Source organism: Streptomyces sp. cmx-4-9 (assembly GCF_046548835.1).
In the GTDB taxonomy this organism is placed as follows: domain Bacteria; phylum Actinomycetota; class Actinomycetes; order Streptomycetales; family Streptomycetaceae; genus Streptomyces.
The window spans coordinates 55,666-279,204 of the sequence record NZ_JAEBEE010000001.1; the positions used below are offsets into that span (position 1 = coordinate 55,666).

General features: G+C 71.5%; 223 protein-coding genes, 4 tRNA genes and 2 pseudogenes (2 of these 229 cut by a window edge). 76 read left to right on the forward strand and 153 right to left on the reverse strand.

Annotated features, from left to right (window positions below; genetic code table 11):
* The 3 genes from ACLJTM_RS00250 to guaA all read right to left on the reverse strand — a co-directional run.
* On the reverse strand, positions 1-1,213 hold the 5' portion of the coding sequence (locus ACLJTM_RS00250) for a hypothetical protein (protein ID WP_411102229.1). The gene continues 29 nt to the left of window position 1, outside the view; only the first 1,213 of its 1,242 coding nucleotides appear in the window; the start codon lies at positions 1,211-1,213; its stop codon lies off the left edge, out of view.
* Positions 1,214-1,330: 117 nt separating this feature from the next.
* Positions 1,331-2,116: a class II aldolase/adducin family protein gene (locus ACLJTM_RS00255; RefSeq protein ID WP_411101303.1), complete on the reverse strand. Its 786-nt coding sequence runs from the start codon at positions 2,114-2,116 to the stop codon at positions 1,331-1,333.
* A gap of 131 nt (positions 2,117-2,247) precedes the next feature.
* Positions 2,248-3,834, reverse strand: coding sequence for a glutamine-hydrolyzing GMP synthase (gene guaA, locus ACLJTM_RS00260; protein ID WP_411101304.1), 1,587 nt, complete (start codon positions 3,832-3,834; stop codon positions 2,248-2,250).
* A gap of 306 nt (positions 3,835-4,140) precedes the next feature.
* Here guaA and ACLJTM_RS00265 point away from each other — a divergent pair, with 306 nt between their 5' ends.
* On the forward strand, positions 4,141-4,413 hold the full coding sequence (locus tag ACLJTM_RS00265; protein ID WP_411101305.1) for a chorismate mutase: 273 nt from the start codon (positions 4,141-4,143) through the stop codon (positions 4,411-4,413).
* Positions 4,414-4,895: 482 nt separating this feature from the next.
* On the opposite strand, the gene ACLJTM_RS00270 is transcribed toward ACLJTM_RS00265, so the two are convergent.
* The 6 genes from ACLJTM_RS00270 to ACLJTM_RS00295 all read right to left on the reverse strand — a co-directional run bounded on the left by ACLJTM_RS00270 (position 4,896) and on the right by ACLJTM_RS00295 (position 17,670).
* Positions 4,896-6,650, reverse strand: a complete 1,755-nt coding sequence (locus ACLJTM_RS00270) for a GMC oxidoreductase (protein WP_411102230.1) — start codon at positions 6,648-6,650, stop codon at positions 4,896-4,898.
* A gap of 91 nt (positions 6,651-6,741) precedes the next feature.
* A complete protein-coding gene (locus ACLJTM_RS00275) occupies positions 6,742-8,373 on the reverse strand; it encodes a succinic semialdehyde dehydrogenase (RefSeq protein ID WP_411101306.1) in 1,632 nt (543 codons plus the stop codon).
* Positions 8,374-8,465: 92 nt separating this feature from the next.
* Positions 8,466-10,115, reverse strand: a complete 1,650-nt coding sequence (locus ACLJTM_RS00280; protein ID WP_411101307.1) for a serine/threonine-protein kinase — start codon at positions 10,113-10,115, stop codon at positions 8,466-8,468.
* A gap of 125 nt (positions 10,116-10,240) precedes the next feature.
* The gene (locus ACLJTM_RS00285) at positions 10,241-13,006 is read right to left on the reverse strand and encodes a serine/threonine protein kinase (protein WP_411101308.1); all 2,766 of its coding nucleotides are present in this window, start codon (positions 13,004-13,006) and stop codon (positions 10,241-10,243) included.
* A gap of 90 nt (positions 13,007-13,096) precedes the next feature.
* Entirely contained in the window at positions 13,097-15,778 is a 2,682-nt protein-coding gene (locus tag ACLJTM_RS00290; RefSeq protein WP_411101309.1) for a protein kinase domain-containing protein, read from the reverse strand.
* Between the two features lie 185 nt (positions 15,779-15,963).
* The gene (locus ACLJTM_RS00295; protein ID WP_411101310.1) at positions 15,964-17,670 is read right to left on the reverse strand and encodes a glycerol-3-phosphate dehydrogenase/oxidase; all 1,707 of its coding nucleotides are present in this window, start codon (positions 17,668-17,670) and stop codon (positions 15,964-15,966) included.
* A 257-nt stretch (positions 17,671-17,927) separates the two neighbouring features.
* On the opposite strand from ACLJTM_RS00295, the gene ACLJTM_RS00300 reads away from it, so the two are divergent.
* Both ACLJTM_RS00300 and ACLJTM_RS00305 read left to right on the forward strand, forming a co-directional pair.
* Positions 17,928-19,157 (forward strand): nucleotide sugar dehydrogenase, encoded by a 1,230-nt coding sequence (locus tag ACLJTM_RS00300; protein WP_411101311.1) that lies wholly within the window; start codon positions 17,928-17,930, stop codon positions 19,155-19,157.
* A gap of 115 nt (positions 19,158-19,272) precedes the next feature.
* Positions 19,273-19,746 (forward strand): hypothetical protein, encoded by a 474-nt coding sequence (locus ACLJTM_RS00305; RefSeq protein ID WP_411101312.1) that lies wholly within the window; start codon positions 19,273-19,275, stop codon positions 19,744-19,746.
* 77 nt (positions 19,747-19,823) lie between these two features.
* Here the strand turns inward: ACLJTM_RS00305 and ACLJTM_RS00310 are convergent, their stop codons facing one another.
* The 4 genes from ACLJTM_RS00310 to ACLJTM_RS00325 all read right to left on the reverse strand — a co-directional run bounded on the left by ACLJTM_RS00310 (position 19,824) and on the right by ACLJTM_RS00325 (position 24,450).
* Positions 19,824-20,948, reverse strand: a complete 1,125-nt coding sequence (locus tag ACLJTM_RS00310) for a GuaB3 family IMP dehydrogenase-related protein (protein ID WP_411101313.1) — start codon at positions 20,946-20,948, stop codon at positions 19,824-19,826.
* A gap of 141 nt (positions 20,949-21,089) precedes the next feature.
* On the reverse strand, positions 21,090-22,589 hold the full coding sequence (guaB, locus tag ACLJTM_RS00315) for an IMP dehydrogenase (protein WP_411101314.1): 1,500 nt from the start codon (positions 22,587-22,589) through the stop codon (positions 21,090-21,092).
* Between the two features lie 171 nt (positions 22,590-22,760).
* A complete protein-coding gene (locus ACLJTM_RS00320) occupies positions 22,761-23,390 on the reverse strand; it encodes a sigma-70 family RNA polymerase sigma factor (protein WP_411101315.1) in 630 nt (209 codons plus the stop codon).
* 448 nt (positions 23,391-23,838) lie between these two features.
* Positions 23,839-24,450, reverse strand: coding sequence for a response regulator transcription factor (locus ACLJTM_RS00325; RefSeq protein ID WP_003948568.1), 612 nt, complete (start codon positions 24,448-24,450; stop codon positions 23,839-23,841).
* 388 nt (positions 24,451-24,838) lie between these two features.
* On the opposite strand from ACLJTM_RS00325, the gene ACLJTM_RS00330 reads away from it, so the two are divergent.
* Positions 24,839-25,165, forward strand: coding sequence for a WhiB family transcriptional regulator (locus ACLJTM_RS00330; protein ID WP_411101316.1), 327 nt, complete (start codon positions 24,839-24,841; stop codon positions 25,163-25,165).
* Between the two features lie 175 nt (positions 25,166-25,340).
* Here ACLJTM_RS00330 and ACLJTM_RS00335 read toward each other — a convergent pair whose 3' ends face one another.
* Complete coding sequence (locus ACLJTM_RS00335; protein WP_411101317.1) at positions 25,341-26,240, reverse strand: LysR family transcriptional regulator; 900 nt, start codon at positions 26,238-26,240, stop codon at positions 25,341-25,343.
* Between the two features lie 94 nt (positions 26,241-26,334).
* Between ACLJTM_RS00335 and ACLJTM_RS00340 the strand changes: the two genes are divergently transcribed.
* From ACLJTM_RS00340 to ACLJTM_RS00350, 3 genes are all read left to right on the forward strand, one after another.
* Positions 26,335-27,021, forward strand: coding sequence for an MOSC domain-containing protein (locus tag ACLJTM_RS00340; RefSeq protein ID WP_411102231.1), 687 nt, complete (start codon positions 26,335-26,337; stop codon positions 27,019-27,021).
* A gap of 31 nt (positions 27,022-27,052) precedes the next feature.
* Entirely contained in the window at positions 27,053-27,826 is a 774-nt protein-coding gene (locus ACLJTM_RS00345) for an SDR family NAD(P)-dependent oxidoreductase (protein WP_411101318.1), read from the forward strand.
* Positions 27,827-27,899: 73 nt separating this feature from the next.
* Positions 27,900-28,607, forward strand: a complete 708-nt coding sequence (locus ACLJTM_RS00350; protein ID WP_411101319.1) for an ester cyclase — start codon at positions 27,900-27,902, stop codon at positions 28,605-28,607.
* 132 nt (positions 28,608-28,739) lie between these two features.
* On the opposite strand, the gene groL is transcribed toward ACLJTM_RS00350, so the two are convergent.
* Together groL and groES are read right to left on the reverse strand one after the other, a co-directional pair.
* Positions 28,740-30,368, reverse strand: a complete 1,629-nt coding sequence (gene groL, locus ACLJTM_RS00355) for a chaperonin GroEL (RefSeq protein WP_411101320.1) — start codon at positions 30,366-30,368, stop codon at positions 28,740-28,742.
* Between the two features lie 133 nt (positions 30,369-30,501).
* The gene (gene groES / locus ACLJTM_RS00360) at positions 30,502-30,810 is read right to left on the reverse strand and encodes a co-chaperone GroES (protein ID WP_030230757.1); all 309 of its coding nucleotides are present in this window, start codon (positions 30,808-30,810) and stop codon (positions 30,502-30,504) included.
* Between the two features lie 424 nt (positions 30,811-31,234).
* Here groES and ACLJTM_RS00365 point away from each other — a divergent pair, with 424 nt between their 5' ends.
* A complete protein-coding gene (locus tag ACLJTM_RS00365; RefSeq protein WP_411101321.1) occupies positions 31,235-32,650 on the forward strand; it encodes an FtsW/RodA/SpoVE family cell cycle protein in 1,416 nt (471 codons plus the stop codon).
* Here the strand turns inward: ACLJTM_RS00365 and ACLJTM_RS00370 are convergent.
* Entirely contained in the window at positions 32,647-33,531 is an 885-nt protein-coding gene (locus tag ACLJTM_RS00370; protein WP_411101322.1) for a polysaccharide deacetylase family protein, read from the reverse strand. The two genes, ACLJTM_RS00365 and ACLJTM_RS00370, sit on opposite strands and share 4 nt — an antisense overlap.
* Entirely contained in the window at positions 33,528-34,484 is a 957-nt protein-coding gene (locus ACLJTM_RS00375) for a polysaccharide deacetylase family protein (protein WP_411101323.1), read from the reverse strand. Before ACLJTM_RS00375 ends, ACLJTM_RS00370 begins: the two co-directional genes overlap by 4 nt.
* A gap of 121 nt (positions 34,485-34,605) precedes the next feature.
* Here ACLJTM_RS00375 and ACLJTM_RS00380 point away from each other — a divergent pair, with 121 nt between their 5' ends.
* On the forward strand, positions 34,606-35,787 hold the full coding sequence (locus ACLJTM_RS00380) for a THUMP-like domain-containing protein (RefSeq protein WP_411101324.1): 1,182 nt from the start codon (positions 34,606-34,608) through the stop codon (positions 35,785-35,787).
* A gap of 72 nt (positions 35,788-35,859) precedes the next feature.
* On the opposite strand, the gene ACLJTM_RS00385 is transcribed toward ACLJTM_RS00380, so the two are convergent.
* The 5 genes from ACLJTM_RS00385 to tsaB form a co-directional block, all read right to left on the reverse strand.
* A complete protein-coding gene (locus ACLJTM_RS00385) occupies positions 35,860-36,483 on the reverse strand; it encodes a hypothetical protein (RefSeq protein ID WP_411101325.1) in 624 nt (207 codons plus the stop codon).
* 64 nt (positions 36,484-36,547) lie between these two features.
* Positions 36,548-36,820: a hypothetical protein gene (locus ACLJTM_RS00390; protein ID WP_411101326.1), complete on the reverse strand. Its 273-nt coding sequence runs from the start codon at positions 36,818-36,820 to the stop codon at positions 36,548-36,550.
* Positions 36,817-37,998 (reverse strand): tRNA (adenosine(37)-N6)-threonylcarbamoyltransferase complex transferase subunit TsaD, encoded by a 1,182-nt coding sequence (gene tsaD / locus ACLJTM_RS00395; RefSeq protein ID WP_411101327.1) that lies wholly within the window; start codon positions 37,996-37,998, stop codon positions 36,817-36,819. Before tsaD ends, ACLJTM_RS00390 begins: the two co-directional genes overlap by 4 nt.
* Positions 37,991-38,470, reverse strand: a complete 480-nt coding sequence (gene rimI, locus ACLJTM_RS00400) for a ribosomal protein S18-alanine N-acetyltransferase (RefSeq protein WP_411102232.1) — start codon at positions 38,468-38,470, stop codon at positions 37,991-37,993. Before rimI ends, tsaD begins: the two co-directional genes overlap by 8 nt.
* A 26-nt stretch (positions 38,471-38,496) precedes the next feature.
* Positions 38,497-39,159 carry a tRNA (adenosine(37)-N6)-threonylcarbamoyltransferase complex dimerization subunit type 1 TsaB gene (tsaB, locus tag ACLJTM_RS00405; protein ID WP_411101328.1) on the reverse strand — a complete coding sequence of 221 codons (663 nt, stop codon included), beginning with the start codon at positions 39,157-39,159 and terminating at the stop codon, positions 38,497-38,499.
* Positions 39,160-39,294: 135 nt separating this feature from the next.
* Here tsaB and ACLJTM_RS00410 point away from each other — a divergent pair, with 135 nt between their 5' ends.
* On the forward strand, positions 39,295-39,849 hold the full coding sequence (locus tag ACLJTM_RS00410; RefSeq protein ID WP_411101329.1) for a hypothetical protein: 555 nt from the start codon (positions 39,295-39,297) through the stop codon (positions 39,847-39,849).
* A 90-nt stretch (positions 39,850-39,939) separates the two neighbouring features.
* Here ACLJTM_RS00410 and ACLJTM_RS00415 read toward each other — a convergent pair whose 3' ends face one another.
* The 8 genes from ACLJTM_RS00415 to ACLJTM_RS00450 all read right to left on the reverse strand — a co-directional run bounded on the left by ACLJTM_RS00415 (position 39,940) and on the right by ACLJTM_RS00450 (position 47,711).
* The gene (locus ACLJTM_RS00415) at positions 39,940-40,125 is read right to left on the reverse strand and encodes a hypothetical protein (RefSeq protein WP_411101330.1); all 186 of its coding nucleotides are present in this window, start codon (positions 40,123-40,125) and stop codon (positions 39,940-39,942) included.
* A 112-nt stretch (positions 40,126-40,237) separates the two neighbouring features.
* Positions 40,238-40,801, reverse strand: coding sequence for a tRNA (adenosine(37)-N6)-threonylcarbamoyltransferase complex ATPase subunit type 1 TsaE (tsaE, locus tag ACLJTM_RS00420; protein WP_411101331.1), 564 nt, complete (start codon positions 40,799-40,801; stop codon positions 40,238-40,240).
* The gene (locus ACLJTM_RS00425; RefSeq protein ID WP_411101332.1) at positions 40,752-41,933 is read right to left on the reverse strand and encodes an alpha/beta fold hydrolase; all 1,182 of its coding nucleotides are present in this window, start codon (positions 41,931-41,933) and stop codon (positions 40,752-40,754) included. The genes tsaE and ACLJTM_RS00425 overlap by 50 nt, the downstream gene beginning before the upstream one ends.
* Positions 41,934-41,950: 17 nt before the next feature.
* Positions 41,951-43,087 carry an alanine racemase gene (alr, locus tag ACLJTM_RS00430; protein ID WP_411101333.1) on the reverse strand — a complete coding sequence of 379 codons (1,137 nt, stop codon included), beginning with the start codon at positions 43,085-43,087 and terminating at the stop codon, positions 41,951-41,953.
* Positions 43,088-43,142: 55 nt separating this feature from the next.
* Entirely contained in the window at positions 43,143-44,561 is a 1,419-nt protein-coding gene (locus ACLJTM_RS00435; protein ID WP_411101334.1) for an NAD(P)H-hydrate dehydratase, read from the reverse strand.
* A 25-nt stretch (positions 44,562-44,586) separates the two neighbouring features.
* Positions 44,587-44,958, reverse strand: coding sequence for a holo-ACP synthase (locus ACLJTM_RS00440; protein ID WP_411101335.1), 372 nt, complete (start codon positions 44,956-44,958; stop codon positions 44,587-44,589).
* 14 nt (positions 44,959-44,972) lie between these two features.
* Positions 44,973-46,820 (reverse strand): glutamine--fructose-6-phosphate transaminase (isomerizing), encoded by a 1,848-nt coding sequence (gene glmS / locus ACLJTM_RS00445; protein WP_411101336.1) that lies wholly within the window; start codon positions 46,818-46,820, stop codon positions 44,973-44,975.
* Positions 46,821-46,937: 117 nt separating this feature from the next.
* Positions 46,938-47,711 (reverse strand): sensor domain-containing protein, encoded by a 774-nt coding sequence (locus tag ACLJTM_RS00450; RefSeq protein WP_411101337.1) that lies wholly within the window; start codon positions 47,709-47,711, stop codon positions 46,938-46,940.
* Between the two features lie 306 nt (positions 47,712-48,017).
* Between ACLJTM_RS00450 and coaA the strand changes: the two genes are divergently transcribed.
* Together coaA and ACLJTM_RS00460 are read left to right on the forward strand one after the other, a co-directional pair.
* A complete protein-coding gene (gene coaA / locus ACLJTM_RS00455) occupies positions 48,018-49,091 on the forward strand; it encodes a type I pantothenate kinase (protein ID WP_411101338.1) in 1,074 nt (357 codons plus the stop codon).
* A 25-nt stretch (positions 49,092-49,116) separates the two neighbouring features.
* Positions 49,117-50,079, forward strand: coding sequence for a DUF389 domain-containing protein (locus ACLJTM_RS00460; RefSeq protein ID WP_411101339.1), 963 nt, complete (start codon positions 49,117-49,119; stop codon positions 50,077-50,079).
* Between the two features lie 35 nt (positions 50,080-50,114).
* On the opposite strand, the gene glmM is transcribed toward ACLJTM_RS00460, so the two are convergent.
* From glmM to rpsL, 43 genes are all read right to left on the reverse strand, one after another.
* Positions 50,115-51,473 (reverse strand): phosphoglucosamine mutase, encoded by a 1,359-nt coding sequence (gene glmM / locus ACLJTM_RS00465; protein ID WP_411101340.1) that lies wholly within the window; start codon positions 51,471-51,473, stop codon positions 50,115-50,117.
* Positions 51,474-51,617: 144 nt separating this feature from the next.
* A complete protein-coding gene (rpsI, locus tag ACLJTM_RS00470) occupies positions 51,618-52,136 on the reverse strand; it encodes a 30S ribosomal protein S9 (protein ID WP_411101341.1) in 519 nt (172 codons plus the stop codon).
* A gap of 42 nt (positions 52,137-52,178) precedes the next feature.
* A complete protein-coding gene (gene rplM / locus ACLJTM_RS00475) occupies positions 52,179-52,622 on the reverse strand; it encodes a 50S ribosomal protein L13 (protein WP_266934864.1) in 444 nt (147 codons plus the stop codon).
* 237 nt (positions 52,623-52,859) lie between these two features.
* A complete protein-coding gene (locus ACLJTM_RS00480; RefSeq protein WP_411101342.1) occupies positions 52,860-54,149 on the reverse strand; it encodes a glycosyltransferase family 87 protein in 1,290 nt (429 codons plus the stop codon).
* 40 nt (positions 54,150-54,189) lie between these two features.
* Complete coding sequence (locus ACLJTM_RS00485) at positions 54,190-55,818, reverse strand: ABC-F family ATP-binding cassette domain-containing protein (RefSeq protein ID WP_411101343.1); 1,629 nt, start codon at positions 55,816-55,818, stop codon at positions 54,190-54,192.
* Positions 55,819-55,851: 33 nt separating this feature from the next.
* Positions 55,852-56,703, reverse strand: coding sequence for a tRNA pseudouridine(38-40) synthase TruA (truA, locus tag ACLJTM_RS00490; RefSeq protein ID WP_411101344.1), 852 nt, complete (start codon positions 56,701-56,703; stop codon positions 55,852-55,854).
* Positions 56,704-56,803: 100 nt separating this feature from the next.
* The gene (rplQ, locus tag ACLJTM_RS00495) at positions 56,804-57,277 is read right to left on the reverse strand and encodes a 50S ribosomal protein L17 (RefSeq protein ID WP_411101345.1); all 474 of its coding nucleotides are present in this window, start codon (positions 57,275-57,277) and stop codon (positions 56,804-56,806) included.
* Between the two features lie 98 nt (positions 57,278-57,375).
* Positions 57,376-58,398 carry a DNA-directed RNA polymerase subunit alpha gene (locus tag ACLJTM_RS00500; protein ID WP_007265920.1) on the reverse strand — a complete coding sequence of 341 codons (1,023 nt, stop codon included), beginning with the start codon at positions 58,396-58,398 and terminating at the stop codon, positions 57,376-57,378.
* Positions 58,399-58,540: 142 nt separating this feature from the next.
* Positions 58,541-58,945, reverse strand: a complete 405-nt coding sequence (gene rpsK, locus ACLJTM_RS00505; protein WP_003956432.1) for a 30S ribosomal protein S11 — start codon at positions 58,943-58,945, stop codon at positions 58,541-58,543.
* Between the two features lie 54 nt (positions 58,946-58,999).
* Complete coding sequence (rpsM, locus tag ACLJTM_RS00510; protein ID WP_150518306.1) at positions 59,000-59,380, reverse strand: 30S ribosomal protein S13; 381 nt, start codon at positions 59,378-59,380, stop codon at positions 59,000-59,002.
* A 200-nt stretch (positions 59,381-59,580) separates the two neighbouring features.
* Positions 59,581-59,694, reverse strand: coding sequence for a 50S ribosomal protein L36 (gene rpmJ, locus ACLJTM_RS00515; protein ID WP_003956441.1), 114 nt, complete (start codon positions 59,692-59,694; stop codon positions 59,581-59,583).
* Positions 59,695-59,768: 74 nt separating this feature from the next.
* The gene (gene infA, locus ACLJTM_RS00520) at positions 59,769-59,990 is read right to left on the reverse strand and encodes a translation initiation factor IF-1 (protein WP_003956442.1); all 222 of its coding nucleotides are present in this window, start codon (positions 59,988-59,990) and stop codon (positions 59,769-59,771) included.
* A 145-nt stretch (positions 59,991-60,135) separates the two neighbouring features.
* Positions 60,136-60,972 carry a type I methionyl aminopeptidase gene (gene map, locus ACLJTM_RS00525; protein ID WP_411102233.1) on the reverse strand — a complete coding sequence of 279 codons (837 nt, stop codon included), beginning with the start codon at positions 60,970-60,972 and terminating at the stop codon, positions 60,136-60,138.
* A 93-nt stretch (positions 60,973-61,065) separates the two neighbouring features.
* Positions 61,066-61,713, reverse strand: coding sequence for an adenylate kinase (locus ACLJTM_RS00530; protein ID WP_411101346.1), 648 nt, complete (start codon positions 61,711-61,713; stop codon positions 61,066-61,068).
* Positions 61,713-63,029: a preprotein translocase subunit SecY gene (gene secY / locus ACLJTM_RS00535; RefSeq protein ID WP_411101347.1), complete on the reverse strand. Its 1,317-nt coding sequence runs from the start codon at positions 63,027-63,029 to the stop codon at positions 61,713-61,715. Before secY ends, ACLJTM_RS00530 begins: the two co-directional genes overlap by 1 nt.
* A 188-nt stretch (positions 63,030-63,217) precedes the next feature.
* On the reverse strand, positions 63,218-63,673 hold the full coding sequence (gene rplO, locus ACLJTM_RS00540) for a 50S ribosomal protein L15 (protein WP_008739693.1): 456 nt from the start codon (positions 63,671-63,673) through the stop codon (positions 63,218-63,220).
* A gap of 1 nt (position 63,674) precedes the next feature.
* Positions 63,675-63,857: a 50S ribosomal protein L30 gene (gene rpmD / locus ACLJTM_RS00545; RefSeq protein WP_053682614.1), complete on the reverse strand. Its 183-nt coding sequence runs from the start codon at positions 63,855-63,857 to the stop codon at positions 63,675-63,677.
* Positions 63,857-64,462, reverse strand: a complete 606-nt coding sequence (gene rpsE, locus ACLJTM_RS00550; RefSeq protein ID WP_362055123.1) for a 30S ribosomal protein S5 — start codon at positions 64,460-64,462, stop codon at positions 63,857-63,859. Before rpsE ends, rpmD begins: the two co-directional genes overlap by 1 nt.
* 45 nt (positions 64,463-64,507) lie before the next feature.
* On the reverse strand, positions 64,508-64,891 hold the full coding sequence (rplR, locus tag ACLJTM_RS00555; RefSeq protein ID WP_008739696.1) for a 50S ribosomal protein L18: 384 nt from the start codon (positions 64,889-64,891) through the stop codon (positions 64,508-64,510).
* A gap of 2 nt (positions 64,892-64,893) precedes the next feature.
* Positions 64,894-65,433, reverse strand: a complete 540-nt coding sequence (rplF, locus tag ACLJTM_RS00560) for a 50S ribosomal protein L6 (RefSeq protein WP_362395173.1) — start codon at positions 65,431-65,433, stop codon at positions 64,894-64,896.
* A gap of 20 nt (positions 65,434-65,453) precedes the next feature.
* A complete protein-coding gene (rpsH, locus tag ACLJTM_RS00565; protein ID WP_007265911.1) occupies positions 65,454-65,852 on the reverse strand; it encodes a 30S ribosomal protein S8 in 399 nt (132 codons plus the stop codon).
* A gap of 223 nt (positions 65,853-66,075) precedes the next feature.
* Positions 66,076-66,261: a type Z 30S ribosomal protein S14 gene (locus ACLJTM_RS00570; protein WP_003956452.1), complete on the reverse strand. Its 186-nt coding sequence runs from the start codon at positions 66,259-66,261 to the stop codon at positions 66,076-66,078.
* A gap of 5 nt (positions 66,262-66,266) precedes the next feature.
* On the reverse strand, positions 66,267-66,818 hold the full coding sequence (gene rplE / locus ACLJTM_RS00575; RefSeq protein ID WP_030008469.1) for a 50S ribosomal protein L5: 552 nt from the start codon (positions 66,816-66,818) through the stop codon (positions 66,267-66,269).
* Positions 66,818-67,141 carry a 50S ribosomal protein L24 gene (gene rplX / locus ACLJTM_RS00580; RefSeq protein ID WP_031146581.1) on the reverse strand — a complete coding sequence of 108 codons (324 nt, stop codon included), beginning with the start codon at positions 67,139-67,141 and terminating at the stop codon, positions 66,818-66,820. Before rplX ends, rplE begins: the two co-directional genes overlap by 1 nt.
* Before the next feature lie 2 nt (positions 67,142-67,143).
* Positions 67,144-67,512, reverse strand: a complete 369-nt coding sequence (gene rplN / locus ACLJTM_RS00585; RefSeq protein WP_008739701.1) for a 50S ribosomal protein L14 — start codon at positions 67,510-67,512, stop codon at positions 67,144-67,146.
* 106 nt (positions 67,513-67,618) lie between these two features.
* A complete protein-coding gene (rpsQ, locus tag ACLJTM_RS00590) occupies positions 67,619-67,903 on the reverse strand; it encodes a 30S ribosomal protein S17 (RefSeq protein ID WP_030773830.1) in 285 nt (94 codons plus the stop codon).
* Entirely contained in the window at positions 67,903-68,127 is a 225-nt protein-coding gene (rpmC, locus tag ACLJTM_RS00595; protein WP_073912892.1) for a 50S ribosomal protein L29, read from the reverse strand. Before rpmC ends, rpsQ begins: the two co-directional genes overlap by 1 nt.
* Positions 68,127-68,546, reverse strand: coding sequence for a 50S ribosomal protein L16 (gene rplP, locus ACLJTM_RS00600; protein WP_112447745.1), 420 nt, complete (start codon positions 68,544-68,546; stop codon positions 68,127-68,129). Before rplP ends, rpmC begins: the two co-directional genes overlap by 1 nt.
* Positions 68,547-68,551: 5 nt before the next feature.
* On the reverse strand, positions 68,552-69,394 hold the full coding sequence (gene rpsC, locus ACLJTM_RS00605) for a 30S ribosomal protein S3 (protein ID WP_411101348.1): 843 nt from the start codon (positions 69,392-69,394) through the stop codon (positions 68,552-68,554).
* The gene (rplV, locus tag ACLJTM_RS00610) at positions 69,394-69,741 is read right to left on the reverse strand and encodes a 50S ribosomal protein L22 (protein WP_037792011.1); all 348 of its coding nucleotides are present in this window, start codon (positions 69,739-69,741) and stop codon (positions 69,394-69,396) included. Before rplV ends, rpsC begins: the two co-directional genes overlap by 1 nt.
* Before the next feature lie 43 nt (positions 69,742-69,784).
* Positions 69,785-70,066: a 30S ribosomal protein S19 gene (gene rpsS, locus ACLJTM_RS00615; protein ID WP_008739713.1), complete on the reverse strand. Its 282-nt coding sequence runs from the start codon at positions 70,064-70,066 to the stop codon at positions 69,785-69,787.
* Between the two features lie 12 nt (positions 70,067-70,078).
* A complete protein-coding gene (rplB, locus tag ACLJTM_RS00620; RefSeq protein WP_069921522.1) occupies positions 70,079-70,915 on the reverse strand; it encodes a 50S ribosomal protein L2 in 837 nt (278 codons plus the stop codon).
* 39 nt (positions 70,916-70,954) lie between these two features.
* Positions 70,955-71,278 (reverse strand): 50S ribosomal protein L23, encoded by a 324-nt coding sequence (gene rplW / locus ACLJTM_RS00625; protein WP_037792012.1) that lies wholly within the window; start codon positions 71,276-71,278, stop codon positions 70,955-70,957.
* A complete protein-coding gene (rplD, locus tag ACLJTM_RS00630) occupies positions 71,278-71,928 on the reverse strand; it encodes a 50S ribosomal protein L4 (RefSeq protein WP_327254486.1) in 651 nt (216 codons plus the stop codon). The genes rplW and rplD overlap by 1 nt, the downstream gene beginning before the upstream one ends.
* A 4-nt stretch (positions 71,929-71,932) precedes the next feature.
* Positions 71,933-72,577: a 50S ribosomal protein L3 gene (gene rplC / locus ACLJTM_RS00635; RefSeq protein WP_007265899.1), complete on the reverse strand. Its 645-nt coding sequence runs from the start codon at positions 72,575-72,577 to the stop codon at positions 71,933-71,935.
* Between the two features lie 14 nt (positions 72,578-72,591).
* Positions 72,592-72,900 (reverse strand): 30S ribosomal protein S10, encoded by a 309-nt coding sequence (gene rpsJ, locus ACLJTM_RS00640; protein WP_003948644.1) that lies wholly within the window; start codon positions 72,898-72,900, stop codon positions 72,592-72,594.
* Positions 72,901-73,389: 489 nt separating this feature from the next.
* Positions 73,390-75,195 (reverse strand): hypothetical protein, encoded by a 1,806-nt coding sequence (locus ACLJTM_RS00645; protein WP_411101349.1) that lies wholly within the window; start codon positions 75,193-75,195, stop codon positions 73,390-73,392.
* A 294-nt stretch (positions 75,196-75,489) separates the two neighbouring features.
* A complete protein-coding gene (locus ACLJTM_RS00650; protein ID WP_411101350.1) occupies positions 75,490-75,954 on the reverse strand; it encodes a DUF2304 domain-containing protein in 465 nt (154 codons plus the stop codon).
* The gene (locus ACLJTM_RS00655; RefSeq protein ID WP_411101351.1) at positions 75,951-76,640 is read right to left on the reverse strand and encodes a glycosyltransferase family 2 protein; all 690 of its coding nucleotides are present in this window, start codon (positions 76,638-76,640) and stop codon (positions 75,951-75,953) included. Before ACLJTM_RS00655 ends, ACLJTM_RS00650 begins: the two co-directional genes overlap by 4 nt.
* 292 nt (positions 76,641-76,932) lie before the next feature.
* Positions 76,933-78,126, reverse strand: a complete 1,194-nt coding sequence (tuf, locus tag ACLJTM_RS00660) for an elongation factor Tu (protein ID WP_136229671.1) — start codon at positions 78,124-78,126, stop codon at positions 76,933-76,935.
* A gap of 148 nt (positions 78,127-78,274) precedes the next feature.
* Positions 78,275-80,407: an elongation factor G gene (gene fusA, locus ACLJTM_RS00665; protein WP_411101352.1), complete on the reverse strand. Its 2,133-nt coding sequence runs from the start codon at positions 80,405-80,407 to the stop codon at positions 78,275-78,277.
* A gap of 39 nt (positions 80,408-80,446) precedes the next feature.
* The gene (gene rpsG / locus ACLJTM_RS00670; protein WP_007265894.1) at positions 80,447-80,917 is read right to left on the reverse strand and encodes a 30S ribosomal protein S7; all 471 of its coding nucleotides are present in this window, start codon (positions 80,915-80,917) and stop codon (positions 80,447-80,449) included.
* 2 nt (positions 80,918-80,919) lie between these two features.
* Positions 80,920-81,291: a 30S ribosomal protein S12 gene (gene rpsL, locus ACLJTM_RS00675; RefSeq protein WP_007265893.1), complete on the reverse strand. Its 372-nt coding sequence runs from the start codon at positions 81,289-81,291 to the stop codon at positions 80,920-80,922.
* Positions 81,292-81,771: 480 nt separating this feature from the next.
* On the opposite strand from rpsL, the gene ACLJTM_RS00680 reads away from it, so the two are divergent.
* On the forward strand, positions 81,772-84,258 hold the full coding sequence (locus ACLJTM_RS00680; RefSeq protein ID WP_411101353.1) for a YfhO family protein: 2,487 nt from the start codon (positions 81,772-81,774) through the stop codon (positions 84,256-84,258).
* Here the strand turns inward: ACLJTM_RS00680 and ACLJTM_RS00685 are convergent.
* The 3 genes from ACLJTM_RS00685 to ACLJTM_RS00695 all read right to left on the reverse strand — a co-directional run bounded on the left by ACLJTM_RS00685 (position 84,255) and on the right by ACLJTM_RS00695 (position 87,009).
* The gene (locus ACLJTM_RS00685; RefSeq protein WP_411101354.1) at positions 84,255-85,202 is read right to left on the reverse strand and encodes a tetratricopeptide repeat protein; all 948 of its coding nucleotides are present in this window, start codon (positions 85,200-85,202) and stop codon (positions 84,255-84,257) included. The genes ACLJTM_RS00680 and ACLJTM_RS00685 overlap by 4 nt on opposite strands.
* Positions 85,203-85,285: 83 nt before the next feature.
* The gene (locus ACLJTM_RS00690; protein ID WP_411101355.1) at positions 85,286-85,966 is read right to left on the reverse strand and encodes a hypothetical protein; all 681 of its coding nucleotides are present in this window, start codon (positions 85,964-85,966) and stop codon (positions 85,286-85,288) included.
* An 8-nt stretch (positions 85,967-85,974) separates the two neighbouring features.
* Positions 85,975-87,009, reverse strand: coding sequence for a peptidoglycan DD-metalloendopeptidase family protein (locus ACLJTM_RS00695; RefSeq protein ID WP_411101356.1), 1,035 nt, complete (start codon positions 87,007-87,009; stop codon positions 85,975-85,977).
* Positions 87,010-87,183: 174 nt separating this feature from the next.
* Here ACLJTM_RS00695 and ACLJTM_RS00700 point away from each other — a divergent pair, with 174 nt between their 5' ends.
* The 17 genes from ACLJTM_RS00700 to ACLJTM_RS00780 all read left to right on the forward strand — a co-directional run bounded on the left by ACLJTM_RS00700 (position 87,184) and on the right by ACLJTM_RS00780 (position 101,798).
* Positions 87,184-87,735 (forward strand): DUF6668 family protein, encoded by a 552-nt coding sequence (locus tag ACLJTM_RS00700; RefSeq protein WP_411101357.1) that lies wholly within the window; start codon positions 87,184-87,186, stop codon positions 87,733-87,735.
* A 23-nt stretch (positions 87,736-87,758) separates the two neighbouring features.
* Positions 87,759-88,001: a hypothetical protein gene (locus ACLJTM_RS00705; RefSeq protein WP_411101358.1), complete on the forward strand. Its 243-nt coding sequence runs from the start codon at positions 87,759-87,761 to the stop codon at positions 87,999-88,001.
* A gap of 169 nt (positions 88,002-88,170) precedes the next feature.
* The gene (locus tag ACLJTM_RS00710) at positions 88,171-88,458 is read left to right on the forward strand and encodes a hypothetical protein (protein ID WP_383922790.1); all 288 of its coding nucleotides are present in this window, start codon (positions 88,171-88,173) and stop codon (positions 88,456-88,458) included.
* 15 nt (positions 88,459-88,473) lie between these two features.
* Positions 88,474-89,280, forward strand: a complete 807-nt coding sequence (locus ACLJTM_RS00715; RefSeq protein WP_411101359.1) for a hypothetical protein — start codon at positions 88,474-88,476, stop codon at positions 89,278-89,280.
* A complete protein-coding gene (locus tag ACLJTM_RS00720; RefSeq protein WP_411101360.1) occupies positions 89,270-90,493 on the forward strand; it encodes a hypothetical protein in 1,224 nt (407 codons plus the stop codon). The genes ACLJTM_RS00715 and ACLJTM_RS00720 overlap by 11 nt, the downstream gene beginning before the upstream one ends.
* An 81-nt stretch (positions 90,494-90,574) precedes the next feature.
* Entirely contained in the window at positions 90,575-90,817 is a 243-nt protein-coding gene (locus ACLJTM_RS00725; protein ID WP_411101361.1) for a hypothetical protein, read from the forward strand.
* 200 nt (positions 90,818-91,017) lie between these two features.
* Complete coding sequence (locus ACLJTM_RS00730; RefSeq protein ID WP_411101362.1) at positions 91,018-91,263, forward strand: hypothetical protein; 246 nt, start codon at positions 91,018-91,020, stop codon at positions 91,261-91,263.
* Between the two features lie 203 nt (positions 91,264-91,466).
* The gene (locus ACLJTM_RS00735; protein WP_411101363.1) at positions 91,467-92,318 is read left to right on the forward strand and encodes a zeta toxin family protein; all 852 of its coding nucleotides are present in this window, start codon (positions 91,467-91,469) and stop codon (positions 92,316-92,318) included.
* 16 nt (positions 92,319-92,334) lie between these two features.
* A complete protein-coding gene (locus tag ACLJTM_RS00740) occupies positions 92,335-92,580 on the forward strand; it encodes a hypothetical protein (RefSeq protein ID WP_411101364.1) in 246 nt (81 codons plus the stop codon).
* Positions 92,577-93,635, forward strand: coding sequence for a zeta toxin family protein (locus tag ACLJTM_RS00745; protein WP_411101365.1), 1,059 nt, complete (start codon positions 92,577-92,579; stop codon positions 93,633-93,635). The genes ACLJTM_RS00740 and ACLJTM_RS00745 overlap by 4 nt, the downstream gene beginning before the upstream one ends.
* Positions 93,636-93,698: 63 nt before the next feature.
* Positions 93,699-95,192, forward strand: coding sequence for an SCO6880 family protein (locus tag ACLJTM_RS00750; protein ID WP_411101366.1), 1,494 nt, complete (start codon positions 93,699-93,701; stop codon positions 95,190-95,192).
* Between the two features lie 41 nt (positions 95,193-95,233).
* Positions 95,234-96,697 (forward strand): ATP/GTP-binding protein, encoded by a 1,464-nt coding sequence (locus ACLJTM_RS00755; protein ID WP_411101367.1) that lies wholly within the window; start codon positions 95,234-95,236, stop codon positions 96,695-96,697.
* Complete coding sequence (locus tag ACLJTM_RS00760; protein ID WP_411101368.1) at positions 96,694-98,460, forward strand: type IV secretory system conjugative DNA transfer family protein; 1,767 nt, start codon at positions 96,694-96,696, stop codon at positions 98,458-98,460. Before ACLJTM_RS00755 ends, ACLJTM_RS00760 begins: the two co-directional genes overlap by 4 nt.
* Positions 98,457-98,837 (forward strand): DUF4913 domain-containing protein, encoded by a 381-nt coding sequence (locus tag ACLJTM_RS00765; protein WP_411101369.1) that lies wholly within the window; start codon positions 98,457-98,459, stop codon positions 98,835-98,837. Before ACLJTM_RS00760 ends, ACLJTM_RS00765 begins: the two co-directional genes overlap by 4 nt.
* A 41-nt stretch (positions 98,838-98,878) precedes the next feature.
* Positions 98,879-100,240 carry a hypothetical protein gene (locus ACLJTM_RS00770; protein ID WP_411101370.1) on the forward strand — a complete coding sequence of 454 codons (1,362 nt, stop codon included), beginning with the start codon at positions 98,879-98,881 and terminating at the stop codon, positions 100,238-100,240.
* A 23-nt stretch (positions 100,241-100,263) separates the two neighbouring features.
* Complete coding sequence (locus ACLJTM_RS00775) at positions 100,264-100,707, forward strand: hypothetical protein (RefSeq protein WP_411101371.1); 444 nt, start codon at positions 100,264-100,266, stop codon at positions 100,705-100,707.
* Entirely contained in the window at positions 100,704-101,798 is a 1,095-nt protein-coding gene (locus ACLJTM_RS00780; protein ID WP_411101372.1) for a tetrahydrofolate dehydrogenase/cyclohydrolase catalytic domain-containing protein, read from the forward strand. The genes ACLJTM_RS00775 and ACLJTM_RS00780 overlap by 4 nt, the downstream gene beginning before the upstream one ends.
* 111 nt (positions 101,799-101,909) lie before the next feature.
* Here the strand turns inward: ACLJTM_RS00780 and ACLJTM_RS00785 are convergent, their stop codons facing one another.
* From ACLJTM_RS00785 to ACLJTM_RS00830, 10 genes are all read right to left on the reverse strand, one after another.
* Positions 101,910-105,824 carry a DNA-directed RNA polymerase subunit beta' gene (locus ACLJTM_RS00785; RefSeq protein ID WP_411101373.1) on the reverse strand — a complete coding sequence of 1,305 codons (3,915 nt, stop codon included), beginning with the start codon at positions 105,822-105,824 and terminating at the stop codon, positions 101,910-101,912.
* Between the two features lie 97 nt (positions 105,825-105,921).
* The gene (rpoB, locus tag ACLJTM_RS00790; protein ID WP_031147448.1) at positions 105,922-109,404 is read right to left on the reverse strand and encodes a DNA-directed RNA polymerase subunit beta; all 3,483 of its coding nucleotides are present in this window, start codon (positions 109,402-109,404) and stop codon (positions 105,922-105,924) included.
* A 566-nt stretch (positions 109,405-109,970) separates the two neighbouring features.
* Positions 109,971-110,354, reverse strand: a complete 384-nt coding sequence (rplL, locus tag ACLJTM_RS00795; RefSeq protein ID WP_327415794.1) for a 50S ribosomal protein L7/L12 — start codon at positions 110,352-110,354, stop codon at positions 109,971-109,973.
* A gap of 110 nt (positions 110,355-110,464) precedes the next feature.
* Entirely contained in the window at positions 110,465-110,995 is a 531-nt protein-coding gene (rplJ, locus tag ACLJTM_RS00800; protein ID WP_030710304.1) for a 50S ribosomal protein L10, read from the reverse strand.
* Between the two features lie 261 nt (positions 110,996-111,256).
* On the reverse strand, positions 111,257-112,120 hold the full coding sequence (locus ACLJTM_RS00805; RefSeq protein ID WP_411101374.1) for an LppX_LprAFG lipoprotein: 864 nt from the start codon (positions 112,118-112,120) through the stop codon (positions 111,257-111,259).
* A gap of 188 nt (positions 112,121-112,308) precedes the next feature.
* Positions 112,309-113,037 (reverse strand): 50S ribosomal protein L1, encoded by a 729-nt coding sequence (gene rplA / locus ACLJTM_RS00810; RefSeq protein ID WP_053682631.1) that lies wholly within the window; start codon positions 113,035-113,037, stop codon positions 112,309-112,311.
* Positions 113,038-113,126: 89 nt separating this feature from the next.
* Positions 113,127-113,561 (reverse strand): 50S ribosomal protein L11, encoded by a 435-nt coding sequence (gene rplK / locus ACLJTM_RS00815; RefSeq protein WP_031147457.1) that lies wholly within the window; start codon positions 113,559-113,561, stop codon positions 113,127-113,129.
* 192 nt (positions 113,562-113,753) lie between these two features.
* A complete protein-coding gene (gene nusG, locus ACLJTM_RS00820; protein ID WP_411101375.1) occupies positions 113,754-114,683 on the reverse strand; it encodes a transcription termination/antitermination protein NusG in 930 nt (309 codons plus the stop codon).
* 84 nt (positions 114,684-114,767) lie between these two features.
* Positions 114,768-115,049 (reverse strand): preprotein translocase subunit SecE, encoded by a 282-nt coding sequence (gene secE, locus ACLJTM_RS00825; protein WP_030298162.1) that lies wholly within the window; start codon positions 115,047-115,049, stop codon positions 114,768-114,770.
* Between the two features lie 106 nt (positions 115,050-115,155).
* Positions 115,156-115,228 (reverse strand) — tRNA-Trp (locus ACLJTM_RS00830).
* A 204-nt stretch (positions 115,229-115,432) separates the two neighbouring features.
* Here ACLJTM_RS00830 and ACLJTM_RS00835 point away from each other — a divergent pair.
* Both ACLJTM_RS00835 and ACLJTM_RS00840 read left to right on the forward strand, forming a co-directional pair.
* Complete coding sequence (locus tag ACLJTM_RS00835) at positions 115,433-116,659, forward strand: pyridoxal phosphate-dependent aminotransferase (protein ID WP_411101376.1); 1,227 nt, start codon at positions 115,433-115,435, stop codon at positions 116,657-116,659.
* Between the two features lie 134 nt (positions 116,660-116,793).
* A complete protein-coding gene (locus ACLJTM_RS00840; protein ID WP_411101377.1) occupies positions 116,794-117,813 on the forward strand; it encodes an adenosine deaminase in 1,020 nt (339 codons plus the stop codon).
* On the opposite strand, the gene ACLJTM_RS00845 is transcribed toward ACLJTM_RS00840, so the two are convergent.
* The 10 genes and pseudogenes from ACLJTM_RS00845 to ACLJTM_RS00890 all read right to left on the reverse strand — a co-directional run bounded on the left by ACLJTM_RS00845 (position 117,803) and on the right by ACLJTM_RS00890 (position 125,827).
* Positions 117,803-118,219 carry a hypothetical protein gene (locus tag ACLJTM_RS00845; protein ID WP_411101378.1) on the reverse strand — a complete coding sequence of 139 codons (417 nt, stop codon included), beginning with the start codon at positions 118,217-118,219 and terminating at the stop codon, positions 117,803-117,805. The genes ACLJTM_RS00840 and ACLJTM_RS00845 overlap by 11 nt on opposite strands.
* 16 nt (positions 118,220-118,235) lie before the next feature.
* Positions 118,236-119,291 carry a UDP-N-acetylmuramate dehydrogenase gene (locus ACLJTM_RS00850; RefSeq protein ID WP_411101379.1) on the reverse strand — a complete coding sequence of 352 codons (1,056 nt, stop codon included), beginning with the start codon at positions 119,289-119,291 and terminating at the stop codon, positions 118,236-118,238.
* 55 nt (positions 119,292-119,346) lie between these two features.
* Positions 119,347-119,745, reverse strand: coding sequence for a DUF3291 domain-containing protein (locus tag ACLJTM_RS00855; RefSeq protein WP_411101380.1), 399 nt, complete (start codon positions 119,743-119,745; stop codon positions 119,347-119,349).
* A 162-nt stretch (positions 119,746-119,907) separates the two neighbouring features.
* Positions 119,908-121,344 (reverse strand): DHA2 family efflux MFS transporter permease subunit, encoded by a 1,437-nt coding sequence (locus ACLJTM_RS00860; RefSeq protein WP_411101381.1) that lies wholly within the window; start codon positions 121,342-121,344, stop codon positions 119,908-119,910.
* Between the two features lie 343 nt (positions 121,345-121,687).
* A pseudogene (locus tag ACLJTM_RS00865) lies at positions 121,688-122,221 on the reverse strand (TetR/AcrR family transcriptional regulator); the annotation flags it as partial.
* A 2,028-nt stretch (positions 122,222-124,249) separates the two neighbouring features.
* Positions 124,250-124,678, reverse strand: a complete 429-nt coding sequence (locus ACLJTM_RS00870; protein WP_411101382.1) for a MaoC family dehydratase — start codon at positions 124,676-124,678, stop codon at positions 124,250-124,252.
* A 1-nt stretch (position 124,679) separates the two neighbouring features.
* The gene (locus ACLJTM_RS00875; RefSeq protein ID WP_411101383.1) at positions 124,680-125,132 is read right to left on the reverse strand and encodes a MaoC family dehydratase N-terminal domain-containing protein; all 453 of its coding nucleotides are present in this window, start codon (positions 125,130-125,132) and stop codon (positions 124,680-124,682) included.
* A gap of 248 nt (positions 125,133-125,380) precedes the next feature.
* Entirely contained in the window at positions 125,381-125,545 is a 165-nt protein-coding gene (rpmG, locus tag ACLJTM_RS00880) for a 50S ribosomal protein L33 (protein ID WP_006604855.1), read from the reverse strand.
* 88 nt (positions 125,546-125,633) lie between these two features.
* Positions 125,634-125,706 (reverse strand) — tRNA-Met (locus tag ACLJTM_RS00885).
* Between the two features lie 48 nt (positions 125,707-125,754).
* Positions 125,755-125,827, reverse strand: a tRNA-Thr gene (locus ACLJTM_RS00890).
* A gap of 401 nt (positions 125,828-126,228) precedes the next feature.
* Between ACLJTM_RS00890 and ACLJTM_RS00895 the strand changes: the two genes are divergently transcribed.
* Both ACLJTM_RS00895 and ACLJTM_RS00900 read left to right on the forward strand, forming a co-directional pair.
* Positions 126,229-127,509 (forward strand): amidohydrolase family protein, encoded by a 1,281-nt coding sequence (locus ACLJTM_RS00895; protein WP_411101384.1) that lies wholly within the window; start codon positions 126,229-126,231, stop codon positions 127,507-127,509.
* A gap of 53 nt (positions 127,510-127,562) precedes the next feature.
* Positions 127,563-128,219 carry an SDR family oxidoreductase gene (locus ACLJTM_RS00900; RefSeq protein WP_411101385.1) on the forward strand — a complete coding sequence of 219 codons (657 nt, stop codon included), beginning with the start codon at positions 127,563-127,565 and terminating at the stop codon, positions 128,217-128,219.
* Positions 128,220-128,328: 109 nt separating this feature from the next.
* On the opposite strand, the gene ACLJTM_RS00905 is transcribed toward ACLJTM_RS00900, so the two are convergent.
* A complete protein-coding gene (locus tag ACLJTM_RS00905) occupies positions 128,329-128,769 on the reverse strand; it encodes a DUF3574 domain-containing protein (RefSeq protein WP_411101386.1) in 441 nt (146 codons plus the stop codon).
* 212 nt (positions 128,770-128,981) lie between these two features.
* Positions 128,982-129,063: transfer RNA gene (locus ACLJTM_RS00910), tRNA-Tyr, on the reverse strand.
* 199 nt (positions 129,064-129,262) lie between these two features.
* Between ACLJTM_RS00910 and ACLJTM_RS00915 the strand changes: the two genes are divergently transcribed.
* From ACLJTM_RS00915 to ACLJTM_RS00930, 4 genes and pseudogenes are all read left to right on the forward strand, one after another.
* Entirely contained in the window at positions 129,263-129,751 is a 489-nt protein-coding gene (locus ACLJTM_RS00915; protein ID WP_031146023.1) for a YajQ family cyclic di-GMP-binding protein, read from the forward strand.
* 76 nt (positions 129,752-129,827) lie between these two features.
* Positions 129,828-129,962: a hypothetical protein gene (locus tag ACLJTM_RS00920; RefSeq protein ID WP_411101387.1), complete on the forward strand. Its 135-nt coding sequence runs from the start codon at positions 129,828-129,830 to the stop codon at positions 129,960-129,962.
* Positions 129,963-130,059: 97 nt separating this feature from the next.
* Positions 130,060-131,335, forward strand: a pseudogene (locus tag ACLJTM_RS00925) (APC family permease).
* Between the two features lie 246 nt (positions 131,336-131,581).
* Complete coding sequence (locus tag ACLJTM_RS00930; RefSeq protein ID WP_411101388.1) at positions 131,582-132,148, forward strand: hypothetical protein; 567 nt, start codon at positions 131,582-131,584, stop codon at positions 132,146-132,148.
* Positions 132,149-132,209: 61 nt separating this feature from the next.
* Here ACLJTM_RS00930 and ACLJTM_RS00935 read toward each other — a convergent pair whose 3' ends face one another.
* The 12 genes from ACLJTM_RS00935 to ACLJTM_RS00990 all read right to left on the reverse strand — a co-directional run bounded on the left by ACLJTM_RS00935 (position 132,210) and on the right by ACLJTM_RS00990 (position 143,419).
* The gene (locus ACLJTM_RS00935) at positions 132,210-132,602 is read right to left on the reverse strand and encodes a YccF domain-containing protein (protein WP_411101389.1); all 393 of its coding nucleotides are present in this window, start codon (positions 132,600-132,602) and stop codon (positions 132,210-132,212) included.
* Positions 132,599-133,462 carry a zinc metalloprotease HtpX gene (htpX, locus tag ACLJTM_RS00940; RefSeq protein WP_411101390.1) on the reverse strand — a complete coding sequence of 288 codons (864 nt, stop codon included), beginning with the start codon at positions 133,460-133,462 and terminating at the stop codon, positions 132,599-132,601. Before htpX ends, ACLJTM_RS00935 begins: the two co-directional genes overlap by 4 nt.
* Before the next feature lie 210 nt (positions 133,463-133,672).
* On the reverse strand, positions 133,673-135,208 hold the full coding sequence (locus ACLJTM_RS00945; protein WP_411101391.1) for an NADH-quinone oxidoreductase subunit N: 1,536 nt from the start codon (positions 135,206-135,208) through the stop codon (positions 133,673-133,675).
* On the reverse strand, positions 135,205-136,758 hold the full coding sequence (locus ACLJTM_RS00950) for a complex I subunit 4 family protein (RefSeq protein WP_411102234.1): 1,554 nt from the start codon (positions 136,756-136,758) through the stop codon (positions 135,205-135,207). Before ACLJTM_RS00950 ends, ACLJTM_RS00945 begins: the two co-directional genes overlap by 4 nt.
* A 38-nt stretch (positions 136,759-136,796) precedes the next feature.
* Positions 136,797-138,845 (reverse strand): NADH-quinone oxidoreductase subunit L, encoded by a 2,049-nt coding sequence (locus ACLJTM_RS00955; RefSeq protein ID WP_411101392.1) that lies wholly within the window; start codon positions 138,843-138,845, stop codon positions 136,797-136,799.
* A complete protein-coding gene (nuoK, locus tag ACLJTM_RS00960) occupies positions 138,842-139,207 on the reverse strand; it encodes an NADH-quinone oxidoreductase subunit NuoK (protein WP_411101393.1) in 366 nt (121 codons plus the stop codon). The genes ACLJTM_RS00955 and nuoK (ACLJTM_RS00960) overlap by 4 nt, the downstream gene beginning before the upstream one ends.
* Complete coding sequence (locus tag ACLJTM_RS00965; RefSeq protein WP_411101394.1) at positions 139,207-139,842, reverse strand: NADH-quinone oxidoreductase subunit J; 636 nt, start codon at positions 139,840-139,842, stop codon at positions 139,207-139,209. Before ACLJTM_RS00965 ends, nuoK (ACLJTM_RS00960) begins: the two co-directional genes overlap by 1 nt.
* Positions 139,839-140,468 (reverse strand): NuoI/complex I 23 kDa subunit family protein, encoded by a 630-nt coding sequence (locus ACLJTM_RS00970; protein WP_411102235.1) that lies wholly within the window; start codon positions 140,466-140,468, stop codon positions 139,839-139,841. The genes ACLJTM_RS00965 and ACLJTM_RS00970 overlap by 4 nt, the downstream gene beginning before the upstream one ends.
* Positions 140,465-141,433, reverse strand: coding sequence for a complex I subunit 1/NuoH family protein (locus tag ACLJTM_RS00975; protein ID WP_411101395.1), 969 nt, complete (start codon positions 141,431-141,433; stop codon positions 140,465-140,467). The genes ACLJTM_RS00970 and ACLJTM_RS00975 overlap by 4 nt, the downstream gene beginning before the upstream one ends.
* Positions 141,430-142,434, reverse strand: a complete 1,005-nt coding sequence (locus ACLJTM_RS00980) for an NADH-quinone oxidoreductase subunit C (protein WP_411101396.1) — start codon at positions 142,432-142,434, stop codon at positions 141,430-141,432. The genes ACLJTM_RS00975 and ACLJTM_RS00980 overlap by 4 nt, the downstream gene beginning before the upstream one ends.
* Positions 142,431-143,021, reverse strand: a complete 591-nt coding sequence (locus tag ACLJTM_RS00985) for an NADH-quinone oxidoreductase subunit B (protein WP_411101397.1) — start codon at positions 143,019-143,021, stop codon at positions 142,431-142,433. The genes ACLJTM_RS00980 and ACLJTM_RS00985 overlap by 4 nt, the downstream gene beginning before the upstream one ends.
* Positions 143,012-143,419: an NADH-quinone oxidoreductase subunit A gene (locus tag ACLJTM_RS00990; RefSeq protein WP_411101398.1), complete on the reverse strand. Its 408-nt coding sequence runs from the start codon at positions 143,417-143,419 to the stop codon at positions 143,012-143,014. Before ACLJTM_RS00990 ends, ACLJTM_RS00985 begins: the two co-directional genes overlap by 10 nt.
* 147 nt (positions 143,420-143,566) lie before the next feature.
* On the opposite strand from ACLJTM_RS00990, the gene ACLJTM_RS00995 reads away from it, so the two are divergent.
* The 7 genes from ACLJTM_RS00995 to ACLJTM_RS01025 all read left to right on the forward strand — a co-directional run bounded on the left by ACLJTM_RS00995 (position 143,567) and on the right by ACLJTM_RS01025 (position 153,135).
* Positions 143,567-144,757 carry a sensor histidine kinase gene (locus tag ACLJTM_RS00995; protein WP_411101399.1) on the forward strand — a complete coding sequence of 397 codons (1,191 nt, stop codon included), beginning with the start codon at positions 143,567-143,569 and terminating at the stop codon, positions 144,755-144,757.
* A 234-nt stretch (positions 144,758-144,991) separates the two neighbouring features.
* The gene (locus ACLJTM_RS01000) at positions 144,992-146,317 is read left to right on the forward strand and encodes a sensor histidine kinase (RefSeq protein WP_411101400.1); all 1,326 of its coding nucleotides are present in this window, start codon (positions 144,992-144,994) and stop codon (positions 146,315-146,317) included.
* 320 nt (positions 146,318-146,637) lie between these two features.
* On the forward strand, positions 146,638-147,309 hold the full coding sequence (locus tag ACLJTM_RS01005) for a response regulator transcription factor (protein WP_411101401.1): 672 nt from the start codon (positions 146,638-146,640) through the stop codon (positions 147,307-147,309).
* A gap of 156 nt (positions 147,310-147,465) precedes the next feature.
* Positions 147,466-149,409 carry a 2-oxoacid:acceptor oxidoreductase subunit alpha gene (locus ACLJTM_RS01010; protein ID WP_411101402.1) on the forward strand — a complete coding sequence of 648 codons (1,944 nt, stop codon included), beginning with the start codon at positions 147,466-147,468 and terminating at the stop codon, positions 149,407-149,409.
* On the forward strand, positions 149,402-150,469 hold the full coding sequence (locus ACLJTM_RS01015; RefSeq protein ID WP_411101403.1) for a 2-oxoacid:ferredoxin oxidoreductase subunit beta: 1,068 nt from the start codon (positions 149,402-149,404) through the stop codon (positions 150,467-150,469). The genes ACLJTM_RS01010 and ACLJTM_RS01015 overlap by 8 nt, the downstream gene beginning before the upstream one ends.
* 138 nt (positions 150,470-150,607) lie before the next feature.
* Positions 150,608-151,597 carry an EamA family transporter RarD gene (gene rarD / locus ACLJTM_RS01020; protein WP_411101404.1) on the forward strand — a complete coding sequence of 330 codons (990 nt, stop codon included), beginning with the start codon at positions 150,608-150,610 and terminating at the stop codon, positions 151,595-151,597.
* A 221-nt stretch (positions 151,598-151,818) separates the two neighbouring features.
* On the forward strand, positions 151,819-153,135 hold the full coding sequence (locus ACLJTM_RS01025) for a M28 family metallopeptidase (RefSeq protein ID WP_411101405.1): 1,317 nt from the start codon (positions 151,819-151,821) through the stop codon (positions 153,133-153,135).
* 25 nt (positions 153,136-153,160) lie between these two features.
* Here ACLJTM_RS01025 and ACLJTM_RS01030 read toward each other — a convergent pair whose 3' ends face one another.
* The 4 genes from ACLJTM_RS01030 to ACLJTM_RS01045 form a co-directional block, all read right to left on the reverse strand.
* Positions 153,161-153,577 (reverse strand): hypothetical protein, encoded by a 417-nt coding sequence (locus tag ACLJTM_RS01030; RefSeq protein ID WP_411101406.1) that lies wholly within the window; start codon positions 153,575-153,577, stop codon positions 153,161-153,163.
* The gene (locus ACLJTM_RS01035) at positions 153,574-153,777 is read right to left on the reverse strand and encodes a hypothetical protein (RefSeq protein WP_403219443.1); all 204 of its coding nucleotides are present in this window, start codon (positions 153,775-153,777) and stop codon (positions 153,574-153,576) included. Before ACLJTM_RS01035 ends, ACLJTM_RS01030 begins: the two co-directional genes overlap by 4 nt.
* A 103-nt stretch (positions 153,778-153,880) precedes the next feature.
* Entirely contained in the window at positions 153,881-155,080 is a 1,200-nt protein-coding gene (locus ACLJTM_RS01040) for a LolA family protein (RefSeq protein WP_411101407.1), read from the reverse strand.
* A gap of 233 nt (positions 155,081-155,313) precedes the next feature.
* Positions 155,314-156,324 carry a polyprenyl synthetase family protein gene (locus tag ACLJTM_RS01045; protein WP_411101408.1) on the reverse strand — a complete coding sequence of 337 codons (1,011 nt, stop codon included), beginning with the start codon at positions 156,322-156,324 and terminating at the stop codon, positions 155,314-155,316.
* Positions 156,325-156,514: 190 nt separating this feature from the next.
* Here ACLJTM_RS01045 and ACLJTM_RS01050 point away from each other — a divergent pair, with 190 nt between their 5' ends.
* Both ACLJTM_RS01050 and ACLJTM_RS01055 read left to right on the forward strand, forming a co-directional pair.
* Positions 156,515-158,032, forward strand: coding sequence for a peptide MFS transporter (locus tag ACLJTM_RS01050; protein WP_411101409.1), 1,518 nt, complete (start codon positions 156,515-156,517; stop codon positions 158,030-158,032).
* A 21-nt stretch (positions 158,033-158,053) separates the two neighbouring features.
* Positions 158,054-160,057 (forward strand): CocE/NonD family hydrolase, encoded by a 2,004-nt coding sequence (locus tag ACLJTM_RS01055; RefSeq protein ID WP_411101410.1) that lies wholly within the window; start codon positions 158,054-158,056, stop codon positions 160,055-160,057.
* A 51-nt stretch (positions 160,058-160,108) separates the two neighbouring features.
* Here the strand turns inward: ACLJTM_RS01055 and ACLJTM_RS01060 are convergent, their stop codons facing one another.
* Genes ACLJTM_RS01060 through ACLJTM_RS01070 form a run of 3 tightly spaced genes read right to left on the reverse strand, consistent with a single transcriptional unit; the run spans position 160,109 to position 161,344 of the window.
* Positions 160,109-160,300 (reverse strand): DUF397 domain-containing protein, encoded by a 192-nt coding sequence (locus ACLJTM_RS01060; RefSeq protein WP_411101411.1) that lies wholly within the window; start codon positions 160,298-160,300, stop codon positions 160,109-160,111.
* Between the two features lie 22 nt (positions 160,301-160,322).
* Entirely contained in the window at positions 160,323-160,517 is a 195-nt protein-coding gene (locus ACLJTM_RS01065; protein WP_411101412.1) for a DUF397 domain-containing protein, read from the reverse strand.
* A gap of 11 nt (positions 160,518-160,528) precedes the next feature.
* The gene (locus ACLJTM_RS01070; RefSeq protein WP_411101413.1) at positions 160,529-161,344 is read right to left on the reverse strand and encodes a helix-turn-helix domain-containing protein; all 816 of its coding nucleotides are present in this window, start codon (positions 161,342-161,344) and stop codon (positions 160,529-160,531) included.
* Between the two features lie 102 nt (positions 161,345-161,446).
* On the opposite strand from ACLJTM_RS01070, the gene ACLJTM_RS01075 reads away from it, so the two are divergent.
* The 3 genes from ACLJTM_RS01075 to ACLJTM_RS01085 are packed head-to-tail and all read left to right on the forward strand — an operon-like array spanning position 161,447 to position 162,350.
* A complete protein-coding gene (locus ACLJTM_RS01075) occupies positions 161,447-161,710 on the forward strand; it encodes a hypothetical protein (protein WP_411101414.1) in 264 nt (87 codons plus the stop codon).
* Complete coding sequence (locus tag ACLJTM_RS01080; RefSeq protein ID WP_411101415.1) at positions 161,707-161,994, forward strand: hypothetical protein; 288 nt, start codon at positions 161,707-161,709, stop codon at positions 161,992-161,994. The genes ACLJTM_RS01075 and ACLJTM_RS01080 overlap by 4 nt, the downstream gene beginning before the upstream one ends.
* Complete coding sequence (locus tag ACLJTM_RS01085; RefSeq protein WP_411101416.1) at positions 161,991-162,350, forward strand: hypothetical protein; 360 nt, start codon at positions 161,991-161,993, stop codon at positions 162,348-162,350. The genes ACLJTM_RS01080 and ACLJTM_RS01085 overlap by 4 nt, the downstream gene beginning before the upstream one ends.
* A gap of 6 nt (positions 162,351-162,356) precedes the next feature.
* Here the strand turns inward: ACLJTM_RS01085 and ACLJTM_RS01090 are convergent, their stop codons facing one another.
* On the reverse strand, positions 162,357-163,175 hold the full coding sequence (locus tag ACLJTM_RS01090; RefSeq protein ID WP_411101417.1) for an HAD family hydrolase: 819 nt from the start codon (positions 163,173-163,175) through the stop codon (positions 162,357-162,359).
* Between the two features lie 477 nt (positions 163,176-163,652).
* Between ACLJTM_RS01090 and fahA the strand changes: the two genes are divergently transcribed.
* The 9 genes from fahA (at position 163,653) to ACLJTM_RS01135 (ending at position 173,222) form a co-directional block, all read left to right on the forward strand.
* Entirely contained in the window at positions 163,653-164,879 is a 1,227-nt protein-coding gene (gene fahA, locus ACLJTM_RS01095) for a fumarylacetoacetase (RefSeq protein ID WP_411101418.1), read from the forward strand.
* A gap of 135 nt (positions 164,880-165,014) precedes the next feature.
* A complete protein-coding gene (locus tag ACLJTM_RS01100) occupies positions 165,015-165,785 on the forward strand; it encodes a GntR family transcriptional regulator (RefSeq protein WP_411101419.1) in 771 nt (256 codons plus the stop codon).
* Between the two features lie 40 nt (positions 165,786-165,825).
* Positions 165,826-166,053, forward strand: coding sequence for a ferredoxin family protein (locus ACLJTM_RS01105; RefSeq protein ID WP_266934936.1), 228 nt, complete (start codon positions 165,826-165,828; stop codon positions 166,051-166,053).
* A gap of 14 nt (positions 166,054-166,067) precedes the next feature.
* Positions 166,068-167,444: an ABC transporter substrate-binding protein gene (locus ACLJTM_RS01110; RefSeq protein ID WP_411101420.1), complete on the forward strand. Its 1,377-nt coding sequence runs from the start codon at positions 166,068-166,070 to the stop codon at positions 167,442-167,444.
* Positions 167,441-168,247 (forward strand): ABC transporter permease, encoded by an 807-nt coding sequence (locus ACLJTM_RS01115; RefSeq protein WP_411101421.1) that lies wholly within the window; start codon positions 167,441-167,443, stop codon positions 168,245-168,247. Before ACLJTM_RS01110 ends, ACLJTM_RS01115 begins: the two co-directional genes overlap by 4 nt.
* The gene (locus ACLJTM_RS01120; RefSeq protein ID WP_411101422.1) at positions 168,244-169,011 is read left to right on the forward strand and encodes an ABC transporter ATP-binding protein; all 768 of its coding nucleotides are present in this window, start codon (positions 168,244-168,246) and stop codon (positions 169,009-169,011) included. The genes ACLJTM_RS01115 and ACLJTM_RS01120 overlap by 4 nt, the downstream gene beginning before the upstream one ends.
* A gap of 11 nt (positions 169,012-169,022) precedes the next feature.
* A complete protein-coding gene (locus ACLJTM_RS01125; protein ID WP_411101423.1) occupies positions 169,023-171,779 on the forward strand; it encodes a fumarate reductase/succinate dehydrogenase flavoprotein subunit in 2,757 nt (918 codons plus the stop codon).
* A 127-nt stretch (positions 171,780-171,906) separates the two neighbouring features.
* The gene (locus ACLJTM_RS01130; RefSeq protein ID WP_411101424.1) at positions 171,907-172,515 is read left to right on the forward strand and encodes a hypothetical protein; all 609 of its coding nucleotides are present in this window, start codon (positions 171,907-171,909) and stop codon (positions 172,513-172,515) included.
* A 107-nt stretch (positions 172,516-172,622) separates the two neighbouring features.
* Positions 172,623-173,222, forward strand: a complete 600-nt coding sequence (locus ACLJTM_RS01135; RefSeq protein ID WP_411101425.1) for a Uma2 family endonuclease — start codon at positions 172,623-172,625, stop codon at positions 173,220-173,222.
* Between the two features lie 55 nt (positions 173,223-173,277).
* Here ACLJTM_RS01135 and nuoN read toward each other — a convergent pair whose 3' ends face one another.
* Genes nuoN through ACLJTM_RS01205 form a run of 14 tightly spaced genes read right to left on the reverse strand, consistent with a single transcriptional unit; the run spans position 173,278 to position 189,163 of the window.
* Positions 173,278-174,933, reverse strand: coding sequence for an NADH-quinone oxidoreductase subunit NuoN (gene nuoN, locus ACLJTM_RS01140; protein ID WP_411101426.1), 1,656 nt, complete (start codon positions 174,931-174,933; stop codon positions 173,278-173,280).
* Positions 174,930-176,516, reverse strand: coding sequence for an NADH-quinone oxidoreductase subunit M (locus tag ACLJTM_RS01145; protein WP_411101427.1), 1,587 nt, complete (start codon positions 176,514-176,516; stop codon positions 174,930-174,932). The genes nuoN and ACLJTM_RS01145 overlap by 4 nt, the downstream gene beginning before the upstream one ends.
* Position 176,517: 1 nt before the next feature.
* A complete protein-coding gene (gene nuoL, locus ACLJTM_RS01150) occupies positions 176,518-178,413 on the reverse strand; it encodes an NADH-quinone oxidoreductase subunit L (protein ID WP_411101428.1) in 1,896 nt (631 codons plus the stop codon).
* 12 nt (positions 178,414-178,425) lie between these two features.
* Positions 178,426-178,725: an NADH-quinone oxidoreductase subunit NuoK gene (gene nuoK, locus ACLJTM_RS01155; RefSeq protein WP_030864698.1), complete on the reverse strand. Its 300-nt coding sequence runs from the start codon at positions 178,723-178,725 to the stop codon at positions 178,426-178,428.
* Positions 178,722-179,531, reverse strand: coding sequence for an NADH-quinone oxidoreductase subunit J (locus tag ACLJTM_RS01160; protein ID WP_411101429.1), 810 nt, complete (start codon positions 179,529-179,531; stop codon positions 178,722-178,724). Before ACLJTM_RS01160 ends, nuoK (ACLJTM_RS01155) begins: the two co-directional genes overlap by 4 nt.
* Positions 179,528-180,130, reverse strand: coding sequence for an NADH-quinone oxidoreductase subunit NuoI (nuoI, locus tag ACLJTM_RS01165; RefSeq protein ID WP_411101430.1), 603 nt, complete (start codon positions 180,128-180,130; stop codon positions 179,528-179,530). Before nuoI ends, ACLJTM_RS01160 begins: the two co-directional genes overlap by 4 nt.
* A 3-nt stretch (positions 180,131-180,133) precedes the next feature.
* Positions 180,134-181,504 carry an NADH-quinone oxidoreductase subunit NuoH gene (gene nuoH / locus ACLJTM_RS01170; protein ID WP_411101431.1) on the reverse strand — a complete coding sequence of 457 codons (1,371 nt, stop codon included), beginning with the start codon at positions 181,502-181,504 and terminating at the stop codon, positions 180,134-180,136.
* Positions 181,501-184,032: an NADH-quinone oxidoreductase subunit G gene (locus tag ACLJTM_RS01175; RefSeq protein WP_411101432.1), complete on the reverse strand. Its 2,532-nt coding sequence runs from the start codon at positions 184,030-184,032 to the stop codon at positions 181,501-181,503. The genes nuoH and ACLJTM_RS01175 overlap by 4 nt, the downstream gene beginning before the upstream one ends.
* Complete coding sequence (gene nuoF, locus ACLJTM_RS01180) at positions 184,029-185,405, reverse strand: NADH-quinone oxidoreductase subunit NuoF (RefSeq protein WP_411101433.1); 1,377 nt, start codon at positions 185,403-185,405, stop codon at positions 184,029-184,031. Before nuoF ends, ACLJTM_RS01175 begins: the two co-directional genes overlap by 4 nt.
* Positions 185,405-186,142, reverse strand: a complete 738-nt coding sequence (gene nuoE / locus ACLJTM_RS01185; RefSeq protein WP_411101434.1) for an NADH-quinone oxidoreductase subunit NuoE — start codon at positions 186,140-186,142, stop codon at positions 185,405-185,407. Before nuoE ends, nuoF begins: the two co-directional genes overlap by 1 nt.
* Positions 186,139-187,479: an NADH-quinone oxidoreductase subunit D gene (locus ACLJTM_RS01190; protein ID WP_411101435.1), complete on the reverse strand. Its 1,341-nt coding sequence runs from the start codon at positions 187,477-187,479 to the stop codon at positions 186,139-186,141. The genes nuoE and ACLJTM_RS01190 overlap by 4 nt, the downstream gene beginning before the upstream one ends.
* The gene (locus ACLJTM_RS01195) at positions 187,479-188,237 is read right to left on the reverse strand and encodes an NADH-quinone oxidoreductase subunit C (RefSeq protein ID WP_411101436.1); all 759 of its coding nucleotides are present in this window, start codon (positions 188,235-188,237) and stop codon (positions 187,479-187,481) included. Before ACLJTM_RS01195 ends, ACLJTM_RS01190 begins: the two co-directional genes overlap by 1 nt.
* The gene (locus ACLJTM_RS01200) at positions 188,234-188,788 is read right to left on the reverse strand and encodes a NuoB/complex I 20 kDa subunit family protein (RefSeq protein ID WP_030162005.1); all 555 of its coding nucleotides are present in this window, start codon (positions 188,786-188,788) and stop codon (positions 188,234-188,236) included. Before ACLJTM_RS01200 ends, ACLJTM_RS01195 begins: the two co-directional genes overlap by 4 nt.
* 15 nt (positions 188,789-188,803) lie before the next feature.
* Positions 188,804-189,163 (reverse strand): NADH-quinone oxidoreductase subunit A, encoded by a 360-nt coding sequence (locus tag ACLJTM_RS01205; RefSeq protein ID WP_030010013.1) that lies wholly within the window; start codon positions 189,161-189,163, stop codon positions 188,804-188,806.
* Positions 189,164-189,960: 797 nt separating this feature from the next.
* Here ACLJTM_RS01205 and ACLJTM_RS01210 point away from each other — a divergent pair.
* The 4 genes from ACLJTM_RS01210 (at position 189,961) to ACLJTM_RS01225 (ending at position 192,071) form a co-directional block, all read left to right on the forward strand.
* The gene (locus ACLJTM_RS01210; protein ID WP_411101437.1) at positions 189,961-190,830 is read left to right on the forward strand and encodes a C40 family peptidase; all 870 of its coding nucleotides are present in this window, start codon (positions 189,961-189,963) and stop codon (positions 190,828-190,830) included.
* Between the two features lie 164 nt (positions 190,831-190,994).
* Positions 190,995-191,276 carry a hypothetical protein gene (locus ACLJTM_RS01215; protein ID WP_411101438.1) on the forward strand — a complete coding sequence of 94 codons (282 nt, stop codon included), beginning with the start codon at positions 190,995-190,997 and terminating at the stop codon, positions 191,274-191,276.
* 109 nt (positions 191,277-191,385) lie between these two features.
* A complete protein-coding gene (locus ACLJTM_RS01220; protein ID WP_147420012.1) occupies positions 191,386-191,628 on the forward strand; it encodes a hypothetical protein in 243 nt (80 codons plus the stop codon).
* Positions 191,622-192,071 (forward strand): DNA-binding protein, encoded by a 450-nt coding sequence (locus tag ACLJTM_RS01225; protein WP_411101439.1) that lies wholly within the window; start codon positions 191,622-191,624, stop codon positions 192,069-192,071. Before ACLJTM_RS01220 ends, ACLJTM_RS01225 begins: the two co-directional genes overlap by 7 nt.
* 58 nt (positions 192,072-192,129) lie before the next feature.
* On the opposite strand, the gene ACLJTM_RS01230 is transcribed toward ACLJTM_RS01225, so the two are convergent.
* Positions 192,130-193,413 carry a geranylgeranyl reductase family protein gene (locus ACLJTM_RS01230; protein WP_411101440.1) on the reverse strand — a complete coding sequence of 428 codons (1,284 nt, stop codon included), beginning with the start codon at positions 193,411-193,413 and terminating at the stop codon, positions 192,130-192,132.
* A 98-nt stretch (positions 193,414-193,511) separates the two neighbouring features.
* Between ACLJTM_RS01230 and ACLJTM_RS01235 the strand changes: the two genes are divergently transcribed.
* Positions 193,512-194,069, forward strand: coding sequence for a GNAT family N-acetyltransferase (locus tag ACLJTM_RS01235; RefSeq protein WP_411101441.1), 558 nt, complete (start codon positions 193,512-193,514; stop codon positions 194,067-194,069).
* Between the two features lie 46 nt (positions 194,070-194,115).
* Here ACLJTM_RS01235 and ACLJTM_RS01240 read toward each other — a convergent pair whose 3' ends face one another.
* Positions 194,116-195,039 (reverse strand): glutaminase, encoded by a 924-nt coding sequence (locus ACLJTM_RS01240; protein ID WP_411101442.1) that lies wholly within the window; start codon positions 195,037-195,039, stop codon positions 194,116-194,118.
* 5 nt (positions 195,040-195,044) lie between these two features.
* Complete coding sequence (locus tag ACLJTM_RS01245) at positions 195,045-195,737, reverse strand: demethylmenaquinone methyltransferase (RefSeq protein WP_411101443.1); 693 nt, start codon at positions 195,735-195,737, stop codon at positions 195,045-195,047.
* Between the two features lie 309 nt (positions 195,738-196,046).
* Between ACLJTM_RS01245 and ACLJTM_RS01250 the strand changes: the two genes are divergently transcribed.
* The gene (locus tag ACLJTM_RS01250; protein WP_411101444.1) at positions 196,047-196,985 is read left to right on the forward strand and encodes a DUF3152 domain-containing protein; all 939 of its coding nucleotides are present in this window, start codon (positions 196,047-196,049) and stop codon (positions 196,983-196,985) included.
* A 52-nt stretch (positions 196,986-197,037) separates the two neighbouring features.
* Complete coding sequence (locus ACLJTM_RS01255; RefSeq protein ID WP_411101445.1) at positions 197,038-197,367, forward strand: response regulator transcription factor; 330 nt, start codon at positions 197,038-197,040, stop codon at positions 197,365-197,367.
* Here the strand turns inward: ACLJTM_RS01255 and ACLJTM_RS01260 are convergent.
* The 4 genes from ACLJTM_RS01260 to ACLJTM_RS01275 form a co-directional block, all read right to left on the reverse strand.
* The gene (locus ACLJTM_RS01260; RefSeq protein WP_411101446.1) at positions 197,333-197,977 is read right to left on the reverse strand and encodes an imidazolonepropionase-like domain-containing protein; all 645 of its coding nucleotides are present in this window, start codon (positions 197,975-197,977) and stop codon (positions 197,333-197,335) included. The genes ACLJTM_RS01255 and ACLJTM_RS01260 overlap by 35 nt on opposite strands.
* Before the next feature lie 7 nt (positions 197,978-197,984).
* On the reverse strand, positions 197,985-199,184 hold the full coding sequence (gene mqnC / locus ACLJTM_RS01265; RefSeq protein ID WP_411101447.1) for a cyclic dehypoxanthinyl futalosine synthase: 1,200 nt from the start codon (positions 199,182-199,184) through the stop codon (positions 197,985-197,987).
* Positions 199,185-199,258: 74 nt separating this feature from the next.
* Complete coding sequence (locus ACLJTM_RS01270; RefSeq protein WP_411101448.1) at positions 199,259-200,983, reverse strand: serine/threonine-protein kinase; 1,725 nt, start codon at positions 200,981-200,983, stop codon at positions 199,259-199,261.
* 162 nt (positions 200,984-201,145) lie between these two features.
* Positions 201,146-202,009, reverse strand: coding sequence for a menaquinone biosynthetic enzyme MqnA/MqnD family protein (locus tag ACLJTM_RS01275; protein ID WP_411101449.1), 864 nt, complete (start codon positions 202,007-202,009; stop codon positions 201,146-201,148).
* 260 nt (positions 202,010-202,269) lie between these two features.
* On the opposite strand from ACLJTM_RS01275, the gene ACLJTM_RS01280 reads away from it, so the two are divergent.
* Positions 202,270-202,473, forward strand: coding sequence for a cold-shock protein (locus ACLJTM_RS01280; protein WP_030012116.1), 204 nt, complete (start codon positions 202,270-202,272; stop codon positions 202,471-202,473).
* A 175-nt stretch (positions 202,474-202,648) separates the two neighbouring features.
* On the opposite strand, the gene ACLJTM_RS01285 is transcribed toward ACLJTM_RS01280, so the two are convergent.
* On the reverse strand, positions 202,649-204,427 hold the full coding sequence (locus tag ACLJTM_RS01285; protein WP_411101450.1) for a lytic transglycosylase domain-containing protein: 1,779 nt from the start codon (positions 204,425-204,427) through the stop codon (positions 202,649-202,651).
* 235 nt (positions 204,428-204,662) lie between these two features.
* On the opposite strand from ACLJTM_RS01285, the gene ACLJTM_RS01290 reads away from it, so the two are divergent.
* Together ACLJTM_RS01290 and ACLJTM_RS01295 are read left to right on the forward strand one after the other, a co-directional pair.
* Entirely contained in the window at positions 204,663-205,469 is an 807-nt protein-coding gene (locus ACLJTM_RS01290) for a DsbA family protein (protein ID WP_411101451.1), read from the forward strand.
* Positions 205,470-205,545: 76 nt separating this feature from the next.
* A complete protein-coding gene (locus ACLJTM_RS01295; RefSeq protein WP_411101452.1) occupies positions 205,546-205,947 on the forward strand; it encodes a hypothetical protein in 402 nt (133 codons plus the stop codon).
* Between the two features lie 33 nt (positions 205,948-205,980).
* Here the strand turns inward: ACLJTM_RS01295 and ACLJTM_RS01300 are convergent, their stop codons facing one another.
* Complete coding sequence (locus tag ACLJTM_RS01300) at positions 205,981-207,726, reverse strand: AMP-dependent synthetase/ligase (RefSeq protein ID WP_411101453.1); 1,746 nt, start codon at positions 207,724-207,726, stop codon at positions 205,981-205,983.
* Between the two features lie 118 nt (positions 207,727-207,844).
* On the opposite strand from ACLJTM_RS01300, the gene ACLJTM_RS01305 reads away from it, so the two are divergent.
* Positions 207,845-208,855 (forward strand): AraC family transcriptional regulator, encoded by a 1,011-nt coding sequence (locus tag ACLJTM_RS01305; RefSeq protein WP_411101454.1) that lies wholly within the window; start codon positions 207,845-207,847, stop codon positions 208,853-208,855.
* A gap of 173 nt (positions 208,856-209,028) precedes the next feature.
* Positions 209,029-210,243: a lipase family protein gene (locus tag ACLJTM_RS01310; protein ID WP_411101455.1), complete on the forward strand. Its 1,215-nt coding sequence runs from the start codon at positions 209,029-209,031 to the stop codon at positions 210,241-210,243.
* A gap of 135 nt (positions 210,244-210,378) precedes the next feature.
* On the opposite strand, the gene ACLJTM_RS01315 is transcribed toward ACLJTM_RS01310, so the two are convergent.
* The 4 genes from ACLJTM_RS01315 to ACLJTM_RS01330 all read right to left on the reverse strand — a co-directional run bounded on the left by ACLJTM_RS01315 (position 210,379) and on the right by ACLJTM_RS01330 (position 216,099).
* Complete coding sequence (locus tag ACLJTM_RS01315; RefSeq protein ID WP_411101456.1) at positions 210,379-211,950, reverse strand: alpha/beta hydrolase; 1,572 nt, start codon at positions 211,948-211,950, stop codon at positions 210,379-210,381.
* Positions 211,951-212,222: 272 nt separating this feature from the next.
* A complete protein-coding gene (locus tag ACLJTM_RS01320; RefSeq protein ID WP_411102236.1) occupies positions 212,223-214,097 on the reverse strand; it encodes an AMP-dependent synthetase/ligase in 1,875 nt (624 codons plus the stop codon).
* Positions 214,098-214,361: 264 nt separating this feature from the next.
* A complete protein-coding gene (locus ACLJTM_RS01325) occupies positions 214,362-215,414 on the reverse strand; it encodes a helix-turn-helix domain-containing protein (RefSeq protein WP_411101457.1) in 1,053 nt (350 codons plus the stop codon).
* A gap of 262 nt (positions 215,415-215,676) precedes the next feature.
* Positions 215,677-216,099: an ATP-binding protein gene (locus ACLJTM_RS01330; RefSeq protein ID WP_411101458.1), complete on the reverse strand. Its 423-nt coding sequence runs from the start codon at positions 216,097-216,099 to the stop codon at positions 215,677-215,679.
* A 123-nt stretch (positions 216,100-216,222) separates the two neighbouring features.
* Here ACLJTM_RS01330 and ACLJTM_RS01335 point away from each other — a divergent pair, with 123 nt between their 5' ends.
* From ACLJTM_RS01335 to ACLJTM_RS01350, 4 genes are read left to right on the forward strand one after another with little or no spacing between them, the layout of a single operon-like run.
* The gene (locus tag ACLJTM_RS01335; protein WP_411101459.1) at positions 216,223-217,074 is read left to right on the forward strand and encodes a helix-turn-helix domain-containing protein; all 852 of its coding nucleotides are present in this window, start codon (positions 216,223-216,225) and stop codon (positions 217,072-217,074) included.
* Positions 217,074-217,256 (forward strand): DUF397 domain-containing protein, encoded by a 183-nt coding sequence (locus ACLJTM_RS01340; RefSeq protein ID WP_411102237.1) that lies wholly within the window; start codon positions 217,074-217,076, stop codon positions 217,254-217,256. Before ACLJTM_RS01335 ends, ACLJTM_RS01340 begins: the two co-directional genes overlap by 1 nt.
* Positions 217,253-217,438, forward strand: coding sequence for a DUF397 domain-containing protein (locus ACLJTM_RS01345; RefSeq protein ID WP_411101460.1), 186 nt, complete (start codon positions 217,253-217,255; stop codon positions 217,436-217,438). Before ACLJTM_RS01340 ends, ACLJTM_RS01345 begins: the two co-directional genes overlap by 4 nt.
* Positions 217,435-217,626, forward strand: coding sequence for a DUF397 domain-containing protein (locus ACLJTM_RS01350; protein ID WP_411101461.1), 192 nt, complete (start codon positions 217,435-217,437; stop codon positions 217,624-217,626). Before ACLJTM_RS01345 ends, ACLJTM_RS01350 begins: the two co-directional genes overlap by 4 nt.
* Positions 217,627-217,704: 78 nt before the next feature.
* On the opposite strand, the gene ACLJTM_RS01355 is transcribed toward ACLJTM_RS01350, so the two are convergent.
* From ACLJTM_RS01355 to ACLJTM_RS01375, 5 genes are all read right to left on the reverse strand, one after another.
* On the reverse strand, positions 217,705-219,051 hold the full coding sequence (locus ACLJTM_RS01355) for a dicarboxylate/amino acid:cation symporter (RefSeq protein ID WP_411101462.1): 1,347 nt from the start codon (positions 219,049-219,051) through the stop codon (positions 217,705-217,707).
* A 383-nt stretch (positions 219,052-219,434) separates the two neighbouring features.
* Positions 219,435-219,707 (reverse strand): DUF4229 domain-containing protein, encoded by a 273-nt coding sequence (locus ACLJTM_RS01360; protein WP_411102238.1) that lies wholly within the window; start codon positions 219,705-219,707, stop codon positions 219,435-219,437.
* Positions 219,708-219,849: 142 nt separating this feature from the next.
* Positions 219,850-220,374: a GNAT family N-acetyltransferase gene (locus ACLJTM_RS01365; protein WP_411101463.1), complete on the reverse strand. Its 525-nt coding sequence runs from the start codon at positions 220,372-220,374 to the stop codon at positions 219,850-219,852.
* Positions 220,375-220,508: 134 nt separating this feature from the next.
* Positions 220,509-221,672: an aminofutalosine synthase MqnE gene (gene mqnE / locus ACLJTM_RS01370; protein WP_411101464.1), complete on the reverse strand. Its 1,164-nt coding sequence runs from the start codon at positions 221,670-221,672 to the stop codon at positions 220,509-220,511.
* Between the two features lie 77 nt (positions 221,673-221,749).
* Positions 221,750-222,205 carry an Lrp/AsnC family transcriptional regulator gene (locus ACLJTM_RS01375; RefSeq protein ID WP_411101465.1) on the reverse strand — a complete coding sequence of 152 codons (456 nt, stop codon included), beginning with the start codon at positions 222,203-222,205 and terminating at the stop codon, positions 221,750-221,752.
* A gap of 122 nt (positions 222,206-222,327) precedes the next feature.
* Here ACLJTM_RS01375 and ACLJTM_RS01380 point away from each other — a divergent pair, with 122 nt between their 5' ends.
* Entirely contained in the window at positions 222,328-222,462 is a 135-nt protein-coding gene (locus ACLJTM_RS01380; protein WP_411101466.1) for a hypothetical protein, read from the forward strand.
* Here the strand turns inward: ACLJTM_RS01380 and ACLJTM_RS01385 are convergent.
* Together ACLJTM_RS01385 and mqnP are read right to left on the reverse strand one after the other, a co-directional pair.
* A complete protein-coding gene (locus ACLJTM_RS01385) occupies positions 222,459-223,127 on the reverse strand; it encodes a UbiX family flavin prenyltransferase (protein ID WP_411101467.1) in 669 nt (222 codons plus the stop codon). The two genes, ACLJTM_RS01380 and ACLJTM_RS01385, sit on opposite strands and share 4 nt — an antisense overlap.
* A gap of 56 nt (positions 223,128-223,183) precedes the next feature.
* Positions 223,184-223,539, reverse strand: partial view of a menaquinone biosynthesis prenyltransferase MqnP gene (gene mqnP, locus ACLJTM_RS01390; protein WP_411102239.1) — the end only. Its footprint extends 565 nt past the window's final position; 356 of the gene's 921 nt are visible here — the last part of the coding sequence; its start codon lies beyond the right edge, outside the window; its stop codon occupies positions 223,184-223,186.

The window sequence follows — 223,539 nt, forward strand, 5'->3', positions numbered from 1 at the left end:
TGGATTCCACTCCCGCGGCCGTCACCACCTGGATCTCGGTGAGGCCGGGTTCCACTTCCGCGGGCACCGGCACGGTCAGCACCGCGTCCGAGGGATTGGTGAACCCGCCGGGCACCGGGACGAGCGGTACGTGCACGTGTACCGCCCCGATCCGGACCACCAGGCGGGCCAGCATCTCCGGGGTCTGCGCCCCGGGCGGTACGAAGCCCACGCCCCGGATCTCGATGTCGTCCCCGGGGCGGACGGCCGCGTCCAGGTCCCCGGGCTCGCGTCTGCGCACCACGGAGAGCACCAGCGGCCGGCTGCCCTCCGCGTACTTGCCCGCCAGGTAGACCGCGGCCGACAGCACGACGAGCAGGGCCAGCGCCCACGGCAGCTGCGGCAGCCGGTCGGGGAACCGGGCCAGCGACACCGCCGCGTACACCAGCACCACCGCGGAGACCAGGACGTACTGGGCGTCGGGGAAGCTGCCCCGGCCCGCGTCGTCGGTCAGCAGGTCCGCGCCGCGCGGCCGGTCCGCGGGCAGCTTCTGCAACCGCTGCCCCATGATCCGTACGCAGACCACCCGGCGCACCAGCACGGCCACCGCCGAGGTCAGGCCGACCACGGTCAGCAGCGGCAGTGCGCGGTCCAGGGCCAGACCCGCGTACAGGGCCTCGCGTGCGGGTCCGGGTTCCGAGGCCGCCAGCCGCAGCGCGGGCAGCAGCGCGGCGAACGCCGTCAGCACCACCCAGGCGCTCGGCACCGCCTTGGAGGTGGAGAGCCGGTTGTCCTCGCCGACGAGCGGGGCCAGCAGTCCGCCGCGCACCGACTGGGCGCGGGCGGCGACCGTGAGCATCCCGGCCAGGACGAGGGCGGTGAGCAGCCCGGCGGTGCGTGCGGTGGACCAGCCGGTGCCGAGCGCGGAGGCGACCTGGACCAGCAGCAGGACCCCGGCGGCGATCCACACGGCGAGCACGGCCCGCCGGGAGAACAGGTACAGCCAGGAGTTCCCCGCTTCCCGGCCCCGGTCGGCGACGGTGCGGGCGGACAGGGTCAGCTCGTCGGAGACCCACTGCCGGGACGCGCCGAGGGAGTGGGCGACGGCGGCCGGCAGCCCCTGCCCGGCGGCGAACTCGTCGCGCTTCTCCAGGAACGCGGCCACCGCCCGGCGGTGCCCCTCCCGGGCGCAGTCGTCGCAGGCGCAGGCCGCGGTGTGGGTACCCCGGGACATCTCTTGGACAGCCACGGACGTGCCGCCTCTCTGAACTACGGTGCAATGCCAGCGAATTGTGCACCACTGCGCAAGTGCTCCGGATTGCGCACGATGTCAGAGCAGGTGATTAACCGTTCATGATGTTGACGCCACCGGCGTGTCACCACTGTCGGCCTGCTCCTGGAGCAGGGGCCGGCAGCTCGCCCAGGCGGCGAGGTCGGACCCGAACCGCTCCCGGGTGGCGACCGCGGCGGGGTGGTCGATGAGCACCGGCTTGCCGGCGGCCCGCGCCAGCAGCTGCACCTGCGCGGCCCGTTCCGCCGCGAGGGACCACCACAGGGCGGCCTCCACCGAGGTGCCGACCGTCAGGACGCCGCGGTTGCGCAGCACCAGCGCCTTGTAGGGGCCGAGCGCCCGCCCGATCCGGTCGGGGTCCTCGGTCGCGGCGTACTCGTCGAGCAGCGCGTGGTCCCCGTAGAAGGCGCAGGCCTCCGCGCTGACGGGGGCCAGCAGTGCGCCGAGGGCGGCCAGGGCCCGGCCGTGGGGGCCCTGCGCGCGGACCACGGCCACCACCTCGGGGCGCCTGCGGTGGATCGCGGCGTGCACGGCGAAGGCGAGCTCGTTCACGCGGCGCTCCCCGCGGACCACCCGGCCGTCCCCGTCGACCAGGATCAGGTCCGCGGCGGTGAGGGAGCCGAAGGCCCGTCCGAAGGGGTGCGTCCAGTAGCAGTCCTCGAACTCGGGGTCCCGGGCGGTGGCCTGCCCGGCCACCCCGTCCTCGTGCCCGAGCCGCGCCAGCAGCCGCAGCGCCCGGGCGAGCACGTCCTTGCGGTGGGCGCGGGCCTCCTCGGCGGTGCCGTGCACGGGTGGCAGGTCGAAGCGGAGGCGCTCCACGGGGACGGGCGCGGGCTGGTCCGGCATGCGGTCCTCCTTCGGGTCGCGGCGCAAGGTACCGGCGCGGCCCTCAACTGGCCAGACACACGGCGAAGCCGCCGCCGGGCGGGCCGGGCGGCGGCTTCACGGGGTGCGGGCGCGGGCCCGTCAGGCGGGGACTACTCCCACTCGATGGTGCCCGGGGGCTTGCTGGTGCAGTCCAGGACCACGCGGTTCACGTCCGCCACCTCGTTGGTGATGCGGGTGGAGATCCGCGCGAGGACCTCGTACGGCATGCGCGTCCAGTCCGCGGTCATCGCGTCCTCGGAGGAGACGGGGCGCAGCACGATCGGGTGGCCGTAGGTGCGGCCGTCGCCCTGGACGCCGACGCTGCGGACGTCCGCGAGCAGGACCACCGGGCACTGCCAGATCTCACGGTCCAGGCCGGCCGCGGTCAGCTCGTGGCGGGCGATGGCATCGGCTTCACGCAGCAGGTCCAGGCGCTCCTTGGTGACCTCGCCGACGATGCGGATGCCCAGGCCGGGGCCGGGGAAGGGCTGGCGCTGGACGATCTCGTCCGGCAGGCCGAGCTCCTGGCCGACCATCCGGACCTCGTCCTTGAACAGCTGGCGCAGCGGTTCGACGAGCTCGAACTCGATGTCGTCGGGGAGCCCGCCCACGTTGTGGTGGGACTTGATGTTCGCGGTGCCGGTGCCGCCGCCGGACTCGACGACGTCCGGGTACAGGGTGCCCTGGACCAGGAAGGCCACCGCGGGGCCGTCCTCCTGGAGGATTTCCAGCTGGGCCTGCTCGAAGACGCGGATGAACTCACGGCCGATGATCTTGCGCTTGGCCTCCGGGTCGGAGACGCCGGCCAGCGCGTCCAGGAAGCGCTCCTGGGCGTCGACGACCTTCAGCTGGACACCGGTGGCGGCGACGAAGTCCTTCTCGACCTGCTCGGTCTCGCCCTTGCGCATCAGTCCGTGGTCCACGTACACGCAGGTCAGCTGGGAGCCGATGGCCTTCTGCACGAGGGCTGCGGCGACCGCGGAGTCCACGCCGCCGGAGAGGCCGCAGATGGCGCGCTTGTCGCCGACCTGCTCACGGATGGCCGCGACCTGCTCCTCGACGATGTTGCCGGTGGTCCAGGTCGGGGCGAGGCCCGCGCCGCGGTAGAGGAAGTGCTCCAGGATCTGCTGGCCGTGCGTGGAGTGCATCACCTCGGGGTGGTACTGCACGCCGTAGAGCTTCTTCTCGTCGTTCTCGAAGGCGGCGACGGGGACGACGTCGGTGGACGCCGTCACGCTGAAGCCCTCGGGAGCCGCGGAGCAGGCGTCGCCGTGGGACATCCACACCGACTGGTTGACGGGCGTGCCCTCGAACAGGGTCGAGCCGGCCTTGGAGACGGCCAGCGGGGTGCGGCCGTACTCGCGGGCGCCGGTGTTGTCGACCTGGCCGCCGAGGGTGACCGCCATCAGCTGGAAGCCGTAGCACATGCCGAAGACGGGGACGCCGGCCTCGAACAGGGAGCCGTCGAGCTGCGGAGCACCCTCCTCGTACACGGAGGACGGGCCGCCGGAGAGGATGATCGCCTTCGGGTTCCTGGCCAGCATCTCGGCGACGGGCATCGAGCTCGGCACGATCTCGCTGTAGACCCGGGCCTCGCGGACGCGGCGGGCGATGAGCTGGGCGTACTGGGCGCCGAAGTCGACGACGAGAACCGTGTCCGGGGCGCTGTCGTGGGCGGCGGAGGGTGCTTCTGGCACGGGGCGGCCTTCCGGCGGAAGAGGTGGCTGTTTTGTCAATTCTAACGGGGGACCTGCGGGCCTCTTCGTCTCACCATACGAACCGGCTTGGCCGCGAGCGGGGTGGAGGGCAATAATCCGTTCCGTGCGCAAGCAGCTGAGCTTCCTCTTTACCTATGGCACCGGTCGGTCCGGTCGCCATGGGTCCTCGTGATGCTCGCCTGAGCCACTGACTTCCCGGAGCGCCCCGGTCCGACAGGACCGGGGCGCTCCTGCGTTCCCGCCCTCCTGTCGGCACGAACCGCACGACCCACAGGAGCACAAGACATGACCGCGACCACCACCACGACCGTCACCGCCGAGCAGCTGATCGCCGACTCCCGGGTGCGCATCGACGCCCTCGACGACCGGATCATCGGGCTGATCCAGGAGCGGATGGCCGTCTCCACGGTCATCCAGGACGCCCGGATCTCCTCCGGGGGCCGGCGGGTGCACCTGTCCCGCGAGATGGAGGTGCTCTCACACTGGAGCGACGCCCTCGGCAAGCCGGGGACCTCCCTCGCGATGACCCTGCTGGAGCTGTGCCGGGGCCGCGTCTGACCGGGCGGCGCCGGCCGGCCCGGCGGCTGCGGCCGCCCGTTCGTCACCCGATCGGAGCGTGACCGCCCCCACCGGTCTTCGTTGGTGTGGGTGGCCGCGCCAGCCAGTCGCGGTCCGCAACACCACGCGTGGCTCCTCCGGAGCGATGAGACGCACGCCCCGTGGAGCGTGCGTCGTGGGACCTCGCTCCTCGTGTGACCGGACGGCAGGGGACAGCAGCCCGGTCATTCCTTCAAGGACGGCCGGCCCGGGGGACGCCCCGGGCCGGCCGTTCCCCGTGCCCCCGTCCCCTGCGCCGCCGTTTCCGCGCCACCCCCGCCCGGCCCCCGTGTGACCGACGCCACATTCCGGCCGACCTGGTTCCGGTACAACCATCCGACCGGATCACGTGTCACCACATGCACGCGGGAACTGCGCTCGGAGGGGGAGCGCAGTCCCCGCGCCCCAGGCGGCCGCGGGACCACTGCGCCGGCCCCGCCGCGTCAGTGCGCCTCCTGCTTCGGCGGCACCTCCGGAATACCCAGGAACGGCAGCCGCAGTGCGCCGAAGGCCTCCTTCGGGACCGCCGGGTGCGCGGGCTCCACCGCGGCGAGGCGGGCGTACGCCGCGCCCTGAGCGGGCCGCGGGTCCTGCTCGCCCTTGTTCGGCCAGTACGACATCGCCCGCTCGGCCTGCGCCGTGATCGTCAGCGACGGATTGACCCCGAGGTTGGCGGAGACGGCCGCGCCGTCGACCACCGAGATGCCCGGGTACCCGTAGAGCCGGTGGTACGGGTCCACCACCCCCTCCTGCGCCGACGCCCCGATGGGGCAGCCGCCGAGGAAGTGCGCGGTCAGCGGCGTGCCCATCAGCTCCCCGATGTTGGAGCCCGCGAAGCCGTTGATCTCCTCGGCCAGCAGGGTGGCGGCCTGCGTGGCCTCCGCGATCTGCACCGGGTTCGGGGCGCCGTGGCCCTGCCGGGCGGTGAGCAGCCCCTTGCCGATCCCGCCGGGCTTGCGGTAGGTCGTCAGGGAGTTGTCCAGCGACTGCATGACCAGGCCGATGATGGTCCGCTCCGACCACCGCCGGTTGGACAGCGAGCGCGCCAGCTGCAGCGGGTGGCGGGCGGTGCGGGCGAACCAGGCGCGCACCCGGTGCCGGGAGTACGGCACCTGCAGCACCGTCATGAACCCCATGGCGTTGGAGCCCTTGCCGTAGCGGACGGGCTCGATGTGGGTGTCGGCGTTGGGGTGGACGGAGGAGGTGATCGCGACGCCCCGGGTGAAGTCGGCCCGCTGCTCCCCGCCGTGCCGCCTGCGGTAGCGGCGGTCGTCGGTCTGCGCACCGACCAAGCCCTCGGAGTTGGTGCGGGTCAGATCGCCGAGCCGGTCCGACAGCTGCGGCAGCTCGCCCCGGTCCTTCATGGTGTGCAACAGGGTCTGCGTGCCGTACGTGCCCGCCGCGACCACCACGTACGGGGCGCGCAGCACCTTGGCCCGGCCCTTGCGGCGGCCGTCGGTGGGGACGGTGCGCACGCGGTAGCCGCCGTCGGGGTGCTCGGAGAGCGCGGTGACGGTGGTCATCGGGTGGATGACCGCCCCGGCCTGCTCGGCGAGGTGCAGGTAGTTCTCGTTCAGGGTGTTCTTCGCGCCGTGGCGGCAGCCGGTCATGCACTCGCCGCATTCGGTGCAGGCCTTGCGGGCGGGGCCGGCGCCGCCGAAGTAGGGGTCGGCGACCTCCTCGCCGGCCCGGACCCTGCGCTGCCCTTCGGCGTCCTCGCCGTCGCCGAAGAACACGCCGACCGGGGCCATGTGGAAGGAGTCCGCGACGCCCATCTTCTCCGCGGCGGCCTTGAGGTGGACGTCGGACGGGGTCAGGGTCGGGTTCAGCCGCACCCCGAGCATCCGCTTGGCCTGGTCGTAGTACGGGGCCAGTTCCGCACGCCAGTCGGTGATGGCCGCCCACTGCCGGTCCTCGAAGAAGGGGGCGGGCGGCACGTACAGGGTGTTCGCGTAGTTGAGGGAGCCCCCTCCGACCCCGGCGCCCGCGAGGACCATCACGTTGCCGAGCAGGTGGATGCGCTGGATCCCGTACAGCCCGAGGGCCGGGGCCCACAGGTAGTTGCGCAGGTCCCAGCTGTTCTTCGGCAGGGTCTCCCGGGTGAACCGGCGCCCTGCCTCCAGGACGCCGACCCGGTAGCCCTTCTCGGTGAGGCGCAGGGCCGACACCGAGCCGCCGAAGCCCGAACCGATGACGATGACGTCGTAGTCGTAGTCGTCACCGTGATCGCGGTCGCGGTCGCGGCCGGGGTCGTGTGCGTGGTCGTGGTCGTGCGACACGGGGGTGCCCCTAACGCAGTCGGAGTGCCTTCATGACCTTGAGGCTGCGGGTCATGAACGCCGCGTACTTCTCGTCGTCCATGCCGAGCGAGGGCGCCATCGGAAGCAGTCGCTGGTGGGCGACGGTCTGGGCCTCGGTGAACTTCAGGATGCCCTCGGAGCCGTGGCGGCGGCCGAGGCCGGAGTCCTTCATGCCGCCCATGGGCGCCCGGGCGCTGCCGTAGGCGGGGGCGTAGCCCTCGTTGATGTTGACGGTGCCGGTGCGCAGCCGGGCCGCCACGGCGTGCCCGCGGCGGGCGTCCGTGGTCCACACGCTGGAGTTCAGGCCGTAGGCGGTGGCGTTGGCCTGCGCGATCGCCTCGTCCTCGTCGGTGAACCGGTAGATCGAGACGACCGGGCCGAAGGTCTCCTCGCCGCACACCGCCATCGGGGCCTCGACCCCGTCGAGGATGGTGGGCTCGTAGAAGAGCGGGCCGATGTCGGGGCGGGCGGTGCCGCCTGCGACGAGGGTGGCTCCCTTGGCCACGGCCTCGTCCACGTGCCGCTGTACGGTCTCCAGCTGGCGTTCGCCGACCAGCGAGCCCATGTCGGCGCCGTAGGCCAGCGAGCTGCCCAGGCGCATGGCCTTGGTGCGGGCGGCGAAGCGCTCCACGAAGGCGTCGGCGACGGAGGCGTGGACGTAGAGCCGCTCGATGGAGATGCACAGCTGGCCGGCGGAGGAGAAGCAGGCCCGGACGGCCCCGGCCGCGGCCTTCTCGATGTCGGCGTCGTGCAGGACGAGCATGGCGTTCTTGCCGCCGAGTTCGAGGGAGACCCCGACGAGGCGGGCGGCGGCGCCCTGGGCGACCTCGCGGCCGGTGCGGGTGGAGCCGGTGAAGGAGACGTAGTCGGCGTGCCGGACGACCTCGGGGCCGATGACGGGACCCTCGCCGAGGACGATCTGGAAGACCTCGGCAGGCAGTCCGGCCTCGATGAGCACGTCGCGGGCCCACAGGGCGGTCAGCGCGGTCTCGGTGTCGGGCTTCATCACCACGGCGTTGCCCGAGACGAAGGCGGGCAGGGCGTCGCCGACCGACAGCTCCAGGGGGTAGTTCCAGGGGGCGATCTGGCCGACGACCCCGCGCGGCTGGCGCAGCTCGGTGACCTTGGTCAGGGTCGGCATGGCGCCCGTGTGCCCCTTGGGCCGCAGGTACGAGGGCGCCTTGCGGCCGTAGTGGCGGGCGGCTATGGCGACCGCCTGAACCTCTTCGTGGGCGTGCAGCCGGGCCTTGCCGGTCTCCAGCTGGATGAGGTCGAGGACCTCGGCCTGCCGCTCCAGGACCAGGTCGTGGAAGCGCAGCAGCACGGCCGCCCGTCGGCGTACGGGGACCGCCGCCCAGGCGGCCTGCGCGGCGCGGGCCCGGCCGAAGGCCTCGGCGACGTCCTCGGGGGTGGCCTCGGGCAGCTCCGCCAGCCGGTCCCCGGTGAAGGGCGTGTGGTTGGCGGTGCGGCCGGAGCCGGCCACTCCGCGGGTCAGCCGGGCGACCAGGTCCGGGGTCACCACGTCGGCGGCGGTCCGGGCGCCGGGCGGGGCCGGGGCGACCGGGTTGGTGGGCTGCGGTGCGGCGCGGAGGGGGGCGGCGGGGGCCTGCGAGTCCGTCATGGCGGTGAGCGTATTGCGCCCGCGAGCCTTTGGGTACCCGTGGGTAACCGGATTTTGCCATGTCCGCCAGCGATTGCTGGCAGGATTCCGGATCAGGGGGCCGGGGCGGGCGGCTCCCAGCCGCTGAGCACCACGTCGAACTGCTGCTCCGTCGTGGGCCAGTCGGCGACCGGGCTCGACATGTAGATCGCGTACTCGGTCTCGTCCGGGGCCACGTACATCTGCTCCTTGGCCCGGCGCGGCCCCGGGTGGTTCTGCTTCTCCGTCCAGGTGAAGTCCCAGAGCGCGGCCCGGGTGCTGTCGCGGAAGGTGTTCTGGTTCAGCCGCACCTTCCTGTAGTCGGTCCGCTTCGCCACCTGCTTCTCCAGGTCCAGCAGGTGCGCGTACGGGTCCTTGTAGTCCGGGCTGGGATCGGCGGCGATCCGGATGAAGTGCTTCCCGTCGTCCGGGGTGTAGTCGATCTGGTCGCCGTTCGCCTGCCGCGTCCAGCCGTTCGGGACGAAGAGGGTGAAGCCGGCCGGGTCGGTCACCTTCTTCCAGCCCTCCGGGACCTCCTTCGCCGGCGGCTTCGCGTCCTCGCCCGACTGGCCGCCGCCGGAGCTCACGCTCTGGTCCGTACGCCCGCCGCCCGTACCGTCCCCGCCGTCCCCGGTGTACTTCAGCACCCCGAACACACCGCCGCCGCCGATCAGCGCCGCCACCAGGGCGATGCCCGCAGCGCGCCGGAGCCGTCCGCCGCCCGGCTCCCCGTGGACGGGCGGGGCGGCCGGTACCGCAGGGGCCTGCTCCCGCAACGGGGCGGTCCCCGCGGCATCCCGGCCCGCAGGCTCGGGCCGGCGCTCGGGCTGCGCCCCGTACAGCTCGTCCTCGCTCACCGCACGCGTCGGGACGTACGCCTGCGCCGCCTTCGGCTCACGGCCCTCCATCGCCTCCAGCAGCATCCGCTCGGTCTCCGCCGCCGAGGGGCGCTCCGCCGGGTCCTTGCGCAGCAGGGCCGTGATGATCGGGCCGAGCGAGCCGGCCTGGCGCAGCGCCGGCGGCTCGTCGTTGACCACGGCCTGCAGGCTGGAGATGGGCGAGGTCCGGCGGAACGGGGACCGGGCCTCCACCGCCGTGTAGAGGGTGGCGCCCAGCGACCACAGGTCCGAGGACGGGTCCGGGGAGCCGCCGGTGACCCGCTCGGGCGCCAGGTAGTCGATGGAGCCGACGATCTCACCCGTACGCGTGATGGAGGAGTCGCCCTCGATCGCGGCGATCCCGAAGTCCGTCAGCAGCACCCGGCCGTCCTTGGCCAGCAGCACGTTGCCCGGCTTGACGTCACGGTGCAGGACGCCGACGGCGTGCGCGGCGCGCAGCGCGCCCAGCACGTGCAAGCCGATCCGGGCCGCCTCGCGCGGCTCGATCCGGCCCGCCGCCTTCGCCGCGTCCGCCAGCGAAGGACCGTCGATGTACTCCATGACGATCCACGGCCGGTCATCGTGTTCGAGGACGTCGTGGACGGTGACGACGGCCGGGTGCTGGATGCGGGCCGCGGCCCGCGCCTCCTTCTGCGTCCGGGCGTGCATGACCTCCCGGTCGGCCTGGGCGACGTACAGACCTGCCGTCAGCTCCTTGACAGCGACCGTCCTGTGCAGCAGCTCGTCGTGCGCCCGCCACACCCTGCCCATGCCGCCCCGGCCGATGGACTCGACGAGCCGGTACCGGCCCGCGAGCACGGCGCCCGCACCTGTCTGCTGTTCCACAAAACCCCGCCGCTCTCTGCACTTCGGGCCAGATTACGGAGCCCTTGGGCACTGCCGTAACCACGCGGGCGCGGCGAGACAGCACTGTGACGCAATTGCCGTACTGATCCTGCGTCAGCCGGCGGTCAGCCGCCCGCCCGGTAACTGGCCGTGGCCTTCTCGAAGACCTCGGTCACCTTCGACTCCTCGTCCTGCGGCCCGGTCACGATGACGACGTGGTAGCTGCCGCCGAGCGCCACGACGAAGTTGCGGGCCACGACGCTGCGCCCGGTCCCGTCGATCCAGGTGTACTTGCCGGTGGCCCGGAGCTGCTGGCCGACCTTCGTGCTCTTGACCTCGCTGACGGTGGACCAGGTGGACGTCCGGTACGGCGTCAGCTCCTGCTCCTTGTCCTTCTGGTAGGCCGCCGGGTCCGGATTGCCCGCGACCTTGTCGCGGCCCGGCACCACGGTCAGCACGAACTGTCCGTCCGTGTACCGCACCTGACCGGCCTCGTTGATGCCGCGCCGCTCCCAGCCGTCGGGCACGGCCACCTCGAAGTGCTCCGGGTCCTGCTGGTTGCCGTAGCCGGCCGGGGCGGAGACCGCCGGGCCGGCCGGTGGCGTGGTCGTCTGCGGCGCCGGCTTCGACTCGGGCGTGCCGCTGGGAGTCGCGCCGCCCGCGCCGGACGCGGACGCGGAGGGCGAACTCTTCGGCGAGGGCGTGGCGGCCGCACCGTCCGACCCCCCGGACGGCGAGCGGGGCATGAACAGCATCGCGTACGCCACCGCCCCCGCCAGCAGGACGAGGATGCCGACGAGCAGGGTCACCCCGAGGGAGCGGGGCTTGCGGGGGGCCGCCGGATTGCGGTGGCGCCCGTGCAGCTCGCCGCGCCGGCGGACGACGGGCAGCCGCGCCGGGTCCGGCTCCGGCATCGGCAGCGCCGCGAACCCGGTGTCCGGTTCGGGGGCGGAGCGCACGAGCGAGCGCAGCCAGCCCCGCAGCTCCTCGAAGTCGGGCCGCTCCGTGGGGTCCTGGCGCAGCAGCGACTCCACGACCGGGCGCAGCGCACCGCACTCCTCGGCGAAGGCGGGGGGCTCGGAGCAGACCAGCTCGACCAGTTCGGCGACGCTGTCCTCCGGGTAGGGGGCGTGCCCCTGCACGGCGCGGTACAGCAGCGCGCCGAGCGCCCACAGGTCGGTGGCGGGCCCCACCGGGGCGGCCAGCTGCCAGGGTCCCGCGACGGAGCGGGCCTGCTCGGGGGCCCACCGCTCGGTGACGGCTCCGACGACGGCCATCCGGGTCTGGCGGGCGCGCTCGGCGTCGAGGCCGGTGCGGGGGCCGCCGCCCCAGCCCGCGTCGAAGGGCTGCCCGCCGGGCCGCGGCGCAGGCCGGTCGAACGGCTCCGCGGCGCGTTCCCCGGCCGGTGTTCCGGCTGCCCCGGCCGCCTCGGCCTGCCGGTAGCCCTGGGGCAGGGCGAGCTGCGCGGGCAGCCCGGGCCACGCCCCGGAGCGGGGCTCCGGCTGTGCGGCGGCGGACGCCGGTGCGGGCGGCGCGGCCTGCTCCGCGTGCTGCGGCCCGCCCGCCGGGGCCGGCGCCCGGTGCGGGGGCTGCGCCGGGGGCAGGGCCCGGCCAGGGGCTCCGTCCGGCTGCGCTTCCTGCGGCGGGCCGGACTGCCGGGCGGGCGGCAGGGCCTGCCGCGGGGTCGCGCCGTGCCAGGAGGCGCCGGATTCCGGCCGGGGACCGCCGTACGGGTACGCGTACCCCTGCGGGAGCGTCGACCCCTGCGGCCGCGGCTCCGGCACGGGAGCCGCCCCGGCCCGCCGCTCCTCGGAGACCCGGGCAGCCGCGGCCCGCGCGCCCGCGCGGTAGGCGGCGACGGCTCCGGCCCGCGCGGCGGCGTCGAGGTCGAGCGGTCCCCCGGGAGGCACTCCGGGCCGCGCACCGGGCAGCTCGGGCCGCGCACCGGGGAGCTCGGGCCGGGCCGCCTCGGTGTGGTCGGGCCGGGGCGCCTCGGTGTGGTCGGGCCGGGGCGCGGGCCGGTCGGGCGTGATGTGGTCGCGGTAGCGCGGCCCGGTGTCGTACCCGGGGGCCACCAGCGGCGCATCGGCAGGCCCCGGCACGCTCCGCGGCCGCGGCGCCTGCTCCGGCGGGCCGGAGAGCTGCCGGGGCGCGGGCCCGCCGTCGCCCGGGTGGGCCGGACGGGCCAGGTGGGGCTCATGGCCGGATGTGGGGGGCGCGTACGGCGGCTGCTGACCCGGTGCGTACCCCCGTGCGCCGGGGTCGGCACCCGGATCGGGGCCGTCCCAGCCGCCGGCGCCGTCCTCGGCCGGGTCCGGCCGGGGCACGGGGTCGTACCCGCACAGCGCGTCCTCCGCGGCTCCCGCCGCCAGGCCGGTCAGGACGACCCGGCCGTCGTCGCAGACGAGCACCGTCCGGACGGTGATGTTCCGGTGCGTCCAGCCGTGCGCGTGCAGCACCCGGAGCGCGGTCAGCACGTCCGAGGCCACTTCTGCCGCCCGGTAGGGGGTCAGGAGCTCATCGGCGATCAGGGCGGCCAGCGGCCGGGAGGGGACGAGTTCGCTCACGATCCACAGCGACCCGCCCTCGGCGAACACGTCGAAGACCTGGTCCAGCCGGGGGTGGTCCGGTACCGCGGCCGCCGCCTGGGCCGCCTCGATGGCCCGCCGCACGGCCGGCAGGTCGGCCGGGGAGCGGCGCCCGGCGGCCGGGGCCCGGTGCCCGTCGAGCATCTCGGCATCGACGACCTCGGGCAACGGCACCTGCCGCACCAGGACTTCCTGGCCGCTGCGCGTGTCGAAGGCGCGGGTCTCGACCGGTTCGTACTCGTCCGCCGGCGGCAGGGGCAGCCGGTAGCGGTCGGCGAGGATCCGGCCCGCGTACTCCTCCACATCGCCTCCCCCGAGTGCGTCGGGTCCCCGTGGCCCCGCTGACACGATACGTCGCCGGGGCCGCCCGCGTCCCGGGCCTGACAAGGCTCGTCAGCCCAGCACTTGGAAGGTCTCGAACGCGGTGGTGCGCATCTGCGTGCACTCCGGTCCGTCCCACTGGTCGGCCGGGCAGCTGATCATGATGGCGTAGCCGTGCGTGGCGTCCACCTTGAAGCCGCGGTTGAGGACCCGGACCTTGATGCCCTGCTGCTCGCGCTCGAACTGCCAGTCCGCGACGGTCGGGTAACCCCGGTACTCCACCGCGTCGATGCCGAGGAGGTGGTAGCCGCTGCTGCTGCGCCCCACGGCCGGGGCCGACTTCAGCCAGGCGACCTTCGCGTCGTCACCGGGGCCGTTGGTGTAGTCGACCTGGATGCGCGGGAAGCCGCCGTCGCGGCTGTATATCCCGCCGGAGTTCTCGCCCGCGGTGGCGGTCTTCTTGAAGCCCTCCGGCATCACCATCGAGAAGTGGAACCCGGGGTCGGTCACCTTGGCGTAGCCCGCCGGGAGCGCGCCGGGCCCGGAGCCCTGCCCCTGACCGCCGCCCGGGCTCTGCTGGCCCTGGCCGGGCTGGCTGTCCGTCCCTCCGGTGCCGCCGTCGCCCTTGCCCTGATCGGTTCCGTTGCCGCCGTTGTTGTTGCTGCCGTTGGCGTTCGGGTCGGCGGGCTTCGGGGACTGGCCGGAGCCGCCTGCCTTGCCCGCGTTCGCGGCGCCCGATGCGGCGGGGGTGGGCTGGGCGCCCTTGCCCTCGTTGGTGCCGTCCTTGTCGTCGCCGCCGACCGCGTAGGCGATGAGCGAACCGATCACGGCCAGCACCACGACGACGCCGGCGATCGCGAGCAGGATGGTGCGGCGCTGCATGACGTCGGTCAGCGGGGCCGCGACCGGGGCCGGCCGGGACGGGGCGGGCGGTTCGGCGGCCGAGACCGCCGGCGCGGCCGCCGCCTTGCGGGCCGCCTTCAGTGCGGCGCGGGCCCGTTCGCGCTGCTCGCGCTCGCGCCGCTCGCGTTCCTTCTTCTCCGCCTTCTCGGCGGCCTTCTCCACGGCAACCTTCTCGGCCGCCTCCTTGGCGTCCGCCAGGGAGATCTGCCGGGTCTCCTCGGCGGGGACCGGTATGGACTCCGCCGTCGGCTCGGGTGCGTTGAGCACGGCCGTCAGCATCGTCCGCGCCCGGGCGTCGTCGAGGCGCTGGGCCGGGTCCTTGGCCAGCAGGCCGTAGATGACGTCGGTCAGCGGTCCGGCGTTCTTGGGCGGTTCCACCGGCTCGGTCATCACCGCGGTGAGGGTGGCCAGGGCCGATCCCTTGTCGTACGGGGGCGTGCCCTCGACGGAGGCGTACAGGAGACCGCCCAGCGACCACATGTCCGCGGGCGGGCCGGGCTTGTGGCCGCGGGCCCGCTCGGGGGAGATGTAGGAGGGGGCGCCGACGAGCATGCCGGTGGAGGTGACGGAGGGGTCGCCCTCCACCTGGGCGATGCCGAAGTCGGTGAGGACGACCCGGCCGTTGCCCGCGATGAGCACGTTGGACGGCTTCACGTCGCGGTGCAGGATGCCCTGCCCGTGCGCGGCGCGCAGCACGTCGAGCACCGCGAGGCCGACTTCGGCGGCGCGGCGCGGGGTGAGGGGGCCGTTCTCCCGGATGAACTCGGCGAGGGACGAGCCCTCGATGAGCTCCATGACGATCCAGGGACGGGCGTCCTCGTCGACGACGTCGTAGACCGTGACCGCGCCGCCGCTGCGGATCCGGGCGATCGCCTTGGCCTCGCGCAGGGTGCGGGTGATGAGCCGGCGCTTCTCGTCCTCGTCGACGCCGGTGCTGAAGCGGAGTTCCTTGACGGCGACGGTGCGGCCGAGGATCTCGTCCTCGGCGCGCCATACGGTGCCCATGCCGCCCTTGCCGAGGATGGAGCCGAGCCGGTACCGGCCGGCCAGCAGGCGGCCCTTGTCCTGGCCGTTCGCGGCGTCCTTGGCGGCTTCGGCCTGTCCGCTGCCCGCCGCCTTGGCGGCCTCGGCCCGGGCCTTGACCTCGGCGGCCACGGCGTCGGCCTTGTCGGCGATGGGGTTGCCGCCCTTGACGACGGACGGCCCGTCACCCCGGCCCGGCGCCACGGCAGACACGCCCGCGCCCCCCTCCGGCCCGGCAGCCACGACCTGAGCCGCCCCCGCCGCGGCGGCCTCCGGCCCGGTCGGCTTGGACGCGGCCGGCTCCGGCGCGGTCGGCTCCGGCGCGGCGGGTTTCGGCTCGGCGGCCTTCGACGCGGCGGGCTTTGTGAGGCCGGGCTTCGACGCGGCGGGCTTCGACCCGGCGGGCTCCGGCTCGGCGTGCTTTGTGAGGCCGGGCTTCGACGCGGCGGGCTCCGGCTCGGCGGGCTTCGACGCGGCCCGCTCCGGATCGGCGGGCTCCGGCGCGGCGGGCTTCGTGAGGCCGGGCTTTTTCGTGCTCGGCTTCGCGGGGGCCTCGGGGGCCTCCGCGTCCGCGTCCTCGGCCCGCGGCTTCGCGTCCTCGGCCCCGGACCGCGGCTTCGCGTCCTCGGCCCCGGACCGCGGCTTCGCGCCCCCGGCCCCGGACCGCGGCTTCGCGCCCCCGGCCCCGGCCCCGGGCCGCGGCTTCGCGTCCTCCGGGTCCGCGGGGGACGCGGGCCCGGCCTGGTCCCCGGTCGGCTGCGCAGCAACCGGCTCGGCCGGACCGGCCTGCTCCGGCCCCGGCGACTCGGTGTGCTCCGGCTTCGACATGCGTCCCCTCTGCGATCGTGCCGCCTGCTCCGGCGTCCCCGGCCGTCCCGGCAGCCGCCGGGGCTCCCGGTGACCCGCGCCGGCGGATTCCGTCGGGTAACCCGCCCCGGCAGAACCCTCATTGTTCCTCACTACGCAACGGACGGAAGCCCCGGGTCCGCGGTTCCCCCTTCCGGATCCCGGAGTTACAACGGAACGATGTCGGGCGCGCCGAGCCGTGCGGCGTCCGCCGTCTGGTCGTCCGGCTGGCGCTGCGATTCCCGTTCGGCCTGGACCCTCTTTTCGTAGTGCTCCACTTCCTTCTCGATCTGCGCCTTGTCCCAGCCCAGTACCGGGGCCATCAGCTCGGCGCACTCCCGCGCCGAACGCGTCCCGCGGTCGAAGGTCTCGATCGAGATCCGCGTCCGCCGGGTCAGCACGTCGTCGAGGTGCCGCGCGCCCTCGTGCGAGGCCGCGTACACGACTTCCGCCCGGAGGTAGTCCTCCGCCCCGGCCAGCGGCCGCCCCAGTCCGGGATCGGCGGCGATCAGGTCGAGCAGCTCCTCGGAGAGCGAGCCGTACCGGTTCAACAGGTGTTCCACCCGGGCCACGTGAATCCCCGTCCGGTCCGCGATCCTCGCCCGGGCGTTCCACAGGGCCCGGTACCCCTCCGCCCCGACCAGCGGCACGTCCTCCGTCACGCAGTCCGCGACCCGCTGGTCCAGTCCGTGCACCGCCTCGTCGACGGCGTCCTTCGCCATCACCCGGTAGGTCGTGTACTTGCCGCCCGCGACCACCACGAGACCGGGGACGGGGTGCGCCACCGTGTGCTCGCGCGACAGCTTGCTGGTGGCATCCGACTCCCCCGCCAGCAGGGGCCGCAGGCCCGCGTACACGCCCTGGACGTCGTCGCGCGTGAGCGGTACGGCCAGGACCGAGTTCACGTGCTCCAGGACGTAGTCGATGTCGGCGCTCGACGCGGCCGGGTGCGCCTTGTCGAGGTCCCAGTCGGTGTCGGTGGTGCCCACGATCCAGTGCCGTCCCCAGGGGATGACGAACAGCACCGACTTCTCGGTCCGCAGGATCAGCCCGGAACTCGAATGGATCCGGTCCTTGGGCACGACCAGGTGGATGCCCTTGGACGCCCGTACGTGGAACTGGCCGCGCTCCCCGATCAGCGCCTGGGTGTCGTCGGTCCACACCCCGGTGGCGTTCACGACCTGCTTGGCGCGGATCTCGTACTCGCCGCCGCCCTCGACGTCCTGCACGCGCGCGCCGACCACCCGTTCGCCCTCGCGCAGGAAGCCGACCACCCTCGCCCGGTTGGCGCACTGCGCGCCGTACGCCGCGGCCGTCCGGATCAGCGTGGCCACGAACCGCGCGTCGTCCATCTGGGCGTCGTAGTACTGCAGGGCGCCCACCAGCGCGTCCTTGCGCAGGGCCGGGGCCACCTGCAGGGCGCGCCTGCGCGACAGGTGCCGGTGCACGGGCAGCCCGCGGCCGTGGCCGCTGGAGACCGACATCGCGTCGTACAGGGCGACGCCCGATCCCGCGTACAGCCGCTCCCAGCCCTTGTGCTGCAGGGGGTACAGGAACGGCACCGGCTTCACGAGGTGCGGGGCGAGGCGCTCCAGCAGCAGCCCGCGTTCCTTGAGGGCCTCGCGCACCAGGGTGAAGTCGAGCATCTCCAGGTAGCGCAGTCCGCCGTGGATGAGCTTGCTGGAGCGGCTGGAGGTGCCCGAGGCCCAGTCCCGCGCCTCCACCAGCCCGGTCGCGAGGCCCCTGGTCGCGGCGTCCAGCGCCGTGCCGGCGCCGACCACTCCGGCGCCCACGACGAGTACGTCCAGTTCCCGCTCGGCCATCCGGGCGAGGGCCTCGGCGCGCTGCGCCGGTCCGAGTGTCGCTGTCCTCACGGCTGCCTCCCGTTGGTGCGGGTGTTCCCCGCGTGGTGCGGGCGATCCCGCTCGCATGCCCCGCTGTCCCGATTCTGACCGTCCGCATCCACATCAGCCACCGCCTGTGGACAACACAACGGCGACCACCACCCCAGAATGCGACATATCTGTCATATATACGCCTAGTCTGACATTGCGCCAGCTCCCCGGGGGTCACCCTGTCCACAGGACTTGCGCGCGCACCCCCGTCGTGTCAGGGAAGGGACGGCACCCCCATGCCCGCAGACCTCGCCGTCATCGGACTCGGCCATCTCGGCCTCCCCCTCGCCCAGGCGGCCGTCGCCGCCGGGATCGAGACGGTCGGCTACGACAGCGGTCCGGTCACGGACTCCACCCTCACCGCCGCCGAGATCCGCCGCATGTCGGCGGCCGGCTTCCGGGTCACCACCAACCCCGCCGAACTCGGCCGGGTCCGCACCGCCGTCATCTGCGCCCCCACCCAGCTCGGCGCCGACCGCGCGCTCGACCTGTCCGCCGTCGGGGAGGCCGGCCGCGCCCTCGCCGCGCGGCTGCGCCCGCACACCACCGTGATCCTCGAATCGGCCGTCCACCCGGGCGTCACCGAGGACTACCTGCGCCCGATCCTCGAAGCGGGCTCCGGACTCCGGGCCGGCCGGGACTTCCACCTCGCCTACTCCCCCAGCCGCCTCGACCCCGGCAACCGGACCCACGGCATCTCCAACACCCCGAAGGTGATCGGCGGCCTCACCCCCGCCTGCACCGAGTCGGCGCACGCCTTCTACGCCCGCCTCGCCGAGAAGGTGGTGCGCGCCCGCGGCCTGCGCGAGGCCGAGACCGTCCAGCTCCTGGAGACCAACTACCGGCACGTGAACATCGCCCTCATGAACGAGATGGCGGTGCTCTGCCACGACCTCGGGGTCGACCTCTGGGACGTGATCCGCTGCGCGGAGACCAAGCCGTACGGGTTCCAGGCCTTCCGCCCCGGCCCCGGAGTCGGCGGCCACGGCGTACCCCTGGACCCGAACTACCTCCCCCACACCACGCGCACCCCGGGCCATCCCCTGCGCATGGTCGGACTGGCGCAGGAGATCAACAACCGGATGCCGCAGTACGTCATCCAGCGCTCCGCCACCCTGCTGAACGAGCACGGAAAGTCGGCCCGCGGGGCCCGGGTCCTGCTGCTGGGGGTCACGTACAAGCCCGACCTCGCCGACCAGGAGGGCTCCCCGGCGAGCGAGATCGCCAGCCGGCTGATCGACCTGGGGGCGCTCATCAGCTACCACGACCCGTACATCGCGGGCTGGCGCGTCCGGGACCAGCCGGTGCCCCGTGCCGAATCGTTGTACGAGGCCGCCGCGAACGCCGACCTGACGATCCTGCTCCAGCACCACCGCACCTACGACCTGCAGGGTCTGGCCGTGAAGGCGCAACTGCTGCTGGACACCCGCGGCGCCAGCCCGGTCGGAGCGGCCCACCGGCTCTGAGCGCCGGGTATCCCCCTCACGGATGTCGCAGCGGCCTGCTAGCCTGCGGCGTCACTTATCTCGCACTTATGTCTGACGGACACCCGTGCGCCCGAATCCCTGGGGGGGATTTCCCATGGCTCAGAACTTCCAGCCGCCCGCGCCCGACTCCTACACCGCAGCCCCGGTCCAGGCGCCGGCCCCGGCCCGCACGGGCAACATCGGCCTCGGCGTCCTCGCCGCCGTCGTGGCGGCCGTCGTCACCGGCGCCGTCTACGGCGCGATCATCGGCGCCAGCGGCTACCAGATCGGCTACGCCGCGGTCGCCGTCGGCGCGCTCGTCGGCCTCGCGGCCGGCAAGGTGGGCGGCTCCAACCCGCTGCTGCCGCTGCTCAGCGTCGTGCTGTCCCTGGCGGCCGTCTTCGGCGGCCAGATCTTCGGCATGGCCTGGCTCCTCGCGGACGAGTTCGGCACGACCGTCCCGGACATCCTGAGCGTCGGCTTCGACAAGCTCTTCGAGGCCTGGAAGGAAGTGTCCTCCCCGATGACCTACCTCTTCCTCGCCATCGGCGGTTACACGGCCTTCCAGACCGCCCGCAAGAGCGCCTGACACCCGCCGCCCGCACGCCGGAGGGCCGGCACCCCCCTCGGGGTGCCGGCCCTCCGGCGTACCTGCGTACGGGTGGATCAGCGGCTGTGCTGCGAGTCCGCGACCGTGACCTCGACCCGCTGGAACTCCTTGAGCTCGCTGTAGCCGGTGGTGGCCATCGAACGGCGCAGCGCCCCGAAGATGTTCATCGAACCGTCCGGGCTGATCGACGGACCGGTGAGGATCTCCTCGGTGGTGCCGACCGTGCCCAGGTCGACCTTCTTGCCGCGCGGCACGTCCTCGTGGACGGCCTCCATGCCCCAGTGGTTGCCCTTGCCGGGCGCGTCCGTGGCGCGGGCCAGCGGGGAGCCCATCATGACGGCGTCCGCACCGCAGGCGACGGCCTTCGGGATGTCGCCCGACCAGCCCACGCCGCCGTCGGCGATGACGTGCACGTAGCGGCCGCCGGACTCGTCCATGTAGTCGCGGCGGGCCGCGGCCACGTCCGCCACGGCGGTCGCCATGGGGACCTGGATGCCGAGCACGTTGCGCGTGGTGTGCGCGGCGCCGCCGCCGAAGCCGACCAGGACGCCCGCGGCGCCGGTGCGCATCAGGTGCAGGGCCGCGGTGTACGTGGCGCAGCCGCCCACGATGACCGGGACGTCGAGCTCGTAGATGAACTGCTTCAGGTTCAGCGGTTCGGCGGCGCCCGAGACGTGCTCGGCCGACACGGTGGTCCCGCGGATGACGAAGATGTCCACACCCGCGTCGACGACGGCCTTGGAGAACTCGGCGGTGCGCTGCGGGGAGAGCGCGGCGGCGGTGACGACGCCCGAGTCGCGCACCTCCTTGATGCGCCGGCGGATCAGGTCCGCCTGGATGGGCGCGGAGTAGATCTCCTGGAGGCGGCGGGTGGCCGACTCCTCGTCCAGCTCCGCGATCTCGTCCAGCAGCGGCTGCGGGTCCTCGTACCGGGTCCACAGGCCTTCGAGGTTCAGCACACCGAGGCCGCCCAGCTCGCCGATGCGGATCGCGGTCTGCGGGGAGACGACCGAGTCCATGGGGGCGGCCAGGAAGGGGAGCTCGAAGCGGTACGCATCGATCTGCCAGGCGATCGAGACCTCCTTCGGGTCCCGGGTACGCCGGCTCGGGACGATGGCGATGTCGTCGAACGCATACGCCCTGCGGCCGCGCTTGCCGCGCCCGATCTCGATCTCAGTCACGTGTGGTGGCCTTTCCTCTGGGTCTGCCCGTCCAGTATCCCCGAACGCCGGAGAGTCGCGTTCCCCTGACCGCTGTACGGACGGGGCGGGACGCAGGAGGGGCGGCCCCGGTCCTCCGGGGCCGCCCCTCTCGTACGGCTGTTACCCCTTGCGGGAGTAGTTCGGTGCCTCCACCGTCATCTGGATGTCGTGCGGGTGGCTCTCCTTGAGGCCCGCCGAGGTGATCCGGACGAATCGGCCCCGGTCCTGCAGCTCGGGGACGGTGCGGCCGCCGACGTAGAACATCGACTGGCGCAGGCCGCCGACGAGCTGGTGCACGACCGCGGAGAGCGGGCCCCGGTAGGGCACCTGCCCCTCGATGCCCTCGGGGATGAGCTTGTCGTCGCCGCCGACGCCCTCCTGGAAGTAGCGGTCCTTGGAGAAGGAGCGCTGGTCGCCACGGGACTGCATCGCGCCGAGCGAACCCATGCCGCGGTAGGACTTGAACTGCTTGCCGTTGATGAAGAGCAGCTCGCCCGGGGACTCCTCGCAGCCCGCCAGCAGCGAACCGAGCATCACCGTGTCGGCTCCCGCGACCAGGGCCTTGGCGATGTCGCCGGAGTACTGCAGGCCGCCGTCGCCGATGACCGGGACACCGGCCGCCTTGGCGGCCAGGGCGGCCTCGTAGATCGCGGTGACCTGCGGGACGCCGATGCCGGCGACGACGCGGGTGGTACAGATCGAGCCGGGGCCCACGCCGACCTTGATGCCGTCGCAGCCGGCGTCGATGAGCGCCTGGGCGCCGTCGCGGGTGGCGACGTTGCCGCCGATGACGTCGACGGCGGAGTTCGACTTGATCTTGGCGACCATGTCGCCGACCAGCCGGGAGTGGCCGTGGGCGGTGTCGACGACGATGAAGTCGGCGCCGGCCTCGATCAGCGCCTGGGCGCGCTCGTAGGCGTCGCCGGCGACACCGACGGCGGCGCCGACCAGCAGCCGTCCGTCCTTGTCCTTCGCGGCGTTCGGGTACTTCTCCGCCTTGACGAAGTCCTTGACCGTGATGAGGCCCTTGAGGGTGCCCGCGTCGTCGACCAGCGGAAGCTTCTCGATCTTGTGGCGGCGCAGCAGCTCCATGGCGTCCACGCCGGAGATGCCGACCTTGCCCGTGACCAGCGGCATCGGGGTCATGACCTCGCGCACCTGGCGGCTGCGGTCCGACTCGAAGGCCATGTCGCGGTTGGTGACGATGCCCAGCAGCTTGCCCGCCGCGTCCGTGACCGGGACGCCGGAGATGCGGAACTTCGCGCAGAGCTGGTCGGCCTCACCGAGGGTCGCGTCCGGGTGCACCGTGATCGGGTCGGTGACCATGCCGGACTCGGAGCGCTTGACCAGGTCCACCTGGTTGGCCTGGTCGGCGATGGAGAGGTTGCGGTGCAGGACGCCGACGCCGCCCTGGCGGGCCATCGCGATGGCCATGCGGGCCTCGGTGACCTTGTCCATGGCGGCGGACAGCAGCGGCACATTGACGCGGACGTTCCGCGAGATGAGGGAGGAGGTGTCGATCGCGTCCGGGGACATGTCCGACGCGCCCGGCAGCAGCAGCACGTCGTCGTAGGTCAGTCCGAGCGTGGCGAATTTGTCGGGCACTCCGTCGGCAGTCATGACACCTTCCCAAATGGTCTTGCTCAGCGCGGATGTCCATGCTAACGGGATCCCGAGGCGTCTCATTCCACGACCAAGACCAGGCGGAAGTTTCGTGGATTCCTACGAGGCATTCCGCTGTACGGAGCAGTGCGGGGCCCGCTCCGGCGAACCGGGCGGCCGCCGGTCCGGCTACTGCTCGGCGAGCGCCCTGAGCCGGCTGAGCGCCCGGTGCTGGGCCACCCGCACGGCCCCCGGGGACATCCCGAGCATCTGCCCGGTCTCCTCCGCGGTCAGGCCGACGGCGACCCGCAGCACGAGGAGCTCGCGCTGGTTCTCCGGGAGGTTCGCCAGCAGCTTCTTGGCCCAGGCGGCGTCGCTGCTGAGCAGCGCCCGCTCCTCCGGGCCGAGGGAGTCGTCGGGCCGCTCGGGCATCTCGTCGGAGGGCACGGCGGTGCTGCCGGGGTGCCGCATGGCGGCCCGCTGCAGGTCGGCGACCTTGTGGGCGGCGATGGCGAAGACGAAGGCCTCGAACGGCCGGCCGGTGTCGCGGTAGCGCGGCAGGGCCATCAGCACCGCGACGCAGACCTCCTGCGCCAGGTCCTCGACGAAGTGGCGGGCATCACCGGGCAGGCGGGAGAGCCGGGTCCGGCAGTAGCGGATGGCCAGCGGGTGCACGAAGGCCAGCAGGTCGTGCGTGGCCTGTTCATCGCCCTCCACGGCCCGCCGCACGAGCGCGCTGACGGGTCCGCCACCGCCGCCTCCGGCGGCGCCGGTGGGGCCTGTGGCCGGGGGTGACCCCAGGGCCTCGTCGTCGCGCATCAATCCATGGTGCCTTGACGCCGGAGCTTCCGCGCCGCCGTGGTCCGCGTTGTGCATCGAAGCGTTATGAGCGGGTGCACCGGAACTCATGTCGTGCGCCCTCCCCTCCCGCTCGGCCGAATAGTCCCCGAGGACTCCACATCTCCAAGAATGCGGCACACCCTCAAGGATGCGGCATCGCGCACGAAGCGACACGTCCCCCGGATTGTGCCCCGTCAATCCCCGGGTGCGCACCGGGTACGACGGGAACGCCGGGTCCGAGGGCACGGGACCGCGCCCGCCGCAGGGGGCCGGGCGCGCGCCGCCTGCGGGCCGGGGCGCCGCCGGGACGGCCCCGGCGGCGTCCGGTGGGGACGCCTGGCGCCCCGTCCGCTGCGGACGGACGGGACCGCTCGGCAGCCGGCCGCCGGCCGTACGGTCCGCTCGGGACCGGGCCGGGGCCCCGGGCTCAGCGGACCAGGCCCCAGCGGAAGCCGAGGGCCACGGCGTGCGCCCGGTCGGACGCGCCCAGCTTCTTGAACAGCCGGCGGGCGTGGGTCTTGACCGTGTCCTCGGAGAGGAAGAGCTCGCGCCCGATCTCCGCGTTGGACCGGCCGTGGCTCATGCCTTCCAGCACCTGGATCTCGCGCGCGGTGAGCGTGGGCGCGGCGCCCATCTCGGCCGAACGGAGCCGGCGCGGGGCCAGTCGCCAGGTGGGGTCGGCGAGGGCCTGGGTGACCGTGGCCCGCAGTTCGGCGCGCGAGGCGTCCTTGTGCAGGTAGCCGCGGGCGCCGGCGGCGACCGCGAGGGCCACGCCGTCCAGGTCCTCGGCGACCGTCAGCATGATGATGCGGGCGCCGGGGTCGGCCGAGAGGAGCCGGCGGACCGTCTCGACACCGCCGAGCCCGGGCATCCGGACATCCATCAGAATGAGGTCGGAGCGGTCGGCACCCCAGCGGCGGAGGACTTCCTCGCCGTTGGCAGCCGTCGTCACACGCTCGACGCCGGGCACGGTGGCAACCGCGCGACGGAGCGCCTCTCGGGCAAGCGGGGAGTCGTCGCAGACGAGGACGGATGTCATGACCGCCCTCCGCAGCTGCTGATGCGCGTCACCTTGAGCCTCCAGGCTGGTACGTATCGTCACCTGTGCGGTCGATGCCCCCGGACATCTGTCCGAGAACTTCTTCGTTCAACCGCCTTCGCACTCTCAACGATGGTCACTCGAAAGAGTTACGGGTCCGATGGGCACCTTCGGCACTCTACGTGAGGAAGCGATCACGACGCGGACGCCACCAGCCGCGTGTCCTCCATCTGGAGCTATGCCCTATTTGGCGGCTTTCCTTCCGTTTGCCATGTGTCTGAGGCTAGATTCCCAATGAGTCATATTTACATCTACTACGACAGTAGGTGTGGAGACCTTGGAGACATGGACCGTATCCGCCTCAGTACCGGCACCAAGAGGACTACCAATGGCAGATTTCTCCCGCCTCCCCGGACCCAACGCCGACCTCTGGGACTGGCAGCTGCTGGCCGCCTGCCGAGGAGTCGACAGCTCCCTCTTCTTCCACCCGGAGGGCGAGCGGGGTGCGGCCAGGAGCGCGCGCGAGGCCTCGGCTAAAGAGGTCTGCATGCGATGCCCGGTGCGCGCGGAATGCGCCGCGCACGCACTCGCCGTCCGGGAGCCCTACGGGGTGTGGGGCGGCCTCACCGAGGACGAACGCGAGGAACTGATGGGCCGCGCACGCCACCGCCTGATCCCCGCATCGAGCACGATCGGACCGATCACTCCGCACTGAGACCCGCCGGAAACGTCCGAAGGAACGTTTCTTCACGCGCGCTCCGCCCCGGGCGGCCGGCCACCGCCCCCGCCCGGGCGCCCGGCGTACGCAAACCGTCGGCGTACGCAAACCGCAGGCCACGCGCCGCCGGTGCACCGTCCGGACGGCGCCCGCCGGCGCCGCCGCGGCGGTGTCAGCGCGCCGCGGCCCGTTCCAGTTCGGCCAGGGTCGCGGCCACCGCCGGCACGCGGGCCAGGTCGGGCAGGGTCAGCGCCACCACCTCCCGCTCGACGGCCGGCTCCACCACGAGGGTGCTCACGCCCTTGGCGCGTACGGACTCCACCGCGAGCTCCGGCAGCACCGCGACGCCCAGCCCCGCGCCGACCAGCCCCACCACTGCGGGGTAGTCGTCGGTGGCGAAGTCGATGCGCGGGGTGAACCCCGCCTCCTCGCACACCTCGACCAGATGGCGGCGGCAGCGCGGGCAGCCCGCGATCCAGGGCTCCTGCGCCAGCTCCGCCATCTCCACCCGTTCGGCCCCGGCCAGCGGATGGCCCTCGGGGACCAGCCCGACGAGGCGGTCGGTCAGCAGCGGCCGCACCACCAGGTCCTCCCACTCGGCGGCGGACCCGGAGGCGCCGCCGTAGCGGAAGGCCAGCGCCAGGTCGCAGTCGCCCTCGCGCAGCATCTCCACCGAGCGCGGCGGCTCGGCCTCGACCAGCGAGATCCGGGTCCCCGGGTGCTCGGCGCGCATTGCCGCGAGCGCGGTCGGCACGAGCGTGGAGCTGCCGCTGGGGAAGGAGACCAGCCGGACCCGGCCCGCGCGGAGCCCGGCGATGGCCGCGACCTCCTCCTCGGCGGCGGTCAGCCCGGCCAGGATTCCGGCGGCGTGGCGGACCAGCGCCTCACCCGCCTGGGTCAGCCGCATCTCGCGGCCGGTGCGGATCAGCAGCGGGGTGCCCGCCGACTGCTCCAGCGCCTTCATCTGCTGCGAGACGGCGGGCTGGGTGCAGCCGAGCTCACGGGCCGCGGCGGAGAAGGAACCGGTCCCGGCGACAGCGCGCAGAACCCGGAGATGACGTGCCTCGATCACCCGTTGAGCATAAGGCCTGCTTTGACTGCCGCCTCCATAACCGCGTGACCCTTTGGGAGGGCTCGGCTAGCGTGTCCCCATGACCTCGGGCCCCATGCACCTGATCTCCGTGAACACCGGCCGCGCCAGACCCGTCGACCAGGCCGATCCCGACAGTGCGCGCACCGGCATCGGCAAGCGGCCCGTCGCCGGCCCGGTCCGCGTCCTCGCCCCCGGCCCCCAGGACAGCGGCCTGGGCAGTGGCCTGGAGGGCGACGCCGTGTGCGACCGCCGCCACCACGGCGGCGACCACCAGGCGGTGTACGCGTACGCCCGCGAGGACCTCGACCGGTGGGAGGCCGAGCTGGGCCGTGAGCTGCCCGCCGGCCTCTTCGGCGAGAACTTCACGACCTCCGGCATCGACCTGAACACGGCGCGCCTCGGCGACCGCTGGCAGGTCGGGGCCGACCTGGTCCTGGAGGTGGCCTCCGCCCGCATCCCCTGCCAGACCTTCCAGAAGGCCCTCGGCGAGCCCGGCTGGGTACGGCGGTTCACGGCCGGGGCCCGGCCGGGCGCGTACCTCCGGGTGATCCGGCCGGGCTCGGTCTCGCCCGGCGATCCCATCGAGATCGTCCACCGGCCGGACCACGAGGTGACGGTGCAGCTCTGGTTCCGGGCCTTCACCACCGAGCGCTCCCTGCTCCCGCAGACGCTCGCAGCGGGTGCGGCGATGGAGCCGAAGGCCCACCAGACCGTGCGCCAGTACCTGGAGAAGTACGGTGTGAAGTCCGGGGCGCAGTAGCGCCGGCGGCCGGGGAAGCTAGGTTGCGCCTATGACGACTGCGTTGATTACGGGATCCACGGCGGGCATCGGCGCCGCTTTCGCCCGGCGGCTCGCCGCCCAGGGGCACAATGTGGTGCTGGTGGCGCGCGATACGAAGCGCCTCGGCGAACAGGCCACCGAGCTGCACGACCGGCACGGCATCGAGGCCGAGGTACTGGCCGCGGACCTCTCCACCGAGGAGGGGATCACCGCGGTGGAGAAACGCCTCGGGGACCGCACGCACCCGGTGGACCTGCTGGTCAACAACGCCGGTTTCGGCAACAAGGGGCGCTACCTCGAAGTCCCGATGGCCGACGAGCTCACCATGCTGAAGGTGCACGTCGAGGCGGTGCTGCGGCTGACCTCGGCGGCCACCTCCTCGATGCGTGAGCGCGGCCGCGGCGGAGTGATCAACGTGGCCTCGGTGGCCGCCTTCGTGCCGCGCGGCACGTACGGGGCGAGCAAGGCCTGGGTCGTGCAGTTCACCCAGGGGGCGGCCAAGGACCTGGCGGGTTCCGGCGTACGGCTGATGGCGCTGTGCCCGGGCTTCGTGCGGACGGAGTTCCACGAGCGCGCGGGCATGGGCACCGACAACATCCCGGGCTGGCTCTGGCTGGACGCCGACAAACTGGTGGCCTCGGCGCTGGCGGACCTGGCACGCGGCAAGACGGTGTCGATCCCGGACCCGCGGTACAAGGCGCTGATGGGCGTGGTGAAGCTGACGCCGCGCGGTCTGCTGGGCGGGGTGTCCTCCCGGACGGGCCGCAAGTACGGGCCCCAGTGACTCACCGGTAAGACGCCCGACCGGATGATACCTCCCTAAAATGGACATGTCCCATCCACCGGGAGGCGACGCCATGACATTCGTCCAGGTGATCGACTACGAAACCCTGCGGTTCGACGAGATGAACGCGCTCATCGACCGCTACACGGAGCAGTCCAGCGGCCGGCGCACGGTCGGCCACACCATGATCGGCAGGGACCGGGAAGCCCGGAACCACTACGTCGACTTCGTCGAATTCCCCTCGTACGAGGAGGCCATGAAGAACTCTCAGCTCCCCGAGACGGACCGGATGTTCCAGGAGATGGTGTCCCTCTGCGAGGGCATGCCCCGGTTCATGAACCTCGACGTGGTCCGCGACGAGCACATGAACAAGCGCACCGTGGACCGGGTCTTCGACGAGATCCTGATGAGCGGCGACTTCACGGTGATGGCGGAGTGCTTCGCGGCCGACTACACGGGCCACGACATCATGGACGCCGAGGGGCGGGGCCACGACCGCGACGGGCAGCAGCGCACGATCGCGATGTGGCGCGACGCGTTCGACTTCACCTTCGACCGGACCCGCCAGATCGCCGAAGGGGACTGCGTCACCACGCTCTGGGACTGGAAGGGCACCCAGAAGGGCGCGTTCCTGGGGGTGCCGTCCGGGGGCGGCGAATTCACCATGTCCGGCTGTACGACCTTCCGCTGCGAAAACGGCCTGATCGCGGAGGGCTGGTGGTACTACGACGCCCCCGGCCTGATGCGGCAGATGGGCCTGACGGACCCGCTGCCCGGCTGATGCCGGCCGCAGACGGGGAAGGCCCCGGTCACCCCCGCTGAGCAGCGGTGACCGGGGCCTTCCCCTACGCCGGACGCCGGACGCCGGACATCAGGCGTGAAACGTCAGGCGCGGGACGTCAGGTGTGGGACGTCAGTGGCTGTGGCCGTGACCGTGGCCGTGACCGGCGTCGCCCTCTTCCTCCGCCGGCTTCTCGACGACCAGGGTCTCGGTCGTGAGCAGCAGGGAGGCGATGGAGGCGGCGTTCTCCAGCGCGGAACGGGTGACCTTCACCGGGTCGATGACGCCGGCCTTGACCAGGTCGCCGTACTCGCCGGTGGCGGCGTTGAAGCCCTGGCCCTTGTCGAGCTCGGCGACCTTCGCGGTGATGACGTAGCCCTCGAGGCCGGCGTTCTCCGCGATCCAGCGCAGCGGCTCGACGGCGGCGCGGCGCACGACCGCGACACCGGTGGCCTCGTCGCCGGCCAGGCCGAGGTTGCCCTCCAGGACCTTGACGGCGTGGACGAGCGCGGAGCCACCGCCGGAGACGATGCCCTCCTCGACCGCGGCGCGGGTCGCCGAGATGGCGTCCTCAAGGCGGTGCTTCTTCTCCTTGAGCTCCACCTCGGTGGCGGCGCCGACCTTGATGACGCAGACGCCGCCGGCGAGCTTCGCCAGGCGCTCCTGCAGCTTCTCGCGGTCCCAGTCCGAGTCGGTGGACTCGATCTCGGCCTTGATCTGGTTGACGCGGCCGACGACCTCTTCGGAGCTGCCGCCACCGTCGACGATGGTGGTGTCGTCCTTGGAGATGGTCACGCGGCGCGCGGTGCCCAGTACGTCCAGGCCGGCCTGGTCGAGCTTGAGGCCGACCTCCTCGGCGATGACGGTGGCACCGGTGAGGGTGGCCATGTCCTGGAGCATCGCCTTGCGGCGGTCACCGAAGCCGGGGGCCTTGACGGCGACCGCGTTGAAGGTGCCGCGGATCTTGTTGACGACGAGGGTGGAGAGCGCCTCGCCCTCGACGTCCTCGGCGATGATCAGCAGGGGCTTGGAGGCGCCGGCCTGGATGACCTTCTCCAGCAGCGGCAGGAGGTCCTGGATCGAGGAGATCTTGCCCTGGTTGATCAGGATGTACGGGTCGTCGAGGACGGCCTCCATACGCTCCTGGTCGGAGACCATGTACGGCGAGAGGTAGCCCTTGTCGAAGGCCATGCCCTCGGTGAACTCCAGCTCCAGGCCGAAGGTGTTGGACTCCTCGACGGTGATGACACCGTCCTTGCCGACCTTGTCCATCGCCTCGGCGATGAGCTCGCCGACCTGCTGGTCCTGCGCGGAGAGCGCGGCCACGGCGGCGATGTCGGACTTGTCGTCGATCGGGCGGGCGGTCGCGAGGAGCTCCTCGGACACGGCCTTGACCGCGGCGTCGATGCCCTTCTTCAGGGCGGCCGGGGAGGCACCCGCGGCGACGTTGCGCAGACCCTCGCGGACCAGCGCCTGGGCCAGCACGGTGGCGGTGGTGGTGCCGTCGCCCGCGATGTCGTTGGTCTTGGTCGCCACCTCCTTCACGAGCTGCGCGCCCAGGTTCTCGTACGGGTCGTCCAGCTCGACCTCGCGAGCGATGGTGACACCGTCGTTCGTGATGGTGGGAGCGCCGAACTTCTTGTCGATGACGACGTTGCGGCCGCGGGGGCCGATCGTCACCTTGACCGTGTCGGCAAGCTTGTTGACGCCGCGCTCAAGGGCGCGACGGGCGTCTTCGTCGAACTTCAGAATCTTCGGCATGGGAGCGGTTCAGTCCTCTCGTTGCGATCGGCCGCTCACCGCGACCGCCACCGCCTGGAACGAACTACGCCCCTCGCCGCCCGGCATCAGCAGGGTGACCAGGGGCGCAGCTCAAATCAAAACTTGAAGCGAATTACTTCTCGACGATCGCGAGCACGTCGCGAGCCGAGAGGACGAGGTACTCCTCGCCGCTGTACTTCACTTCGGTGCCGCCGTACTTGCTGTACAGCACGATGTCACCGACGCTGACGTCCAGCGGGAGACGCTGGCCGTCCTCGAAGCGACCCGGGCCCACCGCAAGGACGACGCCCTCCTGGGGCTTCTCCTTCGCGGTGTCCGGGATGACCAGGCCAGAGGCCGTGGTCTGCTCGGCGTCGAGCGGCTGGACCACAATGCGGTCCTCGAGCGGCTTGATGGCAACCTTGGAGCTGGCGGTCGTCACGATCCGACCTCCCCCTTCGGAGATCCGGGGTTAACTGTCTGAGGTGGCGACCAGGTCGATCCGTCGTCGCGGGTGCCGGACCTGCCTGTCGCTGTGTTGGCACTCACCCGGGGTGAGTGCCAGGTGCGACACTATTCCGGCGATTAGCACTCGGTCAAGCGGAGTGCCAATTCTCGCCCCCGGGGGTGTCGCCGGCGGGGCCCCGGCGGACCGGCAGGAACCATGGGGAGGGCGCCATCGTCGTAGATGATATGAAGATAAAACGCCTCATTGCCGAGCAGATCGGACCCGAGCCGACTGCGAGCCCGAGCGCCCCGCACACCGCGGGCGCACCGGCAGCGGCCCCGCCCGAGGCGTCACCCCCGACACCGGCCCCACCGGCGTCACCTCGCCCCGCCACCCCCTCCCCCGCGGCCGGCATCCCGTGCGCGGACTGAGGCCCCTCACACCGGCCGGAACCCGCCGCCGGACCGAAGCGCTGCTGCTCCTCTTCGTCGTCGCCATCGCCGTGTTCGGGCACGTGTGCGCCGGCCTGGCGAGGAACGGGGAGCTGCCCGCCAACCTCACCGGCTTCACCCTCAGCCTGAGCCTGCTGTCCCTGGTGGGGCACCTGGGCGTACGCCGGTTCGCGGCCTACGCGGACCCGCTGGTCCTGCCGCTGGCCATGCTGCTCACCGGACTCGGGCTGGTGCTGCTGCACCGCCTCGACCAGGGCTACATCGAGCGCTACCACTCGGACGCCAACGCCCCCGGCCAGCTGGTGTGGACGGTGGTCGGGGTCGCCGCCTGCCTGCTGGTGCTGGCGCTGCTGCGCGATCACCGGCTGCTCCAGCGGTTCATCTACCTCACCATGGCGGTCGCGCTGGTGCTGCTGATCGCACCGGCCTTCTTCGGCGCGGACACGTACGGCGCGAAGCGCTGGATCAAGCTCTTCGGCTTCTCACTCCAGCCCGGCGAGTTCGTGAAGATCATGATCGCGGTCTTCTTCGCCGGATACCTGGTCGTCCACCGGGACTCGCTCGCCCTGACGGGCCGCAGGTTCCTCGGCATACGCCTGCCGCCGATGCGCCAGCTCGGGCCGATCGTCACGGTGTGGATCGTGTCCATGCTGGTCCTGGTCTTCGAACGCGACCTCGGCACCTCGCTGATCTTCTTCGGCGTCTTCGTGGTCATGCTCTACGTCGCCACGGAGCGCACCGGCTGGATCGTGTGCGGCCTGGTGATGGCCTCCCTGGGCGCGTTCGTCGTCGGATCGACGGAGCCGCACGTCAAGGCACGCGTCGCCGCCTGGCTCAACCCCCTCTCGTACTACTGGGAGCACCGGCCCCCGGGGGTGACCTCGGACCAGTCGGCGCAGGCGCTCTTCAGCTTCGGCACCGGCGGCGTGTCCGGCACCGGGCTGGGCCTGGGCCACCCGGAACTGATCGCCTTCGCCGGGCGCAGCGACTTCATCCTGACGACGGTGGGCGAGGAACTCGGCCTGGCCGGGGTGATGGCCGTACTCCTGCTGTACGCCCTCCTCGTCCAGCGGGGGCTGCGGATGGCCCTCGGGGCCCGCGACCCCTTCGGCAAGCTCCTGGCGGTGGGCCTGGCCGCGGCGCTGGCCCTCCAGGTCTTCGTGGTCGCGGGCGGCGTGACGGGCCTGATCCCCCTGACCGGCAAGGCCCTGCCGTTCCTGGCGAAGGGCGGCTCGTCCCTGCTGGCCAACTGGATCATGATCGCGCTCCTCCTGCGCATCAGCGACAGCGCGGAACGCCGGCGCGAGGCGGATGCGCGGGGTCCGGCGGAGACGGTGGTGGGGGCTCTGGGCGCCCGCGAGCCGAGTCCCCCGCCGCCCTAGACCCAGTCCTCCAGACGCCCTATCCGGTAGCCCTGTTCCTGGATCCGCTGCAGCATCCGGGTCGTCATCTGGACCTCTGTCGCGCCCTTGAGCTCCGACGGGCCCCGGAAGTGGGCCAGGACGATGTCGCCCGGTGTGAGGGCGGAGCCCTCGGCGTACTGGAAGTTGTTGATCTGCATCGACACCCGCCACAGGACCACGGACGAGACCCCGCACTCCGAGGCGGCCCGGAGGGTGTCGTCGTTGTAGTTGCCGAAGGGCGGGCGGAAGAGCGGCGGGCGCCGGCCGAAGCGCTTTTCCAGGCGGTCCTGCTGGCCGCATATCTCGTGCTTCTGCGCAGCGAACGGCAGCGTGCGCAGGTTCGGGTGGGTCAGCGTGTGGTTGTTGACCGTGCTGGCCGAGCCGTTGTCGCGGAGCTTCTCGAAGTGCCCGTAGTCGGAGGAGGCCACGCTGTCCGTCAGGAACATGCTGATCGGCAGTTTGAGGTCGGCGGCCATCTTCAGGAACTCGGGGTCCTTCTCGGCGCCGTCGTCGAAGGTCAGGAAGACTATCTTCTCCTCGGCCGGGACGGGTATGCGGTCCACGACGCGGGCTCTGCCGGGGCCCGGTTCCGGGAGCGCCGGCTTCCGGGCGGGCCCGGGGGCGTACTGGAGGGGGGCGCTGAGCCCCCACTTGCGGTACGCCTCGTCCGAGGCGCCGCCGGGTGCCGGGCTCCCCGTCGCCGACGGAGCGGCCGGCGACGGGGTGGCGGTGGCCGGGGGCTGCGTCGTCCGGCGGCCCAGGCGTTCGGTCGGGTCCACGCCGTCCCCGCACCCCGTCAGGGACAGCGCGAGCGCGCCGGCGGCCAGGGTTGCGGCTGCCCACCGGCGCGCGTGCTTCACAGGTAGTCCTCCAGGCGGGCCACGGCGTACCCCTTGTCCGTGACGGTCTTCATGACATGACGGATCATGTCAGGCATGGTGCCCTTCCAGTCCTCGCGCCCCCGGAAATGCGTGAGGATGATGTCACCGGGGTGCAGGTCGCGGTCCCATTCCCGGTAGTCCATGCGGTTGGTGAACGCCTCGGCGTTCCACAGGGGGACCGCCTTGATGCCGCAGGACTTGGCTGCGAGCAGCGTGTCCTGGTTGTAGTTGCCGTACGGGGGGCGGAAGAGGGTCGGCCGCTTGCCGAACTGCTTCTGGATGGTGTCCTGCTGGCCGCAGATCTCCTCGCGCTGCTTCTCGTACGACAGCGCCGGCATGTAGCGGTGGTTCAGCGTGTGGTTGTTCAGGGTGACGCCCGCGGCCTGCATCCCCTTGAAGTACGGGTAGTTGTCGCGGATGAGGTAGTCGCTGAGGAAGGCCGTGTAGGGGATCTTCAGTTCCTGCATCATCGTGACGAACTCGGGGTCCTTCTCCGCGCCGTCGTCGATGGTGAGGAAGACGACCTTGTCCTCGGTGGGGACGGTGGTGAAGACCGGGGGCAGTTCGTCGCCGTCCTCGACCTCGAAGCCGTCGCGGGTGGTGATGTGCGCCTTCTCCTTGGGAGCGGGAGGGGCGGCGAGCGGCGGCTTGGCCAGGCGCCACTTCTTCGCGGCGGCGATGCGCGCCTGCTGGGCCGCCTTCATCCGTTCGGCCTGGCTGACCTGGGCTCCGCCGGCGCCGGGCGCGTCGGTGCCCTTGCCCGCTTTGCTCTTCTCCGGCTTGTCCGGCGTTCCGGACTCCGCGGAGCCGCACGCCGTGCCGAGGGCGGCGACGAGCACCGCGGCCAGCGCCACCCCGAACCGGCCGCGCGGACGCGCCGCACGCCGGTGACCCAACTGCGTCTTATGTTCCGTTTGTCGGACTAGCTGCATAGCTGGGCATCCTGGCACCGGACGCGCCGACTCCCCGCCAGACACCGCGAGCGGACGTGCACCTTCCTCCGGCTGGCCCACACCGGCCCACCCGGCCGGCCCGTCGCCGACAATGGAGGGCGTGACCCCCGAAGACTTCGCCGCCCTCCTCACCCCGGAGGGCCGCTCCCTCCTCGACTCGCTCCGCGACCACGACCCCGCCCAGGAGCTCGCCCTCGCCACCCGGCTGCGCCGCCGGCACCCCGCCGGGCTGGTCTCCGCCGCGCTCGGGCAGGCCCGGCTGCGGCAGCGGGCGGTGGCCAAGTTCGGTGCGCAGGACGCCCACCGGATGTTCTTCACCCCCGGCGGCGGCGAGATGGCCACCCGGGCCTCGGTGGCCTCGTACCGGGCGGGGCGGCTCGCGGCCCTCGGCGTGCGCAGCCTCGCCGACCTGTGCTGCGGCATCGGCGGGGACGCTCTGGCCTTGGCGCGGCTGGGCATCCGGGTGCTGGCGGTGGACCACGACCCGCTGACGGTCGCCGTCGCGCGGGCCAATGCGCAGGCGCTGGGGCTCGCGGACCTGATCGAGGTCCGGGAGGCGGATGTGACGCAGGTGGACGTGTCCGCGTACGACGCCGTCTTCATCGACCCGGCCCGGCGCGGCGGGCGCGGCCGGATCTTCGACCCGGAGTCCTACTCGCCTCCCCTGTCGTGGGCCGTGGCCACGGCCCGTGCGGCCCCGTACGCCGCCGTGAAGATCGCCCCGGGCATCCCGCACGAGGCCGTGCCCCCGGAGGCCGAGGCCGAGTGGATCTCCGACCAGGGGGACGTCAAGGAGGCCGTGCTCTGGTTCGGCACCGCCCCCGGGACCGTGCGCGCCACCCTGCTGCCCGGGCCGCGCGCCCTGGAGACCGCCGCGCCCCTGCCCGATCCGCCGGCCGGGCCGGTGGGCCGCTACCTGTACGAGCCCGACGGCGCGGTGATCCGCGCCCATCTGGTGGCGGAGGTCGCCGAGCAGCTGGAGGGCCGGCTCATCGACCCCACCATCGCCTACGTGACCGCCGACGAGCTGCGGGCGACCCCGTACGCGACCCCGTACGAGATCACCGACGTGCTGCCGTTCGGCCTGAAGAGGCTGAAGGCGCTGCTGCGCGAGCGCGGGGTCGGCGTGCTGACGGTGAAGAAGCGGGGTTCGGCGATCGAGCCGGAGGAGCTGCGCCGCAAGGTCAAACCGCAGGGGCCGCATTCCGCGACGGTGTTCCTGACCCGGGTGGCGGGTGCTCCGTCGATGCTGATCGGCTTCCCGGTGCCGCCGGCTGCCTAGTGCTGTGGCCGGGGAGCTCCACCGGGTCGCGGCGCCCGGGCCGCGCGGCCTGCCGCGCCGGGCGCCGGGGGGTCAGCCCCGGCGCGGGGCGCGGAAGGCGCGTACGGCCCAGCGGTAGTGCACGCCCGCCTTGCCGAGGCCGAGCAGCCCGGTGATCCACAGGATCATGCCGAGGCCCATGCAGTACGCGACCTCGCCGTAGGTCTCCTGGCCCGGCCGGGCGGACACCGCGACCCCGAAGGTGACCCAGAGCCCGGCCACCCCCACCAGGAACGAGGCGAGCAGCCAGGTCAGGCTCCGTCCGGGGGCGCGCACCTGGCGGTCGGTCACCGGGTCGCGGGTGGTCTCGGCCCAGGCGCACAGCAGCCGGTGCACCTGGCGGTCGCGCCGGGCGCCCCAGGCGAACCAGAAGGCGGCGGGGACCAGGACGCCGGCGCCGAGGGCGACGAAGACGATGCCGAGGACGAAGGCGACGGGGTCGCCCTCCTCGAAGGCCATGAGGCCCATGCCGACGAAGGACCAGCCGAGGGCGAAGACCGCGGAGACGGCCCACAGCAGCAGCAGCCGTCCGAGCCCGAGGCTGCGCCGGCCCAGGTCGAGCAGGAACCGTGCACGGTCGTCGCGGACGGCCGTCTCGTCCAGCCAGGCACGCAGGTGCGCGGGGGGAGGCGGGGGCGGCAGGTCACGGCGAGGCATGAACATGACCATAGCGGCACCGGGTCCAGACGCGGTCGAGGCCCCCGGCGCCCGGTGGTTGCGCTCAGCCCCCGTCCACCCCGGCCGACTCGAAGCGCCAGCGGTGCACCGCCCGCGTGATCAAGTCGGCTGCGGGCTCCGGGAGTTCGGGCAGATCCGCACCGATGCCCTCGGCGGCCTCCCACCAGGTGATCACGAGCACCCGGTCCTGCGGGGCCCGGAACACCTCGCGGCGCACCGGTTCCCGGGCGAGGACCTGGGCGCGGGCCCACTCCAGCAGTTCGTTGCCCCTGCCGTCGGCGGCCCGGGCCTCCCACATCAGCGCGACGGTGCTCACGAGTACAGGTTGTCCTTGCTCAGCTCGTGCAGGTGGTCGTGGCCGTGGTCGTGTGCACCGCCGTGGCCGTGGCCGTGGCCGTGGCCGTGCGCACCGCCGTGGTCGTGGGCGTGGTCGTGGTCCCCGGTGGTGGCGGTGCCCGGCACGTGCGGGTCCGTCACCGGCAGCGAGGAGTCCGCGGACAGGTCCCAGTCCGAGGCCGGCCGGTTCCGCTTGACCATCTCGGCGCCCAGGGCCGCCACCATCGCACCGTTGTCCGTGCACAGCTTGGGCCGCGGTACGCGCAGCACGATCCCGGCGGCGTCGCAGCGCTCCTGCGCGAGCGCGCGCAGCCGCGAGTTGGCGGCCACACCGCCGCCGATCATCAGGTGGTCGACGCCCTCGTCCTTGCAGGCCCGTACGGCCTTGCGGGTCAGCACGTCCACCACGGCCTCCTGGAAGGACGCGGCCACGTCGCGGACGGGCACGTCCTCGCCCGCCTTCCGCTTGGCCTCGATCCAGCGGGCGACGGCCGTCTTCAGCCCGGAGAAGGAGAAGTCGTACGCCGCGTCGCGCGGCCCGGTGAGCCCGCGCGGGAAGCTGATCGCCTTCGGGTCGCCCTCGCGCGCGAGGCGGTCGATGACGGGGCCGCCGGGGAAGCCCAGCTGGAGCACGCGGGCGATCTTGTCGAAGGCCTCGCCCGCGGCGTCGTCGATGGTCGCGCCGAGCGGCCGGACGTCGGAGGTGATGTCCGGGGCCAGCAGCAGCGAGGAGTGCCCGCCGGACACCAGCAGGGCCATCGTCGGCTCCGGCAGCGGCCCGTGCTCCAGCTGGTCCACGCAGATGTGCGAGGCCAGGTGGTTGACGCCGTACAGCGGCTTGCCGAGGGCGTACGCGTACGCCTTGGCCGCCGAGACGCCCACCAGCAGGGCGCCGGCGAGGCCGGGGCCCGCGGTGACCGCGATGCCGTCGAGGTCGCGGGCGCTGACCCCGGCCTCCTTCAGGGCGCGCTCGATGGTGGGCACCATCGCCTCCAGGTGGGCGCGGGAGGCCACCTCGGGGACGACGCCGCCGAAGCGGGCGTGCTCGTCGACGCTGGAGGCGATGGCGTCCGCGAGCAGGGTGGTGCCCCGGACGACGCCGACGCCGGTCTCGTCGCAGGACGTCTCGATGCCGAGGACCAGCGGTTCGTCAGCCATTGCTCTCACTGCTCTCAGTTCGTGCTTGTGCGGGGTCGGTCAGTCGCATCACGAGCGCGTCGACGTTGCCGGGCTGGTAGTAGCCGCGCCGGAAGCCGATGGGCTCGAAACCGAAGCGTTCGTAGAGCTTCTGGGCGCGGGCGTTGTCCACCCGCACCTCCAGCAGCACCTCGGCGCATTCGAAGGCGGTGGCGGCGCGCAGCAGGTCGGTCAGGAGCCGCGCGCCGAGCCCGGTCCCCCACTGGTCGCGGGCGGCCGCGATGGTCTGTACGTCGGCCAGGTCCCCGGCGGCGGCCAGCCCGGCGTAGCCCACCAGGCGGCCCGAGGGGTCCTCGGCGACGACGTACCTGCGGGTGGCGCGCGGGCCGCGGGCGCGGGCCAGTTCGGACCAGAACATGCCGGCGGACCAGGCGTCGTCGGGGAAGAGCTCGTGTTCCAGTTCCAGCACCGGTGCGATGTCCCACCAGCGCATCTCGCGCAGCACGGTGCTCACGCCGGTCACTGGGGGGTGACCACCTTGTAGTTCTTGGGGACCTGCGCGTCGGGCCGGCGCAGGTAGAGCGGGACGGGCGGCAGGAAGGGCTCCCCGGCGGCCAGGCGCTGCGCGGCGAGGCCGGCCAGGGCTGCGGCCGACTGGTGCTCGGGGGCGCGCGCGTCCGGGAAGACCTCCGGGTACAGGAAGGCGCCCTGGCCGACCGCGGGCAGGTCGGCGACCTGTTCGGCGATGTCGGCCGGGCGGTCCACGGCGGGTTCGCCGACCCGGGTCAGCGGGTCCTCGTACCGGGCCCAGTAGACCTCCTTGCGCCGGGCGTCGGTGGCCACGGTGAAGGGGCCCTCGATCCCGGCGGCGCCGGCGGCGTACGCGAGGCCGTCCAGGGTGCACAGGCCGTGCACGGGAACGCCGAGCACGGCGGCGAAAGTGGAGGCGGTGACCAGGCCGACGCGGAGCCCGGTGTAGGGGCCGGGACCGACCCCGACGACGATCCCGGTGACGGAGGCGAGCTTCAGTCCGGCCTCGGCGAGCACGGCGTCGACGGAGGGCAGCAGGAGCTCCCCGTGGCGGCGGGCGTCGACCTGGTTCGACTCGGCGAGGACGGACTCGCCGTCGTGCAGGGCGACGGTGACGGCGGGCGTGGCGGTATCTACAGCGAGCAGGAGCACGCGAACAGCCTACGACTCCCGGCAGCGGTGGCCTTGCGGCCGGGCAGCGGGCAGCCCGGCTGCTACCTTTCGACCGAGGTCGACAAATGGCAACCGGTCGGTGCGCAGACCGGTCAGCGCGGAGGGTGGAGCAAGGTGGCAAGCAGCAGCTCGGGAATCGTGGCCGGGCTCACCGCCGCGGCGATCGCCGTCGTGGGCTTCCTCGGCTACCAGGCTTCGGCGAGCGCCCCCGCGCGGCCGGCGACCGCGGCGGAGCAGCCGGCGCCCGTCCAGAGCCAGGCCCCGGCCAAGCAGGACCCGGCCAAGCCGGCGGCCGTCCCGGCCGACTCGGGTACCGGCCCGCGCGTCGTGTACTCCGTGGGCCAGAAGCGGGTGTGGCTGGTGACGGAGGCGGGGCAGGAGCCGAAGTCCTTCGCGGTGATGCCGAGCACGGTGCACCCGAAGCCCGGCAGCTACGCGGTCACCTCGCGCTCGGGTGCGGTCACCGGGTCCGACGGGGTGCCGATCGAGCACGTCGTGCGCTTCGCCAGTCCGGACGGGGTGGTGATCGGTTTCAGTGCCCGGGTGGACGGCGCGATGCCGGAGCCCGACCCGGGCAAGAAGACCGGCGGCATCCGGATGTCGCGTGCGGACGGTGACGCGATGTGGGCGTTCGCCACGATCAACGCGAAGGTCGTCGTCGTCCCTTGACCTGACGCCCCGCCCGCCCCTTTCACCCGTTCGCGGGACACGGGAAGCAGGCCCCCGGTGTGCGCCGGGGTGCGGCCCTCCCGCCCCGCTTCAGGCCGCTTCGGATTCCGGAGCGGCCTGCTGCGTGTCCTCGGCCGGGTCCTGTCCGCCGGACGCGCGGGCGTTCGGGGGCGGGGTGGAGACGGCGGTGGCGGCGCGGCCGGCGGCGAGCAGTGCCCGCATCGACACGGCGGACGGCCGGGGGTGGTGGCGCGGTGCTCCTGCGGGTGCCGACATGGTTCCTCCTGGACCGGGGAGCCGACTTAGGCATACCTAAGAAACTCTCGGTACCATGTCACCACGCGCCGCGCCACCAGCGCAATATCTTGCCGACCTCTTGTCGGTACGTTTATTGCGGGAGGGCCCCGGCCAGCGCTTCCAGCCCCGCTCCGGCGCTCCAGCGCGCCCCGACTCCGCGCAGCGAGACCCGGCGTACGTCGTCCAGCACCTCCTCGTGGCCGACCGCCCGGGCGATCACCACGTGGAGCCGGTCGTCGGAGAGCTCCTCCACCTTGCCGTCGCCCCACTCGACGACGACCACGGACTCCGGCAGCGAGACGTCGAGGTCCAGGTCCTCCATCTCGTCGAGCCCGCCCAGCCGGTAGGCGTCCACGTGGACCAGCGGCGGCCCGTCGGCCAGTGAGGGGTGGACGCGGGCGATCACGAAGGTCGGCGAGGTCACGGCCCCGCGCACGCCCAGGCCTTCGCCCAGGCCGCGGGTCAGCGTGGTTTTGCCCGCACCCAGCTCCCCGGTCAGCAGCACCAGGTCCCCGGGCCGCAGCAGGCCGGCCAGCCGGCGGCCGAGCTCCTGCATCGCGTCCGGGGAGCCGATGGTGATCACGGTCTCGGCGGAGGAACCGGCCTCAGACTCCAGGACCGGGCTGCGCCGTGCTTCCAGCGGTACTTCTTCCATGCCCGCCAACGTTAGTCGCTGCGGGGACCGCCCCGGTGCGCGCCAGCAGCGCGGTCAGCAGCCCGGTCACGGTCTCCGGCTGCTCCAGCATCATCAGGTGCCCGGCGCCTTCCAGGACGGCCAGTTCGGCGCCCGGCAGCTCCCGCTTGATGGCCTCGCTGTGCGCGAGCGGGGTGATCATGTCCCGGCTCCCGGCGATGACGGTGACGGGGATGTCCGCGAACCGCTGGAGCGCCACGGACTTGTCGTGGATCTGGAACGCCGGATAGAACTCGGCGACCACGTCGATCGGGGTGGCCTCGATGAGCCGCTCCGCGAAGCGCGCGACCGCCGGGTCCACGTCCCGGGAGCCGAACGAGTACAGCTTGATCATGCCGGCGAACAGGTCGGCGGTGGCGCGGCGGCCCTTCTCCACCAGCTCCACCTGGGACCCGAGGGCTTTCAGCACGCCGGGCAGGATTCTGCGGACGGCGCCGACACCCAGGGCTGGGAGACCGTAGGTGACGTCGCCGAGTCCGCCGCTGGAGGTGCCGACCAGGGCCACCCCGACGACGCGCTCGCGCACGGTCTCGGGGAACTGCTCGGCAAATCCCATGATGGTCATACCGCCCATCGAGTGACCCACCAGGATCAGCGGCCCCTCGGGCGCGGCCGCGTCCACCACGGCCTTCAGGTCGCGGCCGAGCTGCTCGATGGTCACCGGCTCGCCGCCGGCCTGCGCCACGCCGCGGGCGCTGCGGCCGTGGCTGCGCTGGTCCCAGTACACCGTGCGGACGACCCCGCGCAGGGCCGCCCGCTGGAAGTGCCAGGAGTCCTGGCCGAGGCAGTAGCCGTGGCAGAAGACGACGGTGGCCGGGGCCGCGGACCTGCGCCGCATGCGGCGCTTGGCGGCGGCGTCGCCGGGCAGCTCGTCGACCTCGTAGTAGAGCTCGGTGGCGTCCTCGGCCCGGCAGGTGCCCTCGGTGCCGCGCAGGGACCCGTAGTCGCCGGTGGCGTCGAGGGCCAGGCGCGCCTTGCGCCGCATGCCGCGTCCCACGGTGATCCGCTCGACCGTCACGCCGGCCGCGGCGCCGGCCGCCAGCACGCCGATGGCGGCACCGGCCCAGCCTGCCTTGCGCCAGTTCTCACCCACGCCGCCCTCACTCCGCGTCAGCGGCCCAGGTACACCCGGGGCACGCGCCCTCCGATACGGGTGACGATCTCATACGCGATCGTGCCCGCCGCCTCGGCCCAGTCCTCGGCGGTGGGTTCGCCGCGCCCGGCGTCCCCGAAGATCACCGCCTCGTCGCCGGCCCGGGCGGGGCCGTCCCCCAAGTCGACCACGAACTGGTCCATGGCGACGCGCCCGGCAACGCGGTGCACGGTGCCGCCGATGAGGACGGGGCCCCGCCCGGAGGCGTGCCGCGGGATGCCGTCGGCGTACCCGGCCGGCACCAGGGCGAGCTGCGTGCCGGTCTCCGTGACGTGGTGGTGGCCGTAGCTCACGCCGTGCCCGGCGGGCACGGACTTGACCAGGGCCAGGGAGGCCTTGAGGGCCATCGCGGGACGCAGGCCCAGCTGGGCCGGGGTGCCGAGTTCGGGCGCGGGCGACACGCCGTAGACGGCGATCCCGCAGCGCACCAGGTCGAAGTGGGATTCCGGGAGGGTGAGCGTGGCCGGCGAGTTGGCGATGTGCCGGACCTCGGGGTCGAGGCCCTCCTTCTCGGCGTACGCGAGCATCTCGCGGAAGGCGGTGAGCTGCAGCTGGATGGAGGGGTGGCCGGGCTCGTCCGCGCAGGCGAAGTGCGACCAGAGGCCGGTGACCTCGACGGTGCCCTCGGCCTGCGCGGCGACGGCCGCGCCCACCAGCTCGGCCCAGTCGGCGGGCTGGCAGCCGTTGCGGCCGAGGCCGGTGTCGGCCTTGAGCTGGATGCGCGCGGGGCGGCCCGCGGCGCGGGCGGCGGCCCGCACCTCCTCCAGGGCCCACAGCCCGCTGACGGAGACGTCGAGATCGGCTTCGACGGCTTCCCGCCAGGGCCCGCCGGGGGTCCACAGCCAGCACATGATCCGGCCGCCGATCCCGGCGGCGCGCAGCGCGAGCGCCTCTTCGGGCGTGGCCGTCCCGAGCCACTCGGCGCCGGCCTCCCGGGCGGCCACGGCGCAGGGCAGCGCCCCGTGCCCGTAGGCGTTCGCCTTGACCACGGCCATCAGGGCGGCCCGGGGTGCCCGCGCGCGCAGTGCGCGTACGTTCTCCCGCACGGCGTCAAGGTCGATCTCGGCGTACACGCGCGTCGGTGTCTCGTTCATCGCCCACAGTCTCTCAGACCCCGCTCAGGGCCCGTGAAACCGCACGGCCGCGCCCTCAGGGGGCGGCGGCGTCGCGCCAGGCCGCGGGGAGGGCTTCGGCGACCTCGTGGGCCAGGACCGGCCCGCCCGCGCCGGAGCCGGACGCGCGGCGGCCGGCCAGGCCGTGCAGGTACGCGCCGACCGCGCCGGCGTCGGGCCCCGACAGGCCCGCCGCCAGCAGGGAGCCGGCGAGCCCCGACAGCACGTCCCCGCTGCCGGCCGTGGCCAGCCAGGGGGTCCCCGTCGGGTTGACCCGCACCGGCCCCTCCCCGGCGGGGGCGACCAGCGTCGTCGAGCCCTTCAGCAGGACCGTCGCCCCGTACCGCTGCGCCAGCGAGCGCGCCGCGGTGAGCCGCCCCGCCTCCACCGCCTCCCGCGCCACCTCCAGCAGCGCCGCGGCCTCACCGGCGTGCGGGGTCAGCAGGGTCGGTGCGGAGCGCTCCCGCAGCACCGCCGGGTCCAGGCCGCGCAGCCCGTCCGCGTCGACCAGCACCGGCACGTCCTGGGCCAGCAGCCCGGCGACCTCACCGGTACGGTCCTCCCCGAGCCCCGGTCCGGCCACCCAGGCCTGGACCCGGCCCGGCCCGATCAGCGTCTCGGGGTACCGGGCGAGGACCGCCTCGGCCGCCGGCCCCACGTAGCGCACCGCCCCCGCGCCGCCGCGCAGCGCCCCGGCCACGGCCAGCACCGCGGCTCCCGGGTACTGCCGGGACCCGGCGAGGACGCCGACGACGCCCCGGCGGTACTTGTCGCTGGCGGCGGCCGGCTGCGGCAGCAGCCGCGCCACATCGGCGTGCTGGAGGGCCTCCACGTCCGGGACGGGCAGCTCCAGGCCGATGTCCACCAGGTGCACCGCCCCGGCGCGGGAGGCCCCCGGGTCGACGAGCAGCCCGGGCTTGTACGCCCCGAAGGCGACCGTCACGTCGGCGGACACGGCGGGCCCCGCCACCTCGCCGGTGTCGGCGTCCACCCCGCTGGGCAGGTCCACGGCGACGACGGGCACCCCGGGCGGGACCTGCCCGGCCAGCTCTGCCGCGGCCGGCCGCAGCCCGCCCCGGCCGCCGATCCCGAGCAGCCCGTCCACCACCAGGTCGAGCCGTCCCGGCACGTCCCGCTCCACCCGGCCGCCGGCGGCCCGCAGCGCGGCCAGCCCGCCCGGGTGGAGGCGCTCGGGGTCCATCGGCACGGCCGTGACGCCGGCTCCGCGCCGGGCCAGGCGCGCGCCGGCGTACAGCGCGTCCCCGCCGTTGTCCCCCGGCCCCACCAGCAGGGCGACCCGCGCCCCGTACACCCGGCCGCGGCGCCGGGTCAGCAGCCCGGTGCAGACGGCGGCCAGCCCGGCCGCCGCCCGCTGCATCAGGGCGCCTTCGGGCAGCCGGGCCATCAGCTCCCGCTCGGCGGCCCGTACGGTCTCCACGCTGTAAGCAGTACGCATGGCACCAGCCTGCCCCACCGTGCGGCTATCCCTCGGCGATCACCACGGCGGATGCGACGCCCGCGTCGTGGCTGAGCGAGATGTGCCAGGACCGCACGCCCAGCGCGAGGGCCCGCGCCTCGACGGTCCCGGACACCCGCAGCCTCGGCTGCCCGGTCTCCTCGACGTAGACCTCGGCGTCGGTCCACAGCATCCCGCCGGGCGCGCCGAGGGCCTTCGCCAGGGCCTCCTTGGCCGCGAACCGGGCGGCGAGCGAGGCGATTCCGCGCCGCTCGCCGCTCGGCAGCATCAGCTCGGAGTCGACGAACAGCCGCCCGGCCAGGTGCGGGGTCCGCTCCAGCGCCGCGGCGAACCGCTCGATCTCGGCCACGTCGATCCCCACGCCGATAATCCCCATGAACCCGCCCTACCTCACTCCACCGTCACCGACTTCGCGAGGTTACGCGGCTGGTCCACCTCGTTGCCGCGCGCCGTCGCCAGCTCGCAGGCGAACACCTGCAGCGGCACCGTCGCCACCAGCGGCTGGAGCAGCGTCGGGGTCGCCGGGATGCGGATCAGGTGGTCGGCGTAGGGGACGACCGCCTCGTCGCCCTCCTCCGCGATCACGATGGTGCGCGCCCCGCGGGCCCGGATCTCCTGGATGTTCGACACGATCTTGTCGTGCAGTACCGACCGGCCGCGCGGGGACGGCACGACGACCACCACCGGCAGGTCCTCCTCGATCAGCGCGATCGGGCCGTGCTTGAGCTCGCCGGCCGCGAAGCCCTCGGCGTGCATGTACGCCAGCTCCTTGAGCTTGAGCGCGCCCTCCAGGGCCACCGGGTAGCCGACGTGGCGACCCAGGAACAGCACGGTGTCCTTGTCGGCCAGCGAGCGCGCGAGCGCCCGTACCGGCTCCATGGTCTCCAGGACCGTGTCCACGGCCGCGGCGATGTCCGACAGCTCCCGGATCACCGCGTCGATCTCGTCGCCCCACTTGGTGCCGCGGATCTGCCCGAGGTAGAGGGCGACGAGGTAGCAGGCCACCAGCTGCGTCAGGAACGCCTTGGTGGAGGCGACGGCGACCTCGGGTCCGGCGTGGGTGTACAGCACGGCGTCGGACTCGCGCGGGATCGTCGACCCGTTGGTGTTGCAGACGGCCAGCACCTTGGCCCCCTGCTCGCGGGCGTGCCGCAGCGCCATCAGGGTGTCCATGGTCTCGCCGGACTGGGAGATCGCGACGACCAGGGTCCGCTGGTCGAGGATCGGGTCGCGGTAGCGGAACTCGCTGGCCAGTTCCGTCTCGCAGGGGATGCGGGTCCAGTGCTCGATGGCCAGCTTCGCGATCATGCCCGCGTGGTAGGCGGTGCCGCACGCCACGATGACGACCTTGTCGACCTCGCGGAGCACCGAGTCGGGGATGCGCACCTCGTCGAGGGAGAGGGTGCCGTTCGCGTCGATCCGGCCCAGGAGGGTGTCGGCGACGGCCTTCGGCTGCTCGGCGATCTCCTTGAGCATGAAGTAGTCGTAGCCGCCCTTCTCCGCGGCCGAGGCGTCCCAGTCCACGTGGTAGGCCCGCACGCTTGCGGCCGTGCCGTCGAAGTTGGTCACCGTGACCCCTTCGCGGCGCAGTTCGACGACCTGGTCCTGGCCCAGTTCGATCGCCGAGCGGGTGTGCGCGATGAAGGCGGCCACGTCCGAGGCGAGGAAGTTCTCGCCTTCGCCGACGCCCACCACCAGGGGCGAGTTGCGGCGGGCGCCGACCACCACGTCCGGCTCGTCGGCGTGCACGGCGACGAGCGTGAAGGCGCCCTCCAGGAGCCGGCACACCCGCCGCATGGCCTCGGGCAGGTCCCCGGTCGCGGTGAACTGCTCCGCCAGCAGGTGGGCGACGACCTCGGTGTCGGTCTCGGACTCCAGGCGGTGGCCGCGCTCGGCGAGTTCGGTGCGCAGGGCGGCGAAGTTCTCGATGATGCCGTTGTGGACGACGGCCACCCGGCAGGAGTTGTCCAGGTGGGGGTGGGCGTTGACGTCGGTGGGCCCGCCGTGGGTCGCCCACCGGGTGTGCCCGAGTCCCGTCGAGCCGGCCGGCAGGGGCCGACCGACCAGTTCCTTTTCCAGATTGACGAGTTTGCCGGCCTTCTTGACGGAGCTGAGTTCCCCGTCGGCGAGCACGGCGACCCCGGCCGAGTCGTAGCCGCGGTACTCCAGCCGCTTGAGTCCGGCGATGACCACATCGAGCGCCGACTGCGCTCCCACGTAACCCACAATTCCGCACATAGGCGGCAGGGTACGCCGTGACGGGTCGTCTGCCCGGTACCTGAACCAGACGAAAACCCCGCCCCGGCGCGTGCGCCGGGGCGGGGTCGACATCGGGTGAGGCAGGTGCGCCCGGACTCAGCCGAGCTTCTTGACCTGGGCCTCGATCAGGGTCTTCGGGGAGACCGCCTGGCCGGCCAGGCTGATGGAGGCGAAGGAGGCCACCGTGTCGGCCTTGCGCACCAGGGTCAGCAGGACGGTGGACTTGTCGCCGTCCTCCAGGTCCAGGGTGAGGGTGAGGCTGACGGCCTCGTCGCCCAGGGAGACGGCCTCGCCCGGCTTGACGCTCTCGAACTTGGTGCTGTCCTTGCCGTCGGTGACGGTGAAACCGCCCGCGCAGGCCTGGCCGGCCGTCTTCACGGACGCCAGCGCCTCCGCGGCGCCCTTGCCGTCGTACGAGGACAGACCGGTCAGCGTGGTGGTGATGCTGAAGGCGTTCTTGATCGCCTCCAGCTTCTCCTCCTCGGACGCGTTCGGGGCGGCCTCCTTCGGCTTGGCGCCCAGGGCGGTGTTGGCGACACCGGTCGGCGCGCCGACCTTCTGCTGGCCCATCACGTCGAGCAGGACCTTGCACTCGGGCTTGTCGGCGGTCCCCGTCTGGCCGGCGGCCGCGGTCTTCTTCGCCGCGTCCTTCGCCTCGATGTACTCGGGCGCCTCGGCCTGCGTGATCAGCAGCGGGGCCAGCTCCGCGTCCGTCTTGCCCTTCGCGGCGGGCGCCGCCGAGGTGGCCGCGCCGGACGGCTTGGCGTCCGCCTTGGTGTCGGCCTTGTCGGAGCCGCAGGCGGTCGCGAGGAGGGTCAGGGACACCGCGGAGGCGGTCAGGACGGAACGGCGGACAAGAGCGGAACGCACGAAGGATCTCCCCCAGTAAGCACACGGAAAGTCAGCGCAGCCCGATGGACGGCCCGGGAAGGGCGTCGGCTGCGGTGATCGACAATGTACGGGGCCTGCTGATCATCTGTTCGATGTTTTCCGGTCCAGGTCACCGATTGTGACCGTGGCGATATCCGCGCTGCCCCCAATCGAGACCCGCCCCGCCACAACCCCGCCGCCGCAGGGCCTCCGGCAGGCTTCCGGGCCCCGCTCACCCGTGCGACTCCCTGCACACGTGACCGACCCCACCACCCACAAAGGCCCCCGAGCCCCGACAATGGCGGTGTGATCACTTCGCCGCCACGAAGCAGCACGCCGGACAGTACGCCGGGCAGCACGCCGGACAGCGCGAGCGAGCGCTCCGGCGGGGACGGCCCGACCGTCCGCCCCGGCCACCGCCGGGCCCCGGACGCGTCCCCGTACGTCGACCTCAGCCGCGCCGAGTGGAGCGCGCTGCGCGAGCGCACGCCGCTCCCGCTGACCGCCGAGGAGGTGGAGCGGCTGCGCGGCCTCGGCGACGTCATCGACCTGGACGAGGTCCGCGACGTCTACCTCCCGCTCTCGCGGCTGCTGAACCTGTACGTCGGCGCCACCAGCAACCTGCGCGGCACGCTGAACACCTTCCTCGGCGACGCGGGCAACGGCCACGGCGCACAGCAGGGCACCCCCTTCGTCATAGGGGTCGCAGGCTCCGTGGCCGTCGGCAAGTCCACCGTGGCCCGCCTGCTGCAGGCGCTGCTCGCCCGCTGGCCCGAACACCCCCGCGTGGAGCTGGTCACCACCGACGGGTTCCTGTACCCGATGAAGGAGCTCCAGCGGCGCGGCCTCACCTCGCGCAAGGGCTTCCCCGAGTCCTACGACCGCCGGGCGCTCACCCGTTTCGTCGCCGACATCAAGGCGGGCAAGGACGAGGTGCGGGCGCCGGTCTACTCGCACCTGATCTACGACATCGTCCCGGGTGAGGAGCTCGTCGTGCGCCGCCCCGACATCCTGATCGTCGAGGGCCTGAACGTGCTGCAGCCGGCCCTGCCGGGCAAGGACGGCCGGACCCGCGTCGGCCTCGCCGACTACTTCGACTTCAGCGTGTACGTGGACGCCCGGCCCGAGGACATCGAGCGCTGGTACCTGAACCGCTTCCGCAAGCTGCGCGAGACCGCGTTCCAGAACCCGTTCTCCTACTTCCGCAAGTACACCCAGGTCTCCGAGGAGGAGGCTCTGGAGTACGCGCAGACCATGTGGCGGACGATCAACAGGCCGAACCTGCTGGAGAACGTGGCGCCCACCCGCGGCCGGGCCACCCTCGTCGTCCGCAAGGGCCCGGACCACAAGGTGCAGAAGCTGAGCCTGCGCAAGCTCTGACGGCCCGGCCCTTAGGGTGCGGGGCATGCTGCATCTTCGTATGATCACTCCGCCTGATCGGACGGAGGCGGTGGTGGCGATCGTCGAGAAGACGGTCGGGACCACCCACCTGGCCGTGCTGAAAGGGGCGGCCCGCGTGCCCGCGGGCGACCTCGTGCTGTGCGACGTGGCCCGCGAGGCCGGGGACGAACTGCTGCAGGAGCTGCAGGGGCTCGGACTCGACGAGGTCGGCTCGATCGCCGTGGAGAACATCGACCTGTCGCTGTCCCGGCGGGCCGACGCGGCCGAGGAGGAAGCCCCGGGCGAGGCGGCCGACGCGGTGCTGTGGGGGCAGCTGACCGAGGCCACCCACGAGGAGTCCACTCTCAGCATCACCTACTGCGCGTTCATGGTCCTCGCGACGATGATCGCGGCCTGCGGCGTGGTCCTCGACAACGCCGTCCTGATCGTGGGCGCCATGGCCGTCGGCCCGGAGTTCGGCCCGCTCGCGGGGGTGTGCGTCGGCCTCGTCCGGCGCAGGCCCAAGCAGGCGCTGCGCTCCCTGGGGGCCCTGCTGGTGGGCTTCGCCGCGGCGATGGCCGCCACCACCCTCTTCAGCCTCGGCATGGACGCCATCGGCCAGTTCGAGCCGGGCATGCTGGAGCGGGACCGCCCGAACACCGGGTTCATCTGGCAGCCGGACTCGTTCTCGTTCGTGGTCTCGCTGCTGGCCGGCGTGGCCGGTGTGCTCTCCCTGACCTCCGCGAAGTCCGGGGCGCTGGTCGGCGTGGCGATCTCGGTGACCACCGTCCCGGCCGCCGCGAACGCCGCCGTGGCCCTGAGTTACGGGGAGTTCGCCCAGATGTGGGGCTCGATGGAGCAGCTCCTGCTGAACCTGGGCGGGATCATGCTGGCGGGCGTCCTGACCCTGTACGGGCAGAAGGCCCTGTGGCGGACCCAGCGCGGCCGCTGGACCCGCCGGCCCACGAGCGGAGCCCCCGGCAGCTGAACACGGCCGGGGGCTCTGCGCCTGCGGGAGGGGGCCTAGCCCAGCGCCGACTTCACGACGTCCGCGAGCCGCCCGGCGACCGCGCGGGCCTGCTCGATGTCGGCGGCCTCGACCATGACCCGTACCAGGGGCTCGGTGCCGGACGAACGCAGCAGCACCCGTCCGGTGGTGCCCAGTTCGCGCTCGGCCTCGGTGACCGCCGCGGCCAGCTCGCCGGAGGTGGTCACCCGGGACTTGTCCACGTCGGGCACGTTGATCAGGATCTGCGGCAGGCGGGTCATCACCCCGGCCAGGTCGGCCAGGGACCGCCCGGTGGCCGCGATCCGGGCCGCCAGCAGCAGCCCGGTCAGGGTGCCGTCGCCGGTCGTCGCGTGGTCGAGGATGATCACGTGCCCGGACTGCTCGCCGCCCAGCGCGTAGCCGTGCTCCTTCATCGACTCCAGGACGTACCGGTCGCCGACCCCGGTCTGCACGACCTGGACGCCCTCGGCCTCCATGGCCAGCTTGAAGCCCAGGTTGGACATGACGGTGCCGACCACGGTGTTCTCGCGCAACTGCCCCGCCTCGCGCATGGCGAGGGCCAGCACGGCGAGGATCTGGTCGCCGTCGACCTCGGCTCCGGTGTGGTCCACGGCCAGGCAGCGGTCCGCGTCGCCGTCGTGCGCGATGCCCAGGTCGGCGCCGTGCTCGACCACGGCGGCCTTGAGCAGGCCGAGGTGGGTGGAGCCGCAGCCGTCGTTGATGTTGAGGCCGTCCGGGGCCGCGCCGATGGTGACGACCTCGGCCCCGGCCCGGGCGAAGGCCTCCGGGGAGACAAAGGCGGCCGCGCCGTGCGCCTCGTCCAGGACGACCTTCAGGCCGTCGAAGCGGTTGGGGAGGACCCCGATGAGGTGGGCGACGTACTTGTCGAAGCCCTCGGTGTAGTCGGAGACGCGGCCGACGCCGCTGCCGGTGGGCCGGTCCCAGGGGGCGCCGGTGCGGTGCTGCTCGTAGGTCGACTCGATGCGGTCCTCCAGCTCGTCGGCGAGCTTGTGGCCGCCGCGGGCGAAGAACTTGATGCCGTTGTCGGGCATGGCGTTGTGGCTGGCGGAGAGCATCACGCCGAGGTCGGCGCCCAGCGCACCGGTGAGATACGCCACCGCCGGGGTGGGCAGCACACCGACGCGCAGGACGTCCACGCCCGCGCTGGCGAGGCCCGCGACGACCGCGGCCTCCAGGAACTCGCCGGAGGCCCGGGGGTCGCGGCCCACCACGGCCGTCGCCCGGTGCCCCGCGAAGGTGCCCGCCTCGGCGAGTACGTGGGCAGCCGCCACGGAGAGGCCGAGCGCGAGCTCCGCCGTCAGATCCGCGTTGGCAACGCCGCGTACACCGTCCGTCCCGAAGAGTCGTCCCACTGTTGTCCTCCCGAGTTTCCGCTTGGCTTGTGACAGCTTGTAACCGCTTGTGACAGGTATTGCCGCTTGTGGCGGTAAACGAACCGCCCCGGCAGCACACAGAGTGCTGCCGGGGCGGTTTCGTTGCAGAACAGCAGGCGCAGATTAACGCTTGCTGTACTGCGGAGCCTTACGGGCCTTCTTGAGACCGGCCTTCTTGCGCTCGACCGCACGGTCGTCGCGGGAGAGGAAGCCAGCCTTCTTCAGCGCCGGGCGGTTGTTCTCGACGTCCGCCTCGTTCAGCGCACGGGCCACACCGAGGCGCAGGGCGCCGGCCTGGCCGGAGACGCCGCCACCCGCGATGCGGGCGATGATGTCGTAGCGGTTGTCGAGCTCGAGCAGCTTGAACGGCTCGTTGACTTCCTGCTGGTGCACCTTGTTGGGGAAGTAGTCCTCAAGGGTGCGACCGTTGATCTTCCACTTGCCGGTGCCCGGAACGATCCGGACGCGGGCGATGGCGTTCTTGCGACGGCCCAGGCCGGCAGCCGGCTGGGGGTCGCCGAAGCGACCGGCAAGGGACTCGGAGGTGTAGTCGCCCTCGACTACGGCCTCGGACTCGCTGGTGTACTCCTCGACGTTGCCCTCGAACTCTTCGACGGTCGTCTCGGCGGTGGTCTCGGCCACGATGCTCCTCAGAATTTTCTACGTCTTAGGGGGTGGCCGGAACTACTGCGCGACCTGGGTGATCTCGAACGGCACCGGCTGCTGGGCAGCGTGGGGGTGCTGGTCGCCCGAGTAGACCTTCAGCTTCGAGAGCATCTGACGGCCCAGGGTGTTCTTGGGGAGCATGCCCTTGATGGCCTTCTCGACGGCCTTCTCCGGGTTGTTCGCCAGGAGGTCGTCGTAGCGCACCGAGCGGAGGCCGCCCGGGTAGCCGGAGTGGCGGTAGGCCATCTTCTGGGTCGCCTTGTTGCCGGACAGGTGGACCTTGTCGGCGTTGACGATGATGACGAAGTCGCCCATGTCCATGTGGGGGGCGTAAGTCGGCTTGTGCTTGCCCCGCAGGAGGGCAGCGACCTGGGTCGCCAGACGGCCGAGGACAACGTCCTGGGCGTCGATGACGAGCCACTGGCGCGAGATGTCGCCGGGCTTGGGGCTGAACGTACGCACGCGTATGCCTTCGCTTCTTCAGTGGTGGGTCGACCCATAGGGCACGAAGCCCCGCGGGAAGGGTCCTGAACAGGGTCACCACGGACGATCACGACAGCCCTCGTCCACATCGGGGACGCAACCCGTGTGAACCGCTGGTCATCGGTCCGGTGGACCGGCGCAAGGCCCTTTCACGTGAGAATGAGAAAGCCAATACGCATAACAAACCAGCAGGGTACCCAAGCAGACCCGTACGGGTCAAAACGCGGTCCGCGATGCCGATTCTGCTGGCGTCGCGGCGCACTCCGGTTCGGTCCTGGGTGGGGACCCCGTAGTTGTTACGGGCTCTAGGATAACCCGATCGGAGCGCAGGGAACGACGCGCCAGCAGCATCGCGAGCCCGCACAGCGTGAAGCAGTCCTTGAACGCCCGCCGCTTGGCCTCCAGTGCGGAGGGCCACGGGATGCCCGCCAGCTGGGGCCCGACGGCAACCCAGAACCAGGGCGAACGCGGCATCGAGCCCGGCCGCACCACCGACGCCAGCAGCATCGGGACGATCGTCAGCAGGTAGTGGTCGAAAGACGGCCGCGACACCAGGAATGCGGCGAGCATCACCATCGAGGCCGTCTCCACCAGCCGCAGGGAGCCGTCGTCCCGCACACCCGCCGGATCCTCCCGGCGCCACCGCGTCCACGCCGCCCACAGCCCCACCGCGGCCCCGGCGAAGGCCACCGGCACCGCCACGGCCGCCGGCACCCCCAGCCGTGGCAGCACCGCGATCGGCGAGGCGTCCCACGGGAGGGCGTACGCGTCCTGCCCCTGGAGCAGGAAGGGCAGGGTCTTGGTGAAGAACAGCGAGGGGCTCGGCATCAGCAGCGCCCCCGCCAGCGACAGCCCCAGCGGGACGAGCACCGCCGCGGCCAGCCCCCGCCACTGCCGGGCGAAGAGGAAGAGCACCCCGATCGGCACCAGCATCGGCTTGCAGGCGATGGCCAGCCCGATCACGAGCCCGGCGCTCCCCCACGCGCTGCGGCGGGCCAGCAGCAGCGCCAGCGGCAGGGCAGCCGCCGAGATGGCCGTCCAGTTGCCGATCAGCACGAGGTTCACGTACGGCTTGTAGGCCACGGCGAACAGGGCGTACCCGCCGACCGCCAGACGCGAGCGCAGCGGCACCGAGAACAGCTTCAGCGAGGCCCACCAGCCGGCCGCCAGCAGCCCCGTCATCCCCAGCGGCAGCGCCCAGCGCAGCACCGCCTGCGGCAGCAGCGCCTCCGGGACCGCCATGATCACGGCGCTGGGGAGGTACAGGAACCGCTTGTCCTCGTACGGGGAGCCGCCGTCCAGCAGGGTCTGCGCCGCCTTGACCACGAAGGCGTTGTCCGAGCCCCAGTTCGCGCGCACGCTGGTGGAGACGCAGACACCCAGCAGGACGGCGAGGGAGAGGATCCGCCAGGGCCGCGACGCCGGCCGCAGCAGCCAGGCGACCAGGCGGCCGCCGCGGTCCGGGCCGTCCCACTTCCTGAGCCACATGCCAGACCGCAGGCCCACCACACCTCTCCCTCGACTCGGCCGGGGGAGCCGACTCCCCCTAGCGCTTGCGCTCGACCCTACGTTCGTCCCAGACGGGCTCCTGAGTCTCCCGCACAACACCGTCCGAACCGAAGACCAGGTAACGGTCAAATGTGCGCGCGAACCAGCGGTCGTGTGTGACACACAGCACAGTGCCCTCGTACGCCTCCAGCCCGTCCTGCAGCGCCTCCGCCGATTCGAGGTCCAGGTTGTCCGTCGGCTCGTCCAGCAGCAGGGCCGTGGTCCCGGCCAGCTCCAGCAGCAGGATCTGGAAACGTGCCTGCTGGCCGCCCGAGAGCTTCTCGAAGGGCTGGTCGCCCTGGCGTTCCAGCTCGTACCGGCGCAGTGCGCCCATCGCCTGGCCGAGGGGCTTGGCGGCCTCGGTCCACAGGATGTCGACGAGCGTGCGGCCGAACAGCTCCGGGTGGGCGTGGGTCTGCGCGAAATGGCCGGGAACCACCCGTGCGCCCAGCTTCCAGGTACCGCTGTGCTTGACGTCCTCGCCGGCCAGCAGCCGCAGGAAGTGCGATTTGCCGGAGCCGTTCGAGCCGAGGACCGCGACCCGCTCCCCGTAGAAGACCTCCAGCGAGAAGGGCTTCATCAGCCCGGTGAGCTCCAGGTTCTCCACCGTCAGCGCCCGCACGCCGGTACGGCCGCCCTTGAGCCGCATCCTGATGTCCTGCTCGCGCGGCGGCTCCGGCGGCGGCCCGGCCTCCTCGAACTTCTGGAAGCGGGTCTGCATCGCCCGGTAGCGCGAGGCCATGTCGGGGCTGCTCGCGGCCTGGTTGCGCAGCCGCAGCACCAGCGCCCGCAGGCGGGCGTGCTCCTCGTCCCAGCGCCGCTTGAGCTCCTCGAAGCGGGCGAAGCGCTCCTTGCGGGCGTCGTGGTAGGTGTCGAAGCCGGCGCCGTGCACCCACACGTCACTGCCCATCGGGCCGGCTTCCAGGCTGATGATCTTCTCGGCGGCCCGGGTCAGCAGCTCCCGGTCGTGCGAGACGAACAGCACGGTCTTGCGGGTGGCCTTCAGCTGCTCCTCCAGCCACCGCTTGCCGGGGACGTCGAGGTAGTTGTCCGGCTCGTCGAGCAGCAGCACCTCGTCCGGACCGCGCAGCAGGGCCTCCAGCACGAGCCGCTTCTGCTCACCGCCGGAGAGCGTGCGCACCTCGCGGAACTGCGCGGAGTCGTAGGGGACGCCCAGTGCCGCCATGGTGCACACGTCCCACAGCGTCTCCGCCTCGTAGCCCTGGACGTCCGCCCAGTCGCTGAGTGCCTGCGCGTACGCCATCTGCGCGGCCTCGTCGTCGACCGTCAGGATCAGCTCCTCGGCCCGGTCCACGGCCTTCGCCGCCTCCCGGATCCGCGGCTGGGCCACGGAGACCAGCAGGTCCCGCACGGTGCTCCCGTCCCGTACGGAGCCCACGAACTGCGACATCACGCCGAGGCCGCCGCTGACGGTGACGCCGCCGCCGTGCGGCTGGAGCTCACCGGAGGCCAGCTTCAGCAAGGTGGTCTTGCCGGCCCCGTTCGCCCCCACGAGGGCGACCACCGCACCCTCCCCCACCCGGAAGGAGACGTCGGGCAGGAGCACCCGCCCGTCGGGCAGGTAGTACTCCAGGTGGCTGGCTTCGAGATGTCCCATGCCGCGCATTGTCCCGGCCGGGCCCCGATCCGCCCAAACGGATTAGCAGCAGCCCGCGCCCGGCAGGGTCCGCAGGTTGCGCGCTTCCTTGCTGCGGGCGGCCAGCAGCTCGTCGGCGGGGTAGCCGACCTCCTCCAGCGTCAGCCCGTGCGGCTTGACCACGTGGACCGAGGAGTCCCGTACGCCGGCGGCCAGCACCTCGCCGGGCCAGGTCACCGGCCGGTGCCCGTCGCCGACGTGCAGCAGGGCGCCCACCAGCGAGCGGACCATGTTGTGGCAGAAGGCGTCGGCGCGAACCGTCGCGGTGATGATCCCGTCCTCGGCGCGCTCCCAGCCGAGCTGCTGGAGCGTACGGATGGTCGTGGCGCCCTCGCGCTTCTTGCAGTACGCGGCGAAGTCGTGCTCGCCGAGCAGCGCCGCGGAGGCCTCGTTCATGGCGTCCACGTCCAGCGGCCACTGGTGCCACAGCACGTGCCCGCGGCGCAGCGGGTCGACCCCGGCCCGGTCGTCGCCCACGCGGTACGCGTAGCGCCGCCAGATGGCCGAGAAGCGCGCGTTGAAGCCCGCGGGGGCCTCGGCGGCCCTCCAGACCCGTACGTCGTGCGGCAGGCGGCCCGCGAGCCGGCGCAGCAGCTTGTCGTGGTGCTCGGCCCACACCTCCTCGGCCAGGTCGAACTGCGCGACCTGTCCCCGGGCGTGCACCCCGGCGTCGGTCCGTCCGGCCACGGTCAGCTCGACCGGCCCGGGCAGCCGCAGCACGGTCTGCAGGGCCGACTCCAGCTCGCCCTGCACGGTCCGCAGCACGCGCTGCTTCGCCCAGCCGGAGAAGTCCTTGCCGTCATAGCTCAGGTCCAGCCGCACCCGGACGTGCCCGGGCTCCACCTCGTCACTCACGTGACCGATCCTCTCTCACACGTACGGGAACGCAGAACGGGCCCGCCCCGGAAGGGGCGGGCCCGTTCAGAGCCGTTCAAGCAGACGAGATCCCGGAGGATCAGGCCTCCTTGGTCTCCTCGGCGGGGGTCTCGGTGGCCTCCGCCTTGGCGTCCGCCTCCTTGACCGCGCGCTTGGTGGCGGCCTCGGCCTCACCGGTGGCCTGCTGGGCGACCGTCAGGGCCTCGACCAGCTCGATGACCGCCATCGGGGCGTTGTCGCCACGACGGTTGCCGATCTTGGTGATGCGCGTGTAACCACCGGGGCGGTTCTCGTAGCGCGGGGCGATCTCGGTGAACAGCGTGTGCACGATGCTCTTGTCCGTGATCGTCTGCAGCACCAGGCGACGGTTGTGGATGTCGCCCTTCTTGGCCTTGGTGACCAGACGCTCGGCGTAGGGACGCAGGCGACGGGCCTTGGCCTCGGTGGTGGTGATGCGGCCGTGCTCGAAGAGCGACTTCGCGAGGTTCGCGAGGAGGTGCTTCTCGTGCGCGGCGCTGCCGCCCAGACGGGCACCCTTTGCGGGACGCGGCATGGACTTACTCCTTCATATCTGCACCGGCCGTGTCAGGTACCGGTGTCAGTTCCCCCGTGGCGGACGCCCCGGGAAAGTCTTGCTGTGCGAGCCGGGGCTCAGTACTGCTCGGTCTCGACGAAACCGGCGTCCGCGTCGTCGTCGGCGCCGAAGGCGTCGGCGGCGGCGGTCGGGTCGAATCCGGGCGGGCTGTCCTTGAGGGCCAGGCCCATGCCGGCGAGCTTCGCCTTGACCTCGTCGATCGACTTCGCACCGAAGTTGCGGATGTCGAGCAGGTCGGCCTCGGAGCGGGCGACGAGCTCACCCACGGAGTGGATGCCCTCGCGCTTGAGGCAGTTGTAGGAGCGGACCGTGAGCTCCAGCTCCTCGATCGGCAGCGCAAGATCGGCGGCCAGGGCCGCGTCCGTCGGCGAGGGACCCATGTCGATGCCCTCGGCGTCGATGTTGAGCTCGCGCGCCAGGCCGAACAGCTCGACCAGGGTCTTGCCTGCGGACGCCATGGCGTCGCGCGGGCGCATGGCCTGCTTGGTCTCGACGTCGACGATCAGCTTGTCGAAGTCGGTGCGCTGCTCGACTCGGGTCGCCTCGACCTTGTAGGTGACCTTGAGGACCGGGCTGTAGATGGAGTCGACCGGGATGCGGCCGATCTCCTGGCCCAGCTGCTTGTTCTGGACGGCGGAGACGTAGCCGCGACCGCGCTCGACGGTCAGCTCCATCTCCAGCTTGCCCTTGCCGTTGAGCGTGGCGAGGACGAGGTCCGGGTTGTGCACCTCGACACCGGCCGGGGGCGCGATGTCGGCAGCGGTGACCAGGCCGGGACCCTGCTTGCGCAGGTACATCACGACCGGCTCGTCGTGCTCCGAGGAGACGACCAGCTGCTTGATGTTGAGGATGATGTCGGTGACGTCTTCCTTGACGCCCGGCACGGTGGTGAACTCGTGCAGGACGCCGTCCACGCGGATGCTGGTGACAGCGGCACCCGGGATGGACGACAGCAGGGTGCGGCGCAGGGAGTTGCCGAGGGTGTAGCCGAAGCCCGGCTCGAGGGGCTCGATGACGAACCGCGAGCGGTACTCGTCCACGACCTCTTCGGTCAGCGACGGACGCTGAGCGATCAGCATGTCTGTGTTCCTTCTTTCGTGGACGCCCACTATTTGACGCCCGACGGGTACTGCCAGGTACAGCAAGGGTACGGGCGGCACGTCCCCCGGAAGGGGTGCGTACCGCCCGGACACTCAAAGACGCACAGGTGCGTCCGCTGCGTCAGACGCGGCGGCGCTTCGGCGGACGGCAGCCGTTGTGCGGGGTGGGGGTGACGTCCTGGATCGAACCGACCTCGAGGCCGGTGGCCTGGAGGGAGCGGATCGCGGTCTCGCGGCCGGAGCCCGGACCCTTGACGAAGACGTCGACCTTGCGCATGCCGTGCTCCTGCGCGCGACGGGCGGCCGACTCGGCGGCCATCTGCGCGGCGAAGGGGGTGGACTTGCGCGAGCCCTTGAAGCCGACGTGGCCGGCGGAGGCCCAGGAGATCACGTTGCCCGAGGGGTCCGTGATCGAGACGATGGTGTTGTTGAACGTGCTCTTGATGTGGGCGTGCCCGTGAGCGACGTTCTTCTTTTCCTTGCGGCGCACCTTCTTGGCAGCGCCCTGACGACCCTTGGGGGGCATCTAAATCTCCTACGGGAGGTGGTCGGTCCTACAGCGCAAGACCGCTGAACAGGACTACTTCTTGCCCGGCTTCTTCTTACCGGCGATCGCGCGACGCGGACCCTTGCGGGTACGGGCGTTCGTGCTGGTGCGCTGGCCGTGCACCGGGAGGCCGCGACGGTGGCGGATACCCTGGTAGCACTGGATCTCGACCTTGCGGCGGATGTCGGCCTGGATCTCGCGGCGGAGGTCACCCTCGGTGCGGAGGTTGGCGTCCACGTACTCGCGGATCTTGACCAGGTCCTCTTCGGCCAGGTCACGAACGCGGGTGTTCGGGTTCACACCGGTGGCCGCAAGGATCTCCTTGGACCGGGTGCGACCGACACCGAAGACGTAGGTGAGTGCGATCTCCACGCGCTTTTCGCGCGGGATGTCAACACCGGAAACGCGTGCCATTCAATGGCTCCTGTGTGTTCGGGGGTCTTCAGCAGAACCGAACCCCGACCGCCGACCACCCTGAAGTGGGTGATGGTACGCCCGGGTCCCCGGCCCCCGCCGGAGGTGCCGCCGGCCCGTGGAGGGCTGGGCGGGTTCTGCGTATGTACGTTTTCTTACGTCGCGCGAAGAACTGCGGAAGGCAGGTCGGTCGGCGTGCGTCAGCCCTGGCGCTGCTTGTGGCGCAGGTTGTCGCAGATGACCATGACCCGGCCGTGACGGCGGATCACCTTGCACTTGTCGCAGATCTTCTTGACGCTCGGCTTGACCTTCATGTTGGTGAGGTTCTCCGGGTCAGTGCCACCACCCGCGCCGGGACAAGGCGCCCAAGCGGGAGTGAAGACAAGATCTACTTGTATCGGTAGACGATCCGGCCACGCGTCAGGTCGTACGGAGACAGCTCCACGACGACCCGGTCATCCGGGAGGATGCGGATGTAGTGCATGCGCATCTTGCCGCTGATGTGCGCGAGGACCTTGTGACCGTTCTGCAGTTCCACCTTGAACATCGCGTTCGGGAGGGACTCGATCACGGTGCCCTCGATTTCGATGGCACCTTGCTTCTTGGCCACGCTTCGCCCTTCGAATCGGCTACCTTGATCAGCTCCGAGCTCCCGTAGCCACGTGGGCATGGGGGTGCAACAGAGCCGACGAGTCAGTCTACGTCAGGGCATCCGGAAAGACGAATCCGGAAAGTTTGCCCCAGAGTCTAGATCATTAACCGAGGGGGTCCGGAGCCGTGGTGACTCCGTACTCCGCCAGCTTCGCCTTGCCGCAGTCGGGGCTGGTCAGCACGATCGGGCCGGCCTCCGTCAGGGCGATGGAGTGCTCCCAGTGCGAGGACCAGGTGCCGTCCGTGGTGATGACCGTCCAGTCGTCCGCCAGGACCTCCGTCTGGGCCGTGCCCAGGGAGACCATGGGCTCGATCGCCAGGCACACGCCCGGGACGAGCTTGATCCCCTTGCCCCGCTTGCGCGAGACGTAGTTCAGCAGGTGCGGGTCCATGTGCATCTCCGAGCCGATGCCGTGGCCGCCGTAGTCCTCGATGATCCCGTACTTGCCGGTGGCCGGCCGCGGCTGGCGGCGGATGTACTGCTCGATCGCCTTGGAGATGTCCACGAGGCGGTTGCCGAGCTTCATGGCCGCGATCCCGGCCCACATGGACTCCTCGGTCACCCGGGAGAGCTCCAGGAGCTCAGGGGCGTGCCCGGTGCCCACGAAGGCCGTGTACGCGGCGTCGCCGTGCCAGCCGTCCACGATCGCACCGGCGTCGATCGAGATGATGTCGCCGTCCTTGAGGACCGTCTTGTCGTCCGGGATGCCGTGGACGACGACCTCGTTCACCGAGGTGCAGATGGTGGCGGGGAAGCCGCCGTACCCGAGGAAGTTCGACGTGGCACCGGCGTCCGCGATCACCTTGCGGGCGACCATGTCCAGATCCCGCGTCGTGGCGCCCGGGACGGCCGCCTCACGGGTGGCCGCGTGGATCGCGGCGACGACCAGCCCTGCCTCGCGCATCTTCGCGATCTGCTCGGGGGTCTTGATCTGGACCATGAACATGCCTTCCAGCTTCGGAACGGGTCTTCTCAACAGTACGGCCGCGATGTCCTGGGGACACCGCGGCCGGACCTGCACAACAGGGGGTGACTACTTCTTGAGGGCGTCCATCGCACGCTGCGTGACGTCCGCGACCTCACCGAGGGCGGGGATGGTCACCAGCAGGCCCGGGGCCTTGTAGTAGTCGATGATCGGCTCGGTCTGCGTGTGGTAGACCTCCAGCCGGTTGCGGACCGTGGCCTCGGAGTCGTCTCCGCGCTGGTACAGCTCGCCGCCGCAGGTGTCGCAGACACCGGCGGCCTTCGGCGGGGCGTACGTCTCGTGGAAGACGTGCGCGGAGTCGTTGCGGCAGATGCGCCGGCCGGCGATCCGCTTGACGACCTCGTCCTCCTCGACCTCCAGGTCGAGCACGGCGTCGAGCTTCATGCCCGCGGCGTCGAGCATCCGGTCCAGCGCCTCGGCCTGGGAGACGTTGCGCGGGAAGCCGTCGAGCAGGAAGCCGTTGGCGGCGTCGGCCTGCTCCATGCGGTCCTTGGCCATGGCGATGGTGACCTCGTCGGGAACCAGGTCGCCGGCGTCCATGTACGCCTTCGCCTGCTTGCCGAGCTCGGTGCCCTGGCTGATGTTGGCCCGGAACAGGTCGCCCGTGGAGATGTGCGGGATCGACAGGTTCTTGGCAAGGAACGCGGCCTGCGTTCCCTTGCCCGCACCGGGCGGTCCGACGAGGACGATTCGCATCAGCGGAGGAACCCTTCGTAATTACGCTGCTGGAGCTGGCTCTCGATCTGCTTCACGGTTTCCAGACCCACACCCACGATGATCAGGATGCTCGTCCCGCCGAACGGGAAGTTCTGGTTCGCTCCGAAGCCGGCCAACGCCATCGTCGGCACAAGAGCGATCAGACCCAGGTACAGCGACCCCGGCCAGGTGATCCGGTTGAGTACGTAGCTCAGGTACTCGGCGGTCGGCCGACCGGCGCGGATACCCGGGATGAACCCACCATACTTCTTCATGTTGTCTGCAACTTCCTCGGGGTTGAAGGAAATCGCCACGTAGAAGAACGCGAAGAAGACGATCAGGAGGAAGTAGGCCGCGATGTAGTACGGGTGGTCGCCCTTGACGAAGTGCTTGTTGATCCAGGTGGCCCAGCCCGCGGTGGAACCGCTGAACTGCACGACCAGTGCCGGGATGTAGAGCAGCGACGAGGCGAAGATGACGGGGATGATGCCCGCCTGGTTCACCTTGAGCGGGATGTAGGTCGAGGTGCCGCCGTAGGCGCGGCGGCCGATCATGCGCTTCGCGTACTGGACCGGGATGCGGCGCTGCGCCTGCTCGACGAAGACCACCAGGCCGACCATCGCGAGGCCGACCAGCATGACGACACCGAACTCGACCCAGCCGTCGGCGATCTTGCCCTGCTGCTTGATGGCCCAGAGGGCGCCGATGAAGCCGGCGGCGATCGAGATGAACATCAGGATCGACATGCCGTTGCCGATGCCGCGGTCGGTGATGAGCTCACCGAGCCACATGACGACACAGGTACCGGCGGTCATGGTGAGCACCATGACGACGGTGGTGAAGATCGACCGGTTCGGGACGATCTGGCTGGCGACCTGGCAGCCCTGGAACAGGGCACCAGTGCGGGCCGTGGCCACGAGGCCCGTACCCTGCAGGATCGCGAGTGCGACCGTCAGATAGCGGGTGTACTGGGTGATCTTCGCCGTGCCGGACTGACCCTCTTTTTTGAGGGTCTCCAGCTTCGGGATGACCACGGTCAGCAGCTGCAGGATGATGCTCGCCGTGATGTACGGCATGATGCCGAGCGCGAAGATCGTGATCTGCAGCAGCGCACCGCCGCTGAACATGTTGACGAGACCGAAGAGGCTGTTGCTGCCGCTCCCCATCTGGTCCACACAGATCTGAACGTTCTTGTAGCTCACGCCGGGGACGGGGATGTGCGACCCGAGCCGGAACAGCACGATGATGCCGAGCGTGAAGAGCAGCTTCTTGCGCAGGTCGGGCGTCTTGAACGCCCGGGCGAACGCGGTGAGCACGGTGCCTCCTGCGACCCCCGCGCTACTGCGTCAGAGGTGACGGTCTGAGGGATCGACGTATACGACAAAGCTAAAGGTGCACGCCACCTTACCGGCGAGTGTGCCTCCCGTGGAACGACCAACCGGGGATGCCCCATATGTGAGGCATCCCCGGTCGGGTTTCGAGCTATTCAGCCACTGGATTCGTCTTAGACGAGCTCGGTGACAGTGCCACCGGCAGCGGCGATCTTCTCCTTGGCGGAGGCGGAGACGGCGTCAACCGAAACCTGCAGCGCCACGGAGAGCTCGCCCTGGCCCAGGACCTTGACGAGGCTGTTCTTGCGCACCGCGCCCTTGGCGACCAGGTCGGCCACCGTGACCTCTCCACCCTCGGGGTAGAGAGCGCCGAGCTTGTCCAGGTTGACGACCTGGAACTCGGTGCGGAAGGGGTTCTTGAAGCCCTTGAGCTTCGGCAGACGCATGTGGAGGGGCATCTGCCCACCCTCGAAGCGCTGCGGGATCTGGTAACGGGCCTTCTGGCCCTTCGTACCACGACCGGCCGTCTTACCCTTCGACGCCTCACCACGACCGACACGGGTCTTCGCGGTCTTGGCACCGGGGGCGGGACGGAGGTTGTGGGCCTTCAGCGGGCTGTTCTCAGCCATGTTAGTCAACCTCCTCAACCGTCACGAGGTGGCGGACGGTCTGCACCATTCCGCGGAACTCGGGGCGGTCCTCCTTGACGACCACGTCGTTCAGGCGCTTCAGCCCGAGCGAACGCAGAGTGTCGCGGTGGTTCTGCTTGCTGCCGATGTACGACTTCGTCTGCGTGATCTTGAGGCGAGCCATTACGCAGCCCCCGCCCCGGCACGCGCACGAAGCAGAGCCGCGGGAGCGACGTCCTCGAGGGGCAGACCACGGCGAGCCGCGATCTCCTCGGGACGCTGCAGGCCCTTGAGCGCAGCAACGGTCGCGTGCACGATGTTGATCGCGTTGGACGAGCCGAGCGACTTCGACAGGATGTCGTGAACGCCGGCGCACTCCAGAACGGCGCGCACCGGGCCACCGGCGATGACACCGGTACCGGGGGCGGCCGGCTTCAGCAGCACGACGCCCGCGGCACGCTCGCCCGTGATCGGGTGAGGAATGGTGCCCTGGATGCGCGGAACCTTGAAGAAGTTCTTCTTGGCTTCCTCGACACCCTTGGCAATGGCCGCGGGAACTTCCTTGGCCTTGCCGTAACCGACACCTACCGTGCCGTCACCGTCGCCCACCACGACCAGCGCGGTGAAGCTGAAGCGGCGACCACCCTTGACAACCTTGGCGACGCGGTTGATCGCGACAACGCGCTCAACGTAAGCGGTCTTCTCGGCGGCAGGGCCACCGTCGCGACCCTTCCGGTCCCGCCGCTCGCCGCCACCGGCACCGCTTCCGCGGCGCTGGGGTCCAGCCATTGGATTACCTCTCTCTGTTACGTCCGTGAGTCCCGGAACCGGGGCTTAGAACTTCAGCCCGGCTTCGCGGGCGGCGTCAGCCAGAGCGGCAATGCGCCCGGCGTATCGGTTGCCACCGCGGTCGAACACGACGGTCTCGACACCCGCAGCCTTGGCACGCTCGGCGACGAGCGCGCCGACGGCCTGGGCCTGGGCGCTCTTGTCGCCTTCGCCACCGCGGATCGAGGTGTCCAGGGTCGACGCGGACGCCAGGGTGTGACCCTGGAGGTCGTCGATGACCTGAGCAACGATGTTGCGGTTGGAACGCGTCACGACGAGGCGCGGACGCTCCGCCGTACCCGACACGTTCTTGCGAATGCGGATGTGGCGGCGAGCCTTGGCAGCGCGCTTGTACGCGTCGCCCTTGGCGATCTTCACACCGTATGCCATGGCTACTTACCAGCCTTTCCGACCTTGCGGCGGATGACTTCGCCGGCGTACTTGACACCCTTGGCCTTGTACGGGTCGGGCTTCCGCAGCTTGCGGATGTTGGCGGCGACCTCGCCGACCTTCTGCTTGTCGATGCCCTCGACCGAGAACTTGGTCGGCGACTCGACCTTGAAGGAGATGCCCTCGGGCGCCTCCACCAGGATCGGGTGGCTGTAGCCGAGCTGGAACTCCAGGTTGGAGCCCTTCGCGGCCACGCGGTAACCGACACCGCTGATCTCGAGAGCCTTGACGTACCCCGTGGTCACACCGGTGATCATGTTCGCCACCAGCGTGCGGGACAGGCCGTGCAGGGCCTTGTTCTGACGCTCGTCGTTCGGGCGGGTGACGTTCAGAACGCCGTCCTCGTCCTTGACGACTGCGATGGGCGCCTTGACGGTGTGCGCGAGGGAACCCTTGGGGCCCTTCACGGCAACCGTCTGGCCATCGATGGTGACGTCCACACCGGCGGGAACCTGGATGGGGAGCTTGCCGATTCGCGACATTGCTTTTCCTCCGTTCCCGACTACCAGACGTAGGCGAGGACTTCCCCACCTACGCCCTTCTTGCCTGCCTGCTGGCCGGTGAGGAGACCGTGGGACGTGGAGATGATCGCCACGCCCAGGCCGCCGAGCACCTTGGGCAGGTTGGTGGACTTCGCGTACACGCGCAGACCGGGCTTCGAGATCCGCTTGATGCCCGCAATGGAGCGCTCGCGGTTCGGCCCGAACTTCAGCTCGAGGACGAGGTTCTTGCCGACCTCGGCGTCCTCGACCTTCCAGCCGGTGATGAAACCCTCCTGCTTGAGGATCTCTGCGATGTGCGACTTGATCTTGCTGTGCGGCATCACGACGGTGTCGTGGTACGCCGAGTTAGCGTTACGCAGACGCGTGAGCATGTCTGCGATCGGGTCAGTCATGGTCATGAAGTGGCCTTCGGCCTCTCTCGCCGGGGTTTCCTGTATGCGCCATCCCTCTCCCCACTCAGTGGCGGGACGGGTGCGGTGCGGGGACCTACGGCGTAGTAAGTCGTTATGGGCGGCGGACGCCCAACCACACAAGCCTAAGGCATGCGCGGCCGGGCACCCACCGTCCAGATGCTTACCGAGAGTGCCTGGTACTCCCCAAGTCCTTGCGGACGAGGGAGGTTTACCAGGAGCTCTTGGTCACGCCCGGCAGCTCGCCACGGTGAGCCATCTCACGAAGGCACACGCGGCACAGGCCGAACTTGCGGTACACGGAGTGGGGGCGACCGCAGCGCTGGCAGCGGGTGTACGCACGCACACCGAACTTGGGCTTGCGGGCAGCCTTCGCGATGAGAGCCTTCTTCGCCATCTCGCTTACGCCTCCTTGAAGGGGAAGCCGAGGTGACGAAGGAGCGCGCGGCCCTCAGCGTCGTTGGTCGCCGTGGTGACCACGGTGATGTCCATACCCCGGGTACGGTCGATCTTGTCCTGGTCGATCTCGTGGAACATGACCTGCTCCGTGAGACCGAAGGTGTAGTTGCCACGGCCGTCGAACTGCTTCGGCGACAGACCACGGAAGTCACGGATACGCGGCAGCGCGAGCGACAGCGTACGGTCCAGGAACTCCCACATGCGGTCACCACGGAGGGTGACGTGGCAGCCGATCGGCTGACCCTCGCGCAGCTTGAACTGCGCGATGGACTTCCGGGCCTTCGTGACGGCCGGCTTCTGACCGGTGATCGTCGTCAGGTCCTTGATGGCGCCGTCGATCAGCTTGGAGTCGCGGGCGGCGTCGCCCACACCCATGTTGACCACGATCTTCACGAGACCGGGGATCTGCATGACGTTCTCGTAGGAGAACTCCTCACGCAGCTTGCCCGCGATGTCCTCGCGGTACTTCGTCTTGAGACGCGGAGTGGTAGCCATCAGATGTCCTCACCCGTCCGCTTGGCAACGCGGATCTTGTTGCCCTCGTCGTCGAAGCGGAAACCGACGCGGGTAACGACCTTCTGGCCGTCCTTCTCCACAACCAGCTGAACGTTGCTGACGTGGATCGGCGCCTCGGTGATCACGATGCCACCGGTCTGCGAGCCACCAGCGGTCTGGCCGGCCTTGGTGTGCTTCTTGACCCGGTTGACACCCTCGACGAGGACACGGTTGTCGGCGGGGAAGGCAACGATGACCTTGCCCTGCTTGCCCTTGTCCTTACCGGTGATGACCTGAACCAGGTCGCCCTTCTTGATCTTCATGCTTACAGCACCTCCGGCGCGAGCGAGATGATCTTCATGAACTTCTTCTCGCGCAGCTCACGGCCCACCGGGCCGAAGATACGGGTGCCGCGAGGGTCGCCGTCGTTCTTCAGAATGACGGCGGCGTTCTCGTCAAAGCGGATGTACGAGCCGTCCTGGCGGCGACGCTCCTTGACGGTGCGAACGATGACCGCCTTGACGACGTCACCCTTCTTCACGTTGCCACCGGGGATCGCGTCCTTGACGGTGGCGACGATGACGTCACCGATGCCCGCGTAGCGGCGACCGGAACCACCGAGAACACGGATGCAAAGGATTTCCTTGGCACCAGTGTTGTCGGCGATACGCAGTCGCGACTCCTGCTGGATCACGTGTATCTCCTGTTTGTCTGCCGGTTCCCGGCGGGGGCCTCACTCCGAAGAGCTGCCGCCCCCACCGAGCCTGGCGGAACGAATCTGAGGGAAACCCCTCAGATGGTTACTTGGCCTTCTCGAGGATCTCGACGATGCGCCAGCGCTTGCTCGCCGACAGCGGACGCGTCTCCATGATGAGGACGCGGTCGCCGACGCCGGCAGCGTTCTGCTCGTCGTGCGCCTTGAGCTTGTTCGTACGGCGGATGACCTTGCCGTACAGGGCGTGCTTCACGCGGTCCTCGACGGCGACGACGACGGTCTTGTCCATCTTGTCGCTGACGACCAGACCCTCACGGGTCTTGCGGAAACCGCGCTCGGTCTTGTTCTCAGTCACGTTGTTCTCGCTCATCAGGCGCTCTCCACCGTCTCGATACCGAGCTCACGCTCGTGCATCAGGGTGTAGATGCGAGCGATGTCCTTGCGGACGGACCTGAGCCGGCCGTTGTTCTCCAGCTGACCCGTGGCCGCCTGGAAGCGGAGCTTGAACAGCTCCTCCTTGGCCTCGCGCAGCTTGCCAACGAGCTCCTCGTTGCCGAGCTCACGCAGCTCGGACGCCTTGGTTCCCGTCGCCATCACGACTCACCTGCCTCGCGCCGAACAATCCGGCACTTCATCGGAAGCTTGTGAGCAGCGCGGGTGAGCGCCTCACGAGCAATCTTCTCGTTCGGGTAGGACAGCTCGAACATGACCCGGCCCGGGTGCACGTTGGCGATCCACCACTCGGGAGAACCCTTACCGGAACCCATGCGGGTCTCGGCCGGCTTCTTCGTCAGCGGGCGGTCCGGGTAGATGTTGATCCAGACCTTGCCGCCACGCTTGATGTGGCGGGTCATCGCAATACGAGCCGCCTCGATCTGGCGGTTCGTCACGTACGCCGGGGTCAGCGCCTGGATGCCGTACTCGCCGAACGAGACCTCAGTACCGCCCTTGGCCATACCACTGCGCTTCGGGTGGTGCTGCTTGCGGTGCTTGACCCTACGAGGGATCAGCATGTCGGTCAGGCCTCCGTTCCGGTGCTCTCGGCCGGAGCGGCGGCGGGAGCGTCGGCCTTGGGGGCCTCGGCACCAGCAGCCTGCTGCGGCTTGCGGCCACCACGGCCGCCGCGCTCGCCACCACGGCCACCACGGCCGGCGGGACGGTCGCCAGCGCCACCCGCGCCACGGGCCGGGCGGTTACCCGCACGGGCCGCAGCGTTCTCGGCGCGAACCTCGGCGATGTTCTTGACATCGCCCTTGTAGATCCAGACCTTCACACCGATACGGCCGAAGGTGGTCTTGGCCTCGAAGAAGCCGTAGTCCACGTTCGCGCGCAGCGTGTGCAGCGGCACACGACCCTCGCGGTAGAACTCGGAGCGGGACATCTCGGCGCCGCCGAGACGGCCGCCACACTGGATCTTGATGCCCTTGGCGCCGGCCTTCATCGTGCCCTGCATGCTCTTGCGCATGGCACGACGGAAGGAGACGCGGGAGGAGAGCTGCTCGGCAACGGCCTGGGCAACCAGCTGAGCGTCGACCTCGGGGTTCTTGACCTCGAGGATGTTCAGCTGGACCTGCTTGCCCGTGAGCTTCTCGAGGTCGCCGCGGATGCGGTCGGCCTCGGCGCCACGGCGGCCGATGACGATGCCCGGACGAGCGGTGTGGATGTCCACCCGCACGCGGTCACGGGTGCGCTCGATCTCCACCTTGGAGATGCCGGCGCGCTCCATGCCGGACGTCATCATCCGACGGATGGCGACGTCTTCCTTGACGTAGTCCTTGTACAGCTTGTCGGCGTACCAACGCGACTTGAAGTCGGTGGTGATGCCGAGCCGGAACCCGTGCGGGTTTACCTTCTGGCCCATTACCGGGAACCTTCCTTGCTGCTGACGACCACGGTGATGTGGCTGGTCCGCTTGCGGATCCGGTAGGCACGGCCCTGCGCACGCGGACGGAACCGCTTCAGGGTCGGGCCCTCGTCCACGAACGCCTCGCTGATGACCAGCGTGGAGGCGTCCGGGTGGTTGTAGTTGTGTGCGGCGTTGGCAATGGCGCTGTCCAGCACCTTGCCGACCGGCACGCTCGCGGCCTGCGGGGCGAAACGCAGGACCGCCTGAGCCTCCGTGGCATCCATGCCACGGATAAGGTCCACCACTCGGCGGGCCTTCATGGGCGTGACGCGGATGTACCGCGCCTGGGCCCTGGCTTCCATGGTTGTCCCTTCGGTGTAAGTCATAGTCGTAACCACCCCGCCTTTAGCGGCGCTTCGACTTCCGGTCGTCCTTGACGTGGCCGCGGAAGGTGCGAGTCGGCGAGAACTCGCCGAGCTTGTGGCCGACCATCGACTCGGTGACGAACACCGGGACGTGGGTCTTGCCGTTGTGCACCGCGATGGTGTGACCCAGCATGCTGGGGATGATCATCGAGCGACGGGACCAGGTCTTGATGACGTTCTTGGTGCCGGCTTCGTTCTGGACGTCCACCTTCTTTACGAGGTGGTCGTCGACGAAGGGCCCCTTCTTGAGACTGCGCGGCATCTAAACCCGCTCCTAGCGCTTCTTGTTCGTCTTGCGGCGGCGGACGATGTACTTGCTCGAAGCCTTCTTCGGCGAGCGAGTACGACCCTCCTTCTGACCCCACGGGGAGACCGGGTGGCGACCACCACTGGTCTTGCCCTCACCACCACCGTGCGGGTGGTCAACCGGGTTCATCGCGACACCGCGGACGGACGGGCGAACGCCCTTCCAGCGCATGCGGCCGGCCTTGCCCCAGTTGATGTTCGACTGCTCGGCGTTGCCGACCTCGCCGACCGTGGCGCGGCAGCGCGCGTCGACGAGACGGATCTCGCCCGACGGCATGCGGAGGTGGGCCATCGTGCCCTCCTTCGCCAGCAGCTGCACGGAGGCACCGGCGGAGCGGGCGAACTTGGCGCCGCCACCGGGACGGAGCTCGATCGCGTGGATCGTGGTACCGACCGGGATGTTGCGGAGTGCCAGGTTGTTGCCGGGCTTGATGTCGGCCGTGGGGCCGTTCTCAATCCGGTCGCCCTGCTTCAGGCTCTTCGGCGCGATGATGTAGCGCTTCTCGCCGTCGGCGTAGTGCAGCAGCGCGATGCGCGCCGTGCGGTTGGGGTCGTACTCGATGTGCGCGACCTTGGCCGGCACGCCGTCCTTGTCGTGACGACGGAAGTCGATCACGCGGTAGGCGCGCTTGTGACCGCCACCCTGGTGGCGAACAGTGATCCGACCGGTGTTGTTACGGCCGCCCTTGCTGTGCAGCGGGCGAACCAGCGACTTCTCCGGCGTGGACCGCGTGATCTCGACAAAGTCGGCGACGCTGGAGCCACGACGGCCCGGGGTCGTCGGCTTGTACTTGCGGATACCCATTTCTCAGTCCTCGTCCGATTCCGGACGACTAGACCTCCGTTAGGAGGCCTGGCCGCCGAAGATGTCGATTCGGTCGCCCTCAGCGAGGGTCACGATGGCGCGCTTGGTGTTCGCGCGCTTGCCGAAACCGGTCTTGGTGCGCTTGCGCTTACCCTGACGGTTGATCGTGTTGACCCCGGTGACCTTGACCGAGAAGACCGCTTCGACGGCCTGCTTGATCTGGGTCTTGTTGGCGCCGGGCGCGACGATGAACGTGTACTTGTTCTCGTCCAGCAGCGCGTAGCTCTTCTCCGAGACAACCGGCTTGATCAGCAGGTCGCGCGGGTCAGTGAAGGTCTTGCTGGTAACGGTCGCCTCAGACATCAGGCGTCGCTCCCTTCGGTCTCATCGGCCTTGGGGCCAGACACGAAGGACTCGAAAGCGGCCTGGGTGAAGACCACGTCGTCAGAGACGATCACGTCGTACGTGTTCAGCTGGCCCGGCTCCAGGATGTGAACCTGGGGCAGGTTGCGGGCGGACAGCCACGCGGCCTCGTCGGCGCGCTCGACGACCAGGAGCACGTTCTTGCGCTCCGAGATCTTGCCGAACAGCGTCTTGGCGGCCTTCGTGGAGGCAGCACCCTCGACCACGCCGGTGACGACGTGGATGCGGGAGTGGCGCGCGCGGTCCGAGAGGGCACCGCGGAGAGCGGCGGCCTTCATCTTCTTGGGGGTCCGCTGCGAGTAGTCACGCGGCTGCGGGCCGTGGACGACGCCACCGCCGACGAACTGCGGAGCGCGGGTCGAACCCTGACGGGCGCGGCCGGTGCCCTTCTGGCGGTACGGCTTGCGGCCACCACCACGGACTTCGCCGCGGCGCTTGGTCTTGTGCGTGCCCTGACGGGCAGCTGCCAGCTGGGCGACAACGACCTGGTGGATCAGCGGAACGCTGGTCTTCGCGTCGAAGATCTCCGCGGGGAGCTCGACGGTACCGGCCTTGTCGCCTGCCGGCGAAAGGATGTCAATGGTGCTCATTACCTCAAGCCCCCTTGGCCGCGGTACGGACCAGGACGAGGCCGCCGTTCGGACCGGGGACCGCACCCTTGATGAGGAGCAGACCCTTCTCCGCGTCAACCGCGTGGATGGTCAGGTTCTGGGTGGTGACGCGCTCGTTGCCCATACGACCGGCCATGCGCATGCCCTTGAAGACACGCCCAGGGGTGGCGCAGCCACCGATCGAACCGGGGGAGCGGTGCTTGCGCTGCACACCGTGACCGGCGCCGAGGCCCCGGAAGTTGTGCCGCTTCATGACACCGGCGAAGCCCTTGCCCTTGCTGTTGCCCGTGACGTCGACCTTGACGCCGGACTCGAACACCTCAGCAGTGATCTCCTGGCCGAGCGTGTACTCGCTGGCGTCGGAGGTGCGGAGCTCCACCAGGTGGCGGCGGGGGGTCACGTCGGCCTTGGCGAAGTGGCCCTTGAGGGGCTTGTTCACCTTGCGCGGGTCGATCTCGCCGAAGGCGATCTGGACCGACTCGTAGCCGTCGATGTCGTTCGTACGGACCTGGGTAACGACGCAGGGCCCGGCCTTGACAACGGTCACCGGGACGACACGGTTGTTCTCGTCCCAGACCTGGGTCATGCCGAGCTTCTCGCCCAGGACGCCCTTGATCTGCTTAGCCATCTTCTCCGTGCCTCTCAGAGCTTGATCTCGATGTCAACGCCGGCCGGAAGGTCCAGGCGCATCAGCGAGTCAACGGTCTTGGGCGTCGGGTCGAGGATGTCGATCAGGCGCTTGTGCGTGCGCATCTCGAAGTGCTCGCGCGAGTCCTTGTACTTGTGCGGCGACTTGATGACGCAGTACACGTTCTTCTCAGTGGGCAGCGGCACCGGGCCTGCGACCGACGCACCAGTGCGGGTCACCGTCTCGACGATCTTCTTCGCCGAGGAGTCGATGACCTCGTGGTCGTAGGCCTTGAGCCGGATGCGGATCTTCTGTCCCGCCATGGCTACTTCGTAGTCCTTTGTCTCGTGTGAAAACGCTCTGACTCTCGGTCGGCTGCGAGGAGGCCCCGCCGCTTCCCCTCCGACCCCCGCGGTCGGGCGTGTCGCACTCCCTCCAAAGAAATCTCCACATGGAAATTCCCTGCCAAGGGGGTGCGGTCCCAAGACCGCGGATCGGGGGAGAAACACCCACCGAGCGCCTGGTCGGCGCCTCGCTGACACTTCCCGGAAGATTCCCGTACGTCCGCCCCATTGCTGCCCCGAGGGGCAGATAAAGGCGACGAGTACTGTGGGACTCGCTTCCGGTCCTCCCGGCGGGAGGCGCGCAGCATCGGCACTCAACCGAGCAACTTGAGTAGTCTGCCATACAAGTCACGTACTGCGCCAATCGGGCCGTAGACAATACCCGGCGCAGCGATCACGTCAAACCTCACGCCACCGACCCCGGCCCCGGATCCCCGGGGGGCGGGCCCCCCGGGGATCAGCCTCGGGTTACGAGGGACGCTTGCGTCCGCAGACCGCCGGCCACTCGTCGAACGGGATGTTGCCGCACCAGATCCGGCCGTCGTCGGCGTTCGGCTTCCAGTCCCAGGTGCTCACGTCCGCGCACGCCTCGGTCTTGCCCTTGGCGTACCGCGGGCAGGCGCCGTTCTCCTTCTTCAGGAAGTGCGCCCGCCAGGCGTCGATGCCCATGCTCTCCGTGTCGGACGAGGGCATGTACCGGTTCACCGACCACGACGCGCCCATCGCGCCGAACAGGGCCAGCGCGCACACCAGGCCCGCCGACAGCTGCCTGACCACACGCTGCGGGATCACCGTCCCCGCCGGCGCCGCCTCACGCGGCCGCAGGCTGCGCTCCGCCCAGCCCGAACCGCGCTGCACCACGGCCATCAGGCCCAGAACCGCCAGGATCATCAGGCAGTACATGATCATCCACGTGGTCCGCGGGTAGAGCTGTACCGCCTGCTCCCGTGCCATGTTCGAGGCGAAGTAGAAGCGGATCAGCCAGGCGCCGGCCAGGACGGCCGCGGCGGTGCGCACCATGATGCTGCGCAGCCCCAGGCCCACCCCCAGGCCCACTCCGAGCAGCAGGAGCAGGGCGAAGCCGCTCTGACCCGCCATCTCGCCGGCCACCGGCCAGGTGTGGTAGGTCAGCCCGCCCGGGCGGTCGGAGGACCATCCCAGGACGTACGCGGGGTCGGCGTAGACCGTGAGGTAGGCGTACCGGTCCGGGTTCTGCGCACCCAGCCGGAGCATCTGGTAGAGCAGCGGCGCGCCGATCACACCGGCGGTCACCACGGTGGCGCCGACGTACGCCAGCGCCTTGCGGCGCGCCGCGGATCCCGCCCGCCACGGGAACAGGAACAGGGCCAGCAGGCCGACACCGGGCGCGGCCCAGACGTACCAGCCCGAGTACCAGAGGAACAGCACACCGAAGATCAGCCCCATGCCGCCGCCGCGGAGCAGCAGCCTCTTGAGCGACCGCTGCGGCGCCCGGCGCATCTCCCGCAGGCAGTAGGCGAGCAGCGGAAGGAGCACGATCATGACGACGTGGCTGTACGGCCTGATCGGGTCGAGGAACAGCACCGCCGAGGGGACGGCGATCAGGAGCGCCCAGAACGGCCGCAGCAGCAGCCTCCACGACAGGTACGCCATGGGCCCGACCAGGGCGCTGAAGACGATCTGGAGGTCGTGCAGCGAGTAGCCGGCCCCGCCGGTGCCCCCGTACCGGAGCTTCGCCCAGACGGCGATCAGGGCGGGGAAGCCCGGCGGATAGATGCCCGACATGCTCTCGCCGTGGAGGAAGGAGTTGGCCATGGCGATCAGGACACCGGGATCGCCGTCCTGGCCGCCCAGGGCGGAGGGGGTCCCCCGCAGGGCGACGACCACGCCGCCCGCGATCACACCGGTCGCCAGGCCCGCCAGGGCCGCGCACACCAGCCGCTTGACCACCTGATGGCGGTGCGCCGACCCGCGGTAGGCGGTGTAGAGCAGCACGCCGAGCAGGGGCAGCCCGAGGACTGCCGCGTAGAGCTGGAGTGCGGCAAGACCGCTGACCTGGCCGATGCGGTGGAGCGGGTTCACGCTGATGTGCCGGCTCAGGAAGGTGTAGCCCAGGGCCGCCGCGACGCTCACCACGATCTCGGCGAGCACGAGCACGCCCCGCCGGGAGGTCCAGGAGCGGGAGGACGCGTCCGCGGCGGCGGAGGCGGGACCACCGGCCGTGCCCCCGGGACCTCTCGGCACCGTCCCTGCCTGTCCGAGTACGTCCGGGGCCAGGTTCGTCATCTCATCCACTTCCGTCGCGAGTCTCACCGCGGTGAGGGCCCGTGGGCCGGGCTGTCTGCTGCTGGGGCGGCTGCGGCCGCGGGCTCTCCGGCAGACCGACGCGCGCTGGCGCCTTCGCGACGGCCGCGGGCGTGCCGCGGCCGGGCAGGATGTGATCGCGTGGAACCGGTAGCTACGTCTGACACCGTGCGGCCGCGGCACAGCGTGTGCTCGACCGTCACGTCCCCCCGCACCACGGTACCAAGCGGGTTCCGCCCGGGACCCCGGGGCCGGGGGCGGCCGGAGCGGCGCCTGCGGCGGGCGTCAGGCCTTGACGGACTCCGGTTCGGCTCCGGGCTCGGCCTCGGCCTCGGTGGCGGTCGTCGGCTCGGCGGTCGTCGGCTCGGCGGCGGGGGCGCCGGCGGCGGGGTCGGTTCCGAGGCGCTGCTCGTTGTGCCGGGCGCCCTCGTTGATGGCGACCGTCCGCGCCAGGTCGGTGATCTTCTTCTCCAGCGAACGGAAGCGCAGGAAGGTGTTGAGGGTGAGGAAGCCCATGGCCATCACCATCACGTACAGCACCAGGTCGGTGCCGCGGCCCACGCCCAGGGCGTGGGCGAGGGAGTTGACGTCGCCGGGGCGGAGCACGGCGTAGACGTTGACGACGATGAACACCGAGAAGGCGATGCGCTTCCAGGCGCGGGTCTTGGCCTGGTCCCAGTTCCGGATGAACATCAGGGCCATCGACACCGAGCCTGCGATGAGCAGCAGCTGGATCCAGAAGTAGTTCATCGGCGGCCACGCTCCCGCATCGTTATGTCGAACACAATGTTGACGCCGTTGATCAGGGACTGACCCTTGGCGCGCGAATAGTCGGTGTAGAGGATGTCCACGGGGACCTCCACGACCCGCAGCCCGGATCCGGCCAGGAAGCCGACGATCTCGGAGGCGTGGGCCATCCCGTTCATGGTGATGCGCAGTTGTTCGGCCGCGTTGCGGCCCAGGACCCGCAGGCCGTTGTGCGCATCGGTGAGGTTGAGTTTGCGGGCGGTCGGACTGACCGCCGCGGCCGTGCGCAGCACGACCCGCTTGATCCACGGCACCTGGCCGGTCTGCTCGATGAAGCGGGAGCCGAGCACCACGTCGGCCTCGCCGGCGCGCAGGACCGCGACCATCTTCTCGACGTCGGGGGTCTGGTGCTGCCCGTCCGCGTCGAAGGTCGCGAAGTAGCGGGCGCCGGGCTGGGCGAGGGCGTACGCGAGGCCGGTCTGCAGGGCGGCGCCCTGGCCGAGGTTGACGGGGTGGCGCACCAGGTGGGCGCCGGTGGCGGCGATGTGCGCGGCCGAGTCGTCGGTGCTGCCGTCGTCGACCACCACCACGTTCGGGAAGGTCTTCCGCGCTCCCTCGACGACGCCGGCTATCACCTGGCCCTCGTTATAGGCCGGTATGACCAGCCAGACATCGTCGTAGTGGGACACGGTCCTCGCTCCAGCGGAAGGGCACGTTCGCGTGCTCGGTGATCGGTGGGACTTCGGGAGCCCGGCCGCGCGCAGGAGGCCTGCCCTGCGGCCGTGGGGCCGCGCCGGGGGCCCGCCGCACCGTCAGCATACCGAGCACGGTGGAACGCAGAGGGCATGCGGGCGGCCCCGGCCGGACGGACGGGAGAGCCCCGCCGTTCCCGCGGAGGGCGGGCACGCACGAAGGCCCGGTGAACACCCTTGCGGATGTTCACCGGGCCCTCATGGAGTCAGAGCATCAGAGCTCGAAGAACTACTTCGAGATCTTGGTGACCTGGCCGGCGCCCACGGTACGACCACCCTCACGGATGGCGAACTTCAGGCCCTCCTCCATGGCGACCGGCTGGATCAGCGCGACCGTCATCTCGGTGTTGTCGCCCGGCATGACCATCTCCGTGCCGGCCGGCAGGGTGACGACACCCGTGACGTCCGTGGTACGGAAGTAGAACTGCGGGCGGTAGTTGTTGAAGAACGGGGTGTGACGGCCACCCTCGTCCTTCGACAGGATGTAGGCCTGGGCCTCGAACTCGGTGTGCGGCGTGACCGAACCGGGCTTGATGATGACCTGGCCGCGCTCGACGTCCTCGCGCTTGATGCCACGGAGGAGCAGACCGACGTTCTCGCCCGCCTGGCCCTCGTCGAGCAGCTTGCGGAACATCTCGATACCGGTGACCGTGGTGGTGGTCTTCTCTTCCTTGATACCGATGATGTCGACGGTCTCGTTGACCTTCAGGACACCACGCTCGATACGGCCGGTGACGACCGTACCGCGACCGGTGATCGTGAAGACGTCCTCGACGGGCATGAGGAACGGCTTCTCGGTGTCACGCGGCGGGGTCGGGATGGCCTCGTCGACGGCGGACATGAGGCCGAGAAGCTTCTCGCCCCACTCCTTGTCGCCCTCGAGCGCCTTCAGCGCGGAGACGCGGACGACCGGAAGGTCGTCGCCCGGGAACTCGTACTCGGAGAGCAGCTCACGGACCTCGAGCTCGACGAGCTCCAGGATCTCCTCGTCGTCCACCATGTCGGCCTTGTTCAGGGCGACGACGATGTAGGGGACGCCGACCTGGCGGGCCAGGAGCACGTGCTCCTTGGTCTGCGGCATCGGGCCGTCGGTGGCGGCGACCACGAGGATGGCACCGTCCATCTGCGCGGCACCGGTGATCATGTTCTTGATGTAGTCCGCGTGACCCGGGCAGTCGACGTGGGCGTAGTGACGCGCCTCGGTCTGGTACTCGACGTGCGCGATGGAGATGGTGATACCGCGCTGGCGCTCCTCAGGAGCCTTGTCGATCTGGTCGAAGGCCGAGGCCTCGTTCAGGTCCGGGTACGCGTCGTGCAGCACCTTGGTAATGGCGGCCGTGAGGGTCGTCTTACCGTGGTCAATGTGACCGATGGTGCCGATGTTGACGTGCGGCTTAGTCCGCTCGAACTTCGCCTTCGCCACGGGGTCCTCCTGGAGAGTGGTTCTGTACGCCTTGCTCATCGGCGCCAGGTGATCTTTGCTGGAAAGCCGGTCCCTCCGGGGCAATGAAGGGTTGCTCCTGTTGCCCCAGAGGCTCCGGTGACAAGCCTAAGGCGTGTACTCGGAAGAGTTACTCGCCCTTGGCCTTCGCGATGATCTCCTCAGCGACGTTCCGGGGAACCTCGGCGTAGGAGTCGAACTGCATCGAGTAGCTGGCGCGACCCGAGGTCTTGCTGCGGAGGTCTCCGACGTAGCCGAACATCTCCGAAAGGGGCACGAGGCCCTTCACGACGCGAGCACCGTGACGCTCCTCCATGGCCTGGATCTGGCCACGGCGGGAGTTGATGTCACCGATGACGTCACCCATGTAGTCCTCGGGCGTGGTGACCTCGACGGCCATCATCGGCTCAAGGAGCACGGGAGAAGCCTTGCGCGCGGCCTCCTTGAAGGCCTGCGAGCCGGCGATCTTGAACGCGAGCTCGGAGGAGTCGACCTCGTGGTAGCCACCGTCGAGAAGCGTGACGCGGACGCCCGTCATCTCGTAGCCGGCCAGGATGCCGAACTGCATGGCCTCCTGCGCACCGGCGTCGACCGAAGGGATGTACTCCTTCGGCACGCGGCCACCGGTGACCTTGTTCACGAACTCGTACGCCGGACCGTCGGCCTCGGTGATGGGCTCGATCGCGATCTGCACCTTGGCGAACTGACCGGTACCACCGGTCTGCTTCTTGTGGGTGTAGTCGTGACGCTCGACGGCCTTGCGGATCGTCTCGCGGTACGCGACCTGCGGCTTGCCGACGTTGGCCTCGACCTTGAACTCGCGCTTCATACGGTCGACCAGCACCTCGAGGTGCAGCTCGCCCATACCGCCGAGGATGGTCTGACCGGTCTCCTCGTCCGAGTGGACGTGGAAGGAGGGGTCCTCCTCCGCGAGACGCTGGATGGCGACACCCAGCTTCTCCTGGTCGCCCTTGGACTTGGGCTCGATGGCGACCTGGATGACCGGAGCCGGGAAGTCCATGGACTCCAGGATCACGGGCTGCTTGTCGTCACAGAGCGTCTCACCGGTGGTGGTCTGCTTCAGGCCCATGACGGCGACGATGTCACCGGCGCCCACCGACGCGATCTCCTCACGCTTGTTCGCGTGCATGCGGTAGATCTTGCCGATGCGCTCCTTCTTGCCCTTGACGGAGTTCAGCACCGCAGTGCCGGCCTCCAGGCGGCCCGAGTACACCCGGACGAAGGTGAGCTTGCCCAGGTGCGGGTCGCTCATGATCTTGAACGCCAGAGCCGCGAGCGGCTCCTCGTCGGAAGGCTTGCGCTTCACGACGACCTCGGCGTCGCGGACGTCGTGGCCCTCGATGGCCTCGATGTCCAGCGGCGACGGCAGGTAGCGGACAACGGCGTCGAGCAGGGGCTGAACGCCCTTGTTCTTGAAGGCCGTGCCACAGAACACCGCAGTGATCGTGGGCTCGCCCTTGCCCTTGCCGGAGTTCAGGATGATGCGACGCACGGCGGCGTGCAGCTGCTCCACGGACGGCTCGTCGCCGTTCAGGAAGAGCTCCATGATCTCGTCGTCGTTCTCGGCGACGGTCTCGACCAGCTTGCCGCGCCACTCTTCAGCAGCCTCGGTGTGCGTGGCCGGGATGTCGACGACGTCGTACATCTCGCCCTTGGTCGCCTCGGCGGACCAGACGAACGCCTTCATGGTGACCAGGTCGACAACGCCCTGGAAGTCCATCTCGGCGCCGATCGGCAGCTGCATGACGATCGGGATCGCGCCGAGGCGGTCCTTGATCATGTCGACACAGCGGTGGAACTCGGCGCCGGTGCGGTCCAGCTTGTTGACGAAGCAGATGCGCGGCACGCCGTAACGGTCGGCCTGACGCCACACCGTCTCCGACTGCGGCTCCACACCGGCGACACCGTCGAACACGGTGACGGCACCGTCGAGGACGCGGAGCGAACGCTCCACCTCGACCGTGAAGTCCACGTGACCCGGGGTGTCGATGATGTTGATGGTGTGGTCGACGTCCTCGAGCGGCCAGTGGCAGGTCGTCGCGGCGGACGTGATCGTGATGCCGCGCTCCTGCTCCTGCTCCATCCAGTCCATCGTGGCAGCGCCGTCGTGGACTTCACCGATCTTGTACGACACACCGGTGTAGAACAGGATGCGCTCGGTGGTGGTCGTCTTGCCCGCGTCGATGTGGGCCATGATCCCGATGTTGCGGACCTTGGCCAGGTCAAGCGAAGTGGTAGCCATATCGGCTCAGTCTTCTCTCGGTCTCGATGTGGGTTTGGACTACCAGCGGTAGTGCGCGAAGGCCTTGTTGGACTCGGCCATCTTGTGCGTGTCCTCGCGCTTCTTGACGGCAGCGCCAAGACCGTTGGAGGCGTCGAGCAGCTCGTTCATGAGGCGCTCGGTCATGGTCTTCTCACGACGGGCGCGGGAGTAACCCACGAGCCAGCGGAGGGCCAGGGTCGACTGGCGACCCGGCTTGACCTCGACGGGGACCTGGTAGGTCGCGCCACCGACACGGCGGGACTTGACCTCGAGCGACGGCTTGACGTTCTCCAGCGCGCGCTTCAGCGTGATGACCGGGTCGTTGCCGGTCTTCTCGCGGAGGCCTTCCATGGCGCCGTAGACGATGCGCTCGGCGGTGGAGCGCTTGCCGTTCAGGAGGATCTTGTTGATGAGCGACGTCACCAGAGGAGATGCGTAGACCGGGTCGATGATGACCGGGCGCTTCGGGGCGGGGCCCTTACGAGGCATTCTTACTTCTCCTTCTTGGCGCCGTAGCGGCTGCGGGCCTGCTTGCGGTTCTTGACAGCCTGGGTGTCAAGCGCACCGCGGATGATCTTGTAACGAACACCCGGCAGGTCCTTCACACGGCCACCACGCACGAGCACGATGGAGTGCTCCTGCAGGTTGTGTCCCTCACCCGGAATGTAAGCGGTGACCTCGATGCCGGAGGTCAGACGCACACGCGCGACCTTACGGAGCGCCGAGTTCGGCTTCTTCGGGGTGGTCGTGAACACACGCGTGCAGACGCCACGACGCTGGGGCGAAGCCTCAAGCGCGGGGGTCTTTGTCTTCTCGACCTTGTCCTGCCGGCCCTTCCGGACCAGCTGCTGGATCGTAGGCACTACTTCTCCGGTTTCTGTGTGCCGTGTAGTGAAGCTAACCTGGAACATTTGCCGACCCACGCGGTCGGGTGTGTCGGATCCGGCGGACCTCCGCGTAAGCACGGAAACGCATGGATCGCGGTGGCCGACTCGGCTCGCATGCGGTTGATGGACACGCACAGGAGCCCAGGCACACCCCAGGCACAAGGTCTGAGCGTACCCATCGCATCCACTCCGGTCAAAACAAAGGCCTGGCCGCGGGCCCGCGAAGATCCCCGCGACCCGTGCGCCGCACGGGCGACACCCGGGTGCGGCCCCTCCGCCGGGCCACTGTGGCACGGACGTGCTATGGGGCGGCGGCGCGCCGCCGCCCGGCCTCCCCCCTTTCGGGTCCCCCTACGAACCTTCGTGCCCCGCCGCGGCAGCCCCTGTGACCAGGCCCGGGGCCCTAAACTGCCGAACGTTTCAGCCCAAACGGCACGACCAGCAGGGAGCGCGACATTGGGGACGGTCACCCCGCGGACGGCGACGACCGGCAGCCCGCCCTCCGAAGGCCGCGACCTGCGCCCGCCGCGCCCCCGGCGCCCGCGGACCGCCCGCACCCGGCTGTACGGTCCCCTGCTGGCCTTCCTGCTCACCGCAGCCGCCTTCTGCTCGGCCTGGGCCGCCCGCGGCGCCCACCCCTTCGGTCCGGCCGGGCGGGCCGTCAACGACCAGGCGAACCAGTACGTCCCCTTCCACCGGGCCCTGTGGGACCTGGCCCACGGCGAGGCCTCCGGCGACCTGCTGTTCAGCTGGCGCGCCGGCTTCGGGCAGCAGTTCCTCTCGGACTTCCACACCTACCTCGGCAACCCCTTCTCCTGGCTGGCCGTCCTCGTCCCGCGCGCCCACGTCGACCTGGCCGTCTTCGCGGTCAGCCCGCTCACCATGGGCGCGGCCGCCGCCGTGATGACGGTGTACCTCGGCAAGCTGCACCCGGGACCCTGGTGGCAGCGCGGGGTGCTCGGCGCCTGCTACGGCCTGTGCGGCTGGGCGCTCAGCGACGCCTCGTACATCCCCATGTGGCTCTGGGGCCTGGTCGCCCTGCCGATGCTCGGGATCGCCGTCGAGTGGTGCCTGGAGGAGCGCCGCTGGACGGGCGCCGCCCTGCTCGTCGCCCTCGCCTGGTACGGGAACTTCTACACCGCGATGATGGCCACGATGGCCGCCTGCATCCTGCTGGCCGTCCGCCTGGCCACCCTCGGCATGACGGGCCCCGCACGGCTGAGGGCCTCCGGGCGGGCTGCATCGGCCGCCCTGACCGGGATCGCGCTGACCCTGCCCCTGCTGCTGCCGTCCTTCCTGTCCAGTGGCGCCGCCCAGCCCACCCGGGCGGCCGCCTTCGACCCGGTGCGGATCGACACCTTCCTCACCGGCCTGCTCCCGGCCACCCACCTGTGGGGCGGCAGCCCGCGGCTGTACGTGGCCTCGCTCGGCCTGATCCTCGCCGGGTCCTTCGTCCTCAACGGCGCCGTGCCCCGGCGGACCCGCCTGGTGTGGACGGCCGCGGCGCTGCTCGTCCTCGCCTCCTTCCAGTTCCCGCCGACGCAGTACCTGTGGCACGGCCTGGCGGTCCCCAACGGCAACCCGTACCGCGAGACCTTCGTGTTCAGCGGCCTGGTGGTGGTCCTCGCCTGGCTGGCCCTGGCCCACCGGCCGCGCCCGCCGCACCTGGCCCTGGCCGCGGCCCTCCTGGTCGGGGCGACGGCCGCGCTCTCGCGCACCGACGACTTCGGCGGCTGGACCTGGCCGGCCGTCCTCGGCGGCGGGGCGCTCTCCCTGCTCGCCCTGACGCTGCTCGCGCTCGGCGGGCGCCACCGCGTCCTGGTGCCCCTCGCGGCCGGCCTGATGGCCGCGGTCGTCCTTGCCGAGTCCACGGTCGCCGCCGCGGGCGCCGACGCCCGCCGGTCCCGGGAGCGCTGGGCCAAGCCGGCGGTCACCTCGTCCCCGTCCATCGCCCGCCACGCCGCTGCCGCCCGCGCCGCCGACGGCTGGCCCGCCCGCCGCACCGACTCGGGCGCGCCGCAGACCTCGTACAACGACGCCCTCGCCCTGCGCGCACAGGGGCCGCAGTACTACAGCAGCTACCTGCCGGCGGCCACCTTCCAGGCGCTGGAGCCGCTCGGCTACGGCTACAAGAACGACGGCCGCACCTTCTTCGGCGCCGACGACCCGGTGCTCGACGCGATCTTCTCGATCGGGGCCCGGGTCCGCCCGGGCGGCGCCCCCGGCACCTGGACGGCCACCACCTTCCCCGCCCCGCCGCTGGTCACGGTCCGCCCGGCCCCGTACACCTCGCCCAATCCGCGGGACAGCGTCTACGCCCGGCAGGAGGACGTACTCGGCGCCACCGTGCACCAGGTCCCGCAGGTCATCCGCCGGGGCACCGCCACCCGCCAGGACTACGCCGCCCGCTGCACCCCCGGCGCCGAGGCCTACTGGTACTCCCCCGCCCTCTACGGCACCGTCGCCGCCGGGGGCGCCGAGACGGCCCTGCGGGGCCGGGCCACGGGCGTCCGGCGGATCGGCACGGTCCCCGCCTCGGGCCGGCTCGACGTCACGGTCAGGACCGCCGCCCGGGGCGCCACGGCCGGCCGGCACCCCCTCGGCTGCCTGGACCGCGCCGCGCTCGACGCGGCCGTACGCCGCCTCACGGCCACCGGTGCCACCCGCGTCACCGCGTCCGGGCACACCCTGGCCGCCACCCTCCCGAAGGGCGCCGCCGGCACGGCCGTCATCGCCACCACCGCCGTCCCCGGCTGGCACTGCTCGGCCCCGGCCGGCAGCTTCCACGGGCTCCTCGCCATGCGGCTGCCCGCGGGCGCCACCACCGTGTCGTGCACCTTCACCCCGCGGGGTCTCACCCCCGGCCTCGCGGCGGCCGCCCTGGCCCTCCTCGCCCTGGCCTCGGCCACCACCGCCTCGCTGCGCCGCCGGCGCAGCGCTTAACCGGCCGCCGCCCGCGCCTCCAGGCGGCGCATCCGGGCCCGGGCGGACTCCAGCTGCGCCGCGTCCGCCAGGGGCTGGGCGGACCAGAGCGCGATCAGCTCGTGCCCCAGCCGTATGCCCTCGGCGGGGTCGGTGACCTTGAGCCAGGCCGCGGCGGCGTTCAGGACGCTCTGCACGGCCTGCGGATCGTTGCGGCCGCTGCGGATGCGGGCGATCTCAAGGGAGCTGTGGAAGGCCCGGCGGTTGTCTCCCGCCACGAAGGCGACGTACGCGTTCAACTCGCGCAGCTGCAGCACCTCGGGCGACTCCCAGCCCAGGCTCTCGGCCGCCGCGTTCACGCTCTGCTGCGCAAGGGTCGCGGCCCATTCGATGCGGCCGGCGCGGAGCGCCTCCTGGATCCGCGCTCCGGGGCCGGCGACCAGGTCGTCCGCGGCCCGGTCCGTCCCGGCAGGCGCCCCGGTCACCGGCACCGGGGAGGGCGGGGGCACCGGCGTGGCAGGGGGCGGGGGCGCCGGGACGGCCTGGGGCGCCGGACGGGGCGCGGGCTCGGGTGCGGGCTCGGGTGCGGGCGCCGCGACGGGAAGGGGGTCCCGGGCGGGTACCGGCGCGGGCGGCGGCGGCGCGGGCGCCTCCGGCCCGGGCGTCCGGGCGGCCGCGGGCTCGAAACCGGCCGCGGGCTCCGCACCGGCCGCCGGGACGGCGCCGGGAAGCGGTTCGGGGTGGGCGGTGAGCCGGCTGGAGCCGTCCTCCAGCACCTGGATCCGTACGACGTGGGCGATGCGCTCGTCCCACACCGTGGCCAGAACCGGCGCACCGCCGGACAGCACCTGCCGGTGGAGGTAGTCCAGGACGGCGTCCTGGAGCTCTTCCCCGACGCCCGCGACGACGGGCCGGCCCGCCACTTCCGCGTAACCGGCGCCGGTGATCCGTACGTCCACGGACACGGGGGCCGCGTGGGCGGGAGGCGAGTCCGGCTCCGCCTTCCGGCTCCGGCGACTGAATAGGGACATGGATTCCTCGGCTCTGCTCAGCGTGCGGGTGGGGAAGAGGACGGCGGGACGGCGGCAGGCGGGACGGCGGCAGGAGTCACCGTGACCCCGGCGACCTTCCACCCCGCCGGCCCGGTCAGGGTCAGCTTCACCACGGCGGTCAGCCGCGGCCCGGGGCCCGTCCAGCCGTCACGGCCGTGGGCCGTGCCGTCGACGTAGAAGGTCTGGAAGGAAGCACCGGGCGTGCCGGCCGGCCCCTGCTCGTCCTCGTCGGCGGTGATCTCCAACGTCGTCCACGCCCGGTGCTCCGCCCACGTCGCCCACTCCGAGCCGCTGCCCGCGCCGGGCCGGTAGTCGCGCTCGGCGTTCGCCTGCTCCTCGGTGAGATAGGGCAGTGCCCGGAGGTTCGCGTCCTGCGGCCCGCTGTCGTACGCGGTGTCGTACCCGTAGGCCGTCGCCAGCCAGGCACGGGCCACCGCGCTCGGATCGGCGGGGTCCGGCGCCGGGACGGGCTGCACCTTCGCCTGGGCGTCGAGCGGCTTGCCCGGCGGCACCGGGGCCTTGACCGGGAAGGTCTCGGCCACCGACGGCTCCACCGGGCCGGCGGCCTTGTCGTCCCTGAGGTCGCGCAGGCCGCAGCCCGTCAGGAGTGCGGCGGCCGCCGCGGTGGCGAGCAGCGCGCCGAGGGCTCTGCGCACGGTGGTCGTCTCCTTCCTCACCTGCCCGCTCACCTGCCGATCCAGGGGGCGGGGTTCACGTACTGGCCGTTCTGCTGGACCTCGAAGTGGAGGTGGGCGCCCGTGGAATAGCCGGTCGATCCGACGAGCCCGACCACGGTCCCGACCCCCACCTGCGCTCCGACGCCGACGTTCAGGGCGGACATGTGGTTGTAGGTCGTCGATATCTGCGCGCCGCCGATGGAGCCGTGGGAGATGATGACGCGGTTTCCGTAGGCGGGGTTCCAGCCGGCGAAGGTGACGGTGCCCTCCCTGGCCGCCAGCACCGGATTGCCTTCGCCGACGCCGAAGTCCATGCCCGTGTGCAGCTTGTGGACGCCCGTCACCGGGTGCACGCGCATCCCGTAGGGCGAGGTCACCGGAGGGTTGCCGCGTACCGGCATGGCCATCTGGCGGCCCGCGGGGATGGTGCCCGAGCCGGGGTCGGTCGCGATCGCCGTGTACTTCGCCATGGCGTTCTTGATGGCGACGACGTAGCCCTGGGTCTCGCGGTAGGGCGGTATGCCGCCGTACTTCTCGATGGCGCCCGGTCCCGCGTTGTAGGCGGCGAGGGCGAGGTCGAGGGTGGGACCGCTGGCGATGCCGCGCTCCTTGTAGCGCTCGACGTCCCGGGCGAGGGCGCAGTCGTAGCGCCCCTGGGCCATGATCGCGTCCCCGGGGTCGAACGGGTCTATCCGGCCGTTGCCGTCGTCGTCCTTGCCCCAGCCGGCCCAGGTGCCGGGCATGAACTGGGACAGGCCCTGCGCGCCCACGGGCGAGGTCCGGCCGTTAATCCAGCCCGACTCGGCCTCGATCTGGGCCGCGATGACGGGCGGGGTGATGGTGGGGCAGATCGAGCCCGCCTTCAGCACCCATGTCACGTACTCCGGGGGGACGTTCTTCGGGTTCAACGCCCCTCCCCCGGCCGTCAGTCCGGTATCGGCCCCGCCGCCGCTCACTCCCACGAACAGGACGAAGGGCATCATGACGACTGCAACTGCGGCGCCGGCCACCCACATGGCCGCGCCGCCCCCCTCTTCGGACATCGCTCCCCCGTCGACATGTTCCAATGCCGTTGACCCGTGCGCGTCTCCTGGGGGGCCGCCCGGCCGAGAGTCACGAGACTGTCACAAACAATCCCCAGGGATTCGCACTAAGTTGTCGGTGCAGGACGCTACGCGAGTTGGCGGGCGGGCGTCGACGCGGGGGGAGACAAAGGCATGACGCAAAGGACACCAGCCGGACCGGAGATCTGGATCCGGGGGCCGGTCGGTTCGGCGGCGGCGCCGGCCGAAACCTCCACCGGATTTCCACAGCCGGTCCCCGGCACGGGACTTACCGCCCCCGCAGCTGTCGCGCACCCCTCGTCCTTCAGCTGGATGAACGCCCACGGGGGCGCTGGGGCGACCACGCTGGCCACGGTGTTCGGCGGAAACGACGCCGGATCGCAGTGGCCCGACCCGGCGGCCGGTGCGTCCGGAGAGGTCCTCCTCGTGGCCCGCACGCATGCGTCCGGGCTTCGGGCGGTGTCACAGGTACTGGATATGATCCGACGGAATGAACAGCCGTCAGGAGTCATCCTCAAGGCCGTTGTTCTCGTAGCCGACGCACCCGGCCGCCTGCCACCGGAACTGGCCAAGCGCATCAAGGTGATCGGCTCGGTCGTCGAGGTCCACCGGGTGCCGTGGACACCGGCCTGGCGCATGGGCGACCTGTCGGGCCCCGTCCCGCGAGAGACGTCGAAACTGTCCAAATTGATCAACAGTCGGTGACGGCCACCGAGAGGGGAAACACAGTGGAGTTGATACTCGCCGTCGGCCAAGACGTTACCGGCCCCCTCAACCAGATCCTCGGCTGGATGGCCTGGCTCGTGTCCGTAGCCGGCGTCTTCGGCGTCCTGATCGTCGGCACCCGCATGGCGATGGCACTGCGCTCGGGCAACGGGGACGAGCACCTCACCCAGCTGGCCACCGTCCTGGGCGCCTGCATCATCGGCGCCACGGCAGGCCCGATCGTGGCGTTCCTGCTGTCCGGCTGAAGCCGTACCGCCGACGGAGTATGTTCCGGACCGGTCACGAGCCGGACCCGAGCGATCGATTCATGGGCCATTCCTGCCATGATGCCGTCGGCCGTTGGCCGTTGACGCTCAATGCCGTTGAAATTTCGACCAATTGGTCGGTGTAGAAGATCACCCAGGGGGATTCACCATGCTCAGCAAGGTCCGTGACGCAGCCGTCATTCTCGCGGCGGACGTCCCGAAGCCCGGAATGAACGCCCCGCCGGAGCTCACCACGAAGGTGAACAACGTCCTCGGCATCGTCGCCTGGGCGGGCACCGCGGCCGGCGTGGCCGGCGTCCTGATCACCGGAGCGATGATGGCGATATCCATGCGCCGCGGTGAGGGCTCCGAGCACATGGGACGCCTCGGCATGGTCCTGGGCGGCTGCGTCCTGGTCGCCACGGCCGGCCCGCTCGTCTCCTTCGTCTTCAACTAGTCCGGAGGCTGACCGATGAGGACTTCCGGAGGGTCCCGTGGCAACAGCGGTGAATGGGAGAAGCCGTTCTGGCAGCAGCGCGGCTGGCTGGTCTCCGCCGCGTTCCTGCTGTCGATGCTGCTCGTCGGCGGCATCGTCCTGCTGACCGGGGAAGACTCGAACAACAACAACACCGGGCAGCCCGAGGCGTCCACGCCGGCGGCGAGTGGCGCTCCTGCCTCCACTCCCCCGGCCGGAGCGCCCTCCGGCTCGACGGAAGGCCGCCCGGCGGGGTGCAGCACGAACGACAGTGACCAGAACGTCCCCAAGCAGGGCCCGGCAGACCTGAAGTGGAAGCAGTCGGACACCGACCTGCTCCCGGTGTCGGAGACGGCCGGCCCGCGCAAGTACGACGGACCCCTCTGGTCCTGCTACGCCCACACCCCGATGGGCGCCGTGCTCGCGGCACACAGCATCTCCACCCACTTCACCGGACCCCGGTGGCGCGAGGTGGCCGAGCAGCAGATGGCGCGCGGCGCCGGCCGCGACGAGTTCATCAAGCGGCGCGGGGCCCAGGCCGCCGACCAGACCGAGAAGGGCGCCCCGGGTAGCCAGGGCACCTACGTGGGCTTCAGCGTCCTGAGCTACTCCCCGACCCAGGCCACCGTCATGCTGCTGCTCCAGCTGCCCGAGAAGGGCTACGTGTCGGGAACGACGTCCGTGGTCTGGGAAGACGGGGACTGGAAGCTCCGTCCCACGCTCACCGGTTCGCTCCTCGAAGGCATGGCGCCGGTGGACGGAACGGACGGCTTCGTCGTCTGGGGGGGCGGGAATGGCAGTTAACCTGCCGAGTCCGGGCGACATCAAGGACTGCGCGCTCCATCCGCTCAAGTGCGGCGGGAAGGTCGTGGAGAAGGTCGGCGGTTCTGTCGCCGACGGCGCTGTCGGCGCTTTCGCCGAGGCCATCGGCAAGGCGGTCGGCGAGATCCTCAAGACCCTCAACGGTGTCTGGCTGAAGGTCGGCAACGGCACCTCGCTCAACCCCGAGAAGGGCACCGGGGTGGACGCCATCGTGGGCGAGACGGGCTGGATCGTCGGCTACGTCGCCGTCGCGTCCGTCCTCCTCGCCGCATTCCGGATGGCCTACGAGCGCAAGGGCCAGTCCATGCAGCAGGCGTTCATGGGCATGTGGAAGGTCATCCTCGTCAGCGCCATGGCCCCGGTCATCGCGCAGTCCCTCTACACGGCCTCCGACGCCTATGCCGAGGAGGTCTACAAGAAGGCCAGTCTCGGGGACAGCGCCGAGAAGATCGTGGGCTTCGCCGCACTGGAGAGCCCGGGCACGATCATCATCTTCGGCATCCTCGTCATGCTGTCCAGCTTCATCCAGATCATCCTGATGTACATCAGGCTGGGCGTGCTGATCATGCTGATCGGCACCCTCCCGATCGCCGCCGCGTCCTCGATGACGGGCTGGGGCGAGGGCTGGTGGAAGAAGCACATCGGCTGGACCACCGCGTGGCTCCTCTACAAGCCGGCCGCCGCACTGATCATCTACTCCGCGACATCGATGACCAAGGACGAGAAGAGCCTGGACAGCGTGATCGCCGGCATGGGGATGCTGATCCTCTCCGTCTTCGCCCTGCCCGCTCTGCTCAAGCTGGTCGTCCCCGCGACGGCCGCGCTGGGCGGCACGTCCGGCGGAACCGTCGCGATGAACGTCGCGAACAACATCGCCTCCGGCGCCGTCAGCATCGCCAGTGGCGCTGGTGGCGGAGGCGGCGGCGGAGGCGGTGGCTCCACCGGCGGAGGCGGCGGTGGTGGCGGAGGCGGCCCGCAGGGCTCGCCTTCGGCAGGCGCCGGATCCTCGGCGAGCGGCGCCGGCGCCGGCGGAGGCGCGGGGGCGGCCGCCGGTGGCGGCGCCGCCGCGGCAGCAGGCCCGGCGGGCGTCGCGGTCCAGGCCGCCGTCGTGGTCGCCCAGGCGGGCATCGCCGCCGCGCAGGAAGTCGCCGGCTCGCTGGACGACAACGACGGTATGAAGGGCCACAACCAGTAGTCCTGGACGGTGGGGGCGCGCGGCCGCGCGTCCCCACCTCCGGAGCCCGGAAGCCCGGACGCCCGCACGAAAGGAACACCGATGACGGAAAAGCCCTCCCTGCGCGCCTACCTCAAGCGCTACGCCCAAGGCGGGATCCCCCGCGAAGAGATGCTCGCAGCCGTCGCCGCATGGGATTTCGAGGAACAGGTGCGGGACGAGCTCGTCATCGAGCCCATGCACCAGGACAACACGTTCGCGGTGGTCTACAGCGCCGCCGCGATCGGGCAGATCACGGACGGCGACATCGACGAGATCGAACGGCGCATCGACGCCCGCGGCTGACCGCACCGGCACGGCCGGTGCATTGATCGGAGAAGGATGCTGGAGGACACGCGGCACGCCGAGACCACCCCCGGCGCGCCCCAACCGGACGGCTCCGCACCGCCCCGGGCGCTGCCACCCGCGGCGCAGACGCCCGCCCCCGACTCTCGGCCGCACCCCGCCCGCGCCCGGCTGCATCCCCTGACCCGAAGGAACCACCGATGACCGAGAAGCCCTCCCTGCGGACCTACCTCAAGCGCTACGCACAAGGCGGCATCCCGCGCGAGGAGATGCTCACGGCGGTAGCCGCGTGGGACTTCGAGGAAGAGGTCTGGGACGAGCTGGTCATCGAGCCCACCCACCAGGACAACACCTTCAGCGTGCTAAGAGGCGGTGTGCTGCAAGGACGCATCACCCAGGTCGACTTCGAGGAGATCATGCGCCGTCGCGGAGCGTACGGCACATGATCGACGAGTACCGGCAGCTCTATCAGGAGATACAGCGGCGCATGGCACGAGGGGGTGACCTCTCGCCCGGGCCGCTGGACACACAGGCCGCATTCGGGCAGAGCGCCGAGTGGGACCGGTCTCGTATGCGCATGCAGGCAGAAGTCCTGGAGCGCTTCAAGGCTGAAAACGCCCACCTTCCTCGCGGCGGTCGCGCCGTGTTGATGACAGCTGGTGCACCCGGAGCCGGCAAGGGCTTCGCCCAGGGGAACCTCGACACCTGGCAGAACGACAACACCGAGCTGGGTCGTCGACTGGCAGCCGCCCATGGCCTGGACCTCAAGGACTACGTCGTCCTGAACCCCGACGACTTCAAGCAAGCCCTCTTTGAGGCCGGTGGGCTCCCCAGGCTCGATCCTGAAGCGATGACCCTGCCCTTCGGACGGGAACTCACCCCGGCCGAACTCTCCGGGCTCCTCCACCGCGAGGCGTCCTCCGTCCGGGACCAGTTCGAGGAGTGGGCGCGGGACGGAGGTTACAACCTCCTCTACGACGCCACGCTTGCCAACCAGACGGACGCCGCCAGGCTGCTCTCCGGCCTCCGCGACGAGCACTACGAGCAGCGCGTCATCCTCTCCGTCGAGGTCCCACGCGAACAATCACTCGCCCAGAACGCGAACCGCTGGTATGAGGGCCGGGTCTTGTACGAACAGGGCCGCGACAGCTACGGCGGGCGCATGTCCCCCGACCAGATGATCGAAGCCCTCTACAACAAGACCACCACTGGATCAGGCCGCTCCATCGGCCGCGAGAACGCCGAGAAGCTGGCAGACCAAGGCCTCGCCACCGGCCTGATCACCTCGGACCGCGGCACCTTCCCCGTTCAGACGAACGCACCTACCGGCGCACTCGCCCAGGCACCCGCCTTCCAACGGGGTGACACCCGGATGACCATCGCCGCCGCCGGCCGCCTCCGCTCCACCCAGGGCACCGCCGCCCGCACCGCGCCCCCGGCGCACGCAGCCGCCCCCCGACTTCCCGGCCAGACCCCACCCGCGCCCGGCCGCGCCCGCTGAACCGAAGGAGCCACCGATGACCGAGAAGCCCTCCCTGCGCGCCTACCTCCAGCGCTACGCCCAAGGCGGCATCCCCCGCGAGGAAATGCTCGCCACCGTCGCCGCCTGGGACTTCGAAGCGGACGACTTCGACCCCGAGCACATCGAGCCCACGCACCAGGACAACACCCTGAAGGTGCTTTCCGGTGCTGCCCTGCTCGGGGACATCACCGACGAGGACTACGAAGAGATCCACCGCCGACGCCGGCTGCGCTCGGCATGAACGACGTCTACCAGCACCTGTACCAGGAGCTGCAACGCCGCATGGGCCCGGGCGGCGACCTGTCGCCGGGAAGCCGCCACACCACCTACGCGGTCCACACAACCAACGACGAGTGGACCCGCGAGCGGCGTCAGCTCCAGCGCGCCGTCTTGGAGCAGTTCAAGGAGAAGTACGGTGACCGCCCCCGCGACGGCCGGGCCGTCCTGCTCACGGCAGGCGCCCCGGGCGTGGGCAAGGGCACGGCGCAGACCAACCTCGGGGAATGGCAGCGGCAGGATTCCGATCTCGGACGGGCTCTGGCGGACGCCCACGGCGTGGACCTGAAGCACTACGTGCCGTTGGACCCCGACGAGTTCAAGGTCGCCATCTTCCAGCACGGGGGGCTCCCTGTGCTGGATGCCGAGCTCATGGCGCTCCCCCACGGCCGGCAGCTCTCGCCGTCCGAGATGGCGTCCCTCGTCCACGAGGAATCCGCTTTCCTCCAGGACAACTTCGAGGTGTGGGCCCGTGGCCAGGGCTACAACCTCCTCTACGACGCCACCCTCAAGAACCTGGACAAGAACGCCCGCCTCCTGGGGGAACTCGGCAGCGTCGGCTACGAGCAGCGCGTCATCCTCTCCGTCGAGGTGCCGCTCGAACAGTGCCTGGCCCAGAACGCCGAGCGCTGGCAGCGGGGCCGCATCGCGTACGAGAACGGCAAGGACCCGTACGGCGGCCGCATGGCCCCCGAAGCCATGATCAAAAACCTCTACGCCCAGAGCAGCACCGGCCGCGGCTACTCCATCGGCCGGGAGAACGCCGAGAAGCTCGCGGACAAGGGCCTCGCCACCGCGCTCATCACCACCGACCGCGGCGCCCTGGCTCCCACCGCGGCCGCCACGGCCCCCGCCCCCGCCGCCGCCTTCCAGCAGGGCGAGACCCGGATGACCATCGCCGCCGCCGGCCGCCTCCGCTCGGCCCAGGGCACCGCCGCCCCCGGCGGCACCCCGCCGGCCCGGACCGCCGTGCCCCAGGTGCCCCGCCAGACCCCGCCCGCCCCCGGCCGCGCCCGCTGAACCGCAGCCCGGACACCCCGCACCGAACACCCCGCACACCCGTGCGTCCCTGAAAGGAATCCCATGGCCACCGAATCCATGGCGCGGCCTACCTACGGAAACTGGCGGCGCCCCCGCAGGCCCGGTCTCGGGCCGCTCGGTCTGCTCGGGACCGTCGTCGCGTTCGGCGGGCTCGTGGTCGTCCTGCTCGCCTCCCTCGTCTCGCTCGGCACCGCCATCGGCGTGCTCATACCCCTCGCGCTCTTCGTCGCACCGCTGGCACTGCGCAGCGCCGACGGCCGGAACGTCTACCAGATGGTGGCCGTGCGGATCGGCTGGATGAAGCGCAAGGCCAACGGCTCGCACACGTACGTCTCCGGCCCACTGTCGCGGCGTACAGGCGGGCACTTCTCCCCGCCCGGCATGCTCGCCCGGGTGAAGATGCTGGAGGGCCAGGACGCCTACGGCCGCTCCTTCGGGGTCCTGCACCACCCGGGCCGCAACCTCTACACCGTCGTCCTGGCCTGCGAGCCGGACGGAGGGTCCCTCGTCGATCCGCAGCAGGTCGACATCTGGGTGGCCTCCTGGGGCGACTGGCTGGCCCGGCTCTCCCACGAGCCCGGACTGCGCGGGGCGCAGGTCGTCGTCGAGACGGCGCCCGACACGGGGACCCGGCTCGCCGCCGAGGTCCTGCCGCGGATCGCGCCCGACGCCCCGCTCGCGGCCCGCGCGGTCATGGAGGAGGTCGTGGCCCGCTACCCGTCCGCGTCCTCCGAGATGCACACGTACATCGCCCTCACCTACGGAGCCATGCCCGGCCCGCGCCGCAAGCAGGACGACATCATCACCGACCTGTCGATGCGCCTGCCCTCCCTGCTGTCGGGCCTGGTCGCGGCCGGGGGCGGCTCCGCCTCCCCGATGTCGGCCGAGCAGATCTCGGAGATCGTGCGCGTCGCCTACGACCCGGCGATCGCCCCGGACATCCTCAACGTCCGTGCGGAGCACGGCTCCACGGGCGTCCAGTGGCACGACGCCGGTCCCGCCGCCGCGGTGGAGACCGTGGACGGGTACAAGCACGACTCGGGGGTCTCGCGGACCTGGATGCTGACGCTGGCCCCCCGCGGCACCGTCCGCTCCAGTGTGCTGCGCGGCCTGCTGGAGCCCGCGCAGGGCACCCGCCGCAAGCGGGTCTCGCTCGTCTACCGGCCCATCGACCCGGGCACCTCGGCCCGTATCGTCGAGGCCGACCGCCGCTCGGCCCACTTCATGGCGGGCTCCCAGCGCGGCCTGGTCCAGGCCCGCGCCGCGTCCGAGATGCGCGCCGCCGAGCAGACCGCCGCCGAGGAGGCGTCGGGCGCCGGCCTCGTCGAGTTCTCGATGATGGTCACGGTCACCGTCGCCGACGAGGAGCAGCTGGCGGACGCATCGATCACCGTGCGCAACCTCCAGGCGTCCTCCCGCATCCTGATGCGGCCCGCGGACCGCATGCAGGCGGCCGCGTTCACCTGCACCCTGCCGGTCGGCCTGCTGCCGTGGGAGCACACCCTCATCCCGTACCAGCTCAGGGAGACCCTGTGAGCACGAAGCAGCCCAGGGCCCCCCGGCCGCCCCGGAGCCCCATGACGCCGTCCCGCGGCTGGCCCGGCCCGGGCGGCGGCCAGGTCGCCCACATGGACCCGCCGTCGATGTGGCGGGCCACGACGGTGCAGGCGTGCGGGCTGTGGCCGTTCGCCGCGGGTTCCGGCGCGCCCATGACCGGCGTGCCCCTGGGGCAGCACCTGCACACCGGGGCGACGGTGTGCGGGGACCCGATCTCCTGGTTCACCCGGGCCCGCTACATCTCCAACCCGTCCCTGTTCATGCTGGGCATGCCGGGCCTGGGTAAGTCCACCCTGGTCAACCGGATGCTCATCGGCATGACGGCGACCGGGGTGGTCCCGTTGGTCCTCGGCGACCTGAAGCCCGACTACGCGGACACCGTACGGGCACTCGGCGGCCAGGTGATCTCCATCGGCCGCGGCGTCGGCGGGATCAACGTCCTCGACCCGGGCGCGATGGGCGAGGCCGCCGAGCGGATCGGCGGGGAAGCCGGGCGGGTGCTCCAGGCCGAGGCCCACGGCCGGGTCCTGAACATGGTCGCCGCGCTGATCACCATCATGCGCGGCCGCCCGATGGACGACCACGAGCAGTCGGTGCTGTCGGCCTGCCTGCACCACCTCAAGGAGCGGTCCACGCCGGGCCGGCCCCCGCTGCTGCCCGACCTCCTGCGGGTCCTCGACGAGGGCCCGGACCGGGTCCGCGCGGTCACTCTGGACCGGGGCAACCAGGAGCGGTACCAGGAGGCCGTCGACCCCCTGCACCGCTCACTGATCGGCATCCTGGACGGGCCCCTCGGCGACACCTTCGCCACGGAGACGTCCACCCGGATCAATCCCAACGCCCCCGCCGTGTGCGTGGACATCTCCCGCATCGGCGAGGCCGACACCCAGCTGACCGCCGCGGCGATGCTGGCCGCCTGGTCGGACGGGCTCGGCACCGTCGCCGCGGCGCACGCCCTGGCCGACGCGGGCCTGGCCCCGCAGCGCTGGTTCTTCACCGTCCTGGACGAGCTGTGGCGCCCGCTGCGCGCCGCCTCCGGCATCGTGGAGCGCATCGACGCCCTGACCCGCCTGAACCGCTCCCTCGGCTTGGGCGACGCCAAGATCACCCACACCCTCAAGGACGCCGAGGCGCTCGGCAGCGAGTCCGACCGGGCGAAGGCCCGCGGCTTCGTGGAGCGTGCCGGGATGGTGGTGTGCGCGGGGCTGCCGCGTACGGAGATGGAAGAGCTCGGCAAGGTCATCGGCATGTCCGAGCGGGAGATCGACCTGGTCTCGTCCTGGTCCTCCCCGCCGGGCTGGGCCAACCCCACCGCCAACTCCGAGCCTCCCGGCCGCGGCCGGTTCCTGATCAAGGTCGGCGGCCGGCCGGGCATTCCCATCAAGGTCGCCATCACGGAGACCGAGAAGAACCTGCACAACACCAACAACCGGTGGAGCGAGGCCGGCAAGGTGCCGCTGCTCAAGCCGAGGGAGGGCCAGTGACGGCCCGGACCCCCCGCAAGAAGGGCGGCGGCTCCGCCGAGGACCTGCTGCCCTGGCTGATCGTCGGGGTGGCCGCCGCCGTCTTCCTGGGCTTCCTGTCGGCCTGGCTGGGCGGCACGCTCGGCGCGGCCGCCGGCGGTGCCGGCTGGAACCCCCCGCCGTTCGCCCTGAGCACCCTCGCCACGCTGGTGCAGGAGGGCCCGGCAGCGCTCTGGCCCGGGGTGTCCGCCGCCGTGTCGGGCGCCGGCATCGCGGTGACCTTCGGCGTGCTCCTGGGGTTGGTGGTGGCCCTGGTCCTGCTGGTACGCAAGGGCCGCGGCAGCTCCGACGGCCTGGCCGGCCGCAAGGAGCTCGCCCCGCTGCTCCCCAAGGGCGCGGCAGCCCGCGCGCTCGAACTGCGCCCGCACCTGGCGAAGCTCACCCACGGCAGGCCCACCCCGGACGACACCGGGAACCTGCTGGGGAACCTGGAGCCCAACGGACCCGAGCTGCGCTCCAGCTACGAGGACGTGGAGCTGGACCTGATGGCCCCCCGGGCCGGCAAGTCCACCGGCATCGCCGTCCCCCGCGTCCTGCGCGCCCGCGGCAGCGTCCTGCTGACCTCGAACAAGTCGGACGTCTACAGCGTGACCCGCGCCGAACGCGAACGCGTCGGCCAGGTGTGGACGTTCGACCCGCAGGGCATCGCCCACACGCCCCGCGCCCTGTGGTGGGACATGCTCGCCGACGCCCGCGACATCGAAGGGGCACGCCGGCTCGCCGGCCACTTCGTGAGCGCCGTCAACGACGACTCCTCCAAACGGGACTTCTGGATCTCCGCCGCGCAGAACACCCTCACCGCCCTCTTCCACGCCGCCAGCAAGGGCGGCAAGGGCATCGACGAGGTCCTGGGCTGGCTGGCCGACCCCGCCGACCGCACCCCCGTCGACCTGCTGCGTGACGCGGGCATGACGGCCCTCGCCGAACAGCTGCGCGGCACCGTCCAGGGCGCCGTCGAAACCCGCGACGGCATCTACGAGACGGCCCGGCAGTGCGTGGCCTGCCTCCTCGACCCGCGGATCGCCGCCTGGGTCCGCCCGGATCCCGTCCTGCCCGAATTCCGTCCCGACCGGCACGTGCTGGGCACCGACACCCTCTACCTGCTGTCGAAGGACGGCGGCGGCTCCGCGGCCGGCGTGATCGCGGCCGTCGCGGACTCGGTGCTGAGGGCGGGCGTCCGCGCCGCCGAACGCATGGGAGGCCGGCTCGAACCCCCCATGACGGCCGTGCTCGACGAGGCAGCGAACGTCTGCCGGATCTCCGACCTCCCGGACCTGTACTCGCACCTCGGTTCGCGCGGCATCAACATCGTGACCCTGCTGCAGAGCTACCGGCAGGGGTCCCGCGTGTGGGGCGAGGCCGGCATGGACGCCCTGTGGGGCGCCTCCACCATCAAGCTGCTCGGCGCCGGGCTCGACGACGCCGACTTCGTGGAGAAGATCTCCCGGCTCGTCGGCGAGCAGGACGTCAGCACCGTCAGCTACTCCCGCAGCAAGGACGGCCGCACCCGTTCGACCTCGTACCGGCTGGAGCGGATCCTGCCCGCCGACCGCATCCGGGCCCTCCCCAAGGGCACCGCGCTCCTCCTGGCCACCGGCGTCCGGCCCGCCCTGATCCGGCTGCGCCCCTGGTACCTGGAACCGGGCGCGGACCGTATCCAGGCCGCGGCGAAGGCCGAAGTCCAGGCCATCACCACCCGCGCGGCACGGGAGCTGTCCCGGTGAGCACACCCGCCGGAGCCGGCCAGCCGCCGCCCTTCATCCTCTACCTGGACGGCCCGGAGTACGAGGAGGAACTGCAGCTGCTCGTCACCTGGGTCCACGCCCTGCTGCTCCCCGTCTACGGCCGGGAGACCACCTCGTCGGCGCCCTGGTGCCCGCGCTGGTGGGAGCACCTGGAGGCGGTGGCCCGCCTGCACGGCCTGTGGCTGGCCTGGCAGGAGCTCACGGACCCGGCAGCCGGGCCCAGCGGCCCCGCCCTCTGGCACCGCGACCACCTGGGCGCGGTCCTGGGCGAACTGCGCAGCCCGTCCGGGCCCTTCGCCGGATGCAAGGAAGGATCCCACCGGGCCAAGACGGCCCCGGTGGTCGAAGCGTTCTGACGACACGGAAAGGCAGCACGACTGTGCGCAGGAGAAACACGGTGGCCGCAGCGGTCCTGGCAGGAGCCGTCCTGGCCGGGTGCGGCGCAGGCGGCGGGAACGGGGGCGGGGACAAGGCCCCCGCCCCCGCGCAGGGGAGCGAGAAGGCACCGGGGACGGCGAGCCCGTCCGCCGCGGGCGTCACCGTCCAGCTGACGGTGCCGCCCGCCTACGCGGCCGACCGGGGGTGGCAGCAGACCCTGTCCTGGATGCCGCAGAAGTACAGCTCCAAGCCCCCGGTCGCCGTCGGGGCCCGTACGGACCTCGTCGCGTACGTCACGGTCACCGAGGACGGCTACGTCACCCAGGCCCGCCAGGCCTCCACCGGACGGATCCTGTTCAGCGGGCAGCCCTGGCAGCCCCCCACCTCCGCGTCGGAGGCCGGGAAGCACGGGTACGGCGGCGACTCGGTGGAACTGCCCTCGATCTCCACCGCCTACCAGGACGGCCGCGAGTACATCGTGACGTGGGCGCACGGAATCCTCGACGGGGACGCCCTGAACAAGGGCAAGGAGGTCGTCCGCCTGGCGGTCTACCCGGCGGACGCCTCCGGTGACGCCGTGGCACCCCTGCGCGAGATCGACGTACCCGTCCAGACGTACGGCCCGAACGGCAGCAACGAGGAGGAAAACCTCCGCGTCGAGGACTACGGGACGGGCCTGCAGGTCCACTGGAGCGGTCCGTCCCCCGGTTCCGTGGCCGTGGACCTGGCGACGGGCACCATCGACACCTGCGGCGACTCCTGCTCCAAGGGGCGCGGCCAGATCAAGACCGGCAAGGGCTGGCTGGTCAAGGACTTCTACGGGGCCTTCCAGGTCCCCGGCGCCTGGACCTCCTTCGAGGCCATCCCGCCGGGGGCGTCCGCGAAGAAGGGCGAGGTCAGCATGGACGGCCTCTACCGCTCCACCACCCGCGGCCACGTCTTCTCGTCCTGGCACACCCCGGCCGACAAGATCCTCTCGCCCCTCACCGCCGTCCACGACGCCACCACGGGGCAGCTGGAGACGAGCATGCCCTGCGAGTTGAAGCACGACAGCGCGGTCACCTCCCCCAACGGCCGCTTCATCGCGGACGGCACCGCGGCCTTCGACCTCCAGCGCCGCCAGGGCACCTGCCTGAGCGAGAACGAGCAGCGCAAGAAGGGTGTCTTCGTCACCGCCGTCACCGACGCCGGCACCGCTTACGGCACCGTCGGCCTCGACGACACCGCCACCGCGGAGGCCGACCTCGCCGGAGGCACCGGCGAACCCCGGCTCCTGCCGCCCGGCACCGTCGTGCCCACCTGGGCCCTGAAGGACACCGGCGTCTTCCTGACACCCGGCCCCACCGGCGGGCTGCTGATCTCCACGCTCCAGCACAAGTGACCGGCCCCACCATGGAGAAGCACATGGACCTCCCCCAGATCACCCGGCTGTTCCGGTGGCGGCACCCGCTCGCCGGCGAGGCCTTCTCCCTGCTGCGCGCGGTCTACGACCCCACCACCGGGCAGGCCGTCGCCGTCGTGTCCGAACTCGCCGACAACCCCGACGACCGCGGGATCACGTACGACTTCTCCAGCGTCGCCGAGGCCGCCCTCCCCCTGTTGCGCACCGGGCTGAGCGCCCAGCTGACCTCGGTCCTGTGGATCGCGCACTTCGGCGACTTCTCGTACCACGACCCGACCGGGCCGGAGACGTTCACCGTGGTCTCCCTCACCGTCACGGACGGTCGGTACCAGGACGATTACCAGGGTGACCGGCGCCTTGCCGAAGCAGACGTGATCCGACTCTTCGGCGGGCAGCCGCTGCTGCCGGTTCCCGACGTCCTGGCCGCCGTGGAACCCCTCACGTGACGGAGCAGGTGTCCGGCCGGGACGTACTGCGCCAAGCGCGCGAGCTGTACGCGCACTACCGGCACATCGTCCAGCCGCGACAGCACAAGGTCGCGGTCATCCGGTTCACCCCGGAGGCGCACGACCCACCGGACTGGCGGATGCGGCTGGAAGCCTCCCGGGTCTCGGCCGAGCAGAAGGTCAAGGCGTTCGAACACCTCGGCTTCCAGGCGGACCACGTCGTACTGCCGCCCGGCATCGACCGTGCCGGCTTCGCGGGCGTCCTGGACCGCTACAACCAGGACCAGGCGACCCGCGCGATCATCGTGCAGTTTCCGCCGCCCGCTGATCTGCGGGCAGTCGTCGCCGGGATGGATCCGGCGAAGGACATCGACGCCCTGTTGAAGGCGCGGTCCCCCTATCCCGCCTGCGCCACGGCCGAGGGCATTTACCGGGTCGCCGAGCCCTTCGCCCAGGACAGTCCCACCATCGCCGTGGTCGGCAGCAAGGGGTTCGTCGGCCAAGGAGTCGTCGGCCTGCTACGGGAGAACGGGCACGACCCCATCACCCTCGACCAGGGCCAGGACCTGCGCCTCGTCCGAGAGGCCGACATCGTCATCTCCGTCACCGGGAACCCCGGCATCCTGGGCCCCGACCACATCCGGCCCCACCACCGGGTGGTGATCGACTCTGGTTTCGTACCCCAGGCGGACGGCAGCGTCCGGGGCGACGTCCACCCGGCGGCCTCCGGGATCCCGCAGCACGTCACCCCCGTACCCGGCGGCATCGGGCCGGTCGAGATGGCGACGCTCATGGAACGGGTGATCCGCCAGGAGGTGGACCCGGCGGTCACGCCGTGGAAGGTGACGCCCGGCCCGTTCCTGGACCGCACCGCGTTCGCGCCGGCCGCCCCCGGGGCGGCCGCTCCCACCGCGACCCGCCCCACGGTCACCCCCACCGGCCCCGTCTCGATCGCCGAGGCCGCCCGGCTGCGCGCCGGCGGAGCCGCTCCGGCCGCCCCCGGGGTCCCGGCCGGGCCCCCGCGGACCCCCGCAGCGCCCGCCGCAGCCATCCACCAGCAGCCCCGGCAGGGCGGCGCCCCCGCCCGCTGACGCCCCGGCCGGGAGCCGCCCAGGCCGGGCCGGGGCGGGCCAGGCCCCGCAAACGCCGCAGGGCGGCCACCCTCACGGGTGACCGCCCTGCGGTTACTGCTCTGCTGCGACTCAGCCGTTGTACGGGCCGTAGTCGTAGTCCTCCAGCGGGACCGCCTGGCCGGAGCCGGTGCCGAAGGGCGAGTAGTCGATGTCGTCGTAGCCGACGGCCGAGTACATCGCGGCCTTGGCTTCCTCGGTGGGCTCCACCCGGATGTTGCGGTAGCGGGCGAGGCCCGTACCGGCCGGGATGAGCTTGCCGATGATGACGTTCTCCTTGAGGCCGATCAGGGAGTCGGACTTGGCGTTGATCGCCGCGTCCGTCAGAACCCTGGTCGTCTCCTGGAAGGACGCCGCCGACAGCCACGACTCGGTCGCGAGCGAGGCCTTGGTGATACCCATCAGCTGCGGACGGCCGGAGGCGGGGTGACCGCCCTCGGTGACCACGCGACGGTTCTCGGTCTCGAACTTCGACCGCTCGACGAGCTCGCCCGGCAGGAGCTCCGCGTCGCCGGACTCGATGATCGTCACGCGGCGCAGCATCTGCCGGATGATGATCTCGATGTGCTTGTCGTGGATCGACACGCCCTGCGAGTTGTAGACCTTCTGGACTTCGCCGACCAGGTGGACCTGGACGGCACGCTGGCCGAGGATGCGCAGCACGTCGTGCGGGTTGGTGGCACCCATGGTGAGCTTCTGGCCCACCTCGACGTGGTCGCCCTCGTGCACGATGACCTTGGCGCGCTTCGAGATCGGGAACGCCGTCTCGTCGCTGCCGTCGTCGGGCGTGATGACGATCTTCTTCGTCTTCTCGGTCTCCTCGATCCGCACGCGGCCGGCGGCCTCGGAGATCGGGGCGACACCCTTCGGGGTACGGGCCTCGAAGAGCTCGACGACACGCGGCAGACCCTGCGTGATGTCGTCACCGGCCACACCACCGGTGTGGAAGGTACGCATCGTCAGCTGGGTACCGGGCTCACCGATGGACTGGGCGGCGATGATGCCGACCGCCTCACCGATGTCGACCAGCTTGCCGGTGGCGAGCGAGCGTCCGTAGCAGAAGGCACAGGTGCCGACCGCGGACTCACAGGTCAGGACCGAGCGGGTCTTGACCTCCTCGACGCCGTTGGCGACCAGGGCGTCGATGAGGACGTCACCGAGGTCGACGTTGGCCGGCGCGATGACCTTGCCGTCGATGACGACGTCCTCGGCCAGCATGCGGGCGTAGATCGAGGTCTCGACGTCGTCGGCCTTGCGCAGCACGCCGTCCTCGCCGCGAACGGCGATCTTCAGCTTCAGGCCGCGCTCGGTGCCGCAGTCCTCCTCGCGGATGATCACGTCCTGCGAGACGTCCACCAGACGACGGGTCAGGTAACCCGAGTCGGCGGTACGCAGGGCGGTGTCCGCCAGACCCTTACGGGCACCGTGCGTGGAGATGAAGTACTCCAGAACGGTGAGGCCCTCACGGAAGGACGCCTTGATCGGACGCGGGATGGTCTCGTTCTTCGCGTTCGACACCAGACCACGCATACCGGCGATCTGTCGCATCTGCATCATGTTTCCTCGGGCACCCGAGTCAACCATCATGAAGATGGGGTTCGTCTTGGGGAAGTTCGCGTTCATCGCCTCGGCAACCTCGTTGGTCGCCTTGGTCCAGATCGCGATGAGCTCCTGCGTGCGCTCGTCCTTGGTGATCAGACCGCGCTCGTACTGCTTCTGGACCTTCTCGTCCTGCTCCTCGTAGCCCTTGACGATGGCCTTCTTGGCCTCGGGCACGACGACGTCGGAGATGGCCACGGTGACGCCCGAACGGGTCGCCCAGTGGAAGCCGGCCGCCTTCAGGTTGTCGAGCGTCGCCGCCACGATCACCTTGGGGTAGCGCTCCGCCAGGTCGTTGACGATCTCGGAGAGCTGCTTCTTGCCCACCGAGTAGTCGACGAACGGGTAGTCCTCGGGCAGCAGCTCGTTGAAGAGCGCGCGGCCCAGGGTGGTGCGCAGACGGAAGCTGTCGCCCGGCTGGAACTCACGCTCCGCCACGGCGTCCTCGCCGCTCTCGGCGACCGGCGGCACCCAGCCGCGCGGCGGGATGGTGCCCACCGGGAAGCGGATGTCGACGGCCGACTGGAGCGCGAGCTCGCCGTTGTCGAACGCCATGGTCGCCTCGGCCGTGGAGCCGAACGCGCGGCCCTCGCCCTTGACGTCACGGAGCTCGCCGTCGGTGGTCAGGAAGAACAGACCGAGGACCATGTCCTGGGTCGGCATCGTGACCGGACGGCCGTCGGCCGGCTTCAGGATGTTGTTCGAGGACAGCATCAGGATGCGGGCCTCGGCCTGCGCCTCCGCGGAGAGCGGCAGGTGCACGGCCATCTGGTCACCGTCGAAGTCCGCGTTGAACGCGGTGCAGACGAGCGGGTGGATCTGGATGGCCTTGCCCTCGACCAGCTGGGGCTCGAAGGCCTGGATGCCGAGGCGGTGCAGCGTGGGCGCACGGTTGAGCAGGACCGGGTGCTCGGCGATGACCTCTTCGAGGACGTCGTAGACCACCGTGCGGCCGCGCTCGACCATGCGCTTCGCCGACTTGATGTTCTGCGCGTGGTTCAGGTCGACCAGGCGCTTCATCACGAACGGCTTGAAGAGCTCCAGCGCCATGGCCTTGGGCAGGCCGCACTGGTGCAGCTTCAGCTGCGGACCGACGACGATCACGGAACGCGCGGAGTAGTCCACGCGCTTGCCGAGGAGGTTCTGGCGGAATCGACCCTGCTTGCCCTTGAGCATGTCGCTCAGGGACTTCAGCGGGCGGTTGCCGGGACCGGTCACCGGGCGGCCACGACGACCGTTGTCGAAGAGGGCGTCCACGGCCTCCTGGAGCATGCGCTTCTCGTTGTTCACGATGATCTCGGGGGCACCGAGGTCCAGAAGGCGCTTCAGGCGGTTGTTGCGGTTGATCACGCGGCGGTACAGGTCGTTCAGGTCGGAGGTCGCGAAGCGGCCACCGTCCAGCTGCACCATCGGACGCAGGTCCGGCGGGATCACCGGCACGCAGTCCAGAACCATGCCCTTGGGCTTGTTGCTGGTCTGCAGGAACGCGGAGACGACCTTGAGGCGCTTGAGCGCACGGGTCTTCTTCTGGCCCTTGCCGGTACGGATGATCTCGCGGAGGCGCTCGGCCTCCTCCTCCAGGTCGAAGGACTCCAGGCGCTTCTGCAGCGCGGCGGCGCCCATGCACCCGTCGAAGTACGTGCCGAAGCGGTCACGCAGCTCGCGGTACAGGAGCTCGTCGCCCTCCAGGTCCTGGACCTTGAGGTTCTTGAAGCGGGCCCACACCTCGTCGAGGCGGTCGATCTCGCGCTGGGCGCGGTCGCGGAGCTGCTTCATCTCACGCTCGGCACCTTCGCGCACCTTGCGGCGCACGTCGGCCTTCGCGCCCTCGGCCTCAAGCTCGGCCAGGTCGGTCTCAAGCTTCTTGGCACGGCCTTCGAGGTCCGCGTCGCGGCGGTTCTCGATCTGCTGGCGCTCGACGGAGACGTGCGCCTCCAGGGACGGGAGGTCGCGGGTGCGGCGCTCGTCGTCCACGAACGTGATCATGTACGCGGCGAAGTAGATGACCTTCTCGAGGTCCTTCGGCGCGAGGTCCAGCAGGTAGCCCAGGCGCGAGGGGACGCCCTTGAAGTACCAGATGTGGGTGACGGGAGCGGCAAGCTCGATGTGGCCCATCCGCTCACGGCGCACCTTGGCGCGCGTGACCTCGACGCCGCAGCGCTCGCAGATGATGCCCTTGAAGCGGACACGCTTGTACTTGCCGCAGTAGCACTCCCAGTCCCGGGTCGGACCGAAGATCTTCTCGCAGAAGAGTCCGTCCTTCTCGGGCTTGAGGGTGCGGTAGTTGATGGTCTCCGGCTTCTTGACCTCGCCGTGCGACCAGGTTCGGATGTCGTCCGCGGTGGCAAGGCCGATCCGCAGCTCGTCGAAGAAGTTGACGTCGAGCACTGTGCGTCAATCCCTCTTTCGGGGTCGAGTCTCAATCATGGTCTGAACGGTCCCGGGGATGACGGGGGGCTCTTGAGCGAGCCCCCCGTCAGGCCCGTCAGACCTCTTCGACGCTGCTCGGCTCGCGCCGGGACAGGTCGATACCGAGCTCCTCCGCCGCGCGGAAGACGTCCTCGTCGGTGTCGCGCATCTCGATGGACATGCCGTCCGAGGACAGCACCTCCACGTTGAGGCAGAGCGACTGCATTTCCTTGATGAGCACCTTGAAGGACTCGGGAATGCCCGGCTCGGGGATGTTCTCGCCCTTGACGATGGCCTCGTAGACCTTCACGCGGCCGGTGACGTCGTCGGACTTGATGGTCAGCAGCTCCTGGAGGGCGTAAGCGGCGCCATAAGCCTCAAGCGCCCACACCTCCATCTCACCGAAGCGCTGGCCACCGAACTGCGCCTTACCACCCAGCGGCTGCTGCGTGATCATCGAGTACGGACCGGTCGACCGAGCGTGGAGCTTGTCGTCGACCAGGTGGTGGAGCTTGAGGATGTACATGTACCCGACCGAGATCGGGTCCGGGAACGGCTCGCCGGAGCGGCCGTCGAACAGACGCGCCTTACCGGTCGGGAGCACCATGCGCTCGCCGTCGCGGTTCGGGATGGTGTGCTGCAGCAGACCGGCCAGCTCGTCCTCGCGGGCACCGTCGAACACCGGGGTGGCGACGTTGGTGCCGGGGGCGACCTGGTCGGCGCCGATCGCCTGGAGGCGCTGCGCCCACTCGTCCGCCAGGCCGGAGACGTCCCAGCCGCGGCTGGCGAGCCAGCCGAGGTGGATCTCCAGGACCTGTCCCGGGTTCATTCGGGACGGGACACCCAGCGGGTTCAGGATGATGTCGACGGGCGTGCCGTCTTCCAGGAAGGGCATGTCCTCGATCGGAAGGATCTTGGAGATGACGCCCTTGTTGCCGTGGCGGCCGGCGAGCTTGTCACCGTCGGTGATCTTGCGCTTCTGGGCCACGTAGACGCGGACCAGCTGGTTCACGCCCGGAGGAAGCTCGTCGCCCTCCTCGCGGTCGAAGACGCGGACCCCGATGACCTTGCCGATCTCACCGTGGGGGACCTTGAGCGAGGTGTCACGCACCTCGCGGGCCTTCTCACCGAAGATCGCGCGGAGCAGGCGCTCCTCCGGGGTCAGCTCGGTCTCGCCCTTGGGCGTGACCTTGCCGACCAGGATGTCGCCGGCGACGACGTCCGCACCGATGCGGATGATGCCGCGCTCGTCGAGGTCCGCGAGGACCTCCTCGGAGACGTTCGGGATGTCCCGGGTGATCTCCTCGGGGCCCAGCTTGGTGTCACGGGCGTCGACCTCGTGCTCCTCGATGTGGATCGAGGAGAGGACGTCGTCCTGTACGAGGCGCTGCGACAGGATGATCGCGTCCTCGTAGTTGTGGCCTTCCCAGGGCATGAACGCCACGAGCAGGTTCTTGCCGAGGGCCATTTCGCCCTCTTCGGTCGCGGGACCGTCGGCGAGGACCTGGGACTCGATGATCCGGTCGCCCTCGTTGACGATGACCTTCTGGTTGACCGAGGTGCCCTGGTTCGAGCGGGAGAACTTCGCGACGCGGTACGTGGTGTACGTGCCGTCGTCGTTGGCGACGGTGATGTAGTCGGCCGAGACCTCCTGGACCACACCGTCCTTCTCCGCACGGATCGAGTCACCGGCGTCGACCGCACAGCGGTACTCCATGCCGGTGCCGACGAGCGGCGCCTCCGCCTTGATCAGCGGAACGGCCTGGCGCATCATGTTCGCGCCCATGAGGGCACGGTTGGCGTCGTCGTGCTCCAGGAAGGGGATCATCGCGGTCGCGACGGACACCATCTGGCGCGGGGAGACGTCCATGTAGTCGACGTCGTCGCCGGCGATGTAGTCGATCTCGCCGCCACGACGGCGGACCAGCACGCGGTTCTCGGTGAAGCGCATCTCGTCGTTCAGGCCGGCGTTGGCCTGGGCGATGACGAAGCGGTCTTCCTCGTCCGCGGTCAGGTAGTCGACCTCGTCCGTGACGACACCCTCGATGACCTTGCGGTACGGGGTCTCGACGAAGCCGAAGGCGTTGACCCGGCCGTAGGACGCGAGCGAGCCGATCAGACCGATGTTCGGGCCTTCAGGGGTCTCGATCGGGCACATGCGGCCGTAGTGCGACGGGTGGACGTCACGGACCTCGAAGCCGGCCCGCTCACGGGACAGACCGCCGGGGCCCAGCGCCGACAGGCGGCGCTTGTGGGTCAGACCCGACAGCGGGTTGTTCTGGTCCATGAACTGCGACAGCTGGCTGGTGCCGAAGAACTCCTTGATGGAGGCGACGACCGGCCGGATGTTGATCAGGGTCTGCGGCGTGATGGCCTCGACGTCCTGGGTCGTCATGCGCTCGCGGACGACGCGCTCCATCCGCGCCAGGCCCGTGCGGACCTGGTTCTGGATGAGCTCGCCGACGTTGCGCAGACGACGGTTGCCGAAGTGGTCGATGTCATCGGTCTCGACCACGATCGAGCGGCCGGACTCGCCGGTCGTCTCGGTCTCGCCGGCGTGCAGCTTCACCAGGTACTTGATCGTCGCGATGACGTCGTCCGTGGTGAGCACACCGGCGTCCAGCGGCTCGTCGGCGCCGAGCTTCTTGTTCACCTTGTAGCGGCCGACCTTGGCGAGGTCGTAGCGCTTCGGGTTGAAGTAGAGGTTCTCGAGCAGCGTCTGAGCGGCCTCGCGGGTCGGCGGCTCGCCCGGACGCAGCTTGCGGTAGATGTCGAGCAGCGCGTCGTCCTGACCCTGGGTGTGGTCCTTCTCCAGGGTGGCGCGCATGGACTCGTACTCGCCGAACTCCTCCAGGATCTGCTCGGTGGTCCAGCCGAGAGCCTTCAGGAGGACGGTGACGGACTGCTTGCGCTTGCGGTCGATGCGGACACCGACCATGTCGCGCTTGTCGATCTCCATCTCCAGCCAGGCACCCCGGGACGGGATGATCTTGGCGGAGAAGATGTCCTTGTCGGACGTCTTGTCGATGGAGGAGTCGAAGTAGACACCGGGGGAACGGACAAGCTGCGACACGACGACACGCTCGGTGCCGTTGATGACGAAGGTGCCCTTGTTGGTCATGAGCGGGAAGTCGCCCATGAAGACCGTCTGAGACTTGATCTCTCCGGTCTCGTTGTTCGTGAACTCGGCCGTGACGAACAGCGGAGCCGCGTATGTGAAGTCGCGCTCCTTGCACTCGTCGACAGAGTTCTTCGCCGGCTCGAAACGGTGGTCGCGGAAGGTCAGCGACATCGACCCGGAGAAGTCCTCGATCGGCGAGATCTCCTCGAAGATCTCTTCCAGACCGGACTTGGTGGGGACGTCCTGTCCACTCTCAAGCGCCGACTCGACGCGAGACTTCCAGGCCGCATTCCCGAGCAGCCAGTCAAAGCTCTCGGTCTGCAGCGCCAGGAGGTTCGGAACCTCGAGGGGTTCCTTGATCTTTGCAAAGGAGATGCGCAGCGGGGCGGTGCTGGCACCGTTGTTCGTATTGGTCGAGGCGTTGCGCGAGGCGGCCAAGAGGGGGTCCTTCCGAGGGCTCGGACTCACTACGCGCGTACCGGTCCCAGCCGACACAGAAGACAGGCTCTCCCGACTTGGGCCAAAAGCTCAGGTCAGGACGATCAATCAAGTGTGCTCAAGCGTGGGCATGCCCCTGGCGACGGGCAGGGGGCAGCTAACAGGCAGCGCAAAGGGTCAGTGTAGCCACTCGGCTCACTGATGTCCAGACCAGGTTTCCGGAAACCGGCAACAGGCCTTCCCCATGTTGTTCCGACACTGCTTCAACGCTGCGGCCTCGTACACAGAGCGCGTATGAGTACTGCCCTCTTCGTAGTCGATCCATGCCTCAGATCTCGGATCGAAGCTGACCGAGCTGGCGACGGGTTTGAGAATTGCGCGCCGCGTCCCGTTCGTCAAGGCCCCCTGCTCCGAGCGGATCATCTTGGGACCCTGCCGCAGAGCAACGATGATCACCCTACTCCCCAACGAGACCAGGGCAAGTCAGGCACTACGGGTACGCCAAAGGGCGACCACCCTTACGGGTGATCGCCCTCGGCTGAGGCCTCAGAGAGGCCTCAGAGGTGTTACTTGACCTCGACAGCCGCGCCGGCAGCCTTGAGGGACTCGGCGGCCTTGTCAGCGGCCTCCTTGGCGACCTTCTCGAGGACCGGCTTCGGAGCGCCGTCGACGAGGTCCTTGGCCTCCTTCAGGCCCAGGGAGGTCAGCTCGCGCACGACCTTGATGACCTGGATCTTCTTGTCGCCGGCACCGGTGAGGATGACGTCGAACTCGTCCTGCTCCTCGGCAACCTCGGCGGCCGGGCCACCGGCGGCGGGGCCGGCAACGGCGACGGCCGCGGCGGCGGTGACGTCGAACTTCTCCTCGAAGGCCTTCACGAACTCGGAGAGCTCGATGAGGGTCATCTCCTCGAACTGGGCGAGGAGGTCGTCCTGAGAGAGCTTCGCCATGATGGGCGATCCTTCCACTAATTCGGCAGGTGCCGGATGTATATAGAGGCGGGCGTAACGGCCCGCTACGACCCACGCACTAGGCGGCGTGGATCAGTGCGCGAGCCGAATTACTCGGCACCGCCCTGCTCGGCGAGCTTGACGCGAAGCGCTTCCGCGGTGCGGACGAACTTCGACGGCAGCGCCTGGAAGAGCGAGGCAGCCTGAGACTGCTTGCCCTTGAACGCGCCGGCCAGCTTGCTGAGCAGAACCTCGCGGGACTCGAGGTCCGCAAGCTTCTTGATCTCATCGGCCGTGAGCGCCTTGCCATCAAGGACACCCGCCTTGATGATGAGGTTCGGGTTGTCCTTGGCGAAGTCACGCAGGCTCTTCGCCGACTCCACCGGGTCACCGGTGATGAAGGCGACCGCGGTCGGACCAGCGAAGTGCTCGTCCAGCGCGGTGATCCCGGCCTGGTTGGCCGCAATCTTGGTCAGCGTGTTCTTCACCACGGCGTACTGGGCGTTCTCACCGAGCGAACGACGCAGCGTCTTGAGCTGCGCAACGGTGAGACCCCGGTACTCGGTCAGCACGGCGGCGTTCGAGCTCTGGAACTGGTCCGTGAGCTCGGCTACCGCGGCAGCCTTGTCGGGCCTTGCCATAGAGCGTCGGCCTCCTTCCGGGTGATGAGGACCGCTCAGAAGGGGCTGAACAAAACGAAACGCCCCGGCGCAAGCGCACGGGGCGTAAGCTCGACCGAATCACTCCGGGAGCTTCTCCACGAACACCTGCGCAGGACGTCCGCACTCAGCGGATCCTTCGGCCACCGCACTCTTGCGAGCACGGCAACGACCAGCGGTCTTTGGCTTCTGGTGAAGCGTACGTGAAGGGGTCGAGCCAAGGCAAATCGCCTCAGGGGCGCCTCAGGAGCCCTCGCCGGCGCCCGCCATCATCTCGGCCAGGTCCACCACCTGGTCGGCCGGCGGAGCGGCGACCTCGACCGGCTTGTTGACGTCCAGGAACTTGATGGTGACGTCCATCGGACCGGACGAGCCGTTGCCGCGGGTGCGGAACTGCCTGGTCTGGTCGGACTCGTCGATCCAGATGTCCATGGTCAGGTCCTTGATGCCCTGCGCCTCCAGCGTCTTCACGTTCTTCTCCTGGCGCGCCTTGGTCTCGGGCGTGGCCGCCGCGCTCTGGGCCTTCAGCTCGTCCAGCGTGACCGTGCCGGTCAGGTGCGTGGTCTTCTGACCGTCGACGGTCTCCTCGCCGACCGTCTTCAGGTCCTTGGCCGCGCTCAGGTCCCCCGCCCGGTCGCCCGGGTTCTCGCCCTGCTGGCCCGCGCCCAGCGCATCCAGCTGCTTGGCCTCTTCCGGCGCCATCGCCTTCATGTCGAACTTCATGAACTTGCCCTCGCCACCGATGTAGAGCACGCCGTCGAGGAGGCGGATCTCGACGTTCTGTCCCGGCGTCTCGGGCGAGGCCATCGTCATGGACATCGCCACGGTGGGCTTGAGGCGCATCGAGGCCTCGCCGGAGATGTTCTGCCCCGCGGCCGTACCGGACATCGAGTAGCGCAGCGAGGTGATCTCCGCGGACTTCTTCTTCGTCTTCTCCAGGAACGCGGCCGGTGCGACCGCGGCCGGCGTCGGCGCGGCCGTGGACGGCGCCGCAGAGGCCCCGTTGTCCTTCTTCGTGTCCTTGGCGTCCTCGCACGCCGTGGCCCCGCCCACGAGCAGTACGGCGGCCAGTGCGGCGCCGGCGGTCTTCCTGCGGTATGCAGACATGGAGGTCCCCCACCCCTTGTGATCATTCACTTGGTGCCGACAGTACGTTCCCTTGCCGCTCGAACACCTGCCCTTTGCGCGTCCGGTCCCGCTTTGTGGCGCGAAACACGGAAACGGGCCCCCCACCGCCCGTGAAGGGAGGTGGAGGGCCCGCTCAGCCGAGCAATGAGCCGGAGGGCTCAGCCGGATCAGACAGCAGCCGGGTCTTCCTCGACGAGGAGGTTCCGGGTGCGGTTGGAGTCCAGCTGGATGCCGGGACCCATCGTGGTGCTCAGGGCGGCCTTCTTGATGTAGCGGCCCTTCGCGGCGGACGGCTTCAGACGAAGGATCTCGTCGAGGGCGGCGCCGTAGTTCTCGACCAGCTGCTCATCGGAGAAGGAGACCTTGCCGATGATGAAGTGCAGGTTCGAGTGCTTGTCGACGCGGAACTCGATCTTGCCACCCTTGATCTCGGTGACGGCCTTCGCGACGTCCATCGTGACGGTGCCGGTCTTCGGGTTCGGCATGAGGCCACGGGGACCGAGCACGCGGCCGAGACGGCCGACCTTGCCCATGAGGTCCGGGGTGGCCACCACGGCGTCGAACTCGTTGAGGCGGTTGCCCTTGGCGATCTCGTTGATCAGTTCGTCATCGCCGACGATGTCGGCGCCGGCGGCTTCCGCGGCCGCAGCACGGTCACCGGTCGCGAAGACCAGGACCCGGGCGGTCTTGCCGGTGCCGTGCGGGAGGTTCACGGTGCCGCGCACCATCTGGTCGGCCTTGCGCGGGTCGACACCCAGGCGGAAGGCGACCTCGACGGTGCTGTCGAACTTGGTCGCGGAGGTCTCCTTGGCGAGACGGACGGCCTCGAGCGGGGCGTACTGCTTCTCCCGGTCGACCTTGGCGTCCGCAGCGCGGAGAGTCTTGCTGCGCTTCACTTCTGCTCCTGTGTTGTTTCTTCAGACGTGGAGTCGTGGTGCGGACCAGCGCTTGGCCCTACCACTGGTGGTACGGGGATGTGGCTGGATCAGCCTTCGACCGTGATGCCCATCGAGCGCGCGGTACCGGAAATGATCTTCACGGCGGCGTCGATGTCGTTGGCGTTCAGGTCGGGCATCTTCAGCTCGGCGATCTCGCGGACCTGGGCGCCGGTGAGCTTGGCGACCTTGGTCTTGTGCGGCTCGCCGGAGCCCTTCTCCACGCCCGCGTGCTTCAGGATGAGGCGCGCGGCCGGCGGAGTCTTGGTGATGAAGGTGAAGGAGCGGTCGTCGTAGACCGTGATCTCCACCGGCACGACCATGCCACGCTGCGACTCGGTCGCGGCGTTGTAGGCCTTGCAGAACTCCATGATGTTGACGCCGTGCTGACCGAGCGCGGGGCCGACCGGCGGAGCCGGGTTGGCCGCACCGGCCTTGATCTGGAGCTTGATAAGCCCCGTGACCTTCTTCTTCTTGGGAGGCATTGCTCTCTCCGGGTCCTAGTGAGAGTTTTCAGCCACTCATCCGGTCATCCGGATGGAGGCATACCGCACCACGATAACGGGTATCGGTGCGGGGCTAAAAACCGAGCAGGTCAGACCGCCCGCGAGGGCGATCTGACCTGTCCGGAAGCTGTGGCCCGGAAGCCCTGGCTCACGCGCAGTGGATCAGCGCGGTCAGTTCTTCTGGATCTGGTCGAAGCTGAGCTCGACCGGGGTCTCGCGGCCGAAGATCTCGACGAGGCCCTTGACCTTCTTCGAGTCCGGGTTGATCTCGTTGATCGTCGCCTGCAGCGTCGCGAACGGACCGTCGGTGACGGTGACCGAGTCGCCGACCTCGAAGTCCAGGACCTCGATGGTGCGCTTGACGGCGGGCGCCGGCAGGCCGGCCTCTTCCGCGGCGGCCTTGGCGGCCTTCTCCTGCGCCTCCGGGGCGAGCATCTTGACGATCTCGTCCAGGGTCAGCGGGTACGGGTCGTACGCGTTGCCGACGAAGCCGGTGACGCCAGGCGTGTTGCGGACGACGCCCCAGGACTCGTTCGTCAGATCCATGCGGACGAGAACGTAGCCGGGCAGCTTGTTCTGCCGGACGTTCTTGCGCTCGCCGTTCTTGATCTGGACGATCTCTTCCTCGGGCACCTCGGCCTGGTAGATGAACTCCTCGACGTTCAGCGAGACGGCGCGCTGCTCCAGGTTGGCCTTCACGCGCTTCTCGTAGCCCGCGTAGGTGTGGATCACGTACCACTCGCCGGGCAGGAGGCGCAGTTCGTCGCGCAGGGCCTGGACGGGGTCGACGGGCTCCGCCGGCTCGGCCGGGGCCTCCTCGTCGGTGTCCGCGCCGGCCTCGGCCGCCACGTCCTGCGCGTCCTCGTCCTCGGTCTCGTCCTCGACGGCGTCGGCGGCCTCTTCGGCCTCGGCGTCGTCCTCAGCCTCGACGTCCACCTCGTCCTCGACGTGCAGCGCGGCCTCTTCGGCGGCGACACCCGCCTCGGCGTCGGCGAGCTCGGCCTCGTCGGGGTCCACAGCGTCTGCCGCCTCGACGATGTCGAGCTCGTCCTCGACGGACTCGACGGAGTCGTGGCTCGCGTTCAGGTTCGGGTCAGACACGGTGGCTGCTTCTTCCTGGATACAAAAGGTGGTGGAACATGCGAAAAGGGGCGGCACCCATCAAGGCGCCGCCCTCCGCGGGGATCAGCCGAAGACGAACTTGATGGCTTCCTGGAACCCATAGTCAATCACGGTCACCAGACCGATCATGATGACCACGAAGACAATCACCACGGTGGTGTACGTCGTGAGCTGGTTGCGAGTGGGCCATACAACCTTGCGGAGTTCCGCGACGATCTGGCGGTAGAACAGCGCGAGCCGGCCCAGAGGACCCTTCTTGCCGCGCTTGCCGCCCTTGCGGGCCTTCTTCTCGCGAGTGTCGTCCTCGGCGTCAGGCATGTCGATGGAGCCCAGGGCGTCCGTCACGTCTCTCACCTGAATCCGGGTCGTGGCCGTACCGCGCCCGGTTGCGCCGCACGGCGTTGCATCGAAGTACGTACCTGCGCACACACATCCGAGAAGGAGTGTGGAGCAGGGCCGGAGGGACTCGAACCCCCAACCGCTGGTTTTGGAGACCAGTGCTCTACCAATTGAGCTACGACCCTTTGCGTCCCCCAACCTACCGCATCCGGGCGAGTGCACGGAGTGCTCACGCTCTGGAGCGGCTGGCGAGGTCCAACGACAGGTGAGTGTACGTGAACCGGGCCCTGACGTCGAACAGAACCCGGCCCGGCCCGCTCCGCCCGGCCTCCCGTCCGGTACCTGAAACGGCGTGCGGCCCGTCTTTGCCGTCTGGGACGATTGGCCGCATGACCTCTGAAACGCCTTCCACCGAGCGCCGGGTATCCGCCCGTATCGGCGCCATCTCCGAGTCCGCCACCCTCGCCGTCGACGCCAAGGCCAAGGCACTCAAGGCCGCCGGTCGCCCGGTGATCGGCTTCGGCGCGGGCGAACCCGACTTCCCGACTCCCGACTACATCGTGGAGGCTGCGGTCGAGGCCTGCCGCAACCCGAAGTTCCACCGCTACACCCCGGCCGGCGGCCTCCCGGAGCTGAAGGCCGCGATCGCCGCGAAGACGCTGCGCGACTCGGGTTACGAGGTCGAGGCGTCCCAGGTCCTGGTGACCAACGGTGGCAAGCAGGCGATCTACGAGGCCTTCGCCGCCGTCCTCGACCCGGGCGACGAGGTCATCGTCCCGGCCCCGTACTGGACCACGTACCCGGAGTCGATCCGGCTCGCCGGCGGTGTCCCGGTCGAGGTCGTCGCCGACGAGACCACCGGCTACCGGGTCTCCGTCGAGCAGCTCGAAGCCGCCCGCACCGAGCGCACCAAGGTCGTCCTCTTCGTCTCCCCGTCCAACCCGACGGGCGCCGTCTACAGCGAGGCCGACGCCCGCGCGATCGGCGAGTGGGCCGCCGAGCACGGCCTGTGGGTCCTGACCGACGAGATCTACGAGCACCTGGTCTACGGCGACGCGACCTTCACCTCGCTGCCGGTCCTGGTCCCCGCCCTGCGCGACAAGTGCATCATCGTCAACGGCGTCGCCAAGACGTACGCGATGACGGGCTGGCGCGTGGGCTGGGTCATCGCCCCGCAGGACGTGATCAAGGCGGCGACCAACCTGCAGTCCCACGCCACCTCCAACGTCTCCAACGTCGCGCAGATCGCCGCGCTGGCAGCCGTCTCGGGCAACCTGGACGCCGTCGCCGAGATGCGCAAGGCCTTCGACCGCCGCCGCCAGACCATGGTGAAGATGCTCAACGAGATCGACGGCGTGGTCTGCCCCGTCCCCGAGGGCGCCTTCTACGCCTACCCCTCGGTGAAGGCCCTCCTCGGCAAGGAGATCCGCGGCAAGCGCCCGCAGACCTCCGTCGAGCTGGCCGCGCTGATCCTCGACGAGGCCGAGGTCGCCGTCGTCCCGGGCGAGGCCTTCGGCACCCCCGGCTACCTGCGCCTGTCCTACGCCCTGGGCGACGAGGACCTGGTCGAGGGCGTGTCCCGCGTGCAGAAGCTGCTGGCGGAGGCCAAGGCCTGACGGCCCCCGGCACCCCGCTCGGCCGTTCCCCCGGCACCCCGGCCGACCGGAACCGACCCGATCACCCGTGCGAGCAAGCCCCCGATCGGCAAAACGACCTCCCGCTCGGAGCATCCGTACGGCAGGATCACCGGATGGAGCACGTACGCGATCTCACGCTTCTGCCGAAAGCCCACCTCCACCTGCACTTCACCGGGTCGATGCGACCGTCGACCCTGCTGGAGCTCGCCGACAAGTACGGCGTGCGGCTGCCCGACGCGCTGACCGCCGGTGAACCCCCCAAGCTGCGGGCCACCGACGAACGCGGCTGGTTCCGCTTCCAGCGGCTCTACGACGCCGCCCGCTCCTGCCTGCGCGAACCCGACGACATCCGCCGGCTCGTCCGCGAAGCCGCGGAGGAGGACGTACGGGACGGCAGCGGCTGGCTGGAGATCCAGGTGGACCCCACCTCCTACGCCCCCCTGCTCGGCGGCATGATCCCCGCCGTCGAGATCATCCTGGACGCCGTGGACGCCGCCTCCCGGGAGACCGGCCTCGGAATCCGGGTCCTCATCGCCGCGAACCGCATGAAGCACCCCCTGGACGCCCGCACCCTCGCCCGCCTCGCGGTCCGCTACGCCGACCGCGGCATCGTCGGCTTCGGACTCTCCAACGACGAGCGCCGCGGCATGGCCCGCGACTTCGACCGGGCCTTCGCCATCGCCCGCGAGGGCGGCCTCCTCGCGGCGCCGCACGGCGGCGAGCTCACCGGCCCGGCCTCCGTCCGCGACTGCCTCGACGACCTGCACGCCGCCCGCATCGGGCACGGCGTACGCGCCGCCGAGGACCCCCGGCTCCTCAAACGGCTCGCCGACCGGCAGATCACCTGCGAGGTCTGCCCCGCCTCCAACGTGGCCCTCGGCGTCTACGAACGGCCCGAGGACGTGCCGCTGCGCACCCTCTTCGAGGCGGGGGTGCCGATGGCGCTGGGCGCCGACGACCCGCTGCTGTTCGGCTCCCGGCTGGCAGCCCAGTACGAGTTCGCCCGCACCTACCACGGCTTCACGGACGCCGAACTCGCCGAACTCGCCCGCCAGTCGGTACGCGGTTCCGCCGCACCCGAGGACGTCCAGGCCAAGCTGCTGGCCGGGATCGACCACTGGCTCAGCGGGTGAGCCGCAGGTCCCCCTCGTAGCAGTCGGCCCGCACCCGGCCCCCGCCGGGGAAGCCGATCTCCAGGTGGGTGCGCCCCTGCTCGGGCACCGCGTACTCGGCCACCGAGGCCACCGGCTCCCCGAGGTGCCGCAGGAAGGGATGGTCGCCGAGGTCCTCACCGACCTCGATGCGGCCCCACTCCCCCAGGTCGTACGGCCCGTGCGGCGCCGCGGACTCCACGATGAGGCACTGGTCGGACCCGGTGGTGATCCGGATGCAGTCGCCGACGCTGTCGATCAGCCAGACGTCGAGCGGAGCCTCGGACCGCTCCCCCTCGCTGACGTGCCAGGACGCGACGACTCTGCTGAGCGTGCGCCCCACGAGGCGGGTGGGGTCCGTACCGGCCCCGTGGAGGGGACAGAGCATGGGCGGCCGGAGCTCCTCAGATGCTGACGCCGACCGTCACCGGCTCGTTGACCAGGGTGACGCCGAAGGCCGCGTGGACACCCGCGACGACCTCGCGGGCCAGGGCGAGGAGGTCCTCGGTGGTGGCCCCGCCCCGGTTGGTCAGGGCGAGGGTGTGCTTGGTGGAGATGCGCGCCGGGCCCGTCCCGTAGCCCTTGGTGAAACCGGCCTTGTCGATCAGCCAGGCCGCGCTGGTCTTCGTCCGGCCCTCGCCCGCGGGGTAGGCCGGCGGGGCGGCCTCCGTGCCGAGGCGCTCGCGGGCCCGGACCAGGAAGGCGGCGTAGGCCTCGTCCGTCAGGATCGGGTTGTGGAAGAAGGAGCCCGCGGACCAGGTGTCGTGGTCCGCCGGGTCGAGCACCATGCCCTTGCCCGCGCGCAGCCGCAGCACGGTCTCGCGGGCCACGGCGGCGGGGACCCGGTCACCGGCGGTGACACCGAGGACGCGGGCGGTCTCCGGGTACTTGATCGGCACGGAGAGGCCGTCCGCGTCCTCCAGGGCGAAGCGCACGCGCAGGACGACGTACCGTCCGGGCTGGTCCTTGAAGGTGCTGTTGCGGTACCGGAAGGCGCACTCGGCGGCGCTCAGGGTGACCGTCTCGCCGGTGGTGCGGTCGTAGGCGACGACCTCGGTGATCGTGTCGCACACCTCCTGGCCGTACGCCCCGACGTTCTGGATCGGGGTCGCACCGGCCGAGCCGGGGATACCGGCGAGGCATTCGATGCCCGCCAGGCCCGCCTCGACGGTGCGGGCGACCGCGTCGCTCCAGTTCTCGCCGGCGGCGAGTTCCAGCCGGGTGCCGTCGAGGGTGAAGCCGGTGGTCGCGATGCGCAGGGCAGTCCCCTCGAAACCCCCGTCGCCGATCACCAGGTTGCTGCCCCCGCCGATGACCAGGAGCGGGGTGCCGCTGTCGTCCGCGGCGCGGACGGCGGCGACCACTTCGGCGTCGGTGGTCGCCGTCACCAGGCGGGCGGCGGGTCCGCCGAGGCGGAAGGTGGTCAGCGGGGCGAGGGGGGCGTCATGGAGTTCCTGCACGTGGACAAGAGTACGGTCCGTACCCCGCGCATCCCTGCGGGGCACGGGCCGCGGCTCAGGACGCGGCCCCCTGTTCGGCCAGCCGGCGCTCCGCCTCGTCCCAGCGGACCGGGAGTCCGGCGGCCGGCACGGTCCAGAAGGTGAAGGCCGACTCCTTCATGTACGCGGCCGCCGCGCGGGAACCGGACCGGTGCGGCTCGCTGCGGGCGAAGCGGTACAGCGCGTCGCGGTCCTCCCAGGCCGAAAGGGTGAGGAAGGTCCGGCCCAGCACGCGGGCGCGCAGCGCGACGCCGTGGGCGCCGGGCGCCCTGCGGATCTGGAGGACGATGCCCGGGGCCTTGAGGAAGAACCTGACCGCTCCGGCGAGGGTGGCCGTCTCGAAGCGGGAGGCCATGACGTAGACCTCGGCGCCGGGAGCGGCCGGCGTGGGCGTGAACCAGGGGATGTCGGGCATGGCGAACTCCTTGCTGGACTGGGCCGGACTGGACTGGACTGGACCGGACTGGACTGGGCTGGGCCGCGCCGGGCCGGGCCGGACTGGACTGGACGGTCCGCGGGCCTCTGGGGGCCTCTGGGCCTCTCGGCCTACAGGTCAGCGGGTCAGCGGGTCAGCGGGTCAGCGGGTGGCGGGGACCTTGCGCGCCGGTACGGGTGCCGTGCCGGCGGGAGCGGCCGGCGCCGCCGTGCCCTTGCGGGGCAGCAGCAGGGCGAGCCCGGCGGCCACGGCGACGGCGACCGCGCCGATCCACAGGGCGGGGACGGTGCCGTTGGTGAAGGCCTGCGGGGACTCGTAGCCACCCTGGGCGGAGAAGACGGAGGCCAGGACGGCGACACCGAGGGCTCCGCCGACCTCCCGCATGGCGTTGTTCGTCCCGGAGGCCTTGCCCTGGTCGGCGGGGGCGACCGTGGACATCAGGGCATTGGAGGCCGGGGCGAAGTACAGGCCCATGCCGACGCCACTGATGACCAGCGGCGCCAACTGGGCGGCGTACGAGACGTCCGCGCTCAGGATCACGGCGAACCAGCCGAGGCCCAGCGCCTGCAGGGCGAGCCCGGCGGCGACGACGGGGCGGCCGCCGATCCGGTCGGAGAGGATCCCGGCGATCGGGGCGACGATCATCGGCATGCCCGTCCAGGGCAGCATCCGCAGCCCGGCCTCGGTGGGCGAGTAGCCGGCGACTCCCTGGAGGAACTGGCTGAGCAGGAAGATCGAGCCGAACATCCCGAGGAACATCAGCAGGCTCGCCAGGTTGATGCCGAGGAAGCCCCGGTCACGGAAGAGCCGCATCGGGAGCATGGGATGGGGATGGGTGAAGCCGTGCCGCACGAACCCGGCGACCAGGACGCTGCCGGCGATCAGCCCGGTCAGTACGGGAGCACTGGTCCAACCCTCGGCGTTGGCGTTGACCAGGGCGTAGACGATCCCGAAGAGGCCTCCGCTGATCAGCAGGGTGCCAGGGATGTCCAGCCGCGCACCGGGGACGGTGGACTCGGCGAGGCGCAGGCGGGCCAAAGGGATCAGCGCGAGGCCTATCGGCACGTTGAGCCAGAAGATCCACTGCCAGGAGATGTGCTCGGTGAGGCTGCCGCCGATCAGCGGACCGCTGGCGACGGCGAGACCGGTGACGGCCCCGTAGATGCCGAGGGCCATCCCGCGCCGGGCCGCCGGGACGGCGGCGGTCAGCAGGGTGAGGGTGAGCGGCATCATCACCGCGGCGCCGACGCCCTGCACGGCGCGGGCGGCGATGAGCGCATCGATGCCGGGCGAGAGCGCTGCTGCGGCGGAGGCCCCCGTGAACACGGCGAGCCCGGCTATGAACAGCCGCCGCCGCGCGAAGCGGTCACCGAGTGCGGCGCCGAACATGAGGAGGACGGCGAAGGTGAGCGTGTAGGCGTTCACCGTCCACTCCAGGTCCTCCAGCTTGCCGCCGAGGTCCTCGCGAATGGCGGGCAGGGCGGTGGTGACGACGAGGTTGTCGAGCGCGGCCATGAAACTGGCCACGCCGGTGAGCACGAGCGCCCACACCGCGGGCCCGCGAAGCCTGGTGTCCATGTCTCGGGCGTGGGTGGTCATGACTCCCCCTACAGATGGTTAGTTATTGATGACTAACTTGGATGGACAGCAAAACCCGCCAAGCACCCAACACCCCGGCAATCTCCGGCAACACTCGGCAACACTCGGCAACCTCCGGCAACCCCCGGCCGACGGATCACCCGCGCCCGTCGTCCGCGCCTGGGGCGGAGGTGGTGGTGGGGGTGGATGGGGATGTGGATGCGGAGGTGGAGCTGGAGGTGGAGGGAGGGCTGCCGGTGGAGAACGCCGTGGAGGCGGGAAGGGAAGGGCGGGTACGGACTCCAGCGGAGCCCTGATCACCGGGCCGGGGTTCGATCACCGTGAAACAGCCTTGCCAGACCCGGTGGTCGGGCGGAAAGCCCATGGCGGCGAGGGTGTTGATCAGCATTCCGTACGCCATGAAGGTCGTCGTGGCGTCCACGTCTCCCGCGAGGGGGACGAGGACGGTGTCCCAGAGCTCCATCCAGGCGGCCCGGACCAGCTCGCCGAACTCCGGCTCCCCGGCCGCTTCGGCAGCGGCCACGGTCACGTAGGTCTGCAGCTGCATCTGCAGCTTGTCGGGGTGGTCGGCGATCAGCTGGATGTACGCCTCGCCCATGACCTTGAAGGGGTCCTCCCCCTGCGAGGCCTTCGCGGCGTCCTGGAACACGAGCCGGATGTCTTCCATGCACCGGACGACGGCGGCGAGGAAGATCGCCTGCTTGTTGGGGAAGAGCCGGAACAGATAAGGCTGCGAGACCCCCACCCGCTTGGCGATCGCCTCGGTGGAGGTCCCGTAATAACCCCCGCGAGCAAACTCCTGCATCGCCGCCCGAATGACGCTCTCACGCCGCTCATCTGCGCTCATCCTGACCATGGGACTAAGTTAGTGCTCAATCACTAACTTGGTCAAGGGGGTAGGGGCGAGGCAGGGCGGGGGCCGGGGCGCCCGCGGGGCGGGGCGCCCGCGGGGCGGGGCGCTGAAGGGGCGGGGCGCTGGAGGGGCGGGGCGTTGGAGGGGCGGGGGCGCTGAAGGGGCGGGCGGGGGCTTCGGGGGCTTTGTGGCGGTGGGGCGGTGTCGGTGGGGCGGGGCGGGGGCTTCGGGGGGGCTCTGTGCCGCCTGGGCGGTGTCAGGGTGGTGTGGGGGTTTCCCGTCAGTCCCAGGGTCCTTCCGGGTCGGGCCGTCCCCTCAAGGGCGCTCCTTCGTCGCGTCGCTACGCGATGGCCTGCGGCCACCCTTGACCGGCCGTCCCGCCCCGGAAAGACAAGGACTGTCGGGAACCCCCCAAAAGGACGCTCACCGGGGACCACTCCAGGGACAGGGCGGCCAGCGATGGGCGGGAGGTCGGGGGACGCATCAGACCATGCCCCCTGCCACTCGGCATAGCGTCTGCACCCCGCCCGTGGCCGTACATAAGCCGCAGACTCCCCGGTGCCCCCTGCCACTCGGCTTGGCGACTGCCACCCGCCTGTGGCCGTACATAGGCCGCCCACGGTCCGGTGCCCTCCGGCGCCCGGCTTGGCGGCCGCCGGTCATCTGTGGCTGGGCATAGGCGCCCACGGTCCGGTGCCCTCCGGCTCCCGGTTTGGCGACTGCCGGTTGTCTGGGGTTGGGCATAGGCCGCCCATGGTCCACTGCCCTCCGGCGCCCGGCTTGGCGGCCGCCGGTCGCCGGTCACCGGTCGCCGGTCGCCTCAGGCTGGGCAGAGGCCGCAGGCTCTCCGGTGCCCTCCGTCTCCTGGCTTGGCGGCCGCCGGTCATCTGGGGTTGGACAGAGGCCGCAAGCCCTGGGGGGGTGGTTGCGGCGATCGGGCGGCGTTCGGGCGGCGAGCGGATCGATGTGGAAGGTGAACAAGCCGCCTTCCGGCGGCCGTAGGGGCCGTGAACGGCCATCGGCCGTTGCGGGAGGGGGCCTTGGGGCTCGATTAGGCGCCCGAAGGGCCGCATCGGGGGTCGAAGGTGCTCTGACGGAGTCAGAGGCCACTTCGCTCGCTGTCACACTCCGGCAAGACACCATCCACGCCCAGACCGGCACCCAAAAGGGATAAATGAGCGGAGGTGGCTCCCCTGGGTCGCGAGCGGCCTGTGCCCACCCCCGGACGGCTCGCAGACGCCTGCGGCGGGGAGCACACCCCGCCTACGGCGGCTCATGTCCAGCCACAGGCGGATGGCAGCCGCCAAACCGAGCAGCAGAGGGCAGCGGAGACTCTGCGGCCTATGTCCAGCCGCAGGCGACCGGCGGCCGCCAAGCCGGGCGCCGGAGGGCAGTGGACAGTGGGCGGCCTATGCCCAGCCACCGGCGACCGGCTGCCGCCAAGCCGAGTGGTAGGGGGCAGCGGGGAGTCTGCGGTTTATGCCCAACCCCAGGCGACCGGCAGTCGCCAAGCCGGGCGCCGGAGGGCAGTGGACGGTGGGCGGTCTATGCCCAACCCCAGGCGACCGGCAGTCGCCAAGCCGGGCGACGGAGGGCACCGGACAGTGGGCGGCCTATGTACGGCCACAGGCGGGTGGCAGTCGCCGAGCCGAGTGGCAGGGGGCAGCGGAGAGTCTGCGGCCTATGTACGGCCACAGACGGGCGGCGGCCGCTATGCCGAGCCGTAGGGGTCATGGTCTGATGCGGCCCCCGACTCGGCCGCCCATCGCTGGCCGGCCCGAATGTTGACCGGTCCCCGGTGAGCGTCCTTTTGGGGGGTTCCCGACAGTCCTTGTCTTTCCGGGGCGGGACGGCCGGTCAAGGGTGGCCGCAGGCCATCGCGTAGCGACGCGACGAAGGAGCGCCCTTGAGGGGACGGCCCGACCCGGAAGGACCCTGGGACTGACGGGAAACCCCCACACCACCCTGATACCGCCCAGGCACCGCAGAGCCCCCCGAAGCCCCCGCCCGGCCAAGCCGCCCCCGCCGGTCTCAGCTCAGTTCGACGACCGCCCGGGACATGCCCAGTACCTTCTGGCCCGCGCTCATGGCCGTCAGGTCGACCCGTACGCGGTTGTCGTCCAGCTTGGCCGCCACCTTGGCCGTGACCTCGATCAGGCCGCCGCGGTCGTCGTTCGGGACCACCACCGGCTTGGTGAAGCGGACGCCGTACTCGACCACCGCGCCCGGGTCGCCGACCCAGTCGGTGACCACGCGGATCGCCTCGGCCATGGTGAACATGCCGTGGGCGATGACGTCCGGCAGGCCCACCTCTTTGGCGAACTTCTCGTTCCAGTGGATCGGGTTGAAGTCGCCCGAGGCGCCCGCGTACTGGACGAGCGTGGCGCGCGTCACCGGGAAGGAGCCCGCCGGGAGCTCGGTGCCGACCTCTACGTCGGCGTACTTGATCTGCGCAGCCATGTCAGGCCTCCTCGGGGCCGCGGGAGACGAGCTTCGTCCACGCCGTCACCACGTGCTCACCGGTCTCGTCGTGGACCTCACCGCGGATGTCGATGATGTCGTTGCCCGCCATCGACTTCACGGCCTCGATCGTCGAGGCCACCGTGAGCCGGTCACCGGCGCGCACCGGGCGGGAGTAGGCGAACCGCTGGTCCCCGTGCACCACGCGGCTGTAATCCAGCCCCAACTGCGGGTCGGCGACGACCTGGCCGGCCGCCGCGAACGTGATGGCGAACACAAAAGTCGGCGGTGCGATCACGTCCAGGTGGCCGAAGGCTTTGGCGGCTTCCGGATCGGTGTAGACGGGATTTTCGTCACCCACCGCTACCGCGAATTCCCGGATCTTCTCCCGGCCGACCTCGTACGGATCGGTGGGCGGGTAGCTCCGCCCCACGAAGGACTGATCGAGCGCCATGACTCACTACCTCCTGATGAGGAACATGAAAGGACACAAAATCTGGAACAGCCGGACTGCCGGACAGCCGGACAGCCGGACAGCCGGACTGCCGGATAGCGGATACCCGGCGTGCGGCCCTACGGCCCGCAGAGCCTCCGCAGCCGCAGCCGCAATCGCCCCGCATCCGGCTGCGGAAACGACACGAGGCCGCCCCCGTTGAAGGGGACGGCCTCATGACGGAGCCTGTATACGGGACTTCGCCAGGGTCAGCGGGTCTCGCGGTGCGCGGTGTGCGAGTTGCAGCGCGGGCAGTGCTTCTTCATCTCAAGACGGTCCGGGTCGTTACGCCGGTTCTTCTTGGTGATGTAGTTCCGCTCCTTGCACTCCACGCAGGCCAGCGTGATCTTCGGGCGGACGTCGGTGGCAGCCACGTGAGTGCTCCTTGACGGAAAATGGGACGGATGAACGCATACAAGAGTAGCCGACCGGGAGACCGACCCCGCAATCGGCTACTGTGTGTAGCGGCGACCGGACTTGAACCGGTGACACAGCGATTATGAGCCGCTTGCTCTACCGACTGAGCTACGCCGCTTTGATGTGATCAACTCCCCACCCGAGGGTGGGGAACCTCTCTCACCAGAGCCCCAATGCGGAATCGAACCGCAGACCTTCTCCTTACCATGGAGACGCTCTACCGACTGAGCTATTGGGGCGAGCGATGAAGACATTACACGGTTGCCCGCCGATCGCCCAAATCCTTTGCGGGGGCAGGGCTCCGAGGTGGTTCCCGGTGCCTTCTGGATCAACCGACCGACGCCTTCCGGGCCCCTTCGCCGGCGAAATGTGTGCGGGCTCACACGACCGGGCGCACACCCGCCGGACTTAGACCCGCCGGGCTCACACCGGCCAGGCGCACACCGGCCAGGCGCAGACCGGCCAGACGCACACCCGCCGGGCGCTCACCGGTCGGGCGCAGGGGCACCACACCGGTACGACTATTGCGCTCTTCCGCGAAGCGGGGTGTGCCGCCCCCTAGGCTCTGAGCACGCTGCGTGATCTTGGGCCGCGGGCCTCGGCCGGCCCGGGACCGCCCGAGCCACCGCAGGAGCGCGTGATGTCCGACAGCCACCCGCAGCAGCCGTCCCCCTCCCCGCGCAGCGGCCGCGGCGAGAGCGGCGGCCACGGGTTCGCCCCGGAGGCCGCCACGCTGATGCTCGCCGGGGCGCGCCTGGCGGACGGCCGGGCCGTCGACGTGCGGCTCGGCGGCGGCCGGATCCAGGCCGTCGGTACGGCGGGCAGCCTGGCCGCCCCCGCGCTGTCCCGGGTGGACCTCGGCGGTTACCTGCTGCTGCCCGCCCCGGCCGAGCCCCACGCCCACGGGGACACGGCGCTGACCGCCGACGGGGAGGGGCCCGTCTCGTACACCGCGGACGAGGTCCAGCGCCGGGCCACCGAGGCGGCTCTGCTCCAGCTGGGCCACGGCGCCACCGCCGTGCGTTCGCACGTGCGGATCGGGGACGTGCACGGCCTCGGCCCCCTGGAGGCGGTGCTGCAGGCCCGTCGCTCGCTGCGCGGGCTGGCCGACCTGACGGCGGTGGCCGTCCCCCGGCTGCTGACCGGGACGGCCGGTGCGGACGGGCTGGCGATGCTGCGGGACGCCATGAAGATGGGCGCCTCCGTGATCGGCGGCTGCCCCGATCTGGACCCGGACCCGACGGGTTTCTTGGAGGCGGTCCTGGAGCTCGCGTCCGAGCACGGCTGCCCTGTGGATCTGCATACGGACGGGGACGATCCGGGCCGGTTGTCGCGTCTGGCGGCGATGGCGGGCGGGCTGCGGCCCGGGGTGACCATCGGTCCCTGCGGGGGGCTGTCCCGGCTGCCGCTGGACGTCGCGGCGCGCGCCGCCGAGCAGCTCGCCGCGGCGGGCGTGGGGGTGACCTGTCTGCCGCAGGGCGACTGTGCGGCCCTGGAGCGCCGCGGTCTGCGTACGGCGCCCGTACGGCTGCTGCGGGCGGCGGGGGTGCGGGTCTGCGCCGGGAGCGGCGCTCTGCGGGACGCCGGGAACCCGGTGGGCCGCGGTGATCCGCTGGAGGCGGCGTACCTGCTGGCCTCCCAGGGCGGTCTGCGGGCTGGTGAGGCGTACGACGCGGTGAGTGCGGCGGCCCGTGAGGCGATGGGTCTGCCGGAGGTGCGGGTGGAGGCCGGGTTCCCGGCGGAGCTGCTCGCGGTGCGCGGGGACCGGATCGCGGGGGTGCTGTCCCTGGCGTACAGCCGGATCGTGATCCACCGGGGCCGTGTCGTAGCCAGGACGAGTGCCGTACGTGAGTACTGCGACTCGGCGGTGGCGGTGGCTCTGGACCTGCCCCGCCAGGGCCGTACGGAGGCGGGGCCCTGAAAGGCGCCGGCCGTTCGCGGGCGGGGGCGCCCGGCTCGTCGTACGGTCGGTTCATGCGCATCGTCATCGCGGGTGGACACGGTCGGATCGCGTTGCGGCTGGAGCGCCTGCTCGCCGCGCGCGGGTACGAGGTCGCGGGCATCGTCCGTGACCCGGAGCAGGGCGACGACCTCCGGGAGGCGGGCGCCGAGCCCGTGCTGTGTGATCTCGAATCGGCCTCGGTGGAGCACGTGGCGGGCATCCTTCACGGGGCGGACGTGGCGGTCTTCGCGGCCGGTGCGGGGCCCGGCAGCGGGGTGGAGCGCAAGGACACGGTGGACCGGGGGGCGGCGGTGCTGTTCTCCGACGCCGCGGAACGGGCGCGCGTGCGGCGTTTCCTGATGGTGTCTTCGATGGGCGCGGACGCCCGGCACCAGGGGGACGAGGTCTTCGACCACTACCTGCGGGCCAAGGGGGAGGCGGACGACCACGTCCGTACCCGGCTGGGCCTGGAGTGGACGGTGGTGCGGCCGGGCGCGCTGACGGAGGACGCGGGCAAGGGCCTGGTCCGTCTGGAGGCGCACACGGGCCGCGGTTCGGTTCCCTTGGACGATGTGGCGGCGGTGCTGGCGGAGCTGGTCGACACGCCGGCGACGGCGGGCCTGACCCTGGAGCTGGTGTCCGGGTCGACTCCGGTGTCGGTGGCCGTGAAGGACATGGCGGGCAACTGACGGCCGGCCGGCGGGGCGTGGCCCGGCTGCCGGCGCGCGGCCCGGCCGCCGGCGGCGCGCGGCCCGGCTGCCCGGCGGCGGGCGGCCCGGCTGCCCGGCGGGCCGCGGGTCAGAAGCCGGCGGTCACCTTGTCGTCGGAGCGGGCCACGGAGTCCTGCTGGTAGCGGTCTTCGTAGGTCTGCCGGATGCGTTCGATGCGGGCGCTGCGCTCGTCGGCCTCCTTCTCCGGGTAGAGGAGCACCACCTCGTAGGAGGTCTCGCGGACACTCGTCCCGTCCTTGCCGCGCCACTGGCCGTACCCGTCGTGGACGGTCAGTCCTTCCGGGAAGGCGGGGGTGATGTCCTTGGCGAGGAAGCGCATGAACTCGTGCTTGTCGACGGCGCTTCCGCCGCCTTGCCGTTCCGTGCCGAAGTAGAGCCGGGTCTCCCGGTGGGGCTCCCCCGCCTCGGGGTGGAGCGCCGCCCCGACCAGGGCCGGAATTCCGGCGCCGAGCAGGGCGAGCAGGACTCCGCCCCCGACCTTCCCCCGCGTGTCAGATGTCCATTTCACGCCGGGTGAACGAACGGGGGCCGGTGACGATGCGGCCGTCGCGGCCGCGGCCGTCGAACGGGCGAGCGCCGGAACGCGAACGGGTGCGTGCGCGGGGCCCCGTCCCTCCGGCGCGTCCGTCCGGCGCGTCCGTCCGGCACGTCCGTCCGGTGCGGGAACGAGAAAACCCCCGTTCGCTGCGTTTCCGCAGATGAACGGGGGTTCCACTCGCGTGGCGGCGCCAGGGTTCGAACCTGGGTAGGCTGAGCCGGCAGATTTACAGTCTGCTCCCTTTGGCCACTCGGGCACACCGCCAAGAGATGTTGCCGTCTTTCCGCCTTGCGGCGGCGCTCCGTGGCAACGACGTAAACAATACCCGATGGCCGGGGGTGCTTCGCCACCGGATTGATCAGCACCGCGGGCGGGCGCGGTGGCTAGGCTTTGCGGAGCGGTCCGGGCCCGTCCGGCCGCGCCCCCCGGGGGTTTCACCACCGACTTCAAGGAGCCACAGCACATGGCCGACTCCAGTTTCGACATCGTCTCGAAGGTCGAGCGGCAGGAGGTCGACAACGCCCTCAACCAGGCCGCGAAGGAGCTCTCGCAGCGTTACGACTTCAAGGGCACGGGCGCCACGATCGCCTGGTCCGGCGAGAAGATCCTGATGGAGGCGAACTCCGAGGAGCGCGTCAAGGCGGTCCTCGACGTGTTCGAGACCAAGCTGGTGAAGCGCGGGATCTCGCTGAAGGCGCTCGACGCCGGCGAGCCGCAGCTGTCCGGCAAGGAGTACAAGATCTTCGCGACGATCGAGGAGGGCATCTCCCAGGAGAACGCCAAGAAGGTCGCGAAGATCATCCGCGATGAGGGCCCCAAGGGCGTCAAGGCGCAGGTCCAGGGCGAGGAGCTGCGGGTGAGCTCCAAGAGCCGCGACGACCTCCAGGCCATCCAGGCACTGCTCAAGGGCAAGGACCTGGACTTCGCGATCCAGTTCGTGAACTACCGCTGACCCGGGTCTCCCGGTCCGTCCGCACGCCGGCCCGGCGGTCGTCACCGACCGCCGGGCCGCGGCGTGCGTCCGGGTCGTGGGGAACGCGCGTTTCCTGCGGCTGCCGAAGCCGAAGCTGTCGGACGCCCTGGACGCCTTGGACGCGCTGCCGCACCGGCAGCCGGTGCGGTGGGACCTGAGCGGCTGCGCCCTCTCGACCACGCCCGCCTGACCGCCATCGGGGGCTGGGAGCGCGCGCGGATGCGGGCGCCCGGTCACGAGGGCGTCATCCAGTGCGGTCTCCGCACCGGGGCGTCTACCCTCCTGGGGTGCAGGACGCAGCGGGTGGGGCGGGTGGGCTGAGGCGCACCCTGGGGGTGTCCGACGCGGTCGTCGTCGGGCTCGGCGCGATGGTGGGCGCGGGTATTTTCGCCGCGCTCGCCCCGGCGGCCCGGGCGGCGGGCGGCGCGCTGGCGGCGGCTCTGGCTGTGGCGGCGGCGGTGGCGTACTGCAATGCGCACTCCTCGGCGCGGCTCGCGGCCCGCCATCCGTCGTCGGGCGGGCGGCACCTACGTGTACGGCCGTGAGCGGCTGGGGCCCTTCTGGGGCCATCTCGCGGGCTGGGGTTTCGTGATCGGCAAGACGGCTTCGTGCGCGGCGATGGCTCTGACGGTCGGCGCGTACCTGTGGCCAGGGCAGCAGCACGCGGTGGCCGTGGCGGCGGTGGTGGCGCTGACCGCCGCCGGTTTCGGCGGGGTGCAGAAGTCCGCGCGGACCGCCCGGGTGATCGTGGCGGCGGTGCTGGCGGTGCTGGCCGCGGTGGTGGTCGCCTGCCTGTCGTCCGACGCGGCCGCGGTGGGGCGGCTCGGCGGTCCGGGCGGGGGTGCCGGCGGGCTGCTCCAGGGTGCTGCTCTGCTGTTCTTCGCCTTCGCGGGCTACGCGCGGATCACCACGCTGGGCGAGGAGGTGCGCGACCCGGAGCGGACGATCCCGCGGGCGGTGCCGCTTGCGCTGGGGATCGCGCTGCTGGTGTACGCCGCCGTGGCGGTGGCGGCGCTGTCGGTGCTGGGGGCGGACGGGCTGGCGGGGTCGTCGGCGCCGCTGGTGGATGCGGTGCGGGCGGCGGGGCGGCCCGGGTTGGCCCCGGTCGTCCGGGCGGGGGCGGCTTTGGCCGCGCTGGGTTCGCTGCTCGCGCTGGTGCTGGGTGTCTCGCGGACGGTGCTGGCGATGGCGCGGGACGGGCATCTGCCGCGGGCGCTGGCGGCTGTCCATCCGCGGCGGCAGGTGCCGCACCATGCCGAACTGGCGGTGGGTGCGGTGGTGGCGGTGCTCGCGGCCACGGCCGATCTGCGGGGCGCGATCGGCTTCTCGTCCTTCGGGGTGCTCGTGTACTACGCGATCGCGAACGCTTCCGCGTGGACCCTCGGCCCGGCGCTCAAGGGCCGGGTCGTGGCGGCGGCCGGGCTGTGCGGCTGTGTGGTGCTGGCGTGTGCGCTGCCCCTGGCCGCGGCGGGCGCGGGGGCGGCGGTGCTGGCGGCGGGGGCCGCCCTGTACGGGGTACGGGCACGGGTACGGGTACGGGGGCGGCGCAGCTCCGGGTCCTGAAGCCGCCCAGGGCGCCGGGTCCGGGCCCGCCTCCCCCCGCGGCAGCCGTCGTCGGACCCCGTCCGCAGGTACGCGTGCCGGCGGGCGGACTGACGTCCGTTCAGTCGTCCGGTCAGTCGTCCGTGGACGGGGTGGAGGCCATCGGCTCCGGCGTGGCAGGGCGACGGCTCGGGCGGGTCCGTGCACCCTGGCTGCGGCCAGGTCGCTGACCTGGGCAGGCGCGCGGGCGCCCAGTACGCTGCCGCCATGATCTCCGCTCCCCGCCCGAGGCGCGGGTCCGCCGTCGTGGCCGTCTTCGCCGTCATGGTCGTCGCCGTGGCCGCCGCTCTCGGCGTGTGGTGGTACCAGGGCCGGGCGCAGCAGGGCGAGTTCGCCTCGGCTCCGCGGCCCTGCCCGCTCGTGTCGGCGGGGACGGCGGACCGGCTGCTGGGCGGTCGGACGGAGGCGGTCGAGTCGCTGTCGTCCTGCAGTTGGGGCGGCGCCGGTCTGCGGGCCGACGCGCAGCCGGTACTGCAGGTGCAGGTGACCCGGATGACGGTGGACGAGGCGCGGGACCACTTCCGGCGGACGAAGGCCGAGCCGATGGGGAAGGCGGGGCCGATGGCCGCGGACCTGTCGGACTTCGGCGACGAGGCATTCGTACGGCCCCGGTATCCCGCCGGGGGCCGGTTCACCACCGAGGTCCATTTCCGCCGGAGCAATGTGGTGGTCGCGGTCCGGTACGCGCCGGTGGAGGGTGATGCCGACCAGGCCCGTGCGGGCGCCTACGACGCGGCGGCGGACGCGGCGGCCCGGCTGGACCGGGCGCGGTAGCCGGCCGGTGGCGGGGGCGCCGCCGGCCCGTCCGGCCCGGCGGCTTTGCGGTGTTCCCGGGTCAGCGGGAGGCGAAGGGCGCGTCCGTGGGGACGATCTCGCGGCCCAGCGGCAGCAGGGACAGCGGGACCATCTTGAAGTTGGCGATGCCGAACGGGATGCCGATGATCGTGACGCAGAGGGCGATCCCGGTGACGATGTGGCCGAGGGCCAGCCACCACCCCGCGAGGATCAGCCACAGGACGTTGCCGATGAAGGAGCCCGCGCCCGCGTCCCGGCGCTCGACCGCGGTGTAGCCGAACGGCCAGAGGGCGTAGACCGCGATGCGGAAGGCGGCGATCCCGAAGGGGATGCCGATGATGGTGATGCAGAGGATCAGGCCCGCGAGGCAGTAGCCCAGGAACAGCCAGATGCCGCTGAGGACGAGCCAGATGACGTTCAGTACGGTCTTCACGGTCGGCGGCCTGCCATCTGTTCGAGCCGGGCGATGCGCTCGGCCATCGGGGGGTGGGTCGAGAACATCCTGGACAGCCCCTGGCCGGGGCGGAAGGGGTTGGCGATCATCATGTGGCTCGCCGTCTCCAGCCGGGGTTCCGGGGGCAGGGGCAGCTGCTTGGTGCCCGCGTCGAGTTTGCGCAGGGCGCTGGCCAGGGCGAGCGGGTCCCCGGTGAGCTGGGCCCCGGAGGCGTCGGCCTCGTACTCGCGGGAGCGGCTGATGGCGAGCTGGATCACGGAGGCGGCCAGCGGGCCGAGGATCATGATGAGCAGCATGCCGAAGAGGCCGGGGCCTTCGTCGTCGTTCGAGCGGCCGACCGGGATCAGCCAGGCGAAGTTCACCAGGAACATGATCACCGAGGCGAGGGCTCCGGCGACCGACGAGATCAGGATGTCCCGGTTGTAGACGTGGCTCAGCTCATGGCCGATGACCCCGCGCAGTTCCCGTTCGTCGAGGATGCGCAGGATGCCCTCGGTGCAGCAGACGGCGGCGTTGCGCGGGTTGCGGCCGGTGGCGAAGGCGTTGGGCGCTTCGGTGGGCGAGATGTAGAGCCGGGGCATGGGCTGGCGCGCGGACGTGGAGAGCTCGCGCACGATGCGGTACAGCTCGGGGGCTTCGAATTCGCTGACGGGGCGGGCGCGCATGGCACGCAGCGCCAGCTTGTCGCTGTTCCAGTACGCGTACGCGTTCGTCCCGAGGGCGATGAGGACGGCGACGATCAGGCCGGTCCGTCCGAAGAAGCTGCCGATGACGATGATGAGTGCGGACAGGCCGCCGAGGAGTACGGCGGTCTTGAGCCCGTTGTGCCGGCGGTGCACGGTACGCCCTCCTAGTGGTGCGGCAGGGGGACCCCGTCCAGGATCGGTGGATCTGCGGGTCTACGGTCCAGTGGACGCTCCCTTCCTGGTCAACGCGAGGTGGGGGCGTCAGGTTCCCAGGGCGCGGCGGGGCCGCCGCCCCGGCGGCCGGGGGCGGGGGGCGGCGGCGGGCGTTACTCCGTACGGGTGAGGGTTGCGGGCGGTCTGCGGCTACAGCGGGAAGAGGCTGCCCGTCGCGAAGCGCAGGACCAGCTGCGGGGCGCCGGACAGGACGAGCGCCGCGGCGGCGGTGAGCGCGATGGCGGCGGTGACGGGCAAGGGGGTCGTCGTGCGGGCCGCGGCGGGAGCGTCCGCGGGCTCCGGGGTGCGGAAGAGCAGCGCGGTCCACCGCAGGTAGTAGTAGAGGGCGACGACGACGTTCACGGCCATGACCACGGCGAGCCAGCCCAGGCCGGCGTCCACGGCGGAGCGGAAGACGGTGACCTTGGCGAAGAGGCCGATGATGCCGGGCGGCAGGCCGGCCAGGCAGAGCAGGAAGAACGCCAGCGCGAGGGCGGCGAGGGGGCGCTCGGCGTACAGGCCGCGGTAGTCGGCGAGCCGGTGGAGCGGCTTCGTGCGGGCGACCAGGGCGGCCACGGAGAAGGCGCCGAGGTTCACCGCGGCGTACATGAGGGCGTAGGCGACGGTGGAGCCGATCTGGTCCCGGTCGGCGTACGCGGCGGCGGCGATCGGGACGAGGAGGTAGCCGGCCTGGCCGACCGAGGACCAGGCGAGGAGCCGTACGGCGCCGTTCGGCCGGTCGGCGGACTGGCGCAGGGCGGCGGCGTTGCCCAGGGTCATGGTGAGGGCGGCGAGGACGGCCAGCGCGGGTCCCCAGACGTCGGAGTACGCGGGGAAGGCGAGCACGGTGACGAGGATGAGGCCCGTGAAGCCGACGGCCTTGCCGATCACCGAGAGGTAGCCGGCGATGGGCAGGGGCGCGCCGACGTAGGTGTCGGGGACCCAGAAGTGGAAGGGGACGGCCGCGGTTTTGAAGGCGAAGCCGACGAGGGTGAGGGCGACCCCGGCCACGGCGAGGGTGTCGAGCTGCCCGGGGACGGTTTCGAGGCGGTCGGCGACCTGGCCGAGGTGCAGGGAGCCGGTGGCGGCGTAAACGAAGCTGACGCCCATCAGCGACACGGCGGTGGCGGTGACGGAGGACAGGAAGAACTTGAGGGCGGCTTCGGAGGAGAGCCGGTCGCCGCGGCGCAGGCCGACGAGGGCGAAGGCCGGCAGCGAGGCCACTTCGAGGGCGACGATCAGGGTGGCGAGGTCGCGGGAGGCGGGCAGCAGGGCTGCGCCGGCGGCGGAGGACAGCAGCAGGAACCAGAACTCGCCGGCGGGCAACCGGGCGTCGCGGACGGCGGTGACCGACAGCAGGGCGGTGACGAGCGCACCGGCGAGGACCAGGAACTGGACGAGGAGCGCGAAGTGGTCGGCGGTGTAGCTGCAGGCGGCCGGGTCGGTGGTGAGGCAGAAGGTGGCGCGGTCGCCGGCGCGCAGCGGCAGGAGCAGGGCGGTCGCGGCGGCGAGGCCGGCGACGGAGATCCAGCCGAGGACGGGTTTGCGGTGCTCGGGCAGGAAGAGGTCGGCGACCAGGACGAGCAGGCCGACGGCGGCGGTGAGGACCACGGGCGCGAGGGCGAGCCAGTCGACGGACTGGACGAGGCTGGGGGTCTCGGCGGCGAGGACCGCGAGGGCCGTCATGCGTTGCCTCCTGCGAGGAGCTTCTGGACGGCCGGGTCGGTGAGGCCGAGGAGGACCGCGGGCCACAGGCCGGCGAGGACGGTGAGGGCGGCGAGCGGGGTCCAGGCGGCGAACTCGTAGCGCTGGACGTCGGCGACGGTGAGCTCGGGGCCGGCCTTCGGGTCGCCCATGCAGATGCGCCGCACGACGATCAGGAGGTAGGCGGCGGTGAGCAGGGTGCCGAAGGCGCCGACGGCCGTGTAGGTGAGGAACGCGGGCCGGGACAGGCCTTCGGCGGGGTCGAAGGAGCCGAACAGGGCCAGCATCTCGCCCCAGAACCCGGCCAGGCCGGGCAGTCCGAGGGAGGCGACCGCGGCGAAGGCCAGGAGGGCGCCGAGGCGGGGGGCGCGGCCGTAGAGGGCGGCGCCGGTGGCTCCGGCGAGGGTGTCGAGGTCGGCGGTCCCGTAGCGGTCCTTGAGGGCCCCGACGAGGAAGAAGAGGAGGCCGGTGATCAGGCCGTGGGCGATGTTGGCGAAGAGTGCGCCGTTGACCCCGGTGGGGGTCATCGAGGCGATGCCGAGGAGCACGAAGCCCATGTGGCCGACGGAGGAGTAGGCGATGAGGCGCTTGAGGTCGCCCTTGCTGCCCTTGCGGGCCAGGGCGAGGCAGGCGAGGGACCCGTAGATGATGCCGACGGCCGCGAAGGCGCCCAGGTACGGGGCGAAGGTGTGCATGCCGCCGGGGGTGACGGGGAGCAGGATGCGGACGAACCCGTACGTGCCCATCTTGAGCAGGACGCCGGCCAGCAGGACGGATCCGACGGTGGGCGCGGCGGTGTGGGCGTCGGGCAGCCAGCTGTGCAGCGGCCACATCGGGGTCTTCACGGCGAGGCCGAGGCCGATGGCGAGGACGGCCAGGACCTGGGTGGTGTGGGACAGTCCGCGGCCGCCGTCGGAGGCGAGGGCCACCATGTCGAAGGTGCCGCCGTCCAGGCCGATGAGCAGCAGGCCGAGCAGCATGACGACGGAGCCGAGGAGGGTGTAGAGGATGAACTTCCAGGCGGCGGCCTGCCTTTGGGCGCCGCCCCAGCGGGCGATGAGGAAGTACATCGGGATGAGGACCATCTCGAAGGCGAGGAAGAACAGCAGCAGGTCGAGGACGGCGAAGGTCGCGAGGGTGCCGGACTCCAGGACGAGCAGCAGGGCGACGAAGGCCTTCGGGGAGGGTCCGGCGGGCAGCTTGAAGTAGCTGTAGAGCGCGCAGAGGAAGAACAGCAGCGCGGTCATCAGGAGCAGGGGGAGCGAGATGCCGTCGATGCCGAGGTGGATGCGGACGTCCAGCGCCGGGATCCAGCTGATGTCCGTCGTCGCCTGGAACCGGGACGGGGCGTCGTGGTCGAAGCCCACGGCGAGGGCGACGGCCGCGGCGAGGACGACTCCGGTCACGGTCACCCCGTGGCGCAGTACGGCCTGTTCGGGACTGCGGCCCTTCAGGCCGGGCGGCGGCGGCAGCAGGGCCGCGGCGGCGCCGAGGAGCGGTGCGGCCACGACGAACGCCAGGAGGAACTGCATCACGGACGGGCTGATATCAATCACGGCTGACTCACGGCTCACGATCCGGCGTTGACGTTGGCGAGGACGGCGGTGGCGATCGCCAGGACCACGGCGCCGGCGAGCAGGGCGCTCAGGTAGCTCTGCACGTTGCCGGTCTGGGCGCGGCGTACGAGGCCGCCGAGCAGCCGGGGGCCGATGCCCGCGCCGCGGACGTAGGCGTCGACGACTTCGCGGTCGAGGAAGCGGACGAGGCCGGCTGCGGCGCGGACGGGGCGGACGAACAGCCGGTCGTAGAGGGCGTCCAGGTGGAAGCCGTCGGCGGCGTGGCGGTGGAGCGGGCCGAGGAGGGCGGGGCCGGGGTCCGCGGCGGGGCCGGCGGGGACGGCGGGGTGCCCGGTGGTGACCTCGGCGACCTCGGGGGTTTCGGCTGCGGACTCCGCGGCGGCGGTGGCGGCGGACACCTCGGCGGCGACGGCGGCGGGCTGGGCCGCGGCGGCTGCGGCGGCGGGGCCGGTCGCGGCGGGGGCCGTCGCGGCCTGGGCGGTGGCGCGCTGCCAGAGGCCGTACGTCAGCAGAGCGCCGAGGAGCGCGGCGCCGACGCCGAGGAGCGAGGTGGTCAGGGTCGGGGTGAGGGCGCGGCCGTCGAACCAGTCGGCGAGGGGGCCGGCGGCGAGGCCGAAAGCGACGGTGGGGACCGCGAGGAGCCACAGCACGCCGGTCATGGCCAGGGGTTCCCGGCCGTGGTCGGGGGCGGGGGCGCCCCGGCCGCGGAAGGCCATCAGCCACAGGCGGGCGGCGTAGGCGGCGGTGAGGAGGGCGGTGAGCACGCCGGCGGTCAGCACCAGCCAGCCGGCGGCGCCGGGGGCGAGGTCCGAGTGGCCGGTGGCGGTCTGCTCGGCGGCGACGAGGACGGCTTCCTTGGAGAAGAAACCGGCGAAGGGCGGGATCGCGGCGAGGGCGAGCAGCGCGAGCGTCATCGTCCAGAAGGCGTCGGGGATGCGCTTGGCCAGGCCGTCCATGCGGGACATGGCGGCCAGGGAGTTCGTCCCGGCGGCGTGGATGATCACGCCGGCGCCGAGGAAGAGGAGCGCCTTGAAGGCGCCGTGGGACAGGAGGTGGAAGACGGCGGCGCTGCGGTCGCCGACGGCCAGCGAGCCGGTCATGTAGCCGAGCTGGCCGATCGTGGAGTAGGCGAGGACGCGCTTGATGTCGTCCTGGGCCAGGGCGGCGAGGGCCGAGCCGACCATGGTGACGGCGGCCATGGCGGCCATGACCACGAGGGCGGCCCGGGAGGCGGCGAAGACCGGCAGGAGGCGGGCGATGAAGTACACGCCGGCGGCGACCATCGTCGCGGCGTGGATCAGCGCGGACACCGGGGTGGGGCCCGCCATGGCGTCGGGGAGCCAGGTGTGCAGCGGGAACTGTGCGGACTTGCCCGCGACGCCGGCCAGCAGGAGCAGGGCGACCAGGGTGGGGTGGCCGAGTCCGCCGGCGGCGACGGTGCCCAGGATCTCGGTGATCCGGAAGGAGCCGGCGTCGGCGGCGAGCGCGAACAGGCCGATCAGGAAGGGGACGTCGCCGAGCTTGGTGACGAGGAAGGCTTTGAGGGAGGCGGAGCGGGCCGCTTCGGTCTCCCAGTAGTGGCCGACCAGGAAGTACGAGCAGATGCCCATGACCTCCCAGCCGACCAGCAGCACCATCAGGTCGCCGGAGTAGACGACGAGGAGCATGGCGGAGGTGAACAGGGAGACGAGGGCCGCGTACGAGGGGTAGCGCGGGTCCTCGCGGAGGTAGGCGGTCGAGTACAGCTGCACGCAGGTGGAGACGACGGCGACCAGCACGGCCGTCAGCACGGCGAAGCCGTCCAGGTGGAGCGAGAGCTCGATGGGCACGGAGCCCGTCGGGGTCAGCTCGGTGGCGGTGTCGATGGCCGCGCCGCCGCCCTGGCGGATCGCGACGAGCACGGCCAGGACGGCGGCGCCGAGCGCGGGGAGCACGGCGAGCGGCCGGACGAAGCCGGGGGCGCTGCGGCCGAGGAGCAGTCCGGCCACCGCGCCCAGGAAGGGCAGGAGGGGGACGAGGACGGCGAGGGTCGGGGTGCTCACGCGGCGGCCTCGCTCTGCGTGTTCGGCGTGTTCGGCGGGGTGGACGCGGGTTCGTGGCCTTCGGCGGTGTCCCGGAGCCGGTCGACGTCGGAGCTGCCCCGGTTGCGGTACACCATCAGCACGATCGCGAGGCCGATGCCGATTTCGGCGGCGGCGATGGCGATGGTGAAGAGGGTGAGGGCCTGCCCTGCGTGCAGGGCGTCGCGCAGCCACACGTCGAAGGCCACCAGGTTGAGGTTGACGGCGTTGAGCATCAGCTCGACGGACATCAGGACCAGGATGGCGTTGCGGCGGGCGAGGACTCCGTACAGGCCCGTGCAGAAGAGGAGCGCCGCGAGCACGGCGGGGTAGGCGAGGTGCATCAGCGCTGCCCCTTGTCGCGGGTGTCGGCGGGGGTGGCCGCGGTGTCGGCGGGGGTGGCCGTGGTGTCGGCGTCGTTCGGACCGGTCCGGCGGGACAGCACGATGGCGCCGATGAGGGCGGCGAGGAGGAGGACGGAGAGGGCCTCGAAGGGCAGCACCCAGTGCTGGAAGAGGATCTCGCCGGAGACCTTGGTGGAGCCCTGGACGGGTCCGTCGAGGTCGATCCAGGTGGTGCGGAAGGCGTCGGCGACGACCCAGACGAGGGCGGCGGCGGCGGTCACGGCGACCCCGAGGGCGACCGGGCGGTTGCCGGAGTCGGCGTCCGGGGAGCGGCCGATGGGGGCCTTGGTGAGCATCAGCCCGAAGAGCAGGAGGACGACCACGGAACCGAGGTAGATCAGTACCTGGACCCAGGCGATGAACTCGGCGGTGAGCAGCAGGTACTCGACGGCGATGCCGCCGAGGGCGACGACCAGCCACAGGGCGGCGTGCACCAGCTGCCGGGTGGTGACGGTGACGAGGGCCGCGCCGAGGGTGGCGAGGCCGACGAGGACGAAGGCGATCTCGACGCCGGTCGGGGACAGGAATCCGGGCCCGGTGGCGGCGGCTGCGGCCAGGACGGCGGCGGGGGTCACGCGTCTGCCTCCGGGTTCGCGGCGGCCGGCGGTTCGGTGGCCGGCGGTTCGGTGGCCGTTCCGGCTGCCGCGGGGCTGTCGGCGGCTGCCGCGGCGGCGGCTGCGGCGGCTTCGGCCTTCTCCACCGCCTTGCGGGCGGCGGCGACTTCCTTGGGCTCCTCGGCGGCCGGGTCCAGGGCGGGCGGGGCGGGGACGGTCCACATCCACTCGCGGAGCTTGTCGCGCTCGTGGGTCAGCTCGTGGATGTCGGTCTCCGCGTACTCGAACTCCGGCGACCAGAACAGGGCGTCGAAGGGGCACACCTCGATGCAGATGCCGCAGTACATGCACAGGGAGAAGTCGATGGCGAAGCGGTCGAGGACGTTGCGGCTGCGCTCGCGGCCGCCGGGGGTGGAGGCCGGGACCGTCTCCTTGTGGGAGTCGATGTAGATGCACCAGTCGGGGCACTCGCGGGCGCACAGCATGCAGACCGTGCAGTTCTCCTCGAACAGGCCGATGACCCCGCGGGAGCGGGGCGGCAGTTCGGGCTGGGCCTCGGGGTACTGGGCGGTGTGTGCGCGCTTGGTCATCGTGCGCAGGGTCACCGCCAGGCCCTTGGCGAGGCCGGATCCGGGGATGGGCATCAGTTGATCGCCACCTTCACGATGCCGGTGAGCGCGATCTGGGCGAGCGCGAGCGGGATGAGTACGGTCCAGGCGAGCTTCTGGAGCTGGTCCTCGCGCAGGCGCGGGTAGCTCACGCGGAGCCAGATCACGAGGAAGGCGAGGACGGCGGTCTTGAGCAGGGTCCAGACCCAGCCGAGGCCGTCGGCGCCGAGGGGGCCGTGCCAGCCGCCGAGGAACAGGACGGTGGTGAGGCCGCACAGCACGACGATGCCGGCGTACTCGGCGAGCAGGAACAGCGCGAAGCGCAGGCCCGTGTACTCGGTGTACGCGCCGAAGATGATCTCGGAGTCGGCGACGGGCATGTCGAACGGGGGCCGTTGGAGTTCGGCGAGGCCGGCGATGAAGAAGACGAGCGCGCCGGTGATCTGCCAGGGCAGCCACCACCACTGGAAGGCGTCGACGATGCCGGGGAGGGAGACGGTGCCGGCGGCCATGGCCACGGAGGCCGCGGCGAGCAGCATGGGCAGCTCGTACGCGAGGAGCTGGGCGGCCGTACGCAGGCCTCCGAGCAGGGAGAACTTGTTCGCGGAGGCCCAGCCGGCCATGAGGGAGCCGAGGACTCCGACGCCCATGACGGCGAGGACGAAGAACAGTCCGGCGTCGACGACCTGGCCGACCGCGCCTTCGCCGGGGCCGACGGGGACGGCGACGAGGACGAGGAGGTACGGCAGCAGGGCGACGGCGGGGGCGAGCTGGAAGATCCGCCGGTCGGCGCCCGCCGGGACGATGTCCTCCTTCTGCGCGAACTTCACGCCGTCGGCGACGAGCTGGGCCCAGCCGTGGAAGCCGCCCGCGTACATGGGGCCGAGGCGGCCCTGCATGTGCGCCATCACCTTGTGCTCGGTCTGCCCGACGACGAGGGGGAGCACGAGGAAGACGGCGAAGACGATGACGAGCCGCAGGGCGACGTCGAGGACCTCGTTCACGCGTCGCCTCCGGTGTCACGGGTCTTCTCGTCGCCTGCCGTCTCGCCCGCGGGCTCCGGCTTGGCCGGCGGTACGGCGTCGGGCCCGGCCGCTGCCTCCGGCTTCGCCGGGGGTTCCTCGAAGGCGGGCTTCGGGGTGTGCCAGGGGGCGTCGGGGCTGCGCGGGGCCGGGCGCTCGGAGGTCTGCGGCGCCGGGGCCCCGGTGTCCGGGGCCCCGGTGTCCGGGGCCCCGGTGTCCGGGGCCGGCGGGGCGGCCGGGGGTGCGGCCTGGCTCGCCGAGCCCTCCGACACCGAGCGGGCACGGCGCGGCGGCCGCGCCGGGGCCTCGGTGCCGGGGGCGGCGTCCGGGCGGGGGCGGCGGGCTGCCGCGCCCGCGGCTCCGGCCGCGCGGGGTGTACGGGCCGGGCGGGCCGGGGCGGGCGGGAGCTGGCCCTTCATCGGGCCCCAGTCGTTGGGGTCGGGAACGCCCGGCGGCAGCATCTGGCGGCGCTTGGGCGCGTCCGGGTCGTGGGCCTCACCGGGCTCCTTCGCCCCGGGCCAGGCCTTGGCGACCCGCGCGGCCAGGACGAAGTCCTTGCGCAGCGGGTGCCCCTCGAAGTTCTCCGGGAGGAGCAGCGGGACGAGGTTCGGGTGGTCGGTGAAGACCACGCCGAACATCTCGAAGGTCTCGCGCTCGTGCCACTCGGCTCCCGCGTACACCGCGACGGCGGACGGCAGGGCGGGGGCGGAGTGCGGGACGGTCGTGCGCAGCAGCAGCCGGCGTACCCGGTGGTTCTCCAGCGAGACGACGTGTGCGCAGATCCGGAAGCCGGTGCCCGGCTCGTCCACCGCGCTCAGCCAGTCGAAGTACGTGCAGCCGAGCTTGTCCCGGGCGATCTCCAGCGCCGGGATCCAGGAGCCGACGGGCACGTCCACCGTGAGGACGTCGTACGAGGCGTCCGCGACGGCCTCGGCGCCGAAGACCGTCGCCGCCGCGTCGGGGAGGGAGTCGTAGAGGTTCACGTACCGCTCCCGGGCGTCGGCGGAGGGGTGACCAGGCCGCTGGTGAGCTGCGCGACCGTCGGGGCGTTCGCGTAGCGGTCCGCGAGGGATTCCCGAGCGATCTTCTCCTGGAGCTTGAGGATGCCCTGGAGCAGCGCTTCGGGGCGGGGCGGGCAGCCGGGGACGTAGACGTCGACGGGGATGATCTGGTCGACGCCCTTCGTCACCGCGTACGAGTCCCAGTACGGGCCGCCGCAGTTGGAGCAGGCGCCGAAGGAGATGACGTACTTCGGCTCCGGCATCTGCTCGTAGAGCCGCTTCACGGCGGGGGCCATCTTGTCCGTGACCGTCCCCGAGACGATCATGAGGTCGGCCTGCCGCGGGCCCGGCGCGAAGGGGATGACGCCGAGGCGGATGAAGTCGTGCCGGGCCATCGAGGCGGCGATGAACTCGATGGCGCAGCAGGCGAGGCCGAAGTTGAAGACCCACAGGCTGTACCGGCGGCCCCAGTTCAGGACCACCTTCATCGGTTCCGGTGCGAGGCGGGAGAGCACGCCGAGGCGCTTGGGCTCCGGGAGGAGCGGGGACTCGGCCGGTGTCACGTCCATTCGAGGACGCCCTTCTTGTACGCATAGAGCAGGCCGACGGCCAGGAAGCCCAGGAAGATGAACATCTCCACCAGCGTCGTGGCGCCGTAACCGGCGGCGGCGAACACCGTCGCCCACGGGAACAGGAAGATCGAGTCGACGGCGAAGATGACGTAGAGGAAGGCGTAGACGTAGTAGCGGACCTGGGTGTGGGCCCAGCCCTCGCCCACCGGGTCCACGCCGCATTCGTACGTCAGCAGCTTCTCGGGGGTCGGCACGACGGGGCGCAGCAGGCGGCCGGCCCCGAAGGCCACCGCCACGAAGAGCACACCGAGGACGGCCAGCAGGCCGACGACCGAATAACTCCGGAAATAGTCGGCCGCGAGCACGGTTACGGTCGCTACCGTTGGGTCGGACACGTCCGTTCCTCGCTCCTTGGCCACTGTCGACGATCTGTTACGCACGGGAGTCTAGGGCCTGCCTCCCACGGGGTGGGGTTATCCCCCGTTCACAGCACCCCGGCCACCCCATGGCAAGCGCGGGTCGCGCTTGACAGGCTGTGGCCCATGACCACGAGCCGTGACCTCCCCTACGAGGACCAGCCTCCTCCCGTACGCGCCGTCTTCGGTGCCGCGACGTGGAAGGAGATCGCCCACCTGTCGGCCAATCTGCCGGCGGGGGTCGCCGGATTCGTCTTCGCCGTCGTCATGGTGTCCACCGCGGGCGGCCTGTCGGTGACCGCCGTCGGTCTTCCGCTGCTCGCCTGCGGGCTCTTCCTCTCCCGGCAGTGGGGCCGGCTGGAACGGGCGCGGGCCCGGGCGCTGCTCGGGGTCCGGGTGGAGGAGCCGACCGCGCTGCCAGGGCCGCGGCGGGCCGGCGGGTTCTTCCCCTGGCTGTGGACGAGCATCAAGGACCCCGTCGGCTGGCGGGCCGTGCTGTACGCCCTGATCCGGCTGCCGTGGGGGGTGCTGACCTTCACCGTCGCGCTGACCGGGCTGTTCGTGCTGTGGCCGGTGCTGCCGTACGTGGTGCGGGGCCTGGCGAACGTGGACCGCGCGATGGTGCGGGGGCTGCTGTCGCCCTCGGACGAGCTGGAGCGGCGGATCGCCGAGCTGGAGTCCGACCGGGGCACGGTGGTCGACACCGCGGCGGCGGACCTGCGGCGCATCGAGCGGGATCTGCACGACGGGGCGCAGGCGCGGCTGGTGGCCCTGGCGATGGGGCTGGGCCTGGCGAAGGAGAAGCTGCTGGAGGACCCGGAGGGCGCGGCGGCGATGGTCGACGAGGCGCACGGCGAGGTGAAGCTGGCCTTGCAGGAGCTGCGCGACCTGGCCCGCGGGATCCATCCGGCGGTGCTGACGGACCGGGGCCTGGACGCGGCGCTGTCCTCGGTGGCCTCGCGGTGCGTGGTGCCGGTCACGGTGTCGGTGGACCTGCCGGCGCGGCCGGCGGAGGCGATCGAGGGGATCGCGTACTTCGTGGTGTCGGAACTCCTGCAGAACGTCAGCAAGCACGCCCGGGCGCGCAGTGCGGGCGTGGAGGTGTGGCGTTCGGGGGCGCGGCTGCTGATCCGGGTGTCGGACGACGGGCGCGGAGGCGCGCGGATGTCGGGCGGCTCGGGGATGGCCGGTCTGGCGGAGCGGCTGGGTGCGGTGGACGGGGTGTTCGTCCTGGACTCCCCCGAGGGCGCCGGGACCGTGGTCACGGCGGAGCTGCCGTGGCGTGCGCGCGTGCCCGCGGAGGCCGGACGGGGCTGAGCGGACCGATCGGGACCGACGGGGGCCCGGGTGCCGGGCTGCCGGTCGGCGGGGCCTTCGTCCGGGTGGGCGGGGGCCCCGCCGGCGCGTCCGGGCGCGGGTGGTCCCGCGGGGCGCGGCGGGGGCGGCGGGGCCCGGCCGGGCGGGGCGGGGGTGGGGTTAACCCCCCGGCGGACAGGCCCACCCACCGCATGGTCCGGCGGAGGGCGGGCCGCCAGGGTGGAGGGGTACACGATGACGAGAGGACGGGTGGGGACGATGGACGACGGCGCGGGCACGGGCGGGGGGATCGGCGCGGTACTGCGGGCGCCCGTCGCCGGGCGGACCTGGCGGGAGCTGGGGTTCCTGCTTCTCGGGCTGCCGCTCAGCACCCTCTGCTTCTGCCTGGCCGTCACCGGCGTGAGCCTGGGCGCGGGGCTGCTCGTCACCTTCCTCGGGATCCCGGTCCTGGCGGGCGTCCTGATGATGTGCCGCGGGTTCGGGCACCTGGAGCGGGCCCGGGTGCGGGTCCTGCTCGGCGCGGAGGTGGCCGGTCCGGCGCCGGTGCGGGCCGCGAAGAGCGGCGCCCTGGCCGCCATGGGGGCGCTGCTCAAGAGCGGGAGCGCCTGGCGGCACGCCCTGTACGCCGTCATCCACTTCCCGTGGGCGGTGTTCGGCTTCTGCGTGGCGCTGACGTTCTGGGCGTACGGGTGGGCGGCCCTGCTGTACCCGGTCTGGTTCTGGGTCTTCCCCGCCTGGACCGACCAGCCCGGTCTGCAGCTCTTCCAGGACGGCGACCGCACCTTCTTCCTCGACTCGCCCGCGGAGATCGCCCTGACCTGCCTGGTCGGGCTGGCGCTCACGCTCGCCACCCCGTGGGTGCTGCGGGCCCTGACGACCGTGGACCGGGTGCTGGTGGGCGGGCTGCTCGGGCCCTCGCGGCTGGACAGCCGCGTCAGCGAGCTGGAGTCCGACCGGGGCGTGGTCGTGGACACGGCCGCCGCGGACCTGCGGCGCATCGAGCGGGACCTGCACGACGGGGCGCAGGCGCGGCTGGCGGCCCTGGCCATCGACCTGGGGATGGCGAAGGAGCAGCTCGCCGGGGATCCGGGGGCGGCCGCGCGGTTGGTGGACGAGGCGCACGGCGAGGTGAAGGTCGCCCTGCAGGAGCTGCGCGACCTGGCCCGCGGGATCCATCCGGCGGTGCTGACGGACCGGGGCCTGGACGCGGCGCTGTCCTCGGTGGCCTCGCGGTGCGCGGTGCCGGTCACGGTGTCGGTGGACCTGCCGGCGCGCCCGGCCCCCGCGATCGAGGGGATCGCGTACTTCACCGTCTGCGAGCTGCTGCAGAACGTGAGCCGGCATGCGCGGGCCCGTTCGGCCACGGTGGACGTGTGGACGGCCGGGGCGCGGCTGCTGATCCAGGTCGCGGACGACGGCCGGGGCGGCGCGGACCCGCGGGGCGGGTCGGGGCTGGCGGGGCTGACCGGGCGGCTGGACGCGGTGGACGGGGTGCTGGTCGTCGACTCCCCGTCCGGCGGCGGGACCACGGCGACGGCCGAGCTCCCCTGGCGCCCGTGACCCGCGGGTGCGGGCCCAACGTCACGGGCCCGCACCCCGGCCTGAGCCCCGGCCCGGAGCCCCGCCCCGAGCCCGGCCCTGAGCCCCGGCCCTGAGCCCGGCCCCGAACCCCGCCCCGAGCCCCGCCCCGAGCCCCGCCCCGAGCCCTGCGGGCCCGGCTCTGGGGCCGCGGCGCGCCCGTCCCGCGGCCGCCGCCTGGCCGAAAACTCCCGGCCCGCGCCCACGCGTTGTCCCGGCTCTGCCTTGATCCGGCCTTGAGGCTGGGATGCTTGCCTGAGTCAGGTGGGGCGGGAACGAACGGACGCGGGAGCTGCTGGATCGTGGAAGACAGGGTGCGGGTGGTCATCGCCGAGGATTCAGTGCTGCTGCGCGAGGGCCTGACCCGGTTGCTGACCGACCGGGGGCATGACGTCGTGGCCGGCGTCGGGGACGCGGAAGCCCTGATCAAGACGGTGGCGGAGCTGGCGGCGGAGGACGCCCTGCCCGATGTGGTGGTGGCCGACGTACGGATGCCGCCGACCCACACGGACGAGGGCGTACGGGCCGCCGTACGGCTGCGCCGCGAGCATCCGGGAATGGGGGTGCTGGTCCTGTCGCAGTACGTGGAGGAGCAGTACGCCACGGAACTGCTGGCGGGTTCCAGCACCGGAGTAGGGTACCTGCTCAAGGACCGGGTGGCCGACGTACGGGAATTCCTGGACGCCGTGGTCCGCGTGGCCCGGGGCGGCACCGCCCTGGACCCCGAGGTCGTCGCACAGCTGCTCGGGCGCAGCCGGAAGCAGGACGTGCTGGCGGGGCTGACGCCCCGGGAGCGCGAGGTGCTGGGCCTGATGGCCGAAGGACGCACCAATTCCGCCGTGGCCAAGCAGCTCGTGGTGAGCGACGGGGCCGTGGAGAAGCACGTCAGCAACATCTTCATGAAGCTCGGCCTGTCACCCAGTGACGGGGATCACCGGCGTGTTCTGGCCGTTCTCACCTATCTGAAATCATGATCGACTGACACTCTGTCAGCTATGGCACGTGGCATACCGGTCGGATCGTCTCAATGGGCGGTCCGACGGTCCAGAATGTGGTCGACCCCTTTGACCTGATCGCTACGGACGTAGGGTGGGTCGTGGGGGGCCACGCCTCGAGGGAGGTCCAGTTCAGTGACCAGCCAGGTCAGCAGCCCAGCCGAACAGGCCGACGGGGCCGGGGGTGCGGTTGTCGGTGGACAGCGCATCCCGGCGGGCCCGGGCGCCAAGGAAGTCCGCCGTCTCGACCGTGTGATCATCCGCTTCGCGGGTGACTCGGGTGACGGCATGCAGCTCACCGGTGACCGGTTCACCTCGGAAACGGCGTCGTTCGGCAACGACCTGTCGACGCTGCCGAACTTCCCCGCCGAGATCCGGGCCCCTGCCGGGACCCTGCCCGGCGTCTCGTCGTTCCAGCTGCACTTCGCCGACCACGACATCCTCACCCCGGGCGACGCGCCGAACGTGCTGGTCGCCATGAACCCGGCCGCCCTGAAGGCGAACATCGCGGACGTGCCGCGCGGCGCGGAGATCATCGTCAACACCGACGAGTTCACCAAGCGCCCGATGGCCAAGGTCGGCTACGCCACCTCCCCGCTGGAGGACGGCTCGCTGGACGCCTACAACCTGCACCCGGTGCCGCTGACCACGCTCACGCTGGAGGCGCTGAAGGACTTCGGGCTCCCCCGCAAGGAGGCCGAGCGCAGCAAGAACATGTTCGCGCTGGGGCTCCTGTCGTGGATGTACCACAGACCCACGGAGGGCACGGAGGGCTTCCTGCGGCAGAAGTTCGCGAAGAAGCCGCAGATCGCCGAGGCGAACATCGCGGCCTTCCGGGCGGGCTGGAACTTCGGGGAGACGACGGAGGACTTCGCGGTCTCCTACGAGGTCGCCCCCGCGAGCAAGGCCTTCCCGACGGGCACCTACCGCAACATCTCGGGGAACCTGGCCCTGTCGTACGGGCTGATCGCGGCGGGCCGGCAGGCGGACCTGCCGCTGTACCTGGGCTCGTACCCGATCACCCCGGCCTCGGACATCCTGCACGAGCTGAGCCGGCACAAGAACTTCGGCGTACGGACCTTCCAGGCCGAGGACGAGATCGCCGGGATCGGCGCGGCCCTCGGGGCGGCGTTCGGCGGGGCGCTGGCGGTGACGACGACCTCGGGGCCGGGTGTGGCGCTGAAGTCCGAGACCATCGGCCTCGCGGTGTCGCTGGAGCTGCCGCTGCTGATCGTGGACATCCAGCGGGGCGGCCCGTCGACCGGCCTGCCGACCAAGACCGAGCAGGCCGACCTCCTGCAGGCCATGTTCGGGCGCAACGGCGAGGCCCCGGTCCCGATCGTGGCCCCCCGGACCCCGGCGGACTGCTTCGACGCGGCGCTGGAGGCGGCCCGGATCGCGCTGGCCTACCGGACCCCGGTGTTCCTGCTCTCCGACGGCTACCTCGCCAACGGCTCCGAACCCTGGCGGATCCCCGACGTCGCCGACCTCCCGGACCTGACGGTGCAGTTCGCCGAGGGCCCCAACCACACGCTGCCCGACGGCACCGAGGTGTTCTGGCCCTACAAGCGCGATCCGCAGACCCTGGCCCGGCCCTGGGCGGTGCCCGGGACCGCCGGCCTGGAGCACCGCATCGGCGGGATCGAGAAGCAGGACGGCACGGGGAACATCTCCTACGACCCGGCCAACCACGACTTCATGGTCCGCACCCGCCAGGCCAAGATCGACAACATCACGGTCCCGGACCTGGAGGTCGACGACCCGGACGGGGCCCGGACCCTGGTCCTCGGCTGGGGCTCCACCTACGGCCCCATCACCGCGGCCGTCCGCCGCCTGCGCACGGCCGGCCGGCCCATCGCCCAGGCCCACCTGCGCCACCTGAACCCCTTCCCCCGCAACCTCGCGGAGGTCCTGCGGGGCTACGACAAGGTCGTGGTGCCGGAGATGAACCTCGGCCAGCTCGCCACCCTGATCCGCGCGAAATACCTGGTGGACGCCCGGTCGTACAACCAGGTCAACGGCATGCCGTTCAAGGCTGAGCAGCTCGCCGAGGCCCTTGAGGAGGCCCTGAATGACTGAGGTCACCGACGTCCCCCACCTGCTGTCCCTGGTGCCCAGGGCGGACGCCCCGCAGACGATGAAGGACTTCAAGTCGGACCAGGAGGTCCGCTGGTGCCCCGGCTGCGGCGACTACGCCGTCCTGGCCGCCGTCCAGGGCTTCATGCCGGAACTCGGGCTGGCGAAGGAGAACATCGTCTTCGTCTCCGGGATCGGCTGCTCCTCCCGCTTCCCGTACTACATGAACACGTACGGGATGCACTCGATCCACGGCCGCGCCCCCGCCATCGCCACCGGCCTGGCCACCTCCCGCCGCGACCTGTCGGTGTGGGTGGTCACCGGGGACGGCGACGCCCTGTCCATCGGCGGCAACCACCTCATCCACGCCCTGCGGCGCAACGTCAACCTCAAGATCCTGCTGTTCAACAACCGGATCTACGGGCTGACCAAGGGCCAGTACTCGCCCACCTCCGAGGTCGGCAAGATCACCAAGTCCACGCCGATGGGCTCCCTCGACGCGCCGTTCAACCCGGTCTCGCTCGCCCTCGGGGCCGAGGCCACCTTCGTCGCCCGCACCGTCGACTCCGACCGCAAGCACCTCACCGGGGTCCTGCGCGCCGCCGCCGACCACCAGGGCACCGCGCTCGTGGAGATCTACCAGAACTGCAACATCTTCAACGACGGCGCCTTCGAGGTCCTCAAGGACAACGAGCTGGCCCAGGAGGCCGTCATCCGCCTCGAACACGGGCAGCCCATCCGCTTCGGCGCCGGCAACGCCAAGGGCGTGGTCCGCAATCCGGCCACCGGCGACCTGGAGGTCGTCGCCGTCACCCCGGAGAACGAGGCGCGGGTCCTGGTCCACGACACCACCGTGACCAGCCCCACCAACGCCTTCGCGCTGTCCCGGCTCGCCGACCCCGACACCCTCCACCACACGCCCATCGGGGTCTTCCGCAACGTCGCACGGCCCGTCTACGACACGCTGATGGCCGAGCAGCTGGAGACCGCCGTCGACCAGCGCGGCAAGGGGGACCTGGCCACCCTCCTGCACGGCAACGACACCTGGACCGTCGTCGGCTGACCACGTGCGGTCACCGGGCCCGGCCCCTCCACGGAGGACCGGGCCCGGTGTCATGAGCATCTCCCTCTCACGGGCATGACATCCGGGCCCGGCGGCGCTACCGTCGTCGGGTTGGCCGGATTGTGTACAGGAGGCCCCGTGAAGGCGGAGAACGAGCAGCGCACGGGTCTGCTCCACGGATTCGGCGCGTACGGGATGTGGGGGCTGGTCCCCCTGTTCTGGCCGCTCCTCAAGCCCTCCGAGGCCGTCGAGATCCTCGCCCACCGCATGGTGTGGTCGCTGGCCGTGGTCGGCCTGGCCCTGCTCGCGCTGCGCCGCTGGGGCTGGATACGAGAGCTGCTCCGCCGGCCCCGCAAGCTGGCGCTGACCACCCTGGCCGCCTGCGTGATCAGCGTGAATTGGGGCCTGTACATCTGGGCGGTCAACAACGGGCAGGTGGTCGAGGCGAGCCTGGGCTACTTCATCAACCCGCTGGTCAGCATCGCGATCGGGGTGCTCGTGCTCGGCGAACGGCTGCGCCGCGCGCAGTGGGCGGCCGTCGGCATCAGCGTCGCCGCCGTGCTGGTGCTCGCGGTCGGCTACGGGCGTCCGCCGTGGATCTCGCTGATCCTGGCCTTCTCCTTCGCCACGTACGGGCTGATCAAGAAGAAGCTCGACATGGGCGGCCTGGAGTCGCTGGCCGCCGAGACCGCCGTGCTGTTCCTGCCGGCCCTCGGCTACCTGCTGTGGCTGGGTGCGGCGGGCCGCTCCACCTTCGCCACAGAAGGGCTCGGGCACTCGGCCCTGCTCGCCGCCACCGGCCTGGTCACCGCGGTCCCGCTGGTGTGCTTCGGCGCGGCCGCGATCCGGGTGCCGCTGTCCACGCTGGGGCTGCTCCAGTACCTGGCGCCGGTGTTCCAGTTCGCTCTCGGCGTCCTCTACTTCCACGAGGCCATGCCGCCCGAGCGCTGGGCCGGCTTCTCGCTGGTCTGGGCCGCGCTCATCCTGCTGACCTGGGACGCCCTGCGTACGGGGCGCCGTACGCGGGCCCGGCTGGCGGCCGCGGCGCAGGTGCCGGCCGGGGCTCCGGAGGCGGTGGGCGCGGTGGAGCCGCCGGCGGCCGCGGCGCCGGCCCGCGGGCCGGCGTAACCGCGCCGCTCCCCTCCCCCGGCCCCCGGCCGGGACCGCCGGCCCCCGGACTCCGTCCGGGGGCCTCGCGCGGTCCGTCCGATTTCCGAACCGCCCTGACCGGATTGTGGTCTTGACGAATTGTCATGCCCTCGCTGACCATCAGGCTCGCACTGACGCACCACCGCTCACCGCGCCACCCGCACGTTCCGTCATATCCCCGCGGAATCCCGGAGCCCCCCATGAGCCTGTCCGTCCCCCGGCGTCTTGCCGCCGTGACCGCGTTCGCGGTCGCCGGCCTGATCGCCGCCACCTCTCCCGCCGCGCTCGCCGCCCCCACGGCGGTCACCGCGGCGCCGACACCGCCCGACATTCCGCTGGCCAACGTCAAGGCCCACCTGTCGCAGCTCTCCACCATCGCCGCCAACAACGGCGGCAACCGCGCCCACGGCCGGGCCGGCTACAAGGCCTCCATCGACTACGTGAAGGCCAAGCTGGACGCGGCGGGCTTCACCACCACGCTGCAGACCTTCACCTCCAGCGGCGCCACCGGCTACAACCTGATAGCCGACTGGCCGGGCGGCGACCCGAACTCGGTCCTGATGGCGGGCTCCCACCTCGACTCGGTGACCTCGGGCGCGGGCATCAACGACAACGGCTCCGGCTCGGCCGCCGTCCTGGAGACGGCCCTGGCGGTCTCCCGCGCCGGCCTCCAGCCCACGAAGCACCTGCGCTTCGGCTGGTGGGGCGCCGAGGAGCTCGGCCTCATCGGGTCGAAGTTCTACGTCAACAGCCTGCCGGCCGCGGAGAAGGCGAAGTTCTCCGGCTACCTGAACTTCGACATGATCGGCTCGCCGAACCCGGGCTACTTCGTCTACGACGACGACCCCACCATCGAGCAGACCTTCAAGAACTACTACGCGGGCCTCGGCATCCCCACCGAGATCGAGACCGAGGGCGACGGCCGCTCCGACCACGCCCCGTTCAAGAGCGCGGGCATCCCCGTCGGCGGCCTGTTCTCCGGCGCCGACTACACCAAGACGGCGGCCCAGGCCCAGAAGTGGGGCGGCACCTCCGGTCAGGCCTTCGACCGCTGCTACCACTCCTCCTGCGACTCGCTGACGAACATCAACGACACCGCGCTGGACCGCAACGCCGACGCCGTCGCCTACGCGATCTGGAACCTCGGCGCGGGCACCCCGGTGCCGCCCGGCCAGTCCTTCGAGAACACCGCGGACGTGGCCATCCCGGACTCCCCGGCCGCCGCCGTCACCTCGTCGATCACGGTCTCGGGCGTCGCGGGCAACGCCCCGGCCACCACCAAGGTGGACGTGAACATCGTCCACACCTACCGCGGCGACCTCGTGGTCGACCTGGTCGCCCCGGACGGCACGGTCTACAACCTGCACAACCGCACCGGCGGCAGCGCCGACAACCTCGTGCAGACGTACACGGTCAACGCCTCCAGCGAGGTCGCGAACGGGGTCTGGAAACTCCGGGCCAAGGACGGGGCCGCGCAGGACGTCGGCTACATCAACAGCTGGAAGATCACCTTCTAGCGCCCGCGGGCAGGCGCCGGGCGGCCTACGCGCCCCCGGTGTCGCCCCGCAGCGAGGCCGGCAGCGGGTCCTGGATCCGCGAACGGAGCTCCTCGGCCACCGCGGCCACGTCCGCGCGGCCCCGCTTCGCCGCCTCCACCAGGTCGCCGAGCACCTCCGGCGACGGCAGTTGCCTGGCCCCGGCCACCCGCAGGTACGAGCGGGTGGCCGCGGCCGCGTAGAACTCGTTCATCGGGGACTCCAGCGCCGGGCACACCGCGAGGGTGTGCAGGAACGCGGCGGCCCGCCATGCGGTGTCCGGGGCGGGCTGCTCGGGCACCAGCACGAGGTCGTTCTGGTGCCGGGCGACCGCGGCGGCCACCCCCGAGGGGTCCCATACGGCGGGGTCGGACGGGAGGTGGTGGGCCAGAGCGGTCCAGGCCCACTCCATGGTGATCTTCAATTGCCGAACCGCTCCTGGAAGTAGGCCCAGTGGTCGGCGAACTCCTCTATCCCGGAGAGGAAGTTCTTCCGGTCCTCGTCGAGTTCGCGCTCCGTGACCTCGGTGATCAGCGCGGTGACGGTCGTCCCCAGTGCCGCCGCGCGCGCCTTCAGGCGCTCGTGGAACTCCTCGTCCAGGCGGATGGTGACGTGTCTCGACATGGCCTCACCGTACAGCGGGCCTGCTGTACGCAGGAGGGGAACGGACGAAGGGTGGGCCGGGACACAGTCCCGGCCCACCCTTCGGCACGTCTTCCCGCGGGGGCTACTTGTTGGCGTCGGCCGCCTTGACCAGCGCGTCCTTGGTGACCGCGCCGACGTAGACCTTGCCGTCGTCGGTCACCAGGGCGTTGACCACGCGGGTGGACAGCACCCGGCCCTCGCCGAACGTCCCGGAGACCTTCTCCCCGATCGAGTCGAGGAACTGCTGCGCCTCCTTCGGGGCGTCCTTGCCCTTGGCCTTGTCCCCGGAGCCGGAGCCGGGCAGCAGGCCCTTGCCCTCGCCGGTGTCGATCCGGGCGATCGTCGCCCAGCCCTCACCGAGGACCTTCGTGTCGCCCTTGGCGTTCGGGCCGCCCATCAGGCCGTCCAGGCCCGGGAAGGACTCCAGCGCCTTGAACTCCTTGTCCCCGCGGGCGGGCCCGCCCTCGGTGACCTTGGCGCCCTTGGGCGGGGTGAACACGAAGGTGTCGGCGGCCGGCTTGGCGAAGTCCACCTTGGTGAAGCCCGCGTCGACGATGGGCTTGCCGCCCTGGGCGGACAGCACCTGGACGCGCAGCGGCACGCCGTTCCCGGCGTCCACGGCGATCTGCACCGAGGCGATCGTGGAGCCGCCCTGCCGGGGCTTGAGGACCAGCTGGTAGGCGTCGCGCCCGGCGACCTGCGCCGTGTCCCCGACGCTGACGTCGGTGGTCGGGCCGACGGACTTCAGGAGCTCCTCGGCGAGCTGCTGGGGCGAGGCCGCCATCCGCTCGCCCGTCTTGTGCTCCTTGCCGGCGCCCTCGGGGGCCTTCTCGTGGAAGACCTCCTTGGACTGGGAGTCGTAGCCCCACACGTCGTCGCCGTTGTGGACGAGGCTGTACTCGTCCTTGCCGTCGAGGAAGGTGAGCTTCTGGCGGTCCGGGCCGTCGGCGGCGACGCGGAAGGTGTGCGTGCCGGAGGCCAGTTGGGCGACCTTGTCCTGCGGATCGGCCGAGCCGCCCGCCACGCCGCCGCCGCCGAGCAGCCCGCTCGCGAGGGAGGGCAGGCCGAGGTCGGTGCTGAGCTTGGCCGTGCCCGACAGCTGCTGCACGTCGGAGGCCGCGACCTTCTCGATGAGCTGCTGCGCCGTCACCTTCGGGAGGTCGGGCCCGCCGGCGTTCGCGAAGGCCGGGACCATCGCGACGGTCGCCGCGGCCACACCTGCCACCGCGACCGGTACGGCGTACCGGGTGACCTTGCGAGAAGTCTTCGTGTTCGCTGCCATGTCAGTGCCCTGCCCTCTGTGTCGTCGGCGGCGGCCCCCGTGCCGCCGCGCTCACCCGATCTGGTGGGGTTTGATGACTCCATCTGACCAAATCCGCGCCCTCACGGCGTCAGTCCCCGGAAGCAACTGCGCGTACACCCGTGGGATGACACGCAGCGGGCCCCCCGCCCCCGACCCGTAGGGGTCGCCGGGGCCGAGGGGCCCGATCTGCTGCCGGTACGGCGCGGGAGGCGTCAGCCGGCGCGGTGGACCACGGCGTCGCACAGCTCTTCCAGGGCGGACTTCGCGAAGCACTCCGGCAGCGGGGCGAGGGTGGCCCGCGCGTCCTCGGCGTACCGGATGGTGTCGCGCCGGGCCCGCTCCAGCGCGGGGTGCGCCCGCAGCCGGGTCAGCACCTCGGCGTGCCGGGCGTCGTCGGTCAGGTCGCCGTCCAGGAGCGTGACGAGCTCCCGGTCCTCGGGCCGCCCGTCGCGGGCCGCGATCTCGCGCAGCCGCAGTACGGGCAGGGTCGGGATGCCCTCGCGCAGGTCGGTGCCCGGGGTCTTGCCGGACTCGTGCGCGTCGGAGGCGATGTCGAGGACGTCGTCGGCGAGCTGGAAGGCGGTGCCCAGGCGCTCGCCGTACTGGGTGAGGATGTCGACGACCGACTCGTCGGCGCCGGACATCAGCGCACCGAAGCGGCCGGAGACGGCGATCAGGGAGCCGGTCTTGCCCGCGATGACGTCGAGGTAGTGGGCGACCGGGTCACGGCCGTCGCGGGGGCCCGCGGTCTCCAGGATCTGGCCGGTCACCAGCCGCTCGAAGGCCTCGGCCTGGATGCGTACGGCCTCGGGGCCGAGGTCGGCCAGGATGTGCGAGGCGCGGGCGAAGAGGAAGTCGCCCGTGAGGACGGCGACCGAGTTGCCCCAGCGGGTGTTGGCGCTGGCCACCCCGCGGCGCACGTCCGCCTCGTCCATGACGTCGTCGTGGTAGAGCGTCGCCAGGTGGGTGAGTTCCACGACCACGGCGGAGGGCACGATCCCGGGGGCGTACGGGTCGCCGAAGCGCGAGGCGAGCATCACCAGGAGGGGGCGGAACCGTTTGCCTCCGGCCCGCACCAGGTGCTGTGCGGCTTCGGTGATGAAGGGGACTTCGCTCTTGGTGGCCTCCAGCAGACCCGCCTCGACGGCGGCCAGTCCGGCCTGGACATCGGTCTCAAGAGCCTGGTCCCGCACGCTCAGTCCGAACGGCCCGACGACGGTCACGAGGGGTACTCCTGTCTGCTGACGATCACGGTGACGATCACCTGGATTGTCGATGTGTCGCTGCCATCACTCAAGCCAGCGTATCGGGTCTGTTTTCGATCACGGAGAGCGCCTGCCCGGCCGTCACCCGCGCACTGCCCGAACCGCACCGGTATGTTCGTCAGAAGCCGAAACAACCGGAGAATCCGTTTTGTCCACACATGCCACCGCGAGAGACGAGCCCTCCGACCCGGAGGCGGACCAGCCGCCCCCGGGTGACGAGCGCGCCTTCCTCGGCCACCCCCGGGGTCTGGCCACCCTCTCCGGACTGGAGGTCTGGGAGCGCTTCTCGTTCCTGGGCATGCAGGCCATCCTCGTCCTGTACTTCGCGGACGCGGTGGCCGACGGCGGCCTCGGCATGGACCCGGGCACGGCGGCCTCCGTCTCGGCGGCCTACGGGACCATGGTCTACCTCGTCTCCGTCGCCGGCGGATGGCTCGCCGACCGGATCCTCGGTTCCTATCGGGCGGTCCTGTGGGGCGGTGTCCTGATCGCCTGCGGCCACTACGCCATGGCGGTGCCCACCGCCGCCATGACCTGGGCGGGCCTCGGCCTGATCAGCGCGGGCACCGGCCTGCTCAAGCCGAACGTGGCCACCATGGTCGGCAAGCTGTACCGGACCGACGACGAGCGGCGCGACGCCGGCTTCGCCCTCTACTACATGGGCATCAACATCGGCGCCTTCGCCGGGCCCCTGATCACCGGCTGGCTCGGCGAGAACGAGGGATGGCACTGGGGCTTCTCCGCCGCCGCGATCGGCATGACCGCCGGGCTGGTCCAGTACGTCGCGGGCCGCCGCCACCTGGCCGGACGCAAGCATTCCGCCGAGTACCCGCTCGCGCCCGACGCGATGCGCTCCGCCGTGACGAAGATCATCGCGGGGTGCGTGCTGTTCGCGGTGCTCGCCACTCTTCTGGCGGTCGCCGGCCGGCTGACGATGGACCGTTTCGTCGACCTGCTGACCCTCGTCTCGGTGATCGCCCCGGTCGTCTACTTCGCCCTCATGTTCCGCAGCCCGCGGGTCACCGCCGCCGAGCGCGTCCGGCTGCGTCCGTACGTGGTCCTCTTCCTGGCCTCGGTCGCCTTCAACTTCATCCTCTTCCAGGCCTACTCCACGATGATGCTGCTGGCCTCGACCAACGCCCGGACCGAGATCCTCGGCTTCCACTTCCCGGCGAGCTGGTACGCCTCCGCGCTGGGCGCCTTCGAGGTGGCGCTGGCCCCGGTCGTCGCCGCCCTGTGGGCCCGCATGGGCCGACGCCAGCCGCACGCCTCCAACAAGATCGCCATCGGCGTGGTCCTCGGCGGCCTCTCCTTCCTGCTGATGGTGATCCCGACCTCGGGCCACGCCGGGGACGCGTACCGGATGGCCGCCTGGTGGATCGTCGGCTCCTACCTGCTGCTCGGCCTCGGCGACGTCCTGCTGGAGACCTCCGGCATGTCGGCCACCTCCAAGCTCGCCCCGAAGGCCTTCAGCAGCCAGACCATGGCCCTGTGGTTCCTCTCCCTGGCCCTCGCCAACGGCATCCAGGCCCAGGTGGTCAAGGTCTACGACGAGGTCTCCCACCCCGTCTACTTCGGCGTCAACGGCGCGATCGCCGTGGCCGTGGGCCTCGCCGTGATGGCGCTGGCGCCCTGGCTGCGGCGCACCATGCACCCCGTCCACTGAGACGAGAGGCGACTCGACCCCATGATCATCCGCACCGAGTTCCCGTACGGGACCACCCGGGAGGACGTCCGGATCCCGATGGCCGACGGCGTGGAGCTGTACGCCCGGATCTGGCGCCCGGTGACGGACGGGCCCGTCCCGGCGCTGCTGGAGTACCTGCCGTACCGGCTGACGGACTGGACGGCGCCGCGGGACTGGCAGCGCCACCCCTGGTACGCGGGGCACGGCTACGCCTCCGTACGGGTGGACGTGCGGGGCCACGGGTGCAGCGGGGGCCGGCCAGGCGACGAGTACGACGCCCGGGAGCTCGCCGACGGGGTCGCGGTCGTGGAGTGGCTCGCCGCGCAGCCCTGGTGCACGGGCTCGGTGGGCATGTTCGGCATCTCCTGGGGCGGTTTCAACTCCCTGCAGATCGCCGCGCTGGCCCCGGAGGCGCTCAAGGCCGTCGTGACGGTCTGCTCCACGGACGACCGCTACGACAACGACGTGCACTACATGGGCGGCTCGGTGCTGGCCGTGGACATGCACGCCTGGGCGGCGACCATGCTGGCCTTCGCCTCCCGCCCGCCCGACCCGGAGTTCGTGGGCGAGGGCTGGCGCGAGCAGTGGCTGGACCGGCTGGAGTCGGTGGAACCGCTGGTGCACACCTGGCTCTCGCACCAGACGCGCGACGCGTACTGGCGCCACGGCAGCGTCTGCGAGGACTACGCGGCGATCGGCGCGGCCGTACTGGCCGTCGGCGGCTGGCACGACCCCTACCGGGACACCGTGCTGCGGCTGGTCGAGCACCTGCCCGCCGACCGGGTGCGGGGCCTGATCGGCCCGTGGTCGCACCAGTACCCGGACCGCGGGCTGCCGCCCGGACCGGCCATCGGCTTCCTGCAGGAGACCCTGCGCTGGTGGGACCACTGGCTCAAGGGCGCCGACAACGACGTGATGGACGAGCCGCTGCTGCGCGCCTGGATCAGCGCCTCGCACCCGCCGGCGACCGTGTACGAGGAGCTGCCGGGCCGCTGGGCCGGGGAGAAGGCCTGGCCTTCGCCCTCGGTCATCCCCGTCCCGTACGGGTTGCAGGGCGCGCCCGTGGCCGTCGCCTCCCCGCAGCACACCGGCCTGGACGCGGGCCGCTTCTTCCCCTTCGGCAACGAGGCCGACCTGCCGCCCGACCAGCGCGAGGAGGACGCGAAGTCGGCCTGCTTCGAGTTCCCGGTGGGCGCGGAGGAGCCGGTGGAGATCCTCGGCCGCGCCGCGGTGACGCTGCGGCTGCGGCTGGACGTGCCGTACGGGCAGGTGGTGGCCCGGCTGTGCGACGTGGCACCGGACGGCTCCTCGACGCTGGTCACGCGGGGCGCGCTGAACCTGTCCGCGCGGCACGGCCGGGACCGGGCGGTGCCGTGGCCGGCCGGCGCGTACGAGGACGTCACCTTCGAGCTGAACGGCATCGGCCACACCTTCCCGCCGGGGCACCGGATCCGGCTGGCGCTCTCCTCCGCCTACTGGCCGTGGATCTGGCCGCGGGCGGGCTCCGAGGCCGGCTGGACCCTGGATCCGGCGGGCAGCACCCTGACCCTGCCGGTGCGCGCGCCCTCCCGGGCCGACGAGGGGATCGTCTTCGAGGCGGCCGAGCAGGCGGAGCCGCTGGGGGTGGTCTTCCCGGCGACGCTGGACGAGCCGCGCCCGGAGCGGCTGGTCGTCCGGGACGTGGCACGCGGGACCTGGCACCTGGAGGTCGACCCCCGCTACGGGGGTACCCGGGTGTACCCCGACGGCCTGGAGTTCAGCGAGGAGGCGCTGGAGGTCTACGAGATCCAGGAGGCCGACCCCCTGTCGGCCCGGACCCGCTCGGAGTGGAAGATCCGCCTCCACCGGCCGGAGCGGGGCTGGGACGCGCGGGTCGAGACCCGGTCGGAGATCACCTGCGACGAGGGCGGCTTCCTGACGTCGAACGAGGTCGTCTGCCGGGAGGGGACCGAGGTGGTCTTCCACCGCACCTGGCAGCGCCGCCTGCCGCGGGCGGCGGGCTGACCGCCCGACCCCCGGGCACCCGGCCCGGGGGCCGGGGGCCGGGTGGGCCCCTCAAACGGCCTTGACGCCGTCCAGGAAGACGCCGAACGCGGCGGCGGAGAAGCCGAGTTCCGGGCTGTCGGCCCGCTTGGAGTCCCGGACGGGGACCACGCCGCGTGAGAGGACGAGGTTGGTGGCGACCTCTACGCACTGGCCACCATTGTTGCTGTAGGAGGACGTGAACCAGCGGGGGGATTCGGTCATCGCTACCGCGCCCTTCAGTTGCTCAGACGGCCTTGACGCCCTCCACGAAAGCAGAGAACGCGGCGGCGGTGAAGCCGAGTTCCGGACTGTCGGCCCGCTTGGAGTCCCGGACGGGGACGACACCGCGCGAGGGGACGAGGTTGGTGGCGACCTCGACGCAGTTACCACCGTTGCTGCTGTAGGAGGACGTGAACCAGCGGGGGGATTCGGTCGTCACGGGATGCCCTTTCATGACTGGCTGATCATGGCTACAGATGCTGTCTGCGAAAGCGCTTCGGCCTGGAGCTGATGGTAGGCCGTCAATATGGGCTGCACTAAACGCATATCCCGCTCCAGGTGGCCTTGTTGCGCAGACTCCGCATACGCGACCACCGATCGATCGCGGAGTGTCAGCAGATTGACCGGCAGGTCAAACGCCCGCCGTTCACCCAGGTCGTAGGGAGCGACTTGGACGACGGTTGAGGGCAGTTCGGCGAACCTGACCAACCTATCCCGTTGTGCCGCCATCACTTCGGGACCACCAACCTGTCGCCGGATGCAGCTCTCGTCCAGAACCACATGGACGAAGGGGGCAGGGGTGCGTTCCAGAGACGCCCGCCGCCGGGCGAGAAGAGCCAGCCGCTCTTCTCCTTGCTGCTCAGTAATCGCTCCCCGGCTCACGGCAGCCATGGTGATGGCGGCGGAGTAACCCTCGGTCTGGAGCAAGCCAGGAATGATGCCGAGTTCGAAGAGTCTGATTTCTTCCGCACGGAGCTCGTGCCCAACGTACTCCGGGAAGCCCTCCAGCAACGCCGTGTCACGCACGGCTCGGCCCTGCCGTTCGAGGCGATCACCGGTCCCGAAGGCCCTGTCGGCGTTCTGCGCGAAGCGCGGAGTTGGAGAGCGCCGACCAGTTTCCACCGCCGAGACGTGCGTCCCCGTGTAACCCATCCGTGCTGCCAGGTCCTCCTGAGTCCAACCACGCTCGTCCCGTAACGTGCGCAGACGCTGGCCGAAGGCCGCGCCAAGGGAATTATCCGGGTCCAGCTCTTTCCTGTTCACCATGGACGCCCAACTCTCCGTGCAACTCACGCAAGTTGATGACACCACGACCCTAGGCCACTCTGAACCCGATCGGTAGTCGAGCCGCTACGGAGAGGCACGGCCATGTGTGAAGCAACCCTTCCCCCGGACGCCCCGCAGCCCCCGCCCCCGCCCCCGCCCCCCGGCACCCTCGTGGTGGACACGGGGCGTGGTGACCGCGTGGGGGAGTTCCGGGGGGTCGCGGGGCCGTACTGGGCGCTGCGACCGGTGCGGGGTGGGCCGGAGTGGGAGGCGGTGCCGCGCGAGGTACGGCCCGTCGACCTCACGGAACGGCTGCGGGCCGAGATCGCCCGGCGCAACGCCCGGAGCTCGGAGGGGCTGCTGTGAAGGACACCCCGCTGACCGAACTGCACCGCATCGAGTCCGACCCCGCATGCCGGGCGCAGTTCCGCGCGCTGCTGGACGCGGCGCTCGTGCGGCGGGCGGCCGAGCAGGCGGCGTTCGCGAGGGCCGCCACGGATGCGGCCCACCGGCTCCGGAGCCTCCTGTGCGGCGGCGCGGCGGAGGACGACGCGGAGGCGGGCCGGCGGGGGACGGTGACCGTGACCCTCGGGGCGGTCGCCTGGACCTGCTTCCTGGCCTTTGCCGTCGCCCGGGGCCGGGCCGGGTGAGCGGCGCTCCCGGGCGGCCGGTGTGCGGCGCGCCCGGCGTGCTGTCGGGCGCGCACCTGGAGGCGCTGGCGCGGCTGCTGTCCGGGCAGCGCGGCGCCCTCCGGGAGGTGCTGGGGGCGGGCCCGGCCCTGCGGTGCACCCTCGAACGGCACACCGGGCCCCACATGGACGTGGTGCGCGAAGGCCCTGCGGGGAGCGCCCTGTGGGCCCGCTGGCCCGGGTGCGAGACGGTCCTCGTCCTCCCGGACTGCCCGGCGGGCGGGGGCTGCGGCCAGTACCTGTCCCACCCGGGCGGCCACACGTGGGAGGTCGCCGACCCCGGGCCCCGAGGACTCCCGCAGGGCCGGGCCGTCTGAGGCGGCCTAGGCGTAGAGCCGTTCCAGGACCACCGCGATGCCGTCCGCCTCGTTCGACAGCGTGACCTCGTCCGCGACGGCGAACAGTTCGCGGTGGGAGTTGGCCATGGCCACCCCGTGGCGCGACCAGGCGAACATCGGGACGTCGTTCGGCATGTCGCCGAAGGCGATCGTCGTCTCGGCCGTCAGGCCCAGGACGGCCGCCGCCCGGGCGAGGCCGGTCGCCTTGTCGATGCCCGGCGGCTGGAGTTCCACCGTGTGCTCCCCCGCCATGGTCACGTTCACCAGGTCGCCGACCACCGACCGGGCCGCCTGCGTCAGTTCGTCGTCGTCCAGCACCGGGTGCTGGATGAGCACCTTGTTGATGGGGGCCGACCACAGGTCCGCGCGCCGGGGCACCCGCACCGTGGGCAGGTGCGGATGCCACATCCGGTAGCCGGGCCCTATCAGCATCTCCGCGTCGAGCCCCTCCTGGTTCACCGCGGCATAGACCTCGCCGATCTCGGCCTCGATCTTGCCGAGGGCGACCTCGGCCAGGCCCCGGTCCATGGAGACGGAGTGCAGCAGCCGGCCGCGCGCCGCGTCGTAGACCTGCGCGCCCTGTCCGCACACCGCGAGCCCCGTGTAGCCGAGGCCGTCCAGGACGTGGCGGACCTGCGGCACGGGCCGGCCGGTGACGACGATGTGCTGGGCGCCGGCCGCGCGGGCGGTCGCGAGCGCCGCGTACGAGCGGGCGGAAACGGTGTCCCCGGCACGCAGCAGAGTCCCGTCCAGGTCGGTGGCGATCAAGGCGAAGGGGAGGGCCTGAGGCACGGCGGAAGTCACGGCGCCAAGGATACGGACCCCCTTGGACAAGTCCTACAATTGGCGGTTTCTCCACCTGGAGGTGGACGTTTCCCGCCTCCGGCGAGGAGTTGGCGCCCCCGGAGGCATGAGGCGCACCGTCCTCGCCGGAGCAGGGACGAGCCGCCTTCGTGCACCTCGCAGCCTGACGACCGGCCCTCTGCGTGATGCCCGGCGCGTCGTTCCCGACCCCGTGCGCACACGTGCACGCCTGCGCCGGCGCCTGCCGCCGTCGTGGTCCCGTACCTGCTTGGGCGGAGCGTACGACGCCCACTCGCCCACCGTACGAGATGACGCGATGTGACCGAACTTCACAACATCTGCCCGTTTTCAGCCTCCCCCGTTGTGTTTCATCTCCGCTCCGAGCACCCGAGCTTTCCGTCGTCATCCTGGGTAGCGTGTCCCGCACCGTGTCTACCGGGACACCCCCGGACCGCGTCGAAAGCGAGGCAGCACCCCATGCCCCAGCAGAGCCCCCTCGATGTCCCCGAGGGCGACCCGTTCGGGCCGCACAACCTCCCGTACGGCGTGTTCTCCACCCCGGCCGAGCCGGAGCGCCGCCGCGTCGGCGTGCGGCTCGGCGGCCATGTGCTCGACGCCGGGGCGGTGGCGCTCGCGCTCGGCTCCCCGTACGCCGAACTCCTCGTCCGGAGCTCGCTGAACCCGCTGCTCGCCGCCGGCCGCACCGCCTGGCGCGACGTGCGCCGCGCGCTGACCGCCTGGGTCACCGACCCCGGGCACCGCCCGGCCGTGGAGCCGCACCTGCTGCCGCTGGACGAGGTCGTCCTGCACCTGCCGTACGAGGTCGCCGACTACGTCGACTTCTACGCGAGCGAGCACCACGCCACCAACGTGGGCCGGATCTTCCGCCCCGACGGGGACGCCCTCACGCCCAACTGGAAGCACCTGCCCATCGGCTACCACGGCCGCTCGGGCACGATCGTCGTCTCCGGCACGGACGTCGTACGGCCCTCCGGGCAGCGCAAGGCCCCCGCCGACCCGGCGCCCGTCTTCGGCCCGTCCGTCAAGCTCGACATCGAGGCCGAGGTCGGCTTCGTCGTCGGCACCCCGTCCGAGCTGGGCCGCCCGGTGGCGCTGGGCGAGTTCGAGGACCACGTCTTCGGCCTGTTCCTCCTCAACGACTGGTCGGCGCGCGACATCCAGGCCTGGGAGTACGTACCGCTGGGTCCCTTCCTCGGCAAGTCCTTCGCCACCTCCGTCTCCGCCTGGGTGACCCCGCTGGAGGCCCTGGACGCGGCCCGCGTGGCCCCGCCCGCCCGGGACTTTCCGCTCCTGCCCTACCTGGACGACGCGGCCGTCGACCGCCCCGGCGGCTTCGACCTGCACATCACCGTGGCCGTCAACGGGCAGGAGGTGGCGCATCCGCCGTTCGCCTCGATGTACTGGACCGCCGCCCAGCAGCTGGCCCACATGACCGTCAACGGGGCCTCCCTGCGCACCGGCGACGTGTACGGCTCCGGGACCGTCAGCGGCCCCGAGACCGGACAGCGCGGCTCCCTGCTGGAACTCACCTGGAACGGCCGCGACGCCATCGAGCTCGCCGACGGCAAGCGCACCTTCCTGGAGGACGGCGACACCGTCACCCTCACCGCCTGGGCCCCCGGCGCCGACGGCACCCGGGTGGGCCTCGGCGAGGTCACCGGCCGCATCACGGGCGCGCGCTGACAGCTCCGCCGACGGGGTGGCGGATCTCTCCGCCACCCCGCCGCAACCGCAGGTCACAGCCCTGCGCCGATGGTGCGTGGTGGCGCAACACTGCGGCAACACCATCACCGGCCCTCCAACGGTACGTTCCCTGTCATGCCAGCCGAACGCACCCGTGAGCACACCGTCCCGGTCGCCGCAGCGCGCCGTCGGCGCCTGCGCGCGGACCGGGCGCGGCAACTCGCCGACCTGCTGCGCCACCAGGTGCTGGCCGGCGGCTTCCCCGGCGGTGTCCTGCCGCTGGAGGACACCCTCGCCGCCGAGTTCGGCGCCGGCCGCAACACCGTGCGCCAGGCCCTGGACCTGCTGCGCGTCGAACGGCTCGTGGAGCGCCGGCCGGGCGTGGGCACCGTCGTCGTCTGCGAGAAGTTCCCGCACGGCCTGAACCGCCTCCAGGGCCTGGCCGAGACCCTGCACGAGCACGGCGAGGTCACCAACGAGGTCCGCACGGCCGGCCCGGTCCGGGCCCCCGCGCCCGTCGCCGGCCGCCTCGGCCTGCCCGAACACGCCGATGTGCTGTACATCGAACGGCTGCGCCGCCTGAACGGCCTGCCGCTCTCCCTCGACCTGACCTACGTCCCGCTGGACATCGGCGCCGGGCTGCTCGACCGCGACCTGGAGCACACCGACGTGTTCGCGCTGCTGGAGCAGGTGACCGGGCAGCGCCTGGGCCGCGCCGAGATCACCCTGGAGGCCGTCACCGCCGACGCGCACTCCGCCGCCGTGCTGCAGGCCCCGCGCGGGTCCGCCGTCCTGATGCTGGAGCGGCTCAGCCACCTCGCCGACGGGCGCCCCGTGGACCTGGAGTTCATCCGTTTCCGCGGCGACCGGATCACCATGAGCGGCCTCCTGCACCGCTCCCTGTAGCGCCCCGCCCTCCCCCTCCGCCCCCTTCCTGGAGACAGCCATGCCTCTGGTCCCCCAGCGCGGCGACGTGCCCGTGACCATCGACGAGTCCCTGTGCATCGACGGCTGCACCCTGTGCGTCGAGATGTGCCCGCTCGACTCGCTCGCGATCCGCGAGGACAACGGCAAGGCCTACATGCACGTGGACGAGTGCTGGTACTGCGGTCCGTGCGCCGCCCGCTGCCCCACCGGGGCGGTCACCGTCAACATGCCCTACCTGCTCCGGTGAAAGGCCCCGCCGCCATGCCCGTCCGCCCCTCCCCGCGCCGCGCCGTGCGCCGCACGGGAACCCTCGCGCCCGCCCTCGCCCTGCTGCTCGCCCCGCTCGCCACGGCCTGCGGCGACGCCTCCGGGGCGGCCGGGACCCGTACGGTCACCGTGACCGTCGGCTACCAGTCCAAGACCATCAACACCGTCACGGCCGGCACGCTGCTGCGCTCCCTCGGCTACTTCGAGGAGGAGCTCGCCGCACGCGGCCGGCAGGACGGGGTCAGCTACAAGGTCGCCTGGCAGGACTACGCCACCGGCGCCCCGATCACCGCCCAGATGACGGCCGGGAAGATCGACATCGGTTCGATGGGCGATTTCCCGCTGCTGCTCAACGCGGCGCGCGGCAAGGAGCTGAAGCAGCCCACCCGTCTGGTGTCGGTGACCGGCTACAACCTGCGCGGCGGCCTGAACACCGTGGTCACGGCGCCCGGCTCGAAGCTGGAGTCCCTCGCCGACCTGCGCGGCAAGAAGGTGTCGACCTCGGTCGGCTCGGCCGCCGACGGCACCCTCGTACGGGCCCTGCAGCGCGCCGGGATGGACCCGGAAAAGGACGTGCAGAAGCTCAACCAGCAGCCCAGCGTCGGCGCTTCGGCGCTCCAGGCGGGCAGCGTGGACGCCCTGTCGCAGTTCGTGGCCTGGCCGGGGCAGCTCGCCTACGAGGGCCGGGCCAAGGCGCTCTACGACGGCGCCGAGCTGAACCTGCCGACCTTCCACGGGGTCACGGTCCGGGAGCGCTTCGCCCGCGAACGGGCGGGCGTGCTGGAGGACTTCCTGCGGGCCCAGCGCCGGGCCACCGACCACCTGCGGGCGCAGCCGGTCGCCGCCGCCGAGTCGGTGGCCAAGGAGACCGGGCTGCCCGCGGAGGTGGTCTACCTCTACAACGGCGCACACGGCATCGCCACCTTCGACCCGGCCCTGCGCCCCGAACTCGTCGACGCACTGAAGCAGGACGTCCCCGTGCTGCGGGCCGCCGGGCTGGTCGGCGAGGTCGACGTGGACGCCTTCGTGGACCCGGGGCCCCTGTCCCGCACGGCGGCCGCGGCCACCGCCCTCCCGCAGGCCGCACCCGCCCGCCCCGAGCTGTGGCTGAAGGGGCAGGCGCACACGCAGACCTACGACTCCCCGCGCGAGCTCCTCAAGGCGGCCCGCGGCGCCGATGTCCGGGCCGCGTACGTGCCGGACGCGGTGACCGGCACCCCCTGGTTCGCGGACAACGCCGTCTGGGTGGCCGAGGGCGCCGAGCTGCGCGCCTTCGTCACCCCGGCCGGCGCCCGGGCGTACACCGAGCAGCACGCGGCCTCCGGGGCCCGGATCGTGAGCTTCGCCGAGGCCGGAGCCCTGGCCTCGTGACGGCCGGCCGCTGGCTGCTGCGGGCCGCCTCGCTCGGTGCGGCGCTCCTGCTGTGGCAGGTGCTGACCGCGCTGGACGTGAACCTGTGGCTGCGCTTCGAGCAGTTCCCGACCGTCGGGGAGACCGCGGCACGGTTCGCGGAGCGGGCCCGGGGCGGCCCGTACTGGCAGGACCTCGGCGCGAGCCTGCGCCGCATCGTCACGGGCTTCGCCCTCGCGGCCGTCCTCGGCGTGGCCGCCGGCACGGCCATCGCCCGCTCCCGGGTCGTCGGGGACGTGCTGGGGCCGGTGCTGGAGGTGCTGCGCCCGATCCCGGCCATCGCACTGGTCCCCGTGGCCATCCTGCTGTTCCCCTCCGACGAGCAGGGCATCGTCTTCATCACCTGCGCGGCCGCCTTCTTCCCGGTGCTGGTCTCGACCCGGCACGCGGTGCGGGCGCTGGCCCCGGTGTGGGAGGAGGCCGTCCTGACGATGGGCGGCCGGCCCGCCCGGATCCTCTTCTCCGTGGTCCTCCCCGGCGCCCTGCCGGGCATCTTCGGCGGCCTGTCCGTCGGGATCGGCGTCTCCTGGATCTGCGTGATCTCCGCCGAGATGATCTCCGGTCAGTACGGGGTCGGCTACCGGACCTGGCAGGACTACACGGTGGTGGACTACCCCGGCGTGTTCGTCGGCATGGCCACCATCGGCGCGCTGGGCTGGCTGACCTCCACGGCCGTGGAACGCGCCGGCCGCCGCCTGACCCGCTGGCTGCCCTCCCGGACGCACGAACACCCCGAACCCCGCACCAGGGAGGTGGCCGCATGAGCCCGACCGACACCCGCACCGGCCTCGCCGACACCGGCGCCCCGGCCGCCCCGGGGGCGCCCGGGGCCCGGCTCGCACTGCGCGGCGCCCGGCTGGGCCACCGCGGCAGCCCGGTGCTGGACGGCCTCGACCTGGTGGTCGAGCCGGGCGAACTGCTCACGGTGGTGGGCCCGTCCGGCTGCGGCAAGTCCACGCTCCTGCGCACGCTCGCCGGGCTGCTGCCGCCGCTCGGCGGCGCCGTGGAGCAGGACGGCGCCCCGGTCACCGGGCCGGGCGCCGACCGGGCCCTGGTCTTCCAGGACGACGCCCTGCTGCCGTGGCGGACCGTACGGGCCAACGTCGAGCTCCCCCTCGCCGTCCGCCGCGCCCCCCGCGCGGAGCGGCGGCGCAGCGCCGGGACGTGGCTGGAGCGGGTGGGTCTGGCCGGGCACGCCCACAAGTACCCGCACCAGCTCTCCGGCGGGCAGCGCCAGCGCGTCCAGCTGGCCCGCGCCCTGGCCGCGAGCCCCCGCGCCGTCCTGATGGACGAGCCCTTCGGCGCCCTGGACGCCCAGACCCGCGCCGGGATGCAGGACCTCCTCGTGGACGTGCTGGCCGGCACGGGCGCGACGGTCGTCTTCGTCACCCATGACGTGGACGAGGCCCTGTTCCTCGGCGACCGCGTGGCCCTGCTCGGCACCGCCGACGTGCTCCGCGTCCCGCATCCGCGCACCCGCGGAGCCGTGGACGCCGGGCTGCGCCGCCGGATCATCGACTCCCTCTGAAAGGCAGCACCGTGGACATTCCCGCGATCGGCGACGCCGAGGAACTCTCCTGCGACGTCCTCGTCATCGGCGGCGGCACCGCCGGCACGATGGCGGCCCTGACCGCCGCCGAGCGCGGGGCGCGGGTCCTGCTGCTGGAGAAGGCGCACGTGCGCCACTCCGGGGCCCTCGCCATGGGGATGGACGGGGTCAACAACGCCGTCGTGCCCGGCCGGGCCGAACCCGACGACTACGTCGCCGAGATCACCCGGGCCAACGACGGCATCGTCGACCAGTCCACCGTCCGCCAGACCGCCACCCGCGGCTTCGCGATGGTGCAGCGCCTGGAGTCGTACGGGGTGAAGTTCGAGAAGGACGAGCACGGCGAGTACGCGGTGCGCCAGGTCCACCGCTCGGGCTCGTACGTGCTGCCCATGCCCGAGGGCAAGGACGTCAAGAAGGTCCTCTACCGGCAGCTGCGCCGCCGTGAGATGCGCGAACTGATCCGGATCGAGAACCGGGTGATGCCGGTACGGGTCCTCACCTCCCCCGAGGACGGCCGGGCGATCGGCGCAGCCGGCTTCCACACCCGCACCGGGGCCTTCGTGACCGTGCGCGCGGGAGCGGTCGTCCTGGCGACGGGCCCGTGCGGACGCCTAGGGCTGCCCGCCTCCGGCTACCTGTACGGCACGTACGAGAACCCCACCAACGCGGGCGACGGCTATGCCATGGCCTACCATGCGGGCGCCGCCCTGACCGGCATCGAGTGCTTCCAGATCAACCCGCTGATCAAGGACTACAATGGTCCGGCCTGCGCGTACGTCGCGAACCCCTTCGGCGGCTACCAGGTCAACCGGCACGGTGAGCGCTTCGTCGACTCCGACTACTGGTCGGGGCAGATGATGTCGGAGTTCGCCGCCGAACTCGCCTCCGACCGGGGCCCGGTCTACCTGAAGCTGAGCCATCTCCCGGAGGAGTCGGTGGCCTCCCTGGAGTCGATCCTGCACACGACGGAACGGCCCACGCGCGGCACCTTCCACGCGGGCCGCGGCCACGACTACCGCACCCACGACATCGAGATGCACATCTCGGAGATCGGCCTGTGCGGCGGCCATTCGGCCTCGGGCGTCCGCGTCGACGACCACGCCCGCACGACCGTCCCGCGCCTGTACGCGGCCGGGGACCTGGCGTCCGTCCCGCACAACTACATGATCGGGGCGTTCGTCTTCGGGGACCTGGCGGGGGCGGACGCCTCCCGGTACACGGCGTACGAGGGCGAGCTGCCCGCGGAGCAGCTGGCGGCCGCACACGAGCTGGTCTACCGGCCGCTGCGCCATCCGCAGGGGCCGCCGCAGCCGCAGGTGGAGTACAAGCTGCGGAGGTTCGTGAACGACTACGTGGCCCCTCCGAAGACCGGCGCGAGGCTGTCGCTGGCGGTCGAGGCCTTCGACCGGATGTCCGAGGAGATCGCGCAGATGGGAGCGGCCACCCCGCACGAGCTGATGCGCTGCGCGGAGGTGTCCTTCATCCGGGACTGCGCGGAGATGGCGGCCCGGGCCTCGCTGGCCCGCACGGAGTCCCGCTGGGGCCTCTACCACGAACGGCTGGACCACCCCGGCCGGGACGACGCGGGCTGGCTGCACCATCTGGACCTGCGCAAGTCCCCCTCGGGGGCGATGGAGTTCACGGCGCGGCCGGTGGAGCCGTACGTGGTGCCGGTCGCGGAGTTCACCCCGGCGGGCGGCCCGTCCCGCCACCTGGGCGAGGTCGCGCTGGTGGGGGTGGCCACGGCGGGCCCGCCCGACGGCCCGGTCTCCGCGACGGGCACGCCTGCCGGTCCGGGTACGGGCACGCCAGCCGGTACGGGTACGGGTACGGGTACGGGTACGGCAGCAGCCGACGGCGGTTCGGGCTCCGGTTCGCCGCGGATCCTCGAACTCCTCGCCCTGGCCGAGGAGTCACCCGGCCTCGCCCTCCTCGGGCCCTACCTCCACGACCCGGAACCCGCCGTACGGGCCGCCGCCGTGGCCGCCGTCGCGGAGACCGTCCCGGCCGGAGCCGGTCCCGCGCTGGCCGCCCGCCTCACCGACCCGGCCCCCGCCGTACGGGCGGCGGCCGCGGCCGCGCTGCGCGAACTGGTCGAGGTGCTGCCGGGCGGGCCGGAGCTGGGCGCCGGGCTGCGTTCCGCCCTCGCCGTGCCCGACCCGGTGGTGCGCTCGGCCGCCCTGGAGGCCCTCCGCGCCCTGCGGCTCGGGGACGCGGAGCTGTACGCGGGCGCGCTGGCCGACGCCGATCCGGAGGTCCGCATCCAGGCCGTCCGGGCCCTGGTCGCGGTGGACGCGGTCGCGGCGCTCGCCGCCGCCGCGGGCGACCCGGCCCGCGAGGTCCGGGTGGCGGTCGCCAAGGGCCTGGCCGCGGTGCACGCCCCGACCCCGGCCCCGCTGGACCCGCTGCTCGCCGACCCGGACCCGCTGGTGCGGGGGGCCGCCCTGGCCGCCCTGGCCCGGGCCGGCTGCCCGGACCCGTACGCGGGAGCCGCCGCGGTCGCGCTGGCCGACCCCGCCTGGCAGGTACGCGCGGGTGCGGCGGCCGCGCTGTCGGCCGCCGGCCCGGGAGCGGCCGTACCGCCGCTGGCCGCAGCGCTGGCCGACGCCAACGCGGACGTCCGCAAGGCCGCGGTGCTGGCACTGCTGGCCCACCGGGACACCCCGGCGGCCCGGGCGGCCCTGGCCACGGCGGTCGCCGACCCCGACGCGGATGTCCGCGCCTACGCCGCCCGGGCGGCCTGACCGGAGCGGCCCAGGCCCCCCGTTCGGAGGCGCGCGGCGTGCGGCGGGCGGGAGCGGCCGGGATGGTGGACGGACGACCGGATGCGGGAACCCGTACCCCGTACCCCCATCGCGAGGAGCCGCCCCCATGTCCGTACGCACCCTGAAGACCGTCCTGGCCTGCGCGGCCGCCGTGTCGTTCGGCCTGGCCGCCGTGGCCCCGGCACACGGGGTCGAGGGTCCCGCGCCGGACCCGAACGACCACCGGGCGATGGCGGACATGGCGACGGCGATCCGGGTGACGGCCAAGTACGCGGACGAGCGGGAGGCGCTCAAGGACGGGTACGTGCCGCGCGGCGAGGACTGCATGACCAACCCGTTCGGGGTGGGCTCCATGGGCTACCACTACGTCAAGGACGCCAACTGGGGCTCCCTGGACCCGAGCAGGCCGACCGCACTCCTGTACAGCACCGCGAAGGACCGCAACGGCCGCCGCAAGCTCCAGACGGTGGAGTGGATGGCCACCGACGGAGACCAGGACCTGAAGACCTCCGGCGACCGGCCGAGCATGTTCGGGCTGCCCTTCGACGGCCCGATGCCGGGCCACTGGGCGGGCATGCCCAAGCACTACGACCTCCACATGTGGGCGTACAAGGAGAACCCGGCGGGCCGCTTCCACAACTGGAACCCGGCGCTGACCTGCCCGAAGAAGGCCCCGTCGGCGGGAGGCACTGCGCACGCGCACGGCCGCCAGTGAGCGTCGGCCGGTTTCGTCATGTGTCAGGCGCATATGACTCACCCATCAGGGCGGTGTTCCGCGGATCCCCCGGCGATACGCTGGCCGCACGCGCGAGACTGCGGCTCATGGGGGCACTGATGAACCCGGAACACAGCTGGCCGGTCCCCCCCGAGGGCGGCTGGACCGCGGACGACCTGGACACGCTTCCGAATCTGCCTCCGCACACGGAGCTGATCGACGGGAGCCTGATCTTCGTGAGTCCGCGGACCCTCTTCCACACGCGAGCGGTCACCTTCTTCGAGCGGCAGCTGGAGTCGCTCGTCCCCCCTGATCTGGAAGTCCTGCGCGAGTTCACCATCGACATCGACCGGCGCAACCGCCCCGAGCCCGATGTCGTCGTGGCGCGCGAGGACGTCCTCACGGACCTGGAGCAGACCCGGTTCCCCGCCGAGGCGGCCCTGCTCGCGATCGAAGTGGTCTCTCCCGAATCGGTCGACCGCGACCGTGAGACCAAGCCCCTGAAGTACGCGCGGGCGGGGATCCCCCACTACTGGCGTGTGGAGAACAAGGACGACCGGGCAGTCGTCTACGTCTTCGAACGAGAGCCGGCCGGCGGCAGCTACGTCGCCACCGGCATCTTCCACGACCGCCTGAAGCTCTCCGTTCCCTTCCCCGTCGACCTCGACCTCACCGCCATCACGGCAAAGCGGCCGCGGCCCGCATAGGCGTCAGGGCCCGGCCCCCCGAGGGGAGCCGGGCCCTGCTGCATGCGGAACCGGGTCAGCGGACGAACGTGCTCGCCTGCCCCGCCAGGTCCAGGAAGTACTGCGGGGCCATGCCCAGCACCAGGGTGACGGCGACGCCGACGGCGATGGTGGTCATCGTCAGCGGCGAGGGGACGGCCACGGTCGGGCCGTCGGCCTTCGGCTCGCTGAAGAACATCAGGACGATCACCCGGATGTAGAAGAACGCGGCGATCGCGGACGAGATGACACCGACCACGACCAGTGCTCCCGCGCCGCCCTCCGCCGCCGCCTTGAACACGGCGAACTTGCCGGCGAAGCCGGACGTCAGCGGAATGCCGGCGAAGGCCAGCAGGAAGACTGCGAACACCGCCGCCGTCAGCGGCGAACGCCGCCCGAGACCGGCCCACTTCGACAGGTGCGTGGCCTCGCCGCCCGCATCGCGCACCAGCGTGACCACGGCGAACGCGCCGATCGTCACGAAGGAGTACGCCGCCAGGTAGAAGAGGACGGACTGGACGCCCTCCGCGGAGGTGGCGATGACACCGGCCAGGATGAAGCCCGCGTGCGCGATCGAGGAGTACGCCAGCAGCCGCTTGACGTCCGTCTGGGTCACCGCGATGACCGCGCCCGCCAACATGGTGACGATCGCGACGCCCCACATCACCGGCCGCCAGTCCCAGCGCAGGCCCGGCAGGACCACGTACAGCAGCCGCAGCAGCGCGCCGAAGGCCGCGACCTTGGTCGCCGCCGCCATGAAGCCGGTGACCGGGGTCGGGGCGCCCTGGTAGACGTCCGGGGTCCACATGTGGAAGGGGACCGCGCCGACCTTGAAGAGCAGGCCCATGAGGATCAGCGCACCGCCGATGAGCAGCAGCGCGTCGTTGCCCATGGTGGTGGCCAGCGCCGGGTCGAGCTGGGTGACGGTGCCGTCGACCACGTCCGCGATCACCGCGTACGAGACCGAGCCGGCGTAGCCGTACAGCAGGGCGATCCCGAAGAGCAGGAAGGCCGAGGAGAAGGCACCCAGCAGGAAGTACTTGACCGCGGCCTCCTGCGACATCAGCCGCTGGCGGCGGGCGACGGCGCAGAGCAGGTACAGCGGGAGGGAGAAGACCTCCAGCGCGATGAAGAGCGTCAGCAGGTCGTTGGCCGCCGGGAAGACCAGCATTCCGGCGATCGCGAACAGGGCCAGCGGGAAGACCTCGGTGGTCGTGAAGCCGGCTTTGACGGCGGCCTTCTCGCTGTCGCTGCCCGGTACGGAGGCGGCCTGCGCGGCGAAGGAGTCCACCCGGTTGCCGTGGGCGGCCGGGTCCAGGCGCCGTTCCGCGAAGGTGAACACCGCGACGACGGAGGCCAGCAGGATCGTGCCCTGGAGGAACAGGGCCGGGCCGTCCACGGCGATGGCGCCCATCGCCGCGACGTGCGCCTTGGTGCCCCCGTACCCGCCGGCCGCGAGGGCGACGACCGCCGCGAAGGCGGACGCCAGGGCGGCGACGGCGAGGAACACCTGGACGGCGTAACGGGACCTGCGCGGGACGAAGGCCTCGACGAGGACGCCGAGGACCGCCGCGCCCACCACGATCAGGGTGGGCGCGAGCTGCGCGTATTCGATGACGGGCGCCGGGATCCGGTCGGCCGGTCCGTCGGCCGCCAGGGTCCACAGGCTCTGGGCAGCAGTCGCGGTGCTCACTTGGCCGCCTCCACGTTCTCCACGGGCACGTCCGGCTTGGGGTCCGTGCGCTGCACGTCCGACATGGTGTGCTCCACCGCCGGGTTGACGATGTCGGTGAGCACCTTCGGGTAGACGCCCAGGCCGATCAGCAGGGCGATCAGCGGGGCGACCACCAGCACCTCCCGCAGGCGCAGGTCCGGCATGGTGCGGACCTCCTCCTTCACGGGGCCGGTCATCGTGCGCTGGTAGAGCACCAGGGTGTACAGCGCGGCGAGCACGATGCCGACGGTGGCGATGACGCCGACGACCGGGTAGCGGGCGAAGGTGCCGACCAGGACCAGGAACTCGCTGACGAAGGGCGCGAGGCCGGGCAGCGAGAGGGTGGCGAGGCCGCCGATCAGGAAGGTGCCGGCGAGGACCGGGGCGACCTTCTGCACGCCGCCGTAGTCGGCGATGAGCCGCGAGCCGCGCCGCGAGATCAGGAATCCGGCCACCAGCATGAGCGCCGCCGTCGACAGGCCGTGGTTGACCATGTAGAGGGTGGCGCCGGACTGGCCCTGGGAGGTCATCGCGAAGATGCCCAGGATGATGAAGCCGAAGTGCGAGATCGACGCGTAGGCGACCAGCCGCTTGATGTCCCGCTGCCCGACCGCGACCAGGGCGCCGTAGACGATGCTGATCAGGGCGAGGACGAGGATCACCGGGGTGGCCCACTTGCTGGCCTCCGGGAAGAGCCCGAGGCAGAAGCGGAGCATCGCGAAGGTGCCGACCTTGTCGACGACCGCGGTGATCAGTACGGCCACCGGGGCGGTGGCCTCGCCCATCGCGTTCGGCAGCCAGGTGTGCAGCGGCCACAGGGGGGCCTTCACCGCGAAGGCGAAGAAGAAGCCGAGGAACAGCAGCCGCTCGGTGTTGGTCGCCATGTCGAGGGTGCCCGCGGCGCGGGCGTCGGCGATCTCCTGGAGCGAGAAGTTCCCGGCGACCACGTAGAGGCCGATGACGGCGGCCAGCATGATCAGGCCGCCCACCAGGTTGTAGAGCAGGAACTTGACGGCGGCGTACGAGCGCTGCGTCGCCGCGTTCTCGTCCGAGCCGGCGTGCGCCCGGTCACCGAAGCCGCCGATGAGGAAGTACATCGGGATGAGCATGGCTTCGAAGAAGATGTAGAAGAGGAAGACGTCGGTGGCCTCGAACGAGATGATCACCATCGCCTCGACCAGCAGGATCAGGGCGAAGAAGCCCTGGGTCGGCCGCCAGCGCGTCGAGTTCGTCTCCAGGGGGTCGGCGTCGTGCCAGCCCGCGGCGATCACGAAGGGGATCAGCAGCGCGGTGAGTCCGATGAGGACCACCCCGATGCCGTCCACGCCCAGTTCGTAACGGACGCCGAAGTCGGCGATCCAGGGGCGGGACTCGGTGAGCTGGTAGCGGTCGCCACCGGGTTCGAAGCGGACCGCGACGAGCACGGCCAGGGCCAGGGTGGCCAGGGAGAACAGCAGCGCGAGCCACTTGGCGGCGGTCCGGCGGGCAGCCGGGACGGCCGCCGTCAGGATCGCACCGACCGCGGGGACCGCGGCCGTCACCGTCAGAAGCGGGACATTCATCTCACACCGCCCTCATCAGCAGGGTCGCGGCGATCAGGATCGCCGTGCCCCCGAACATCGAGACCGCGTAGCTGCGGGCGTAGCCGTTCTGGAGCTTGCGCAGCCGGCCCGAGAGCCCGCCGACGGAGGCGGCCGTCCCGTTGACCACCCCGTCGACCACGCTGTGGTCGAGGTACACGAGGGAGCGGGTCAGGTGCTCGCCGCCGCGCACCAGCACGACGTGGTTGAAGTCGTCCTGGAGCAGGTCCCGGCGGGCCGCCCGGGTGAGGAGCGAGCCGCGCGGGGCGACGACGGGGACGGGCTTGCGCCCGTACATCGACCAGGCGACGGCGACACCGACGGCGAGGACCACCATGGTGGACGCGGTCACCGCCAGGGCGCTGACCGGCGGGTGGCCGTGCTCGTAGCCAGTGACGGGCTCCAGCCACGTCAGGAACCGCTCGCCGATCTCGAAGAAGGCGCCGGCGAAGACCGAGCCGAAGGCCAGGATGATCATCGGGATGGTCATGGACTTCGGGGACTCGTGCGGGTGCGGCGCGTGGCCGTCCGCGTCCGGCTGCCAGCGCTTCTCGCCGAAGAAGGTGAGGAGCATGACGCGGGTCATGTAGAAGGCGGTGATGCCCGCGCCCAGCAGGGTCACGCCGCCGAGGATCCAGCCCTGGGTGCCGCCCTTCGCGAAGGCCGCCTCGATGATCATGTCCTTGGAGAAGAAGCCGGACAGGCCGGGGAAGCCGATGATCGCGAGGTAGCCGAGGCCGAAGGTGACGAAGGTGACCGGCATGTACCGGCGCAGGCCGCCGTACTTGCGCATGTCGACCTCGTCGTTCATGCCGTGCATGACCGAGCCGGCGCCGAGGAAGAGGCCGGCCTTGAAGAAGCCGTGCGTGACCAGGTGCATGATCGCGAACACGTAGCCGATGGGGCCGAGGCCCGCGGCGAGGATCATGTAGCCGATCTGCGACATGGTCGACCCGGCGAGGGCCTTCTTGATGTCGTCCTTCGCGCAACCGACGATCGCACCGAAGAGCAGCGTGACCGCGCCCACGATGGTGACGACCAGCTGGGCGTCGGGTGCCCCGTTGAAGATCGCGCCGGAGCGGACGATGAGGTAGACGCCGGCGGTGACCATCGTGGCGGCGTGGATGAGGGCCGAGACCGGGGTCGGGCCCTCCATCGCGTCGCCGAGCCAGGACTGCAGCGGCACCTGGGCCGACTTGCCGCAGGCGGCCAGCAGCAGCATCAGGCCGATGGCCGTCAGGGTGCCTTCCGAAGTCTCGCCGACCGCGCCGAGCACCGGCCCGAAGGCGAAGGTGCCGAACGTGGTGAACATCAGCATGATCGCGATGGACAGGCCGATGTCGCCCACGCGGTTGACCAGGAAGGCCTTCTTCGCGGCGGTGGCCGCGCTGGGCTTGTGCTGCCAGAAGCCGATCAGGAGGTAGGAGGCGAGGCCCACGCCCTCCCAGCCGAAGTACAGCAGCAGGTAGTTGTCGGCGATGACGAGCAGCAGCATCGCCGCGACGAACAGGTTGAGGTAGCCGAAGAAGCGGCGGCGGCGCTCGTCGTGCTCCATGTACCCGATCGAGTACACGTGGATGAGCGTGCCCACCCCGGAGATCAACAGGACGAACGTCATCGACAGCTGGTCCAGCTGGAAGGCCATGTCCGCCTGGAAGCCCTCGACGGGGATCCAGGTGAACAGCCGCTGGTGCAGGGCGCGGTCGTCGGCCCCGCGCCCCAGCATGTCGGCGAAGAGGGCCACGCCGATGCCCAAGGAGACGGCCGCGAGCAGGGTGCCGATCCAGTGGCCGGCCCGGTCGAGGCGCCGGCCGCCGCACAGCAGCACCGCCGCTCCGAGCAGGGGCGCCGCCACCAGCAGCGCAATCAGATTCTCCACTGTGAACGCCCCTTACAGCTTCATCAGGCTGGCGTCGTCGACCGAGGCCGAGTGGCGGGTACGGAAGAGCGACACGATGATCGCGAGGCCGACCACGACCTCCGCGGCGGCGACGACCATCGTGAAGAACGCGATGATCTGGCCGTCGAGGTTGCCGTGCATGCGGGAGAAGGCGACGAAGGCGAGGTTGCAGGCGTTGAGCATCAGCTCGACGCACATGAACAGCACGATCGCGTTCTTGCGGATCAGCACACCGGCCGCGCCGATGGTGAACAGCAGGGCCGCCAGGTACAGGTAGTTGACCGGGTTCACTTCGAGGCCTCCTCACGGCCGAGGCGCTCCGAGGAGGCCTGCTCCAGTGCCTTGAGGTCGTCCAGCGCCTCGCTGGACACGTCCCGGATCTGGCCGCGGGCCCGCAGCGTCTGGTTGACGGTCAGCTCGGACGGGGTGCCGTCCGGGAGCAGCCCGGCGACGTCCACCGCGTTGTGCCGGGCGTAGACGCCGGGGGCGGGGAGCGGCGGGAGCTGGACGCCCTCGCGGACGCGCCGTTCGGCCATCTCGCGCTGGGTCGCGGCCCGTTCGGTGCGCTCGCGGTGGGTGAGCACCATCGCGCCGACGGCCGCGGTGATGAGCAGCGCGCCGGTGATCTCGAAGGCGAAGACGTACTTGGTGAAGATCAGCTGGGCGAGGCCCTCGACGTGCCCGCCGGAGTTGATCCGGCCGAGCCCGTTGAAGTGGGTGAGCCGGGCCTGGGCGATGCCGGTGATCAGCAGGACGCCGAAGCCCAGTCCGCACAGGACGGCGAGCCAGCGCTGGCCCTTGATCGTCTCCTTCAGCGAGTCCGCGGCGGTGACGCCGACGAGCATGACCACGAAGAGGAAGAGCATCATGATCGCGCCGGTGTAGACGACGACCTGGACGACGCCGAGGAAGTACGCGCCGTTGGCGAGGTAGAACACCGCCAGGATGATCATCGTCCCGGCCAGGCTCAGGGCGCTGTGCACGGCCTTCTTCATCAGGATCGTGGCCAGGGCGCCGATGACGGCGACCGTGCCGAGGACCCAGAACTGGACCGCCTCGCCCGTGGAGGTGAGGGTGGCGGCGGCGAGGGCGCTCATGCCTGCACCCCCTCGGCGTCTTCCGCGGTCTGCCCCGCGGGCACCTCGCCCTTGGAGACGGCCGTCTGCCGGGCGGTACCGGGGGCGGCCCCCGTCACCAGTCCGCGGTAGTAGTCCGTGTCCTCGGTACCGGGGTACATCGGGTGCGGGGCTTCGACCATGCCCTCGGTCAGCCCGGACAGCAGCTGCTCTTTGGTGTAGATCAGCGACTCGCGGCTGGAGTCGGCCAGTTCGAACTCGTTGGTCATGGTCAGCGCCCGCGTCGGGCAGGCCTCGACGCACAGCCCGCACAGGATGCAGCGGGCGTAGTTGATCTGGTAGACGGCGCCGTACCGCTCACCCGGGGAGTAGCGCTCCTCCTCGGTGTTGTCCGCGCCCTCCACGTAGATGGCGTCGGCGGGACAGGCCCAGGCGCACAGCTCGCACCCGATGCACTTCTCCAGACCGTCCGGGTGCCGGTTGAGCTGGTGCCGTCCGTGGAAGCGCGGGGCGGTGGTCTTCTGCTGCTCCGGGTACTGCTCGGTGAGGCGCTTCTTGAACATGGCCTTGAAGGTCACGCCGAAGCCGGCCACCGGGTTCTGCCACTTGTCGTCGGACATGTCTCAACCCTCCTCTCGGTCGTTGTCGGTGTTCGCCCCGCCGCTGGCGATCAGCTCCCGCTCGCCGCGGGAGCGCCGGCGGGGTACGGGCGCCAGGTGCTGGCCGGGCTTGGGCGGTACGGGGAACCCGCCCGCCATGGGGTCGAAGGGCTCCGCGCCGGCCTTGCCGGCCTCCACGGCCCGGGCCTTCTCCTTCTTGTCCCGGAACAGGTCCGCGACGAAGGAGAGGAGCAGGAGCGCCACGACCCCGCCGCCGACGTAGAGGACGATCTCGCTGAAGTCGTAGGCCTCGTTGCGCAGCGCGCGGACGGTGGCCACCAGCATCAGCCAGACCACGGAGACCGGGATCAGGACCTTCCAGCCGAGCTTCATCAGCTGGTCGTAGCGCACGCGGGGCAGCGTGCCGCGCAGCCAGATGAAGAAGAAGAGGAGGAGCTGGACCTTGAGGACGAACCAGAGCATCGGCCACCAGCCGTGGTTCGCGCCCTCCCAGTACGTGGAGATCGGCGCGGGAGCCCGCCAGCCGCCCAGGAACAGGGTGACCGACACGGCCGAGACGGTGACCATGTTGACGTACTCGGCCAGCATGAACAGCGCGAACTTGATCGAGGAGTACTCGGTGTTGAAGCCGCCGACCAGGTCGCCCTCGGACTCCGGCATGTCGAAGGGGGCGCGGTTGGTCTCGCCGACCATCGTGACCACGTAGATGATGAAGGACACCGGCAGCAGCACGATGTACCAGCGGTCCGCCTGGGCCTCGACGATCGCCGAGGTCGACATCGACCCGGAGTAGAGGAAGACCGAGGCGAAGGCGGCTCCCATCGCGATCTCGTAGGAGATCATCTGCGCGCAGGAGCGCAGGCCGCCGAGGAGCGGGTACGTCGATCCCGAGGACCAGCCCGCGAGGACGATGCCGTAGATCCCGACGGAGGCCACCGCGAGGACGTACAGCATCGCGATGGGCAGGTCGGTCAGCTGCATCGTGGTGCGCTGGCCGAAGATGGAGACCTCGTTGCCCGCCGGGCCGAACGGGATCACCGCGATGGCCATGAAGGCCGGGATCGCCGCGATGATCGGGGCCAGGACGTAGACCACCTTGTCGGCCCGCTTGACGATCAGGTCTTCCTTCAGCATCAGCTTGACGCCGTCGGCGAGCGACTGGAGCATCCCCCAGGGCCCGTGCCGGTTGGGGCCGATGCGCAGCTGCATCCAGGCGACGACCTTGCGCTCCCACACGATGGAGAAGAGCACGGTCACCATCAGGAAGGCGAAGCAGAACACCGCCTTGACGACGACCAGCCACCAGACGTCCCGCCCGAACAGGGACAGGTCTTCCGCGGCCAGCTGTACGAGGTCACCGGGTACCGCGCTCACAGTCCCACCTCCGCAGTGGTGTCACGGGCGGCGGCGGGGGCCGCCGGCCCGATCCGGACGAGGGTGCCCGGGCGGGCCCCGGTGTCGGCGAGGACGCCGGAGCCGGTGGAGTTCAGCGGGAGCCAGACCACCCGGTCGGGCATCCCGGTGATCCGCAGCGGCAGTTCCACGGTCCCGGCCGGGCCGGTGACCGCGAGGACGTCGCCGTCCTTGACGCCCGTCTCGGCGGCCGTGGCGGCCGACAGCCGCGCGGCGGCCTCGTGGCGGGTGCCCGCGAGGGCCTCGTCGCCCTCCTGGAGGCGCCCCAGGTCGAGGAGGAGCCGGTGGCCCGCAAGGACCGCCTCGCCCGCTCCGGGCCGGGGCAGCGCCACCGGGTCGGTGGACTGCTCGGCGGCGAGGACGCCCTCCCAGGGGCCGAGCCGCTCCAGCTCCCGGCGTACGGCATGCACGTCGGGCAGCGCGATCGGCCGGTCGGCCGCATCGGCCAGCATGTGCAGCACCCGGGAGTCGGCGGGGGCGAGGCGGCGGGTCATCTGCTCGGGCTTGAGCGCGGCCTCGAACGGCCGCACCCGGCCCTCCCAGTTGATGAAGGCGCCCGCCTTCTCCGTCACCGCGGCCACCGGGAAGACCACGTCGGCGTGGTCGGTGACCTCGCCGGGCCGCAGCTCCAGGGAGACCACGAAGGCCTCCTTGAGGGCGAGCCGCGCACGGGCCGGGTCCGGCAGGTCGGTGACCTCGACGCCCGCCACCAGCAGCGCGGACAGTTCACCGGAGGCCGCGGCCTCGACGATCTGGCCGGTGTCGCGGCCGTAGCGGTGCGGGAGCTCGTCCACGCCCCAGGCGGCGGCGACCTCCTCGCGGGCCCGCGGGTCGGTGGCCGGCCGTCCGCCGGGCAGCAGCGACGGCAGCGCGCCCGCCTCGACGGCGGCCCGCTCCCCGGCCCGGCGCGGGATCCACACCAGGGCGGCGCCGGTCGCGGCGGCGGCCCGTACGGCGGCGGTCAGCGCACCGGGCACCCCGGCCAGGCGCTCCCCGACGACGATGACGGCGCCGGGCGCGCGCAGCGCCTCGGCGGCTTCGGCGCCGCCGGCCTCCAGGCCGGTGCGGGTGGCCAGCGCGTCGAGCCACTCGGGCTCGGTGCCGGGGGCGGCGGCCAGCAGGGTGCCGCCCGCCTTGGCCAGGCCGCGGGTGGTGAACGGGGCGAGGCCGAAGGTCCGCTGCTTGTGCTTGCGGTGGGCCTTGCGCAGCCGCAGGAAGACGCCGGGGGCCTCCTCCTCGGCCTCGATGCCGGCGAGCAGCACCGCGGGCGCCGCCTCCAGCGAGGTGTGGGTGACGCCGTCGCCGTCGAGGTCCTTTCCGGTGCCGGCGACGGTGGCGGCCAGGAACTCGGCCTCCTCGGCGCTGTGCACGCGGGCCCGGAAGTCGATGTCGTTGGTGTCGAGGACGACCCGCGCGAACTTGGCGTACGCGTAGGCGTCCTCGACCGTGAGCCTGCCGCCGGTCAGGACGGCGGCCCGGCCGCGGGCGGCGGAGAGTCCGGCCGCGGCGGCCGCCAGGGCCTCGGGCCAGCTCGCCGGCTCCAGCACCCCGGCCGCGCTGCGCACCAGCGGGGTCGTCAGCCGGTCCCGCTGCTGGGCGTAGCGGAACCCGAAGCGGCCCTTGTCGCAGACCCACTCCTCGTTGACCTCGGGGTCCTCGGCGGCCATCCGGCGCAGCACCTTGCCGCGGCGGTGGTCGGTGCGGGTCGCGCAGCCGCCCGCGCAGTGCTCGCACACGCTCGGGGAGGAGACGAGGTCGAAGGGGCGGGAGCGGAACCGGTACGCGGCCGAGGTGAGGGCGCCGACCGGGCAGATCTGGATGGTGTTGCCGGAGAAGTAGGACTCGAAGGGGTCGCCCTCGCCGATGCCGACCTGCTGGAGCGCGCCGCGTTCCAGCAGCTCGATCATCGGGTCGCCGGCCACCTGGGTGGAGAAGCGGGTGCAGCGCGCGCAGAGCACGCACCGCTCGCGGTCCAGGAGCACCTGGGTGGAGATGGGGACCGGCTTCTCGTAGGTGCGCTTGTGCCCCTCGAAGCGGGACTCGGCATTGCCGTGCGACATCGCCTGGTTCTGCAGGGGGCACTCGCCGCCCTTGTCGCAGACCGGGCAGTCCAGCGGGTGGTTGATGAGCAGCAGCTCCATCACACCGCGCTGGGACTTGTCGGCGACCTCGGAGGTGAGCTGGGTCTTGACGACCATCCCGTCGGTGCAGGTGATGGTGCAGGAGGCCATCGGCTTGCGCTGGCCCTCCACCTCGACGATGCACTGGCGGCAGGCGCCGACCGGATCGAGGAGGGGGTGGTCGCAGAACCGGGGGATCTCGATGCCGAGCTGTTCGGCGGCGCGGATGACCAGCGTGCCCTTGGGCACGGACAGTTCGACGCCGTCGATGGTCAGGGCGACCGTGTCCTCGGGCTTCGCCGCGGCCGCCGCGCCCCCGGAGGGCGCGTTCGCCCCGGCGGGGCCGCCGAGTGGATTCAGCACGGTCATGCGTTCACCTCCGTGTCAGCCCAGAGGGTCGACTTCTTGGGGTCGAAGGGGCAGCCCTTGCCCGTGATGTGCTGCTCGTACTCCGCACGGAAGTACGTGAGCGAGGAGAAGATGGGACTGGCCGCGCCGTCACCGAGGGCGCAGAAGGACTTGCCGTTGATGTTGTCGGCGATGTCGTTCAGCTTGTCGAGGTCGGACAGGGCGCCCCGGCCGGCCTCGATGTCGCGGAGCAGCTGGACCAGCCAGTACGTGCCCTCGCGGCAGGGCGTGCACTTGCCGCAGGACTCGTGGGCGTAGAACTCGGTCCACCGGGTGACGGCCCGCACCACGCAGGTCGTCTCGTCGAAGCACTGCAGCGCCTTGGTGCCGAGCATCGAGCCGGCCGCGCCGACGCCCTCGTAGTCCAGCGGGACGTCGAGGTGCTCGTCGGTGAACATCGGGGTGGAGGAGCCGCCGGGGGTCCAGAACTTGAGCCGGTGCCCGGGCCGCATCCCGCCGCTCATGTCGAGCAGCTGGCGCAGGGTGATGCCGAGCGGGGCCTCGTACTGGCCGGGGCCGGCGACGTGCCCGGAGAGCGAGTACAGGGTGAAGCCGGGGGACTTCTCGGTCCCCATGCCCTTGAACCAGTCCTTGCCCTTGTTCAGGATCGCGGGGACCGAGGCGATGGACTCCACGTTGTTCACGACGGTGGGGCAGGCGTAGAGCCCCTCCACCGCGGGGAAGGGGGGACGCAGCCGGGGCTGGCCGCGGCGGCCTTCGAGGGAGTCCAGCAGGGCCGTCTCCTCGCCGCAGATGTAGGCGCCCGCCCCGGCGTGGACCGTGATGTCGAGGTCCAGGCCGCTGCCGAGGATGTCCTTGCCGAGGTACCCGGCCTCGTACGCCTCGCGCACCGCCTCGTGCAGGCGCCGCAGCACCGGCACGACCTCGCCGCGCAGGTAGATGAAGGCGTGTGCGGAGCGGATCGCGTAACAGGCGATGATCATTCCCTCGATGAGGGAGTGCGGGTTCGCGAAGAGGAGGGGGATGTCCTTGCAGGTTCCCGGCTCCGACTCGTCCGCGTTCACCACGAGGTAGTGCGGCTTCCCGTCGCCCTGCGGGATGAACTGCCACTTCATCCCGGTGGGGAAGCCTGCGCCGCCGCGGCCGCGCAGGCCCGAGTCCTTGACGTAGGCGATCAGGTCGTCCGGGGTCATGGCGAGGGCCTTGCGCAGGCCCTGGTAGCCCTCGTGGCGCCGGTAGGTCTCCAGCGTCCATGACCGGGGCTCGTCCCAGAAGGCCGACAGGACGGGCGCGAGGAGCTTCTCGGGGCTCGTCCCTCCGCCGGCCTCCGACCGGGCGGTGCCTCCGTGACTTTCCTTGGATGACACGGACATCACTCCCCTCCCTCGGTGGTGGCCTCGCCCCGCGGGTGCACGATCGGGGTGTGCGGGGTCTCGCCGCGGGCGATGCGCAGGCCGATCAGGGAGGCGGGCCCGGCGCCGCCGGTGGCCTCGACCGCGCCCTCACGCTCGTCCGGGAAGCCGGCCAGGATCCGGGCGGTCTCCTTGTACGTGCACAGCGGCGCGCCCCGGGTCGGTTCGACGGGGCGGCCGGCCAGCAGGTCGTCCACCATGGCCTTGGCGGACTCGGGGGTCTGGTTGTCGAAGAACTCCCAGTTGACCATCACCACGGGGGCGAAGTCGCAGGCCGCGTTGCACTCGATGTGTTCGAGGGTGACCTTCCCGTCGGGGGTGGTCTCGTTGTTGCCGACGCCGAGGTGCTCCTTGAGCTCCTCGAAGATGGCGTCCCCGCCCATCACGGCGCACAGGGTGTTGGTGCAGACGCCGACCTGGTAGTCGCCGGAGGGCTTGCGCCGGTACATCGTGTAGAAGGTGGCGACCGCGGTGACCTCGGCGGTGGTCAGGCCGAGCACCTCGGCGCAGAAGCGGATGCCGGTGCGCGAGACGTACCCGTCCTGCGACTGGCACAGGTGCAGGAGCGGCAGCAGGGCGCTGCGGCTGTCGGGGTAGCGGGCGACGACCTCGGCGGCGTCCGCCGCGAGCCGCTCGCGGACCTCCGCCGGGTAGTCCGGCGCGGGCAGCCGGGGCATGCCCAGTTGGATGTCGGTCATCGGTCGACGCCTCCCATCACGGGGTCGATGGAGGCGACGGCGACGATGACGTCGGCGACCTGGCCGCCCTCGCACATCGCGGCCATGGCCTGCAGGTTGGTGAAGGACGGGTCGCGGAAGTGGACCCGGTAGGGGCGGGTGCCGCCGTCGGAGACGACGTGGACCCCGAGCTCGCCCTTGGGCGACTCGACGGCCGCGTAGGCCTGTCCGGCGGGGACCCGGAAGCCCTCGGTCACCAGCTTGAAGTGGTGGATGAGGGCCTCCATGGAGGTGCCCATGATGTTCCTGATGTGGTCGAGGGAGTTGCCGAGGCCGTCGGGTCCCATCGCGAGCTGCGCGGGCCAGGCGATCTTCTTGTCGGCGACCATGACCGGTCCCGGCTCCAGCCGCTCCAGGCACTGCTCGACGATCCGCAGCGACTGCCGCATCTCTTCGAGGCGGATCAGGAACCGCCCGTACGAGTCGCAGGTGTCCGTGGTGGGGACGTCGAACTCGTAGTCCTCGTAGCCGCAGTACGGGTCGGACTTGCGCAGGTCGTGCGGCAGGCCGGCGGAGCGCAGGACGGGGCCGGTGGCGCCGAGGGCCATGCAGCCGGTGAGGTCGAGGTAGCCGACGTCCTGCATGCGGGCCTTGAAGATGGGGTTGCCGGTGGCGAGCTTGTCGTACTCCGGCAGGTTCTTCTTCATGGTCTTGACGAACTCGCGCAGCTGGTCGACGGCGCCCGGGGGCAGGTCCTGCGCGAGGCCGCCGGGTCGGACGAACGCGTGGTTCATGCGCAGGCCGGTGATCAGCTCGAAGATGTCGAGGATCAGCTCGCGGTCCCGGAAGCCGTAGATCATGATCGTGGTCGCGCCCAGCTCCATGCCGCCGGTGGCGATGCACACCAGGTGGGAGGAGAGCCGGTTGAGCTCCATCAGCAGGACCCGGATGACGGTGGCGCGGTCCGGGACCTGGTCGGTGATCCCGAGCAGCTTCTCGACGCCGAGGCAGTACGCCGTCTCGTTGAAGAAGGGCGTCAGGTAGTCCATGCGCGTGACGAAGGTGGTGCCCTGCGTCCAGTTCCGGAATTCGAGGTTCTTCTCGATGCCGGTGTGCAGGTAGCCGATGCCGCAGCGGGCCTCGGTGACCGTCTCGCCGTCGATCTCCAGGATCAGGCGGAGCACGCCGTGGGTGGACGGGTGCTGGGGGCCCATGTTGACGACGATCCGCTCGTCGTCGGCCTTGGCCGCCGACTGGACGACCTCGTCCCAGTCGCCGCCCGTGACGGTGTAGACGGTGCCTTCGGTGGTCTCGCGCGCGGAGGCGTGGTCTTCTGCGCGATTCGGGGTGGGGGACATCAGCTGTACGACCTCCGCTGGTCGGGAGCCGGGATCTGGGCGCCCTTGTACTCGACGGGAATGCCGCCGAGCGGGTAGTCCTTGCGCTGCGGGAACCCCTGCCAGTCGTCCGGCATCATGATCCGGGTGAGGGCCGGGTGCCCGTCGAAGACGAGGCCGAAGAAGTCGTAGGCCTCGCGCTCGTGCCAGTCGTTGGTCGGGTAGACCTGGACGAGCGAGGGCAGGTGCGGGTCGCCGTCCGGGACGGACACCTCCAGCCGCAGGATCCGTCCGTGGGTGAGCGAGCGCAGGTGGTAGACGGCGTGCAGCTCGCGTCCCGGGTCGCCGGGGAAGTGCACGCCGCTGACTCCGGTGCAGAGCTCGAAGCGCAGGGCCGGGTCGTCGCGCAGGGTGCGGGCGACCCGTACGAGGTGCTCGCGGGCGATGTGGAAGGTGAGCTCGCCCCGGTCGACCACCGTCTTCTCGATGGCGTTCCCGGGGAGCAGGTCCTGCTCCTCCAGGGCGCCTTCGAGCTCGTCGGCGACCTCGTCGAACCAGGAGCCGTAGGGGCGGACGGCGGCGCCGGGCAGGGCCACGGTGCGGACCAGGCCGCCGTAGCCGCTGGTGTCCCCGCCGGCCCTGGCCCCGAACATGCCCTTGCGGACGCCGATGACCTCGGGGCCCTGGGCGCGGGGCGCGGGGACGTTGCCGCCCTCCGCTTCGCCGCCGGCGCCGTGCTCTGCGTGGTTGCCGTTCTCCGGCCCTTGGGTCTCGCTCACCGGAGCAGCCCCTTCATCTCAATGGTGGGGAGGGCCTTGAGGGCCGCCTCCTCCGCCTCGCGTGCCGCTTCTTCCCGGTTCACGCCGAGCTTGCCGCCCTGGATCTTCTGGTGGAGCTTGAGGATCGCGTCCATCAGCATCTCGGGGCGGGGCGGGCAGCCGGGGAGGTAGATGTCCACGGGGACGATGTGGTCGACGCCCTGGACGATGGCGTAGTTGTTGAACATTCCGCCCGACGAGGCGCAGACCCCCATGGAGATGACCCACTTGGGAGCGGGCATCTGGTCGTACACCTGCCGCAGCACGGGCGCCATCTTCTGGCTGACGCGGCCGGCCACGATCATCAGGTCGGCCTGGCGCGGTGAGCCGCGGAAGACCTCCATGCCGAAGCGGGCCAGGTCGTAGCGGCCGGCGCCGGTGGTCATCATCTCGATGGCGCAGCAGGCGAGGCCGAAGGTCGCGGGGAAGACGGATGACTTGCGCACCCAGCCCGCGGCCTGTTCGACGGTGGTCAGCAGAAAGCCGCTCGGCAGCTTCTCTTCCAGTCCCATGGAAAACTCAGCCCCTCAGTCCCATTCCAGGCCGCCGCGGCGCCAGACGTAGGCGTAGGCGACGAAGACGGTGAGCACGAAGAGCAGCATCTCGACGAGCCCGAAGATCCCCAGGGAGTCGAAGGTGACGGCCCAGGGGTAGAGGAAGACAACCTCGATGTCGAAGACGATGAAGAGCATCGCCGTCAGGTAGTACTTGATGGGGAAGCGGCCGCCGCCGGCCGGCATCGGAGTCGGCTCGATGCCGCACTCATACGCTTCAAGCTTTGCCCGGTTGTACCGTTTTGGACCGATCAGCGTGGCCATGACCACGGAGAAGATCGCAAACCCTGCGCCGAGGGCGCCGAGCACGAGGATGGGCGCGTACGCATTCACGCTCCTCGCTCCTTCCAGTCGTCCTTGACCGTTGGACCGCTGCGCCGGCTGGGATGTCCCAGCGGTGACTGGGGAGTGCACCGCCTCGCGAAGATCGTGCTCATGTGAGGCAGTTCACAAGCCGGACTGGTGCGCATCTTATGCCTGCTCCTCTGTGATCTGCGACACGGGTAACAACAACGAGTTTGTGATCTCCACCACCTGACGAACGATCATGAAGTCCGATGAGTGGTGATCTTCGTACGCGAAGCAGCCACATGATCACCAAAGGTGACATCCGGGCCCGTTGTCGCAGGTGAGGAGCGGGTTGCACTATCAAAGGATGCGCGGTGCAGGCAAATTGGTGCGGTCTGCGGACGCGTGGTAAGGGAATCCGCGTCGCCCGACCGGGGGAGGCCGTGGGTACGGAGGTGGACGCGGGCGGCCGCGGGGACGCAGCGTCGCGCGGGGTCACGGAGCGTGTGCACGCGTTCACGAGCCAGGCGGCCCCCCTTCACGGCGAGGTCACGGGCGGGGCACAGCGTCCACACGGACGAATAAACATGTGAGCTGCGTCACACGGAATTTCAGGTACCGAAAGAGGGCTTGGCCATCTGTGCGAGGGGATGGTAGGCCCGGGATCAATTGGGACTATTCACAGAAACCCCATGATCACAGCCCTGTGACGGGGTGTCCGTTTCGCCCGTTACGGCGTCAATCCGCAGCGCAACGCGCCCGGTTAGCCCGGTTCGCGCACAACTGTGGCGCACCCCACGTTTCTTGAAGGGAACCCCGACCCCCTGATAGCGGTTGTCCTCATGTCCCACACCGCTCACATACCCAGCCACCGGAAGCCCCGCCGTAGCGCCTCGAAGCTCGCGGTCCGCGCCGGAGTTGCCGGTGGCGTCCTCAGCACCCTGGCCATGGCCGGCACGGCGAGCGCCACCCCCTCCGCCGAGCCCGTGACCGAGACGACCCTCGAAATGCCGGTCCTCGATGCGGACCTGGCCTCCGAGGTCTCCTCCGCCGTCGCCACCGCCGCCGAGAACACCCGTCTCGCGGCCGTGGAGGGCGAACTGACCGCCCAGGAGGAGAGCGCCCGCACCGGCGCCGCCGCCGAGGCGAAGAAGGCCAAGGAAGACGCCCAGCAGAAGGCCGACGCCGAGAAGAAGACGCAGGAGGAGGCGGCCCGCAAGGCCGAGGCCGAGCGCGCCAACCGCAGCACCGCGCGCGCCTCGCTGAGCACCAAGTCCGCCGGCTCCGACGGCTCCTCCGCCGGCACCAAGGCCACCTCGAACCAGGGCACCGGCGCCTACGTCGCCGCCCCCGCCACCGGTTCCGCGGCCGCCGTCGTCAACTTCGCCCGCGCCCAGGTCGGCAAGGCGTACGTGAGCGGTGGCACCGGCCCGTCCTCGTACGACTGCTCCGGGCTCGTGCAGGCCGCCTACCGCCAGGCCGGCATCTCCCTGCCGCGCGTCTCCAGCGCCCAGTCCTCGATGGGCACCTCGGTCTCCCTGAGCAGCCTCCAGCCGGGCGACATCCTCTACTGGGGCAGCCGCAGCAGCTCGTACCACGTCGCCATCTACACCGGCGGCGGCAAGTTCATCGGTGCGCAGAACCCCAGCAAGGGCGTCGTCGAGGCGACCATGAACTACGACAAGCCGACGGGCGCCGTCCGCATCCTCTGAGCCCCGCTCGGACGACCACGGCACCGCGAAAGGCCGGTACTCCCCCGCTCGGGGGCGGAGTACCGGCCTTTCGGCCTGCCCGCCCCGGGCTGTCACCGCCCGGGGCCGCCCTGCGAAGATGTCCGCGGCACGCCCCGACGTCTCAGACCTGGAGGTGGTGGCCCGTGAGCGGACTGCCGTACGAGGACCCCGGCGCCGGCGGCCCCGCCGACGACCGCACGGCCGTCCCGGCCGCGCTCGGCCTGGGCCTGCTGGCCCTGGGCGGCTGGCTGCTCACCACCGCCCGGCCCTGGCAGCGGCCGGAGCACCCACTGGCCCTGGCGCTCGGCTGGACCGCCTCCGGCGCCCTCCTGCTGTGCGGCCTGGTGCTCGTGGCCCGCTGCGTACGGGCCGTGCACGCCCCCGCGGACCCCGCGGCGGCGCCGGAGCCCACGGGAACCTCCTGAGGCCCCCGGACGCCCCGCCCCGGCCGCCGCAGGCCTTCGGGGTCACCCTGGTTGCGATGAGGTGGCCGTCGGACGGGAAAATTCCTACCGGCGGTGTTACGTTTTGGGTATGAGCAGTCACGTGGCACCCCAGGCCGTCGAGCGGGCCGGCAAGAGATCCGTGTCGCTCGCCCAGTCATTGATCAAGGAAGTCGAGGAACGCGCCGGCAAGAGCGGGTTCTCCTCCGTGGTGGCCGAAGCCCTGGAGGAGTGGCTCGCCGCGCAGAAACTTCGCGAGGTCGTGACCGCCGACCGCAAGGCCTTCGGCCCCGTCTCCGCCGAAGCGCGGCGGCAGGCGGAACAAGAGTGGTAAGTAAGCGCCTCAAGATCAAGGCAAAGAGCGAGGGCACGCTCGTCCTGGACGCCCAAGGGCTTTCCCTGCACGTCGACGGCGACGAGAGGATGCGCGCGCGCATCGAGGTCGCTCAGCAGAGCGGTCGGCGCGTGGCGTTGTCCGCGTTGACGCCCTTGGAGGTGCGCCGAACCGGCGAGGCCGCCAAGCGACTCCGGTTCCGGCTGTCCCGGTTCGACGTGAAACCGGTCAACGACGCGGTGACAGAGGCCGCAGCGAAGCTGCTGGACACCTCGGGCCTTGACGGGCACGAATGCCTTGTGGACGCACTCGTGGTGGCCACCGCCGCACTCTGCACTCCCCCGGTACTGCTCGTCACGTCCGACAAGTCGCACATCCCGGCGCTGTGCAAGGCCGCCGAGGAACTTCCGGGCTCACCGAAGGTGAAGATCGTCAACGTCTGAAGGTCGAGTGCGGGGAGCCTGGCCGCTCAGCTCCACCGAGCGGCCAGACCTTGAATGATCAGGCCTTCGGGGCCACCTTCGAGAGGCCGTTGATGACGCGGTCCATCGCGTCGCCGCCCGTCGGGTCGGTCAGGTTCGCCAGCATCTTCAGCGTGAACCGCATCAGGACCGGGTGGGTCAGACCGCGCTGCGCGGCGACCTTCATGACCTTCGGGTTGCCGATCAGCTTCACGAAGGCCCGGCCCAGCGTGTAGTAGCCGCCGTAGGTCTCCTTCAGCACCTTCGGGTAGCTGTGCAGGGCCAGTTCCCGCTGGGCGGGCGTGGAGCGGGCGTGGGCCTGCACGATGACCTCGGCCGCGATCTGCCCCGACTCCATGGCGTAGGCGATGCCCTCGCCGTTGAACGGGTTGACCAGCCCGCCCGCGTCACCGACGAGCAGGAGGCCCTTGGTGTAGTGCGGCTGCCGGTTGAAGGCCATCGGCAGGGCCGCGCCGCGGATCGGCTGCGTCATGTTCTCGGGGGTGTAGCCCCAGTCCTCCGGCATGGACGCGCACCAGGCCTTGAGGACCTCGCGCCAGTCCAGCTCCTTGAAGGCCGAGGAGGAGTTGAGGATGCCCAGCCCGACGTTGGACGTGCCGTCGCCCATGCCGAAGATCCAGCCGTAGCCGGGCAGCAGCCGGTCCTGGCCGCCGCGCCGGTCCCACAGCTCCAGCCAGGACTCCAGGTAGTCGTCGTCGTGGCGCGGCGAGGTGAAGTACGTGCGGACGGCCACGCCCATCGGACGGTCCTCGCGCCGGTGCAGGCCCATCGCCAGGGAGATCCGCGAGGAGTTGCCGTCGGCCGCGACGACCAGGGGCGCGCTGAAGGTGACCGGGGTCTTCTCCTCGCCCAGCTTGGCCTGCACACCGGTGATGTGGCCGGTGCGCGCATCGCGGACGGGCTCGCCCACGTTGCAGCGCTCGTACAGCCGCGCGCCGGCCTTCTGCGCCTGCCGGGCCAGGGTCTCGTCGAAGTCGTCGCGCTTGCGCACGAGTCCGTAGTCCGGGAAGGAGGCGAGCTCGGGCCAGTCCAGCTGCAGCCGCTGGCCGCCGCCGATGATCCGCAGGCCCTTGTTGCGCAGCCAGCCGGCCTCTTCCGAGACGTCGATGCCCATCGCCACCAGCTGCTTGGTGGCGCGCGGGGTCAGGCCGTCGCCGCAGACCTTCTCGCGCGGGAACGCCGTCTTCTCCAGCAGCAGTACGTCGAGTCCGGCCTTGGCGAGGTAGTACGCGGTGGTCGCGCCGGCGGGCCCGGCACCGACGACGATCACATCCGCGGAGTGTTCGGAGAGGGGCTCGGTCACGGCGGGGTCTCCCGAAGGCTCGATATAGGGTGCCAGGCGGCACCGGACACGTGCAGTCTATGCAGCGAGAGAGATCGCGATCAGAAGGGTCACCCCCGTTGAGCAGCTTGCCCAGCTTCCCCGCGCCCGCCCCTGCATCCGGCTCTGCGGACCGGCCGCTGCCCACCGTCGGGCTGCGGGTCCCCACGGACGAGGACGCCCACGCCTGGCACCGCCTCTTCGACGATCCCGACGTCATGGAGTTCCTGGGCGGGCCGGCGGAGCTGTCCGCCTACGAGGAGATCACCGCGCGCCAACGCATGCACGACGCCCGGCTCGGCTACTGCCTGTGGACCCTGCTGGACGCCCAGGACCAGGTCATCGGCTTCACCGGAGCGCAGCCCTGGCCCCAGGCGAAGGACTGGGGGCCCGTCGGGGAGATCGAGATCGGCTGGCGGCTCGGCCGCGGGTACTGGGGCCGCGGGTATGCGTACGCCGCCGCCCTCGCCACCGTCGAGCGGGTCCGGGAGGCGGGCGTACCGCACGTGGTCGCGGTGATCGACGCCCGCAACAGCCGTTCGGTGGCGGTCGCCGAACGCCTCGGGATGGAGCCGGCCACGGAGTTCACCACTCCGAGGGGCAACCCGGGCCGCTGCTACCGGCTGGACCTCGCCTAGTGCCGCGACCGCAAAGGTGTGCCGGGTCGCGGTGTCCGGTGCGGCACTAGAAGACCGACAGGCCGGTCAGGGTCGTGAACCGGTCCAGGGCCGCCACACCCGCGACGGAGTTGCCCTGGGCGTCCAGCCCGGGGCTCCACACCGCGAGCGTGCACTGGCCCGGGACCACCGCGATGATCCCGCCGCCCACCCCGCTCTTGCCGGGCAGCCCGACGCGGTAGGCGAACTCGCCTGCCGCGTCGTACGTCCCGCAGGTCAGCATGACCGCGTTGATCTGCTTGGCCTCACTGCGCGTCAGCAGCCGCGACCCGTCGCTCCGCAGCCCGTGCCGGGCCAGGAACAGCCCGGCGCGGGCCAGGTCGGCGCAGCTCATCTCGATGGAGCACTGCCAGAAGTAGTGCTCCAGCAGCGCCGGCACGGGGTTGTCGATGTTCCCGTACGAGGCCATGAAGTGGGCGACGGCGGCGTTGCGGTCGCCGTGCTCCTGCTCGGAGGCCGCCACCTCGGCGTCGAAGGACAGCTCCGGATTGCGGCTCTCCTCCCGCAGGAAGCCCAGCAGTTCGCTGCTCGCGTCGCCGGTCAGGCTCTGGAGCCGGTCGGTGACCACGAGGGCGCCCGCGTTGATGAACGGGTTGCGGGGGATGCCGTTCTCGTACTCCAGCTGCACGAGCGAGTTGAAGGGGTTGCCCGAGGGCTCCCGGCCGACCCGCTCCCACAGGCTGTCGCCGCCCTCGGCCAGCGCCAGGGCCAGCGCGAAGACCTTGGTGACGGACTGCGTGGAGAAGGGGACCTCCCAGTCCCCCACCCCGTGCACGGTGCCGTCCAGGCCGGCGACGGCCATGCCGAACCGGTGGGGGTCCACCGAGGCGAGCGCCGGGATGTACTCGGCCGGGGTGCCGCTGCCCACCAGGGCGGCCACGTCGGCGGCGATGCGCTCCAGCAGGGCCGGGTAGTCGAGGGTGTCGGCCACGGCGGTCAGGACTTGGTGCCCCGGTGCAGCGCGACGACGCCGCCGGTGAGGTTGCGCCAGGCGACCTTGGACCAGCCGGCCTTCTGCAGCAGGGCGGCGAGCTCCGGCTGGGCGGGCCATTCGCGGATCGACTCGGCGAGGTACACGTACGCGTCGGGGTTGGACGACACGGAGCGGGCCACCGGCGGCAGGGCCCGCATCAGGTACTCCAGGTACACCGTGCGGAACGGCGCCCAGGTGGGCTCGGAGAACTCGCAGATCACGACCTGGCCGCCGGGCTTCGTCACCCGGTACAGCTCCCGCAGGGCCGCGTCGGTGTCCTGGACGTTGCGCAGGCCGAAGGAGATCGTCACGGTGTCGAAGACGTCGTCCTTGAAGGGCAGCCGCGTCGCGTCGCCTGCGGTCAGCGGCAGCCAGCCGTGCTTCTTCCTGCCCTCCTGGAGCATGCCCAGGGAGAAGTCGCAGGGGACGACGTACGCACCGGTCGCCGCGAAGGGCAGCGAGGAGGTCGCGGTCCCGGCGGCCAGGTCGAGGACCGTGTGGCCGGGGCGCGCGGCGACCGCCCTGGCGACCTCCTTGCGCCAGCGCCGGGCCTGGCCGAGGGAGAGGACGTCGTTGGTGAGGTCGTAGTTCGCCGCCACCCCGTCGAACATGGAGGCGACTTCGTGCGGCTGCTTGTCCAGGGAAGCGCGGGTCACTGGCGTTGGCCCCTCGGGGTGCGATGCGGATCGGCGGATGCGCCCCATCCTCTCAGGCCGCACCCGCGGGACCGCACCGCCCCGCACCCCCCGCGGACCCGGGTCGCGGACGGGAGCCGCCACGGACCCGGCGTGCACCGGTCGCCGCCGGGCCACGGCCGGGGGCGCGGGCACAACTGGCCCGAAGGACAGTTACGCGGGCCCGCCGGAGCCGCGTTGACTGGCGGGCGTGCGGCCCGGTGAGGGTCACCCGCCGGGTCCCGCAGGCTCATGGTCCGGCTGCGGCCGCCTCGAACAGAGGGCTTCACGATGCCGGCAGGCCATACCAGCGCTCGCTCCCGCGTCAGTGCGCGCACCGCGCGCCGAGCGGAGCGGCGCAGGCGTCTGCGGCGGACCGTCCTGGGGGCGACGGCCCTGGTCGCGGCCTCGGCGGCCGTCTACGTCCTGGCGCCGTCCCGGGAGGGCGCCGCCCTCGCGGACGGCCGCCCGGCCGCCGCACAGGAGCCGCAGGACACGGCGGACGCCCCGGACGGCGGCGCGGACCCCGCCGCGCAGGGCGGCCAGCGGCCCACGGGGCCGACCCGCGCCGCCACCGCCGCCCCCTCGGCGTCCCCGGCCGCCCCCGCGCGCCCCACGGCCCCGGGACCGGCCTCCTCCGCCCCGCCCGCACCGGTCCCCTCCACTTCCGCGGCGCCCGGGACCTTCACCTCCTCGGCCGCCTCCGGGCAGCCGCAGGGCCGCGGCACCGCGCTGCGCTGGCGCCTGGAGACCGAGGCGGGCAGCGGCGTCGAACCGGATGCCGCCGCCCGCGCGGTGGAGGAGATCCTGGGCGACCCGCGCGGCTGGACCCGGGACCCGGCGTACGGCTTCCAGCTGGTCGGGGCGGGCAGCCCGGTGGACTTCACCGTCAAGATCGCCACGCCGGCCACCACCGACCGGCTGTGCGAGGTGGTCACTCCGGAGCTCGTCGGCGAGACCAACTGCCGGGCCGGACACACCGTCGTGGTCAACCTCAAGCGCTGGCAGGAAGGCTCGCCCCAGTTCAGCGGCACCGTCGAGGAGTACCGGGCGCTGATCGTCAACCACGAGGTGGGCCACGAACTGGGCCGCGAGCACGAGACCTGCCCCGGCCCCGGCAGGCCCGCGCCCGCGATGATGCAGCAGATCAAGGGGCTGCTCGGCTGCACGTCCAACGCCTGGCCGTTCGACGGGGCCGGAACCTATCTGTCGGGCCCGCGCGTCCCTTAGGCAGGGGTACCGGGCCGGTCGTGGCCCGGCCGGGGGCGAGGAGTGGTCAACCGTGCGCGTCGTCAGCTTCAGCGTCCCCTCGTGGTTCCCGCCCGGCGAGACCGCGGCCGGGCCGCAGGGCGCAGGCCCGGTCCAGCTCACCGAGCAGGAGTCCGCCGTGTTCGTGTGCCTGTCCACCGGCGCCTCCAACACGGAGCTCGCCGCGCAACTCCAGCTGTCCGTGAGCACGGTCAAGTTCCACGTGGTCAACATCCGGGCCAAGCTGGGCGGGATCAGCCGGCTCCAGGCCTGCCTGCTGGCCGCCCTGGCCCGGGAGTCCGCGGGCACCGCGGTCCTCGGCCCCGGGCTCAGCGACGGCGGTGCAGCAGCCGTCCCCCGATGACGGTGGCCACGCAGGTGGTGGCGCCGAGCCGGAGCAGTTCGTCCGGGCCGTCGACGGCGAAGGCCGCGAACCGGGCCGGGGCGCCGGGCTCCAGGACCCCGTGGAAGGCCTGCCCGGCCGTGTCCGCAGCGGCGAACGGGTCCAGCGAGGGCGGCCCCGCACAGGGAGCCGGCGGCAGCAGGGTGAGGCCCGAGCGGACCACCGCCGTCCGTACCGCGGGGACCGTGAGGCGGCCGGCCACCGCGACGACCCCGCGGGCGAGCAGTTTCTGCGTCGCCCGCCGGGCGCTGTTGCCCCAGCGCGCCTCGGTCATCTCCAGCGCGTCCAGCTCGGCCTCCCCGCTGATCGGGCCGGTCCCGAGCTCGGCGGCCTCGTACGGGTCGTCCGGGTAGTACGTCCGCTCCAGCAGCACGTCCGCTCCGCGCACCAGCAGGCCCGGGGTGAGGACCCCCGGCCAGCGGCGGGTCCGGGCGTGCGGCCGGTCCGCGCTGAGGGCGGCGTACGGGCCCACGCGGGTGATCCGGTCGCCCTCGACGAGGACCGCACCGCCGGGCAGCGGCGCGCGTCCGGGCCCGGCGACGAGGAGGTCGGCGGTGTGAAGCGTCAGCACGGCGGGGTCAGTTCGTGGAGATGAGCTTCAGCTCGGGGTGGGCGGTGCCGCCTTCGATGGCGGTGGAGGAGATGTGCGAGACCACCCGGTCGTCCGCCGGGTCGTCCGCCGGGTCCTCGTGGACCAGCAGGTGCTCGTACGTCGTCGCACGCTGCGCCGGGGTGCGGCCCGCCTTGCGGATCAGGTCGATGATCTCCTGCCGGTTCGAGCGGTGCTTGGCACCGGCCGAGGAGACCACGTTCTCCTCCAGCATGATCGAACCGAGGTCGTCGGCACCGAAGTGCAGCGACAGCTGGCCGGCTTCCTTGCCCACCGTCAGCCAGGAGCCCTGGATGTGCGCCACGTTGTCGAGGAACAGCCGCGCCACCGCGATGATCCGCAGGTACTCGAAGATCGTCGCCTGTGTGCGGCCCTTGAGGTGGTTGTTCTCCGGCTGGTACGTGTACGGGATGAACGCCCGGAAGCCGCCCGTGCGGTCCTGGGTGTCCCGGATCATCGCCAGGTGCTCGATGCGCTCCGCGTTGGTCTCACCCGTGCCCATCAGCATCGTCGAGGTCGACTCGACACCCAGCCGGTGGGCGATCTCCATGATCTCCAGCCACCGCTCCCCCGACTCCTTCAGCGGCGCGATCGCCTTGCGCGGCCGCTCCGGCAGGAGTTCGGCGCCCGCGCCCGCGAAGGAGTCCAGGCCGGCGGCGTGGATCCGGCGGATCGCCTCTTCCGCGGAGACGCCCGAGATCTTCGCCATGTGCTCGACCTCGGACGCGCCGAGGGAGTGGATGACCAGCTGCGGGAACGCCTTCTTGATCGCGGAGAAGTGCTCCTCGTAGTACTCCACCCCGTACTCCGGGTGGTGCCCGCCCTGGAACATGATCTGCGTGCCGCCCAGTTCGACGGTCTCCGCGCAGCGGCGCAGGATGTCGTCGAGGTCCCGGGACCAGCCCTTCTTCGTGTCCTTCGGCGCCGCGTAGAACGCGCAGAACTTGCACGCCGTCACACACACGTTGGTGTAGTTGATGTTCCGCTCGATGATGTACGTCGCGATGTGCTCCGTACCCGCGTACCGGGCCCGGCGCACCGCGTCGGCCGCCTGGCCGAGGGCGTGCAGCGGCGCGTGGCGGTAGAGGTCGAGCGCCTCTTCCTGGGTGATCCGGCCCCCTGCGGCGGCGCGGTCGAGGACAGACTGGAGAGCGGCCTGGTCGGTCACCGGTGCGTCACCTTTCGGCGGTGTGTCAAGAGGTCCGGACCGATCCAGCCTACGCCAGGGCCGGGCGGCGGCTTTCAGGGGCCACGGGTCAGGTCGCCCTCGGGGTTCCCGGCGGGTCCGTCACCCGACCTGTAGTGCAGGGTTCCGTCCGCGTTGAGGGTGAACTGCTCGCGGGCCGAGCCGTTGGAGCAGATGCCGGGAGCCGGGTTGGGGCCGCCCGAGGAGTCCAGGACCAGCGAGCGGTCGGTGGCGGAGGCCAGCTTCCAGTCGCCGCTGCAGTCGGTGCCGAGGACGGGGACCACCGACGTGTCCCGGGCGACGACCTCGCCGGTCTTCCCGCCCCTGATGGTGATCTCGAACTCCGAGGCGACTCCCAGCCGGGCCGTGGTGACGGTGCCCTTCCAGGTGCCGGTGAGCGCCTCGGGGACGTCCTGGCGGGTGCCCTGGGGCAGGTCCCCGTCGGTGGGGGCGCTGGCGCCCGGGGTGGGCGCCGGCGGCGAGGCAGTGGCCCCGGGCGCCGGGGCGGAGGTGGCGGGCCGCCCACCGCCGTCGGCCGCGCTGCCGCCCTCCTCCCGCCCGGTGCCGGGCAGCAGACCCGCCCCGTAGAGCCCCCCGGACAGCGCCGCCAGCACGACGGCCGCGCCGAGGACGAGGGTGCAGCTGAAGCGGCGCCCGGCGGCGGTCAGGCTGACCCGGTGGCCGTCGGGCGCGGTCCGCTGCTGCGCCGCCCCGCCGCCGGCCGTCCCGGCGGGCGGGCCGTACGGGCCGCCGCCGTGGGCGTAGGAGGGGTCCGGCGCCCCGAAGCCGCCGTTGCCGGCCGGGGCGGACGGTCCTCCGTACGAGGGCGTGCTGAAGGGGACCGGGCCCGAGGGGCTCTCCGCGGCGGCCGGTTCCAGGTCGAGCAGGGCCACCGCGGCCCGGCTGGCCTCCTCGACCAGGGCCGCCGGGAGCCAGCCCGGCGCGGGCAGCGCCCCGGGGAGGGCGGCGGCGACCTCCTGCGGGGCGGGACGGTCCGCGGCCGTCTTGGCCAGGCAGGCCGCTATGAGCTCGCGCAGCGGTCCCGCCGGGACCCCGTCCAGCTCGGGCGGCTCGTGGACCACCTTGTAGAGGAGGGTCGCCGAGTTGTCCCCGGTGAAGGGCGGCCGGCCCGCCGCGGCGAAGGCGAGGACCGCGCCGAGGGAGAAGACGTCGGCCGCCCCGGTGACCCCCTTCCCGAGGATCTGCTCGGGCGCCATGTAGCCGGGCGAGCCGACCGAGACTCCGGTGGAGGTGAGCGTGACGGTGCCGCCCCCGGACTCCGTCAGGGGGGACCCCCAGGTGACCCGGGCGATCCCGAAGTCGATCAGCCGGGGCCCGTCCAGGGTGAGCAGCACGTTCGACGGCTTCACGTCCCGGTGGACCAGGCCCAGCGCGTGCACCGCCATCAGGGCGCGGGCCAGGCCCGCGCCGACGGCCCGTACGGATTCCTCCGGCAGCGGCCCGTGCCCGGCCACCGCCCGGTCGAGGGAGGGGCCGGCCACGTACCCGGTGGCCACCCACGGCACGGCGGCCTCGGGGTCGGCGTCCAGCACGGGCGCGGTCCACTCCCCGCCGACCCTGCGGGCGGCGGCCACCTCGCGGCGGAACCGGGCCCGGAACTCCTCGTCGGCGGCGAGGTGCGGGTGCACGACCTTGACGGCGACGGTCCGGCCGCCCTCGCTGCGCCCCAGGTAGACCCGGCCCATGCCGCCCGCTCCGAGCCGGCCGAGCAGCCGGTAGGCGCCGATGGTCCGCGGTTCGCCGGCTTCGAGCGGCTGCATCCTGTCCCCATCCCCCGGTCACCGGGCCCGTGCGGTCCGGCCATGCAGCACCTTAGGCGGTGGGCGGCTGATCACGGGGCCACTCCCGATTCCCCTGGATATTCCGGATATTCCTTCCGGGGGAACGGAATGCCGAGGGCAAGGGAATTGCCGGGAAAGGGGTCAGCGTTCTGCGACCGGTACGGGCAGCAGCTCCACGGCGACGTCCGCCGGGTATCCGGTGGTCGCTCCGGTACGGCGGGCGAATTCCCGGACGCCGGCGAGCTGATCGGGACCGAAGCGGAAGTCGAGCGTGGTGAAGTACCGCTCCAGCAGGTCGGCGTCGAAGGCCTCCCAGCGGGCCGCCTGCTCGGCGACCTTGGCCACCTCTTCGAGGGAGAGGTCGCGGGAGGCGAGGAAGGCCTCGTGGACCGAGGCCACGACGGAGGGCTCCCGCGCCAGGTAGTCCTTGCGGGCGGCCCAGACCGCGAAGACGAAGGGGAGCCCGGTCCACTCCTTCCACATCTGCCCGAGGTCGTACACCGTCAGGCCCAGCCGCGGGGCGTCGTGCAGGGCGGCCCGCAGGGCGGTGTCGCCGATCAGCACGGCCGCCTCGGCCTCCTGCATCATCACGCCCAGGTCGGGGGGGCAGGTGTAGTAGTCGGGCCGGACCCCGTACTGCTCGGAGAGCAGCAGCTGGGCGAGGCGTACGGAGGTGCGGGAGGTCGAACCGAGGGCGACGCGGGCGCCGTCGAGCTCCTCCAGCGGCACCTGCGAGACGATCACGCACGACATGACCGGGCCGTCGCAGCCGACGGCGAGGTCGGGGAAGGCGACGAGCTGGTCGGCGTTGCGCAGGAACTCGACGAGGGTGATGGGGGCGATGTCCAGGTCCCCCTGGACCAGGCGCTCGCTGAGCTTTTCGGGAGTGTCCTTGGTCAGCTCCAGGTCCAGCAGCGTGCCGGTTCTCGCCAGCCCCCAGTACAGGGGCAGGCAGTTCAGGAACTGGATGTGGCCGACGCGGGGCCGGCTGCGATAGACGTCCACATCGCGAGACTAGCCCTCCGCTCCCCCCGCCCCTCTCAGCGGGTCACACGTCAGCGATCCGGCGCGTCTCAAACGTCCGAGTGACGTGATCTTTCCCTCTGGTCTCGGCCGCGGGGTGCATGCTAGGCTCGTCGCAAGTTGCAGTTTGGTTTCCCTTGCAGTACGAGGCCTGCGGAGAATGTGACCCGCAGGCTTTTGTAGTTTTCAGACTTCTTAGCAGGTTCTGGAGCAGGGCGACCCTTTGGCCCATAGGAGGGCTCATGGCTACCGGAACCGTGAAGTGGTTCAACGCTGAAAAGGGCTTCGGCTTCATCGCCCAGGACGGCGGCGGCCCGGATGTCTTCGTCCACTACTCCGCGATCAACGCCTCTGGCTTCCGCTCCCTGGAGGAGAACCAGACGGTGAACTTCGACGTCACGCAGGGTCCGAAGGGCCCGCAGGCGGAGAACGTCACCCCGGCCTAGTCGCCTGGGCCAACTCTCGCGGTTGGAAATGCAGTACCCAAGGAGCCCCGTCCCCTCTGCGCCAGCAGAGCGGCGGGGCTCCTGCCTTGGCCCTCCCGGCGGGGGGACAGGACGAAGCCGCCCCGGCGCCGTTTCCACGGCGCCGGGGCGGCTTCGTCGTGCCCTGCTTCGGCCGCTACTTCGCCGGGTCGGTTGGGGGCGTGGCGGGCTTCTCCGGCGTGGTGGGCGTGGTCGGAGTCGTCGGCGGGGCCGGTTCGGGCGCGGTGATCTTCAGCTCCAGGACCAGGGTCACCTTCTGCGGGGTGGTAAGCCGCAGGAAGTACGTGCCCTCGGGCACCTCGGCGGTGAACAGCTCCGGTACGGCGGTCCTGCCGTCGGCGCCGGTCGCGGCCAGCTGCCGGGTGAAGAGCTTCTTGCCCTCGGCGTCCCGGAAGTGGGGGCCCTTGGCGGTCGCCGGGTCCACCGGGACCCAGGCGCCGTCCGCGTCCTTCACGACCAGGGTCGCGGTGGCCTCCGTACCGGCGACGGGCTTGCCCTCCGCCGTGGCCAGGACCTCGACGCCCTTGATGCTCTTCCCGGCGACCGCCTCCAGCGGCTTCGTCCCGCCGTCGGCGCGGGCCAGCAGGTCCGCGAACGGGAGGGGCTTGGGGGTGACCGTGCCGGTGAAGGTCACCGTCCGCACCCCCGCGCGTCCGTAGGCCGAGGCCCGCAGGGTGAAGGTGCCCGCCTTGGCTCCGGCCGTGAGGGCCGGGGCCGCCGCGGTGCCGTCGGCGCCGGTCTTGACCACGACGGAGTCCTTGGCCTGCGCGAACGCGGTGCCGCCCGTGGTGTCGGCCTCGACCGCGAAGACGACTTCCTGGCCGACGGCCGGCTTGCCGTCACTGAGGTGGGCCGTGACCTTGGCCCCGGGTGTGACGGGCGCACCCGCCTCGGCCTTGAGTGCGGAACCGCCCACCGCCTCCAGCTTGTCCAGCTGCACCACCGGCGGGACCGGCTTCTGCGGCTCGGCCGGCGGAGTGGTCGGGGGCGTGGTGGGCGGCGTGGTCGGGGTCGTGGTCGGGGGCCTCGTCGACGGCGTGGTCGAAGGCGCCGGACGCACCGGCTGCTGCGGGGTGACCACGGGGGTCACCGGCTGCGGGGTGGGCAGGCTGCCCGGCGGCGTCGTCGGGTAGTTCCCGGCGGGCGGGTTGGCGATCCCGGAGACCCCGCCGTCCTGGTACTGGCGCATGTAGCCGAGCACGGTGTTCACGTACTCGCGCGAGTTGTTGTAGCTGAGGATCGCCCGGTCCAGGTCGGCCGCGCTGCTCAGGTCCTTGTCCCCCGCGCACAGGTACAGGCCGGCGCCCAGCGCCGCGTCGTAGATGTTGTTCGCGTCGCGCTTGCCGTCCCCGTTGCCGTCGGCCTTCCAGGTGGCCCAGGTCGAAGGGATGAACTGCATCGGGCCGAACGCCCGGTCGAACTCGGCGTCCGCGTCCCACTCGCCCTTGTCCGTGTCGAGGATCTTGGCGTAGCCGTTGCCGTCGAGGCGCGGGCCGCGGATCGGCTTCTCGGTCGAGCCGTCCGCCTGGAGGCCGTAGCCCGAGGCGTGCACCGACTCGACGCGGCCGATGCCCGCGAGCAGCTGCCAGGGCAGCTTGCAGCCGGGCAGCGCGGCGGCCACCGACACCTCGGCCCGCTGGTACGCGTCGAGGGCCGTGCCGGGTATCGCGCTGCCCCCCTCGGTCCCGGCCGTCCCCGCCGGGGGCACCTGCGGGTCGGCGACCTCCGCGGGGAGGTCGAGGCGGGCGTCGCCGCGGTCGGTGGCCTGCGGGCTGTCCGGGGTGGGCCCGGACTCCCCCGCATCCGCGGTCGACGGATTGGTCACCACCGCGGCCGTGGTCAGGCTGGCGGCGAGCGCAGCCGTGCACAGGACCTTGCGCGAGGTACTGACGAGGTGACGGTGAAGCGGCTTCACAGTGCGGCGATCCCCCCGAGGCGGCCGACAAAGCTGACGGCCCGATGAGCCGTGAATATCCCCTGTCTATCAGGTATTCGGATCCGACTCGCCGTCCCCCCCGGTACTTGTGGCACACCATTCGTCTCAGCTTTACCCGGGGCTCCCGACCTTCGGCACCGAGGACCTTCGACCGTGTCCGATTGACCCGAAAGACCCCCGCTTTCACCCGAGTTCACTCCTTACGCTGGTGTTCATGGCGAGCACCGGGAAGAGCGACCAGCGCCGCGAGGCCCGCGAGCGGCTCCGCAACGAGCGCGCGGCCGAGGTCCGGCGGGCCCGGCTGCGCGGCCGCCTCCTCGTCGGGGCGGGCCTGTCCACCGTCCTCGTGATCGCTGCCGCCGCCGGGATCCTTGCGGCGAAGCCGGGCGGATCGGACGACGGCGAAGCCGCGGGCAGGCCATTCGTCCAACCCGCGCACACCGAGGGCGAAGACGGGATCGTCGTCCCGTACGGCCGGGCCGGCGCCCCGCACACCCTGACCGTCTGGCTCGACCCGCGCTGCCCGTTCTGCGCCGGCGTCGAACAGGGCCTGGGCCCGACCTTCAAGGAGCAGGCGGACGCCGGCGAGTACCGCATCGAGTACCGCTTCGCGACCTTCCTGGACCAGGCCTTCGGCGGCCGGGGCTCCCGGCGCGCCCTGAACGCCCTGGGCGCGGCCGTCAACGAGAGCCCCGAGAAGTTCATGGCGTACGCCCAGGTGCTCTTCGCCCACCACCCCGCGAGGGAGACGGACGACGTCTACGCCTCCACGGACACGCTCCTGGACCTCGCGGGCCGGGTGCCGGGGCTGCGGACGCCCGCCTTCGACCGGGCCGTCACGGACCTCACGTACATGCCGTGGGTGGAGAAGGTCGGTCAGGCCTTCCGGGACGAGGGCATGAAGGGCACCCCGGCGGTCTTCATCGACGGGACGAAGCTCACCGTGAACTCGGGCGACGGCATCGCGTCCGTCACCCCGCAGGCCTTCCGGCAGCTGGTCGCCGAGCACCGGCGGCCCTGACCTGCTCTGCGAGGCCCGGCTGCCGGGCCCGGCCGGCCGGCCGTTGCGGCCGTTCCCGGCTGATAATTTCGGCGCCATGAGAGCACTGGTGTACGACACGCAGTTCCGGGAACGCGCCCGCCGCGCCCAGGCCTGGGGCTTCGGCCTGCTCGCCGCCTCCGCCGGCATCTGGCTGTGGACCGCCTCCCAGCTGCTCCTGCCCTTCACCTCCTCCGACAGCCGTGACGACGTCGACTGCGAATCCCGCGTCTTCTACACCGCGCAGGACGTCCGGGGCCGCCCCTCCCGGGACTACGCCGATGCCGAGGGCACCCTGTGCTCCTCGCAGCGGGACTGGGCCGGGCTGCTGGCCCTCACGCTGCTCTCCCTGCCGACGGCCGTGGTCGGCACGGTCCTCTACACCTCGGGCAGCACCGGACACCGCCTCAGCGAGCACGCCGCCGAGGTGCGCCGCCTGACGGAGTCCCCGCAGGGCTGAGCAGCCCGTCCGGCCCCGTCGTCCGGGGAGGGCTCAGCCCGCGTACAAGGCCTCGATCTGCCGGGCGTAGCGCTCCTCCACGGCGCGGCGGCGGAGTTTGAGGGTCGGGGTCAGGGTGCCGGCGCTCACCGAGAGGTCCTCCGGCAGGACGTGGAACGCGCGGATGCGGGCCGGTCGGGACACCGTGGCATTGGCCTCCGCGACCGCGGCCTCCACCAGCGCCCGGACGGCCGGATGGCCGGACGGGTCGGGGCCGAGGTCCAGGCCCTCGCGGCCGGCCCAGGCGGCGACCTCCTCCGTGTCCAGGGTGACCAGGGCGACGGGGTGCGGGCGGCGGTCGCCGATCAGGACGGCGCGCGAGACGTACGGGGAGCGCTGCACGGCGAACTCGACCTCGGTCGGGGTGAGGTTCTTGCCCGCCGAGGTGATGATGAGCTCCTTCTTGCGGCCGGTGATGCGCAGGTAGCCGTCGGCGTCCAGTTCCCCGAGGTCGCCCGTGTGCAGCCACCCCTGCGCGTCCAGCGCCTGCGCGGTCGCCGTCTCGTCGGCGTGGTAGCCGGGGAACACCATCGGCCCCCGCGCCAGCACCTCCCCGTCGTCCGCGATCCGCACCTCGCAGCCCGCGATCGGGCGGCCGACCGTGCCGGGCCGGACCGCCCCGGGATGGTTGAGGGAGATCACGCCGCCGGACTCCGTCATCCCGTACCCCTCGTAGACGGCGATCCCGCACGCCCGCAGGAAGTCCAGGGTCGCCGGGGCGATCGGGGCGCCGCCGGTGAGCGCCCACGTGAGGCGCCCGCCGAAGGCGGCCCGGACCGGGGCGTACAGCGAGGCCTCCGCCGCCTCGTACGCGGCCCGCGACTCCCGGGGCAGCCGGCCCTCGGCCGCCAGGACGCCCAGCCGCACCGCCTCCTCGACGCGTCCCCGGCCGCCCTCGCCCGCTTCCGCGAGGGAGACCACCACCGCGTGCAGCTTCTCGAACAGCCGTGGTACGGACGGCAGATGGGTGGGGCGCACCTCGGTGAGCTCCTGGAGGACGTCCTCGATGCGGCCGCCGAAGTAGCAGAGCTCCCCGCCCTCCAGCAGCGTCGTGAACTGGACCAGCTGGGCCAGCAGGTGGGCGAGCGGCAGGTAGAGGTAGGTGCAGTCGCCGGGACCGCCCCTGACGAGGGGCAGCGTCGCGTCCTGGATCGCGCCCAGATTGGCGTGTGTGAGGCGGCAGCCCTTGGGCGGGCCCGTCGTGCCGGAGGTGTACACGAGGGAGGCGTCCGCCCCGGGTGCGACGGCCGCCGCCCGGGCCGGCAGCGCGGACTCGGGCAGGGGCTCCTGCCCGGGTCCGGACGCCCGTGCGGGCAGGACGTCCATCAGGACGGTCTCCCGCAGCGCCGGGAGCTTCGCCCGCAGGGCCTCGACCCGGTCCCGCTGGCGCTGGTCGTCGCAGACCACGACCACGGCCGCCGAGTCCGCCAGGACCCAGGCCAGCTCCTCCTCCCCCGCGGTGGGGTACACGGGGACGAGTACGGCGCCCGCCGCGAGCACCCCGAAGTGGGTGTACGTCCACTGCGGGCGGGTCTCGGCCAGGACGGCCACCCGCTCGCCGGGCGCGACGCCGAGGGCGATCAGGGCGCGGCCCGCGGCCCTTACGTCCGCGCCCAGTTCGGCGTAGGTCCGGGTCTGCCATCCGCCGTCCGCCGCGCGGAACCTCAGCGCGGTCTGCTGCCCGTACCGCTCCTCGGTCCACCGGGTGAACTCCGCCAGCGTGCGCGGCCGATCGTCCATGGCATGCCCTCCCCGGGATTGGTGACCTCCGACGCTAGGCAGCCGCGGCGCGCACGCGGCATGACCGGAAGCGTCACCACCGCTGACCGCAGCGCTCATCGGGGCTACCGTCGGAGCCATGGGGATGCGGACGATCACCGTGCACCACGTACGGGCCGTGCTCGCGGGGGCCCGCGGCAGCGGCATCGACACCGTGCCGCTGCTCCAGGAGGCGCAGATCCCCCCGCTGCTGCTGGGGGACGACCGGGCGCGGATCACACCCGCGCAGTTCGCCCGTCTGTTCCGGGCGCTGTACCGGACCACCCAGGACGAGTTCCTGGGCCTGGGCGCCCTTCCCAGCCGTCCCGGGACCTTCGCGATGATGTGCCACGCCTCACTGGGCTGCCCGGACCTCGGCGCGGCCACCGTGCGGGCGGCCGCCTTCTACGGTCTGTTCCCGGGCGGTCCGGAGCTGGCGCTCGAAGTCGAGGGCGGCGAGGCGCGGTTCACGGTCCCGGGCGGCTTCGCGCGCGACGAGGACCACTTCCTGTCCGAGTGCGTGCTGGCCATCTGGCACCGGCTGAGCAGCTGGCTGATCGGGCGGCGCATCCCGCTGCGCCACGCGTCGTTCTGCTATCCGCCGCCGCCGCACGAGGCCGAGTACGAGATCCTCTTCGACTGCCCGGTCCGCTTCGGTGCGGACCGTACGGGCGCCGCCTTCGACGCGCACTGGCTGACCGCCCCGCTGGTACGGGACGAGGCGGCCCTCGACGCGATGCTGCGCCGGGCCCCCTTCGACCTGCTGTCCCGGCCGGAGTACGGGACCACCGTCGCCGAACAGGTACGCCGGAGCCTGACCCGGCAGCTGGCCCGCACGCCGGCGCTTCCGGCACTCGGGGAGGTGGCGGCCCGGCTGGCGGTGTCCCCGGCGACGCTGCGGCGCAGGCTCCGGGAGGAGGGGACCTCCTTCCAGGAACTGAAGGACCACGTGCGCAGGGACGCGGCGATCGCGGGCCTGGCGGAGGGCGGCGAGCCGATCGCGGAGCTCGCCGCCCGGCTCGGCTTCTCCGAGGACACCGCCTTCCACCGGGCGTTCCGCCGCTGGACCGGGACGACCCCGGGGGCCTACCGGATGGCGTCGGGAGGCTGAGCGGCCGCGGGGCGGCAGGGGTGAGCGGCCGCGGGGCAGCGGGGGTGAGCGGCCGCGGGGGTGGCGTGCCGGGCCAGCAAAGGTGAGCTGCGCGGTCAGCGACCGTGCTGCCGGTCGGTCACTACCTTCGGCTCACCCGCCCCGCACGGAACGAGCCGTTGGGAGAGCCGCCCATGCGTTGTCGAACCCCCGCGCGCAACCGCCACAGCCGCCACAGCCGCCGCAACCCCCGCACCCGCACCCGTGGCACCGCCCTCGCCGCCGTCGCCGCACTGGCCCTGTCGGCCTGGATCCCCGCCTCCGCCGGCGCCGCGGAGAGCCCCGCGGCCGCCCGTCCCGGGGACGTCGTCAGCAGCGCCCCGTCCGCCTTCCACCCGCTGCCGGGCCAGCCGACGAACACCCGGGCCTGGAAGATCCACTACCGCTCCACCACGGCGGACGGCGCCCCCAACCTCGTCTCCGGCACCGTCATCGTCCCGCAGGACGGCCGCACCGGCCCGCGCCCCCTGATCACGTACGCCGTGGGCACGGTCGGCATGGGCGACTCCTGCGCGCCGAGCAGCAACTTCCCCCGCGGGACGGGCCTGGAGGCCAATCTCATCCAGCAGCTCACCCTGCGCGGCTGGGCCGTGGTCGTCACCGACTACGAGGGCCTGGGCACCCCGGGCGTGCACACCTACACCGTGGGCCCCTCCGCCGGGCACGCCGTGCTGGACGCGGCCCGCGCCGCCCAGCGGCTGCCGCAGGCGGGGCTGTCGCCGGACGGCCCGGTCGCCATCGTGGGCTACTCCCAGGGCGGGCAGGCCGGCAGCTGGGCCGCCGAGCTGCAGGGCTCGTACGCCCCGGAGCTCCAGGTGAAGGGCACGGCGACCGGCGGGGTCCCGGCCGACCTGCTGAAGGTGGCGGACTTCAACAACGGCTCCTACGGCTCCGGGCTCATCTTCATGGCCGCCGCCGGCCAGGACGCGGCCTTCCCCGAGCTGGACCTGGACTCCTACCTCAACCCGGCGGGCAGACTGCTCGTCGCGGGGATGAAGGAGAACTGCGTGGCGATCGATGCGATCGCCGGCTCCTTCAAGCGGATCTCCGACCTGACCACCAGGAACCCGCTCGCCCAGCCGGACTGGCAGGCCCGGCTGAACCAGAGCCGGCTCGGGCGGACCGCCCCGGCCGCGCCGGTGTACCAGTACCACGCGCTCGCCGACGAGTTGATCCCCTACGGGGTGGGCCGGCAGCTGCGCTCCGAATGGTGTGCGAAGGGCGCCGACGTGGAGTTCGACACCGTCTGGGTCGGTGAGCACGTCAGCGGGGTGATCACCCGGTCACCCCACGTCGGAAACTGGCTGGCGGACCGCTTCGCCGGGCGCCCCACCCACGGCAACTGCTGACGGGAACGCCCGCCCGTCCCGCCGGGGGTTCACTCCCCGGCGGGGCAGGCCCGTGTCCCGGACGGCAGCCCCCGCCGGGGGTTCACTCCCCGGCGGGGCAGGCCCGTGTCCCGGACGGCAGCCCCCGCCGGGGGTTCACTCCCCGGCGGGGCAGGCCCGTGTCCCGGACGGCAGCCGGCCGTCGATCAGGAACCGGTCCACGTGGTCCCGGACGCAGGCCGAGGACGGGTACCCGGTGTGGCCGTCGCCCCGGTTGTCCACGACCACTGCCGAGCCGAGCCGGGCGGCCGTCTCCTCGGTCCACTCGTACGGGGTCGCGGGGTCGCCGCGCGTGCCGACCAGCAGCATGCGCGGGGCTCCCGGGTGGTCGATCCTGCGGATGAAGTCGGTGCCGGCGGGCCGGCCGTAGCAGGACAGTACGGTCATCAGCTGGCGCGGCCCGAAGACCCGGGAGGCCTTGAGGAACTCCCCGCGCAGGGTGGCCATTTCGGCTTCTATCGCGGCCGGGCTCGACCGGTCCGCGGACCGGTCCGGGTCGTCGGCGCACGTCACTGCGGCGAGCGCCGCCTCGGCGTTGTCGGCCGGCACCGGAGCGGCCCCCGGCCGGGGCCACCCGCCGTCGCCGCCGCTGCCGCCGTCGCCGCCATCGCCGTCGTCGTCGCCGCCGGTCCCGGGGGGATCGGTCGGGCCGCCGAGCTGGAGCAGCCCGACCGGGTCCGCCTGCTCCTCGGCGCCCTTCAGCCCTTCGGCGAGGGCGGGCCACATGAGCGGGGAGTACAGGGCGGCGGCGATCGAGGCCACCGCGTCCTGGCCGGTGAAGTGCGAGCCGTCCTGGCCGACCAGCGGCCGTTCGTCGAGCCGCGCCACCAGGTCGTCGACCTTTTCCTTCGCGGTGCGGGTGTTCGTCCCGTAGACGCAGCCCGGCTGGTGGGCGCACCACGTCAGGAAGCGGTCGAGGGCCCGCTGCTGGCCGCGCGCGGAGGCGAGGGCCTGCTCCACCAAGGGCTCCGAGAGGGTGTCGACCCCGTCGAGGACCATGCGGCCGGTCCGGCGGGGGAACAGGGCGGCGTAGACGGCGCCGACCCGGGTCCCGTAGGAGAAGCCGAGGAAGTTGAGCTTCCGGTCGCCGAGGACCTCGCGGATGACGTCCAGGTCCCGGGAGACGTTGACGGTGCCGATGTACGGGAGGACCGGCCCCGAGGCCAGTTCGCAGCGCTTGACCACGGACCGCAGGGCCGCCAGCTGCTGGGCGGCGTCGCCCGCCCCGTCCTCGGCCTCCTGGGACCCTCCGCAGGAGACGGGCTGGCTGTGCCCGACGCCCCGGGGATCGAAGGAGACGAGGTCGTACTGCTCGCCGAGTTCGGCCAGCAGCTTCGGATCGGCGGCGAGTCCGGCGAGGCCCGAGGCGCCGGGGCCCCCGAAGTTCAGCAGGAGCGAGCCGATCCGCTTCTTCCGGTCGGTGGCGGGGATGCGGGCGAGGGCCACCGCGACCGTGCCCTTGCCGGGGGCCGCGTGGTCGAGCGGCACCAGGACGGTGGCGCACCGCATCTCGGCGGGCACCGGCTTCTCGGGGCAGTCCCCCCAGCGCAGCCGCTGCCCGTGGAACCGTTCGAGGGGGTCGACGCCGGGCCCCGGGGACGGGGACTGCCACGCCCCGAGCGAGGCCAGCAGCACCACGCAGGCCCCGGCGGCGGTCCGGGACCGCAACCGGGGCCCCGACAGGGGACGGGAGGAAGGGGACGGGGACGGCCCCGGCGAGCGGGACCAGGACCAGGACAGGGAACGGGAACGGGAGCGGGAACGGCGCACTGCACCCTCCTCGGACGGGCCCCCCGGACCGGCTCCGCCCACCCTAAGCGCGCTCCCCCGGCCGCGCCCGCCCAGCACGGCAGCCGGGGCAGCGCGCCCGCGCGACCCGGAGCGGGCGGCCAGAGCCGCCTCCTTCGGAGCGTGTCGGGGCCCGGCCCGCCCTGCACGCCCTAGCGCTCGCGCTCGCGTGGGGACCGGTACAGCTCATCGATGCGGGCCGCGTACTCCCGCGCGATCACGGCCCGCTTGAGTTTCAGGGAAGGGGTCAGGTGGCCGCGGGCCTCGGTGAACTCCTCCGGCAGGACGGCGAAGTCCCGGATCGACTCCGGCCGCGACACCAGCTGGTTCGCCTCGTCGACGGCCCGCTGGAGCTCCGCCCGCAGTTCCTCGTCCTGCACCAGCCGGCGCAGGGGCACGGACTCCTTCTTGCGCATCCGGCGCCAGTGCAGCAGCCCGTCCGGTTCCAGCGTGATGAGGGCGGTGACGTAGGGCCGGTGCTCCCCCACGACCATGCACTGCCCGATGAGCGGGTGGGCCCGCAGCCAGTCCTCCAGCGGGGCGGGGGCCACGTTCTTGCCTCCGGCGGTGATGATCAGGTCCTTCTTGCGGCCGGTGATGGTGAGGTACCCGTCGGCGTCCAGCTGCCCGATGTCCCCGGTGGCCAGCCAGCTGCCCGGCTGGACCCCGTGCGCCGTGTTCCAGTAGCCGGCGAACACGTGCGGCCCGGCGAGCAGCACCTCCCCGTCGTCCGCGATCCGTACGGCCGTGCCCGGCAGCGGCCACCCGACCGTGCCGAGCCGGGGCCGCTGCGGCGGGGTCACCGTGCCGGCCGCGGTCGTCTCGGTCAGGCCGTACCCCTCGAAGACCTCGATGCCCGCGCCCGTGTAGAAGGCGGCGAGCCGGTGCCCCAGCGGGGAGCCGCCGCTCAGCACGTAGCGCACCCGGCCGCCCATCGCGGCCCGGATCCGCCGGTAGACCAGCGGGTCGTACAGGGCGCGCGCCGCGCGCAGGACGGGCCCCGGGGGTCTGCCCCCGGCTGCCTCGCCGATGCGGCGGGCGATGCGGGCGGCCCGGTCGAAGGAGGCGGCGCGGCCCATGCCCTCGGCAGTGGCGCGGGCGGTGTTGTAGACCTTCTCCAGGACGTACGGGATCGCCAGCAGGAAGGTCGGCCGGAAGCCGGCGAGGTCCGCGAGGAGGTCTTCCGTACGGATGCTGGGCGCATGCCCGAGCTTGACGCGGGCCCGCATGCAGCCGACGGCCACCATCCGCCCGAAGATGTGGCTGAGCGGCAGGAACAGCAGGGTGGAGGCCGGGTCCTTGCCGGCGGACGTGAAGACGGGGTGGAGCAGTGCGACGGCGTTGTCCACCTCGGCGAAGAAGTTGGCGTGCGTGAGCACGCACCCCTTGGGGCGCCCGGTGGTGCCGGAGGTGTAGACGAGGGTGGCGACGGATGCGGGCGTACGGGCTCTCCGCCGTGCGTGCACCAGGGCGTCGGGGATCCGCTCCCCGGCTCTGACGAGGCGGGCCACCGCGCCGGTGTCGAACTCCCACAGGTGTGCGAGCGCCGGCAGGGCGGCCCGGTCGGCGCTGATGATGCGGGCCTGGGTGGTGTCCTCGACGGCGCAGGCGACGGCCCCGGAGTCGTGGAGGATCCAGCGGGCCTGGAGGGCGGAGGACGTGGGGTAGATGGGCACGGTGACCAGTCCGGCGGCCCATCCGGCGAAGTCGAGCAGGGTCCACTCGTAGGTCGTGCGGGCCATGATGGCGAGCCGGTCGCCCTCGCGCAGGCCCTCGGCGATGAGCCCCTTGGCGACGGCGAGCACCTCGGCCGCGAACTGGGCGGCGCTCACGTCCCGCCAGGTGCCGTCCCGGTCCTTGCGGGCGAGGACCGCCTCACCGGGGGCCTCGCGGGCGTTGTCGAAGGGGATGTCCCCGAGCGACCCGGCGGCCGGGGGGCCCACCAGCGGGGGCACCCACACCTCGCGCACCACCCCGTCGACGAGGGTCTTCACGGGCTCCACGGGCTCCACTGGCCTGACGGGCATGACCGGCTGCGGGTCGGCTCCCACGGCGCACTCTCCTCGGCTACACGGGCGTTACCGCCGGTAATTTACGCAGCGGTAACCCGCGCTGACCAGCCCCGTGAAGGCATCTTCACCGCGCCTTCCCACCGGGCCCCCCGAGTCCTCCCCGAGGCCTGCGCACCGTTCCCCCGCGCCCGCCCGGCCGGGACGGGGATGCGTCCCGGCCGGGCGGAGGGGGCCTGCGGACGCCCCCCTCGCGATCCCGCCCCGCCGCCGGTCCGCGGCCTACGCGGCGCTCGTCTCCGGCGGGCAGTCCTGGCAGCGGCCCGGCAGCCGGGCGCGGAAGGCCCGTTCGCAGCCGTCGCAGGTCTGGAACGGGTCCGGGCGCCTGGCCTGCGGTTCCGCCGGCTCTGGGGGGAGGTGGGGCGGCATCTGGGTCCGGAGCCGGTGGGCGATCAGCCCCGCCGGGTGGCGCAGGTCCACGGGAAGGTCGCCGGCCAGCAGGCGGCGTACGGCCTCCGGCGCGGCCCCGCGATCCAGCCAGGCGGCCACGTCGGGCGCGAGCCGCCGGACGTGGTGCTCGGGGAGCAGCAGCCGCGGATCGTCCGTTCGGAGGCGGGCGAGGAGGTCGACGGCGTCCTGGTGGACGGATGCGGCGGCGGCGTCATCGCCCCACGGCTGCGGCCGGAACCGTGACGGGGCCCGCGGCACGGACTCGGCCGGCGCCGGCGGTTGCGGCTGCGGTGCCGACTGGGGTGGTGACTGGGGTGGCGGCTGCGGTGGTGACTGGGGTGGCGGCTGAGGATCGGCCTGCGGCTCGGGTCGCATCTCCGGCTGCGGCTCGGGCGGCGACTGCGGCTGCGGCTCGGGTTGCGGTTCGGGGCGCCGTTCCCGGGTCACGGCGCGGTCCGCCCGGGCCGCCGGCGTACGGCGCTTCGGCCGGGGTGGGGGCGGAGGCGGCTCGGGACCGTCACCGGGCGGCCGGTTGTAGGACAGCGTGCGGGTGACCACGTGCCCGGTGGCCAGCCGGACGCGCCGCCGCTCCAGGTACCCGTACGCCTCCAACTCCCGCAGGGCGGAGGCGATCCGGACCTCACCCTCGGGGAACCGCTCGGCGAGGGCCTTGATGCCGACGGCGGCGCCTTCCGGCAGCGACTGGATGTGGGTGGCGAGTCCGATGGCGACCAGCGACAACCGGGGGTGCTGGGCGAGGTGGTTGCCGACCACGGTGTAGTGGTCGGCGTGCCGCACGTTGACGTGGACCACACCGGATCGGGGGGTCCCGGCGGGAATGCGGGACGAGGGGCGCGGGGTCGCGCTAGGGTGCTCGAAAGCCATCGGGAAGCCTTGCGGGGGAGGGAAGCCTCGCGGACTTCCTGGTCGGCCAGGCCCTCGACCGGGATGGCAGTCCCGCCGGGGGCCGTCTCATGTCTGAGGTGGTGGGGCGAGCATATGCCCGCCAACCATGCCCAAAGCCAGCCCAGTTGGCGCACTTCACCCATGTGAGTGATGCGGGGCCGGTGGGGTGGGTTGGGTTGGATTTACCTGAGGTGATTTAACGCCTTTGACGTCGGCGACCACCGGATACCGGCCCCCCGCGTCACGGTTCCCGGCACTCTCCGGGCACATCCCATTCGGCCCACACGGTCTTGCCGGGCGGCAGCCCCCGGTCCACCCCCCAGCGGTCCGCGACCGCCTCCACGAGGACCAGCCCCCGCCCGCCCTCCGCACCCCCGTCCGCGTCGCGGAACCGGGGGACCCGGTCACCCCGGGTGTCGACCACCTCGATCCGCAACACCCCGCAGGACAGGGCGAGCTCGATCCGGAAGCCCCGCCCGGGGACCCGCCCGTGCGTCACGGCATTGGCGGCCAACTCGGCCACCACGAGCTCCGGCCCGTCCGTGGGCAGCCCCCACGCGGCAATCCGCTCGACGGCCAGCCGCCGCGCCTGCCGGGCGCCGCGGGGGGTGGCGGCGAGCAGGGCGCCGAAGCGGCGCCCGGTGTCACGAATATGCGTATTCACGTCACTCAGCGTGTCCGGACCGGCCTACCGTGAGAAGCGGCAACCCCCTTGCGTCCGGGCTTTGTCCGGCGCTGTCCGACCCTGTCCCGGCTGTCCGGGCGGAGGCGATCAGGAGGCAGGACCGTGGATCGGGACGGTACGGAAGACACGGGCTGGGACGTCGACCCGGAGGACGAACAGGGTGCGGCGGTACTGGCCGCGCTCGGCCGCCAGCTCCGCGCATGGCGCGAGGAGGCGGGCATCGGCGCCGCAGCCTTCGGCCATGCGATCGGGTACGGGGAGGACCTGGTCCGCAAGGTCGAGGCGGGCAAGCGGATCCCCCGCCCCGAGTACCTGGACAAGGCGGACGAGACCCTACGGGCGGGCGGGAAGATCGCCGCGATGAAGGCGGACGTGGAACAGGTCCGGTACCCGAAGAAGGTTCGTGATCTGGCGAACATGGAGAGCCGGGCCGTCGAGATAGGGGCCTATCGCATCCACGGCGTGCACGGCCTCCTACAGACGGAGGACTATGCGCGGGCTCTGTTCGAGATGCGACAGCCCGCCTACGGGGAGGACGAGGTGGAGCGGTACGTGGCGGCCCGCATGGCTCGCCGCGCCTTCTTCGACCGGCAACCGGCCCCGTCGCTCAGCATCGTGCAGGAGGAGGCGACCCTGCGCCGCCGCATCGGGGGCACAATGGTCTGGCGGCAGCAGCTCGAACGCGCTCTGGGGGTGGCCGGGTTGCGGCACGTGGCCTTCCAGGTGATGCCGATCAATTGTGAAGTGCATGCCGGTATGGACGGCGGGATCGAAGTGCTCAAGTTCGAGAACGGTACGGCGGTGGGCCGCTCGGAGGGCGCCTTCGGCGGGCGTCCGGTTTCCGACCCGAGGCAGCTCCGGGTCCTTGAGCTGCGCTATGGCATGGTCCGGGCCCAGGCATTGACGCCGTTGGAGTCCAGGGCCTTCATCGAGGAACTGCTGGGAGAAGGATGATGGGCAACCCCGAACTTCACTGGGTCAAGAGCTCGTACAGCGACGGCAGCGAGGGCGACTCCTGCGTCGAGGTGGCCACCACCCCCGCCACCGTCCACGTCCGCGACTCCAAGGACGTCACGCTGTCGCCCCTCGCCTTCGCGCCCCGCGCCTGGGCGGCGTTCGTCGGCCACGCCTCATGAGCGCCGCTGCCGAGCTGGCGTGGTTCAAGAGCAGCTACAGCGACAGCGGCGACATCAACTCCTGCGTCGAGGTGGCCACCACCCCCACCACCGTCCACGTCCGCGACTCCAAGGACGTCACGCTGTCGCCCCTCGCCCTCACCCCCGGCGCCTGGGCGGCGTTCCTCGGTCACGCCTCATGAGCGCCACCCCCGAGCTCGTGTGGTTCAAGAGCACCTACAGCAGCGGCAGCGAGGGCGACTCCTGCGTCGAGGTGGCAGCCACCCCTGCCACCGTCCACGTCCGCGACTCCAAGGACACCCGGCTCCCCGGCCTCGCCTTCGCGCCCCGCGCCTGGGCGGGGTTCGTCGCACACGCCGTCCGGCACTGAGCGGGGCTTCGGCGCGAGGACACGCCACAGCCCCCGCCCGGACGGGGGCGGGGGCTGCGGCGAGTGCGGAGGGGCGGGTCAGACGGCGACCGGGACCTTCTCCTGCGCGACGGCGGGCTCGGCCGGGGCCGGGGCGGGCTCGTCGAGCGGGGAGGCCGAGGCGGAGGCGTAGGCCTCCTTGTCCAGGATCCCCTCACGGGCCGAGACGATGACCGGGACCAGCGCCTGGCCCGCCACGTTGGTGGCGGTGCGCATCATGTCGAGGATCGGGTCGATCGCCATCAGCAGGCCGACGCCGGCGAGCGGCAGGCCGAGGGTGGAGAGCGTCAGGGTCAGCATGACGGTGGCACCGGTCAGGCCGGCCGTCGCGGCCGAGCCGATGACCGAGACGAAGACGATGAGGAGGTACTCCTTGATGCCCAGCTGCACGTCGAAGATCTGCGCGATGAAGATCGCGGCGAGCGCGGGGTAGATCGCGGCGCAGCCGTCCATCTTGGTGGTGGCGCCGAACGGGACGGCGAAGGAGGCGTACTCCTTCGGGACGCCGAGGCGCTCGGTGACCTTCTGGGTGACCGGCATGGTGCCGACCGAGGAGCGGGAGACGAAGGCCAGCTGGATGGCCGGCCAGGCGCCCTTGAAGAACTGGAGCGGGCTGACCTTGGCGACGGTGGCGAGCAGCAGCGGGTAGACGCCGAACATCACGAGCGCGCAGCCGATGTAGATGTCGGCGGTGAAGGTGGCGTACTTGCCGATCAGGTCCCAGCCGTAGGTGGCGATCGCGGTGCCGATGAGGCCGATGGTGCCGATCGGGGCGAGGCGGATGACCCACCACAGGGCCTTCTGCAGGAGTTCCAGCACCGACTCGGCGAGGTCGAGGACCGGCTTGGCCTTGCTGCCGAGCTGGAGGGCGGCGATGCCGGCGACCACGGCCAGGAAGACGATCTGGAGGACCTTCAGCTCGGTGAACGGCGTGATGATGTCCGTCGGCACGATGCCGGTCAGGAAGTCGATCCAGGAGCCGGTCTTCTTGGGCTCCTTGCCGTCGGCGGCGGTGAGGCCGGTGCCGGAGCCGGGGTCGGTGAGCAGGCCGATGGCGATGCCGATGCCGACCGCGATCAGCGAGGTGATCATGAACCACAGCAGGGTGCGGGAGGCGAGCCGCGCGGCGTTGTTGACCTTGCGGAGGTTGGTGATCGACACCAGGATCGCGAAGAAGACGAGCGGGGCGATGGCCAGCTTCAGCAGCTGGATGAAGATGTCGCCGGTCTTCTCCAGGGTGGTGCCGAGCCAGCTGATGTCCTGGCTGCGGGCCAGCCAGCCGAACAGCACACCGAGCACGAGGCCGGCGATTATCTGGGCCCAGAAGGGGAACTTGAACGAGGCCTTGGCGGGAGCCTGGGCCTGAGGGGTCGCGGACACGGACACTCTCCGGAGGTGACGCACGGGGAACTGGCGGGGGTCGGTTCTGCGGTGGCGGCAGCCGGAAAAGGGCCGGCCGGGACCGCTGCTGTATCGATTCGGCTCAACGAGGAGCGGGATTCAGCGACAACAGCAACAGGCCGCGGACACGCGGCGGCAGAGGTCGACGTGCAGGCGCGCCACGAGCGTGACGCTCGTGGTCATCGGGTGCGCAGCTGCGGTCAACATGTTGAACACGCTAACACTTCTCCTTTGGGAAACTCAAAGGCGTACTTTGACCTTCCCGCACGACTGTCCCCCACACCCCTCCCGGAAACGCCAAAGCCCCGGCGCTCCGGGGGTGTTCCCGGATGCAGGGGCTTTCGGTGGGTGAGGGGCGACGGAGCGCGTTACGAGCCGACGCGGGCGGCGTCGTCGGCCGCGTCCTCCTGGTTGCGGTTCGCGGCCAGCTTGTCCTTCGCGCCCGCGACACGGCCGGAGATCTGCTGGGACATCTCGTCGCGCTGCTTGCGCAGCAGGACGAAGGAGAGCGGCGCGGACAGCACGAGGGCGAGCAGCACGACCCAGGCGACGTTCGCGTCACCGAGCCCGGACGGCACCCAGCCCATGCGCACCAGGCCGGCGACGACCAGGAGGCACCCGACGAAGATGCCCAGGCGCATGGCGGTGTAGCGGATCGTTGCGCTCGGCTTGAGGGACACGGTGACCCCTTCTCTCTCGTCGTGGTGGTACGGCGGCTCGTTCCCGTCCAGTGAAGCACGCCGCAGCCCGGCCCCTGGCCGGGGGGCCGGGCCGCCGGGCGCGTCAGTGCAGCGGCAGCAGCATCGTGATGTCGTCCCGGTCGTCGCCGGGGGCGACGCGGATGGCGCCGGGGACCCGGCCGACCTCGCGGTATCCGCAGGACGCGTAGAAGCCCTCCAGGCCCAGGCCGCCGCGGCAGCCGAGCCTGATCGCGTCGATGCCCTCGATGGAGCGGGCCGCGTCGGCGGTCGCGGCCATCAGGTCGCGGCCGTGCCCGAGACCCTGGTACCGGGGGTGGACCATCACCGTGTACGCCCACAGCCAGTGCCGTTGCAGCCGGTGGGTGTTGTGGGTGAGGAAGGACGTGGCGGCGACCCTGCCCTCCTCGTCGTATCCGACGACGAGCCGGGAGCCCCCGCCGGCGACCGCGGCGAGCTGCTTCAGCAGGGCCGGGCGGATGTCGTCCGGAGTCACGGGCGGGACGAAGCCCACGGCGCCGCCCGCGTTGCTGACGTCGGCCCACAGCCGCAGGATGCCGTCGCGGAGGGCGGGGTCGATCACGGGGTCCACGGTGAAAGTAAGAGCCACACAGCAAGATTAGGCCTTACCCGGCCCCCTCGGCAAAGCCTTCCGCGCCGGAACGCCCGCAGCCCCGGCCCGCGCGAGGCGGGCCGGGGCTGCCGGTGAGGTGCGGGGCCGGTCGGACCCCGGCGCAGGGCCGGTCAGACGCGCATGGCCTGGGGGGTCTCGCGCAGGCTCGCGTCGGGACCGGGGTACTCGCGGATCACCTCGTAGCGCGTGTTGCGCTCGACCGGGCGGAAGCCGGCGTCGCGGATCAGTTCGAGCAGGTCGTCACGGCCCAGCTTGTCCGGGGTCCCGTAGTTGTCCGCATCGTGCGTGATCTTGTACTCCACGACCGAGCCGTCCATGTCGTCGGCCCCGTACTGCAGCGCCAGCTGGGCCGTCTGCACGCCGTGCATGACCCAGAACACCTTCACGTGCGGCACGTTGTCGAAGAGCAGCCGCGAGACCGCGAACGTCTTCAGCGCCTCGGCGCCCGTCGCCATCGACGTCCGCGCCTGCAGCTTGTTGCGGACCTTGCCGTCCTTCATGTCCACGAAGTCGTGCTGGTACCGCAGCGGGATGAAGACCTGGAACCCGCCCGTCTCGTCCTGGAGCTCGCGCAGCCGCAGCACGTGGTCCACCCGGTGGCGCGGCTCCTCGATGTGGCCGTACAGCATCGTCGCCGGGGTCTTGATCCCCTTCGAGTGCGCCAGCCGGTGGATCCGCGACCAGTCCTCCCAGTGGGTGCGGTGGTCCACGATGTGCTGGCGCACCTCCCAGTCGAAGATCTCCGCGCCGCCGCCGGTGAGGGACTCCAGGCCCGCCTCGATCAGCTCGTCGAGGATGTCCGAGGCGGACATCCCCGAGATCGTCTCGAAGTGGTGGATCTCCGTCGCCGTGAACGCCTTCAGCGACACCTCGGGCAGGGCCTTCTTCAGCTCCGAGAGCGACCGCGGGTAGTAGCGCCACGGCAGGTTGGGGTGCAGCCCGTTCACGATGTGCAGCTCGGTGAGGTTCTCGTTCTCCATGGCCTTCGCCAGGCGCACGGCCTCCTCGATCCGCATCGTGTACGCGTCCTTCTCCCCCGGCTTGCGCTGGAAGGAGCAGTACGCGCACGACGCGGTGCACACGTTCGTCATGTTCAGGTGGCGGTTGACGTTGAAGTGGACGACGTCACCGTTCTTGCGCGTCCGCACCTCGTGAGCGAGGCCACCGAGCCATGCCAGGTCGTCCGACTCGTAGAGGGCGATGCCGTCCTCACGCGTCAGCCGCTCACCGGAACGGACCTTCTCCTCCAGCTCGCGCTTCAGCCCAGCGTCCATACCGGTGGCCCGCCTTCCTCTGTGTCCTCGTGTCCCGCAGTACGGTCCTACTGCAAGCGACCCCGCCAACCGTACTCTCAGCCCTCCTCGGGCAGTTCCCCGACCCGGTTCTCCCACTTCGTCGAGAGCACGATCGTGGTACGGGTGCGGGAGACGCCCTTGGTCCCGGAGAGCCTGCGGATGATCTTCTCCAGGCCGTCCACATCACTGACGCGAACCTTGAGCATGAACGAGTCGTCGCCGGCGATGAACCAGCAGTCCTCGATCTCCGCGAGGTCCTTGAGCCGCCGGGCCACGTCTTCGTGGTCCGCCGCGTCGGACAGGGAGATGCCGATCAGCGCCGTGACGCCGAGGCCGAGCGAGGCCGCGTCCACGGTCGCGCGGTATCCGGTGATGACGCCGGCCGTCTCCAGACGGTTGATCCGGTCGGTGACGCTGGGGCCGGAGAGCCCCACGAGACGGCCCAGCTCTGCGTACGAGGCACGGCCGTTCTCCCGGAGTGCCTGGATGAGCTGCCTGTCCACCGTGTCCATTTACGTGGAGCCTTCCATTATTCGGCGATCCTGCAAGTCTAGGTATAGAATCTAAGGCACACAGGGTCAACACCCTGTGAATCTTTCAACAGATCAATGACGATCTTCAGGAGTGGTTCACCGTGTACACGATCGAGATGGCCTACGCGCACATGCGACAGCTCCAGGAGCTGGCCAACCGATCCCGTGCCCACCAGCCCGCCGCCGCCCACCGGGTCGACAAGACCCGCAAGCCCGGCAGCGCCAAGAAGCGCTAACCACCCGAGCGGGCGCTGCCAAGCTCCCCCTCCCAACGGCGGTACAGCCGGTGCGGCACCCCTGCCGCGTCCAGCACCCGCCCTGCGACGAAGTCCACCAGGTCCTGGATGTGCGTCGCACCCGAGTAGAACGCCGGAGAGGCGGGCAGCACGATGGCGCCCGCCTCGTCCAGCGCCACCATGTGCTTCAGCGTCTGGCCGTTCAGCGGGGTCTCCCGCACGGCCACCACCAGCCTGCGCCGCTCCTTGAGCGTCACGCTCGCCACCCGCTGGAGCAGGTCCTTCGACAGTCCGAGCGCCACCCCCGCCACGCAGGCCGTGGACGCGGGCACGACGAGCATCCCCTTGGCGGGGTACGAGCCCGAACTCGGCCCCGCAGCCAGGTCGCCCGCCCCCCAGTACCGGACATCGCCGTCGAACTCGGCGAAGGTCCCCGGCTTCCCGTCCGCCCCGCGTGCCAGCCACTGCGTGAGGTCCTCCCGCCAGTGCGCGTCGCGGAAGGCGATCCCCGTCTCGTCCAGCAGGGTGAGCCGCGAGGCCCGGCTGACCACCAGGTCCACACTCTCCCCGGCCGCCAGCAGCCCGCGGATCACCGCCGCCGCGTACGGCGTCCCGGACGCCCCGGAAACCCCGACCACCCACGGGGTGCGCTTGCGCTCAGTCATACCTCCGAGACTATCCGGCCACCCCTGGCCGGGCTCGGGTCAGGTCGCCGCGCGCGCTAGACGGTCAGGCCGCGGACGATCAGGTCCAGCAGCGCGCACACGAACAGGGCGATCCCGATGAACCCGTTGACCGTGAAGAAGGCCCGGTTCAGCCGGGACAGGTCGTGCGGGGTGACGATCGTGTGCTCGTAGCAGAAGGCGGCGGCGACGATCACCAGGCCCGCCCAGTACAGGGCGCCCGCGCCCGTGGCGAGGCCGAACCAGACCAGCAGGCCCGTGGTCACCACGTGCGCGCCGCGCGCCCCCCACAGGGCGGCGGGGACGCCGTAGCGGGCCGGGACGGACCGGACGCCCTCGGCCCGGTCCGCGGCGACGTCCTGGGAGCCGAAGATCAGGTCGAAGCCGCCGATCC

Excerpts from the sequence above, each read along its gene's own strand:
- ACLJTM_RS00255 (WP_411101303.1), bottom strand. The coding sequence starts at position 2,116 with ATGCCGGACCAGCCCGCGCCCGTCCCCGTGGAGCGCCTCCGCTTCGAC.
- ACLJTM_RS00265 (WP_411101305.1), top strand. The coding sequence starts at position 4,141 with ATGACCGCGACCACCACCACGACCGTCACCGCCGAGCAGCTGATCGCC.
- ACLJTM_RS00275 (WP_411101306.1), bottom strand. The coding sequence starts at position 8,373 with ATGACGGACTCGCAGGCCCCCGCCGCCCCCCTCCGCGCCGCACCGCAG.
- ACLJTM_RS00290 (WP_411101309.1), bottom strand. The coding sequence starts at position 15,778 with ATGTCGAAGCCGGAGCACACCGAGTCGCCGGGGCCGGAGCAGGCCGGT.
- ACLJTM_RS00300 (WP_411101311.1), top strand. The coding sequence starts at position 17,928 with ATGCCCGCAGACCTCGCCGTCATCGGACTCGGCCATCTCGGCCTCCCC.
- ACLJTM_RS00305 (WP_411101312.1), top strand. The coding sequence starts at position 19,273 with ATGGCTCAGAACTTCCAGCCGCCCGCGCCCGACTCCTACACCGCAGCC.
- guaB (WP_411101314.1), bottom strand. The coding sequence starts at position 22,589 with ATGACTGCCGACGGAGTGCCCGACAAATTCGCCACGCTCGGACTGACC.
- ACLJTM_RS00320 (WP_411101315.1), bottom strand. The coding sequence starts at position 23,390 with ATGCGCGACGACGAGGCCCTGGGGTCACCCCCGGCCACAGGCCCCACC.
- ACLJTM_RS00325 (WP_003948568.1), bottom strand. The coding sequence starts at position 24,450 with ATGACATCCGTCCTCGTCTGCGACGACTCCCCGCTTGCCCGAGAGGCG.
- ACLJTM_RS00330 (WP_411101316.1), top strand. The coding sequence starts at position 24,839 with ATGGCAGATTTCTCCCGCCTCCCCGGACCCAACGCCGACCTCTGGGAC.
- ACLJTM_RS00340 (WP_411102231.1), top strand. The coding sequence starts at position 26,335 with ATGCACCTGATCTCCGTGAACACCGGCCGCGCCAGACCCGTCGACCAG.
- ACLJTM_RS00345 (WP_411101318.1), top strand. The coding sequence starts at position 27,053 with ATGACGACTGCGTTGATTACGGGATCCACGGCGGGCATCGGCGCCGCT.
- ACLJTM_RS00350 (WP_411101319.1), top strand. The coding sequence starts at position 27,900 with ATGACATTCGTCCAGGTGATCGACTACGAAACCCTGCGGTTCGACGAG.
- groL (WP_411101320.1), bottom strand. The coding sequence starts at position 30,368 with ATGCCGAAGATTCTGAAGTTCGACGAAGACGCCCGTCGCGCCCTTGAG.
- ACLJTM_RS00375 (WP_411101323.1), bottom strand. The coding sequence starts at position 34,484 with ATGCAGCTAGTCCGACAAACGGAACATAAGACGCAGTTGGGTCACCGG.
- ACLJTM_RS00385 (WP_411101325.1), bottom strand. The coding sequence starts at position 36,483 with ATGCCTCGCCGTGACCTGCCGCCCCCGCCTCCCCCCGCGCACCTGCGT.
- tsaD (WP_411101327.1), bottom strand. The coding sequence starts at position 37,998 with ATGGCTGACGAACCGCTGGTCCTCGGCATCGAGACGTCCTGCGACGAG.
- rimI (WP_411102232.1), bottom strand. The coding sequence starts at position 38,470 with ATGCGCTGGTGGGACATCGCACCGGTGCTGGAACTGGAACACGAGCTC.
- ACLJTM_RS00415 (WP_411101330.1), bottom strand. The coding sequence starts at position 40,125 with ATGTCGGCACCCGCAGGAGCACCGCGCCACCACCCCCGGCCGTCCGCC.
- tsaE (WP_411101331.1), bottom strand. The coding sequence starts at position 40,801 with ATGGAAGAAGTACCGCTGGAAGCACGGCGCAGCCCGGTCCTGGAGTCT.
- alr (WP_411101333.1), bottom strand. The coding sequence starts at position 43,087 with ATGAACGAGACACCGACGCGCGTGTACGCCGAGATCGACCTTGACGCC.
- ACLJTM_RS00435 (WP_411101334.1), bottom strand. The coding sequence starts at position 44,561 with ATGCGTACTGCTTACAGCGTGGAGACCGTACGGGCCGCCGAGCGGGAG.
- ACLJTM_RS00440 (WP_411101335.1), bottom strand. The coding sequence starts at position 44,958 with ATGGGGATTATCGGCGTGGGGATCGACGTGGCCGAGATCGAGCGGTTC.
- glmS (WP_411101336.1), bottom strand. The coding sequence starts at position 46,820 with ATGTGCGGAATTGTGGGTTACGTGGGAGCGCAGTCGGCGCTCGATGTG.
- ACLJTM_RS00460 (WP_411101339.1), top strand. The coding sequence starts at position 49,117 with ATGCTGCATCTTCGTATGATCACTCCGCCTGATCGGACGGAGGCGGTG.
- ACLJTM_RS00485 (WP_411101343.1), bottom strand. The coding sequence starts at position 55,818 with ATGCGCGGCATGGGACATCTCGAAGCCAGCCACCTGGAGTACTACCTG.
- rplQ (WP_411101345.1), bottom strand. The coding sequence starts at position 57,277 with ATGCCGCGTCCCGCAAAGGGTGCCCGTCTGGGCGGCAGCGCCGCGCAC.
- ACLJTM_RS00500 (WP_007265920.1), bottom strand. The coding sequence starts at position 58,398 with ATGCTGATCGCTCAGCGTCCGTCGCTGACCGAAGAGGTCGTGGACGAG.
- rpsK (WP_003956432.1), bottom strand. The coding sequence starts at position 58,945 with ATGCCCCCCAAGGGTCGTCAGGGCGCTGCCAAGAAGGTGCGCCGCAAG.
- rpsM (WP_150518306.1), bottom strand. The coding sequence starts at position 59,380 with ATGGCACGCGTTTCCGGTGTTGACATCCCGCGCGAAAAGCGCGTGGAG.
- rpmJ (WP_003956441.1), bottom strand. The coding sequence starts at position 59,694 with ATGAAGGTCAAGCCGAGCGTCAAGAAGATCTGCGACAAGTGCAAGGTG.
- map (WP_411102233.1), bottom strand. The coding sequence starts at position 60,972 with ATGGTCCAGATCAAGACCCCCGAGCAGATCGCGAAGATGCGCGAGGCA.
- ACLJTM_RS00530 (WP_411101346.1), bottom strand. The coding sequence starts at position 61,713 with ATGCGAATCGTCCTCGTCGGACCGCCCGGTGCGGGCAAGGGAACGCAG.
- rplO (WP_008739693.1), bottom strand. The coding sequence starts at position 63,673 with ATGGCTGAGAACAGCCCGCTGAAGGCCCACAACCTCCGTCCCGCCCCC.
- rpmD (WP_053682614.1), bottom strand. The coding sequence starts at position 63,857 with ATGGCTCGCCTCAAGATCACGCAGACGAAGTCGTACATCGGCAGCAAG.
- rpsE (WP_362055123.1), bottom strand. The coding sequence starts at position 64,462 with ATGGCTGGACCCCAGCGCCGCGGAAGCGGTGCCGGTGGCGGCGAGCGG.
- rplR (WP_008739696.1), bottom strand. The coding sequence starts at position 64,891 with ATGGCATACGGTGTGAAGATCGCCAAGGGCGACGCGTACAAGCGCGCT.
- rplF (WP_362395173.1), bottom strand. The coding sequence starts at position 65,433 with ATGTCGCGAATCGGCAAGCTCCCCATCCAGGTTCCCGCCGGTGTGGAC.
- rpsH (WP_007265911.1), bottom strand. The coding sequence starts at position 65,852 with ATGACCATGACTGACCCGATCGCAGACATGCTCACGCGTCTGCGTAAC.
- ACLJTM_RS00570 (WP_003956452.1), bottom strand. The coding sequence starts at position 66,261 with ATGGCGAAGAAGGCTCTCATCGCGAAGGCTGCCCGCAAGCCCAAGTTC.
- rplE (WP_030008469.1), bottom strand. The coding sequence starts at position 66,818 with ATGGCTACCACTCCGCGTCTCAAGACGAAGTACCGCGAGGACATCGCG.
- rplX (WP_031146581.1), bottom strand. The coding sequence starts at position 67,141 with ATGAAGATCAAGAAGGGCGACCTGGTTCAGGTCATCACCGGTAAGGAC.
- rpsQ (WP_030773830.1), bottom strand. The coding sequence starts at position 67,903 with ATGAGCGAGAACAACGTGACTGAGAACAAGACCGAGCGCGGTTTCCGC.
- rpmC (WP_073912892.1), bottom strand. The coding sequence starts at position 68,127 with ATGGCGACGGGAACCAAGGCGTCCGAGCTGCGTGAGCTCGGCAACGAG.
- rplP (WP_112447745.1), bottom strand. The coding sequence starts at position 68,546 with ATGCTGATCCCTCGTAGGGTCAAGCACCGCAAGCAGCACCACCCGAAG.
- rpsC (WP_411101348.1), bottom strand. The coding sequence starts at position 69,394 with ATGGGCCAGAAGGTAAACCCGCACGGGTTCCGGCTCGGCATCACCACC.
- rplV (WP_037792011.1), bottom strand. The coding sequence starts at position 69,741 with ATGGAAGCCAGGGCCCAGGCGCGGTACATCCGCGTCACGCCCATGAAG.
- rpsS (WP_008739713.1), bottom strand. The coding sequence starts at position 70,066 with ATGCCGCGCAGTCTCAAGAAGGGGCCCTTCGTCGACGACCACCTCGTA.
- rplB (WP_069921522.1), bottom strand. The coding sequence starts at position 70,915 with ATGGGTATCCGCAAGTACAAGCCGACGACCCCGGGCCGTCGTGGCTCC.
- rplW (WP_037792012.1), bottom strand. The coding sequence starts at position 71,278 with ATGTCTGAGGCGACCGTTACCAGCAAGACCTTCACTGACCCGCGCGAC.
- rplD (WP_327254486.1), bottom strand. The coding sequence starts at position 71,928 with ATGAGCACCATTGACATCCTTTCGCCGGCAGGCGACAAGGCCGGTACC.
- rplC (WP_007265899.1), bottom strand. The coding sequence starts at position 72,577 with ATGGCTAAGCAGATCAAGGGCGTCCTGGGCGAGAAGCTCGGCATGACC.
- rpsJ (WP_003948644.1), bottom strand. The coding sequence starts at position 72,900 with ATGGCGGGACAGAAGATCCGCATCCGGCTCAAGGCCTACGACCACGAG.
- ACLJTM_RS00650 (WP_411101350.1), bottom strand. The coding sequence starts at position 75,954 with ATGAACTACTTCTGGATCCAGCTGCTGCTCATCGCAGGCTCGGTGTCG.
- fusA (WP_411101352.1), bottom strand. The coding sequence starts at position 80,407 with ATGGCTACCACTTCGCTTGACCTGGCCAAGGTCCGCAACATCGGGATC.
- rpsG (WP_007265894.1), bottom strand. The coding sequence starts at position 80,917 with ATGCCTCGTAAGGGCCCCGCCCCGAAGCGCCCGGTCATCATCGACCCG.
- ACLJTM_RS00695 (WP_411101356.1), bottom strand. The coding sequence starts at position 87,009 with ATGTCCGAAGAGGGGGGCGGCGCGGCCATGTGGGTGGCCGGCGCCGCA.
- ACLJTM_RS00700 (WP_411101357.1), top strand. The coding sequence starts at position 87,184 with ATGACGCAAAGGACACCAGCCGGACCGGAGATCTGGATCCGGGGGCCG.
- ACLJTM_RS00710 (WP_383922790.1), top strand. The coding sequence starts at position 88,171 with ATGCTCAGCAAGGTCCGTGACGCAGCCGTCATTCTCGCGGCGGACGTC.
- ACLJTM_RS00715 (WP_411101359.1), top strand. The coding sequence starts at position 88,474 with ATGAGGACTTCCGGAGGGTCCCGTGGCAACAGCGGTGAATGGGAGAAG.
- ACLJTM_RS00720 (WP_411101360.1), top strand. The coding sequence starts at position 89,270 with ATGGCAGTTAACCTGCCGAGTCCGGGCGACATCAAGGACTGCGCGCTC.
- ACLJTM_RS00725 (WP_411101361.1), top strand. The coding sequence starts at position 90,575 with ATGACGGAAAAGCCCTCCCTGCGCGCCTACCTCAAGCGCTACGCCCAA.
- ACLJTM_RS00730 (WP_411101362.1), top strand. The coding sequence starts at position 91,018 with ATGACCGAGAAGCCCTCCCTGCGGACCTACCTCAAGCGCTACGCACAA.
- ACLJTM_RS00735 (WP_411101363.1), top strand. The coding sequence starts at position 91,467 with ATGACAGCTGGTGCACCCGGAGCCGGCAAGGGCTTCGCCCAGGGGAAC.
- ACLJTM_RS00740 (WP_411101364.1), top strand. The coding sequence starts at position 92,335 with ATGACCGAGAAGCCCTCCCTGCGCGCCTACCTCCAGCGCTACGCCCAA.
- ACLJTM_RS00745 (WP_411101365.1), top strand. The coding sequence starts at position 92,577 with ATGAACGACGTCTACCAGCACCTGTACCAGGAGCTGCAACGCCGCATG.
- ACLJTM_RS00750 (WP_411101366.1), top strand. The coding sequence starts at position 93,699 with ATGGCCACCGAATCCATGGCGCGGCCTACCTACGGAAACTGGCGGCGC.
- ACLJTM_RS00755 (WP_411101367.1), top strand. The coding sequence starts at position 95,234 with ATGACGCCGTCCCGCGGCTGGCCCGGCCCGGGCGGCGGCCAGGTCGCC.
- ACLJTM_RS00775 (WP_411101371.1), top strand. The coding sequence starts at position 100,264 with ATGGACCTCCCCCAGATCACCCGGCTGTTCCGGTGGCGGCACCCGCTC.
- rplL (WP_327415794.1), bottom strand. The coding sequence starts at position 110,354 with ATGGCGAAGCTCTCTCAGGACGACCTCCTCGCCCAGTTCGAGGAGATG.
- rplJ (WP_030710304.1), bottom strand. The coding sequence starts at position 110,995 with ATGGCAAGGCCCGACAAGGCTGCCGCGGTAGCCGAGCTCACGGACCAG.
- ACLJTM_RS00805 (WP_411101374.1), bottom strand. The coding sequence starts at position 112,120 with ATGTCTGCATACCGCAGGAAGACCGCCGGCGCCGCACTGGCCGCCGTA.
- rplK (WP_031147457.1), bottom strand. The coding sequence starts at position 113,561 with ATGCCTCCCAAGAAGAAGAAGGTCACGGGGCTTATCAAGCTCCAGATC.
- ACLJTM_RS00835 (WP_411101376.1), top strand. The coding sequence starts at position 115,433 with ATGACCTCTGAAACGCCTTCCACCGAGCGCCGGGTATCCGCCCGTATC.
- ACLJTM_RS00840 (WP_411101377.1), top strand. The coding sequence starts at position 116,794 with ATGGAGCACGTACGCGATCTCACGCTTCTGCCGAAAGCCCACCTCCAC.
- ACLJTM_RS00845 (WP_411101378.1), bottom strand. The coding sequence starts at position 118,219 with ATGCTCTGTCCCCTCCACGGGGCCGGTACGGACCCCACCCGCCTCGTG.
- ACLJTM_RS00855 (WP_411101380.1), bottom strand. The coding sequence starts at position 119,745 with ATGCCCGACATCCCCTGGTTCACGCCCACGCCGGCCGCTCCCGGCGCC.
- ACLJTM_RS00860 (WP_411101381.1), bottom strand. The coding sequence starts at position 121,344 with ATGGACACCAGGCTTCGCGGGCCCGCGGTGTGGGCGCTCGTGCTCACC.
- ACLJTM_RS00870 (WP_411101382.1), bottom strand. The coding sequence starts at position 124,678 with ATGGCTGCGCAGATCAAGTACGCCGACGTAGAGGTCGGCACCGAGCTC.
- ACLJTM_RS00875 (WP_411101383.1), bottom strand. The coding sequence starts at position 125,132 with ATGGCGCTCGATCAGTCCTTCGTGGGGCGGAGCTACCCGCCCACCGAT.
- ACLJTM_RS00895 (WP_411101384.1), top strand. The coding sequence starts at position 126,229 with ATGTCCGACAGCCACCCGCAGCAGCCGTCCCCCTCCCCGCGCAGCGGC.
- ACLJTM_RS00900 (WP_411101385.1), top strand. The coding sequence starts at position 127,563 with ATGCGCATCGTCATCGCGGGTGGACACGGTCGGATCGCGTTGCGGCTG.
- ACLJTM_RS00915 (WP_031146023.1), top strand. The coding sequence starts at position 129,263 with ATGGCCGACTCCAGTTTCGACATCGTCTCGAAGGTCGAGCGGCAGGAG.
- ACLJTM_RS00930 (WP_411101388.1), top strand. The coding sequence starts at position 131,582 with ATGATCTCCGCTCCCCGCCCGAGGCGCGGGTCCGCCGTCGTGGCCGTC.
- ACLJTM_RS00945 (WP_411101391.1), bottom strand. The coding sequence starts at position 135,208 with ATGACGGCCCTCGCGGTCCTCGCCGCCGAGACCCCCAGCCTCGTCCAG.
- ACLJTM_RS00950 (WP_411102234.1), bottom strand. The coding sequence starts at position 136,758 with ATGCAGTTCCTCCTGGCGTTCGTCGTGGCCGCACCGCTCCTCGGCGCC.
- nuoK (WP_411101393.1), bottom strand. The coding sequence starts at position 139,207 with ATGCACCTCGCCTACCCCGCCGTGCTCGCGGCGCTCCTCTTCTGCACG.
- ACLJTM_RS00985 (WP_411101397.1), bottom strand. The coding sequence starts at position 143,021 with ATGGACGTGACACCGGCCGAGTCCCCGCTCCTCCCGGAGCCCAAGCGC.
- ACLJTM_RS00995 (WP_411101399.1), top strand. The coding sequence starts at position 143,567 with ATGACCACGAGCCGTGACCTCCCCTACGAGGACCAGCCTCCTCCCGTA.
- ACLJTM_RS01000 (WP_411101400.1), top strand. The coding sequence starts at position 144,992 with ATGACGAGAGGACGGGTGGGGACGATGGACGACGGCGCGGGCACGGGC.
- ACLJTM_RS01015 (WP_411101403.1), top strand. The coding sequence starts at position 149,402 with ATGACTGAGGTCACCGACGTCCCCCACCTGCTGTCCCTGGTGCCCAGG.
- ACLJTM_RS01025 (WP_411101405.1), top strand. The coding sequence starts at position 151,819 with ATGAGCCTGTCCGTCCCCCGGCGTCTTGCCGCCGTGACCGCGTTCGCG.
- ACLJTM_RS01035 (WP_403219443.1), bottom strand. The coding sequence starts at position 153,777 with ATGTCGAGACACGTCACCATCCGCCTGGACGAGGAGTTCCACGAGCGC.
- ACLJTM_RS01040 (WP_411101407.1), bottom strand. The coding sequence starts at position 155,080 with ATGGCAGCGAACACGAAGACTTCTCGCAAGGTCACCCGGTACGCCGTA.
- ACLJTM_RS01055 (WP_411101410.1), top strand. The coding sequence starts at position 158,054 with ATGATCATCCGCACCGAGTTCCCGTACGGGACCACCCGGGAGGACGTC.
- ACLJTM_RS01060 (WP_411101411.1), bottom strand. The coding sequence starts at position 160,300 with ATGACCGAATCCCCCCGCTGGTTCACGTCCTCCTACAGCAACAATGGT.
- ACLJTM_RS01070 (WP_411101413.1), bottom strand. The coding sequence starts at position 161,344 with ATGGTGAACAGGAAAGAGCTGGACCCGGATAATTCCCTTGGCGCGGCC.
- ACLJTM_RS01075 (WP_411101414.1), top strand. The coding sequence starts at position 161,447 with ATGTGTGAAGCAACCCTTCCCCCGGACGCCCCGCAGCCCCCGCCCCCG.
- fahA (WP_411101418.1), top strand. The coding sequence starts at position 163,653 with ATGCCCCAGCAGAGCCCCCTCGATGTCCCCGAGGGCGACCCGTTCGGG.
- ACLJTM_RS01100 (WP_411101419.1), top strand. The coding sequence starts at position 165,015 with ATGCCAGCCGAACGCACCCGTGAGCACACCGTCCCGGTCGCCGCAGCG.
- ACLJTM_RS01105 (WP_266934936.1), top strand. The coding sequence starts at position 165,826 with ATGCCTCTGGTCCCCCAGCGCGGCGACGTGCCCGTGACCATCGACGAG.
- ACLJTM_RS01110 (WP_411101420.1), top strand. The coding sequence starts at position 166,068 with ATGCCCGTCCGCCCCTCCCCGCGCCGCGCCGTGCGCCGCACGGGAACC.
- ACLJTM_RS01120 (WP_411101422.1), top strand. The coding sequence starts at position 168,244 with ATGAGCCCGACCGACACCCGCACCGGCCTCGCCGACACCGGCGCCCCG.
- ACLJTM_RS01130 (WP_411101424.1), top strand. The coding sequence starts at position 171,907 with ATGTCCGTACGCACCCTGAAGACCGTCCTGGCCTGCGCGGCCGCCGTG.
- ACLJTM_RS01135 (WP_411101425.1), top strand. The coding sequence starts at position 172,623 with ATGGGGGCACTGATGAACCCGGAACACAGCTGGCCGGTCCCCCCCGAG.
- ACLJTM_RS01145 (WP_411101427.1), bottom strand. The coding sequence starts at position 176,516 with ATGAATGTCCCGCTTCTGACGGTGACGGCCGCGGTCCCCGCGGTCGGT.
- ACLJTM_RS01160 (WP_411101429.1), bottom strand. The coding sequence starts at position 179,531 with ATGAGCGCCCTCGCCGCCGCCACCCTCACCTCCACGGGCGAGGCGGTC.
- nuoI (WP_411101430.1), bottom strand. The coding sequence starts at position 180,130 with ATGTCCGACGACAAGTGGCAGAACCCGGTGGCCGGCTTCGGCGTGACC.
- ACLJTM_RS01175 (WP_411101432.1), bottom strand. The coding sequence starts at position 184,032 with ATGACCGTGCTGAATCCACTCGGCGGCCCCGCCGGGGCGAACGCGCCC.
- nuoF (WP_411101433.1), bottom strand. The coding sequence starts at position 185,405 with ATGTCCGTGTCATCCAAGGAAAGTCACGGAGGCACCGCCCGGTCGGAG.
- nuoE (WP_411101434.1), bottom strand. The coding sequence starts at position 186,142 with ATGACCGACATCCAACTGGGCATGCCCCGGCTGCCCGCGCCGGACTAC.
- ACLJTM_RS01190 (WP_411101435.1), bottom strand. The coding sequence starts at position 187,479 with ATGTCCCCCACCCCGAATCGCGCAGAAGACCACGCCTCCGCGCGCGAG.
- ACLJTM_RS01200 (WP_030162005.1), bottom strand. The coding sequence starts at position 188,788 with ATGGGACTGGAAGAGAAGCTGCCGAGCGGCTTTCTGCTGACCACCGTC.
- ACLJTM_RS01210 (WP_411101437.1), top strand. The coding sequence starts at position 189,961 with ATGTCCCACACCGCTCACATACCCAGCCACCGGAAGCCCCGCCGTAGC.
- ACLJTM_RS01220 (WP_147420012.1), top strand. The coding sequence starts at position 191,386 with ATGAGCAGTCACGTGGCACCCCAGGCCGTCGAGCGGGCCGGCAAGAGA.
- ACLJTM_RS01250 (WP_411101444.1), top strand. The coding sequence starts at position 196,047 with ATGCCGGCAGGCCATACCAGCGCTCGCTCCCGCGTCAGTGCGCGCACC.
- ACLJTM_RS01270 (WP_411101448.1), bottom strand. The coding sequence starts at position 200,983 with ATGCAGCCGCTCGAAGCCGGCGAACCGCGGACCATCGGCGCCTACCGG.
- ACLJTM_RS01280 (WP_030012116.1), top strand. The coding sequence starts at position 202,270 with ATGGCTACCGGAACCGTGAAGTGGTTCAACGCTGAAAAGGGCTTCGGC.
- ACLJTM_RS01290 (WP_411101451.1), top strand. The coding sequence starts at position 204,663 with ATGGCGAGCACCGGGAAGAGCGACCAGCGCCGCGAGGCCCGCGAGCGG.
- ACLJTM_RS01295 (WP_411101452.1), top strand. The coding sequence starts at position 205,546 with ATGAGAGCACTGGTGTACGACACGCAGTTCCGGGAACGCGCCCGCCGC.
- ACLJTM_RS01300 (WP_411101453.1), bottom strand. The coding sequence starts at position 207,726 with ATGGACGATCGGCCGCGCACGCTGGCGGAGTTCACCCGGTGGACCGAG.
- ACLJTM_RS01305 (WP_411101454.1), top strand. The coding sequence starts at position 207,845 with ATGGGGATGCGGACGATCACCGTGCACCACGTACGGGCCGTGCTCGCG.
- ACLJTM_RS01310 (WP_411101455.1), top strand. The coding sequence starts at position 209,029 with ATGCGTTGTCGAACCCCCGCGCGCAACCGCCACAGCCGCCACAGCCGC.
- ACLJTM_RS01320 (WP_411102236.1), bottom strand. The coding sequence starts at position 214,097 with ATGCCCGTCAGGCCAGTGGAGCCCGTGGAGCCCGTGAAGACCCTCGTC.
- ACLJTM_RS01325 (WP_411101457.1), bottom strand. The coding sequence starts at position 215,414 with ATGGCTTTCGAGCACCCTAGCGCGACCCCGCGCCCCTCGTCCCGCATT.
- ACLJTM_RS01340 (WP_411102237.1), top strand. The coding sequence starts at position 217,074 with ATGGGCAACCCCGAACTTCACTGGGTCAAGAGCTCGTACAGCGACGGC.
- ACLJTM_RS01345 (WP_411101460.1), top strand. The coding sequence starts at position 217,253 with ATGAGCGCCGCTGCCGAGCTGGCGTGGTTCAAGAGCAGCTACAGCGAC.
- ACLJTM_RS01350 (WP_411101461.1), top strand. The coding sequence starts at position 217,435 with ATGAGCGCCACCCCCGAGCTCGTGTGGTTCAAGAGCACCTACAGCAGC.
- ACLJTM_RS01360 (WP_411102238.1), bottom strand. The coding sequence starts at position 219,707 with ATGCGCCTGGGCATCTTCGTCGGGTGCCTCCTGGTCGTCGCCGGCCTG.
- mqnE (WP_411101464.1), bottom strand. The coding sequence starts at position 221,672 with ATGGACGCTGGGCTGAAGCGCGAGCTGGAGGAGAAGGTCCGTTCCGGT.
- ACLJTM_RS01375 (WP_411101465.1), bottom strand. The coding sequence starts at position 222,205 with ATGGACACGGTGGACAGGCAGCTCATCCAGGCACTCCGGGAGAACGGC.
- ACLJTM_RS01385 (WP_411101467.1), bottom strand. The coding sequence starts at position 223,127 with ATGACTGAGCGCAAGCGCACCCCGTGGGTGGTCGGGGTTTCCGGGGCG.